At 65.3% G+C, this 228,697-nt stretch carries 185 protein-coding genes and 5 pseudogenes (2 of these 190 only partly in view); 79 read left to right on the top strand and 111 right to left on the bottom strand.

Annotation, left to right across the window (positions count from 1 at the left end; all coding sequences use genetic code 11):
- Positions 1–64, top strand: partial view of a TetR/AcrR family transcriptional regulator gene (locus tag AC05QJ_RS18550; RefSeq protein WP_476742752.1) — the 3' end only. The gene continues 521 nt to the left of window position 1, outside the view; 64 of the gene's 585 nt are visible here — the last part of the coding sequence; the start codon falls outside the window, past its left edge; its stop codon occupies positions 62–64.
- Positions 65–214: 150 nt separating this feature from the next.
- Here the strand turns inward: AC05QJ_RS18550 and paaK are convergent, their stop codons facing one another.
- From paaK to paaF, 6 genes are all read right to left on the bottom strand, one after another.
- The gene (gene paaK, locus AC05QJ_RS18545) at positions 215–1,534 is read right to left on the bottom strand and encodes a phenylacetate--CoA ligase PaaK (RefSeq protein WP_476742751.1); all 1,320 of its coding nucleotides are present in this window, start codon (positions 1,532–1,534) and stop codon (positions 215–217) included.
- Between the two features lie 93 nt (positions 1,535–1,627).
- Entirely contained in the window at positions 1,628–2,839 is a 1,212-nt protein-coding gene (gene pcaF / locus AC05QJ_RS18540; protein ID WP_476742750.1) for a 3-oxoadipyl-CoA thiolase, read from the bottom strand.
- Entirely contained in the window at positions 2,836–3,276 is a 441-nt protein-coding gene (paaI, locus tag AC05QJ_RS18535; protein WP_476742749.1) for a hydroxyphenylacetyl-CoA thioesterase PaaI, read from the bottom strand. The genes pcaF and paaI overlap by 4 nt, the downstream gene beginning before the upstream one ends.
- Positions 3,269–4,786 (bottom strand): 3-hydroxyacyl-CoA dehydrogenase PaaH, encoded by a 1,518-nt coding sequence (gene paaH, locus AC05QJ_RS18530; protein ID WP_476742748.1) that lies wholly within the window; start codon positions 4,784–4,786, stop codon positions 3,269–3,271. Before paaH ends, paaI begins: the two co-directional genes overlap by 8 nt.
- A 4-nt stretch (positions 4,787–4,790) precedes the next feature.
- Positions 4,791–5,582: a 2-(1,2-epoxy-1,2-dihydrophenyl)acetyl-CoA isomerase PaaG gene (paaG, locus tag AC05QJ_RS18525; RefSeq protein WP_476742747.1), complete on the bottom strand. Its 792-nt coding sequence runs from the start codon at positions 5,580–5,582 to the stop codon at positions 4,791–4,793.
- A gap of 11 nt (positions 5,583–5,593) precedes the next feature.
- Positions 5,594–6,364 carry a 2,3-dehydroadipyl-CoA hydratase PaaF gene (gene paaF / locus AC05QJ_RS18520; protein ID WP_476742746.1) on the bottom strand — a complete coding sequence of 257 codons (771 nt, stop codon included), beginning with the start codon at positions 6,362–6,364 and terminating at the stop codon, positions 5,594–5,596.
- A gap of 238 nt (positions 6,365–6,602) precedes the next feature.
- On the opposite strand from paaF, the gene paaY reads away from it, so the two are divergent.
- Complete coding sequence (gene paaY / locus AC05QJ_RS18515) at positions 6,603–7,202, top strand: phenylacetic acid degradation protein PaaY (protein ID WP_476742745.1); 600 nt, start codon at positions 6,603–6,605, stop codon at positions 7,200–7,202.
- Positions 7,203–7,275: 73 nt separating this feature from the next.
- A complete protein-coding gene (gene paaX, locus AC05QJ_RS18510) occupies positions 7,276–8,199 on the top strand; it encodes a phenylacetic acid degradation operon negative regulatory protein PaaX (RefSeq protein ID WP_476742744.1) in 924 nt (307 codons plus the stop codon).
- A gap of 1 nt (position 8,200) precedes the next feature.
- On the opposite strand, the gene AC05QJ_RS18505 is transcribed toward paaX, so the two are convergent.
- From AC05QJ_RS18505 to AC05QJ_RS18465, 9 genes are all read right to left on the bottom strand, one after another.
- Entirely contained in the window at positions 8,201–9,814 is a 1,614-nt protein-coding gene (locus AC05QJ_RS18505) for a dipeptide ABC transporter ATP-binding protein (protein ID WP_476742743.1), read from the bottom strand.
- Positions 9,814–10,653, bottom strand: a complete 840-nt coding sequence (locus AC05QJ_RS18500; RefSeq protein ID WP_476742742.1) for an ABC transporter permease — start codon at positions 10,651–10,653, stop codon at positions 9,814–9,816. Before AC05QJ_RS18500 ends, AC05QJ_RS18505 begins: the two co-directional genes overlap by 1 nt.
- A complete protein-coding gene (locus AC05QJ_RS18495) occupies positions 10,650–11,609 on the bottom strand; it encodes an ABC transporter permease (protein WP_476742741.1) in 960 nt (319 codons plus the stop codon). The genes AC05QJ_RS18500 and AC05QJ_RS18495 overlap by 4 nt, the downstream gene beginning before the upstream one ends.
- Positions 11,610–11,612: 3 nt before the next feature.
- Positions 11,613–13,214 (bottom strand): ABC transporter substrate-binding protein, encoded by a 1,602-nt coding sequence (locus AC05QJ_RS18490; protein ID WP_476742740.1) that lies wholly within the window; start codon positions 13,212–13,214, stop codon positions 11,613–11,615.
- A 9-nt stretch (positions 13,215–13,223) separates the two neighbouring features.
- Positions 13,224–14,543 carry an LLM class flavin-dependent oxidoreductase gene (locus tag AC05QJ_RS18485; RefSeq protein WP_476742739.1) on the bottom strand — a complete coding sequence of 440 codons (1,320 nt, stop codon included), beginning with the start codon at positions 14,541–14,543 and terminating at the stop codon, positions 13,224–13,226.
- Between the two features lie 51 nt (positions 14,544–14,594).
- A complete protein-coding gene (locus tag AC05QJ_RS18480) occupies positions 14,595–17,030 on the bottom strand; it encodes a TonB-dependent receptor plug domain-containing protein (protein ID WP_476742738.1) in 2,436 nt (811 codons plus the stop codon).
- A gap of 177 nt (positions 17,031–17,207) precedes the next feature.
- Complete coding sequence (locus AC05QJ_RS18475; protein WP_476742737.1) at positions 17,208–18,176, bottom strand: ABC transporter substrate-binding protein; 969 nt, start codon at positions 18,174–18,176, stop codon at positions 17,208–17,210.
- A 10-nt stretch (positions 18,177–18,186) separates the two neighbouring features.
- A complete protein-coding gene (locus AC05QJ_RS18470) occupies positions 18,187–18,996 on the bottom strand; it encodes a class II aldolase/adducin family protein (protein ID WP_476742736.1) in 810 nt (269 codons plus the stop codon).
- 511 nt (positions 18,997–19,507) lie between these two features.
- Positions 19,508–20,545: a LacI family DNA-binding transcriptional regulator gene (locus AC05QJ_RS18465; protein WP_476742735.1), complete on the bottom strand. Its 1,038-nt coding sequence runs from the start codon at positions 20,543–20,545 to the stop codon at positions 19,508–19,510.
- 283 nt (positions 20,546–20,828) lie between these two features.
- Between AC05QJ_RS18465 and AC05QJ_RS18460 the strand changes: the two genes are divergently transcribed.
- The 5 genes from AC05QJ_RS18460 (at position 20,829) to AC05QJ_RS18440 (ending at position 27,905) form a co-directional block, all read left to right on the top strand.
- Complete coding sequence (locus AC05QJ_RS18460; RefSeq protein WP_476742734.1) at positions 20,829–22,217, top strand: MFS transporter; 1,389 nt, start codon at positions 20,829–20,831, stop codon at positions 22,215–22,217.
- An 18-nt stretch (positions 22,218–22,235) separates the two neighbouring features.
- Positions 22,236–23,423 carry an L-talarate/galactarate dehydratase gene (locus tag AC05QJ_RS18455; protein ID WP_476742733.1) on the top strand — a complete coding sequence of 396 codons (1,188 nt, stop codon included), beginning with the start codon at positions 22,236–22,238 and terminating at the stop codon, positions 23,421–23,423.
- A gap of 65 nt (positions 23,424–23,488) precedes the next feature.
- Entirely contained in the window at positions 23,489–25,021 is a 1,533-nt protein-coding gene (locus AC05QJ_RS18450; protein ID WP_476742732.1) for a UxaA family hydrolase, read from the top strand.
- An 88-nt stretch (positions 25,022–25,109) separates the two neighbouring features.
- Positions 25,110–26,354 (top strand): OprD family porin, encoded by a 1,245-nt coding sequence (locus tag AC05QJ_RS18445; RefSeq protein WP_476742731.1) that lies wholly within the window; start codon positions 25,110–25,112, stop codon positions 26,352–26,354.
- A 184-nt stretch (positions 26,355–26,538) separates the two neighbouring features.
- Positions 26,539–27,905, top strand: a protein-coding gene (locus tag AC05QJ_RS18440) for an IS3 family transposase (RefSeq protein WP_476742730.1) whose coding sequence is annotated in 2 segments (ribosomal slippage) — positions 26,539–27,018 and positions 27,021–27,905 — 1,365 coding nt in all. Because the reading frame shifts where the segments join, the coding sequence is not laid out codon by codon here.
- Between the two features lie 329 nt (positions 27,906–28,234).
- Here AC05QJ_RS18440 and AC05QJ_RS18435 read toward each other — a convergent pair.
- The 5 genes from AC05QJ_RS18435 to AC05QJ_RS18415 are packed head-to-tail and all read right to left on the bottom strand — an operon-like array spanning position 28,235 to position 33,370.
- The gene (locus AC05QJ_RS18435; RefSeq protein WP_476742729.1) at positions 28,235–29,563 is read right to left on the bottom strand and encodes an LLM class flavin-dependent oxidoreductase; all 1,329 of its coding nucleotides are present in this window, start codon (positions 29,561–29,563) and stop codon (positions 28,235–28,237) included.
- Between the two features lie 33 nt (positions 29,564–29,596).
- Complete coding sequence (locus tag AC05QJ_RS18430) at positions 29,597–30,289, bottom strand: peroxiredoxin-like family protein (protein ID WP_476742728.1); 693 nt, start codon at positions 30,287–30,289, stop codon at positions 29,597–29,599.
- Positions 30,290–30,306: 17 nt separating this feature from the next.
- Positions 30,307–31,395: an alkene reductase gene (locus tag AC05QJ_RS18425; protein ID WP_476742727.1), complete on the bottom strand. Its 1,089-nt coding sequence runs from the start codon at positions 31,393–31,395 to the stop codon at positions 30,307–30,309.
- A 23-nt stretch (positions 31,396–31,418) separates the two neighbouring features.
- On the bottom strand, positions 31,419–31,772 hold the full coding sequence (locus AC05QJ_RS18420; protein ID WP_476742726.1) for a 4Fe-4S dicluster domain-containing protein: 354 nt from the start codon (positions 31,770–31,772) through the stop codon (positions 31,419–31,421).
- Positions 31,769–33,370 carry an FAD-dependent oxidoreductase gene (locus tag AC05QJ_RS18415; protein ID WP_476742725.1) on the bottom strand — a complete coding sequence of 534 codons (1,602 nt, stop codon included), beginning with the start codon at positions 33,368–33,370 and terminating at the stop codon, positions 31,769–31,771. Before AC05QJ_RS18415 ends, AC05QJ_RS18420 begins: the two co-directional genes overlap by 4 nt.
- A 289-nt stretch (positions 33,371–33,659) precedes the next feature.
- Here AC05QJ_RS18415 and AC05QJ_RS18410 point away from each other — a divergent pair, with 289 nt between their 5' ends.
- From AC05QJ_RS18410 to AC05QJ_RS18400, 3 genes are all read left to right on the top strand, one after another.
- A complete protein-coding gene (locus tag AC05QJ_RS18410) occupies positions 33,660–34,766 on the top strand; it encodes an HNH endonuclease (RefSeq protein WP_476742724.1) in 1,107 nt (368 codons plus the stop codon).
- Positions 34,767–34,868: 102 nt separating this feature from the next.
- The gene (locus AC05QJ_RS18405) at positions 34,869–35,204 is read left to right on the top strand and encodes a hypothetical protein (protein WP_476742723.1); all 336 of its coding nucleotides are present in this window, start codon (positions 34,869–34,871) and stop codon (positions 35,202–35,204) included.
- Positions 35,205–35,356: 152 nt separating this feature from the next.
- Positions 35,357–36,325, top strand: coding sequence for a helix-turn-helix transcriptional regulator (locus AC05QJ_RS18400; RefSeq protein WP_476742722.1), 969 nt, complete (start codon positions 35,357–35,359; stop codon positions 36,323–36,325).
- An 8-nt stretch (positions 36,326–36,333) separates the two neighbouring features.
- Here the strand turns inward: AC05QJ_RS18400 and AC05QJ_RS18395 are convergent, their stop codons facing one another.
- From AC05QJ_RS18395 to nfrB, 7 genes are all read right to left on the bottom strand, one after another.
- A complete protein-coding gene (locus AC05QJ_RS18395) occupies positions 36,334–38,256 on the bottom strand; it encodes a tyrosine-protein phosphatase (protein ID WP_476742721.1) in 1,923 nt (640 codons plus the stop codon).
- A 279-nt stretch (positions 38,257–38,535) separates the two neighbouring features.
- Positions 38,536–39,585, bottom strand: a complete 1,050-nt coding sequence (locus AC05QJ_RS18390) for an NAD(P)-dependent alcohol dehydrogenase (protein ID WP_476742720.1) — start codon at positions 39,583–39,585, stop codon at positions 38,536–38,538.
- Between the two features lie 97 nt (positions 39,586–39,682).
- Positions 39,683–40,162 (bottom strand): VOC family protein, encoded by a 480-nt coding sequence (locus AC05QJ_RS18385; RefSeq protein WP_476742719.1) that lies wholly within the window; start codon positions 40,160–40,162, stop codon positions 39,683–39,685.
- A 67-nt stretch (positions 40,163–40,229) separates the two neighbouring features.
- Positions 40,230–41,321 (bottom strand): GGDEF domain-containing protein, encoded by a 1,092-nt coding sequence (locus tag AC05QJ_RS18380; protein WP_476742718.1) that lies wholly within the window; start codon positions 41,319–41,321, stop codon positions 40,230–40,232.
- Positions 41,322–41,411: 90 nt separating this feature from the next.
- The gene (locus AC05QJ_RS18375) at positions 41,412–42,251 is read right to left on the bottom strand and encodes a DUF4434 family protein (RefSeq protein WP_476742717.1); all 840 of its coding nucleotides are present in this window, start codon (positions 42,249–42,251) and stop codon (positions 41,412–41,414) included.
- Positions 42,251–45,397 carry an NfrA family protein gene (locus AC05QJ_RS18370; RefSeq protein ID WP_476742716.1) on the bottom strand — a complete coding sequence of 1,049 codons (3,147 nt, stop codon included), beginning with the start codon at positions 45,395–45,397 and terminating at the stop codon, positions 42,251–42,253. The genes AC05QJ_RS18375 and AC05QJ_RS18370 overlap by 1 nt, the downstream gene beginning before the upstream one ends.
- On the bottom strand, positions 45,394–47,568 hold the full coding sequence (gene nfrB, locus AC05QJ_RS18365) for a cyclic di-3',5'-guanylate-activated glycosyltransferase NfrB (RefSeq protein ID WP_476742715.1): 2,175 nt from the start codon (positions 47,566–47,568) through the stop codon (positions 45,394–45,396). The genes AC05QJ_RS18370 and nfrB overlap by 4 nt, the downstream gene beginning before the upstream one ends.
- A 427-nt stretch (positions 47,569–47,995) precedes the next feature.
- On the opposite strand from nfrB, the gene ilvA reads away from it, so the two are divergent.
- From ilvA to AC05QJ_RS18310, 11 genes are all read left to right on the top strand, one after another.
- The gene (gene ilvA, locus AC05QJ_RS18360) at positions 47,996–49,558 is read left to right on the top strand and encodes a threonine ammonia-lyase, biosynthetic (RefSeq protein ID WP_476742714.1); all 1,563 of its coding nucleotides are present in this window, start codon (positions 47,996–47,998) and stop codon (positions 49,556–49,558) included.
- Between the two features lie 79 nt (positions 49,559–49,637).
- Positions 49,638–50,786, top strand: coding sequence for an L-threonine dehydrogenase (gene yiaY, locus AC05QJ_RS18355; RefSeq protein WP_476742713.1), 1,149 nt, complete (start codon positions 49,638–49,640; stop codon positions 50,784–50,786).
- 446 nt (positions 50,787–51,232) lie between these two features.
- Positions 51,233–52,018 (top strand): SDR family oxidoreductase, encoded by a 786-nt coding sequence (locus AC05QJ_RS18350; protein ID WP_476742712.1) that lies wholly within the window; start codon positions 51,233–51,235, stop codon positions 52,016–52,018.
- A gap of 10 nt (positions 52,019–52,028) precedes the next feature.
- Positions 52,029–52,493 (top strand): MaoC family dehydratase, encoded by a 465-nt coding sequence (locus tag AC05QJ_RS18345; RefSeq protein ID WP_476742711.1) that lies wholly within the window; start codon positions 52,029–52,031, stop codon positions 52,491–52,493.
- An 11-nt stretch (positions 52,494–52,504) separates the two neighbouring features.
- Positions 52,505–53,713, top strand: a complete 1,209-nt coding sequence (locus AC05QJ_RS18340) for an acetyl-CoA C-acyltransferase (protein ID WP_476742710.1) — start codon at positions 52,505–52,507, stop codon at positions 53,711–53,713.
- A 125-nt stretch (positions 53,714–53,838) separates the two neighbouring features.
- Complete coding sequence (locus AC05QJ_RS18335) at positions 53,839–54,813, top strand: WD40/YVTN/BNR-like repeat-containing protein (protein WP_476742709.1); 975 nt, start codon at positions 53,839–53,841, stop codon at positions 54,811–54,813.
- Between the two features lie 113 nt (positions 54,814–54,926).
- Complete coding sequence (locus tag AC05QJ_RS18330) at positions 54,927–56,135, top strand: helix-turn-helix transcriptional regulator (protein WP_476742708.1); 1,209 nt, start codon at positions 54,927–54,929, stop codon at positions 56,133–56,135.
- A gap of 130 nt (positions 56,136–56,265) precedes the next feature.
- Positions 56,266–57,648 carry a DUF1329 domain-containing protein gene (locus tag AC05QJ_RS18325; protein ID WP_476742707.1) on the top strand — a complete coding sequence of 461 codons (1,383 nt, stop codon included), beginning with the start codon at positions 56,266–56,268 and terminating at the stop codon, positions 57,646–57,648.
- A gap of 248 nt (positions 57,649–57,896) precedes the next feature.
- Positions 57,897–58,847, top strand: a complete 951-nt coding sequence (locus AC05QJ_RS18320) for an IS110 family transposase (RefSeq protein ID WP_476742461.1) — start codon at positions 57,897–57,899, stop codon at positions 58,845–58,847.
- Positions 58,848–59,212: 365 nt separating this feature from the next.
- A complete protein-coding gene (locus tag AC05QJ_RS18315; protein WP_476742706.1) occupies positions 59,213–60,253 on the top strand; it encodes a 3-ketosteroid-9-alpha-monooxygenase, oxygenase component in 1,041 nt (346 codons plus the stop codon).
- 62 nt (positions 60,254–60,315) lie between these two features.
- Positions 60,316–60,489, top strand: coding sequence for a hypothetical protein (locus AC05QJ_RS18310; RefSeq protein WP_476742705.1), 174 nt, complete (start codon positions 60,316–60,318; stop codon positions 60,487–60,489).
- A gap of 4 nt (positions 60,490–60,493) precedes the next feature.
- Here the strand turns inward: AC05QJ_RS18310 and AC05QJ_RS18305 are convergent, their stop codons facing one another.
- From AC05QJ_RS18305 to AC05QJ_RS18255, 11 genes are all read right to left on the bottom strand, one after another.
- Complete coding sequence (locus AC05QJ_RS18305; RefSeq protein ID WP_476742704.1) at positions 60,494–61,648, bottom strand: alginate O-acetyltransferase AlgX-related protein; 1,155 nt, start codon at positions 61,646–61,648, stop codon at positions 60,494–60,496.
- Positions 61,648–63,063 carry an MBOAT family O-acyltransferase gene (locus AC05QJ_RS18300; RefSeq protein ID WP_476742703.1) on the bottom strand — a complete coding sequence of 472 codons (1,416 nt, stop codon included), beginning with the start codon at positions 63,061–63,063 and terminating at the stop codon, positions 61,648–61,650. The genes AC05QJ_RS18305 and AC05QJ_RS18300 overlap by 1 nt, the downstream gene beginning before the upstream one ends.
- Positions 63,064–63,081: 18 nt before the next feature.
- The gene (locus AC05QJ_RS18295) at positions 63,082–63,750 is read right to left on the bottom strand and encodes an alginate O-acetyltransferase AlgF (RefSeq protein WP_476742702.1); all 669 of its coding nucleotides are present in this window, start codon (positions 63,748–63,750) and stop codon (positions 63,082–63,084) included.
- Positions 63,747–64,412, bottom strand: a complete 666-nt coding sequence (locus tag AC05QJ_RS18290; protein ID WP_476742701.1) for an SGNH/GDSL hydrolase family protein — start codon at positions 64,410–64,412, stop codon at positions 63,747–63,749. Before AC05QJ_RS18290 ends, AC05QJ_RS18295 begins: the two co-directional genes overlap by 4 nt.
- 21 nt (positions 64,413–64,433) lie before the next feature.
- The gene (locus AC05QJ_RS18285) at positions 64,434–68,429 is read right to left on the bottom strand and encodes a cellulose biosynthesis protein BcsC (RefSeq protein WP_476742700.1); all 3,996 of its coding nucleotides are present in this window, start codon (positions 68,427–68,429) and stop codon (positions 64,434–64,436) included.
- Positions 68,405–69,601, bottom strand: coding sequence for a cellulose synthase complex periplasmic endoglucanase BcsZ (bcsZ, locus tag AC05QJ_RS18280; RefSeq protein ID WP_476742699.1), 1,197 nt, complete (start codon positions 69,599–69,601; stop codon positions 68,405–68,407). The genes AC05QJ_RS18285 and bcsZ overlap by 25 nt, the downstream gene beginning before the upstream one ends.
- A 3-nt stretch (positions 69,602–69,604) precedes the next feature.
- Entirely contained in the window at positions 69,605–71,914 is a 2,310-nt protein-coding gene (bcsB, locus tag AC05QJ_RS18275; RefSeq protein WP_476742698.1) for a cellulose biosynthesis cyclic di-GMP-binding regulatory protein BcsB, read from the bottom strand.
- Entirely contained in the window at positions 71,911–74,061 is a 2,151-nt protein-coding gene (gene bcsA / locus AC05QJ_RS18270) for a UDP-forming cellulose synthase catalytic subunit (protein ID WP_476742697.1), read from the bottom strand. The genes bcsB and bcsA overlap by 4 nt, the downstream gene beginning before the upstream one ends.
- 71 nt (positions 74,062–74,132) lie before the next feature.
- Complete coding sequence (gene bcsQ, locus AC05QJ_RS18265) at positions 74,133–75,305, bottom strand: cellulose biosynthesis protein BcsQ (protein WP_476742696.1); 1,173 nt, start codon at positions 75,303–75,305, stop codon at positions 74,133–74,135.
- A 453-nt stretch (positions 75,306–75,758) separates the two neighbouring features.
- Complete coding sequence (locus AC05QJ_RS18260; protein ID WP_476742695.1) at positions 75,759–77,750, bottom strand: peptidase U32 family protein; 1,992 nt, start codon at positions 77,748–77,750, stop codon at positions 75,759–75,761.
- Positions 77,751–77,990: 240 nt separating this feature from the next.
- A complete protein-coding gene (locus AC05QJ_RS18255) occupies positions 77,991–78,371 on the bottom strand; it encodes a RidA family protein (protein ID WP_476742694.1) in 381 nt (126 codons plus the stop codon).
- A 137-nt stretch (positions 78,372–78,508) separates the two neighbouring features.
- Here AC05QJ_RS18255 and AC05QJ_RS18250 point away from each other — a divergent pair, with 137 nt between their 5' ends.
- On the top strand, positions 78,509–78,778 hold the full coding sequence (locus AC05QJ_RS18250; protein WP_476742693.1) for a PepSY domain-containing protein: 270 nt from the start codon (positions 78,509–78,511) through the stop codon (positions 78,776–78,778).
- 45 nt (positions 78,779–78,823) lie between these two features.
- Here the strand turns inward: AC05QJ_RS18250 and AC05QJ_RS18245 are convergent, their stop codons facing one another.
- Complete coding sequence (locus AC05QJ_RS18245) at positions 78,824–79,381, bottom strand: type 1 glutamine amidotransferase domain-containing protein (RefSeq protein WP_476742692.1); 558 nt, start codon at positions 79,379–79,381, stop codon at positions 78,824–78,826.
- 157 nt (positions 79,382–79,538) lie between these two features.
- Between AC05QJ_RS18245 and AC05QJ_RS18240 the strand changes: the two genes are divergently transcribed.
- The 3 genes from AC05QJ_RS18240 to AC05QJ_RS18230 are packed head-to-tail and all read left to right on the top strand — an operon-like array spanning position 79,539 to position 81,125.
- Positions 79,539–79,781 carry a hypothetical protein gene (locus AC05QJ_RS18240; protein WP_476742691.1) on the top strand — a complete coding sequence of 81 codons (243 nt, stop codon included), beginning with the start codon at positions 79,539–79,541 and terminating at the stop codon, positions 79,779–79,781.
- Positions 79,778–80,572, top strand: a complete 795-nt coding sequence (locus tag AC05QJ_RS18235; RefSeq protein WP_476742690.1) for an exodeoxyribonuclease III — start codon at positions 79,778–79,780, stop codon at positions 80,570–80,572. Before AC05QJ_RS18240 ends, AC05QJ_RS18235 begins: the two co-directional genes overlap by 4 nt.
- Positions 80,562–81,125, top strand: coding sequence for a cupin domain-containing protein (locus AC05QJ_RS18230; RefSeq protein WP_476742689.1), 564 nt, complete (start codon positions 80,562–80,564; stop codon positions 81,123–81,125). The genes AC05QJ_RS18235 and AC05QJ_RS18230 overlap by 11 nt, the downstream gene beginning before the upstream one ends.
- A gap of 201 nt (positions 81,126–81,326) precedes the next feature.
- On the opposite strand, the gene AC05QJ_RS18225 is transcribed toward AC05QJ_RS18230, so the two are convergent.
- The 3 genes from AC05QJ_RS18225 to AC05QJ_RS18215 form a co-directional block, all read right to left on the bottom strand.
- Positions 81,327–81,992, bottom strand: coding sequence for a M24 family metallopeptidase (locus tag AC05QJ_RS18225; protein WP_476742688.1), 666 nt, complete (start codon positions 81,990–81,992; stop codon positions 81,327–81,329).
- Between the two features lie 87 nt (positions 81,993–82,079).
- Entirely contained in the window at positions 82,080–82,616 is a 537-nt protein-coding gene (locus AC05QJ_RS18220) for a YbhB/YbcL family Raf kinase inhibitor-like protein (protein ID WP_476742687.1), read from the bottom strand.
- 47 nt (positions 82,617–82,663) lie between these two features.
- Complete coding sequence (locus AC05QJ_RS18215) at positions 82,664–83,971, bottom strand: MFS transporter (protein ID WP_476742686.1); 1,308 nt, start codon at positions 83,969–83,971, stop codon at positions 82,664–82,666.
- Positions 83,972–84,319: 348 nt separating this feature from the next.
- On the opposite strand from AC05QJ_RS18215, the gene AC05QJ_RS18210 reads away from it, so the two are divergent.
- From AC05QJ_RS18210 to AC05QJ_RS18195, 4 genes are all read left to right on the top strand, one after another.
- The gene (locus tag AC05QJ_RS18210; protein ID WP_476742685.1) at positions 84,320–85,642 is read left to right on the top strand and encodes an alginate export family protein; all 1,323 of its coding nucleotides are present in this window, start codon (positions 84,320–84,322) and stop codon (positions 85,640–85,642) included.
- A gap of 63 nt (positions 85,643–85,705) precedes the next feature.
- Entirely contained in the window at positions 85,706–87,391 is a 1,686-nt protein-coding gene (locus tag AC05QJ_RS18205) for an arylsulfatase (RefSeq protein ID WP_476742684.1), read from the top strand.
- 72 nt (positions 87,392–87,463) lie between these two features.
- Complete coding sequence (locus AC05QJ_RS18200) at positions 87,464–89,701, top strand: tetratricopeptide repeat protein (protein ID WP_476742683.1); 2,238 nt, start codon at positions 87,464–87,466, stop codon at positions 89,699–89,701.
- An 89-nt stretch (positions 89,702–89,790) separates the two neighbouring features.
- Positions 89,791–90,885 (top strand): hypothetical protein, encoded by a 1,095-nt coding sequence (locus AC05QJ_RS18195; protein WP_476742682.1) that lies wholly within the window; start codon positions 89,791–89,793, stop codon positions 90,883–90,885.
- Here the strand turns inward: AC05QJ_RS18195 and AC05QJ_RS18190 are convergent.
- The 3 genes and pseudogenes from AC05QJ_RS18190 to AC05QJ_RS18180 form a co-directional block, all read right to left on the bottom strand.
- Positions 90,818–91,300, bottom strand: coding sequence for an OsmC family protein (locus tag AC05QJ_RS18190; RefSeq protein ID WP_476742681.1), 483 nt, complete (start codon positions 91,298–91,300; stop codon positions 90,818–90,820). The genes AC05QJ_RS18195 and AC05QJ_RS18190 overlap by 68 nt on opposite strands.
- Before the next feature lie 108 nt (positions 91,301–91,408).
- Positions 91,409–94,123 (bottom strand): magnesium-translocating P-type ATPase, encoded by a 2,715-nt coding sequence (gene mgtA, locus AC05QJ_RS18185; protein WP_476742680.1) that lies wholly within the window; start codon positions 94,121–94,123, stop codon positions 91,409–91,411.
- Positions 94,124–94,318: 195 nt separating this feature from the next.
- A pseudogene (locus tag AC05QJ_RS18180) lies at positions 94,319–94,510 on the bottom strand (MgtC/SapB family protein); the annotation flags it as partial.
- A gap of 464 nt (positions 94,511–94,974) precedes the next feature.
- Here AC05QJ_RS18180 and AC05QJ_RS18175 point away from each other — a divergent pair.
- The gene (locus AC05QJ_RS18175) at positions 94,975–96,534 is read left to right on the top strand and encodes a cryptochrome/photolyase family protein (protein WP_476742679.1); all 1,560 of its coding nucleotides are present in this window, start codon (positions 94,975–94,977) and stop codon (positions 96,532–96,534) included.
- Positions 96,535–96,549: 15 nt separating this feature from the next.
- On the opposite strand, the gene AC05QJ_RS18170 is transcribed toward AC05QJ_RS18175, so the two are convergent.
- Entirely contained in the window at positions 96,550–98,169 is a 1,620-nt protein-coding gene (locus tag AC05QJ_RS18170) for a mechanosensitive ion channel family protein (protein ID WP_476742678.1), read from the bottom strand.
- Positions 98,170–98,306: 137 nt separating this feature from the next.
- On the opposite strand from AC05QJ_RS18170, the gene AC05QJ_RS18165 reads away from it, so the two are divergent.
- From AC05QJ_RS18165 to AC05QJ_RS18155, 3 genes are all read left to right on the top strand, one after another.
- Complete coding sequence (locus AC05QJ_RS18165) at positions 98,307–100,001, top strand: FAD-dependent monooxygenase (protein ID WP_476742677.1); 1,695 nt, start codon at positions 98,307–98,309, stop codon at positions 99,999–100,001.
- A 10-nt stretch (positions 100,002–100,011) separates the two neighbouring features.
- A complete protein-coding gene (locus AC05QJ_RS18160; protein WP_476742676.1) occupies positions 100,012–100,194 on the top strand; it encodes a DUF2783 domain-containing protein in 183 nt (60 codons plus the stop codon).
- Between the two features lie 163 nt (positions 100,195–100,357).
- Entirely contained in the window at positions 100,358–101,164 is an 807-nt protein-coding gene (locus AC05QJ_RS18155; RefSeq protein WP_476742675.1) for a LuxR C-terminal-related transcriptional regulator, read from the top strand.
- 24 nt (positions 101,165–101,188) lie between these two features.
- Here the strand turns inward: AC05QJ_RS18155 and cyoB are convergent, their stop codons facing one another.
- The 7 genes from cyoB to AC05QJ_RS18120 all read right to left on the bottom strand — a co-directional run bounded on the left by cyoB (position 101,189) and on the right by AC05QJ_RS18120 (position 108,134).
- Entirely contained in the window at positions 101,189–103,162 is a 1,974-nt protein-coding gene (cyoB, locus tag AC05QJ_RS18150) for a cytochrome o ubiquinol oxidase subunit I (protein WP_476742674.1), read from the bottom strand.
- A 214-nt stretch (positions 103,163–103,376) separates the two neighbouring features.
- A complete protein-coding gene (locus AC05QJ_RS18145; RefSeq protein WP_476742673.1) occupies positions 103,377–103,577 on the bottom strand; it encodes a hypothetical protein in 201 nt (66 codons plus the stop codon).
- Positions 103,558–104,472 (bottom strand): alkene reductase, encoded by a 915-nt coding sequence (locus AC05QJ_RS18140; RefSeq protein ID WP_476742672.1) that lies wholly within the window; start codon positions 104,470–104,472, stop codon positions 103,558–103,560. The genes AC05QJ_RS18145 and AC05QJ_RS18140 overlap by 20 nt, the downstream gene beginning before the upstream one ends.
- A 30-nt stretch (positions 104,473–104,502) precedes the next feature.
- Positions 104,503–104,940, bottom strand: a complete 438-nt coding sequence (locus AC05QJ_RS18135) for a nuclear transport factor 2 family protein (protein ID WP_476742671.1) — start codon at positions 104,938–104,940, stop codon at positions 104,503–104,505.
- Positions 104,941–104,968: 28 nt separating this feature from the next.
- Positions 104,969–105,403 (bottom strand): nuclear transport factor 2 family protein, encoded by a 435-nt coding sequence (locus AC05QJ_RS18130; RefSeq protein WP_476742670.1) that lies wholly within the window; start codon positions 105,401–105,403, stop codon positions 104,969–104,971.
- 16 nt (positions 105,404–105,419) lie between these two features.
- Positions 105,420–106,466 (bottom strand): NADH:flavin oxidoreductase/NADH oxidase, encoded by a 1,047-nt coding sequence (locus AC05QJ_RS18125; RefSeq protein ID WP_476742669.1) that lies wholly within the window; start codon positions 106,464–106,466, stop codon positions 105,420–105,422.
- A 9-nt stretch (positions 106,467–106,475) separates the two neighbouring features.
- Positions 106,476–108,134 (bottom strand): GMC family oxidoreductase, encoded by a 1,659-nt coding sequence (locus AC05QJ_RS18120; protein ID WP_476742668.1) that lies wholly within the window; start codon positions 108,132–108,134, stop codon positions 106,476–106,478.
- Positions 108,135–108,326: 192 nt separating this feature from the next.
- On the opposite strand from AC05QJ_RS18120, the gene AC05QJ_RS18115 reads away from it, so the two are divergent.
- The 5 genes from AC05QJ_RS18115 (at position 108,327) to AC05QJ_RS18095 (ending at position 113,941) form a co-directional block, all read left to right on the top strand.
- A complete protein-coding gene (locus AC05QJ_RS18115) occupies positions 108,327–109,265 on the top strand; it encodes a helix-turn-helix domain-containing protein (RefSeq protein WP_476742667.1) in 939 nt (312 codons plus the stop codon).
- A gap of 122 nt (positions 109,266–109,387) precedes the next feature.
- Positions 109,388–111,046 (top strand): GMC family oxidoreductase, encoded by a 1,659-nt coding sequence (locus tag AC05QJ_RS18110; RefSeq protein ID WP_476742666.1) that lies wholly within the window; start codon positions 109,388–109,390, stop codon positions 111,044–111,046.
- A gap of 181 nt (positions 111,047–111,227) precedes the next feature.
- Entirely contained in the window at positions 111,228–112,583 is a 1,356-nt protein-coding gene (locus tag AC05QJ_RS18105) for an MFS transporter (RefSeq protein WP_476742665.1), read from the top strand.
- Positions 112,584–112,679: 96 nt separating this feature from the next.
- A complete protein-coding gene (locus AC05QJ_RS18100; RefSeq protein ID WP_476742664.1) occupies positions 112,680–113,546 on the top strand; it encodes a transporter in 867 nt (288 codons plus the stop codon).
- A gap of 65 nt (positions 113,547–113,611) precedes the next feature.
- A complete protein-coding gene (locus tag AC05QJ_RS18095; RefSeq protein ID WP_476742663.1) occupies positions 113,612–113,941 on the top strand; it encodes an EthD domain-containing protein in 330 nt (109 codons plus the stop codon).
- Between the two features lie 179 nt (positions 113,942–114,120).
- Here AC05QJ_RS18095 and AC05QJ_RS18090 read toward each other — a convergent pair whose 3' ends face one another.
- The 15 genes from AC05QJ_RS18090 to araD1 form a co-directional block, all read right to left on the bottom strand.
- Positions 114,121–115,092: a quinone oxidoreductase family protein gene (locus tag AC05QJ_RS18090; protein WP_476742662.1), complete on the bottom strand. Its 972-nt coding sequence runs from the start codon at positions 115,090–115,092 to the stop codon at positions 114,121–114,123.
- 85 nt (positions 115,093–115,177) lie between these two features.
- On the bottom strand, positions 115,178–116,062 hold the full coding sequence (locus AC05QJ_RS18085; RefSeq protein ID WP_476742661.1) for an arginase family protein: 885 nt from the start codon (positions 116,060–116,062) through the stop codon (positions 115,178–115,180).
- Between the two features lie 36 nt (positions 116,063–116,098).
- Entirely contained in the window at positions 116,099–117,001 is a 903-nt protein-coding gene (locus AC05QJ_RS18080; RefSeq protein ID WP_476742660.1) for a DMT family transporter, read from the bottom strand.
- A gap of 174 nt (positions 117,002–117,175) precedes the next feature.
- Positions 117,176–118,105: an AraC-like ligand-binding domain-containing protein gene (locus tag AC05QJ_RS18075; protein WP_476742659.1), complete on the bottom strand. Its 930-nt coding sequence runs from the start codon at positions 118,103–118,105 to the stop codon at positions 117,176–117,178.
- Positions 118,106–118,187: 82 nt separating this feature from the next.
- Positions 118,188–118,769, bottom strand: a complete 582-nt coding sequence (locus tag AC05QJ_RS18070; protein WP_476742658.1) for a nucleotidyltransferase family protein — start codon at positions 118,767–118,769, stop codon at positions 118,188–118,190.
- Positions 118,766–119,788, bottom strand: coding sequence for an XdhC family protein (locus AC05QJ_RS18065; protein ID WP_476742657.1), 1,023 nt, complete (start codon positions 119,786–119,788; stop codon positions 118,766–118,768). The genes AC05QJ_RS18070 and AC05QJ_RS18065 overlap by 4 nt, the downstream gene beginning before the upstream one ends.
- 11 nt (positions 119,789–119,799) lie before the next feature.
- The gene (locus tag AC05QJ_RS18060; protein ID WP_476742656.1) at positions 119,800–121,152 is read right to left on the bottom strand and encodes a c-type cytochrome; all 1,353 of its coding nucleotides are present in this window, start codon (positions 121,150–121,152) and stop codon (positions 119,800–119,802) included.
- Positions 121,153–121,165: 13 nt separating this feature from the next.
- Positions 121,166–123,424: a xanthine dehydrogenase family protein molybdopterin-binding subunit gene (locus tag AC05QJ_RS18055; protein WP_476742655.1), complete on the bottom strand. Its 2,259-nt coding sequence runs from the start codon at positions 123,422–123,424 to the stop codon at positions 121,166–121,168.
- Positions 123,424–123,882 carry a (2Fe-2S)-binding protein gene (locus tag AC05QJ_RS18050; RefSeq protein ID WP_476742654.1) on the bottom strand — a complete coding sequence of 153 codons (459 nt, stop codon included), beginning with the start codon at positions 123,880–123,882 and terminating at the stop codon, positions 123,424–123,426. The genes AC05QJ_RS18055 and AC05QJ_RS18050 overlap by 1 nt, the downstream gene beginning before the upstream one ends.
- A gap of 139 nt (positions 123,883–124,021) precedes the next feature.
- Positions 124,022–124,915, bottom strand: coding sequence for a LysR family transcriptional regulator (locus AC05QJ_RS18045; RefSeq protein WP_476742653.1), 894 nt, complete (start codon positions 124,913–124,915; stop codon positions 124,022–124,024).
- Between the two features lie 113 nt (positions 124,916–125,028).
- A complete protein-coding gene (locus tag AC05QJ_RS18040) occupies positions 125,029–125,937 on the bottom strand; it encodes a LysR substrate-binding domain-containing protein (RefSeq protein WP_476742652.1) in 909 nt (302 codons plus the stop codon).
- Positions 125,938–126,053: 116 nt separating this feature from the next.
- Positions 126,054–127,619: an aldehyde dehydrogenase (NADP(+)) gene (locus tag AC05QJ_RS18035; protein ID WP_476742651.1), complete on the bottom strand. Its 1,566-nt coding sequence runs from the start codon at positions 127,617–127,619 to the stop codon at positions 126,054–126,056.
- 30 nt (positions 127,620–127,649) lie between these two features.
- Complete coding sequence (locus AC05QJ_RS18030; protein WP_476742650.1) at positions 127,650–129,203, bottom strand: UxaA family hydrolase; 1,554 nt, start codon at positions 129,201–129,203, stop codon at positions 127,650–127,652.
- 28 nt (positions 129,204–129,231) lie between these two features.
- Positions 129,232–130,551, bottom strand: coding sequence for an MFS transporter (locus AC05QJ_RS18025; RefSeq protein ID WP_476742649.1), 1,320 nt, complete (start codon positions 130,549–130,551; stop codon positions 129,232–129,234).
- Between the two features lie 75 nt (positions 130,552–130,626).
- Entirely contained in the window at positions 130,627–131,625 is a 999-nt protein-coding gene (gene araD1, locus AC05QJ_RS18020) for an AraD1 family protein (RefSeq protein WP_476742648.1), read from the bottom strand.
- A gap of 112 nt (positions 131,626–131,737) precedes the next feature.
- On the opposite strand from araD1, the gene AC05QJ_RS18015 reads away from it, so the two are divergent.
- A complete protein-coding gene (locus AC05QJ_RS18015) occupies positions 131,738–132,658 on the top strand; it encodes a LysR family transcriptional regulator (protein WP_476742647.1) in 921 nt (306 codons plus the stop codon).
- Positions 132,659–132,669: 11 nt separating this feature from the next.
- Here AC05QJ_RS18015 and AC05QJ_RS18010 read toward each other — a convergent pair whose 3' ends face one another.
- A complete protein-coding gene (locus AC05QJ_RS18010) occupies positions 132,670–133,590 on the bottom strand; it encodes a LysR family transcriptional regulator (protein WP_476742646.1) in 921 nt (306 codons plus the stop codon).
- Positions 133,591–133,793: 203 nt separating this feature from the next.
- Between AC05QJ_RS18010 and AC05QJ_RS18005 the strand changes: the two genes are divergently transcribed.
- The 4 genes from AC05QJ_RS18005 (at position 133,794) to AC05QJ_RS17990 (ending at position 137,862) form a co-directional block, all read left to right on the top strand.
- Positions 133,794–134,993 carry an MFS transporter gene (locus tag AC05QJ_RS18005; protein WP_476742645.1) on the top strand — a complete coding sequence of 400 codons (1,200 nt, stop codon included), beginning with the start codon at positions 133,794–133,796 and terminating at the stop codon, positions 134,991–134,993.
- A 102-nt stretch (positions 134,994–135,095) separates the two neighbouring features.
- A complete protein-coding gene (locus AC05QJ_RS18000; protein WP_476742644.1) occupies positions 135,096–135,782 on the top strand; it encodes an alginate lyase family protein in 687 nt (228 codons plus the stop codon).
- A 17-nt stretch (positions 135,783–135,799) separates the two neighbouring features.
- Positions 135,800–136,312 (top strand): hypothetical protein, encoded by a 513-nt coding sequence (locus AC05QJ_RS17995; protein WP_476742643.1) that lies wholly within the window; start codon positions 135,800–135,802, stop codon positions 136,310–136,312.
- 158 nt (positions 136,313–136,470) lie between these two features.
- On the top strand, positions 136,471–137,862 hold the full coding sequence (locus tag AC05QJ_RS17990; protein WP_476742642.1) for a diguanylate cyclase: 1,392 nt from the start codon (positions 136,471–136,473) through the stop codon (positions 137,860–137,862).
- A gap of 36 nt (positions 137,863–137,898) precedes the next feature.
- Here AC05QJ_RS17990 and cprA read toward each other — a convergent pair whose 3' ends face one another.
- The 7 genes from cprA to AC05QJ_RS17955 all read right to left on the bottom strand — a co-directional run bounded on the left by cprA (position 137,899) and on the right by AC05QJ_RS17955 (position 146,971).
- Positions 137,899–139,029, bottom strand: coding sequence for a cationic peptide resistance protein CprA (gene cprA / locus AC05QJ_RS17985; RefSeq protein ID WP_476742641.1), 1,131 nt, complete (start codon positions 139,027–139,029; stop codon positions 137,899–137,901).
- A gap of 370 nt (positions 139,030–139,399) precedes the next feature.
- Positions 139,400–140,365 carry a polysaccharide pyruvyl transferase family protein gene (locus AC05QJ_RS17980; RefSeq protein ID WP_476742640.1) on the bottom strand — a complete coding sequence of 322 codons (966 nt, stop codon included), beginning with the start codon at positions 140,363–140,365 and terminating at the stop codon, positions 139,400–139,402.
- Positions 140,366–140,380: 15 nt separating this feature from the next.
- Complete coding sequence (locus AC05QJ_RS17975) at positions 140,381–141,121, bottom strand: glycosyltransferase family 32 protein (protein ID WP_476742639.1); 741 nt, start codon at positions 141,119–141,121, stop codon at positions 140,381–140,383.
- On the bottom strand, positions 141,118–142,368 hold the full coding sequence (locus AC05QJ_RS17970; protein ID WP_476742638.1) for a uroporphyrinogen-III synthase: 1,251 nt from the start codon (positions 142,366–142,368) through the stop codon (positions 141,118–141,120). The genes AC05QJ_RS17975 and AC05QJ_RS17970 overlap by 4 nt, the downstream gene beginning before the upstream one ends.
- 189 nt (positions 142,369–142,557) lie before the next feature.
- On the bottom strand, positions 142,558–144,366 hold the full coding sequence (locus tag AC05QJ_RS17965) for an ABC transporter ATP-binding protein/permease (RefSeq protein WP_476742637.1): 1,809 nt from the start codon (positions 144,364–144,366) through the stop codon (positions 142,558–142,560).
- 118 nt (positions 144,367–144,484) lie between these two features.
- The gene (locus AC05QJ_RS17960; protein ID WP_476747960.1) at positions 144,485–145,702 is read right to left on the bottom strand and encodes an MFS transporter; all 1,218 of its coding nucleotides are present in this window, start codon (positions 145,700–145,702) and stop codon (positions 144,485–144,487) included.
- 30 nt (positions 145,703–145,732) lie between these two features.
- Positions 145,733–146,971 (bottom strand): MFS transporter, encoded by a 1,239-nt coding sequence (locus AC05QJ_RS17955; protein WP_476742636.1) that lies wholly within the window; start codon positions 146,969–146,971, stop codon positions 145,733–145,735.
- 119 nt (positions 146,972–147,090) lie between these two features.
- Here AC05QJ_RS17955 and AC05QJ_RS17950 point away from each other — a divergent pair, with 119 nt between their 5' ends.
- Positions 147,091–147,999 carry a LysR family transcriptional regulator gene (locus tag AC05QJ_RS17950; RefSeq protein WP_476742635.1) on the top strand — a complete coding sequence of 303 codons (909 nt, stop codon included), beginning with the start codon at positions 147,091–147,093 and terminating at the stop codon, positions 147,997–147,999.
- Between the two features lie 3 nt (positions 148,000–148,002).
- Here AC05QJ_RS17950 and AC05QJ_RS17945 read toward each other — a convergent pair.
- Positions 148,003–148,410, bottom strand: a pseudogene (locus AC05QJ_RS17945) (methyl-accepting chemotaxis protein); the annotation flags it as partial.
- A 106-nt stretch (positions 148,411–148,516) separates the two neighbouring features.
- On the opposite strand from AC05QJ_RS17945, the gene AC05QJ_RS17940 reads away from it, so the two are divergent.
- Positions 148,517–149,143 carry a dTMP kinase gene (locus tag AC05QJ_RS17940; protein ID WP_476742634.1) on the top strand — a complete coding sequence of 209 codons (627 nt, stop codon included), beginning with the start codon at positions 148,517–148,519 and terminating at the stop codon, positions 149,141–149,143.
- Positions 149,144–149,201: 58 nt separating this feature from the next.
- Here AC05QJ_RS17940 and AC05QJ_RS17935 read toward each other — a convergent pair whose 3' ends face one another.
- From AC05QJ_RS17935 to AC05QJ_RS17910, 6 genes and pseudogenes are all read right to left on the bottom strand, one after another.
- Complete coding sequence (locus AC05QJ_RS17935) at positions 149,202–150,227, bottom strand: radical SAM protein (protein WP_476742633.1); 1,026 nt, start codon at positions 150,225–150,227, stop codon at positions 149,202–149,204.
- Positions 150,224–151,114: a JmjC domain-containing protein gene (locus AC05QJ_RS17930; protein WP_476742632.1), complete on the bottom strand. Its 891-nt coding sequence runs from the start codon at positions 151,112–151,114 to the stop codon at positions 150,224–150,226. Before AC05QJ_RS17930 ends, AC05QJ_RS17935 begins: the two co-directional genes overlap by 4 nt.
- Before the next feature lie 11 nt (positions 151,115–151,125).
- Entirely contained in the window at positions 151,126–152,349 is a 1,224-nt protein-coding gene (locus AC05QJ_RS17925; RefSeq protein ID WP_476742631.1) for a hypothetical protein, read from the bottom strand.
- A 19-nt stretch (positions 152,350–152,368) separates the two neighbouring features.
- Positions 152,369–152,539 carry a hypothetical protein gene (locus tag AC05QJ_RS17920; protein WP_476742630.1) on the bottom strand — a complete coding sequence of 57 codons (171 nt, stop codon included), beginning with the start codon at positions 152,537–152,539 and terminating at the stop codon, positions 152,369–152,371.
- A gap of 284 nt (positions 152,540–152,823) precedes the next feature.
- On the bottom strand, positions 152,824–153,267 hold the full coding sequence (locus AC05QJ_RS17915) for a hypothetical protein (RefSeq protein ID WP_476742629.1): 444 nt from the start codon (positions 153,265–153,267) through the stop codon (positions 152,824–152,826).
- Between the two features lie 248 nt (positions 153,268–153,515).
- A pseudogene (locus tag AC05QJ_RS17910) lies at positions 153,516–153,662 on the bottom strand (LysR family transcriptional regulator); the annotation flags it as partial.
- A gap of 2 nt (positions 153,663–153,664) precedes the next feature.
- On the opposite strand from AC05QJ_RS17910, the pseudogene AC05QJ_RS17905 reads away from it, so the two are divergent.
- From AC05QJ_RS17905 to AC05QJ_RS17890, 4 genes and pseudogenes are all read left to right on the top strand, one after another.
- Positions 153,665–153,823, top strand: a pseudogene (locus tag AC05QJ_RS17905) (SDR family oxidoreductase); the annotation flags it as partial.
- 10 nt (positions 153,824–153,833) lie between these two features.
- Positions 153,834–154,328 (top strand): zinc-binding dehydrogenase, encoded by a 495-nt coding sequence (locus AC05QJ_RS17900; protein WP_476747959.1) that lies wholly within the window; start codon positions 153,834–153,836, stop codon positions 154,326–154,328.
- 121 nt (positions 154,329–154,449) lie between these two features.
- The gene (locus tag AC05QJ_RS17895) at positions 154,450–154,722 is read left to right on the top strand and encodes a hypothetical protein (protein WP_476742628.1); all 273 of its coding nucleotides are present in this window, start codon (positions 154,450–154,452) and stop codon (positions 154,720–154,722) included.
- A gap of 135 nt (positions 154,723–154,857) precedes the next feature.
- Positions 154,858–154,998, top strand: a complete 141-nt coding sequence (locus AC05QJ_RS17890; protein ID WP_476742627.1) for a hypothetical protein — start codon at positions 154,858–154,860, stop codon at positions 154,996–154,998.
- Between the two features lie 48 nt (positions 154,999–155,046).
- On the opposite strand, the gene AC05QJ_RS17885 is transcribed toward AC05QJ_RS17890, so the two are convergent.
- Positions 155,047–155,622, bottom strand: a complete 576-nt coding sequence (locus tag AC05QJ_RS17885) for a Rossmann-fold NAD(P)-binding domain-containing protein (RefSeq protein ID WP_476742626.1) — start codon at positions 155,620–155,622, stop codon at positions 155,047–155,049.
- Positions 155,623–155,944: 322 nt separating this feature from the next.
- On the opposite strand from AC05QJ_RS17885, the gene AC05QJ_RS17880 reads away from it, so the two are divergent.
- Positions 155,945–156,175 (top strand): hypothetical protein, encoded by a 231-nt coding sequence (locus tag AC05QJ_RS17880; protein ID WP_476742625.1) that lies wholly within the window; start codon positions 155,945–155,947, stop codon positions 156,173–156,175.
- Positions 156,176–156,318: 143 nt separating this feature from the next.
- Positions 156,319–160,443 (top strand): CheR family methyltransferase, encoded by a 4,125-nt coding sequence (locus AC05QJ_RS17875; protein ID WP_476742624.1) that lies wholly within the window; start codon positions 156,319–156,321, stop codon positions 160,441–160,443.
- A 42-nt stretch (positions 160,444–160,485) separates the two neighbouring features.
- Here AC05QJ_RS17875 and AC05QJ_RS17870 read toward each other — a convergent pair whose 3' ends face one another.
- The 8 genes and pseudogenes from AC05QJ_RS17870 to AC05QJ_RS17835 all read right to left on the bottom strand — a co-directional run bounded on the left by AC05QJ_RS17870 (position 160,486) and on the right by AC05QJ_RS17835 (position 169,027).
- Complete coding sequence (locus AC05QJ_RS17870) at positions 160,486–160,647, bottom strand: hypothetical protein (RefSeq protein WP_476748047.1); 162 nt, start codon at positions 160,645–160,647, stop codon at positions 160,486–160,488.
- 112 nt (positions 160,648–160,759) lie between these two features.
- A pseudogene (locus AC05QJ_RS17865) lies at positions 160,760–161,263 on the bottom strand (DUF4142 domain-containing protein); the annotation flags it as partial.
- A gap of 209 nt (positions 161,264–161,472) precedes the next feature.
- A complete protein-coding gene (locus AC05QJ_RS17860; RefSeq protein WP_476742623.1) occupies positions 161,473–162,267 on the bottom strand; it encodes a PhzF family phenazine biosynthesis protein in 795 nt (264 codons plus the stop codon).
- A gap of 9 nt (positions 162,268–162,276) precedes the next feature.
- Positions 162,277–162,960 carry a helix-turn-helix transcriptional regulator gene (locus AC05QJ_RS17855; RefSeq protein ID WP_476742622.1) on the bottom strand — a complete coding sequence of 228 codons (684 nt, stop codon included), beginning with the start codon at positions 162,958–162,960 and terminating at the stop codon, positions 162,277–162,279.
- Positions 162,961–162,994: 34 nt separating this feature from the next.
- Positions 162,995–163,603, bottom strand: a complete 609-nt coding sequence (locus AC05QJ_RS17850; RefSeq protein ID WP_476742621.1) for a flavin reductase family protein — start codon at positions 163,601–163,603, stop codon at positions 162,995–162,997.
- 152 nt (positions 163,604–163,755) lie between these two features.
- Positions 163,756–164,427 (bottom strand): DUF3313 domain-containing protein, encoded by a 672-nt coding sequence (locus tag AC05QJ_RS17845; protein WP_476742620.1) that lies wholly within the window; start codon positions 164,425–164,427, stop codon positions 163,756–163,758.
- 117 nt (positions 164,428–164,544) lie between these two features.
- Positions 164,545–166,509, bottom strand: a complete 1,965-nt coding sequence (locus AC05QJ_RS17840) for a GMC family oxidoreductase (RefSeq protein WP_476742619.1) — start codon at positions 166,507–166,509, stop codon at positions 164,545–164,547.
- Positions 166,510–166,519: 10 nt separating this feature from the next.
- The gene (locus AC05QJ_RS17835; protein WP_476742618.1) at positions 166,520–169,027 is read right to left on the bottom strand and encodes a hypothetical protein; all 2,508 of its coding nucleotides are present in this window, start codon (positions 169,025–169,027) and stop codon (positions 166,520–166,522) included.
- 334 nt (positions 169,028–169,361) lie between these two features.
- On the opposite strand from AC05QJ_RS17835, the gene AC05QJ_RS17830 reads away from it, so the two are divergent.
- Positions 169,362–172,007 carry a hypothetical protein gene (locus tag AC05QJ_RS17830; protein WP_476742617.1) on the top strand — a complete coding sequence of 882 codons (2,646 nt, stop codon included), beginning with the start codon at positions 169,362–169,364 and terminating at the stop codon, positions 172,005–172,007.
- A 36-nt stretch (positions 172,008–172,043) separates the two neighbouring features.
- Here the strand turns inward: AC05QJ_RS17830 and AC05QJ_RS17825 are convergent, their stop codons facing one another.
- Both AC05QJ_RS17825 and AC05QJ_RS17820 read right to left on the bottom strand, forming a co-directional pair.
- Positions 172,044–173,339, bottom strand: coding sequence for a serine/threonine transporter (locus tag AC05QJ_RS17825; RefSeq protein ID WP_476742616.1), 1,296 nt, complete (start codon positions 173,337–173,339; stop codon positions 172,044–172,046).
- 98 nt (positions 173,340–173,437) lie between these two features.
- The gene (locus AC05QJ_RS17820; protein ID WP_476742615.1) at positions 173,438–174,814 is read right to left on the bottom strand and encodes an L-serine ammonia-lyase; all 1,377 of its coding nucleotides are present in this window, start codon (positions 174,812–174,814) and stop codon (positions 173,438–173,440) included.
- Between the two features lie 146 nt (positions 174,815–174,960).
- Here AC05QJ_RS17820 and AC05QJ_RS17815 point away from each other — a divergent pair, with 146 nt between their 5' ends.
- Positions 174,961–175,899, top strand: a complete 939-nt coding sequence (locus AC05QJ_RS17815) for a LysR substrate-binding domain-containing protein (RefSeq protein WP_476742614.1) — start codon at positions 174,961–174,963, stop codon at positions 175,897–175,899.
- A gap of 43 nt (positions 175,900–175,942) precedes the next feature.
- Here the strand turns inward: AC05QJ_RS17815 and AC05QJ_RS17810 are convergent, their stop codons facing one another.
- A complete protein-coding gene (locus tag AC05QJ_RS17810) occupies positions 175,943–177,634 on the bottom strand; it encodes a sulfatase-like hydrolase/transferase (RefSeq protein ID WP_476742613.1) in 1,692 nt (563 codons plus the stop codon).
- A gap of 395 nt (positions 177,635–178,029) precedes the next feature.
- Between AC05QJ_RS17810 and AC05QJ_RS17805 the strand changes: the two genes are divergently transcribed.
- From AC05QJ_RS17805 to AC05QJ_RS17730, 16 genes are read left to right on the top strand one after another with little or no spacing between them, the layout of a single operon-like run.
- Positions 178,030–179,382: a UDP-glucose dehydrogenase family protein gene (locus AC05QJ_RS17805; protein ID WP_476742612.1), complete on the top strand. Its 1,353-nt coding sequence runs from the start codon at positions 178,030–178,032 to the stop codon at positions 179,380–179,382.
- A complete protein-coding gene (locus tag AC05QJ_RS17800) occupies positions 179,379–180,449 on the top strand; it encodes an NAD-dependent epimerase (protein WP_476742611.1) in 1,071 nt (356 codons plus the stop codon). The genes AC05QJ_RS17805 and AC05QJ_RS17800 overlap by 4 nt, the downstream gene beginning before the upstream one ends.
- On the top strand, positions 180,446–181,192 hold the full coding sequence (locus AC05QJ_RS17795) for a sugar transferase (protein WP_476742610.1): 747 nt from the start codon (positions 180,446–180,448) through the stop codon (positions 181,190–181,192). The genes AC05QJ_RS17800 and AC05QJ_RS17795 overlap by 4 nt, the downstream gene beginning before the upstream one ends.
- A gap of 1 nt (position 181,193) precedes the next feature.
- Complete coding sequence (locus tag AC05QJ_RS17790) at positions 181,194–181,841, top strand: CpsD/CapB family tyrosine-protein kinase (RefSeq protein ID WP_476742609.1); 648 nt, start codon at positions 181,194–181,196, stop codon at positions 181,839–181,841.
- A gap of 24 nt (positions 181,842–181,865) precedes the next feature.
- Entirely contained in the window at positions 181,866–182,891 is a 1,026-nt protein-coding gene (locus AC05QJ_RS17785; protein WP_476742608.1) for a polysaccharide biosynthesis/export family protein, read from the top strand.
- Between the two features lie 30 nt (positions 182,892–182,921).
- Positions 182,922–184,487 carry a GumC family protein gene (locus tag AC05QJ_RS17780; protein ID WP_476742607.1) on the top strand — a complete coding sequence of 522 codons (1,566 nt, stop codon included), beginning with the start codon at positions 182,922–182,924 and terminating at the stop codon, positions 184,485–184,487.
- The gene (locus AC05QJ_RS17775) at positions 184,472–185,569 is read left to right on the top strand and encodes a glycosyltransferase family 4 protein (RefSeq protein WP_476747958.1); all 1,098 of its coding nucleotides are present in this window, start codon (positions 184,472–184,474) and stop codon (positions 185,567–185,569) included. The genes AC05QJ_RS17780 and AC05QJ_RS17775 overlap by 16 nt, the downstream gene beginning before the upstream one ends.
- Positions 185,566–186,936 carry an O-antigen ligase family protein gene (locus tag AC05QJ_RS17770; protein WP_476742606.1) on the top strand — a complete coding sequence of 457 codons (1,371 nt, stop codon included), beginning with the start codon at positions 185,566–185,568 and terminating at the stop codon, positions 186,934–186,936. Before AC05QJ_RS17775 ends, AC05QJ_RS17770 begins: the two co-directional genes overlap by 4 nt.
- Positions 186,933–187,898, top strand: a complete 966-nt coding sequence (locus tag AC05QJ_RS17765) for a glycosyltransferase family 2 protein (RefSeq protein ID WP_476742605.1) — start codon at positions 186,933–186,935, stop codon at positions 187,896–187,898. The genes AC05QJ_RS17770 and AC05QJ_RS17765 overlap by 4 nt, the downstream gene beginning before the upstream one ends.
- On the top strand, positions 187,891–189,027 hold the full coding sequence (locus AC05QJ_RS17760) for a glycosyltransferase family 2 protein (protein WP_476742604.1): 1,137 nt from the start codon (positions 187,891–187,893) through the stop codon (positions 189,025–189,027). Before AC05QJ_RS17765 ends, AC05QJ_RS17760 begins: the two co-directional genes overlap by 8 nt.
- Before the next feature lie 10 nt (positions 189,028–189,037).
- On the top strand, positions 189,038–190,036 hold the full coding sequence (locus AC05QJ_RS17755; protein WP_476742603.1) for a polysaccharide deacetylase family protein: 999 nt from the start codon (positions 189,038–189,040) through the stop codon (positions 190,034–190,036).
- A complete protein-coding gene (locus AC05QJ_RS17750; protein WP_476742602.1) occupies positions 190,033–191,340 on the top strand; it encodes a lipopolysaccharide biosynthesis protein in 1,308 nt (435 codons plus the stop codon). The genes AC05QJ_RS17755 and AC05QJ_RS17750 overlap by 4 nt, the downstream gene beginning before the upstream one ends.
- Positions 191,337–193,265: a hypothetical protein gene (locus AC05QJ_RS17745; RefSeq protein WP_476742601.1), complete on the top strand. Its 1,929-nt coding sequence runs from the start codon at positions 191,337–191,339 to the stop codon at positions 193,263–193,265. Before AC05QJ_RS17750 ends, AC05QJ_RS17745 begins: the two co-directional genes overlap by 4 nt.
- Positions 193,266–193,311: 46 nt before the next feature.
- A complete protein-coding gene (locus AC05QJ_RS17740; RefSeq protein ID WP_476742600.1) occupies positions 193,312–194,001 on the top strand; it encodes an N-acetyltransferase in 690 nt (229 codons plus the stop codon).
- A 1-nt stretch (position 194,002) separates the two neighbouring features.
- On the top strand, positions 194,003–195,166 hold the full coding sequence (locus tag AC05QJ_RS17735) for a GNAT family N-acetyltransferase (protein WP_476742599.1): 1,164 nt from the start codon (positions 194,003–194,005) through the stop codon (positions 195,164–195,166).
- The gene (locus AC05QJ_RS17730) at positions 195,148–195,915 is read left to right on the top strand and encodes a ChbG/HpnK family deacetylase (protein WP_476742598.1); all 768 of its coding nucleotides are present in this window, start codon (positions 195,148–195,150) and stop codon (positions 195,913–195,915) included. The genes AC05QJ_RS17735 and AC05QJ_RS17730 overlap by 19 nt, the downstream gene beginning before the upstream one ends.
- Here the strand turns inward: AC05QJ_RS17730 and AC05QJ_RS17725 are convergent.
- Positions 195,912–196,106 carry a hypothetical protein gene (locus AC05QJ_RS17725; protein ID WP_476742597.1) on the bottom strand — a complete coding sequence of 65 codons (195 nt, stop codon included), beginning with the start codon at positions 196,104–196,106 and terminating at the stop codon, positions 195,912–195,914. The two genes, AC05QJ_RS17730 and AC05QJ_RS17725, sit on opposite strands and share 4 nt — an antisense overlap.
- A 108-nt stretch (positions 196,107–196,214) precedes the next feature.
- Between AC05QJ_RS17725 and AC05QJ_RS17720 the strand changes: the two genes are divergently transcribed.
- Positions 196,215–200,312 (top strand): dermonecrotic toxin domain-containing protein, encoded by a 4,098-nt coding sequence (locus tag AC05QJ_RS17720; RefSeq protein ID WP_476742596.1) that lies wholly within the window; start codon positions 196,215–196,217, stop codon positions 200,310–200,312.
- A gap of 30 nt (positions 200,313–200,342) precedes the next feature.
- Here the strand turns inward: AC05QJ_RS17720 and AC05QJ_RS17715 are convergent, their stop codons facing one another.
- Positions 200,343–202,586, bottom strand: a complete 2,244-nt coding sequence (locus AC05QJ_RS17715) for a putative bifunctional diguanylate cyclase/phosphodiesterase (protein ID WP_476742595.1) — start codon at positions 202,584–202,586, stop codon at positions 200,343–200,345.
- Between the two features lie 152 nt (positions 202,587–202,738).
- Between AC05QJ_RS17715 and AC05QJ_RS17710 the strand changes: the two genes are divergently transcribed.
- The 4 genes from AC05QJ_RS17710 to AC05QJ_RS17695 all read left to right on the top strand — a co-directional run bounded on the left by AC05QJ_RS17710 (position 202,739) and on the right by AC05QJ_RS17695 (position 206,652).
- Positions 202,739–204,358, top strand: a complete 1,620-nt coding sequence (locus tag AC05QJ_RS17710) for an NADP-dependent glyceraldehyde-3-phosphate dehydrogenase (RefSeq protein WP_476742594.1) — start codon at positions 202,739–202,741, stop codon at positions 204,356–204,358.
- Between the two features lie 145 nt (positions 204,359–204,503).
- A complete protein-coding gene (locus AC05QJ_RS17705) occupies positions 204,504–204,965 on the top strand; it encodes a VOC family protein (protein ID WP_476742593.1) in 462 nt (153 codons plus the stop codon).
- A 73-nt stretch (positions 204,966–205,038) separates the two neighbouring features.
- Positions 205,039–206,235, top strand: a complete 1,197-nt coding sequence (locus AC05QJ_RS17700) for a hypothetical protein (RefSeq protein WP_476742592.1) — start codon at positions 205,039–205,041, stop codon at positions 206,233–206,235.
- Positions 206,236–206,328: 93 nt separating this feature from the next.
- Positions 206,329–206,652 carry a hypothetical protein gene (locus AC05QJ_RS17695; protein ID WP_476742591.1) on the top strand — a complete coding sequence of 108 codons (324 nt, stop codon included), beginning with the start codon at positions 206,329–206,331 and terminating at the stop codon, positions 206,650–206,652.
- On the opposite strand, the gene AC05QJ_RS17690 is transcribed toward AC05QJ_RS17695, so the two are convergent.
- The 3 genes from AC05QJ_RS17690 to AC05QJ_RS17680 all read right to left on the bottom strand — a co-directional run bounded on the left by AC05QJ_RS17690 (position 206,653) and on the right by AC05QJ_RS17680 (position 211,088).
- Positions 206,653–208,071, bottom strand: a complete 1,419-nt coding sequence (locus AC05QJ_RS17690; RefSeq protein WP_476742590.1) for a sigma-54-dependent transcriptional regulator — start codon at positions 208,069–208,071, stop codon at positions 206,653–206,655.
- A complete protein-coding gene (locus tag AC05QJ_RS17685; protein WP_476742589.1) occupies positions 208,040–209,530 on the bottom strand; it encodes a sensor histidine kinase in 1,491 nt (496 codons plus the stop codon). The genes AC05QJ_RS17690 and AC05QJ_RS17685 overlap by 32 nt, the downstream gene beginning before the upstream one ends.
- 109 nt (positions 209,531–209,639) lie before the next feature.
- Positions 209,640–211,088 (bottom strand): sensor histidine kinase, encoded by a 1,449-nt coding sequence (locus tag AC05QJ_RS17680; RefSeq protein ID WP_476742588.1) that lies wholly within the window; start codon positions 211,086–211,088, stop codon positions 209,640–209,642.
- A 236-nt stretch (positions 211,089–211,324) separates the two neighbouring features.
- Between AC05QJ_RS17680 and AC05QJ_RS17675 the strand changes: the two genes are divergently transcribed.
- Genes AC05QJ_RS17675 through AC05QJ_RS17660 form a run of 4 tightly spaced genes read left to right on the top strand, consistent with a single transcriptional unit; the run spans position 211,325 to position 216,870 of the window.
- Positions 211,325–212,671: a hypothetical protein gene (locus AC05QJ_RS17675; RefSeq protein WP_476742587.1), complete on the top strand. Its 1,347-nt coding sequence runs from the start codon at positions 211,325–211,327 to the stop codon at positions 212,669–212,671.
- A gap of 35 nt (positions 212,672–212,706) precedes the next feature.
- Entirely contained in the window at positions 212,707–214,938 is a 2,232-nt protein-coding gene (locus AC05QJ_RS17670) for an Ig-like domain-containing protein (protein ID WP_476742586.1), read from the top strand.
- Between the two features lie 3 nt (positions 214,939–214,941).
- Positions 214,942–215,406: a curlin gene (locus AC05QJ_RS17665; protein WP_476742585.1), complete on the top strand. Its 465-nt coding sequence runs from the start codon at positions 214,942–214,944 to the stop codon at positions 215,404–215,406.
- 18 nt (positions 215,407–215,424) lie between these two features.
- Entirely contained in the window at positions 215,425–216,870 is a 1,446-nt protein-coding gene (locus AC05QJ_RS17660; protein WP_476742584.1) for a curlin, read from the top strand.
- Between the two features lie 105 nt (positions 216,871–216,975).
- On the opposite strand, the gene AC05QJ_RS17655 is transcribed toward AC05QJ_RS17660, so the two are convergent.
- The 11 genes from AC05QJ_RS17655 to AC05QJ_RS17605 form a co-directional block, all read right to left on the bottom strand.
- On the bottom strand, positions 216,976–218,070 hold the full coding sequence (locus tag AC05QJ_RS17655; protein WP_476742583.1) for a metal-dependent hydrolase: 1,095 nt from the start codon (positions 218,068–218,070) through the stop codon (positions 216,976–216,978).
- Between the two features lie 71 nt (positions 218,071–218,141).
- A complete protein-coding gene (locus AC05QJ_RS17650; protein WP_476742582.1) occupies positions 218,142–219,296 on the bottom strand; it encodes a glutathionylspermidine synthase family protein in 1,155 nt (384 codons plus the stop codon).
- A 13-nt stretch (positions 219,297–219,309) separates the two neighbouring features.
- A complete protein-coding gene (locus AC05QJ_RS17645) occupies positions 219,310–220,053 on the bottom strand; it encodes a DUF1190 domain-containing protein (RefSeq protein WP_476742581.1) in 744 nt (247 codons plus the stop codon).
- 15 nt (positions 220,054–220,068) lie between these two features.
- Entirely contained in the window at positions 220,069–220,494 is a 426-nt protein-coding gene (locus AC05QJ_RS17640) for a DUF350 domain-containing protein (RefSeq protein WP_476742580.1), read from the bottom strand.
- Positions 220,495–220,519: 25 nt separating this feature from the next.
- Positions 220,520–221,185 carry a DUF2491 family protein gene (locus AC05QJ_RS17635; RefSeq protein WP_476742579.1) on the bottom strand — a complete coding sequence of 222 codons (666 nt, stop codon included), beginning with the start codon at positions 221,183–221,185 and terminating at the stop codon, positions 220,520–220,522.
- Positions 221,186–221,392: 207 nt separating this feature from the next.
- Complete coding sequence (locus tag AC05QJ_RS17630) at positions 221,393–222,775, bottom strand: DUF1329 domain-containing protein (protein ID WP_476742578.1); 1,383 nt, start codon at positions 222,773–222,775, stop codon at positions 221,393–221,395.
- A gap of 156 nt (positions 222,776–222,931) precedes the next feature.
- Positions 222,932–224,611, bottom strand: coding sequence for a class I adenylate-forming enzyme family protein (locus AC05QJ_RS17625; RefSeq protein WP_476742577.1), 1,680 nt, complete (start codon positions 224,609–224,611; stop codon positions 222,932–222,934).
- Between the two features lie 10 nt (positions 224,612–224,621).
- On the bottom strand, positions 224,622–225,782 hold the full coding sequence (locus AC05QJ_RS17620; RefSeq protein ID WP_476742576.1) for an acyl-CoA dehydrogenase family protein: 1,161 nt from the start codon (positions 225,780–225,782) through the stop codon (positions 224,622–224,624).
- Positions 225,779–226,984: an acyl-CoA dehydrogenase family protein gene (locus tag AC05QJ_RS17615; protein WP_476742575.1), complete on the bottom strand. Its 1,206-nt coding sequence runs from the start codon at positions 226,982–226,984 to the stop codon at positions 225,779–225,781. Before AC05QJ_RS17615 ends, AC05QJ_RS17620 begins: the two co-directional genes overlap by 4 nt.
- 57 nt (positions 226,985–227,041) lie before the next feature.
- Entirely contained in the window at positions 227,042–228,211 is a 1,170-nt protein-coding gene (locus AC05QJ_RS17610; protein ID WP_476742574.1) for an acyl-CoA dehydrogenase family protein, read from the bottom strand.
- A 10-nt stretch (positions 228,212–228,221) separates the two neighbouring features.
- Positions 228,222–228,697, bottom strand: partial view of a lipid-transfer protein gene (locus AC05QJ_RS17605; protein WP_476742573.1) — the 3' portion only. The gene runs 700 nt beyond the window's last position; the window shows 476 of its 1,176 coding nt (coding positions 701–1,176); its start codon lies off the right edge, out of view; the stop codon is at positions 228,222–228,224.

Genomic DNA, 228,697 nt, shown 5'->3' with positions numbered 1-228,697 from the left:
GCAGGCGCGAGGGGAGTTGTTCGAGGTGATTGTCGGACTGGTGGAAAGGCACAAATCCAGGTAGGAGCGGCTTTAGCCGCGATTGGGCGCGAAGCGGCCATAAAACCTGAATCCACGATACGCCTGCCAGGCCGCAGAATCAGGTTTTACGACGGCTGCGCCGCCGATCGCGGCGGTCCGGCGTTCCGGTAAATCCGCTCACACAAGCCGGGCGCTACACCGCCTGCTTGCGCTTGTCATACACATGACAAGCCTTGCCCTCCGAGCGTTTGATCGAGTACGCCGGCTGCAGGACGATCCGCGAGCTGATGCCGATGTGGGTCTTGATGTGCCGGCTCAGTTCCGAACACACCTCTTTTTGCTGCGCTTCGCCCAGGTGCTGGTGCTCGCCGCGCAGTTCAACGTGGATGTCGATGCTGTCGAGGTTGCCGTTGCGGTACAGGTGGATCTCGTAGCACTCCGACAGTTGTTTCACCTTCAGTACCTGTTCCTCGACCTGGGTCGGGAACACGTTGACGCCGCGGATGATCAGCATGTCGTCGCTGCGCCCGGTGATCTTGTCGATGCGCCGCATCGGCCGCGCCGTGCCCGGCAGCAGGCGGGTCAGGTCGCGGGTGCGGTAGCGCACCATCGGCAGGGCTTCCTTGCTCAGGGTAGTGAACACCAGTTCGCCCAGCTCGCCGTCCGGCAGCACCTCGCCGGTGACCGGGTCGATGATCTCGGGGTAGAAATGGTCTTCCCACACGGTCGGGCCGTCACGGCTCTCGGCGCACTCCATGGCCACGCCCGGCCCCATGATTTCCGACAGGCCGTAGATATCCAGGGCGGTGATGCCCATGCGCGCCTCGATCGAGGCCCGCAGTTCCGGGGTCCAGGGCTCGGCGCCGAAGATGCCCAGGCGCAGCGCCAGTTTGTGCGGGTCGATGCCCTGGCGTTCGATCTCGTCGGCCAGGTTGAGCATGTACGACGGCGTGACCATGATGATGTCGGGCTGGAAGTCGCGGATCAGTTGCACCTGTTTCTCGGTCTGGCCGCCGGACATGGGGATCACGGTGCAGCCCAGGCGCTCGGCGCCGTAGTGGGCGCCCAGGCCGCCGGTGAACAGGCCATAGCCATAGGACACATGCACCTTGTCGCCCTTGCGTCCCCCGGCGGCGCGGATCGAGCGGGCGACAAGGTCGGCCCAGGTGTCGATGTCCTTCTGGGTATAACCGACCACGGTCGGCTTGCCGGTGGTGCCGCTGGAAGCATGCAGGCGCACGATGTCGTGCTGCGGCACGGCGAACATGCCGAAGGGGTAGTTGTCGCGCAGGTCGTTCTTCACCGTGAAGGGGAAGCGTGCCAGGTCTTCGAAACTGTTCAGGTCGGAAGGATGAACGCCCAGTTCATCGAAACGCTGCCGGTACATCGGCACGTTCTGGTAAGCGTGTTCCAGGCTCCAGCGCAGGCGTTGCAACTGGTGGGCGCGCAGTTCGTCGACACTGGCGGTTTCCATCGGGTCGAGCACGGAAGCGGGAGAGAGCTGCATGTTCATGGGTTCACTCTGAATGTTGTTGTTGTCTACGGCCGGCACGTCGGCCCGAGTGCATGGCGCCAGCATAACCCGGCGCCGTGGAGTGTTCAGCGTTCAGTTGTCGAGGCGTTCGATGATCATCGCCAGCCCCTGGCCGACGCCGATGCACAGGGTGCACAGGGCGTAACGGCCGTTGCGGTGTTCCAGCTCATGCAGCGCGGTGGTGACCAGTCGCGCGCCGCTCATGCCCAGTGGGTGACCGAGGGCGATGGCGCCGCCGTTGGGGTTGACCCGTGGATCGTCGTCGGCCACGCCCAGTTCGCGCAGCACCGCCAGCCCTTGGGCGGCGAAGGCTTCATTGAGTTCGATGACGTCCATGTCGGCCAGGGCCAGGTTGGCGATTTCCAGCACCTTGCGGGTCGCCGGCACCGGGCCGATGCCCATGATCCGCGGCTCCACGCCGGCGCTGGCCATCGCCACCACCCGGCCACGGGCCTTGAGGCCGTTGCGGCGGGCCGCCTCGCTGCTGGCCAGCAACAGTGCACAGGCGCCGTCGTTGACCCCGGAGGCGTTGCCGGCGGTGACGCTGCCACCGGCGCGGAACGGCGTGCCGAGGCGTTGCAGTTGTTCGAGGGTGGTGTCGGCGCGGGGATGTTCGTCCTGCTCGACCACCTTGTCCGGACCTTTGCGCTGGGGGATGCGTACCGGCACGATTTCTTCGGCCAGGCGACCACTGGCCTGGGCGGCACCGGCGCGCTGCTGGCTGCGCAGGGCAAAGGCGTCCTGGTCGGCGCGGCTGATGTTGAACTGCTCGGCCACGTTCTCGGCGGTCTCCGGCATGCTGTCGATGCCGTACTGTTGCTGCATCAGCGGATTGACGAAGCGCCAGCCGATGGTGGTGTCGAAGATTTCCGCCTGGCGCGAGAACGCCTGTTCGGCCTTGCCCATCACCAGCGGTGCGCGGGACATCGATTCGACACCGCCGGCCAGCACCAGCCCGGCTTCGCCGCAGCGGATCGCCCGTGCCGCGGTGCCCACCGCTTCCAGCCCGGAAGCGCAGAGGCGGTTGAGGGTCACGCCCGGCACGCTGGTCGGCAGGCCGGCCAGCAGTGCCGACATGCGTGCCACGTTGCGGTTGTCTTCGCCGGCCTGGTTGGCGCAGCCGTAGACCACGTCGTCCACCTGGCTCCAGTCAACCTGCGGGTGGCGTTCCATCAGGGCGCGCAGCGGCACCGCGCCAAGGTCGTCGGCGCGTACGCCGCTCAGGGCGCCGGCGTAGCGCCCGATGGGCGTGCGCACGGCGTCGATGATCAGGGCATCAGTCATTTCAGGGTCTCCGGTTCGAGCACGCTGCCGCGTACCTGGTAGGACTTGCCGCGAAACAGCGCGATCAGCTTGCCGTGCTGGTTCTCGATGCGGACGTCATAGGTGCCGGTGCGCTTGCCCCGGCTCAGTTCGGTGCACTCGGCGGTCAGGGTGTCATCGAGAAACGCCGGGGCGATGTACTCGATGCTGCAGCCCTGGGCCACGGTGGCGTCGTTGTGGCTGTTGCAGGCGAAGGCGAAGGCCGAATCGGCCAGGGCGAACAGAAAGCCGCCGTGGCAGGTGCCGTGGCCTTGCAGCATGTCGGCGCGCACGCTCATGCCGACCCGCGCCGTGCCCGGGCCGCTGGCCAGCAGGCGCATGCCCAGGCCTTGGCTCGCGGCATCGCGGTCGAACAGGGCCTGGGCGCAACGGCTGGCCAGATCCAGACGGTCATTCATGAAAGCGTGCTCCTTCGGCCAGTTGCCGGCGCAGTTGCAGGGACGGGCGATAGCGTTCCTCGCCATAGGCCGCTTGCAGGTGGTCGAGCACGGTCACCAGGGTGGCGGCGCCCAGTTGATCGGCCCAGGCCAGCGGGCCTTGCGGGTAATTGACCCCGGCGCGCATCGCCAGGTCGATGTCGGCGGCCGAGGCCACCCCTTGCAGCAGGGCGTCGGCGGCTTCGTTGGCGAGCATGGCGACGGTGCGCAGCACGCACAGCGCCGGGCTGTCCCGCAGGGGCGTGACGTTGATGCCGGCGGCGCCGAGCAAGGCAACCACCTGGTCCACGGCATGGGGCGATGTGCCCGCGGCCCAACTGATGCCCAGGCGCGTGCAGCGGCGGTAATCCAGAGCCAGGTCGAGCAGGACCAGGTCGTTCAATCCCTCGTCAGCGGCGCGCTGGCTCGCCAGGCGCCCGTCACTCAGGGCCAGGCTGGCCTCGCCGACCCGCAGCAGGCCGCGCCCGGCGCGACGGCTGACGCTCACGCCCTGTTGTGCCAGTCGCTCCAGCAGCGGCTGCAACAGGCCGGCTTCGCCTTCGACGATCACCGCCGGAACAGCGGCGTTGCTGGTGAGCACAGCGGCATCCGGGCGGATTGCGCCTTCGCGGTAGTCATAGAAGCCACGGCCGCTCTTGCGGCCGAAGTGACCGGCGTCCACCAGCTCCTTCTGGATCTGCGAGGGCTGGAAACGCATGTCCTGGTAATAGGCCTCGAACACCGAGCAGGTCACCGCGTAGTTGACGTCGTGGCCGATCAGGTCGGTGAGCTCGAAGGCGCCCATGGCAAAGCCGCCGGCCTCACGCAGCAGGGCGTCGAGGCTGGCGCAGTCCGCGGCGCCTTCCTGCAGCAGGCGCAGGCTTTCGGCGTAGAACGGCCGGGCCACGCGGTTGACAATGAAACCGGGGGTGGAGCGCGCCAGCACCGGCTGCTTGCCCCAGGCCAGCGCGGTGGCCAGTACCCGTGCAGCGACGTTCGGGTCGGTGGCCAGGCCCTTGATCACTTCCACCAGCGCCATCACCGGCGCCGGATTGAAGAAGTGCATGCCCACCAGCCGTTCGGGGTGATTCATGCCGGCGCCGAGGCGGGTGATGGAGATCGACGAGGTGTTGCTGGCGAGGATGCAGTCCGCAGCGCAGACGGCTTCCAGTTGCCGCAGCAGGGCCTGCTTGATCTCCAGGTTCTCGACGATGGCTTCGATCACCAGGCCCGCGTCGGCCAGTTGTTCCAGGCTGTTGGCAGGCGCCAGCGCGGCGATGCACGCCTCGCGGGCCTCGGCGCTGAGCTTGCCGTTGGCGACCCGCCGGGCCAGTTGCTTGCCGATGCCGTCGATGGCCTGGGCGGCTGCGCCCTCGCGGTTGTCGTAGAGCCAGACCCGGTGCCCGGCGCTGGCTGCCACCTGGGCGATGCCGGCGCCCATGGCGCCGGCGCCGATCACGGCGATGGCGACGTTCGTGTTCAGTGCGCTCATCGACTCAATACCCCTTGAACTGCGGCGCGCGTTTTTCCATGAAGGCGGCGACGCCCTCACGGTAGTCCTCGCTGCGTCCGGCCAGGCGTTGCAGGTCGCGTTCGAGGGTCAGTTGCTGCTCGAAGCTGTTGTCGAGGCTGGCGTGCAGGCTGCGCTTGATCAGGCCCAGGCCGTAGGTCGGCTGGGTGGCGAGCTGGCGGGCGAGGGCGATGGCCTGGTCGCGCAGTTCGGCGTCGTCCACCACGCGATAGATCAGGCCCCACTCCAGCGCCTGTTCGGCACTCAGGCGTTCGCCCAGCAGCGTCAGCGCCTTGGCCCGGGCCATGCCCACCAGGCGCGGCAAGGCCCAGGTGCCGGCGGAGTCGGGGATCAGGCCGATCTTGCAGAAGGCCTGGATAAAGCTCGCCGAGCGGGCCGCCATTACCAGATCGCAGGCCAGCGGGATGTTCGCTCCGGCCCCGGCGGCCACGCCGTTGACCGCGCAGATCACCGGGATCGGCAGCTCGCGCAGGGTGCGGATCAGCGGGTTGTAGAACCGCTCGATGGACAGGCCCAGGTCCGGCATTTCTGCGCCGGGCGCAACGTTGCGGTCGCTCAGGTCCTGTCCTGCGCAGAAACCACGGCCTTCGCCGGTCAGCAGCAGCACGCGGACATCGCCGTTGTTCTGCACGGTCTTGAGGGCGTCACGCACCTCCTGGTGCATGAGGGTGTTGAAGCTGTTGAGCTGCTCGGGACGGTTCAGGCTCAGGGTCGCGACCCCGGCCTCGATGGAAAACAGGATGTGCTGGTAACTCATGGTAGGTCCTCTTAGCAGCCCTTGAAGTCGGCCGGACGTTTTTCCTGGAAGGCGCGGATGCCTTCGTTGCGGTCGGCAGTGCCGGCCAGCAGGGTGAATGCGTGACGTTCGAAGCGCAGGCCGCTGGCCAGGTCCAGGTCCTGGGCCTTGAGCAGCGCTTCCTTGGCCAGGCGCACCGCCAGCGGCGCCTTGGCGGCGATGCGCTGGGCGATCTGCAGGGCGCGTTCGACGGTGAGTTCGGGTTGGGTGATTTCGCTGACCAGCCCGGCGTCGAGGGCACGGCGGGCGCTGATGGATTCGCCGGCCAGAACCATCTGCATCGCCAGCGATTTGCCCACCGCCCGCAGCAGGCGCTGGGTGCCGCCGGCGCCGGGCATGATCCCGAGGTTGATTTCCGGCTGGCCGAACTGGGCGTCTTCGCCGGCGATGAGGATGTCGGCGTGCATCGCCAGTTCGCAGCCACCGCCCAGGGCGTAGCCGTTGACGGCGGCGATCAGCGGTTTGGGGAACTGGGTGATGCGCTGCCAGTAGCCCTGGCGCGGGTCGTCGAGCATGCCGACGAGGTCGCGCTCGGCCATTTCGTTGAGGTCGGCGCCCGCGGCGAAGGCCTTGCGGCTGCCTGTGATGACCACGGCGCGCACGTCCGGGTCGTCGGCGCAGCGTTGCAGTTCGTCCGCCAGTTCGCCCAGCAGCTCGGTGGTCAGGGCGTTCAGTGCATGTGGACGATGCAGGGTGATCAGGCGCGTGGCCTGATGCGCCTGCACCACAAGGGTGTTCGGCATCACGACTTCCTCGCAAGGCTCGCCGGGCCCGTGGGCCGGCGTTTTATTGTTGGACGGGCTCGATGGCCCTTTCGCCAAAGTATAGGCATAATGCGATACAGAAAAACAACATCACTAACAAAATGATGTGTCTAATACTGGTTTGTGGTGTTGGTTAAGCTGCGTTATTACTGAGATCTACACCGTGTAGAGCGATTCTGATAACTGCCTGTTGCGTATCGAATTGGAGTGATTTGTCATGACTTGTTACAGCATCGATGGCCTGACCCCGGTGGTTCATCCCACGGCCTATGTGCATCCGTCGGCGGTCCTGATCGGCGACGTGATCGTCGGCCCGCACTGCTACATCGGCCCGCTGGCGGCGCTGCGCGGCGACTTCGGACGGATCGTCCTGGAGGAGGGCGCCAACCTGCAGGACACCTGCGTCATGCACGGTTTTCCGGCCAGCGACACGGTGGTGGAGCGCAACGGCCATGTCGGCCACGGCGCGGTGCTGCATGGCTGCCGGGTGGGAGAAGACGCACTGATCGGGATGAACGCGGTGGTGCTGGACAACGCCCATATCGCGCCGCGCTGCATCGTGTCGGCCGGGGCGCTGGTCAAGGCCGGCTTCCACTGCGAAGAGCAATCGCTGGTGCTGGGTTCGCCGGCAAAAGTGACACGGCGTCTGAGCGACGACGAGGTGGCCTGGAAACAGACCGGCACCCGGGCCTACCAGCAACTGACCCGGCGCTGCCTGGAAACCATGCGCGAGTGCCAGCCGCTGAGTGAAATCGAGGACGGTCGTGGTCGCTACCGCGATGACGCGGTACGCCCGAAAGTACCGGGCGGCGCCTGAATTCTTGCGCGCGTCTGCATGGTCATGCCGAGGGCGCGCGGGTATATTTCTTCCTTTTTCGACCGGAACGCCTATGTCGTCCCTCACACCGCTCGACCACCTGATCGACCGCTTCCAGCAGCAGACGCCGATTCGTGCCAGTTCCCTGATCATCACCCTCTATGGCGATGCCATCGAACCCCGTGGCGGTACCGTATGGCTGGGCAGCCTGATCCAGTTGCTCGAACCCATGGGCATCAACGAACGGCTGATCCGCACCTCGATCTTCCGCCTGACCAAGGAAAACTGGCTGACCGCCGAGAAGGTCGGCCGGCGCAGCTACTACAGCCTCACCGGTACCGGGCGGCGGCGTTTCGAGAAAGCTTTCAAACGGGTCTACGCGGCCAACCCGCCGGCCTGGGACGGTTCCTGGTGCCTGGCGGTGCTGACCCAACTGCCCCAGGACAAGCGCAAGGTCGTTCGCGAAGAGCTGGAGTGGCAGGGCTTCGGTGCCATTTCGCCGGGGGTGCTGGGCTGTCCGCGCTGTGACCGGGCCGATGTCAACGCCACCCTGGTGGACCTCGGCGCCCAGGAAGACACCATCCTCTTCGAAACCACCGCCCAGGACGTGCTGGCCTCCAAAGCTCTGCGCATGCAGGTGCGCGAGAGCTGGAAAATCGACGAACTGGCGGCCCACTACAGCGAGTTCATCCAGTTGTTCCGGCCCTTGTGGCAAAGCCTCAAGGAGCAGGACAGCCTCGACCCGAAAGCCTGTTTCCTCGCCCGCGTGCTGCTGATCCACGAGTACCGCAAGCTGTTGCTGCGTGATCCGCAATTGCCCGACGAACTGCTGCCGGGCGACTGGGAAGGTCGCGCCGCCCGGCAGTTGTGCCGCAACATCTACCGCCTGATCCATGGCGCGGCGGAGCAGTGGCTGGAAGCGGCGATGGAAACCGCCGACGGGCCGTTGCCGGAGGCCGGGGAAGGTTTCTACAAGCGCTTTGGCGGGCTGGCCTGACTCACAGTCCCGCCACCTGCCGCTCGCGGTGGTCCAGTGGCAGCAACTGCCCGGGCATGTCTTCCAGCAAGCGCCGCGTATAGTCGCTGGCCGGCCGCTCGAATACCTGCTCGGTAGGCCCCTGGTCCACCAGCCGGCCCTGGCTCATCACCAGCACCTGATCGCTGATGCCGCGTACGGTGGCAAGGTCGTGGGAGATGAACAGGTAGGTCAGGCCCAGTTCCTGTTGCAACCGTTGCAACAGATCCAGCACCTGCGCCTGGACCGGCGCGTCCAATGCCGACAGCGGTTCGTCCAGCACCAGCAGTTCCGGCTGCGCCGCCAGCGCGCGGGCGATGGCAACCCGCTGCCGCTGCCCGCCGGACAACTGGCCCGGCCGGCGCCTGAGCAGTTCTGCGGACAGGCCGACCCGCTCCAGCAGCTCCAGCACCCGTGACGGATGATCCCGTCGCTCGCCCAGGCCGAACGCCCGCAGCGGTTCGCTGATGATTTCCAGCAGGTCGTGCCGCGGATCCAGGGCGGCCCAGGGGTTCTGGTAGACCAGTTGCACTCGCCGTCGATAGCCATGCAACTGCTTGCGGCCGGCACCGAGGACTTCCTCGCCGGCAAAACGCACACTGCCGGCGCTGGCCTGCTCCAGGGCGAGAATGATCCGCGCCGTGGTGGATTTGCCCGAACCGGACTCGCCCACCAGGCTGGTGGTGGTGCCCCGTTGCAGGCTGAAGCTGACATGCTCCACCGCCGCCGGACCGTGGCGGTTGAAGCGGCGTTGCAGGCCGGTGACCTGCAACAGCGGCTCGCCCTTTACGGTGGCGGGGGCTGCCCTGCGTTGTTGCAGCCGGGCCAGCGGCGAGGCCTGGAGCAACTGGCGGGTATAAGGGTGCTGCGGCGCATGCCACAGCTGCGAAGGCGTGCCACTTTCCAGCAGGCGGCCGTGGCGCATCACCAGGATACGGTCGGCGCGGTCCAGGGCCACCGCCAGGTCGTGGGTGATCAGCAACAGGCTGCTGCCGCGCTCGCGTACCAGTTGTTGCAGGCGGTCGAGAATCTGCCGCTGCACTCTGACATCCAGGGCGCTGGTAGGCTCGTCAGCGATCAGCAGCGGCGGATCGTTGGCCAGGGCGATGGCGATCAGCACCCGCTGGCACATGCCGCCGGACAGCTCATGGGGATAGCACGTGAGCAACTGTTCGGGCGTTTTCAGGCCCACTTGATGCAGCAGCGTCACGGCCCGTGCTGCGGCCTCGCGGCGGGGCACGCCATGGACGGTCATGGCTTCGGTCAGTTGCGCGCCGATGGTCTTTACCGGGTCCAGGGACGTCCCCGGATCCTGCGGCACGAAGCCCACCAGGCGGCCGCGGCGCGAACGCCAGTCGCGCTCGATCAGGTGCTCGAGTGACTGGCCCTGCAGCCACACCTGACCTTGTTGCAACACCCCCGGCGGCAGTAGTCCGGCAAGGGCCGCGGCGGTGGTGGACTTGCCCGAACCGGACTCGCCGACCAGGCAAACGATTTCGCCGGCGGCGATGTCCAGGTCCAGGCCCTCGACGGCGGCCTGCCGGCTGCCGGGATACTCGACGCCGAACTGGCGGATACGAACCAGTGGTGCACTCATCATGCGTCTCCCTGAAGACGTTGCAGGCTGCGGGCCAGTTGCTGGGTAGCGAGGACCACCGCCGCCACCACCAGCCCCGGCAGGGTGGTGTACCACCAGGCCACCACCATGTAGTTGCGCCCTTCGGCGATCAGCAGGCCCCATTCCGGTTGTGGCGGCGGCGCGCCGAAGCCGAGGAAACTCAGTGCCGACACCGCCAGCACGGCACTGGCGAATTCCAGCGCGGCCAAGGCCAGCAGCGGCCCGGCGGCGTGAGGCAGGACGTGCCGCCAGAGGTTGGTCCAGGGGCCGACGCCGGCCACCTGCGCCGCCTCGACGAAGGTGCGGCTGCGCCAGCGCAGCACTTCGCCACGGGCCAGACGGGCGAAAATCGCCACCGACGACAGGCCCACCGCCAGGGCGATTTCCAGGGTGCCGAAGCCCAGCGCGGTGACGATGGCCATCGCCAGCAGCAGCGCCGGTATCGACATCAGCACCTCCACCAGCACCGCCAGCACCCGGTCGGCGACCCCGCCGAACCAGCCGGCGATGCCGCCCAGCAGGCTGCCGGCCAGCAAGGCGATCAGCACCGCGATGCTGGTGGCCTGCAGCGACAGTGCTGCGCCGTACACGCAGCGGGCGTAGAGGTCGCGGCCCAGATGGTCGGTGCCGAACCAGTGCCGCGCCGAAGGGCCTTGCAGGGTCTGGGTCGGGTCGGCCAGCAGCGGGTCGGCGCTGGTAAAGAGGCCCGGCCAGAAGGCCCAGCCCAGCACCAGGAGGAACAGCGCGAGACTCAGTGCCACTGACAGCCCGGGCCAGCGCAACGGACGGGCGAAGGCGTAAGCAGGTTGCAGGATCATGGACGGCTCCCTTGGCGGATGCGCGGGTCGAGCAGCGGATAGAGCAGGTCGGTCACCAGGTTGGTCAGCACGTACAGCGCCGCAGCCAGCAGCACCACGCCCTGGACCACGGCGATGTCCTGGCTGGCGACGGCGGCCTGGGCCAGCCGGCCGATGCCGTCGCGGGAGAACACCGTCTCGGTGACCACCGCGCCGGCCAGCAGGTTGCCAAGCAGCGTGCCGCTCAGGCTCAGCAGCGGGATCGCCGCGTTGTGCAGGATGTGCCCGCAGAGCAGCCGCCACGGCCCGACGCCTTTACTGCGCAGGGCCTGGACGAAGGGCTGCTGGCTGACGCTGGCGATGGAGCGGCCGAGCACCTGGGCGATCATCGCCGCGCAGGGCAGGGCCAGGGTCACTGCCGGCAACACCAGGCTGGCGAGGCCGTGCTCGCCCATGGCCGGCAGCCAGTGCAAGCGGAACGAAAACAGTTGCAGCAGCACCAGCCCGACCCAGAAGGTCGGCAGCGACACCACCAGCGCCGGCGCATTGTGCAGGGCGTTCTGCAACGGCCGGCGCCGCACCTGATGCGCGGCCAGTGCCAGGCCGACGCCCAGTGGCAGTGCCAGCAGCAGGGCGGCGACCGCCAGGGCCAGGGTCGAGGGCAGCGCTGCCGCGAGCGCCTGGGCCACCGGCTTGCCGGTCTGCAGCGAGGTGCCGAGGTCCAGTTGCAGCAGCCGCCACAAGGCGCCGCCGTACTGTTGCCAGAGGCTGCCGTCGAGGTGATAGCGGGCGCGCAGCTCGGCGACCCTGGCCGGGTCCACCGCCCCCGGTTCGCCGCTTTGCGCCAGCAGGATCGCCACCGGATCGCCCGGCAGCGCGTAGAGGATGGCGAACGACAGGCTGAAGGCGGCCCACAGCACCAGCAGCGCCTGGGCCGGACGCCAGATCAGCGCATGGCGATTGGTCGAAATGCTCATGGCTCAATGGCTCCCAGGTTGTGCCAGCCAGGTGTCGTAGAACTGCAGGCGGGTCGAGGCTTCGTAATGCAGGCCGCGCACCACGTCACGGAACGCCGTCACCGTGGCGGCTTCTACCAGCGGGATCACATGGCCCTGGTCCAGCAGGTCACTGGCAGCCTGCTGGATCAGGGCGCCGCGTTTCTGCCCGTCGAGGCTGACTGCCGACTCCAGCAGGGTCTGGTCCAGAGGCGCGGGGCCGCGCACGTTGACGTTGCGGCCGCTGGAGAGGAACACGGTGCGCAGCACGTCCGGGTCGGCGCGGGTCAGGTTGAAGAACCACAGCTCGTAGTTGAGCGAGGTCTGCAACAGGCTGACCTGGCCGATGGTGGACTTGTTCAGGCGCAGCTCCACCCCGATCTGGCGCAGTTGCTGCTGGACCAGTTCCAGCACCGGGGTGGTGGCTTGCCAGTAGTCGAGGGCGAAGCTCAGGCGCTTGCCGTCGCGCTGGCGCCAGCCGTCGGCGCCTTTCGTCCAGCCAGCCGCGTCGAGCAACTGGCCGGCACCTTGCGGGTCATAGGTGAGGCTGGCGCTCAGGTCCTGGTAGTAGGGTGTGCTGCTGGCGAGCACCGAGCTGGCCGGCTTCTGGTAGCGCGAGATCACGCCCTTGAACTGGCTGCGGTCGATGGCCTTGTTCAGCGCCCGGCGCACATTCACCTCATCCAGCGGCGGGCGGGATTCGTTGGGGGTCAGGTTGAAGACGATGCCGGGGTTGGGCCGGGCGATGGAGGGCACGCCCTGGGCGTCGAGCACCGCTTCGTCCTGCACCGGCACGCTGGTGTTCACGTCGATCTGCCCGGACAGCAGGCTGCCCAGGCGCACACCGGATTCCGGCAGGATGTGGAACTCGATGGCATCCAGCCAGGCGCGGCCCTTGTGTTCGGCCAGGGACGAGGGCCAGGCGTAGTCGGTGCGGGCTTCGATGCGCACGACCTTGTTGTGTTCGAAGCGCTTCACGCTGAACGGTCCGGAGCCCACCAGCGCGCCCTGGCAGCGCTCCTCGGCGGTGCGTTTCAGGGTGGCCGGCGAGAGCAGGCCCAGGCTCATGGTCGAGCTGGCCTGGAGGAACTGGGCGTTGGCCTGCTTGAAGTTGACCCGTACGCTCAGCGGCCCGGTGACGTCCACCGACTCCAGCCCCGCCAGATACGTGCCAGCCAGTTGCGCCAGGGCGCCGAGGGCGACGATGGCATCGAAGTTGGCCTTGACCGCTGCCGCATCCAGCACCGCACCGTCGGCGAAGGTCACGCCTTCGCGCAGGTGGAAGGTGAACTGCCGCGAGTCGTCGCTGACCTCCCAGCGCTCCGCCAGCCAGGGCACGATCTCGGCGGTTTGCGGATCCTGGTCGGTCAGCGAGTCCACCAGTTGCCGGCCGACGTTGAGGGCGGTGTTGTTGCCCGCCTGCTGCGGGTCGATGCAGTTGGGGTCACCGTCGAACGCTACCCGCAGCACGCCACCGGTCTGCGGCTGTGTCGGGGCTGCGCTGTTGGCCTGCTGCCCGGATGGGTGATCGCAACCGGCGAGGGCCAGCGCGATGGCCAGGCTGAGTGAAGCCAAAGGTCGAGACATGGGCGCTCCTTAGAAAAAGCGGTTGGTGCGATAGGGCAGGCCGAGGTTTTCCCGCAGGGTGCTGCCGGCGTACTCGCGCTGGAACAGGCCGCGGCGTTGCAGCTCTGGCACCACACCGTCGACGAAGTCGTCGATGGCCGAATGCAGGCCGCTGAACATGATGTTGAAACCGTCGGCGGCGCCGGCTTCGAACCAGGCCTGGAGGTCGTCGGCGATGCTCTGGGGTGTGCCGATGAGGATGCGGTGGCCGCCGGACGTCAGTTGGTTGAACAACTGGCGCACGGTCGGGCGCTCGCGGCGGATCAGGTCGAACACCAGCTTCTGCCGGCTCTGGTGGGTATTGGTGGTAAACGCTTCCGGTGGCAGTGGCACGATCTCGTCGAACGGCAGTTCGGAGAGGTCGTAGCCGAGGCTGACGAACTTCGAAATCGAACTGAGAAACGCCTTGGGCTCCAGCAGTTCCTGTTGGCGGTCGTACTTGGCCTGGGCTTCGGCGAGGGTCTTGCCAACCACGGGCGAGACGCCGGGAAGGATCTTCAGCTCATTGGCGCCCCGGCCAAACGCGGCGGCGGCCGCCTTGGTTTCGTCGTAGAAGGCGAGGCCCTGCTCGATCGTGTGCTGGGCCGTGAAGATCAGTTCACCGACCCGCGCCGCCAGGCGCTTGCCCGCCACCGAGGCGCCGGCCTGGGCGACCACCGGATGGCCCTGGGGCGAACGCGCGACGTTGAGCGGACCGCGGACCTGGAAGTGCTCGCCCTGGTAATCGAGAACATGCAGCTTGTCGATATCCAGCCAGGTGCCGCTGGCCTTGTCCTGGACGAAGGCATCGTCGGCCCAGCTGTCCCACAGCCCGCTGACCACGTCGTAGAACTCTTCGGCGCGGGCGTAGCGGTCGTCGTGCTCGACATGGTCCTGGCGGTTGAAGTTCTCGCCGCCGCCCAGTGACGTCACCAGGTTCCAGCCGGCGCGACCGCCGCTGAGGTGGTCCAGGGCCGCATATTTGCGTGCCACGTTGTAGGGCTCGTCGTAGGTGGTGCTGGCGGTGGCGATCAGGCCGATATGGCGGGTGCTGGCGGCCAGCGCCGGGGCGAGGATCAGCGGATCCCAGCGCACGCTGTTGGGGCCGCGCTGCACGGCCAGGTCGAGCTTGACGTCGAGGGTGTCGTTGAAGAACAGCGAGTGGAAGCGTCCGGCTTCCAGCTTGCGGGCGATGTACTGGTAGTGCTCCAGGCTCTTGAAGGTGTCCAGCGGTGCTTCCGGCAAGCGCCAGGCGCTGCCGCTGAGAGTACCGGGGATAAAGGCGCCGAGTACGAACTGGCCTTGGCTCATGGTGAGGCTCCTGGCGCCCGCCGACGACGGCGGGCGCGGTGGTCGGTGGGGTCAGAAGTTGTAGGCGATGCGGGTGTACCAGAAGCCGCCGTACGGATCGAACGGCGAGATCGAGCCGAATTTCGGGAAGCCGTTGACGTCACCGGCCGGGAACGCATTGTTATCAGCGCGAACGTCGAACAGGTTGTTGGCGCCCACGGCGATATCGAAGTTGTCGGTCAGGGCGTAGGCCACTTCCAGGTCGGTCAGCCACTTGGCGCCGTAGGTCACGTCGTAGTTGGGGTTGGCGTCGAGGGCGACCACCTTGTCGTAGCGGGTCAGGCCGGCATTGATGGTGAAGCGGTCGATCTGCCAGTTGGCGCTGAGGATCAGCTTGGTCTTGGGGTTGGCCACGGTGAGGTAGCCCTGGGCGACGCGGTCGAACAGTTCCAGGTTGTTGCCGGCGGCCTTGAGGGCGGCCGGGGTTTCCTTGATGTCGTCGATCTCGGTCTTGTTGTAGTTGAAGCCGACGCCGTACTTGACCCGGCCGAATTGGCCGTAGTCGACCCGGTAGTCGGCCACCAGGTCGATGCCGCGGGTGGTGGTGTCGGCGGCGTTGGTGAAGTACTTGATGCGGTAGCCGGGCTTGTAGCCGTTGGCGACCAGCGCCTGGTCGACACCGTTGCCGTAGAGGAAGCCGGTGAGGGCGATACGGTCGCGGATCTCGATCTGGTAGGCGTCGAGGGTCACGCTGGCGTTTGGCAACGGTTGCCAGGTCAGGCCGAGGCTGATGTTGCGCGATTTCTCCGGGGTCAGGTCTTCGGCGCCGAGGGCGCGGGCCAGGGCGGAATCGACCCGTGCGGTCTTGGCTTCGACGAACTGCGCCACGCCGTTGACCGTGGTGTACTGGTTGGCGGTCTGGGCATACACCGACTGCGACAGCGACGGTGCGCGGAAGCCGTTGCTGATCGTCCCGCGCAGGGCGAAGGTCGGGGTGAAGTCGTAGCGCGCGGAGAACTTGCCGCTGCGGGTGTTGCCGCTGCTGTCGTCGTATTTCTCGAAGCGTCCGGCCACGCCGATCCAGAGCTTTTCCGTGGGGTTGAGGCCCAGGTCGACATAGCTGGCGTAGCTGTTGCGGCTGAGCTGGCCTTCGTCCTCGGGGGTGAGGGTGATCGCGCCCTGGGCGCCCACGGAACCGGGTTGTCCGGCCAACGGACCGCTGGGGTAGATATAGCCGCCATTGATGTACGAGAGCGGGTCGTCCGACTCGGTCTTGTAGCGCTCGTGGCGATGCTCCAGGCCCCAGGACACTTGCAGCGGCTTGGCAAGGCCCACCTCGAAGGCGCGGGTCAGGTCGAGGTTGCTGGTCCACTGGTCGAAGTAGTTGGTGTAGGTGTCGAAGCGGGTCGGGCTGGACGGGCCGAGGGAGGCGTTGAGGGTTTCGTCGGCGCCGGCCTGGCCTTTGTCGCGGCCGAAGGTGGAGCTGAGGTCCCAGTGCCAGTCGGCGATCTCGCCCTTGCCGCCGACGGCGGCCTGGTAGTCGGTTTCTTCCAGTGTGTAGAAGGGCGCCGTGCCGTCGGGGTAGATCTCGGGAATGATGTTGGTGGAGTTGGGCCGGCGGTAGTTCTGCCCGCCCCGGGCATCGCGCTTGCTGTAGGTGGAGAACGAATACAGGGTCAGGTCGTCGTTCACCGGCAGTTCGGCGTTGTAGGACAGGTTGATGGCCTTGATCTTCGGCAGGCCGTTTTTCTGCACTTCGCGGTCGGCGGTGGCGTTGCGCGGGTCGCCGGCAAAATACAGGTTGCCGGTGGCCTCGCGGGAGCGGGTGGCGGTCTGCACCGACTTGGCGTCCAGCGCGTAGTTGAAGAAGCCGCCACTGTCGCCCAGGGCCAGGCCCTGGTTGAGGGTCTGGCGCAGGTTGCCGCCGTCGCCCTTGTAATACTCGCCGTACTGGGTGCTGACCGAGCCGCCGTTGTCCTTCTGCTTGAGAATGATGTTGATCACCCCGGCGATGGCGTCGGAGCCGTATTGCGCCGAGGCGCCGTCGCGCAGCACCTCGACATGGTCGATGGCGCTGATGGGGATCAGGTCCAGGTCCACCGGGTTGGTGCCGTAGGCGGCGGTGGAATCGAGGTTGATCACCGCGCTGTTGTGGCGGCGCTTGCCGTTGACCAATACCAGCACGTTGGAGCCGTTGAGGCCGCGCAGGCTGTAGGGGCGGGCGATGCTGTCGTTGGAGGTGCCGGAGGGGCGCTGGGAGAACGACGGCAGGGCCTTCTGCAGGGCGCCGCGCAGGCTCGATTCACCGGTTTTTTCCAGTTGGCTGCTGTCGATCACATCGATCGGCGCCGGGCTGCTGGTGACGGTACGCACTTCACTGCCCCGCGAGCCGGTGACGATCACCGTGTCGAGGGCGGTGTCTTTCTCCGCGGCGATGGCCAGCGGGGTGAGCAGGTAACCGGCGAACAGCGCCGGTGCCAGCGATAACGGGGTGAACACAGACTTCATGGTTGTTCCTTGGGTTCGATTGGCAGGTCAGGCCCTGGATGTGCGATCGAACGGGCTCTCATAGGGTGTTTCACGCATCACAGGCGCAGCCGGGCCCGCGCAAGGTCCGTTGCTTGCGTGGCTGGCGTGCCTGTTGGTCGTCCGGCGCGCGCCGGTGCGTTGTGCTGCGGCTGGTCCCTAGCCGCTGAGCAGGGGGTTGAAGCGCTCGTCCCAGAACCCGCGCACGTCCGGCGCCTGGCGGATCAGGCCACTGTCGCGGAACAGGTCGGCGATGCGCTGCTGGGCGAGGATGTCGGCCTCGCTCACCGGCAGCAGCCGGCACGGGCGCTGGCGCTGGTTGAACTGTTGCAGGTAGAGCGTCCGGGAAATCCCGGTGAGGGATTCGTTGCGTTTGGCCCAGGCCTGGGGGTTGTGTTCGACCCAGTCCCAGGTGGCTTTTTCCCGGCGCAGGAAATCACCGATGGCGGCCTGCTTGCCGGGTTGCTGCAGCACTCGGGCGGTGGTGGCGATCAGGTAATTGCCGCAGTGATAGCGACTGGCGTCGGCCAGCACCACGCCGTCCATGCCGGTCTGCGCCTGCAGCGCGCCGATGCCGCCGGCGACGATGGCGTCGACATGGCCGTTCTGGAACGCCACCAGCGCGTCCCGCGCCGGCATCGCCCGTGGCTGGATATCGGCGAGGCTCATGCCGTTGTCCCGCAGCAGATTGAGGATCAGGTAATGGGTATCGGTGGCACGGACGAAGCTCACGCGCTTGCCCCTGAGGTCGGCGATCGAGGCGATGCCACTGTCGCGCTTGACGATCAGGCTGCTGCGGTTCTGTTCGCCCTGGTAGCTGGCGATCAACACCAGCGGGTTGCCGGCGGCATGGGCGAACAGCGGCAACACCGGGCTCATGAAGGCGTAGTCGAGGCTGTCGCTGGCGAAGGCTTCGAGCACCATGGCGCCGCCGGGAATGTCCACCCATTCCAGCGGGTAGGGCGTGGCGGCCTGCCCGGCGTCAGCCAGGAAGCTCGCGGCCTGGCCCTTGTAGCGCCAGACCCGCAGCGGGTCACCGGCGTTCGCCAGCATCGGCGCCAGGCCAGCGGCGAGGCCGGCGAGGGCGCTGTGGCGCAGGAAGGCGCGACGGTCGAGAGAAAACGCCATGGTGGCGGCCTCAGTCCAGCAGATCAGGTTGTTGCTGGACGATGCGATCCCACAGCGGCAGGAAGTTCAGCCAGCCGAACAGCTCGCGCTGTGGCGGATTGAACGGGTCTTCGCCGAGGTCCGGGATGCGTGGCTGACCGGCCGAGTAGGCGAGCAGATGGGCGCGGGCGGTGTCATCGGCGAGGATGAAGCGCCACGCCGCGCTTTCCACGCTCTGGCCGGTGGTCCACAGGCCGTGGTTCTGCCACACCAGCAGGTTGTTGTCGGCGAAGGTCTCGACGAAGGCCCGGGCCAGGGCGTCGCGGTCCTGCAGCAGGCCGCCGTCGGCGTTGCGCAGGGCGTGGCGGTCGAACAGCACCTGCTCACCAACGAAGGCCGAGGATTCGGCGGTAATCGGCTGGAACAACTGCCCCAGCGACGACCAGACCCGGCCATGGAAACCGTGCAGGTGAGCAATGCCCACCACCTCCGGGCGGGCCCGTTGCAGCTCGTAGTGAAGCTCCAGGGCGCTGGTGTTGAGCAGGCCGTCGCCTTCCACCACCTGGCCGTGGCCGTCGACCCGCAGCAGGTCGCGGGTGCGGATGCGGGAGAAGGGCACGCCCAGCGGGTTGATCCAGTAATGGTCGGTCTCGATCGGGTCGCGGGCGGTGAAATGCCCGGCCAGACCCACTTCGAAACCCAGTTCGGCGAACAGGCGGTACGAGGCCGCGAGGCGCTGCTTGCGGTGCAGGCGTTCGGCAAGGGGATCGGCGTGAACGGGCGGGGCGCTCAGTTGCAGGCGGTGGTTGTGGTGGGGCAGTGAGGTAATGCTGTGGCTCATCGGGCGTACTCGCAGGCGAATGGGTCGGGGGCCTCCACCGTGCGAGGGGTCGGGTCTGAGGGGGACTGTAACAAGGGGGCGGGGGCGGTAAGAAATACCGTTTCGATCTATTTTTATTATTATTTTTCAGAATAAAAATTCTTTTGATTATTTAATAATTGCATTTTTTGCGCTGTCGGCTTGTAGGAGCAACTTTCTTGGCCGCGATCTGTAAGGGTGCACATTCTGCTGCGGGAGTGGCTTCAGCCGCGAACGGCGGCGAAGCCGTCGTAAAACCTGAATCCCCAGTCGCACTGCTACACCTCGGGTTCCGGTTTTATGGCCGCTGCGCGGCCAATCGCGGCTGAAGCCGCTCCCACAATGGGGGAGCCGGCTTGCCGGCGATGGAGTCATTGCAGCCGATACAGTTGTCCGGTACGTAGCGGAATACGACATTTCAAACCCCATTTTCCGCCCTCCGCTGTAGGCGCTGGCGTTGCCAGCGATCAGGTCCGAAAGACCAACCTCCAGCTCAGGTACTCTCACGCACCACCAGTTCGAACCCCACATCCTCCACCTGCTGCCCGCGCCCGAGGCCGCCCTCGATCCGCTGCAACAGCAGTTCCGCCGTGCGCAGCCCGATCCGTCCGCCATCCACATTCACCGTACTCAGTCGCGGGTGGGTGTGGGCGGCGAACTCCAGGTTGCCGAAGCCCATCACTGCCAGGTCCTGAGGAACCCGCAACCCGCGGGACTGGGCCTCGGCCATCACGCCCTGGGCCAGCAGGTCGATGCTGCAGATCACTGCGTCCATTGCCACGCCACTGGCCAGCAAACGGGCCATGGCTTCACGCCCATGTCCCATGTTCACCGGCACCGCTTCCAGCTCGCAGCCAACGATCTCCAGTCCGGCCTGTTCCAGCGTTTCGGCGCAGGCCTGGCGGCGGCGGGTGGCGCGGTCGTCGTCACTCCACACCAGGCCGATGCGACGATGCCCGCGTTCGACGATGTGCCTGGCCATGGCCTGGCCTACCGCCTCGTGGGAGAAGCCGACCACAGTGTCGATCGGCTCCGGCGCCAGTTCCCAGGTCTCGATCACCGGCACGCCACGGGCGATGAGCTTTTCCCGGGCGGCGGCGCTCTGCAGGCGGCGGGTGAGGACGATGCCGTCGGGGCGACGGGCGAGAATGGCGTCGATCAATTCGGACTCGCGCGCCGGGGAGAGGTCGGACTGGCTCAGCAGCAGTTGATAGCGTGCCGCCGCCAGACGCTGACCAAGCTGGGTGATGGTATCGACGAAGGCGCGGTTGGCGATGTTGGGGACTACGACGATGACCAGCCGGCTGCGCTGGGACACCAGGGCACCGGCCAGCAGATTGGGCACGTAGCCGGTCTTGCGGATGGCGGTGCGCACCTTTTTCGCAGTCTTTTCCGAGACCAGCTCGGGCCGGTTGATCACCCGCGACACGGTGATGGGCGAGACCTTGGCCATCTTCGCCACGTCATCGAGGGTGGCGGGCGCGACAGGTCCGGGTTTCGGGCCTGCGGTGTCGGCGGGTATTTCCAGCATGCGAAGCCTCAAGACAGGAGGATGGAGCGGATCGGCGGATTCTACCGCAACGGCAGCCTTTTTCCTCGTGTCGCTAGGCTGTCCCAACCTATGGGAATCAGGCGCATTCTCTGATTTGCAATGCAGCAACGGCGGCGCCTAGGATTAATGACAGCGCTGTCATTTGATAACGCTGTCATTGGTTGGAGGCAGGTTGCTACCGTGACCTGCGATCCGCCAGAACCAAGCGGGCGCCGTCCGGAAGGCCCTGCGCGAACCCTATAAAAACAATGAGGCACTCGCGATGAACAATCCTGACACCTTCGCCACCGGCCCCGCCGTCGGTGCCGTTGCCGCGTCGGCCAGCGCCACCCGTTACCGCTATCTGATCCTGGCCCTGATTACCCTGGTGCTGGCCCTGTCCAGCGGCGACCGTGCCGCACTGTCGGTGGCCGGCTCCGACATGAGCAAGGAGCTGGGCATCAGCTCGGTGGAGATGGGCTACCTGTTTTCCATCTTCAGTTGGGCCTACGTGATCTTTCTGATTCCCTCCGGCTGGCTCAGCGACCGCTTCGGCTCGAAAAAGACCATGGCCCTGGCTATCTGTGTCTGGTCGGTGTTCACCGTATGCATGGGCCTGGTGCACTTCGTCGGCATGATCGTGCCGCTGCTGCTGGCCCTGCGCTTCCTGCTGGGTGTGGCCGAGGCGCCAGTGGGGCCTGCATCCACGCGGGTGATCGCGTCCTGGTTCCCGTCCGCCGAGCGGGGCATGGCCGGCGCCATCTTCAACAGCGCGCAGTACATTTCCCTGGCCTTCTTCACCCCCTTCATGGGCTGGCTCTGCTACGCCTTCGGCTGGGAGTGGGTGTTCATCGTCATGGGTATCGTAGGCCTGGGCATCGCCGCGATCTGGTGGAAGCACTACTACCTGCCGGTCAACCACCCGAAGATGAACGCCGAGGAGCTGGACTACCTGCGCAAGGGCGAGGCCCTGGTGGATCTGGAAGGCCAGGCGGCACTGCCCAGGGACAAGCGTCGCAGCTCCCTGGCCGAAATCGGTGTGCTGTTCAAGAGCCGCATGCTGCTGGGCATGTTCATCAGCCAGTACTGCGTCAGCGCGGTGACCTGGTTCTACGTCACCTGGTTCCCGATCTACCTGGTCAAGGAGCGCGGCTTCGACATCCTCCAGGCCGGTCTGGTGGCCTCGATCCCGGCGCTGTGCGGGCTGATCGGCGCGGTGTCCTCGGGTTTCTTCTCCGATTACCTGCTGCGTCGCACCAACTCCCTGAGCATCGCCCGCAAGACACCGATCATCACCGGTGTGCTGCTCAGCTCGACCATGATGCTGTGCAACTACGTCGATGCCCAATGGCTGGTGATCGCGGTGATGAGCCTGGCGTTCTTCGGCAAGGGCTTCGGCAACCTCGGCTTCAGCGTGGTGGCCGACACCGCGCCACGGGAGATGGTCGGCATGACCGGCGGCGTGTTCAACGCCCTGGGCAACACCGCCGGCATCGTCACCCCGGTGGTGATCGGCTACCTGCTGCATTCCAGCGGCTCCTTCACCAGCGCGCTGTTCTACGTCGGCGCCCACGGCCTGCTCGCCGCGTTCTCCTACCTGTTCATCGTCGGCAAGATCCAGCGCCTGCAACTGACCGACCTGACCGGCAAGAAAACTTCCAACGCCCAGTGATTCGAAAGGACTGTATCCATGATCGAAAGCAACGTTTATATCGACCCGAAGATCGCCGCCCTGCAACCCGGCGAAGCCACCACCGACAGTATTGCCTGGATCAGGCTGTCCTACACCGTGCTGCCGCTGGGTGCACCGATCAGTGACGCCAAGGTGCTCACCGGCCGGCAGAAACCGCTGACCGAAATCGCCTTCATCTTCGCCGAGATCCGCACCCGCGAAGGTCACGAAGGCATCGGCTTCGGCTACTCCAAGCGCGCCGGTGGCCCGGGCATGTATGCCCACGCCCAGGAGCTCGCCCCGGTGTTGCTGGGCGAAGACCCCAACGACATCGCCAGGCTGTTCAACAAGCTGCTGTGGGCTGGCGCGTCCATGGGCCGCAGCGGCCTGACCACCCAGGCCATCGCCCCGTTCGACATCGCCCTGTGGGACCTCAAGGCCAAGCGCGCCGGCCTGCCGCTGGCCAAGCTGCTCGGTGCCCATCGCGACTCGGTACAGTGCTACAACACCTCCGGCGGCTACCTGTCGACGCCACTGGAAGCGGTGCTGGACAACGTCGACAGCTCTCGCGCCAACGGCATCGGCGGGATCAAGATCAAGGTCGGCCAGCCTGACACCGGTATCGACTTCAAGCGCGTGCAGGCCGTGCGTGAACGCCTCGGCGATAGCTTCCCGCTGATGGTCGATGCCAACCAGCAATGGGACCGGGTCACCGCCCAGCGCTTCTGCCGCAAGCTGGAACAGTTCGACCTGACCTGGATCGAGGAGCCGCTGGACAGCGCCGATGTCGAAGGCCACGCCGCCCTGGCCACATCGCTCGATACCGCCATCGCCACCGGCGAGATGCTCACCAGCTTTGACGAGCACGCACGGTTGATCCGCGCCAACGGTTGCGATTTCGTCCAGCCGGACGCCCCTCGCGTCGGTGGTATCACGCCATTCCTGCAGATCATGGGCCTGGCCAGCTACCAGGGCTTGAAGCTGGCGCCGCATTTCGCCATGGAAATCCACCTGCACCTGGCGGCAGCCTACCCGCAGGAGCCGTGGCTGGAGCATTTCGAGTGGCTGGAGCCGCTGTTCAACGAGCGGTTGGAGCTGCGTAACGGCCGTATGTGGGTGCCCAACCGTCCGGGGCTCGGTTTCAGTCTCAGCGAGCAGGCCCTGGCCTGGACCCAGCACAGCGTCGAATTCGGCAAGCGTCCCTGAGTCTTCCATGGCGGCGGTGCTTCTGCCGCCGCCGCCATGCGTGTCACCCCACAGGAAAACAGATCATGAGCCACCGTGAAGTCAGCCCCGTCATTCGCCTCGATGCCGCCGACAATGTCGTCGTCGCCCGCCTCGAGATTCCCGCCGGCACTCCCATTCCCGGTGAAGGCATTACCACGCAACAAGCGGTGCCCCTCGGGCACAAGATCGCCGCCCGTGCCATCGCCAGGGGCGAGGCCGTGCTCAAGTACAACACCGTGATCGGCTACGCCGCCGAAGACCTGGCGCCCGGCACCTGGATGCACAGCCACAACATCGCCTTCGGCGACACCGAGCGTGACTATCGCCACGGCCTCGACTATGTGCCCACCGACCTGCTGCCGGCGGCACAGCGAGCGACGTTCCAGGGCATCGTTCGCGAGGGTGGTCGCGTCGCCACCCGCAATTACCTCGGCGTGTTCGTGGTAGGCAACTGCGGCGCCACGGTGGCGCGCAAGATCGCCAACCACTTCGATGCTTCGCGCCTGGCCGGCTTCCCGCATATCGACGGTGTGGTGCCCTACGTGCATGAAATCGGTTGCGGCATGGAAATGACCGGCGAGCCCATGGACCTGCTGCGCCGCACCATCGCCGGCTATATCAAGCACCCCAACACCGTTGGTGCCGTGGTCATCGCCCTGGGATGCGAGCGCAACAACATCCATGGCTTCTTCGAGCAGGAAGGGCTGGTGGAGGGCGAGATGTTGAAGAAACTGGTGATCCAGGACGTCGGCGGCGTGAAGAGCGCCACCGAACAGGGCATCACCTTGATCGAGGGCATGTTGCCCCGGGCCGATGCGGTACGGCGTCAACCCGTGTCTGCCGAACACCTGATGATCGGCATGCAGTGCGGGGGCAGCGATGGTTTCTCCGGACTGTCGGCCAACCCGGCGCTGGGCGCGGCGGTGGACATCCTGGTCCGCCACGGCGGCACTGCGATTCTTTCCGAAACCTCGGAAATCTTCGGCGTCGAACACACCCTGACCGCGCGCGCCGTGAGCCCGGAGGTCGGGCGCAAACTGGTGGCGCGGATCGACTGGTGGCTGGAATACAACAGGGGGCGCGACACCCAGATCAACGGCCGGGTCAGCCCTGGCAACAACGCCGGCGGCCTGGCCAACGTGCTGGAAAAATCCCTGGGTGGGGCGAAGAAGGGCGGCAATGCGCCGTTGATGGACGTTTACGAGTACGCCCATCCGGTGACGACCCGCGGCCTGGTGTTCATGGATACTCCCGGCTACGACCCGGTGTCCGCCACCGGCCAGATTGCCGGCGGCGCCAACCTGATCGCCTTCACTACCGGTCGCGGTTCCTGCTTCGGCTCGGTGCCGGCGCCCACCTTCAAGCTGGCCAGCAACTCGCCCATGTACCAGCGCATGAGCGACGACATGGACATCAATTGCGGGCAGATCATCGATGGCGACAAGACCATCGCCGAGATGGGCCAGGAAATCTTCGAGCGGCTGCTGGCTCATGCCTCGGGGGAGCGGACCAGGAGTGAAATCAACGGGCTGGGGGAGGACGAGTTCTGTCCCTGGCAGATAGGCGTGCTCGCCTGATCGTGGGAGCTGGCTTGCCAGCGATGAGGCCCTGATCAACACCTCCAACAGAAACGGCCGGACCCGGGTCTGGCCCAACGGACAAGCCATGCACAACAAAAACAACATCCTGTCTGCCGTCACCCTGCTTTCCCTGTCTGTCCAGGCGGATGCCGCCGGTTTCCTGGAGGACAGCCAGGCCACGTTCAAAGCACAGAATTTCTATCTGAACCGCGACTTTCGCGAAGATGCCGGCGTGTCCAGGCGCGAGGAATGGGCCCAGGGCTTCATCCTCGATTTTCGCTCCGGCTACACCCTGGGCACTGTCGGCTTCGGTCTCGATGCCCTCGGCATGCTCGGCCTCAAGCTCGACTCCGGGCCCGGTCGCAGCGGCACCGGCCTGCTGCCGGTAGGCGACGATGGCCGCGCCCCGGACGACTACAGCAAGTTCGGCGTTGCCGCCAAGGTGCGTGTGTCGAAAACCGAAGTGAAGGTCGGCACCCAGTTGCTCAAATACCCGACCATCGCCTCCAGCACTGGTCGCATCCTGCCGCAGACCTTCCAGGGCGGGGTACTGACGTCGAAGGAACTGGACGGCCTGACCCTCACCTACGCCCGGATCGACCGCACCACCAAGCGTGATTACGCCCACAGCGAGGCCATGAGCCTGGTCAACAAGAACCGTCGTTTCAGCGGCGCGCCCGAGGTCGACGATTTCCGCATGGGAGGCGTGGACTATGCCGTCAGCCCGGATCTGGTGCTCAGCTACCAGTACGGCGAACTGGACGACGTCTACGGCCAGCATTACCTCGGCCTGCTCGGCAGCAGGGTGCAGGGGGCGGGAAAGCTAGCTCTGGATGCGCGCTACTTCGTCAGTGACGACACTGGCCGGGCGCTGGCGGGTCGAGTGGACAATCGCACGCTGAACCTGCTGCTCAGCTACAGCCTTGGCGGTCATAGCGTCGGCGTGGCCTGGCAGGGGTTGTCCGGTTCAACTGCCATGCCGTACCCCCTCGGCACCGATGCCTATCTGACCAACTACATGATGGCGGCCGATTTCATGGAGCCGGGCGAGCGCACCTGGCAGGTGCGTTACGCTTACGATTTTGCCGCCGTCGGTGTACCGGGGCTGACCTTTTCCACCCGCTACAACCATGGTGACCACGCCAATCCGGCGACCTTCGCCGGCGAGGGCCGGGAGTGGGAGCGGGACACCGACCTGGGCTATACGCTGCAGTCGGGGCCTTTGAAAAACGTCAACGTGCTGTGGCGCAACGCGGCGCTGCGTTCGAACTACCAGCGGGATATCGATGAGAACCGCCTGATTATCAGCTACAGCCTGCCGCTGCTGTAGACCAGTCATGTACGAGGAGTGACCGCCAATCATTGGTGGTGGGGCCGGCAAAGGTTTTTGCCGGCTTTGTTTTGCCTGGAGTGTTGTGCAGGCTCGGTGTGCCTCATCGCTGGCAAGCGGAGCGCCGTCCGGCCTGAACTGCGCCCCGGATGTTGGACACCCATCCAGCACCGGGGTGTTTTAAATGATCAAGTATTCCAAGCAGTTCAAGCTGTCCGCCATCAAGGCCTTCCTCAAGCGAGGCCGGGGGTTTCGCCACGTGGCCAGCCAGTTTCAAATAGATCCCACCCTTCTGCGGCGCTGGGTCGTGGCTTACCAGCATCACGGCGTGGCCAGCCTCAAACGCTCTCATCAGCGCCACAGCGCCCAGTTCAAACTCACCGTGCTTCATCGCATGCTGAATGAACAACTGTCTCATCGTGCTGCCGCAGCGCTGTTCAATCTGGGTAATTCGAGTCAACTGGGCAGATGGCAGCAGCAGTATTACAGTGGCGAGCTTACAGCCCAGCTTTCAGCGAAGAAGAGACCGCCTCGTACCATGTCCAAGCAGCCCTCCAAGCCCGATGAAACCTCGGTAGTACCTGACGAGGAGCTCTCGGTCGCCCAACTGCTGCGCAAGATACGCAAGCTTGAAGCGGAGAACGCCTACCTAAAAAAGCTCGAGGAATTAGACGAGGCCAAACTCAGGCAGAAGAAAGCCACCACGAAAAAGCCCGGCTGATTGCCGAACTGCACTCGAGTCATTTGCTGGCCGACCTGCTAGACGCTGCAGGCTTGGCACGTGCCACCTACTACTACCAGCTCAAGACCATCGGAGCTGAGGATAAATGTGCCTCGCTGAAAGCCTCGATCCAGGACATCCAGCACCATCACCGTGGTCGCTATGGCTATCGCCGTGTCACCGCGACTCTGCGTCAGGAAGGTCAGTTGGTGAACACCAAGAAAGTACGCCGCCTGATGAACGAACTGGACCTCAAATGTACGGTGCGACCCAAGAAATACAGGTCATACCGTGGCCTGATGGACGAGGCATCACCCAATATCTTGAAACGGGAATTTACGGCTGATCAGCCCAACCAGAAGTGGGTGACAGATGTTACGGAGTTCAAGGTCGCTGGCGAGAAGCTCTACCTTTCGCCGATTCTGGACTTGTACAACGGGGAAATCGTCGCCTACCAGACTGACACGCGACCGCGCTATGCCCTGGTGGGAACAATGCTTGAGCGTGCACTGAAGAAACTCCCGACTGACAGCAAACCGATGTTGCACTCGGACCAAGGTTGGCACTACCGATACCCTGACTACCGCCAGCGCTTGAAGGATACGGGCCTGGAGCAAAGCATGTCGCGCAAGGGCAATTGCCTGGACAACGCCGCGATGGAGAGCTTTTTTGGCACGTTGAAAGCGGAGTATTTCTACCGGGAACACGTCAAGACAATCGACCAGCTCCGTGCTGGGATTGATGAGTACATTCGTTATTACAACCATGAACGTATCAAAATGAAGCTTGGCGGCCTGAGTCCTGTGGCTTACAGAAACCAGGCCGCGTAGCTTTACGCACCTAATGTCCAACTTTTGGGGCGCAGCTCAGCCAGCTGTGGGAGCTTGCCGGCGATGACATCATGGCGGCCGGCACAGTTGCCGGCACGAACCTTGCGGCTTCAGCCGCGAACGGGCGCGAAGCGGCCATAAAACCTGTGTCCCGGTTGTGTCAGGCGGATCAGGGACTTAGGTTTTACGACGGCTGCGCCGCCGTTCGGGGCTGAAGCCGCTCCCACGAGGGATGTGAACCCTTCAGATTTTGAGCAAGACAGTTGCTCCTACAAGATCTGCATACATCGGACCTGTGGGAGCTGGCTTGCCAGCGATGAGGCCCGGTATCAGGCCACCTCAGCCGTCTTCACACTGTGCCGATTCATCGGCACCTCCAGCCCCAGGTGATCCCTCAGCGTCCGCCCTTGGTAATCCCCGCGGAACAGCCCACGCTCGCGCAGGATCGGCAACACTTCATCGGTGAACCGGGCAAAGGCCGCCGGCGCGCCGACATGCACGTTGAAACCGTCCACCGCGCCTTCCTTGAACCAGCGCTCGATCTCGTTGGCCACGGTCAGCGCGGAACCCGCGAAGCCGGTGAACGGGCGAGCAAAGCGCAGCGCCGTTTCACGCAGACTCAGGCCCTGTTCCCGGGCCACGCGCTTGATTTTCTCGGCATGCCCGCGATAACCATTGCTGCCCAGCTCGCCCAGTTCGGGGAAGGGGGCGTCCAGTTCGTACTGGCTGAAGTCGTGGTAGTTGAACGGCCGGCCCAGTTGCACCAGGGCCTTTTTCAGGTCCAGTTCGCCGGTGCGCGCCTTGAGGATGGCCTGGGCCTGTTCGTCGGTGTCGGCAATGATCGGCGAGATGCCGGGGAACACCAGCACATGGTCGGGATTGCGTCCGGCCTCTTTGGCGCGGCGCTTGATATCGGCGTAATACTCGCGGGCGTCTTCGAAGTTGTCGACGCCGGCAAAGATGCCTTCGGCGATCCGCGCCGCCAGCCCGCGTCCAGACTCGGATACCCCGGCCTGGAAGATCACCGGCTGGCCCTGGGCCGAGCGGGAGATATTGAGCGGGCCGGTCACCGAGAAGAATTCGCCGCGATGGTCCAGGCGATGCTGCTTGCCCGGGTCGAGGAAGCGCCGGTTGGCCTTGTCCCGCGGGAAGGCGTCGTCTTCATAGGAATCCCACAGGCCCTGGACCACCGCTACATGCTCGTGGGCGCGACGATAGCGTTCGCCATGGTCGATATGCTGCTCGCGACCGAAGTTGCCGGCGGCGCCTTCCAGTCCCGTGGTGACCACGTTCCAGCCGGCACGGCCGTGGCTGATCTGGTCCAGCGAGGCGAACTGCCGGGCGACGTTGAAGGGCTCGGTATAGGAGGTGGTGAGGGTTGCCACCAGACCGATGCGCTCGGTGGCGCCAGCCAGGGCCGAGAGCAGGGTCAGCGGTTCCAGGCGGTTGAGGAAGTGTGGTGCCGAATCCGGGGTGATGTAGGGGCTGTCGACGATGAAGGCGAAGTCGAACTTCGCCGTTTCGGCCGCCCGCGCCTGCTGCTTGTACCAATCGATGTCGATGCTGGCGTCGCCGGGAATCTGCGGGTCCAGCCATTCCTGCGGGTCGGTGCCGACGCCGGTGAGGATGGCGCCGAGGTGCAGTTGCCGTGTGCTCATGGGTTCAACTCCTGTCGTGAAAAGGGGGCGGGTTCAGGCCCAGGCGTGGCGGACCAGCAGGCTGTCGGCATCGAGGGCCGCGTCCACCGCATCGATGATCGGCTGCGCCTCGCTGCGCACCAGCCAGTCGGGGCTGACCTGGGCGAACTGCACGCGGTGGTCGCGACCGATCACGATCACCGTGGGTTGCGGCAGTTCCCAGGTTCCGGTGCCGGTGATGGCACCGATACCAGGCCCCTTGGCCAATGCGGCCTGGCGCGAGGCTTCGTCGAAGCTGTAGAGAATGCCCAGGCGCCGGCCAAGGACATTGTCCTTGTCGCTGGCAACCTGCAGGGTGAGCGAGTGCTTGTCCTTGATTTCCTTCAGGCGCTCCGGCACCTGCGGGCTGATCGCTACCAGCGGCACGCCGCGCCGCTTCAGTGCCGGCTGCAGGTTGCGTTCGTAGTAGGGGATGGCGATGTTGCACGCCGGGCAGCCGGCGAAGCGGAAGAACACCAGGACGGCAGGGCCATGGCTGAGCAACTGATCCAGATCGAGGCTGCCGCCTTCGACCTTGAGCAGCTCGAAAGGCTCGACGATATCGCCCGCCTTGACGAAGCGCTCGGGGTTGGCTTCATCGACCAGGCGCTGGCGCTGGTCGATGTTGACTTGCAGGGCTTCGGAGGCCCAGGTGCGCTGGCGTTCGGCGTGCAGCTCGGCCAGCAGGTGATTGACGGATTCGCTCATGAAAGGCTCCTGTGAGATCAACCGGCCACGGCTTCGCGCTGCGGTTGGAGGAAGGGGTAGTCGATGTAGCCCTGGTCGCCGCCCACGTAGAAGCTGGCTTCATCCGGGGCATTGAGGGGGGCGTCCTGACGGAAGCGCTCCACCAGGTCGGGGTTGGCGATGAACAGCCGGCCGAAGGCGACGAAGTCGGCGCGGCCCTGTTCGATGGCGGCGCGGGCGCTGTCGCGGTCGAAATCGCCGGCGAGGATCAGCGGACCCTTGAACAACTGGCGCAGGGTCGGTGCCAGGCGGCGCTCCGGTGGCGTGGCGTCCGGTTCGATCAGGTGCAGGTAGGCGATGCCGCGCCGTTGCAGTTCGCGGGCGACGTGGCTGTAGAGCGCCAGGGGTTCGCTGTCGCGGATGCCGTCGTACTCGACGTTCGGCGAAATACGCACGCCGACACGCTGCGCGCCCAGTTCGCCGATGGCCGCATCGACGATCTCCAGCAGGAACCGCGCACGGTTCTCCACGCTGCCGCCGTAGGCGTCATCGCGCTGGTTGGCGCCGTCGCGCAGGAACTGGTCGATCAGGTAGCCATTGGCGGCGTGGATTTCCACACCATCGAAACCGGCACGACCGGCATTGCGGGCGGCAATGCGGAAGTCTTCGACGCGCTGGGTGATCTCGTCGCTCTCCAGCGCCCGTGGCACCGGAAAGGGCTGTTGCCCGTTCGGCGTCGATACCTCGCCGATGGCGGCGATGGCCGAAGGCGCTACCGGCAGCAGATTGCCCGGCAAACGGTGCGGATGGGCCTTGCGCCCAAGGTGGAACAACTGCTGGAAGATGCGTCCGCCTTCGGCGTGCACGGCGGCGGTCACCGGTTTCCACGCCTCGACCTGGGCGTCATCGTGGATCGCCGAGCCGCCGGGGCGGCTGACGCTTTCGGCGGACACGTGGGTCGCTTCGGAAATGATCAGCCCGGCGCTGGCCCGCTGACGGTAGTAGGTCGCCACCCGGGGCAGCGGTTGGCGGGTCTGCTCGTCGGAGCGGGCGCGGCCCAGCGGCGCCATGACCACGCGGTTGGCCAGGGTCAGGTGGCCCAGCGGGGCACTGCTGAAAAGACTCATGGAGAACTCCTGCTCAGGTGGATTCAAGAAGTGGCCAGCTCACGGGCGAGGGCGAAGATGCCTTCCATGCGCCAGTGCTGGTTGTCGTAACGCGGGTTGGCGGCGTACTCGTCCCAGCCGGAGTCGCGCCGGTACTGGCCGACCAGGCCGCTGGCGAGCACCTGTGCCGGGTCGAGGCTGACGGGCTGCTCGCAATCGGGGTGCACATAGAGCGCGTCGCTGTGGCAATACAGCTCGCACATGAAGCAGGTCTGGCAGGCCGACTGATCGGCGATGCGCGGTTTGCCGTCTTCGCCCTGGCTCAGGGCATTGCTGGGGCAGACTGTCACGCACTGGCTGCAGCCGCTGCAGCGGTCGCTGAAGATCAACTCGATCATGCCGTTACCTCGCTGGGATCAAGGGCTGTGACGGCATCGCGGCGTACCCAGGGGGTATCGAGGCCGCCGCTGCGCAGATGGGCGTCAAAGTGGGCGAGACGCTCGGGAGCGTCGCTGCGCTGGTGCATGCCACGACTTTCCTTGCGCGCCAGGGCGCTGTGGTAGCACCAGCGGGCGCTGGCCAGCAGGGAAGTGGTTTCCCGCCAGCGCAACAGTGCCGTCGGCTCGGTCGGGCAGCGCTGGTCACGCAGGCGGTCCCAATGGTTTTCCAGCACGTCGAGCGAGCGCTGCAACTGGGCACCATGACGAAACAGGTTCTTGTCATAGGGGTGCAGTTCGCTCTGCACAGCGCGGATTGACTCGCGGTAATCGGTGTCTGTACTGCCTTCATGCAAAGCTGCGTACCGTGGCACGTTACGTACCACGGTACGAATTGCCGGATTTTCCAGGGCGTACCGGGCGGCGCCGGCGCCGGCCCACTGTCCGCTGGACAGCGCCCAGGATGAGTTCACCGCACCGCCGCCCGAGATGGCGCCGGTCACCGCCTCGCGACTGGCAGCGTCGCCGGCGGTGAACAACCCGCGCACACCGGTCTGGCAGGACGCGTCAACGATGCGCAAACCGCCCACGCCGCGAATGGTGCCTTCGCCATGCAGGGTCACCTGGAATTTGTCGCGATAGGGGTCGATGCCCTGGCGGTCGAACGGCAGCATCAGGTTCGGTTGCACGTAGGGCAGGCGCGCGCGGATATCGGCGGGGATGCGGTCCAGCCGGCAGAACACCGGCCCTCGCAGCAGCGCGCGGGCGAGGGCGTCGTTGAAGGTGGGGCCCTGGGGAATATCCAGCTCATGGCCGGCGGCGTCGAAATAACGGCCGAAGGTGTAGACCATCGAACGGGTCATGGTGCTGCCAGCCGGGGCGATGCAGTAATAGTTGGAAAACTCCATGCCCGACAGCTCGGCACCGGCTTCCACGCCCATCAGGTAGCCGTCGCCGGTGTTGGTGTGGCTGCCCAGCAGGCGCGAGAGAAAACCGCAGCCGCCAGTGGCCAGCACCACTGCCGGGGCGCTGACCTGCCATTCCCGCTTGGCCTGGCGCTGCCAGCCGCGGGCGCCGGCCAGCTCGCCCGACTCATTCTTCAGCAACTCCAGTGCCGGGCTCTGGTCCAGCACGGTGACCCCGTGCTCCAGGGTCAGTTGGCGCATGGCTCGCATGTATTCCGGGCCACGCAGGGCGCGGTACTGCTTGCGGCCCTGGTCGTCGATGGGAAAGTGGTAGAGGCGGTCCAGTTGCGGCAGCGACTGCCAGGTGGTCTCGAGGATCCGCGCCATCCAGCGCGGGTCGCCCAGCCCTTCGGCACTGAGGGTGCGCTTGTCGATGGCCGCCGCGCGCTGCTCGGGCGGTACCCACCAATGGCCAGGGCCGGCGGTGGCGGTCACGCCGCTGGTGCCACAGTAGCCTTTGTCGGCGAGCACCACGGTGGCGCCCTTGCGCGCGGCCGCGATCGCCGCCCAGGTGCCGGCGAGGCCGCCGCCGATGATCAGTACATCGGCGCGCAGCTGCAGCGGGGCGGGGGCATTGTGAAACAGGGGAATCATGGGATGCGAAGGCTCCTGGCGAGGTCGTTGGGGATGGCCTCCGCCGGGAGTGGGGTCGGGTCTGGGTAGAACCATATGCCTGCGTCAGCCGAGAGGGAAAGGCTTTTTGGTTCTAAGCTAATTATGTGATTTTCGTATTTATTAGTTTTATAAAATTACATTTGGTTATTTTAAGGGGCGTCGTGAAGGTGCTCCGGAGTCAGGCGAACGACTGCTGTCTTTTTGATATCATGACCGCACAATGAAAGCCTATGGATGTGAAGGCTGCTGACACAGGATGGAAGGGTAAATGGCGTTATTCGTACAAAAGCCGGTTTTCTGGAACACCAACCACTACACCGCGCCTTCCGGCGTCTTCGCCACCAGCGGTTACCCCAAGGAAAACGGCTACGGCCATGAAGAGTGGAACAACTCCCCACGGTTGCTGCTGCGCCGTGGCAACGAGCGCTACCGGGTTTTCCATACCGAAGGCTTCGGCGCTGCGCCGCTGATCGACAATGCCGGTCAGACCTTCGTCTTCATGACCGCCTCCCACAATGGCATCCAGCAACTGGTGGGCATCGCCGGCAATGCCGTCGGCCTGTTCGACGAGCGCCTGAAACCCCAGCGCGAGGACATCGTCCAGAAACTCGCCTTGCACGACCTCTGGGAAGAAGCCTGGGCCGTCACCAAAGTGCGCAAGCTCCACGAGGACGACCGTCACCACTTCATCAGAAACTGGAAACAGGACTTGCACTGGATCCCCAACTGGATCTGTCCCGACGACTATTACTGGTGGTTCGACGAGCCCGTCACCCTCGACGCCCGCAGCATTACCGGCAAACAGAAACTGCTGGGCATGTTCGGCAGCTACACCGAGCTGGACCTTGCACTGGTGGGCCGGATCATGGATGCCATCCCGCAGGCGCAGCGGGGCGAGAAATGGCTGCGCTTGATGGACGCCATCCAGTGCGCGCCGTCCGAACCGATCTCCGCGGTGGAGCGTGATGAACTGCTGGAAGGCAGCGAGCCCGTGACCGAGGTGATGACCCAGGTCCAGGCCCGGCGCGGGCAAGGCAAGTTCCGCCAGGATCTGCTCGAGATCTGGGGCGGCGCCTGCGCGGTGACCGGGCTGGCCTGCACCGAGGTACTGCGGGCGTCGCACATCAAGCCCTGGGCCGAGGCGACGGCGAAGCAGCGGCTGGACAGCAGCAACGGGTTGCTGCTGGAGGCGAATCTGGATGTGTTGTTCGATCGCGGGTTGATCAGTTTTGATGAGCGGGGGGAGATGCTGGTGTCGGGGCGGTTGGCATCCGCGCATAAGGAATGGCTCGGCGTTCCCCGTTCCTTGCGCTTTGTGAACAGCGAGCTTGCTGAGTACCTGGCGTACCACCAGCGACATGTGTTTCAGCAATGATGAGTGGTTGAAAACAGGTTTCTCGTAAAACTCGGTTGTTGTCGCCAGGTGTACGAGAGGCAAGTAAGGAATAAGGTTCAGTCAAGTGCACAGGAGTGAAGCGTGATAAGTCAAGCGTTGTTGGATACTCGGAAGTTGGTGGCGAATTGCCCCTGGCAGTGGAAGCTTATCGCAGACGCCGTGGGTCAGTATGCCCATGCTTCTTTGCTCGAAGCGGCGAAGATCCGGGGACAAATATCGCAGTCCTGGGGGTTCGGGGATTATTGGAGTACTGCTGAGCAACTGCTTCATCCCAGTGTTCAGTCATCTGTCGCCTCAGTGCTTAAGGAAAAAAAAGATGTGAGGCAAGCCTGTCATGCCCTTGTAGTTTATTTCATTGAACAGCAACAGCCTGTAAATCCTGATACGGTTCTGATCGCCGAGATGTATCTTGTCTAGAAAGCAGTACAAGCGCCTCTGGGCGCTTTTTTGTTCAGCCGGTTCGCTTTTTCCCGAACGTGATCGCGGACGGTTGGAAATTACTTGAAACATGGCTGTCATCGCCACTTGCTAGCGTCCCAGCGACCACTGCCAGAAGGTTGATAACAAAGGTGATTTCCGCCCCGCTGCGCAAGCCGTTCATGATCCGCTCGGACGACCTGAGCGCCGACGAGTTCGGCGCACTGTTCACCCGAATGTTCGGCAATCTCTACGCCCACCTGCCGCGCCTGGACCGCAAGGTGGTCATCGCCGGTGTCTATGGCCGCTACGAAGGCGTCAGCTTCCGGCGCATGAGCTACCTCGGCGACCTCACCACGCAACTGCCGGACATGGACGACGAGATCACCTTCGTTTTCCCCACGGCCGGCCGCATCGTCTTCGCCCTCGGCGACGACCAGGTCGGCACGCCGCGTTACGGCCTGGCGGTGGAGAAGGCCGAGGTGCGTTCGGTGAGTTTCGTCGACGGGCACCAGCAGTACGGCATCTCGGTCCGTCGCGAGCTGTTCGCCCGGCGCCTGGCAACGCTGCTGGGTCGTCCGGTCATGAACAGGATCCGTTTCCAGCCTGTGGTGGACCTCAACACCGAGCGCTTCCAGGGCATCCGCGCCATCATCGCCATGGCGACCGGCAGCGAATTCGACGGGCTGATCAACACCAGTGCGCTGATGCCGGTGCGGTTGCAGGAGATGCTGGTGGATTCGGTGCTGGAAGCCTGGCCGCACACCTACAGCGAGGCGCTGCTGGCACCCACGCCGGCGATTGCGCCACGGCATGTGCGGCTGGCGATGGACTATATCCGCGCGCACCCTGAAGCCCTGGTAAGCGGTAGCGAGCTGGCGCAACTGAGCCACGTCAGCCTGCGGGCGCTGCAGGAGGGATTTCGACGGTTCGCCGGCTGTTCCATCGTCGCCTACCAACGGCAGGTGCGGCTGGAGCAGGCCCGTGAGGCGCTGCGCCAGGATCCGGCGCAGTCCATCACCGACCTGTCGCTGCGCCTGGGCTTCAGCAATGTCGGGCGCTTCTGCCAGTACTTCCAGAACGCCTACGGCGTCAGCCCCGCGGCCTTGCGCAAGGCCTGACGTTTGCCTCAGAACTGATAGCTGGCCCTGAGTGCGCCATTCACGCCGTGGCTTTCACCGCCGGCGATGGCGCCGACTTCAGCACCAAGGCTCAGGTCGCCGAGGCTCGCGGTCAGGCTGAAGGCGCCGTTGAACTGATCGCGGCTGTCGAAGGCAGCGCGCTGGTCGATATCCAGCCCGAACAGGTGGCTCTGGCTCTCGACCTCGTGGTCGCCCAGGGCGTGGTCATAACCCAGCTCGATACCCGGCACCACTTGCCAGCCGCCGCTGAGCGCGACCGGGGCGAAGGTGGCTTTCACCGCAGCGGTCACGCTGCGTCGGGTGGTCTGGATGCCATCGACGTCCAGGGCCAGTTCGCTGCCTTTTTCCTCGAAACCGGACAGGTCGAGGTGGCTGACCCGCAGGCCCAGACTCGGTTCCAGGGTCATGCCGTTCAACGGCAGGCGGTAGCCCAGTGCCAGGCTGGCACCGCTCAGGGTGCCATGGGTATCGCCCTTGGCCGCACCGAGGCCGCCGCCCAGTTCGCGCTTGCTGCTGTAGTCGAGCCAGCCGGCGCTGATCCCGGCATCGACGAACAGGCCCTGTTCCAGGCTGTCTGGCGCATAGCGTGCGCCGGCCTTGAGCAGCGTCAGGTCGGTATCGACATCGCCGCCGCTGCTGCCGATGCTGCCCCGGCTGTAACCGAAACCGGCGTGGCCGCTGAGTTGTTCGGAGAAGCGCCGGGTCAGGCCGAACAGTGCGCCCTGGGTGTGCTCGTTGCTGCTGGCGGCCCGGGAGGAACCATCGGTGCCGAGGTAGCCGGCGAGGGCGGTGGACCACAGCCGGGTCTGGCCGGCCTTGAGACCGATGCCGCTGCTGTAGCCGGCGGTGGCACGATCGACCAGCGCGCCCTGGCGCAGCAGGTAGCTGGCGGCATCAGCGTGCACCTGGCCACCGACGGTGGACTCGACCCCGCCCAGGGTGCCGGCATCGATGGCCGATTGCAGGTAGTAGTTGTAGGCGCTGTAGGTGCCCGACAGCTCGCTGTTCTGCAACTGCTGCAACAGCGACGCGCCGGCGGCGGCGTTGCCGAGCAGGCCGCTCATGCCGGGCAGGCTGTTGTACCAGACCATCTTGCCGCGCAGCACATAAATGGTCTCCTGCGACAGGCCGAGCCCTTCCTTGAGGTAGTTGTCCATGCTGCCGTATTGCGCAGTGACTTCATCGAGGCCGGCTTGCAGGTAGCTGGCCTGAACACCCAGCAACGGCGCGTAGATGGCGGCCATGCTCGACGGCATCGCCGCCAGGGTCGCGGCGACTCGGGCAGCGGTATAGTCGTTGGTGGCGAGGTAGTCGGACATGATGGTCGCGCTGTCCACCCCGGCGATGCTCAGCAGCACCGCGGCGGTCCAGCCGGTGCGGTCCTTGCCGGCGGTGCAGTGGAACAGCGCGGCGCCGTCGGCAGCGGCCAGTTCGTTGAACATTACGGAAAACTGCCCGCGCATGCCGGCGTCGTTGACGAAGGCGCGGTTGGTTTCCTCCATCATCGCCACGGCCTGGGCGGCGCTGCTGATGGAAATCGTGGTGATGTTCGAGCCGGACGTGGTGCTGCCGATGATGTCGATGTTCTGGTACTCGGCGCCCGCAGGCAGGGTGTCCGGCGTGCTGGCGATCTCGCTCGGGGTGCGCAGGTCGTAGACATTGCTGATGCCCAGGCCGTTGAGGATGGCCAGGTCGGAGGCGGTCGGGGTCAGGGCGTTGGAGCGGTAGAACTGTCCGGCGCGCATCACCCCGTCGTGGGTGGTGGTGTAGGCGCTGGTGGTGCCGGCGACGTCACGGAAATTGTCGATGCCCTGCAGGCGCGGGGTATCGAGGGTTTCGGCGGCCTGCAGGTTGGCGGCGGCAACGGACAGGCTGAGCAGCGACAGCGAACACAGGATGCGATGGAACACGGAGGAGCCTCTGGATAGTGCTTGGGAAGGGGCACTATCGGTGGGGCCTGGGACGCGAATGTTACAAAAAATGGCGTTGCGCAATTGGCTGCGCTATTGGTCCGTGGCGTGCGTTTTTGGTCTGTGGGACAGGGGGTGGGTCGGGCGCCGCTCGCTGCGCATCGCCGGCAAGGCCGGCCCCCACAGATATCGAGCCCGGCCTGAGTGGTGCGATTGCTCCGGACCTTGTGGGAGCCGGCCTTGCCGGCGATGCGCTGCGTGAGCAGCGCCCGTACGGATTCACTCCGCCAACGTCCCGTTATCGATCACGAACCGGTATTTCACATCGCCCTTGAGCATCCGCTCGTAGCTGTCGTTGATCTGGTCGGCGCGGATCAGTTCGATGTCGGCGACGATCCGGTGCTCGGCGCAGAAGTCGAGCATTTCCTGGGTTTCCGGGATGCCGCCGATCATCGAGCCGGCAATGGCACGGCGTTTCATGATCAGGTTGAACACGTTCGGCGACGGGTGGCTGGTGGCCGGGGCGCCGACCAGGGCCAGGGTGCCGTCGCGCTTGAGCAGCACCAGGAAGGCATCCAGGTCATGGGGCGCCGCCACGGTGTTGAGGATCAGGTCGAAGGACTTGCCATGGGCGGCCATTTCCTCGGCATTGCGCGACACCACCACTTCGTCCGCACCCAGCTCCAGAGCGGCTTCGCGCTTGGACTCGGAGGTGGTGAAGGCCACCACATGGGCGCCCAGCGCATGGGCCAGCTTGATGCCCATGTGGCCCAGGCCGCCGATGCCGACCACGCCGACTTTCTTGCCCGGCCCGGCGCCCCAGGTGCGCAGCGGCGACCAGGTGGTGATGCCGGCGCACAGCAGCGGGGCGACGGCGGCCAGTTGCTCGGCCGGGTGCTTGATGCGCAGCACGTAGCGTTCGTGGACGACGATCTGCTGCGAGTAGCCGCCCAGGGTCCAGCCCGGCGCATCCGGGGTCGGGAAGTTGTAGGTGCCGATCATGCCGTCGCAGTAGTTTTCCAGGCCATCGTCGCAGTCGGCGCAGTGCTTGCAACTGTCGACGATGCAGCCGATTCCCACCAGGTCGCCAGCCTTGAAGCCGCTGACATGGGCACCCACGGTCCGGACCCGGCCAACGATTTCGTGGCCGGGCACGCAGGGGTACTGGGTGCCTTCCCATTCGGAACGGACCTGGTGCAGGTCGGAGTGGCAGACGCCGCAGAAGGCGATGTCGATCTGCACATCGTGGGGGCCGGGTTCGCGGCGGGTGATGGTCAGCGGTTCCAGTGGCTGGTCGCCGGCGTGGGCGCCGTAGGCGATGACTTGCATGACGGACTCCTTGGAAAAGGTGAAGACCGGGCTATCTTCCACGCGGCGGCGGGCGTTCCGGTAACCCATTAGAGGCGGGTTCTTGCCTGATCCTCGCTCAGCTGCGGATCGCCGCCTCGATCGTGGCGATGTCGATCTTGCCCATCTGCATCATGGCTTCGAAGGCGCGCTTGGCGAGGGCGCGGTCCGGGCTGGCGATGGCGTCGGTGAGCACGCGTGGGGTGATCTGCCAGGAAATACCCCATTTGTCCCGGCACCAGCCGCAGGCGCTTTCTTCACCGCCGTTGCCGACGATGGCATTCCACAGGCGGTCAGTCTCGGCCTGGTCGTCGGTGGCGACCTGGAACGAGAACGCCTCGTTGTGCTTGAAGACCGGGCCGCCGTTGAGGCCCAGGCACGGTATGCCCATGACAGTGAAGGTCACGGTGATGACGTCGCCTTCCTTGCCCGACGGGTAGTCGCCCGGAGCCTCGTACACGCCGGTGACGGCGCTGTCGGGGAAGGTGGCGGCGTAGAAGGTGGCTGCTTCGAGGGCATCGTGGTCGAACCAGAGGCAGATGGTGTTCCTGGCGGTCATGGCAGTGACTCCGGAGGGGAGAGGAGAGGTCTTGAGTCTAGTCCCGTGCGCAGTTCGCGCGCGCCCTTCAGTCGGCCACCGGCGCGCGCCACAGCACGTAGCGATCCTTGCCCTCGTGCTTGGCGTCGTAAAGTGCCGCATCTGCCCGGCCCAGGGCTTCGCTGAGGTTGTCGCCGGCGTCGATGCGGGTCAGGCCGATGCTGATGGTGACCGGGTGTTCGCCCGGCGCCTCCCGCACGGCCTGGCACAGCGCCTCGACCCGTTGCTCGGTGGCCTGCTGGTCGAGGCCCCACAGGTAGATGACGAACTCTTCGCCACCCAGCCGGGCATAGACGAACTCGCCCATGCTGGCCTTGATGTTGGCGGCGATGCGCTTGAGCACCACGTCGCCGCTGTCATGGCCGAACTGGTCGTTGACCTTCTTGAAGTTGTCCACGTCGATCATCGCCAGGTAGCGCCCGGCCTCTGCCTCGTCGTTATGCATGTGCCGCTCGGCCTGGGTCATGAACGAGCGGCGGTTGGGAATCTCGGTGAGTACATCGATGTAGGCCTGGTCCAGCAGCAGCCGCGACATGGAGAAGTTCTCCAGCTTCGCCTGGCGCAGGACGATGTAGCTGTAGAAGGTCAACCCGGTGATGAAGGTGGCGTAGCTGATGATCATCAAGGCGTGCAAGCCGATCAGTTCGATGGCACCGGTCTGGAAGGGGTTGAGCAGCAGCCAGGTGATGACCACGCTGCCCAGCCAGGACCAGCGTTGCAGTGGCAGCACCGTGATGGCGAAGAGGATGGTCGAGGCGGCCATGATCAGCCAGCCGGGCTGCAGGTTCTGCGGGATGCCGTCCACCACCAGGCGCACGGCAAGGGCCATGAGGCTGACGAACAGCAGGTTGAGCACGCTGAAGTGTGCGGCCTTGCGCACGAACAGCAGGACCATGGTCAGGACCCCCATGGCAACGATCAGCAGCCCTGAGCGCCAGGTCAGTCCCTGGTCGCCAATGAAGCTCACCAGCAGGTCGAAGATCAGCCAGACGGCGATGCTCAGGCAGAAAATCAGGATGCAGAAACCGCGCAGGCGCTCGAAGTCGTGCTGGCGGAATTCGGCGCGCAGGGCGGGCGGGGCGATATGGCGGCGGACCTGGTCTTCGATGGTTTTGTACATGGTTCTGCTGTTCTGGAGACAGGGAGGGCCTCATCGCCGGCAAGGCCGGCTCCCATAGGGTGGAGGCAGGCCTGGCGCTGCGATGAGGATCTATCGAGGGGCGCTGGGCAGCACGCTGGCCCAGGGCCGGTAATTCAGGGCGAACACCGCATCGGCATGGCAACTCGCGCCAAGGGCCGGGGCCATGGGCTCGGCGCGGAAGGCTTCCCCCTCGCGGCTGACCTGGCGAAACGCTTCGCGAATGATCCCCACCTCACAGGGCAGGGCGGCAATGTAGCGCTGCCGTACCAGTGGGCTCAGCCGTCCCGTGCCGGCACCGTCCTGCCACCACAGCGTGAGGTTCAGCCCCACCAGCTCGGCGAACCAGCCCGCCTGTACGCCCGGCGCCAGCTTGCCGGTGCTGAAGGCGCTCAGGTGCAGCGGCGCGTCCAGTTTGCGGTTGAATTCCTGCAACTGGATGTACAGCGCATCCCGCCGGTCGGACGCCTGGAAATGCAGGTCGTCCAGCTCCATCGGCAGGTACCAGCCGGTCACCGGCAGTTGCCAGTGCTCGCGGACTTCACGCTGCTGCGCCAGTGATTCGCCCAGTTGGGCTTTCCAGTAGGCGGCAAGCCCCGCGCTGTCCAGTTCGTCGATACGGGTGTAGTAGGCGCTGTCCAGGTGCAGCCCCACGATCAGCTTCAGCCCCTGGGCATGGGCTTCGCGCAGGCTGTTGGCGAGCCAGCCGTCGGCGCCGCCGAAGCGTTCTTCACCGTAGCGGGTCCACTGCACGATGAGGGTGTGCGCGCCTTGGCGGACGGTGTCGCGCCACAACTGGCGCCATTGCTCGGTACTGAGGCTGGCATCCGCGTTCAGGGGTTGGTAGATCACCCGCTGGTCGGCAGCGACGGGCAGGCACACCAGCAGTAAAAGCAGTAACAGTCGGCGCATCAGAAGGTCAGCTCCACGCCCAGCAGCACGCCATTGGCGCGCTCGTATAGATTGCCGCCGAGGGACTGCTGGTACTCGGTGCGTACCTTGAGCGAGCCCCGATAAGCATTGTACTTGTCGTCATCGAACCACCATTGCCAGCGCAGGCCGATGCCGGCGCGCAGGTCCTGGCGCCAGTCGTTGCTCGGGTCCTGGCTGGCAAATTCGAGGAAGCCATAGGGCATCAGTGTCTGCGGCGAGCGGGTATCGAGCTTCCAGGTGTGCCCTTGCTGATAGCGCGACAGCCACTGGTGATCGCCGGCGCGGGTCCACCAGGCGGCGTCGAGGTAGAGGAAACGCTCGTTCCAGTCATCCTCGTCGACCCGCCAGTCGGCGCGGTAATCGCCCTGGTCGAAAAACGACGCGGTGGCGCGCAGCAGCAGGTCGTTGCTGCTTTCGGCGTGGCTGCGCAGGTCTTTCCAGTTGCCGCCGACCTTGGCCGGACTGAGCAGTTGGCCGAGGCTGAGGCCGTCATAGTGCGCGTCGTCGATCTGCCGCTGGTGGTACAGCTCGGCGTACAGGTTGAGGTTGGCGCGGCCCAGCGGCTTGTAGCGCAGGCCAACGCCGGTGCCCATGCTCTGGGCGTAGTCGCTGCGGCCACTGGCGCCGAACAGCACGCGACCGTACACCGACAGGGTGCTGCCGTTGCGGCTCGGCTCTTCGCCCAAGGCATGGTCCCACATGGCCATCTGCACGTTCTGCGACTGCGCCCGGCGCTGCGGGTTGTCCGAGGCGCGGAAGTTGTCGTTGGTAGAGATGCCGGCCGGCGACCAGGTGCTGGCCAGGGTCACGGTGTCGCGCCGCGACAGCGCTTCGTGAGCGCGGCGCTGGCGGTACTTGCGCGCTTCCAGGCTGCCGTATTCGTCGTCGCCGTCCACCAGGTCCTGCTCTACATCGAGCACCCGGCGCAGTTCTCTGCGGGCGGCGGCGCTGTCTTGCACTTCGTCGTAGCGCCAGGCGAGGGTCTCGCCGATGCGGTAGTCCTCGGGGAAGCTGCGGGTGGCCTGTTGCAGGTACGGGATGGACTGGCGGCGCAGCGCCGGGTCCGGGTCGCCGGCCAGGCGCATGCCGTAGTCGGCGCGGTAGCGTGGATGCTCCGGCGCCAGGCGCACGGCCTCGGCCAGCCAGGCCGTGCTCTGGGTCAGGTCGCCGGTTTTCCGGGCGGTGATCGAGGCGTCGTAATAGTGCTCGGCCCGTGGCTGGTGCTGCAAGGCCTGGCGGCGGCGCTCCAGGGCGAGCGGCAGGTCGCCGCGGCGTTCGGCGATGGCGGCGCCCAGCGCCCAGTCATCGGCGGCCGGGTGGCCAGCAGGGCTCCAGTACTGTTCAGCCCGTTCCGGGTTGCCGGCGTTGAGGGCACTGCGGGCGGCGGTAAGGCGGGCGTTGTCGGTCCATTCGCTGGAGGGCAGGGTGTCGAAGAGGCGCTGGGCGCCGGCTGAATCGCCAGCCGCTTCCAGGGCGTAGGCCAGCGGCAGGCGGCTGCCGCGATCACCCAGGCGTTGCGCGGCCTGGTAGTACACCACCGCTTCGCCCGGGCGGTCCGGCATGGCGCAGCGCCCGAGGGCGCGCAATTGGCCGGGCTCGACGGGCTTGTCGGGAATCGCCGCGTGCACCGCCTCGCATTGACCGCTTTCCGCCAGTCGCGCCAGCAGCAGGCTGCGGCTGGCGGCATCGATCCGGGGAATCAGGCCGCTGACCCTGCGGCTGTCCAGCGCCGTATCGGCCTGGCTGTACAGACCGGCCAGTCGCTGCAGCAGCGGGGCGGGGAGACGGCCCTGATGGCGATCGTACGCCTGCTCCAGCAGTCCCCGTGCCTCGTTCCCGCGCCCGCCGTCGAGCATCAGGTAAGTGGCCTGGTTCAGCGCGTCGAGGCTGCCGGTCTGGCGATACAGGCTGGCCCAGGCAGCAGCGGCATCGCGGCCGTGGCCGGTGCCCTGCAACAGTTCGGCACGTTGCTGGAGGATGGCCGGGGTCTGCGGCTGGGCGGCGAGCCAGTCCATCACCTGGCGGGTCTTGCCTTCTTCCCTCCAGATCTCCAGCAAGCGTTGTTGCCGCTGGCTGTCCCAGGGTTGCGGCAGACGCTGGCGTTGCAGCAGGTCGTCGGCATGCAGGCGCTGGGCGAGGACCAGCCAGGTTTTCGGATCGTCCTCGGCGCGGCACTGGGCCAATTGTTCCCGGGCCTGTTGCGGATCGTTGCGCGACAGCCATTCGGCGGTTTCCAGGCAGGGTTTCTGCAGGTCGTTGCTCAGCTCGCGTACCAGGGCGCCGTCTTCGCTCTGCCGGGCCAGTTCCAGCAGTTGCTGGCGGTGTTGCGGCTGATCGCGGTCGGCTTGTGGCAGTGATTGCAGCCAGCGTCGCGCCTGTTGCTCGTGACCCATGGCGACGGCGCGGTCGACCATGGCCAGGCGTGTCCTGCGCGCGGCGTCTTCCGACGGCGCCTTGGCCAGCAGGGCTTGCAACGGGGCTTCGTCGAGGCGTTGCACGTAGGCGTTGGCCAGGCGCTGCCAGTCGTCGTCGCCGAGCGGGCCGCTGGCGGCGAGCGGTGCCAGTTGCTGGATGGTCTCGTCCCAGTCGCCCACCTGTTCGGCCCAGTTGGCCCGGGACTGACGCAGGATATTGTCGTCGCCGGCCGGGCGTAGCTGGTTCAACCAGTCCAGCGCCTTCTGCGGCCCGCCATGCTTGCCCAGGCTCAGGCTGTAGGCCTGGCGCAGGCGGATGCGCGGGCTGATCTGGCTGTCATTCATCCAGCGCTCGACGGTAGCGGCGTCCGGCGGGTCCTGTTCGATACGCAAGAGGCGCAGTTCCAGCAGTGCTTCGCTGTCCTTGCCCTGGACCGCGGCGAGCTGTTCGGCTTCCTGGTAGCGGTGCTGATGGGCCAGGGCCTGGATCAGCAGGCTGCGGGCTTCATCGTTGTTCGGCACCCGCTCCAGCAGGTGACGGGTCAGGCGTTCGACTTCCGGCCAGTTGGCGTTCTTCGCCTCGCGGTAGCTGCGGTCCATGTAGGGGAAGCTGCGGAACCGGTCGAAATCGCTCATCGGTGCCGCCATGCCCTGCGCGCTGCACAGGCACAACAGCAGGCCGGTCAAGGTCAGGGGCCTGAGCGTCTTCATGCCACCTCCCTGGCGATGTTGTATGCCGCCTGCTGTTCGGTGGCCTGTTCGGCCAGGGCTTCGCGCAGCACCTGGTCAGTGATGATGCCGCGCTGGATCAGGTAGTCGCCCAGGCTGGTGCTTTCCGGGTCGAAATCGATCATCACCTGATTGAACAGGGTGGCCGGGACCATGCCGCGGGTTTGCAGCAGAGTGCCCAGCAACACCTGATGATGGCTGACCCGCTCGATCAGGTCGGCATCGTCCTTGTGACGCTCCAGCACCGCGAGCATCGCCCGGGTTTCCTCCTTCTGCCACGGGCTGGGGTAGTGATAGCGCAGCCCGAGGGTGACCCGCCCCTGGGGAGCCAGCCGGCTGCTGACCGGGCGCTTGAGCTGACGGGCAATGGCGCCGAGGGACACCTGGCTGACCGGGCTTTCGCTGGCCAGCACCAGGGTCTTGCCCTCGACCGCCACCGGCAATACGCCGTAGTGCATGGCGATCTTGCGCGGCAATTGGGCAATCAGTTGCGGGTCGATGGCGAACGGGTCCAGCGGGGCCCAGGGCAGGTCCAGTTGCTCGGCCAGGGTTTCCACCAGCTGTTCGCTGCTGATCAGCCCGCGCACCAGCAGCTCTCGCCCCAGACGGCGGCGTTCCGGTGCGGTGATCGCCGCCTGCAGTTGCTCGGCGCTGATCAGGCCCTTGTCGACCAGGCGCTGGCCCAGCGGTGTGCGGGCCGGCGCGGCGAGGGCCGGGAATTCGTGGGTGGTCTTGTCCCAGGCCACCCGCCGTGAGTCGCCCATCTCCAGCACCTGGCGCAAGGCGCGGACGTTGGCGAAGAAATTGACGAAGTTGCTCCACATCATCCGGGGCGCCGACAGCAGGCCCTCGAAGATGCCGTAGTAGCGGGTGACGAACCAGCCGCGCTGGAACAGCCGGTTGATCAGCAGAAAGCCGTTGAGCCAGAGCAGGGTGCTGAGCAACTGGCTACCGGCCAGGATCGACGGGAAACGCCAGGCGTCGGGGAAAATGACGGTGATCAGCCACATGGTCACCAGCACCAGCAGCAACAGGTTGACCAGGAAGCTCAGCAGGTAAGCGAACAGCCCGCGGCGGTCGCGCCAGAGGAAATAGTTGAGTGCACCCTTGCGGCTCCAGCCCAGGTTGCTGGTGCCCTGGAAGACGATGCCGACGATCCACCGCGATTTCTGCCGGATCGCATGCTGCCAGTCGCGGGGGAAATGCTCACGCACGCAGATCACCTGGGCGAAGGCCTTGCTCATGCCCGGCGCCCAGACCCGCTGCAAGGCCAGTTGCGGGTCGCTGATGGAGTAACGGGCGAAGATGCACTTCATGCCTTTCTGTTTGAGCCGGAAGCCGATGTCGTAGTCCTCGGTGAGGCTCTGCACGTCGAAGGCGATGCCGTCGCCGTCTTCCAGCAGCGCGCCGATGGCGCGGCGGCTGAAGCAGGTGCCGACGCCGGCGCTGGGCACCTGGCCGGTCAGGGCTTCGCGGACGATGACGTCCTTGCCGTGGTTCTCGGCGAACTCGTCCACGTAATGCCCGGCGGTGAACCCGCGCCACTCGGGGGCGAAGGGGTAGACCGGAATCTGGATCATGTCCTTGTTCGGCAGCAGGTAGTTGAACAGGCGCAGTTCCATGGGCGAGATGACGTCTTCGGCATCGTGCAGGATGAACCCGGCGAACTCGATGCGGGCATCGCGCTCGAAGCGCAGGATGGCGTCGATCACGTTGTTCAGGCAGTCGGCCTTGCTGGTGGGGCCGGGGCGCGCACAGACCACCTTGTGCACATTGGGATAATGCAGGCACACGGCATCGACGTCGGCCTGGGTCTGCGGGTCGTTGGGGTAGGTGCCGACGAAGATCTGGTAGTTCTCGTAGTCGAGGGTGGAGGCGGCAAGTCGTGCCATTTCGCCCACCACGCCCACCTCGTTCCAGGCCGGGACCATGATTGCCAAAGGTTTTTCCGCCACCTCGAACAGGCGCTTTTCGTCCGCCGGTGCGTATTTTTCGTAGATGCGGAAGCGCCGGATCAGTTTTCGGCCCCAATAGACGATGTCGATGAACAGGTCATCGAGGCCGAGCAGGAACATCAGGCTGGCGAGGAGGATCGCCAGCCACTTCAGACCGAACAGGACATAGGTGAGGACATCGACCCAGAACAGGCTCATGAGGCACGCGGCCCGCTGGCGTTCTCCTTCGACCACCGGGTCGGTTCAGTGGCGATGACGGTGTACGGCATTCCTGCGCTCATGGTCCGGTCCCTCTGATATTCAGGTCATACGGGGCGTTGCATGTGGGTAGGCTTTAGATACAAGCAGCGGAGTCCGAGGTTGTCCAATGCGTGGGATGTTTCGGTGACCTGCGTGGAGCGGCGTTGCGACGGTGTTCTCGGCAACTTCTTGAATCATTTGTTGACGGGCCACTGGCGTTTCGCTAGTTTCGACGCCATGACAACGCTCCCGCTCGTGCCGACCCGCAGCATTATTACCGCCATTATCAGATTGGCGGGTTAGCTGGCACTTGCACCGAACCCGCCCTAGGAGGCGGGTTCTTTCTCTCGACTCCTGGGCACTTTGAAAAGACCAGGAGTCACCGATGACCAGCCTCACCGCTTGCCCCAGTACCGCCGTTGGCGCACCGAACCTGCTGTCGGACTACGTGCGCCGGATTCTTGCCGCACCGGTGTACGACCTGGCCATTGAAACGCCTCTGCAAGCGGCCCGTGCCCTGTCGGCGCAACTGGGCAACCAGGTGTTGCTCAAGCGCGAAGACCTGCAACCGACCTTTTCCTTCAAGATCCGTGGTGCCTACAACCGCCTCAGCCAGCTGACCCAGGCCCAGCGCGAGCGTGGCGTGATCACCGCGTCCGCCGGCAACCATGCCCAGGGCGTGGCCCTGGCCGCCCGCGAACTGGGCCTTGTCGCCACCATCGTCATGCCGGAAACCACCCCGGCGCTGAAAGTCGAGGGTGTGCGCTCCCGTGGCGGCAATGTGGTGTTGCACGGCGATGCCTTTCCGCGGGCTCTGGCTCACGCCCTGCAACTGGCGCAGCGCGACGGCGCGACCTTCGTGCCGCCGTTCGACGACCCGGACGTGATCGCCGGCCAGGGCACCGTGGCCATGGAGATCCTGCGCCAGCAGCAGGGCCCGCTGGACGCGATCTTCGTTCCGGTGGGCGGCGGCGGGCTGATCTCGGGCATCGCCGCCTACGTCAAGTACCTGCGGCCCGAGGTCAAGGTGATCGGTGTCGAGCCGCAGGACTCCAACTGCCTGCAGGCTGCCCTGGCTGCAGGCGAGCGGGTGGTGCTGCCGCAGGTGGGCACCTTTGCCGATGGCGTGGCGGTGGCGCAGATCGGCGCCCATTGCTTCGACATCTGCCGGCACTACGTCGATGAGGTGGTGACGGTCAGCAGCGACGAGCTGTGTGCGGCGATCAAGGACATCTACGACGACACCCGTTCCATCACCGAGCCTTCCGGCGCGCTGGCGGTGGCGGGGATCAAGAAATACGTCAACACCCGTGGCGTGCGCGGGCAGACCCTGGTGGCGATCGACTCCGGGGCCAACGTCAACTTCGACCGCCTGCGCCATGTCGCCGAGCGCGCCGAACTTGGCGAGCAGCGCGAGGCGGTGATCGCCGTGACCATCCCCGAGCGTCCGGGCAGCTTCCGTGCGTTCTGCCAGGCCCTGGGCCGGCGCCAGATCACCGAGTTCAACTACCGCTACTACCCCGGCAAGGAAGCGCGGCTGTTCGTCGGCGTGCAGACCCACCCCGTCACCGATCCTCGCGAGGCGCTGCTGGCCAGCCTGCAGGAGCAAGGCTACGACGTGGTGGACCTGACCGACAACGAACTGGCCAAGCTGCACATTCGCCACACCGTGGGCGGACATGCCGGGCCGGGTGCGCAGGAGAGGGTGCTGCGCTTCGAGTTCCCCGAACGGCCGGGGGCGCTGCTGGGCTTCCTGGAAAGCCTGGGCAAGCGCTGGAACATCAGCCTGTTCCACTACCGCAACCACGGCGCCGCCGAGGCGCGGGTATTTGCGGCGCTGGAAGTGCCGGAGGAAGAACGTGACAGTCTGCCGGCCACCCTGGATGCCATGGGTTATCGCTACTGGGACGAGACCGATAATCCGGCATACCGGCTGTTCCTTGGCTGAATTGTCATGGATCAACACAGGCTGCCCGTGACTGGCGGATGCTCGGATTACCGAGATAAAGCCACTGAGGGACAAGACCATGAGCAGCACGTTTTTCATTCCAGCCGTGAACATCATGGGAATCGGTTGCCTGGATGAAGCCATGACGGCGATCGTCGGCTATGGCTTTCGCAAGGCCCTGATCGTTACCGACGCCGGGCTGGCCAAGGCCGGCGTGGCCGAGCGCATCGTCGAGCAACTGGCGCTGCGCGATATCGACGCGGCGGTGTTCGACGGCGCCAAGCCCAACCCGAGCATCGCCAACGTCGAGCAGGGCCTGGCGCTGTTGCAGCGGGAGAAGTGCGATTTCGTCGTTTCCCTGGGCGGCGGCTCGCCCCATGACTGCGCCAAGGGCATTGCCCTGTGCGCCACCAACGGCGGCAAGATCGCCGACTACGAGGGTGTCGACCGCTCGGCCAAGCCGCAATTGCCGCTGGTGGCGATCAACACCACCGCCGGCACCGCCAGCGAGATGACCCGCTTCTGCATCATCACCGACGAAGCGCGCCACGTGAAAATGGCCATCGTCGATCGCAACGTCACGCCGATCCTGTCGGTGAACGACCCGGCGCTGATGGTCGGCATGCCCAAATCCCTGACGGCCGCCACGGGCATGGACGCCCTGACCCATGCGGTGGAGGCCTACGTGTCCACCGCGGCCACGCCGATCACCGATGCCTGCGCCCTGAAAGCCATCGAACTGATCAGCGCCAACCTGCGCCAGGCCGTGGCCAACGGCCAGGACATGCCGGCGCGGGAGAACATGGCTTATGCCCAGTTCCTTGCCGGCATGGCCTTCAATAATGCGTCCCTGGGTTATGTGCATGCCATGGCGCACCAGCTGGGCGGCTTCTACGACCTGCCGCACGGCGTGTGCAACGCGGTGTTGTTGCCCCATGTGCAGCGGTTCAATTCCAAGGTGTCGGCGGCGCGCCTGCGGGACGTGGCGGGAGCACTGGGCGTCGAGGTGCGCGAGCTGAATGCCGAGCAGGGCGCGGCGGCGGCGATTGCGGCGATCGAGCAGTTGAGCCGTGATATCGATATTCCGCCAGGGTTGGCGGCGCTGGGGGCCAAGGTCGAGGATGTGCCGATTCTTGCCGTCAATGCTCTGAAAGATGCCTGCGGCCTGACCAATCCGCGGTCGGCGAGCCAGGCGGAGATCGAGGCGGTGTTCAAGGCAGCGTTCTGATTGTTGTTGGGGGTGTTGGGATGGCCGGGCGCCTGTCGTGAGATGTTTGGCGCCCTCGAGATCGAGCGCCGCCCGCGCGGCGCATCGCCGGCAACGCCGGCTCCCACATTTGTTGCAACGTACCTATGTCTGTCAGGCCATGGTTGATCGCCTTGTTTGTACGACGCGATATCGAGCCGAGCCCAACAGCCTCCCCGCGATATATCGCCAAGCACCAAAGGCTGGCAACTCAACTCTCACAGCCCATGGCGCGTTGCAACAGATGTGGGAGCCGGCGTTGCCGGCGATGCGCCGTGCGGACGGCGCTCGATCTTGAGGGCGCTGAAGCTCTCCTGCCATGCCCCCCAAAACCCAACACATCCCCCCATCCATACCCCGTTTTGACGATGCCCACCTGATCCCGCCCCCGTATACCTCTCAGGGTTCTTTCCCTGGAGGTAACCCTCGTGAAACAAGCTCCCCCTTACGTACCCGGCCACCAGTTGCTGGCCGGCAAATCGGTGCTGATCACCGCCGCCGCCGGCGCCGGGATCGGCTATTCGGCGGCCCGGCGCAGCGCCGAGGAAGGCTGCCGGGCGCTGATGATCTCGGACATCCACCCGCGCCGCCTGGAAGAGGCAGTCGAGCGGCTGAAGGCGGAAACCGGGCTGCAGGCCATCTACGGGCAACTGTGCAACGTCACGGTCGAAGCCGAGGTCCAGGCCCTGGTGGACGCTGCCGAGCACCAATTGGGCGGCGTCGATGTGCTGATCAACAACGCCGGCCTCGGCGGACAGAAAAGCGTGGTCGAGATGAGCGACGAGGAGTGGTCGCGGGTGCTGGACGTGACCCTCACCGGCACCTTCCGCATGACCCGTGCCATGCTCCCGCACATGCAACGCCGTGGCGCCGGAGCCATCGTCAACAACGCCTCGGTGCTCGGCTGGCGTGCACAGAAGGAGCAGGCCCACTACGCCGCGGCCAAGGCCGGGGTCATGGCGCTGACGCGCTGCGCCGCGCTGGAAGCCGCCGAGCACGGTGTACGCATCAACGCGGTGTCGCCGTCCATTGCCCTGCATGACTTCCTCAAGAAAGCCTCCAGCGAAGCACTGCTGGCCAGCCTGGCCGGCCGCGAAGCCTTCGGCCGCGCCGCCGAGGTCTGGGAAGTGGCCAACGTGATGATGTTCCTCGCCAGCGACTACGCCTCCTACATGGTGGGCGAGGTGCTGTCGGTCAGTTCGCAACAGGCCTGAGGAGTCCGCCATGAGTCATCTCTTCAGCAGTGCCCAGGCATTGCTCGACGCCGAGGGCCTGGACCTGGGCCGTACCGACTGGCTGACCATCGAGCAGCCGCGCATCGACCTGTTCGCCGAGGCCACGGGCGATCACCAATGGATTCACGTCGATCCCGAGCGTGCCGCCAGCGGCCCGTTCGGCGTGTGCATTGCCCACGGTTACCTGACCCAGTCTCTGGTCAACCTGTTTCTGCCGCAGCTCATGACCCTGGAAAACATGGCCATGGGCGTCAACTACGGTTCCGACCGCGTACGTTTTCCGGCGCCGGTGCGGGTCGGCGCGCGGGTGCGCGGGCACGGCGTGATCCTGCGCGCGGAAAGCCTGGGTGAAGCGGTCCAGGTGGTGGTCCGCGTCAGCGTCGAAATCGAGGGCGAGAGCCGTCCGGGCTGCGTGGTCGACACCATCAGCCGCTACACCTTCAATCCTGTTTGAGCGAGATCGTCATGAGCCTGAATGAAGTCGTAATCGTCGCCACGGCGCGTACCGCCCTGGCCAAATCCTTCCGTGGGTCGTTCAACGACACCGAAGCGCCGGTCCTTGGCGGCCATGTGGTGCGGGCGGTGGTCGAGCGTGCCGGCATCGAGGCCGACGCGGTGGACGATGTGATCATGGGCGCCGCCGTGCAACAGGGCACCCAGGCCTACAATATCGGCCGCCTGTGCGCCTACACCGGCGGCCTGCCGGACAGCGTGCCGGGCATGGCCCTGGATCGCATGTGCGCCTCTGGCCTGATGAGCATCGGCGTGGCCGCCAAGGGCATCATGGCCGGCGAGATGGACATCGCCATCGGTGGCGGCGTCGAGTCGCTGTCGCTGACCCAGACCAAGCACAAGAACACCTACCGCGCCCAGTCCGTTGCCGTGCTCGACGCCATGCCCACGGCGTACATCCCGATGCTGGAAACCGCCGAAATCGTCTCCCGTCGCTACGGCATCAGCCGCGCAGCCCAGGACGAGTACAGCCTGCAGAGCCAGCAGCGAACGGCGGCCGCGCAGCGCAACGGCCTGTTCGCCGACGAGATCGTACCCCTGACCGTCGACCGCCTGCTGTTCGACAAGGAAGGCCAGCCGGCTGGCCATGAGCGGGTGACGGTGGAGCGCGACGAATGCAACCGACCGAGCACGACACTGGACGACCTGGCGGCGCTCAAGCCGGTGTGGAAGGACGGCAAATGGGTTGCGCAGGGCGAGTTCATCACCGCTGGCAACGCCTCGCAGTTCTCTGATGGTGCGGCTGCCAGCCTGCTGATGAGCCGCACCGAAGCCCGGCGCCGTGGCCTGACCCCGCTGGGCATCTACCGTGGCATCGCCGTGGGTGGCTGCGCCCCGGACGAGATGGGCATCGGCCCGGTGGTGGCGATTCCGAAACTGCTCAAGCGCTTTGGCCTGGGCGTGGCGGATATCGGCTTGTGGGAGATCAACGAAGCCTTTGCCTGCCAGGTGCTGCATTGCCGTGATGCGCTGGAGATCCCGCCAGAGCGTCTGAACGTCAACGGCGGTGCGATTGCCATCGGTCATCCGTTCGGCATGTCCGGCGCGCGGATGGTCGGCCACGCGCTGCTGGAAGGGCGCCGCCGTGGCGTGCGCTACGTGGTGATCGCCATGTGCATCGGGGGCGGCATGGGGGCGGCGGGGTTGTTCGAGCTGCCTTGAGAGCAGCTAAGCCATTTGGACGATGCCCCCGCGACCGCCCGGTCAGATGATCCTCTGACAACAACGACAGAGGATCACCCCATGCAGCCTGCACCGTGCCCGCGTCAATCGCCCTGGAGTCCGTCATGCGCAATCTGATCGGCTACCTGATGAGCGCCATCGTCATTGCCGCCGTGGCCTTCGCGTTCTCGCCACGCCAGCCGGCGCCGCTGGGGATCACCGAAATCGACGCCGACCGGGTCCAGGTCAACGCCTTGCTGGCCGACGGTGAGCAACTGCTCGGGGTCGGTGAACGAGGCACCATTCTCACCAGTACCGACGGCGGCCTGTCCTGGCAGGCCAGTCAGGTGGCCGGCGGCCGCGACGCCACGCTGACCGCGGTCACGGCACTGACTCCCGGCCTGCTGGTGGCAGTGGGGCATGACGGCTGGATCCTGCGTTCCACCGATGGCGGCCGGCAGTGGCAGGAAATGCACTACGACGCCGAGCTGGGCGAGCCCTTGCTGGGCGTCTGGAGTATCGACGGCCAGCATGTGGTGGCCTACGGCAGCTACGGCAAGTACCTGGAGTCCAGCGATGCCGGACTGCACTGGACCGCACGGGAAATGCCCGGCGACGGCGCTCATTTCAACGGCCTGGACGGCGGTGCCGACGGCCGGCAAATGCTGGTGGGCGAGCAGGGCCTGGTGCTGCGCTCCAGCGACGGCGGGCAGCAGTGGCAGAGTCTGACGCCGTTCTACAACGGCTCACTGTTCGGCGTGGTACGGCTGTCGGCCGAGCGCTGGCTGGCCTACGGCATGCGCGGTCATGTGTTCGTCACCAGCGACTTCGGTGACCACTGGCGCCAGGTGGATGTCGGCAGCCGCCTGCCGATCTACGGTCATGCGCTGCTGCCCGGCAACCAGGGCCTGGTGCTGGTGGGCGCCGGCAGCACGCTGATCCGTCTCGACGCCAGGGGCGCGCTGCAGGACAGCTCGCAGCGCGCTGGTCTCGGCACCCTGACCTCGGCACTGGTGCTCAACGCCCGGCACCTGCTGGTGGCCGGCGAGCGCGGCGTGTTCCAGGGCAACGAGCAAGGCGCCCTTGCCGTCGCCCCCTGAGACTTGCTATCACCCGCCTGGCGTTTCCCGTGCGCCAGGGGATGTGCCTTGCGGCTTCACACAATAAAAACAACAGACGGGCGCCGGCATGCCGGGCCCGTGGGGGACTGACCATGCACACCACGATGCCCAATGCCCGGGTCCTGGAAGAGATGGGGCTGGAACTGGCCGAATACGAGCGGATGATCGGCAACATGTACGATGCCGCGATGGACACCTGCTGCATGACCGAGTCGCTGCAGCAGGTGCGGGCGCTGTTCCAGGCCAATTTCGTTACCCTGATCCTGCGGGTGGCCGACGAGCCGTTCCTGTCGCCGATGATGGTCGCCGGCGATATCGAACTGGGCGAGGGCGGGATCAATCACTACGCCTACTACGCCAAATCGACGCTGTTCGACAAAATGCCCACCGACCGGGTGTTCACCATCGACGACCTGATGAGCGAGGCCGAGTGGCTGGGTTCGTCCTTCTATCTGCTGTACTGCGAGCCCTACGGCTGTCACCAGATGCTCGGTGTCGATATCAGCATGCCGGACGGTGGCATCCTGCGCCTGCGCATCAACCGCACCCGCGAGCAGGCGCGTTTCGGCGATACCGAGCGGGCCATGTGCGCCATGCTTATCCCGCACCTGCGGCGGGCCTTGCACATGCATTCGCTGCTGGACCGCAGCGCGTCTCTGGGCAGCCTGTACAGCCAGACCATCAGCCGCCTGGCGGTGGCGACCATCGTCCTCGACGAAAGTGGCAGCGTGCTGCAAGTGAACCCGGTGGCGCGGGAGATTCTCGACAGCCAGGACGGCCTGAAACTGGTGGGTGGGCGCCTCGAAGCGACCTACCCCAGCGACAACCGCGAACTGAGCCGGTTGGTGCGCAACGCTTTCACCCGTGCCCGCCAGGGCGAGGTGGGCGGGCAGGGCGCCGAGGCCATGTCGATATCGCGGCCGTCCGGGCAGGTCAATCTCGGCGTGGTGGTGGAGCTGATCCCGTCCCAGGAATTGCTCGAAGGCAAAGGCAAACCCACGGTGATGGTCTATGTGCGCGATGCCGTGGGCAAGTCGCTGGTCAGCACAGTGGTGACGTCCCAGCTCTATCACCTGACGCCCGCGGAAACCGCCCTGGCCCTGGAACTGGCCAACGGGCTGTCGCTGGAAGAAGCCTCGGAACTGCTGAACATCCGCCGCAACACGGCGCGGGCGCACCTGCGCTCGATCTTCTCCAAGACCGGCGTGCGCCGTCAGACCGAGCTGGTGCGGATCATGCTTAACAGCGTGGTCGCCCTCGGCCAGCCGGGCACCTTGCCACTGCCGGCAAGCGCAGTGTGAGGGGCGGTCGCCACGTCCGGGGCGGGCGTGGCGGCCGGTAAAAACGCGTTAGTCCGCACGGACGATGCTGTCGGTCCAAGCCCCTGCCGATACTGGGCTCCCTGCTATCGGTATTCCAAGGAGAACAACAATGACCGGCAGTATCCTGGGCTCTCGTGGCCTGGCTTCGTTGACCTTCGCAGCCGCCCTTGGCTGTATCGCTCCCGCCAGCGCCGCCCCGGAAGACGTCCCGCGCCTGGGCAGCGAACTGACCTGCCTGGGGGCGGACAAGAGCGGCAATGCCGATGGCAGCATCCCGCCGTATTCCGGCAAATGGCTGGGCGTGCCGCCCCAGGTGGATTTCAAAGGCACCGGCCACCACCCGATCGATCCCTATCCGGACGAAAAGCCGCTGTTCGTGATTACCGCCGCCAACCTGGCGCAGTACGGCGACCGCCTTTCCGACGGCCAGAAAGCGCTGTTCAAGCTCTATCCTGCCAGCTTCAGGATGCCGGTCTATCCCAGCCACCGGGATTTCCGCCCCAGCGACACGGTGTGCCAGGCCACCAGGGAAAACGCTGCGGTGGCCAGACTGGTGGACGACGGCGAGGGCGTGGTCGGCAAGACCGGCGGCACGCCGTTCCCGGTGCCACGCAGCGGCCTTGAATTGCTGAAGAACGCCTCGCTGTTCACCCTGCGGGCCTGGACCGAGGAATACACCTCCGACAACGCCTACGTGCTCAAGGACGGCAACATCAACTGGGGCCGGGTGCATTCGCGCAACCTCGCGCCGGCGCTGGAGCCAGGGCGGATCGGCGACACCACCGGCAACTCGTCGTTCTACCTCAACGAGACCCTGCTGCCGCAGCGCGACAAGGGCGAGATCAACACCGGCACCGAGTTCTGGAACGACAAGACCCAGCCCCGCCAGGCCTGGCGCTACGACCCCGGTACCCGCCGCGTGCGACAGACGCCCGGTTATGGCTTCGATATGTCCTTCCCCGGCAGTGGCGGCTCGCTGACAGTGGACGAAGTGCGCATCTTCAACGGCTCGGGCCAGCGTTACGACTGGAAGATCGTCGGCAAGCGCGAGATGTACATTCCCTACAACACCTATCGCCTGCACTCGGCGAGCCTCAAGTACGCGGACCTGCTGACCCCCGGCCACATCAACCCCGAGGCCATGCGCTACGAGCTGCACCGGGTCTGGGAACTGGAAGGCACCCTCAAGCCCGGCTACCGCCACCTCTACGGCAAGCGCCGCATGTACATCGACGAAGACACCTGGTTCCCGATCATGGCGGACAACTACGACAACCGTGGCGAGCTGTGGCGCACCTCGATGGTCAACTACTTCTACGCCTACGAGTCCCAGGCGCAGCAGGCCGGGGTCGGCCTGTACCACGACCTCAATGCCGGCAGCTACCTGGCCTTCAACCTGATCAACGAACAGCGCACCGGCTACCAGTTGAACAGGCCGGGGTTCAGTCCCAAGGACTTCGGTCCGGAGGCGGCGCGGCGGTTCGGGCAATAGATCGCGTTGGGGCTTTATCGCTGGCAATGCCAGCTTGTGTCTTCAAGGCCTCTTAAACTCAGAAGGGTGAGAGCGGTGGATGGCAGACTGAATGCCAGCGGTGCTTAAAGCACGAGTGGGAGCCAAGTCGCCATCCACCTCTCACTCTGACCAGAAGCCCGAACAGTTGGATGAGCGGCAAAACTCGAAATCACAAGCTAGGGATAGGTCAGAGCGCTCTCACTTCTTGAGTGTAAGAGGGCTTGGCGATGATTTCCTACTTTGTTGGTCTCGATGTTTCGAAAGCGACTGTGGATGTGGGGTTTCTTCCTGCGAATTACCCGCAGTTCCAGATCAGTAACGACTCTGATGGCTTCGCTCAGCTGATTGCATGCCTGAACGGGCTTGAAGTCGAGCGAGTACTGCTTGAGGCCACCGGTGGTTATGAGAGGGCTTTGCTCAAGGCCCTGCAGCTAAGCGGTCTTAATGTGGTTCGCGTCAATCCCAAGCGCGCTCGTGACTATGCCAGATCCATGAACAAGCTTGCCAAGACCGACAAAATCGACGCTCGGATGCTGGCGAAGTTTGCCCGAGATATCGAGGACTTGCCGCCGGTTGAGCCTAACCAGGCTCGGGATGAGCTGGGGGAGTTGATCAAGCTGCGAGGCAATCTGGTCAAGGATCGAGACAGCAACAAGCGCCGGATACAACAAACCACTCAGGCCATAGCTATATCCACCTACACCGATCTCATCGCTTATCTGAACCAGAAAATCAAAGCACTGGATGAGGCGATTGAGAAGGCCTCGAACGCCCTGAATCAGGAGAAAGCCAGTCAGTTGAGATCGGTGAAAGGGATTGGAGTCATTGCGTGCGGCACGCTCATGGCATCGCTGCCTGAGCTCGGAGCCGTGACAGGGCGCAAGATCGCGGCCCTGGTAGGGTTAGCCCCTTACAACAACGACAGCGGCAAGAAGAGCGGCCCCAGATCGATCGAAGGCGGGCGCTATGCAGTGCGCCGTGTGCTCTATATGTCGACCTGGTCAATGGTTCGCCACGATCCGGAAGTCAAAGCCGAATATGAGGCTCTGCGAGCGCGAGGCAAACTTGCCAAGGTCGTTATTGTGGCCTGCATGCGCAAGATCCTGGTACGTCTTAACGCGATGCTGCGAGACGGCACGAAGTGGAAAGAACCGAAATCTCAGATACCCGCAACCTGACAGCAAGCGAGGGCTGATTTACTGAAAAGCGGGCTTCGCCAGCGAAACCGCAATGCGGTATCGCTGGCGAAGCCATGCCTGAAGGGGGCGTTTGAAAAAAATCCTTAAAGACAGTTGCTCCCACAGGGACCGGGCCAACCGCTACTCCCGGGTCTGGCTCGGGGCCTGGGGGAGCCGGCCTTGCCCGCGATGGCGTCATTTCAGGCGAAACCTTTGCCTGCGCTGAGCTGCCCCAGAAAACCGCCTAGTCCAATTGGAGGATGAAGCCGCTGGCGCCTCTGCCCAATCATGGCGGTCATGAATTCACCCATTCATAAAGGGGGTATTAGCCGACCCCCAGGTGTTCACCCGAGGACAACAAGAAAATGACCAAACTCGCCGAGATCTCCCTCGACAATGCCCAGCGCACTCACCGCTATGCCCGCGGCTGGCACTGCCTGGGCAATGCCGCCGACTACCGCGACGGCAAGCTGCACACCCTGAATATCTTCGGCACGCGCCTGGTGGCCTTCGCCAACAGCGAGGGCGCCATCAGCGTGCTCGATGCCTATTGCCCGCACATGGGCGCCGACCTGTCCCAGGGCACGATCGAGAACGATCGCGTGGTCTGCCCGTTCCACCACTGGAAATACGACACCGCCGGCAAGTGCGTGGAGATCCCGTACTGCAAGCGCATCCCGCCGAAGGCCAAGACCCGCGCCTGGCTGACCTGCGAGGAAAACAAGCTGCTGTTCATCTGGAACAACCCGGAAGGCAAGCCGCCGAGCGAAGGCGTGGTGATCCCGCACCTGGAGGTGATGGACAGCCCCGAGTGGATCCACGAGTGGAACATCGACACCATGCTGATCGAGACCAACCCTCGCGAACTGGTGGACAACCTGGTGGACGCCCAGCACTTCGGCCCGGTGCACGGCACCCCGACCAAGTACTTCGCCAACATCTTCGAAGGGCATATCGGCCACCAGATTTTCCATGGCGATTCCGAGCGCCTGGGCGGCGACCTGATCGCCGAGTCTGCCTACTACGGCCCGGCCACCCACTTCACCCACCTGAGTTCGATGTTCGGCGACGTGCGCATCCACGCCATCCTGCTCAACAGCCACGTCCCGGTCGGCCCCAACAGCTTCGAGCTGCGTTTCGGCTGCATGGTCCAGCGCGTGCCGGGCTGGACCGAAGAGCAGAACCAGGAAGTGGCCAAGGCCTATGTGCAGGGCAACCGTGACTCGTTCTACCAGGACGTGGACATCTGGAAGCACAAGATCCGCATCGACAAGCCGGTACTGGCCGAGAACGACGGTCCGGTCTATCAGTTGCGCGAGTGGTACGAGCAGTTCTTCACCGACGAAGAACAGGTGCCGGCGGTGATGGCCGAGCGTCGTGAGTTCGTCACCGTCGACGAGCGTTGAGATACCCGGGCCTGCTGTCCGGCAGGCCCGATCCCGAACCACGGGTCTGGAGAACGCCGACAATGAAAACAAAAAGCCTTCTTGCCTACTGTGTTCCGCTGTCCATTCTGTTTTTCGTGGTGCTGACGGTACTGGTCTCGGTGCCGGCGGAGTCACGCAGCGCCAAGGCCTGCCGGCAGATGCCGGGATGCCTTGGGGTGGTGGCGTCTTTCCAGGGCTGGCCGAGCCTGCGCTAGCCCCTTATTCCAGCCTGACGCCACCGTCATAGGGCGTCTGCAAGTCCCGCTCCGGGATTTCCCAGATCAACAGCTTCGGTGGCGTCTGTATGAACGCCGGGCTGTTGAAATAGGCCTTGGCCGCTCCCGAAAACTCGCCGCCGTCCTTGCCGAAGTTGCCGATCGGCGCGGCCAGCGCCTGCTGCAGGAAACCGGCGAAGTTGGAGTTGCGTGAGAACGAGGTGCCGATCAGCGCTACGTTGGGCAGGTTGTCGTCGCCGAACAGGTCGTCGAGGCTGTCGCCACTGCTGTCGGCGTCCGGGGTCTGCTCGTTGATGACCGAGGCAGCCACCGTTTCCTGGGCCGGTTGCAGCGATGTCGGCAGCCAGTCAAGGCCGGCCAGGCGCACCAGGTCACCGGCACGCGGCGCGGCAGGCTGCGGGGTGACATCGAAGTTGCGTCTGGGCGTGGCTTCGAAGCCCATGGCCGCTACCTGTTTGCCGATCGCCAGCGCTGCGGCGTGGGCGCCGGCTTCGCTCCAGTGGGTGTCCAGGCGCAGGAAGGCGTCGGCTCCCAGCGGCTGCAGCGCCGGCGCCAGGTCGATGACGGCAATGCCGGCGCCGTGCAAGGCGTGGGTCCAGTCGCGCACCCGCGGCTCCAGGCTGGCCGGACGCGGCAGGTCGCAGAGCTGGCCGGCGGCAATGCGGCTCTTGTCCGGCACCACGCTGACCAGCAGTTCGATGCCGCGTTTCTTCAACTGATCCCGCAGGGCGATCACCGCCTCGGCCTTGGCCCGGGCGTTGTCGGCGGCGTGCCGGTTGAGCTTGAGCTCGTCGCTGATGAACAGCCACTGCGGGCAGCCTTCGCGCACCCGTGGCCCGGTATCGCCGAGCGTCAGCCAGCTTGTGGCACGCTCCAGTTGCGCGGCTTTTTCCGGCAGCGGCGCCTTGGCCAGTTCCTTGGCGATGCGGTGGGTGATTTCACCCTCCAGCACCGCATCGTTGGACAGCGGCTTGCCGGGCAGCAACTCGAGCTTGCCGCTGAACGCCAGCCAGGCGCAGGAGGCGAGGCCCGCGACAAGGAAGGCCGCCAGGGTGACGCCGGCCAACGGGCTGGTGCGCAGGGCAATCTCGCTCGGTGGCGTCGGCGCCGTACTCGGAGGAGGGGTCTTGGTCGTCATCAGAACTGGAAGTACAGGAAGGGCACGGCGTCACGGCTGGCGATCAGGGAAAACGCCAGCAGGAAACCGGCCACGGGCCAGAGGGCAGCCACCACCGCATACAGCGCGCTGTGACCGAAACGTTGTTCGAGACGCGCCTGGTACAGCGGCGCCACCACGCAGAACACACCCAGCGCCGCCGCCAGGGCATGCACCGGACGCACCGTGGCCGACAGCGCTTCGCCCAGGGCGAAGGCGTGCAGGCCGAACTGGCCGGCGTACATGGCCAGGGCGGTGTCGAAGTCCGGGGCACGGAACAGGGTCCAGGCCAGGCACACGAACAGCAGGGTCAGGGTGTGCGACAGCACTTTCGGGATGGCCGGCAGGCTGGAACGGCTCCAGGCCCGGTCGATGCACAGCGCCACGCCGTGGGCCGAACCCCAGAGCAGGTAGTTCCAGCTGTCGCCGCCGTGCCACAGGCCGGCGATGGCCATGGTCAGGAACAGGTTGCGGTAGGTGTTCCAGGTACCGAAGCGGTTGCCGCCCAGGGCGATGTACAGGTAGTCGCGCAACCAGCTGGACAGCGACAGGTGCCAGCGCCGCCAGAAGTCCTGGATGCTGCTGGCCAGGTACGGCCGGTTGAAGTTCTCCGGGAAGTGGAAGCCGAGCATCAGGCCCAGGCCGATGGCCATGGCGCTGTAGCCGGCAAAATCGAAGAACAGTTGCAGCGAGTAGGCCAGGCAACCCAGCCAGGCGTCGAGGAACGACGGGTTGTCCAGGTGGAAGGCCACGTCCACCAGCGGCGACAGGGTGTCGGCTACCAGCACTTTCATGCACAGGCCGATCATGAAGCGGCGGGCGCCGAGGGAGAAGTTCTGCCAGTTGAAGTAGCGCTGGTTGAGTTCGCGGCGGACCCAGTCGTAGCGAATGATCGGCCCGGCGATCGAGTGGCCGAACATCGAGATGTAGGTGGCGAAATTCACCAGGCTGCGTTCCACCGGCACGGTATGCCGGTGTACGTCCACCAGGTAGGAGATCGCCTGCAGCACGATGAACGACAGTCCGGCCGGCAGCGCCACCCGTTGCCACTCCATCGGCAGGTAGCCGTAGTGGCTGATCAACTGGTTGTAGGTGGCGGCAAGGATATTGGCGTACTTGTACCAGCACAGCACCAGGGTGTTGAGCACGATCAGCGCCGCCAGGAGGCGCAGCCGTCCCAGCGAATCCTCGCGGCTGCGGTCCACCGCCAGGCCGCCGGCCCAGGCAATCACCGTGAGCACTACGTGCAGCAGCAGGAACAGCGGGCTCAGCCAGCCATAGAAGAACCAGCTTCCCAGCAGTAGTACCAGGTTGCGCCCCCGCGCCGGGCTGAGGGCGTAGACCAGCATGAACAGCGGCAGAAACAGCGTGAGGAATTCGAGGGAGGCGAAGACCATGGGGCGGTGGACGTCCTGTCAGTTGGCCAAGGTGTCGGTGGTGTTGAGCAGGCGCGGACCTTCGGCGCCGGGCAGCAGCATCACGCTGTAGCGCTCGCCGGCCTTGAGCTCGCCCAGGTCCAGCGGGTTGCCGACGTTGGCGTTGGCGCAGACCAGTTGCACCGACAGCTTCACCGGGTTGATCGAGCGCCGCTGCACACTGCCGTCGGCGGCATCCTTGAACAGGTCGGCGTTGCGCCCGGCCGGACGCAGCGTGGGTGCCTGGCAGGCCGGATCGAGGCTGATGAAGGCTAGCGAGGCTTTCAGGCCGTTGAAGTCATCGGGCTGCTCGCGCACCACGCGCTGGCTCAACGTGCCGCCGTCGTTGAAGGCGAACACCGTGGCGAACTCGCCCGGCGCGACCTGCAGGTCCAGCGCCGAACTGGCGGCGCCGTTCTTGAGGGTGCCCTTGATCGGCTTGTTGGCCGGCACCTGCAGGTAGGCCGAGACCTTCTGGCTGTCGTCCAGCTTGAGGCTGGCCTTGGAGCCGCTAGCCTGCATGTCCAGCACGCCGGGCGCGACGTTGACGAAGCGCAGGAACGCCGAGTCTTCGCTGGGACCGGTGGGGTACAGCGCCACGTCGGCAGCGGCGGTGCCGGCCAGCAGTGCAAGGGGCAGGGCGGCGAACAGGCTGGTCAGGCGGCTCATTTCTTCGCACCCTTGACCACGTCGCTTTTCAGCAACTCGTCGGTGATCGCCTTGCCCCAGCTTGCGTAACCCTGGCTGGTCAGGTGCTGTCCGTCGATGGTTGCCCACTGGCCCTGTTTGGAGAATTTCAGCGAGTCGATGTACTGGCAAGGCGCGACGTTGGTCGAAAGGAACGCCGATGCCTGCTCGACACGGGCGTAGGTCTTGCCGTACTTGCCGCCTTCGCTGCCCCAGTTCGGTCCGACCCAGACGCACCGGGTCTTGGTGTCATCGATGGCCTTGGTCAGCTTCTTGGTTTCCTGCCAGGCCCAGGTCTTGGGGAAGGCCGACTTCTTGTAGTCGGCCATGGTGTCGCCCATGACCACGATGATCAGGTCGGGTTTGTCGGCGGCCACCAGCTGCGCGATGGGCTGGGTGCTGGCCTTGTTGCCCAGCACCACGGCCTTTTCGTTGCCACGGCGTTCGGCGCCGCCGCACTTGCCGCCCGGGGAGGTGGTGGTCCAGTCGCCGGCGTTGGAACCACAGACACCCAGGGTATGGACCTGGGCGCCTTGCTGAACCAGGTTTTCGTGCAGGTCCTTGATCAGGTAGCTCGGTGTCGCCAGGTGGCTGTCGCCGATCATCAGGATCGTCAGGCCAGCGAGAAGGGAAGAAGCAGCCATGTGAAGAACTCCTTTTTTGGCTCAGTTCGCATAAGGGGAACGGTAAGGATTGACAGGCAGCGGCATGGCGCCGCCGCCGTCATCGAACAGGTAGCGCAGGTACAGGCCACCGGTGAACTGGCGATAGTCGCGGGCGTTGTCCATGCCCAGGGCGCCGCCGAAGAAGAAGCCGCCGCCGAGGCGGTATTCGCCGCTGGCGCCCAGGGAGTAACCTACGCCGCTCTTGTTCTGGTCCACGTAGTGGGTCTTGATCGCTGCGCCACCCAGGGTGTTGCCGTTGTTCGCCAGTTGCTCCAGCGCTGCCTGGCTTCCGCGGTTGCGGAAGTAGGGGGCGCCGTCGAGCTCGATGTGCTGCACGCCGAGGGAGCTCTGGATCTGGTAGCTCCAGTCCGCGCCCCGTTGCGCCCAATTGAACGGTACGCCGATGGAGAAGTAGTTCTGCGGGCTGAAGTAGCCGCCATGACCGTAGGTGAAGAACGTCTGGTTGTTGTCGTAGTGCATCGCCGACAGGCTCAGGCCGCCGGTCAGGCGAGCGTCTTCATTGCTGAACAGGTACCAGTAGATGCCGCTGCCCAGTTCCGCACGGGCGTTGTTCTCGACATTGTGGCCGACCAACTTGGCCCAGCTTGCATAGGCATAGGTGCCGAAGCGCTGGTTGTCGAAGCTGACCTGGCCGCGCAGGCCGTTGGCGGTGACGCCACCCCATTCGACATCGGAGCGATGGTCGCGGGCACCGGCGAAGGAGACCAGGCTGTCGTTCACCGAGCGGCGCGAGAGGTTGAGGTTGTAACGGAAATTGCTGCCGTCGGTGAACGGACGGTCCAGGCTGATGCCACCGACCACATTGGTGTAGCGGAACCCGACCGGGCTGGTGCCCAGATCGACGTTGAGGCCCAGCGATGGCATCTCGTAGGCGACCGCGAGGCCGGCACCGGCGTCTTTCTGTGTACCGATGCTCTCGCCGACAGCGCTGGCGAGGGCGTCGGACTGCTCGTCGATGGGCAGGTCAAGCAGCGCGTTGCCCTGGGCTTCGGTCAGGCCGCCAAAACGCAGATCGCCGCCGCTTGGCTGGTGGATGGTCCCGGTATTCAACCAGACCGGCGTAACCCTCACAGCCATGCGGTCATCGCCGATCGGGAAGCTGATTTCGAACGGTGTCTCGACGTCGGTGATCTTGCTCAGGGCCGACTCGCCGTTGTTGCCGCGAATGGTCGCGCCCTGCTTGATCTGCGGGCTGCGCGATTCGCGCACGCTGGTCAGTTCTTTCTCGATGACGGCGCGCGGGTCGGGGTTGACCACGGCGGTTTCGGCGTCGTCCAGCGCCCGTGCGCTGCGGCGCAGACCTGGCTCGTCGTCACGGCTGGCGAGCAGCAGCGGTTCGTCGAAACGCTCGCTGTCCCGGGGCTCCTCGACGTTGTTGCGGCGCTTGCTCTGCACCCGTGCCGGATCGGGAATGTCGTTGAGGGCCATCTCGCCCAGGCGCGAGGCCTTGCGCTGGCCGGGCTGGCCGACGAAGGGGTTGGCGGCGATGGCCTGGCCGAACGGGTTTTCGATCACCTCTTCTTTCGGCGCCTGCAAGGCCAGGGCCTCGGCGTACAGCTTCTGGGCCTTGGCCAGCTTGCCGCGGCTGCGGTACCAGGCTGCAGCGGTGCTCAGTACCTGCGGGTTTTCCGGGGCCAGTTCCAGGCCGCGCTCAATGGCGCGTTCGGCGTCGGCGGTCTGGCCGTTCTGCTGGAAGGCGAGGGCCGCGGCCATCTGTACATCGGCGTTGTCCGCCTGCGAGGCCAGCAACGGCTGGAACAGGTCTACGGCTTTCTGCGGATTGCGGTTGTCCATGTACATGCGTGCCAGCGACGACACCGCCTGGACATCGTCCGGGCGCTGCGCCAGTGCCGGGGCGAGGGTGTCATAGGCGGCCACCAGGTCGCCTTTCTCCCGCAGCAGGTCCGCCTGGCGCACGGTGTACTGGAACAGCAGGTCATCGTAGGCGCGCTGTTCGGCAGGCTTGAGCGGCACGCCGCGTATGTCGCGCAGGATCTCGTTGACTTCCATGTCCTTGCCGGACTGCAGCAGGGCGCTGGCGTAGGCGATGCGCAGGGCCGGTGTCGGCTTGCTGCTCTGGGCGATGGCGCTGCGCAGCAGGGTCACGGCGCGGTCGGCCTGGCCGATATCGATATAGGCGTTGGCCAGTGCGGCATACAGATCGGGTTTGGATGGCAGACGGTTTTGCGCGCCTTGCAGCAGCCTGATGGCCTGGGAACGCTTGCCTTCCTTGACCAGCGCCGAGGCCTGGGCGGCCAGCAAGCGCAGGTCGAGTTCTTCGGCGAGGCTGTTCATGGCCGCGCTGCGCTGGCTGACGGGAATGCGGTCGAGCAACTGGCGGGCCTTGCTCCACTGCTCCACGCGACTGGCGAACAGCGCGCCAGCGTACAGGGCTTCGGGCTTGTCGGGGCTGGCCTTGACCAGTTCGTCCATGAGTTGCCGGGCTTTGCCCGGCGAGCCGGTCTTGAGGTAGACGGCGGCCAGGTCCGAGCGGGTCCAGGGGTTCTGCGGGTCGTCGCGCACGGCGTCTTCCAGTGCCGTGCGGGCGCTGTCCAGGTCACCACGGCGCTCGAAGTCCTTGGCCTTGCCGGTGGCGATAGCGGCGCGCAGCTTGCGCAGGTCGCCCAGGCGCTGGCGCTGGATGTCGCTGAGGTTGTCGATCAGGCGCTGGGCCTCGGCGACCCGGCCGCTCTGGGCCAGCACGCTGACCAGGCCGGCGAGGGCGTCGGGGTGGTTGGCATCCAGGCTGAGGGCGTGGCGATAGGTGGTTTCGGCGCGTTCGAACTGGCCCTGGGAGGCCTGCAGGTCGGCAAGGTTGAGGTGGCCCTGGATTTCCCGCGGGCTGGCGGCGATGGCTTTCTGCAGCAGCTCGCGGGCCTTGTCGGGGCTGCCGGCCTCACGGGCCTGGGCCGCTTCATCCAGCCAGATCCAGTAGCGGTTGGCGGCCAGCGCGGCCTGCCAGCGACTGGCGTTGCCTTGTTTGATGGCCTGGCGCAGCAGGGCGTCGGCGTCGCTCAGGCGGCCCTGGCGCTGACGCACCAGCCCCAGGCCGCCGAGGGCGTCGGCATCCTGCGGCGCCTGGCGCAGGCGGGCCTGGAAGGCCTGTTCGGCACCACTCAGGTCTTCGTCCTGCAAGGCCTTGAAGCCCCGTTGCAGGTGCGGGTTCTGCTGGTAGGCCGATTGTGCCTGGCGCTGGCCGGTGCGCATCTGTTCGCGGACTTCCTCGTCATCCGGATAGGCCTTCAGGTAGTCCTCGTAGAGCGCGATGTCGGCCTTGCTGCCGCCAAGCCAGGACAGGCCCTGGCGCCAGGCTTCCACGGCCTGGCTGCCGATGGCCGGATCATTGCGGAACGAGGCCAGCCGGCGGATGCCGTCGGCGCGGGTGCTTTCGTTGCTCAGCAAGAGCTTGGCCAGGGTCAGCTTGGCCTGGGCGTTGTCCGGGTCCTGGCGCAGCAGGCGTTCAAGGCCCTGGCGTGCTTCCTGCCAGCCGTTGGCGGTGTAGCCGAGGGTGCCATAGAACTCCAGGGCCAGGTCGCCCTGGGGCGCGGCACCGTCGAACAGATCGCGGTAGGTGGCCACCGCCTTGTCGGTTTCGCCGGACTCGACCTGCACCCGCGCCTCGTTCAGGCGTTCAGTGCTGGCGTCGCCGTGCAGCTTGATCGCCTGCTCCAGCAACAGGGCCTGGCGCCCGTCGGGATGGGCGTTTTTCAACTGCTCGAGGTAGCGCCTGGCGTTGGCCGGACGATCGCTGTCCAGCTCGATCAGGCCGAGGTTGTAGATGGCGTCGGCCTGTTGCGGATCGATCAGCAGCAGCTTGCGCCAGGCTTCCGAAGCCCGCGCATGGTCATTGCGCGCTTGCCAGTAATGGCCCTGTTCGAGCAGGGCCTTGCCGTTCTCGCTGAGTTCGGCGTGACCGCTGTTGTGGATCAGGGCGGCGAGCAGGCCGACGGCTAGGGTTTGGCGGCGCGAGCGCATGAGGTCTCCCAGAGAGGTTGCAGCTTCCCGTCGGCGAGGAAGCGGTAGTGTTCATCCATGTAGCCGAGGGCAAACAGGCTGAGCACCACGTCGTAATAAGGGGGTTGCCTGGTTTGCACCGCTTCCGGGCTCAGGCTTTTTGCCAGCAGCGCATCGACGCGCGCACGCTGCTGTTGCTCCAGCCAGGGTTGCTGGCGAGCCTTGAAATAGGGCAGCAGGGCGGCAGAGAAGCCGAAGGGGCCATCGTTGTCGCCGAAGGTGTTGCTCTTGACCTGGATTTTTTCCGGCGGCGCGCCGCGGGTCGCGACCTGCAGGGCCATGCCGCCGAGGCTGTCGAGCACCGGCTTGAACAGCGGGTCGCTGTTGGGGGTCAGGCCCGCCCACAGGTAGGTGCGGATGGCGTCATAGCTGCCCAGCTCGCCCTTGACCGGGTCGATGACGAACAGCCCGCCGTTGGGGCCGGTGGCCCGGTAGCCGACCCAGTCCGCAAGGAAACCGTTCTGGGCGGCGCCCTTGACCAGCGTGCCGGTGGAGCGGGCGATCTCGTTCCACGGGCCTTGCGGATCGGCGCCGGCCATGCGCCGCAGCACCGGCACCGGCAGGTAGCTGGGGTTGAGGTGCCAGAAATGATCGGGCTTGGCAAAACCTTGCGGGCCGGGCAGCAGCATCTTGCCCAGGCCCGGCAGGTCGGCCACTTCCTTGCTCTTGATGTTATTCAGCAGCAGCTCGGCTTCCTGGCTGTAGCGCTCGTCCCTCCACAGCCGGGCGGCTTCGATCAGGTCGTAGGCGAACCACAGGTCGGCGTCGGACGCCGAGTTGGTGTCCAGCAGGCGCCACTGGCCCTTGTCGTCCTTGCCCCACCACCAGCCGGGCAGGTTGCTGCCAATGTCGCTGCCGGCGAGGTTGTTCTTGGCCCAGGCCCAGAGCTTGTCGAAGGCCACGCGGTCGTTGGCCACCAAGGCGAAGAACATGCCGTAGGACTGGCCTTCGGACGAGCTGTGCAACTGTGGCGTGCTGGCATCCAGCACCCGGCCATCAGGCTGGATGAAATGCTGGGTGAAGCTCTGCCACAGCGGCCAGTCGCTTACACCGCACTGATCGGCGGCCTGGCTGGTGAGCGGCAGCAGGGTGGCGGCCACCGCGGCTGCGAGCAGTGTCTTGATCGTACGCATGGATCACTCGTCCTTGAGGCGGCGACGGGCGATGGCCCGCAGCGAGAAGTAGGCCGCGCAACTGACCAGGCCGACACCCGCGACGGTCAGCAACAGCAGCATGAACACGTGCCGCGACAGCAGCCACTGGATGTACTTGAACGGGCCGAGATGGCCGACGTAGTAGGTTTCGTCCGCCACCAGCGACTGGATCTGCTTGCCCTTGATCACCGCCAGGCTGCCCTGCAGCGACTGGGTGTAGTGCTGGCCGCCGATCAGCGCATCGGTGATTTCGCTCAGGTGCTGTTGCTGCGGGCTGGACAGCAGTACCACGCTGCGACCGCTCTTGAGCGGCGATTCGAAGCCGCTGACGTAGGAACTGCCGCTTTCGCCGCTGAAGGTCAGGGCGCCGCGGGACTTGCGCAGGTTCGCCACCGGGTCGGGGCTGATCCATTCGCGCAGGCGCAGCGGCAGGTCGGAGAACTCGACGTAGCGTTTGGCGTCTTCGCTGCGGCTTGGCAGGTAGTCGGCCCAGGTCTTGAGCAGCGGCTGGTTGTTGCCAGACGACAGCACCAGCAGGTCCTTGTCGGCGAACTGCGTGACCTCATCGGCCTGGCCGACGCTGACGGCGGTGGCCGGGTAACCGGTGGAGTCGCCGAAGCGGCCGAGCACGGTCAGATAGGCATCCCAGTCGGCAGGGCCGGCGTTGTCAGGGAGGATCACCGCGGTCTGCGACAGGTCGGCGAGGCGGGTGAAGGGGAAACCGCTGTCCTTGAACACGCCCAGGTTCGGCATGGCCATGAAGTGGTCATAGCCGCTCAGGTCGAGGGTGGATTCCGGGTCGATGGCGCCGCGCATGTTATCGATGATGATGTCGCCACATTCGCCCTGCTTCAGGTAGTCGTACATGAAGCGCAACTGCAGGCGCGACTGCAGCGCCACCGAATCCAGCGGCAGCAGCATGCTGGCTTCGCGGCCGAGGCTGTCGTCGCTCTTGAGGGCGCTGAGCAGCTTCTCGCCGGCGCCCATGCTCTGGATCGACGGCAGGTTCATCGAACGGATGAAATTGTCGTTGAAGCTGACCATCAGCGACGAGTTGGTGGACGTCTGCTGCGGCGTGTAGCGGTACTTGAGGTTGAGCCGGGCACCGTCTTCGCGCCAGTTGAACAGGTCCGGCGGAAGGCGCATCGGAATGGTGATCATCGCCGGCGCGTAGCCGGAGACATTGAGCTGGCGCGGCTCCAGCAGTTCGCCGAGGCGTACCGCACGGTCGGTCGGCAGCCAGTTGGGCGCGTCGTAGGGCTGGCGCGGCACAAGGATGTCGACCGCGTCGATCTGCACGCTCTGCCCGGAAAGGCTGCGGCTGCCGATCACCAGAGCGGTGGCGGCGCGCTTGATTTCGTCGCTGTCGCGGCCGGCGATCACCAGCAGCTTGCCGAAGCGGTCGTTGGGGTTGCTCACCAGCGACAGGGTCGGGCCCTGCACCGCCGGCAGGTCGAGGCCGTCGAGGTGGCTGGCGTCGCGGCTGTTGACCAGCACGATACCGTTGCCCTTGGCCGGCAAGCCCTGAACCTGGGTAGCGAAACGCGCACCGCGGTAGCTGGCCAGTGCGCCCAGCCAGGACGAGACCGCGCCGGCGGCCTCCAGGGTGGTGTTGTCGGGCGCGGCGGCAAACACGAACGGCATGTCCAGGGCGCGGCGGTCGCGGCGGTCGAACAAAGGCAGCGGCAAGCCGGCGAGGTCATTGGGCAATTCCACTTGCGAAACCTGGATGTCCAGTTGGCTGTCGCTGCTGACCTTGGCCCACAGGCTCGAATGCAGCGGGTCTTCGCACTGCATGGTGTAGTGGCCGATCAACTGCACGCTGAGGCGGTTGAACTCGGTGATCAGGTACGGCGGGATCTGTATCGTCTGTTTCTGCAGGGTGCCGGCGCCTTCCTTGGGCAGCGGCAGGCTGGCGGCCACTTCGTCGTTGACCAGGATGTTGATCTGCGACAGGTCGCTGAGCAGTGCCGGCGAATAGGTGTACTGCAGCGTCAGTTGGGCACCGGTCACCACTTCGTCGGCGCGCATGTCGAAGTTGACCGTGTCGCTCGACTCGATGCCGCGCAGGCTCATGGTGTAGTCCTTGCCCAGGGCCTTGAACGTCAGGCGATAGCCGGGCGCGTCACTGGAGATGACGGCAGCCTCGGGGCTGGCCGGGGCTGGCGTCGCAGCCACCACGTCTTCGGCACTGGCCGCATGGCTCAGGCCCAGCAGCAGCGCACAGGCGAGCAGGGTGCGCGGGCGGCGCAGCAGAGTGACGTTTTCGCCGATGAGAGCCGTGACAGTCATTGGTTTTCCATTGCGGGTTCGGGAGTGGAGGTGTCGCTGTTGCGGAAGTAGCGACGATGGTGCAGTGCGGCCAGGCTGGCCTTGCCCAGGTCGGACATGCCGCGCAGGCCGACCTTGCTCACCGAGCGCAGGGCACGCCATGGGGTATCGACATGGCTGCCGCCCCAGGTCGAGGCCCAGGTATCGGCGCGGGAGAACGTCAGGCGGACCATGTCGCTCTGCTGGCGCAGGGTCAGTTCCTTGAAGCGCATGCCGGCCATGTTGCCGCGGGCGAACATCACCCGCGCCGGCAGCACGCAGGCCTGGCCCTGGCGGTGCAGGGTGACGTCCAGTTCCATGTCCTTGCTCAGGCTCAGCTCGGGCGGCAGCTTGACGCCGACGCCGCTCTGCGAGAAGTCGAGGGTGGTGCAGTCGAAGCTGCGGCCGTCCGGCAGGGTCAGGCGTACCGGCAGTTCGGCATGGACCCGGGGCTCGGTGCGCACCTGGCGGCTTTCACTGGCCACCGCCACGGCGGCGCTGGTCATGATGACGTTATAGAGCGTCCAGCCCAGGTTGATGATGATGGTGATCACGGCGTTGGGGTCGCCGATGAACAGTTGCACCACACCACAGACGATGCCGATCAGGTTCAGCGCCAGGAGGACGATGTAGGGCCGGGCCAGCTTCCAGTCGAAGTAGTCCTTCTCGATGATGCCGCCCTTGTCGGTGACGTTGAAGCCACCGATTTTCGGGTTGATCAGTGCCACCAGTACCGGACGCATGATGTACCAGGCCAGTACCGACTCGTAGACCTCGTTCCAGAACGAGTGGCGGAAACGCCCCTGGATCCGCGAGTTGGTCAGGCTGGCATGGAAGATGTGCGGCAGCACGTAGGCGGTGATCATCAGTGCCGAGGCATGGAAGATCTGTGCGCCGAAGATCAGGTAGGCCAGGGGCGCCGTGAGGAACACCAGGCGTGGCAGGCCATAGAAGAAGTGCAGCATGGCGTTGACGTAGCAGACCCGCTGGCCGAAGTTCAGGCCCTTGCCGGTGAAGGGGTTGTCGGTGCGGAAGATCTGCGCCATGCCCCGGGCCCAGCGGATCCGCTGGTTGATATGTCGCGACAGGCTTTCGGTGGCCAGGCCCGCGGCCTGGGGAATGGCCAGGTAGGCGGTGTTGTAGCCCTTGCGGTTGAGCTTGAGGGCGGTGTGGGCGTCCTCGGTCACGGTTTCCACCGCCACGCCTCCGACTTCCAGCAGGTGGGTGCGGCGGATGACCGCGCAGGAACCACAGAAGAACGTGGCATTCCACAGGTCGTTGCCGTCCTGCACCAGGCCGTAGAACAACTCGCCCTCGTTGGGCACCGAACGGAAGGTGTTGAGGTTCTTCTCGAACGGGTCGGGGGAGAAGAAGAAGTGCGGCGTCTGCAGCAGCGACAGCTTCGGGTCCTTGAGGAACCAGCCCATGGTCACCTGCAGGAAGGAGCGGGTCGGTACGTGGTCGGCGTCGAAGATGGCGACGAACTCGCCATCGGTGACCTTCAGCGCTTCGTTGAGGTTACCGGCCTTGGCGTGACGGTTGTTGTCGCGAACGATGTAGTTCACCCCGATCTGCCGGGCGAACTCGCGAAATTCCTCGCGGCGTCCGTCATCGAGCACATGGACCCGCAGCTTGTCACGGGGCCAGTCCATGGCCTGGGCGGCCAGCACGGTGAGTTTGACGATGCTCAGCTCTTCGTTGTACGTCGGCACGAACACGTCCACCACCGGCCATTCTTCCGGCGGCTGGGTGAGGATCTTCGGTTTGCGCTTGAGCGGCCAGGCGGTCTGCATGTAGCCGAAGGCGAGAATGATCAGCGCGTAGGTCTCGGCGGCCACCAGGCCGTAGCCGAAGAACATGTCCACCCAATTGTCGAAGCCAAGGGTGTCGGTCAGGCGCCAGTAGACGTAGCGCAAGGTGGCGATCAGCGACAGGACGATCATCGCCAGCACCGCCATGCGCCCCGGCACCTTGCGCAGGATCAGCAGCAACCCCAGGCACAGCCCGGCGAACGCGAACTGGCGCTCCAGATCCAGCGGCGCCGTGATGACGGCCACCAACAGCAGCAGGCCGATCACCGCCGCGGTGATCTTCAGGCCGAGCTTGACCACATGGGGCCAGTGTTCCATTCGGGTAAGCCAGGCAAACGCCCGCGCTCTCCTGGACGTCGGCAGCTCCGGCGTCGGTGTGAGTTGGGCTGTCATGGGGCGCTGGTTTCTTTGCGGTGCTGCTCGATGCGTTGAGCCAGGTCGTCAGCCACGCCGCGCAGTGCGTGGCAGGCGGGGCTGTCGACCGGTTGCTGGAAGGGGTCGTATTCGAACGTCAGGGCGTCGTCGAGCTGGGGGTCCAGCGGAACGTGGGCGAGCCAGCGGTCGGCCAGTTGCTGGCGCAGCACTTCAGCCATGTCCAGGCTCAAGGGGCGCTGCGGGTCGACCTGGTTGACCAGGAAAAAGGCGGTGCCCGGGCGCAGCGGCGCGAGCCAGGCCTGCAACTTGTCGAGCACCAGGTAAGAGGCGGCGTCCGCCAGGGTCAATGCCACCACCTGGTCGGCGATGGCCAGCATGGGGTGCAACCAGGGTGAAGCGCCGGTGGCGCTGTCGATCACCAGCAGGTCGTCGGGGCCCAGTTCGAGGGTCGCCAGTTGCTGCATCAACCACGCCGGATTGGCCGCCAGTTGTGCTTCGAAGGCGCGCAGGTCGGCGGCGTTGCTCGGACCGAAGGGCAGGCATTCGATACCGCTCTCGGTGATCGCGCGGATGCCATCCCAGCCGCTTTCTTCCAGGCGGGCCTGGTTGATGCCAGGGGTGGAACGGGGCAGCCTGAAGTGGCTGAGCAGCGCGTTCTGCGGGTCGAGATCAAGGACCAGGGTACGGCCGTGCGGGCGTTTGAGCAGTCTGGCCAGCGACGCCGCTACGGTGGTCTTGCCGACGCCGCCCTTGGCCGACATCACTACGATGACGTGGGCTTGCGGGCGTTGTGCGGGCTGGGCACGCAGGGCGTTGTCGAGGGCGCGACGGTTGTTTTCCCCGGCGGCGGCGCGACGGTCACGGGCGACTGCGGCCAGGCGATCACGCAGCGACCCGGCTGGCGCCTGTTCGGCAACAAAGGACGGCTCGGGCAGCGCGGGTGGCAGTGCCGCAGCAGGTAGCGCCGGGGCAGCGGGGCGGGCGGCGACCGTCGCGGGACGCTTGATCTCCACCAGTGTCACAGCCGGCGACTTGGCGGGCAGCGCTGCGCTTGCGGCGGGCACGGGCGGTTCGACAACGACCGGGAGGGGTTCGAGGAATTCGAACTCGGTGTTGATTTCCTTGTAGCTATCAGCACTTGCCCCAAAGCGGTGGAACAGGTTTCCAATATCGTCTGCTTGACTCATATATGTACTTCCAGCCTACGGCTATCTGGACTACAGAAGGGCAGGATCAGGACTTCCAAGAGGGTAAGGGTGTGATATCAAAATGACGGTGTCAATAATCTGATTATTTTTTGTCCTTCGCTTTCCGACGACGGGTAGCAGAAAAAACAGCGCCGGAAAATTGACCTGCAAGCGAGGGCTCTGGCACGCGTCATCCTTCAATGCATCGGCCTGTATTCGTTAAAGTTGAATAGTACTTAGGGTCTAACCTGACAGATTTTTCTGAGGCAACGCCTGATCCGTGTAGGAAAAAGCGTACAGATGATATCAATATTTCCTACAGTTTGCGCAAAGACCAATGGCTGGAAGGCCACAGGGCGCTGAGCGGTAGCAGGCTTTTTGCCATCGCCGTGGCGGCCGGAAAACCCGGTCGCCGCGGGAGGTGAGCAGGCAAGAACGATGCCTGGAGGCGCCTCAATGAGGCGCGCGGGGGATGGTCTTGAGCAGGTCTTCGGCGCTGATATGGCCCACGACTGCGCTGCCAGGCTGCGGCAGGTCGAGAATGTGGCCCTTCATCTTGCCGATCACGTGCATTTCGCAAGGCTTGCAATCGAACTTCAGGGTCAGCACCTCGTCACCGTGCACCAGTTGCATCGGCGCCACCTTGGTGCGCACGCCGGTCACGCCCTTGGCCTGTTTGGGGCACAGGTTGAAGGAGAAGCGCAGGCAGTGCTTGGTGATCATCACCGGTACTTCACCGGTTTCCTCGTGGGCCTCGTAGGCCGCATCGATCAGCTCGACGCCATGGCGATGGTAGAAGGCCCGGGCTTTCTCGTTGTAGACGTTGGCCAGGAACGACAGGTGCGACTCGGGATAGACCGGCGGCGGGGTGGTTTCGGCCTTGCGTGCGCCGCGCGGGTGAGCGCCGACCCGGGCATTGGTCAGCGATTCGATGACCTCGCGCCGCAGAGCCTTGAGTTGCGAGTTGGGAATGAAGAACGCCTGGGGCGCATCCAGTTCGATGGAGTCAGCGTGGTACTGGGTGGTGCCCAGTTGGCCGAGCAGGTCGTGCAACTGGTCCAGGGCCTGCTGTGGCTTGTTGGCTTCGCCGAACGGACCGTCGAGGCTGGCGCTGGCACTGACGCCCTCTTCGCTGATGGCGGTCAGTTGCAGGCGCTCCTCGCGCAGACGGGCGACCCAGGACAGGCCGACACGGCGCTCGGCGGAGGTCTTCTGCAGCGCTTGCTGCCAGTTGTGGTCGAGGTTGCGGCTCAGCGGATGGTTGGGGCGCAGCTTGTACAGGCCCTCTGGCATCTCGTTGGGCTCGACGCGGTAGCGGTAGCGTTTCTCGCCGTCTTCCTCGAACTCGCCCTTGAGCTCGGCGATATTGGCGCGGAAGCCGACCACTTCACGCTTGACCAGCACGTTGAGGCCGTCACCGTTGGACAGCGGGTCGTGGGTGACCACCTGCAGGTCGCGCTTGCCGACTTTCTCCACCACGCCCACCGCGAGGCCGGTGAAGGTCGGCGAGTCGAACGCACCGATGTCGATCTTGCGCTCGCTGACGAAGTAGTCGGTGCTGCCACGGTGGAAGGTCTTGTCCGGGTCGGGCACGAAGAAGTGCGCGGTGCGGCCGCTGGAGGCGCGGGCCAGGTCCGGGCGGTCTTCGAGGATTTCGTCCAGGCGCTGGCGGTAATAGGCAGTGATGTTCTTCACATAGCCCATGTCCTTGTAGCGGCCCTCGATCTTGAACGAGCGCACGCCGGCGTCGACCAGCGCGCGCAGGTTGGCGCTCTGGTTGTTGTCCTTCATCGACAGCAGGTGTTTTTCATAGGCGATCACGCCGCCTTTTTCGTCCTTCAGCGTGTACGGCAGGCGACAGGCCTGGGAGCAGTCGCCGCGGTTGGCGCTGCGACCGGTCTGGGCGTGGGAGATGTTGCACTGGCCGGAGAAGGCCACGCACAGCGCACCGTGAATGAAGAATTCGATCGCCGCGTCGGTTTCGTCGGCGATGGCCCGGATTTCCTTGAGGTTCAGCTCGCGGGCCAACACCAGTTGCGAGAACCCGGCCTGGTCGAGGAACCTGGCCCGGGCCAGGGTGCGGATGTCGGTCTGGGTACTGGCGTGCAGCTCGATCGGCGGGATGTCCAGCTCCATCACCCCCAGGTCCTGGACGATCAGCGCGTCGACACCGGCGTCGTAGAGCTGGTGGATCAGCGCGCGGGCCGGCTCCAGTTCGTTGTTGTGGAGGATGGTGTTGATGGTGGTGAACACGCGGGCGTGATAGCGGCGGGCGAATTCCACCAGTTGGGCGATGTCGCTGACTTCGTTGCAGGCGTTATGCCGTGCGCCGAAGCTCGGACCGCCGATGTACACGGCGTCGGCGCCATGCAGGATAGCCTCGCGGGCGATGGCGACATCGCGGGCAGGGCTGAGCAATTCCAGGTGATGTTTGGGCAAGGACATGATGTTTTTCTAGGCTACGACACGGTCAAGGCGCGCATTGTAGCGGCGAAATGCCCGCCGGGCATCCGAATGCTGCCCGGTGGCCTGGGTGTGGTGTCGGCGCCACCTATCGTGGCAGCGGCTTTAGCCGCGATTGGGCGCGAAGCGGCCATGAATCTGAGTCCCGGGTGCGCCAGGCTGACCGGGGATTCAGGCTAACGACGGCTGCGCCGCCGCTCCTGCAAGGGTCGGCAGCGGACCCTAGCCTTTGGCCGCCATTGCCGTCACTTCCACGCGCATGCCTTCTACCGCCAGTTCGGAAACGCCGACGGCGGCGCGCACCGGCCAGGGCTGGCTGAAGAAGCGCTGGTAGACCGCGTTGAAGGCCGGGCGGTCGGCCATGTCGGTGAGGTAGATAGTCAGGTGCAACACCCGGTCCAGGGAGCTGCCGGCCTTTTCCAGTGCCACTTTCAGCGCCTGCAAGGTGCATTCGCTCTGCGCGGTGATATCGCCCAGCTCCAGGCTGCCGTCGGCGCGGGTGGGGATCTGGGTCGACATCAGGATGCCGTTGAAGGCCGTCACGTCGGAGGAAATCGACTCCGGGTCGGGATCGGGAATGTAGGTGATGTCTTGGTTTGCCATGAATGCTTTCTCGCTGACTCGGTTGAAACAGGCTGCACAGTGTAAGCCGTGCACAGGTGCAGGGCGAATCCGGTTGAACCCCGGCGCGTGCGCGCCAGTCCATCGAAGACCTTTCATGCACTACAAGGAGCAATGCGATGAAATCCATGACCTCGATGTTCGCTGGCCTGGCCCTGATCGGCGCCCTGTCTGCCCCGGCCTGGGCCGACCAGCCCGGTGCCGACTGGAAAGTCACCCAGGAGCAGGCCACGGCCACCCTCAAGGCAGCCGGCTACACCCAGATCACCAAGATCGAGGCCGATGACGGCCATTGGGAAGGCGAAGGCACCAAGGCGGACGGGATGAAATATGAATTCAAGGTCGATCCGCACAGCGGCAAGATCGTGAAGGACGAGATGGATCACTGATGCCTACGCTCGCAAGGACCGCTAACCGGCCCTTGCGAGCCCGCTTCAGGCGACCAGCGCCTCGATGATCGCCTTGTTGAACGCGGGCAGGTCATCCGGTTTGCGCGAGGTGATCAGTGTCCAGCCATTGGCGCCGCACTGTTTGACTTGCGCATCGACCCATTCGGCCCCGGCATTCTTCAGGTCGATCGCCACGCTGGCGTAGGAGGTCAGTGTCTTGCCGCGGGCCACGCCGGCGTCGATCAGTGCCCAGGGGCCGTGGCAGATGGCGGCTACCACCTTGCCGGCTTCGGTGAATTCTTTCAGTAGCCGCTGCGCATCGGCATCGCCGCGCAGGGTGTCGGCGTTGACGGTTCCGCCTGGAATCACCAGCGCGGCGAATTCCGCGCTTTGCACATCCTTGAGCTGCACATCGGAGTCCACGGTGACGTCCTTTTCCGTGTCCTGCTTGAAGGTCTGGGTGGTCCCGCCCTTGATCGAAGCATGGATGACGGTCGCGCCCTCGGCGCGCAGCGCCTCCAGTGGCTTGAGCAACTCGTCGCGCTCGATACCGGCGTTGGCGGTGATGACCAGGATTTTCTTGCCTTGCAATGCTTGGCTCATGAAGGGTTCTCCGGAATGAAAGTGAGCGACCCACTGTCGCCGCCTTCTGTTGAGGCAAGGCGCCTGGCAAAAGTTTGGTTTTTCTTTTTCCCGCAGATTGAACGTCCTTCACGGTCATGGGCTCAGAACTGAAAGGCACCTGAACAGGACCACGGCCATGAATGACAAGCCTCACCGCCCGGAACTCCAGGCCTGGCATGACATGCTGACGGACGACGGCTACCGCCTGGACTCTCCGGATGCCTGGCACGCCAGCCTGTTGCAGGGCGCCGAGCAATTGCTGAGCAGCGGGGTGGTGGACTGGGACGAATACAGGGCGCTCAAGGCACTGGCCAATGGTGGCCATGCGCGGGCGCTGGAAGAGGCGCTGGATAACCGTCTGGCGGACCCCGAAGCATGAAAGCGCTGAAGATCGCTACCTTCAACGTCAATGGTATCCGCGCCAGGCATGGGCATTTGCTCGACTGGCTGGCGCGGGAAAAGCCTGACATTGCCTGCCTGCAGGAACTCAAGGCCGAGGTTTTTCCGACACAGGAACTGGCCGAGGCGGGCTACGGCAGCCTGCACGTCGGCCAGGCGGCCTGGAATGGCGTCGCTATCCTCGCTCGGGACGCCGAGCCGCTGGAAATCCGCCGCGGCTTGCCAGGCATGGACGACGACGGCCAGAGCCGGTATCTGGAGGCCGCCGCCCACGGCGTGGTGGTGGCCTGCCTGTATCTGCCCAACGGCAACCCGCAGCCGGGGCCGAAGTTCGACTACAAGCTGGCCTGGTTCGAGCGCCTGATCGAACATGCTCGGGTGCTGCTGGACAGCGGTCATCCGGTGGTCCTCGCCGGCGACTTCAACGTCGTGCCCACCGACTTCGACATCTACAACCCGCGGTCGTGGCTCAAGGATGCGTTGCTGCAACCCGAGAGCCGCGCCTGCTATCGGCGTCTGCTCGACCAGGGCTGGACCGACTCGTTGCGTCATCTTTACCCGGACCAGCGGCTGTACACGTTCTGGGACTATTTTCGTGAGCACTGGCCAAAAAACTCCGGCCTGCGCATCGACCATCTGCTGCTCAGCCCGAGCCTCGCGCCCCACCTGAAGAATGGCGGCGTCGATGCCTGGGTGCGCAACGAACCCAAGGCCAGCGACCATGCGCCGGCCTGGGTCGAGCTCGATACAGGAGCCCGTCATGACGGATGAAGCCTTCGTCGATCCCCGGCGCGCCCTGGACACGGTGCGGCAGTTGCGCTTCCAGGACGACGGCGCCACGCCCAACAATCGGCTGCCGGTGATTCGCTATTTTCTCCAGACCCGGCCCGGCAGCGATGCCGCCGAGGCGTTCGAGGCGCTGTTTCGCCGGCACCACTGGACGCCCTTGTGGCGAGCCGGGATCTTCGATTTTCACCATTACCATTCCACTGCCCACGAAGCGCTGGCCGTGGTGCGCGGGCAGGCGCGGGTGACCCTCGGCGGTCAGTCTGGTCAGACTCTGAGCATCGGCACCGGTGACGTCCTGGTCCTCCCAGCGGGCACCGGGCACCGCTGCGTCGAATGCAGCCGGGACTTTCTGGTGGTGGGCGCCTATCCGAGGGGACAGGAAAACTACGATATCCAGCGCCCCAGCAGCGCCAGCCATGCGGCGTCCAGGGCGCGGATCGCCCAGGTTGCCTTGCCCGAGGCGGATCCGGTGGCGGGGGAGGATGGGCCGTTGATGGCGGCCTGGGGAGGGGAGCGTAGTGGTTTCAAGCACTAGCCGCACAACACGGTTGATCCTGCTGGCCTCATCGCCGGCAACGCCGGCTCCCACAGGGTATCTGAGCCAGGCGCCGGACCGGCGTCTGGCCAGATAAATTATGTGGGAGCCGGCGTTGCCGGCGATGCGCCGCGCGGGCGGCGCTCGATCTCACGGCCGCCGCAAATCGAGCGACCTGCACTTGTCAGCCTGCCGACAGGCTCACGCCAGCAAATCCTCGTAAAACGCCCCATACGGCTTGCTCGGGTGGGCTATCTGGATTTCCAGGATCCACAGGCCGCGATTAGGCCGCCCGGCAAAATCGCCAAGATCACCCGCGCGGTAGATGGCATGGGGGAAGTCGCTGACGCGGTGCCCCTTGATGTCCAGGTTGAGCGTCCAGCCCATGGCCCGGGCCTGCTGTTCGGCAAAATCATAGAGCTCGACACCGCTGCAGTCTGCCTCGCGCCAGTGCGCCTCCACACGTTGGTAGAGCGCCTTCGCCGCCGCCGCGCAGGCGATCATCTCGGCATCGTCGCCCACGGTGAAGGTGGCGCCGGCATCGCCCTCATGGCCTTTCCAGACGATGCCCATGTCGATGAAAAAGATGTCGTGCTCGCCCAGTACCGGATCACCGTCCGAACGCTGGTTGAAGGCTTTCAGGGTGTTGGCGCCGAAGCGCACCAGCAGCGGGTGCCAGATGCGCTCCATGCCCAGCTCGGCAAGGATCTGCTTGCCACGGGCGGTGGCTTCGGTCTCGGTCATGCCCGGGCGTATCACCGCGGCGATCGCGTCCACTGCTTCCCAGGTGCGGGCCTGGGCGTATTGCATCGATTCCAGCGCGTAGTTCGCGCCGGTGGCTTCCTTGGGGTACACGGCGGTGTTCATGGTGGGCTCTCTTTATCAAGGGCTCTGGCTGTTTTGGCTATATAACCTCCTATATAGCGATATGGCTTGCAACATTTTGTTAATCGCTCAGTGCCCGTACAGCCCGACCAGGCTTTGCCCACCCAGCGCATGCCCTTGCAGCGCCTTGAGCAGGCCGTCACGGTCCAGCCCTTCGGGCAGTGTGCCGGGGGCCAGGTCGGTGGCGATCAGGGTCAGGTTGTAGTGGTGCGGGTTGTCGCCCGCCGGTGGGCAAGGTCCGCGGTACGCCGTGGCGCCCTTGACGTTCCTGCCGATGCTGATGCCCTCGGTGACGCCTTCGGCCAGCTCGCCGCGGCTGGCGTCGATGTTGTAGGCGACCCAGTGGACCACGCCCAGGCCCTTGGCACCGTCCGGGTCGAACATCACCAGCGCCACCGAACGGGTGCCTTCGGGAAGGTTTTTCCAGCTCACCTGGGGCGAGCGTTCCTGACCTTTTCCGCAGTTGGTGTCGGCGCCGATCTGGGCCAGGGGGAGGGTGCCGCCGTCGGTGAAGGAGCTGGAGGTGAGGGTCAGCGGCGCCGCCTGTGCGGCGCCAGCCAGGGCCAGCAACAGCGCGCCGGCGAGGGAGGGGAAGGTGGTTTTCACTGCAGGTCGCCTTTGAAGTGATCGTCGGGACACCGCAGTGTAGACGCTTACTCGACGCCGGCGCGGGGGACCGGCGGGTTGCCGGCATGCTCGCCCATTTCCGGCACCGGAGGGTGCTCCTGGGCCGCGTGGCGCAGGTCGTCGGTCACCCGCAGCTCGGCGCCGGTGGGCGAAAAGGTCGCCGACGGCACGAACGGCGCAGGGTTGGCCGGCACCGGGCGCTTGCCGCGCCGCCACAGGAAGAAACTCACCAGGGCAAGGTTGATGGCGGTCATCGCCCAGAACAGGCCGACTTCGCCGTAGCTGTTCATCAGCGGCGAAATCGCCACCGGGCTGATGGCCGAGCCCAGCGAGTTGATCAGCAGCAGGCCCTGGATCATCGGCACCAGGGCTTCAACCGGCGCACGGTCGGCGGCATGGCTGACCGACACCGGGTACACCGCGAACACGCCGCCACCGAGCAGGAACAGCATGGCCGGCAGCAGCGCGGAGTCGGACGGCAGCAGCACGATCACTACCGACAGCACGGTGCACAGCATGCCCAGGGCGATCAGCACGTCCTGGCGGTCCTTGCGGTCCGACCAGCGGCCCACCGGGTATTGCAGGAGCATGGCGCCGAGAATCACCCAGGCCATCATCTGGCCGACTTCCCCCACATCCAGGCCGATGCGCTGCAAGTACAGCGGCAGCAGGGTGTAGATCGCGGCGATGGCCACGCCCGAGCCGAAGCAGCCGACCAGGCCGGTCGGGGTGACGCTGAGCAACTGCCGAGGCTTGAGCGGCTCGACATGCTCCAGCAGCGGCGACACCCGCGGCAGGATCACGATCGGCAGCACCGACAAGGCGGCCAGCATGCCGGCGACCATGAACGGCGCGGCATCGCTCCAGCCAGCAATGGACCCCAGCGCCGCCTGGCTGAGCACGCCGGCGCCATAGAAGGCGATCATGTACAGCGCCAGCAGGCGGCCGCGGACCTTGGTGTCGCCGGCCATCAGCAGCCAGCTCTCGATCACCAGGAACACGCCGACCGTGGCCCAGCCATTGATCATCCGCAGCACCGCCCAGCCCCAGGTATCGACGAACCGGCCCTGGGCGAGGATGGTCACGGCGATGAGCGAGGCGAAGCTGCTGTAGGCGCGGATATGGCCGATGCGCAGGATCAGCCGGTCATTGAACACAGCGCCCAGGGTCAGGCCGATGAAATAGGCGGAGGAGACCATGCCGATCATGGTCGGCGATTCGCCGGCATCGGCCAGGCGCAAGGTGGTCAGGGAAGACAGAAAACCGTTGCCCAGGGCCATGATGAACAGGCCGAGCAGGGGTGCCAGCGCCATCGCCAGCAAACGCGGAGACATACGTACCTCAAGAAGTTCGATTAACGGACAGACCCTTGGTACGCGCGCGCACATCGACCGGACCGTGACGGACCGGTGCTGCATGTTTATTGGGATTGTTCGCTGCTCGATACGACCAGGCGAAAAAGGGCGCGGAATTCTAATGGGTTTGCGGGGGTGGTTGACAGGTGGGAATGGGTGTGACGGATTGTCGCGGCGCTCTGAAAGAAACCTACCGGTTGGCAGGCAACTGCAAATTCCCGGCAGGCAGGTGCAAGAAACCTGACTATCCAGATGAGTTAATTCCCCGGTGATCCGGATTCATACGGATCTCGACTGGTCCTTACGATAAAAATAAAGGGGATTGATGTGAAAAGGTTTCGCCATGGCTCATTACTGGCCGCGGCCCTGAGCGCCATTTCGTCCGGCGCCTCGGCCTACGAGCTGTACACCGACGCGGACTCGACACTGAAACTGAACGTCCAGGGCGCCCTGGGCTTCTTCCACAGCGAGGAAAGCTACAACCAGGGCGGCCCGATCGACCCCGGTTCGGTGGCCTGGCAGGAAGCTTTCCTGCGCTACGGCCTGAGCGGCACCACGCGCTTCCCGTCTGCCGGCAATTCGTCGCTGTACGGCGAATTCAACCTGGTCAGCAACGGCACCTGGGACGAGGGCGACGCCGCCGGCTACACCGACGGCACCGAGCGTCGTACCGACATCGACCGCGCCTACGCCGGCTGGCGCTCCGGGGATCTGTTCCCGGCGCTGGGCAAGGATGGCGTGGACATTTCCGGCGGCCGGCAGAAGGTCAAGGTCGGCGACGGCTTCATCATCAACGGCGATGGCCTGAGCGTTGGCAACAACTTCGGCGATGGCAGCCTTGACCGCGGCGGCGCCTATTACCTGACGGCACGCAATGCCTTCGACAAGACCGCCTGGCTGCGCCTCGGCGGGCAGCAGGGCTGGCGCGGCGACCTGATCTGGCTGAAATCCGACAACGATCTGAAGGCCAGGCCGGAACTGGGCATCGGTGTGCTTGAGCATGTGGCGCCGGAAGGCACCGTGGGCCTGACCTACGTCAAGGGCCTGGATGTCGAAGACCGGCTGGCCAACGCCTTCAGCGCTCAGCGCGACGGCCTGGAGATCACCAGCCTGCGGGCCCAGGGCAACGCCGGGGTCAAGGACCTGTTCCTGTCGTTCGAGTATGCCCACGAAGACAAGCGCCTGGGCGACGAACACGCCTGGTACGCCGAGGCCGGCTGGACCTTCTCGGGCCTGCCCTGGCAGCCGCGGGTCGGCTACCGCTACAGCCGTTATTCGGAAGACTACGATCCGCTGTTCAGCGGTTTCAGCCGCGGCTACGGCACCTGGTTCCAGGGCGAGGTGGCGGGCAATTACTCCGGACCGTTCCAGCGCAACGCCGTCATCCATATGGCCAGCCTCGGCCTGACCCCGCACCCGGACGTGGCCATGGGCGTGCTGCTGTTCGACTTCAACACCCTCGACCGTAGCCAGGGTGATCTCGCTGCCCGGGAACTGGACCTGTACCTCGACTGGACCGTCGGCCACTTCACCGTCAGCCCCTTGGTGGGCCTGTACAAACCGAAGAAAAGTGCCGAGGAGGGTGGTTCGCAGCAGGGTAGCGACGACCTGAATCTGTACAGCCAGTTGGTGATTTCCTTCGCGTTTTGATGACTTTTCCCGCACGAGTGGCTTCCCACTCCATAGCGTCACTTATAAAAAGGAACAAACCCGATGCGTGCTCCCTTCTTTCCCTCGGCCCTGGCCATGGCGGTCGGCCTGACGGCGTCACTGGCCCTGACGGCGGCGCAGGCGGCATCCAACGATCCGGCGCGGCCGAACATTCTCGTGGTGGTGGCCGACGACATGGGCTACGCCGACCTCGGCAGCTTCGGCAGCGAGATCGAGACCCCCAACCTCGACTCCCTGGCCGCCTCCGGTGTGCAACTGACCAACTTCCAGGCCATGCCGGCCTGTTCGCCAACCCGCGCTGCGCTGCTGACCGGCGCCGACCCGCACCAGGTCGGCCTGGGCAACATGGCCGAGGAAACCGCGCCCAACCAGGAAGGCAAGAAAGGCTACGAGGGCTATCTGAACGATCGCGCCGTGACCATTGCCTCGCTGCTGCGCGACTCCGGCTACGACACCTACCTGGCCGGTAAATGGCACCTGGGCAGCAGCGAGCAGACCGGCCCGGACCAGCGCGGTTTCGAGCATTCCTTCAGTCTGCTCAGTGGCGGAGCCAGCCACTATCCGGACATGAAACCGGCCTACGCGCCGACCCCGGACGCCAAGGCCCCATACGCCGAGGACGGCAAACGCCTGGACAAGCTGCCGGCGGACTTCAGCTACTCCAGCCAGTTCTATGCCGACCAGATGATTCGCTATATCGCCGCCGACAAGGACAGCGGCCGGCCGTTCTTCGGCATGCTGGCCTTCACCGCGCCGCACTGGCCGTTGCAGGCCCCGGATGCGGCCATCGCCAAGTACCGTGGTCGCTATGACGCCGGCTACGATGCGCTGCTGCAGGCGCGCCTGGACAAGCAGAAGGCCCTTGGCCTGATTCCCCAGGACGCCGAAGCCGCTGCCCGCTCGCCCAAGGGGCGGCCGTGGGACAGCCTGAGCGCCGAGGAGCGTCAGCGTGAAGCCCGGGCGATGGAAATCTACGCCGCCATGATCGACCAGATGGACGCCAACACCGGTCGGGTCTTCGACTACCTGCGGCAGAACGGTCTGTACGACAACACCGTGGTGATCTTCATCTCCGACAACGGCGCAGAGGGCCACGACCTTGACGAGACCTGGCCGGCAGACCAGTTCCCGAAAATCCGCAAGGTGATCGACGAGACCAACGACTTCAGCTACGCGCACATGGGCAAGCCGGGTTCGTACACCTTCCTCGGCCCGAACTGGTCGCGGGTGGCAGCGCCGACCCTGAGTCTGTTCAAGGGTTTCCCTACCGAGGGCGGCACGCGTACGGCCGGTATCATCCGTATTCCGGGTGTCGATCAGCACGGCAAGAAGCTCGATCAACTGGTCAGCGTCAAGGACTTCGCCCCGACCTTGCTGGAGCTGGCTGGGGTCAAGCACCCCGGGCAGCACTACAAGGGCCGTGACGTGGTGCCGATGACCGGTACCTCGATCATCCCGCTGCTCAAGGGCGGGCAAGGGGCGGAACGCACCGAGGGCGGGGAACTGTTCGGCAAGCGTTTCGTGCGCAAGGGCGACTGGAAGCTGGTACATATGCCCAAGCCGTGGGGCACGGGGGAGTGGCAATTGTTCAACCTGCACTCGGACATGGCCGAGCGCCATGACCTCAGCGCCCAGCAACCGCAGAAGGTAGCCGAGCTGAAACAGGTGTGGGACCAGTATGCGCGGGAGAACCATGTGATCCTGCCGGACCACGTCAGCGGCTATTAAGCAGCTCATCGCCTTGCAGGAGCAGGCTTCGCCAGCTCCTGCAGCGTGGATGCAAGATGTAGAGAATGAAAGATGCTCACCCGTGCACGTCTGCACTGTCTGACCCTGCTACTGCTCCTGACTTTTTCCGTCGGCGCCGCCGAACCGCGCCCGCCGACCCAGGCGCTTGCCAATGGCTACGTCGCCCAGGCGCGCTGCACCGCCTGCCACCAGTCCCAGGCCGACGCCTGGGCCAGATCGCACCACAGCTGGTCCCTGCGCGAAGCCCGAGACGGCAACGTGCTCGGCGATTTCAATGACACCGTCTTCAGTGATTCCAGCGGCGTGCGCATGCGCTTCTTCAAGCGCGCCGGACGCTACTTCGTCAACGCCGAGGGCGAGGACGGCAAGCCTGCCGATTTCCCCATTGCCTATACCTTCGGTTTCGACCCGCTTCAGCAGTACCTGATCGAACGCCCCGGCGGTCGCCTGCAAAGCCTCACCGTCGCCTGGGACAGCCGGCCGCAGGAGCAGGGCGGCCAGCGCTGGTATTCGCTGTACCCCGGCCAGCGCTTTACTCCGGACGACGCCCTGCACTGGACGGGCCGCTACCAGAACTGGAACGCCATGTGCGCCGACTGCCACTCGGGCAACCTGCAAAAGGGCTACGACGCCGCCAGCGACAGCTTCCGCAGCACCTGGAGCGAAATGGCCGTGGGCTGCCAGAGCTGTCATGGTCCGGGCCAGCGCCATCTTGACTGGGCGCAGCAGCCGTCCGCGGTCAGCCCGGCGACCGACAAGGGCCTGGAGGTGGATTTCCGCAACCCGACCAAGGGCTATGTCGTAGAGCAATGTGCTCGCTGTCACAGCCGCCGTCAGCCGCTGGGCAATAGCAGCCAGCCAGGCCAGCCGCTGCTCGACGCCATGCGTCCGGCGGTGTTGTCCGCGGGGCTCTACCATGCCGACGGGCAGATCCTCGACGAGGTCTTCGAATACGGCTCCTTCACCCAGAGCAAAATGTTCGCCAAGGGCGTGTCCTGCACCAACTGCCACGATCCCCACACCACGAAGCTGCGGGCCGAGGGCAATGACCTGTGCAAGGCCTGCCACAGCCCGGCCGGCAACCCGCAGTTCCCCAGCCTGACTAAGCAGGACTACGACACCCCGGGCCACCATCATCACCCGGCGGGATCGCCCGGTGCGCAGTGCGTCAATTGCCATATGCCGACCCGCACCTATATGGGCGTGGACGTGCGCCGCGACCACGCCCTGCGCATTCCCCGGCCGGACCTCGACGCCAGTACCGGCGCACCTGACGCCTGCACCCAATGCCACAACGACCAGAGCGCGCAATGGGCGGTCGAGGCCATCGACGGCTGGTTCGCGCATCCTCGGCGCGAGCCGCATTACGGCGAGACCTTCGCCGCCGCCCGCCGCCAGGATCCATCGGTGATCCCGCACCTGGCGAAGCTGATCGAAGACACCACCCGGCCCGCCATTGTCCGGGCCAGTGCGGTGGAGCTTGGCGCGGGCTATGGCGGGGCGTTGCAGGCCAGTCTGGTCGGGGCGCTGGGCGATGCCGATGCGCAGGTGCGCCTGCAAGCGGCCCGTGGCATCGAGGGACAACCCCCGGCGCAGCGCCTGCAGTACCTGTTGCCGATGTTGCAAGACCCGAGTCTCGCCGTCCGCGATCAGGCGGCGCGAGGGCTGGCCGATCTGCAGGTGCCGGATAGCGACCGTCTTGCCGCGCTACTCGGCGATCACGAACAGCGTTTGAAGACCAACGCCGACCTGCCCGCCGGCCGGCTCAACCTGGCGGTGCTGCAGGAGCGCCAGGGCCGGATCGCCGAAGCCATCGACAACTACCGTCAGGCGTTACAGCAGGATGCCTGCTACGTGCCGGCGCGCACCGGGCTTGCGCGGTTGTTGATGGGGCAGGGCAAGGTGGCCGAGACCGAGGCATTGCTTGGTGACGGATTGGCGTTGCAGCCCAAAGACGCTGAACTGGCTTATGCCCTTGGCCTTTTGCTGCTCCAGCAAGGCAGTACCGACGAGGCCGTCGACTGGCTGCGTCGCGCCGGCACCCCGAGAGCCTCGTACAACCTCGGGTTGCTGTTGAACCGCATGGGCCGGCAGGAAGAGGGGCGAGTCGCGTTGCTCGGAGGGCTGGAACAGGATCCGCACAATCCTGACCTGTTGTATGCGCTGGCGTTCATCAGCGTGCGCATGGGGCAGGGCAAGGCGGCGCTGGCGTACTGCGAGCGCACCCGGGATGCGCGCTGCGAGCGCTTGTCGCAGGCGGTTCGGGCGCGCTTGCAAAGCCATCCATGAGTCTGAATCAGGGCGGTGTATCAAGCTTCAGGTCGCGTGGCCGATAGAAAACGCCTACGCAACCGGATATGCAGGATCTTATTTCGAACATGAGCATGGACATCGCCAGCGCGCCGTTCTGGAACTACCTCTTCAACGCACTCAACCTTGTGGGAGCGTTCGCAGTGGGCTGGGCGGTCTTCATCACGATGATTTCCTGGGTCTGGAAAGGTTTCAAGGTACTACCCAGCCCGAGGTTGCTAGCGGTTTGTCGCTTGTTGGCGCCTCGCCCCGTGGTGGTTTTGCTGGTGGTCGGTGGGGTGCATCTGCTGCTGGCCTTGTGTGCTCTGGTCCCGGATCGCCCGTTTTACCCCTGGGCCATTCTGTTGCTGGCGATACCCTACGGTGGGCTGTTCTATCTGGGCATGAGTGGCAAAGGCGTGGGAATGCCGTTGGGTCATGGCTTGAAACTGACCATCGAGCGATCTCCGCAGTTGAACGTGCCTCTGTCACCCCTCGTGCTGTGTTTTCATGTCGATGGCGACTTCAGGAAAAACCGGGAGGCCATTACCGAGCTGATCATTGAAGCGATCAATGCCACCAGGGCGTTCAGCGCCGATTACGACTTCGTTCTGAAAAGCTGGTTCTTCGCCAACCGTGACGAAGACAAGGAGCCGCGGATTCTGACGGTCAGGCGGTACATGGGGCAGGTGGGCAACGTCGCCCTGGCCTGTATCGTCGGTCACCTGCTGGTCTTTGTCGGGTACTTCGCGTTTCCCGGACTCGCTGTGGGCTGGGTGCTGCTCGGCGCGGCGAGTGTCATGTCCGTGGCTGTCCTGCTTATTGCGCCACGTTTGCGTTCGGCGGTGAAGGTCATGAGGAAAATCTCTCCCGAAGACGGATCCTGGCCTGCCGAGACGTCGGCCCGAGTGCTGGGCAAGGCCATTTTGCGCGACACACGCGGATATGGAGTCAAGTTCATACCCCGCCGCCCGATGTCCAGGACTCACTTCCTCGGACTCGGCCTCGCTGGCCTGAAAGTCAGAAATTCCTGCGGTGGGGCGGAGGCCGGCCTGCTCCTGGTACGCCGCCCCCCGCTCATAGCCGCCGATGATTGCCTGGAGCGCTGGGGTGGCGTCAGGATTCCCCGCACAGCGAGATCTCTGGTTCGTGAAGCACAGGAAAATTCACCGACCGCGCAATGAAGCACTTCTGGTGCGCCAGATGGTGCAGCTCCCGCGCCTTGTCCAGATCCGATCCTGCGGCGAGGGTTACCCGCGGCCGCAGCGTCACCGAACTGAACTGCCCGGCGCCGCTGTGCTCCTCGACCATCTCGCCTTCGGCGTCATCCTCGTAGGCCAGCACCACGATCCCGGCTTCGGCGCACAGGCCCAGGTACCAGAGCTTGTGGCAGGCCGAGAGCGAGGCCACCAGCAGCTCTTCCGGGTTCCAGCGCGTCGGATCGCCGCGAAAGGCCGGGTCGGACGAGCCTGGTATCTGCGCCTTGCCGTAGGCCTGGATCACATGGTCGCGGCTGTAGCCTCGGTAACTGGCGGTTCCCGTGCCGAGGTTGCCGGTCCAGCTGACGTTGACGGTGTAGTGATGCTGTTTGTCTGCCATGCGCGTTCTTCCTGGTGAACAAGGCGTGTCAGCCTACGCCGCCAGCCGCTGCTGACGGAACAGGCATCCGCGGAAGCACGCCATTGCGCGGACGCAATGAACGGCGCTTCATTGCCAGCCATAGCGCCGCGCAAACCAGCCCTTCATGCCCTGGACCACTGCCGCGTAGCCCAGCAGGATCACCACCAGGAATGGGAAGTAGCTCCACGGCAGCGCCTGCAGCTTGAACGCGCCGGCCAGCGGCGACATCGGCAGGGCCAGGCCGATCCCGACGATCACAAGCGTCATCAGCAGCAACGGCCAGCCGGCCCGGCTCTGGATGAACGGGAGCTTGCGGGTACGGATCAGGTGCACCACCAGTGTCTGCGACAGCAGGCCCTCGACGAACCAGCCGGACTGGAACAGGGTCTGCTGCGCCGGGGTGTTGGCGGCAAAGACGAACCACATCAGCGCGTAGGTGAGGATGTCGAAGATCGAGCTCAGCGGCCCGAAGAACACCATGAACCAGCCGATCTCCTCGGACTTCCAGCGCTGCGGCTGCTGCAGTTGCCCGGCATCGACGTTGTCGAAGGGAATGGCGGTCTGCGACAGGTCGTACAGCAGGTTCTGCACCAGCAGGTGCAGCGGCAGCATCGGCAGAAACGGCAGGAAGGCGCTGGCCACCAGCACGCTGAAGACGTTGCCGAAGTTGGAGCTGGCGGTCATCTTGATGTACTTGAGCATGTTGGCGAAGGTCTTGCGGCCTTCGATCACGCCTTCCTCCAGCACCATCAGGCTTTTCTCCAGGAGGATGATGTCCGCCGCTTCCTTGGCGATGTCCACCGCCGAGTCCACCGAGATGCCGACGTCGGCGGCCCGCAGCGCCGGCGCGTCGTTTATGCCGTCGCCCATGAAGCCCACCACATGGCCGCGCTGGCGCAACAGGCGGACGATGCGCTCCTTGTGCGCCGGGGTCAGCCGGGCGAACAGGTTGCAGGCGGTGGCCCGCTCGCCGAGTTCACGATCGTTCAGGGCATCGATCTCGCTGCCCAGCAACAGGCCGTCGATGTCCAGGCCGACCTCGCGGCAGACCCGGCGGGACACCCGTTCGTTGTCGCCGGTCAGCACTTTCACGGCCACGCCTTGTTCGGCCAGGACTCGCAGGGCGGTAGCGGTAGTTTCCTTGGGCGGGTCGAGGAAGGCGATATAGCCGGTGAGCACCAGTTCGCCTTCATCAGCCACGCGATAGATGCCGCGCTCGCCGGGCAGTAGTTTCACCGCCACGGCCACCACCCGCAGTCCCTCGTCGTTGAGTTGCGCCGTGTGTTCGCGGATACGCGCCAGCAGCGGTGCATCCAGGGGCTGTTCGTCGTCGCCCAGGCGCACCCGGCTGCAGACTGCCAGCACCTCCTCCAGCGCGCCCTTGCACACCAGCCGGTGGCCGTGGCCAGGTTCGGCCACCACCACCGACATGCGCCGGCGCTGGAAGTCGAAGGGGATCTCGTCGACCTTGACGAAGGCGCCGCCCAGCCGCGTCTGGCGCTCACCGTCGGCGTGCTCCAGCACCGCCACGTCCAGCAGATTCTTCAGGCCGGTCTGGTGGTGGCTGTTGAGCCAGGCGTCGTCCAGTACCGCCTCGCAGGGGGCGCCGAGCACATCGGTGTGACGCTCTAGGACGATGCGGTCCTGGGTCAGGGTGCCGGTCTTGTCGGTGCACAGCACGCCCATGGCGCCGAAGTTCTGGATCGCGTCGAGGCGCTTGACGATGACTTTCTTGCGCGACAGCACCACCGCCCCCTTGGCCAGGGTCGAGGTGACGATCATCGGCAGCATTTCCGGGGTCAGGCCCACGGCGATGGACAACGCGAACAGCGAGGCTTCCAGCCAGTCGCCCTTGGTGAAACCGTTGATCAGCAGCACCAGCGGCGCCATCACCAGCATGAAGCGGATCAGCAGCCAGCTGACCTTGTTCACCCCTTGCTGGAAGGCGGTGGGCTCGCGGTCGCTGCTCAGCACCCGTTCGGCCAGGTTGCCGAAGTAGGTGTTCTGGCCGGTGCCGACCACCAGTGCGCGGGCGCTGCCGCTGACCACGTTGGTGCCCATGAAGCACAGGTTGTCGCACTCCAAGGGGCTGCCGACGGCGCGGCGGGCCTGGGCAAATTTCTCCACCGGCAAGGACTCGCCGGTGATCGCCGCCTGGCTGACGAACAGGTCCTTGGCCTCCAGCACCCGCAGGTCGGCGGGGATCATGTCGCCGGCGGACAACAGCACCACATCACCCGGCACCAGGTCGCGGAACGGTACTTCCAGCGCGCCGCGCCGATCGGTGTCTGCGGCGCCTGGGCGCAGCACGCTGGCGGTGTTGCTCACCAGCGCCTTGAGACGTTCGGCGGCGCGATTGGATCGTGCTTCCTGGAAGAAGCGCAGCAGCGTGGACACCAGCACCATACTCCCGATCACCAGCGCGGCCTTGAGGTCTTCGGTCAGCCAGGACACCAGGGCCAACAGGGTGAGCAGCAGGTTGAACGGGTTGCGGTAGCACCACCACAGGTGCAGCAGCGGCGGCACGGGTTTTTCCTGGTCCACCAGATTGGCGCCGACACGGGCGCGCACGGCCTCGGCTTGGTCGGTGGCCAAGCCTTCCGGTCGGGTGTCGAAGCGTGAGTAAAGGTCGTGGGCGTCGAGGCCGGCCACCGTCGACAGCTGGCGGATGAACGCCGCCGGCAGACTGCTGCGGGCGCTGCCGTTGCGCAGCAGTTCCAGCATCGCCTGGCGGCGGAAATGCCGGCTCAGACCGTGATCGAAGAGGGCCAGCAGGCGCCGGCCGAAGCGTTTGAACAGCATGATGCGCTCCTGGGCGGTCGCTCGGTGGCGGCCGCCGGATCGGATTGCGCAGCGCAGGTACTGCGCCGTCGCCGGGCAGGCCGGGCGGCGGCGCGAGTAGTACTCGTCAGCCGCCGTCCGGCCCGGGTCTGGGTGACACGGGACTGGGGTCTGGATTCATGGCCGGGCTCCGGATGCTCCTGATCGAGTGGACGGGACGGCTGCCGCGTCAGTGCTGCCCAGACCGGGCACGGCCTGGGTCATCAGCACGAACAGGCAGGCGCCGGTGCTGACTAGAGCGTTGGTGCGCAGGCCGGTGAGGCGCTGGCGCAGTTGACGTTCGGCGCCGATCAGGGCACCGAGGATGAGGGCTGCGGCGGTGCGCAGCAGAAAGACTTTCCAATCCATGATTCACCTTGTTCTGCGGCCAGGGGCCGGCAAGGGCGCCGGAAGCTGCCGGCGCGGAATTCGGGTTATGGATTGCGCGAGGTCGCGGGGCTGCACGACGCCGCCTCGAGGGCGATGCCGGGAACAACCGTTGGGAAAATGGGGAGTCATCATCCCGTGGGGGATGCGAATCGCCACTGTCCGCCATGATCAGCGAGACAGTGGCAGGGGAGTGCTGCCGGACGTGCTCGCTGTTCAGACCTGTCGCAATCGACTGGGGCAACTGTCCAATGCAGGACTCCTGTGTGATGGGAAATCGGGCGGCAAAGTACGCCCTCCGATGTGCTCAGTCAAGGCCCGCTTGTGTCGGGCGTCAAGGTCGTTTGCGATGTGTTCAGCGAAGCGACAGGAACGCCCTGGGCAGTGAACGAAAAGCCCGCCGGAGCGGCCAAAGCACAGAGTCCCGAATCCACACGAGAGCCGACATGGGCCATCCCTCCCGCAACACCAAACCCGCGCCACGACTGGGCCTGATGCTCGGCGATCAGTTGTCCTTCGACCTGGCCATCCTCAAGGTGCTGGACCCCGGGCGTGATGTGCTGCTGATGGCCGAGGTGGACGGCGAGGCGCGTTACGTGCCCCATCACCCCCAGAAGATCGTGCTGGTGTTCAGCGCCATGCGCCATTTCGCCAAGGCACTGCAAGACCGGGGCTGGCGGGTGGAGTATGTGCGTCTGGACGACCCGCACAACAGCGGCAGCATCGTCGGCGAACTGCGTCGCTGGCGCAAAACGCTTGAGGCCGATGAGATGCATGTGACCGAGTGCGGCGAATGGCGCCTGGAACAGGCGCTGCGGGACAGCCGTCTGCCGCTCGTGTGGCACGCCGACCAGCGCTTTCTCTGTTCACGCCAGGCGTTCGCCCGCTGGGCCAAGGGGCGCACTTCGCTGCGCATGGAAAACTTCTACCACGGCATGCGCAAGCGCTGCGGGCTGCTGCTGGAGCCTGACGGCAGCCCGGTGGGCGGGTCGTGGAATTTCGACGCCGATAACCGCAAGAAGCTGCCCAAGGGGCTGCACGGGCCGATGCCGGCACGGTTTCGCCACGACCGCATCACCACAGAGGTCATCGCCCTGGTCCGCGAGCGCTTCAAGAATCACTACGGCAGCATCGACGGCTTCGATTACCCGGTGACCCACGATCAGGCGCAGACGCTGTGGCAGCACTTTCTCGATTTCGGCCTGGCGGCCTTCGGCGATTATCAGGACGCCATGGCCGAGGGCGAGCCCTACCTGTTCCATGCACGGATCAGCGCGGCACTGAACATTGGCCTGCTGGAGGTGCGGCAACTGTGCAACGACGTGGAAGGCGCCTTTCGCCAGGGGCGGGTGCCGCTCAACGCCGCCGAGGGGTTTATTCGCCAGTTGATTGGCTGGCGTGAATACGTGCGTGGCATCTACTGGCTGCGCATGCCGGAATACGCCGGGCTCAATGCCTTGGGCAACCGCCGCCCGCTGCCGGCGTTCTACTGGACCGGCAACACCGGCATGCGCTGCATGGCGCAGGCCATCGGCCAGACCCTGGAGCTGGGCTATGCCCATCATATCCAGCGGCTGATGGTGACCGGCAACTTCGCCTTGCTGGCCGGCATTGCGCCGCCGGAGATCTGCGAGTGGTACCTGGCGGTGTACCTGGATGCCTACGACTGGGTGGAACTGCCCAACACCCTGGGCATGGTGATGCATGCCGACGGCGGCTACCTGGGCTCCAAGCCTTACTGCGCCAGCGGCCGCTACATCCAGCGCATGTCCGATCACTGCGGCGAGTGCCAGTATCGGGTCAGCCATGCGGTGGAGGAGGACGCCTGCCCGTTCAACGCCCTGTACTGGCACTTCCTGATCCGCCACCGTTCGCTGCTGGCGAAGAACCCGCGCCTGGCCCTGGCCTATCGCAACCTCAATGGCATGAAGGACAGCCGCCGCGACGCGCTGTGGCAACGAGGCGAGAACCTGCTGGCGAAGCTGGATGCCGGCGAGTCCCTGTAACCACGGGAGCAAGGTTCATTGCGGTTCCTGCGGCGAGGCGGGGGCCTGTGCCGGCGCCGCGTACCAGCGCTCCTGGGGTACCCGCTTTTCGTGGGCCGGATCGCTCATGTAGTGGGGCGACATCATCTGCACGCCGTACTCGTTGAACACGTCCTGGATATTGGCGTAGAGCATGCTCAGCAGTTCCGCCCGGGGGCGGGGTGCGCTGGGCACGGCCTGGGCCACCAGACGGTATTCGGGGTAGAAGTCCGAAAGGGCGGTCTGGAACACCTGCGGGCGCGGCGTGTCCAGCACGCCGGGGGTGCGCCGGGCAGCCTCCAGCAGGATCGCCTCGACCTGGCGCCAGGGCGTGTCGTAGCCGATGGTGACGGTGGCGTCGACCACGTAGCCACTGCCCTGGACCACGCGGGAGTAGTTCTTGGTGACGCTGCCGGTGATCATCGAATTGGGGATGGTCAGTACCTCGCCAAGGCCGGTGCGGATGCTGGTGGTAAACATGCCCAGTTCGGTGACGGTGCCCTCGTGCTCGCCGATGCGCACGAACTCACCGGGGCGCAAGGTGCGGGTATAGGTGAGGATCAGCCCGGCTGCCGCCTGGCCCACCACGCTGGTGGCGCCCAGGGAAATCATCAGGCCGATCAGCACCGACAGGCCCTTGAACGCTTCGGTGCCGGCGCCGGGCAGGTACGGATAGGCCATTGCCAGGGCAAACAGCCAGATCGCCAGCGAGGTGAGGCGGGTGGTGGGCGGCAGGGTTTCGGCATTGAGCCAGTTGATGTTGCCGGGGCGCGCCAGGCGGGTCAGCAGGCGTTTGCTGAACGCGCTGATGCCGCGGGCGATGAAGAAGATCAGCAGGGCAATGACCAGCCCCGGAATCCCGCTGACCATGGCTTCCAGCAGGTAGCCGGCCATGTCCAGCATGTACTGGTTGAGGCTTTCGCCCCACGGGCGGGTATAGGGGAAGCGGCGCAGCACGAAGCTCAGCCATTCGTAGCTCACCAGCAACGCCAGCAGCCAGTACAGCAGGTCGACGAGGCGCCGCGAGACCATTACCAGGTTGCCGGTATCGAGCAACTGGGTCTGGCCTACGCGCAATACACCGGTGTGCCGGCTCACGCTGGTGGGCAGCCAGCCCAGCAAGCGTTTGTGGCACCAGCCCAACAGGCGCAGCAGGGCGAAGTACAGCAGGCTTGCCGCGGCGGCATAGCCCGCGGCCTTGAGCATGAACTGCAGGTTGCGCGCCTGGTGGTTTTCCGCCAGCACCTGGCGCAGCCGGGCGGCGGCCGTGTCGGCGAGGTCCGCCACCGAGCCATCGCTGTCGCCGAGGTCGTCAGGGGTGACGATGAAGGCCCGGCGCTGGCCCATCAACACCAGGTAGTTGTCCTTGATGCTGTCGAGGTGGACGCGAGGGTCTTCCTGGTTCTCCATCACTTGACGAATGACCGCTTCGGCACGCTGGGCACGGATTTCCGGCGACTCGCCCAGCAGTGTGGCATTGAAGGTGATGAGGGTGCGGTTGGCGATTTTCAGCGCTGCCGGTTCTGTCCGGGCGAGCGCCTTGTCCTCGGTCGCGCCCACCGGTGTCGCCAGTGTCCAGAGCACCGCCATGATCGCCAGCCAAGTCCCTTTGCCCATCGTTCTCGACTCCTGCCTCCGGTGATAGCACCAGATTAGTTCAGCCTGCGGGTTGTCTCCTTTTGGGGACATGGGCCAGTGCGTTTGCGTCTTAGCATGCCCGCCACAACCACAAGAACCACGGAGGCGCATCGCCGATGCACAGCCCATCCACCGAGCCACGGCGCTCGCTGTATTTCGATTACCGGGTCTATCCGGCCTTTACCGCTGAGGTGGGCGCCACCACGGTGCGCCGCGAGGCGGTGGTGGTGGTCGGCGCCGGCCCCATCGGCCTGACGGCGGCGCTGGAACTGGCCCGCCACGGCATTCCCTCGATCGTGCTGGAGGCCGAGCAACAGGTCAGCGAGGGCAGCCGCGCCATTGTCTTCACCCGGCGCTCGATGGAGATCCTGCAGCAGGTCGGCGTGGCCGGACCGGTCAGCGCCGCCGGCCTCGGCTGGCGTTTCGGCAATTCGTTCTACCGCAACCAGCGGGTATTCCGCATGGAAGCGCCCCACGACGCCGACGACCGTTTCCCGCCCATGACCAACCTGCAGCAGCCGTGCCTTGAGCGTGAACTGGTGGAGGCCGCCGAAGCCAACCCGCTGGTCGAGCTGCGCTGGGGCAACAAGGTGATTGGCCTGACGCAGGCGTCGGACCACGCCTGCCTGGAGGTCGATACCCCAGCGGGCAGCTATCGCCTGGAGGGCACCTGGGTGATCGCCGCCGACGGCGCACGCTCCGGCCTGCGCACACTGCTCGGCCTGAAACTGGAAGGCGCGGCCTACGAGGGCCGCTTCGTGATCGCCGATATCCGCATCGAACTGGACCTGCCCACCGAGCGCCTGGCCTATTTCGATCCGCCCTGGAACCCCGGCAATACCGTGCTGATGCACCGCGAACCGGGCAATATCTGGCGCATCGACTACCAGTTGCCTGCCGACGAAACCCCGGATCAGGCGCTGGCCCCTGAGTCCCTGCGCCAGCGCATCGACGCGCAACTGGCGCTCATGGGCTATGCCGGTCGCGAATGGGAGATGGACTGGAGTTCGGTGTATTCGGCTCGCGCCCTGACGTTGCCGGAATATGTCGCCGAGCGGGTGATCTTCGTTGGCGATGCCGCGCACCTGCTGCCGATCTTCGGTGTGCGCGGCGCCAACACCGGTTTCCAGGACGTCAATGACCTGTGCTGGAAGCTCGCGCTGCAGATCAAGGGCCTGGCTGGCCCCGCTTTGTTGCCGTCCTACAGCCATGAACGAGTGGCCGCTGCCCGGGAGATCATCGACGAAGCCGGCAAGAGCACCCGCTTCATGACCCCGCCCAGCGCCGGCCAGCGCCTGTTGCGGGACGCCGTGCTGTCGCTGTCGCTGACCCAGGCGTTCGTCCGGCCGCTGTTCCACTGGCGCACCTCCCGGCCCCACGATTACGCCGACTCGCCGCTCAACTGCGGTGAGGACGACGACCACGGGTTCAGCTGTGGTCCACGGGCGGGAGCGCCGCTGCTGAATGTGCGGCTGAATGAGGATGACTACCTGTTCGATCACCTCTGTGCCGCCTTCCACCTCGTGTATTTCACCGAAGCCGGCGCGCTGCCTCGGGCGCTTCAGGTGCAGGCAGCCACCTTGCAGGAACAGGGCGTGCCGCTGCGCATCATTGCCGTGGGCAGCCCGGCGCCAGTCAGCGGGGCCGACCTGAGCCTGACCGATCGCGACGGCCACCTGCGCCGCAAGTACGGCGCGCACACCGGCAGCGCCTATCTGGCCCGGCCCGACCAGCATGTATGCGCCCGCTGGCTCGCGCTGAGCGGGCAGGCCCTGACGACGGCCATCCATCGCGCATTGGGCAACGACTGAGGACGACACCATGGCAACCCTGAGCATTCCCGAACTGGAAACCCTGTACGACCACCTGGCCGATCACCTCGACCAGGCGCCCGACGGCAAACGCGAGTTGCTGCTGGTCAAGCTGGCGTTGCTGGCTGCCGAAGCCCTTGGCGACCTCGACACCTTCACCGGCCTGACTGCCATTGCCGCCCGCGACCTGTAGTTGAAGAAAGCAACCCTCCTGCCTTGCAGCCGTTGCCCGGCTCACCCCGGGCAGCGGACCTTCCAATAACAATAATCAGGAAGTCCCGATGAGCCGCCGTGCCCGGCCGGCCTGATAGACTGCCGGACTTCGCCCCTCCATTAACCCTTTTCGGGGAGATGCCATGCAGTTCTGGCCTTTGCGCACCCTCCAGCCGGCCAATTGCCTGAACGTCGGCCAGGCCGCCAGCCTGCTGGCGCGGGTTGGCGAGAACCATCGCCGGCAACTGGCTGGCGACCTGCTGCAGTTGATCGGCAACGGCATTCCCCTGGCCCAGTGCACGGTGTTTGCCTACGCGCCGCGCAGCAACCCGCAGGTGTTCACCTTCGCCGACCGTGCCCGCGAAGTGTCGTTGCCGAAGATCTCCCACAGTTATGCCGAGCGCTTTCACGGCCTGGACGGCAATCGCCAGGCAATGATTGCGGGCGGCGAGCGGACCATGGTCCAGCGCCAGCACATCGACGATATCGGCCATGCCGAGTACCGGCGCATTTGCTACGAGCAACCGAAGATCGCCGAGCGCCTGGCGCTGCTGACCCACTGCGACAATGGCCGCTGGCTGTCGGTGAATTTCTACCGGGGGCGCGAGCATGGCTGTTTCAGTGCCCGGGAACTGGACTGTATCGAAGCCTGGGCGCCGCTGCTGACGCAGATCGTGCGTATGCACTACCTGGCCTGGCAGCAGACCCATGAGCTGCCGCTGGTGCTGGCCGAGCGGATGTCGGCGCTGTATCCGGAGCTGACCCGGCGGGATCTGGAGTTGCTGCGGTTGCTGCTGACCGGGATCGACAACGACGAGATCGCTGCCCGCCTGGGGGTTCGGCCTACCAGTGCGGCGACCTACATCAAGCGGCTGTACCGCAAGCTGGGGACGGGCAGTTTGCGGGAGTTGGTGGGGGTGGTGATGCTGGGGAGTGGATCCCGGCACTAGCAGGGTGTTTCCGCGTTTTCGAGATCAGGCGCCGCCCGCGCGCTGCCGGTGTTGCGCTTCGATCCGCGCCACGTCGTCGGCCGACAGGCAGTACGCCTGCTGCTCGTCCTCGCTGCGCACCACCAGCACCATGATGCACGCCAGCAGCGCGGTGCCGGCCAGCCACCAGATATGCCAGACCAGGGCAAAGCCGACGATCAGGCTGAGCAGGCCGAGCAGCAACGCCAGCGCGGTGTTGCGCGGCAGGTGGATATCCTGCAAGTCGCCGTCTTCGGCGGCCTGGCGTCCACGTTCTTTCATGCCCCAGTAGGCATCGAGGCCGTCCACCACAGGCAGCCTGGCAAAGTTGTAGGGCGGTGGTGGAGAAGGCGTGGACCACTCCAGGGTCCGACCATCCCAGGGATCGCCGCTCCGGTCAGGGTTGGCCCCGCGCTGGCGGATGCTCACCACCAGTTGCAGGATCTGGCAGATCACGCCGCAGAGAATGATGCCGACGCCCAGCAATTCGGCCAGCAGAAAAGGCCGCCACTGCGGTTCATCGAAATGGGCGAGACGGCGGGTCATGCCCATGAAACCGAGGGCGTAGGAGGGCATGAAGGCGAAGTAGAAACCGATCAGCCAGCACCAGAACGCGGTGCGGCCCAGGCGGTCGTCGAGGCGAAAGCCGAAGACTTTGGGAAACCAGTAGGTCAGGCCGCACAGATAGCCGAACACCGCGCCGCCGATGATCACGTTATGGAAATGCGCCACCAGAAACAGGCTGTTGTGCAGCAGAAAGTCCGCTCCGGGCACCGCCAGCAGCACGCCGCTCATGCCGCCGATGCTGAAGGTGACGATAAAGCCGAGGGTCCACAGCATGGGCGTCTCGAAACGCACCCTGCCGCGATACATCGTGAACAGCCAGGTAAAGATTTTCACTCCAGTGGGCACGGCGATGATCATGGTCATGATGCCGAAGAAGGCGTTGACGCTGGCCCCGGCGCCCATGGTGAAGAAGTGATGCACCCAGACCACGAACGACAGCAGGGTGATGATCAGCGTCGCCCACACCAGCGAGTGGTAGCCGAACAGCCGCTTGCGGGCGAAGGTGGATACCACGTCGGAAAAGATGCCGAACGCCGGCAGGATCAGGATGTACACCTCCGGGTGTCCCCAGGCCCAGATGAGGTTCACGTACATCATCGGGTTGCCGCCCAGTTCGTTGGTGAACAGGTGCATGTCCAGATAGCGGTCGAGGCTGAGCAGGAACAGCGTGGCGGTGAGAATGGGGAAGGCGGCGAGGATCAGGACTGCCGTGCACAGCACGGTCCAGGTGAATACCGGCATGCGGAACAGGGTCATGCCGGGGGCGCGCATTTTCAGGATGGTGACGAAGAAGTTGATGCCGGTGAGCAAGGTGCCGACCCCGGCGATCTGCAGCGACCAGATGTAGTAATCCACCCCGACCCCGGGGCTGTAGGCGATGCCGGACAACGGCGGATAGGCGACCCAGCCGGTGCGGGCGAACTCGCCGATGCCCAGCGACAGGTTGACCAGCATCGCCCCGGCGACGAACAGCCAGAAGCTCAGGGCATTGACGAAGGGAAACGCGACGTCGCGAGCGCCGATCTGCAGCGGCACCACGATATTCATCAGGCCCACCGCCAGTGGCATGGCCATGAAGAAGATCATGATCACCCCGTGGGCGGTGAAAATCTGGTCGTAATGGTCCGGTGGCAGGTAGCCGGCAGAGCCGCCTGCGGCCATGGCTTGCTGGGTGCGCATCAGGATGGCATCGGCGAAGCCGCGCAGCAGCATCACCAGGGCAACGACGATATACATCACGCCGATACGCTTGTGGTCCAGGGTAGTGAACCATTCCCGCCACAGGTAGCCCCATTTCCGCCTGGCGGTGATGGTCATCAGGCCGGCCAGCGCGATCAGGCCGACCACCGCCAGGGTGGTCATGATGATGCGGTCGTCGAAGGGGATCGCGTCCAGGCTGAGTTTGCCCAACATGCCGGGTTTGCTCCTTGTGGGCAGGGGAGGACTGAGCATTGGAAGCGGCGGGATGGAAAGGGTTGGATCGGGGCGCCGGGAAAAGTGACGGGCGGTTCATGGTGCGGGACTGCGGCAGGGCTGGCGCCCTGTCGTAGGTCGGGAACGAAGCTGGACGCAAAGCGCCGCCCGGGCGGCGCTCGATCTACTGGGCGCCGCAACGCCCAGAGCGGTTTTATCGATATCGTGGATAGTCCGTATACCCCTGCGCCCCACCGGCATACAACCCACGCTCGGCCAGGGCATTGAGCGGTGCCTTGTCGCGAATACGCTCCACCAGGTCCGGATTGGCCAGGAAATACCGGCCAAAGCCCACCAGCGGCACGCGCCGGTCGTTCACCAGCGTTTCGGCCTGCTCAAGGTCCAAGCCCGCCATTGGCGATCAACGCGCCTTCGAAGCTGCCGTCGAGAATCCCCAGGATCCTTTCCAGATCCGGCGCCCCGTACCAGCCATTGACATCGGCGATATGGACGTAGCCCACCCCGCGCTCCTGCAGCATCCGCCCGACGAAGGCATAGGTATCGGCCGCGAAGTCGTCCTGGGCGCTGTTGTAGGTGGTGAAGGGCGACAGCCGCACACCGATGCGCCCGGCGGGTACCACTTCGGCCACGGCCTCGACGATGTCCTGCAAAAAACGCGCACGGTTGGCGATGGAGCCGCCGTATTCATCGGTGCGCTGGTTGACCCGCGCCGACAGGAACTGGTGCGGCAGGTAGCCGTTGGCGGCGTGGATCTCTACGCCGTCGAAGCCGGCGGCGAGAGCGTTGCGGGCTGCCTCGCGGTACTCGGCGATGGTCGCCCGCACCTCGTCCAGGGTCATGGCCCGCGACGGCGTGGCACTGATGCGCACGTAGTTGTCGTTCTGCAGCAACGCCCAGACGTGCAGGCTGTCGACGTCATCGTTGAAGCCGGACGGCGACAGCGGCTCGGCCCAGCCCAGGGTGCCCATGGCACCGATGCGGCCACCATGCCAGAGCTGGGCGACGATGCGCCCGCCGGCTTCGTGGACCCTGCCGGTGACCGCTTTCCAGCCGTCGACCTGGGCCGCGCTGAACAGCCCCGGCGCCCGTTCGAACGGGCACGACATCGGGCTGACGTTGGTCGCTTCGGACACCAGCAGTCCGGCGCTGGCCCGCTGCGCGTAGTACTCGGCCATCAGTGCGGTGGGCACGCCATCGAGCCCGGCGCGGGCACGGGTGAGGGGCGCCATGACCAGGCGGTTGGGCAGATCGAGGTCGCCAAGGCGATAGGGTTCGAGAAGGGATGTCATGAAGGGTGATTCCTTGGTGAAGGTGAGGGCTCAGAACTCGCCGTCCAGCACGGCGTCGAGGCGGTCGATGCGCCAGGTGCCGTCGACCCGCGACAGCTCGGCCAGGTATTCGCCGGTGGTGGCCAGCCGCGGTTGCTCGCCCGGCGGGATCGAGTAGCAGGAGAGCAGGGCCTTGAGCACGGCGCGTTCGCTGGACAGGCTGAGGAACATCGGCGTGGTGATGACGTGGCGACGCCGGTCCGTCTGGCCGTCGCGTACTGCCTGCAGCCCGGCAACGATGGCCGTGCGGCCGGTCCAGGGCCCCCAGCCGCTGCTGGAATTGCTCACCACGCCGCCGGTGCTGGCGTCTTCCGCGAAGGCCGAGCCCATCAGTTGCATGTCGCCGGCGTCGTAGCCCCAGCCGTAGCGGTGCAGCGGCTCCAGTGCCGCCTGCGCCTGGGTCCAGTCGAAATCCTGTGTGTGGGTCATGTCGCGTGCTCCTTGTTCGGAAAAGGGGTCAGAAAGCGCTGTCGAGCACTTCGTCGAGGCGGCTCAGGCGCCAGCGGTCGCCGCTATTCACGGCGGTGAAGCTGTATTCGCCGGTGGTGACCAGGTGCGGTGGCTGGCCGTTGGCGTAGGAAAAGATCGAGACGTAGAGCCGGACTTCGGCACGCTGCTCGTCCAGTTCATCGAAGAGGTAGCTGTCCACCACATGGCGGCGGCGGTCGGGCTGGGAATTGCGGATCGCGCTCAGCGCCTCGACGATGCTGGCCTTGCCGCTCCACGGGCCCCAGGCCACCTCGGCGCCGGCGACGAAGCCGCCGCTGCTGGCGTCTTCGGTAAAGACGCTGCCCAGCAGCGGCATGTCGTTGCTGTCGTAGCCCCAGCAGTATTCGTGGAGCCGTTGCAGGATCTGGTGGCGGGCGGCCTGGCGTTGCTGTTCGGTGTTCATCGGCGGGTACTCCTTCTCAGTGGCCGCGTTCGTAGGGCCCGGTCGCGCGGGCGTAGGCGGGGATCGCCAGGGGCGGCTCGACGCCGGCCGTGCGGGCGACGTTCAGCAGCCAGAACGGATTGCGCAGCAGTTCGCGACCGATGTAGACCAGGTCGGCGGACTCGGAGAACAGGATGGATTCGACCAGTTCGCTGGAGGTGATCGAGCCGTTGCAGCCCACCGGAATACCGACCTGCTGGCGGATATGCGCGGCGTAGGGCACCTGGTAGCCGGGCACGATCTGGCCGTTGAAGGTCGGCGCCAGGCCGCCGGCGGAGATGCCCAGCAGGTCAACGCCCAGGGCCTTCAGCGACTGGGCGAGGCGGGTGGTCACTTCAAGATGGTTGCCGCCATCGCCGGCCTTGTCTTCGGCAGACAGGCGCACGATCAGCGGCCGGTCCTGGGGCCACACGTCACGCACGGCGGCGACGATCTCCAACAGCAGGCGGTTGCGGTTTTCCTCGCAGCCGCCGTAGCGGTCCTCGCGACGGTTGCTCAGCGGCGACAGGAACTCGTGGATCAGGTAGCCGTGGGCCGCGTGGATCTCCAGGCAGTCGAAGCCGGTGTCGATGGCGCGGCGGGCGGCGTCGGCGAAGGCCTGGACGATGGCCTCGATCTGCGCGATCTCCAGTTCCAGCGGGGTGCGGTGCTGCTCGCTGTGGGCAATGGCCGAGGGCGCGAAGATGTCGCCCTCGACCATCGACTTGCGTCCGGCATGGGCCAGTTGCAGGGTGCACTTGGCGCCGCAGGTGTGGATCAGTTGCGCCAGGCGCGCCAGGCCTTCGATCTGGCTGTCGTCCCACAGGCCCAGGTCGGTGTGGCTGATGCGTCCGCGAGGTTGCACCGCCACCACTTCCGAGGTGATCAGGCCGACACCGCCCAGGGCGCGGGCGGCGTAGTGGGCCAGGTGCAGGTCGTTGACCTGGCCGTCGTCCTGGCCGGTGTACATCAGCATCGGCGCCATGACGATGCGGTTTTTCAGGGTTACGCCGCGCAAGGTCAGCGGCTGGAAGATCGTGCTCATGGTGGTCCTCTAGGCGGTCGCCCGGCGCGGCTCGCTTGCGGCTTCAGTGCGAATGAAGTCTGCCGCGCGCTCGGCGATCATGATGGTGGGCGCGGCGGTGTTGCCGCGGACGATGGTGGGCATGACCGAGGCATCGGCCACCCGCAGGCCCTGTACGCCCCGCACGCGCAACTGCGGATCGACCACGGCGTCGGGGCCGATGCCCATGGCGCAGGTGCCGGCGGGGTGCAGCGCGGTGCCGGCACGGGCGCGGACATAGGCTTGCAGCTCGGCATCGCTGTCGCCGACACCGGGGCCGGGCAGTGACTCGGCCTTGAGCAGCCGGGCCAGGGCCGGGGCGGCCATGACCTTGCGCGCCAGGCGGATGCCCGCGACCAGGTTGTCGACCTCTTGCTGCGCGCCGAGGTAATTGCCATGCACCATTGGCAGGGCGTCGGGGTCGGCGCTGCGCAGCCGTACTTCGCCGCGGGAATGGCAGGTGTTGCACAGCGGCGCCAGGGAGAAACGGTGCACTTGCGGGATCGGGTCGCCCCAGCCGCAGGACGAGGCCGCCAGTGCATTGAGCTGGATTTCCGAGCGGCCATCGCCATCGGTATCGAAGAACGCGCCGCACTCGACGATGTTCGAGGTCAGTACGCCGCTGCGGAACAGCATCCATTGCAGACCGTTGGACACCGCCCGCCAGCCGCGGTCCTGGCCCATGAGGCTGATGGGCTCCTTGAGGTCGGCATCCACCGGCACCAGGACGTGGTCCTGGTAGTTCTGGCCGACGCCGGGCAGGTCCACCAGCGGCTCGATACCGTGCTCACGCAGGTGATCCGCCGGGCCGATGCCGGAGAGCATCAGCAGCTTGGGCGACATGAAGGCGCCGGCCGAGAGCACGATTTCCGCGCTCGCCATCACCTCCTGGACCTGGCCTTCGCGGCGCATCCGTACGCCGCTGGCGCGGGTACCGTCGAAGAGGATCTTCAGCACGCTGCTGTCGGTCCACACGGTGAGGTTGCGGCGCTGCTGTGCTTTCTCGATGTAGGCGATGTAGCTGCTGCTGCGTTCGCCGCGGTAGCTCATGGTCTGGTAGAAGCCGACGCCGGCCTGCTTTTCGCCATTGAAATCGTGGTTGAACGCCGCCGGCAGGCCGGGCGCGCCCGAGGCCTGCTGCGCGGCGACGATGAAGGCGTCGCTCAGCGGGTGGCGATGAACGCCGTCGGAGACCCGCAGCGGGCCGTCGGTGCCGTGGTATTTGCCGGCCAGGCGGCTGTTGCATTCGGCGCGCTTGAAGAACGGCAGTACCTCGTCGTAGCGCCAGCCGGCGCAGCCCGCGGCGGCCCAACCGTCGTAGTCCTCGGCCTGGCCACGGCTGTAGCACATGGCGTTGACCGCCGTGCCGCCACCCAGGGTGCGCCCCTGCAGCAGCGGCATCTGCCGGCCGTTGGCGCCGGGCGTCGGCTCGCTCTTGAACAGGAAGGTGCGTGAGGTACCGTGAATCTTGAAATAGCCGCCGGCCATCCTGATCAGCGGATGACGGGCGTGAGGCCCGGCTTCCAGCAGCAGGACGCGGTTGGCGGGATCCTCGCTGAGGCGGGCGGCCACCACGCAGCCAGCGGCGCCGCCGCCGATCACGATGTAGTCGAAGGTGTTGCGGCCATCAGGGCCCGGGGCAGTTTGCATATCGAACGCCTTGTTGTTTTTGTCTTTGGGAGAAGGCTACGAAGGGCGGCTCGTGGACGCTTGGTTGCCCGCGCCAGACGTTGGGTCGGGCACGCCAATCCGCTGGACGAGGGGCTGTTGACGAATGAAATACACAACAATTAACTTGTTAACAAAATAACGACAGATCACTGATCGCGAGGCCCGCCCGCCATGTTCAATGCCTTCAACACCGGCTCGATAGACCAGCGCAAGCGCCTTGCCTACTGGACCGAAGCCATCTGCGAGACCTTCCTCACCGTCGATTGCCGGCAGCAGAGCGACCGCCCGTTCCATGGCGAAATGAAGGGCTGCCAATTGGGCAGCCTGGACCTGATCGACGTGGTGTCGCCGGCCATGGAGTACTACCGCGGACCGGCCCAGCTCAAGGGGCGGACCGAGGAGCATTTCCAGCTGGTGCTGCAGGTCACCGGTACTGGCGTGCTGGAGCAGTACGATCGCCAGGCCATCCTGCTGCCCGGCGATGTCGCCCTGTACAGCGCCTCGGCACCGTCGAGCATCGCCTACCCGGCGGGCTCGCGGACCATCGCCGTGAAGGTCCCCCGGGACAGCGTGATCAGCCGCCTGCAGGGGCGCGAACAGGCCCTGGCGCTGTCGCTCAAGGCGGCTTCGCCGTTTGGCGCGATGGTCGGCGGGATGATTCGCGAATCGCTGGGCTGGGGCATGGGGCAGGGCGGTCGCGACGAGCCACGGCTGTCCAGCGGCATGCTCGACATCATGTGCTTCGCCTTCGAGAATGCCGCCGGCTTCAGCGTCAGCGGCGCACGCAAGAACCCGCTGGAGCAGATCAAGCGCTACATCGGCGAGCACCTCGACGACCCGGAACTGCATCTGGACGACGTTGCCAGCAGGCACAACGTGTCGTTGCGCACCCTGCACCGGCTGTTCGCCGCCGAGGGCACCAGCGCCAACCGGTGGCTGTGGCAGCAGCGCCTGGAAGCCAGCTACAAGGCGCTGACCGAACGCAAGGTCCGCCAGGTCAGCGAGGCCGCGCTCAGTTGCGGGTTCAACGACCTGTCCCATTTCAGCAAGGCATTCAAGAAAGCCTACGGCGTCACGCCCAACCAGCTCCTGCGCGACAACGCCCGCTGAGCGCTGCGCGACTGGCGCCAGCAACCAATACCTTGGCGCGGCCACCCAAGCCGCGCCGGCCCGCCGCCCCCTAGCATGTCGTCATCCGCTACCTACAAGTACAACAGCGATACGGTGATGATATGAGTACCCAGACGTACGACTACATAGTCGTCGGTGGAGGCGCAGGCGGCTGTGTGGTGGCCGCGCGCCTCAGTGAAGATCCCCGCAACAAGGTCCTGCTGGTCGAGGAAGGGCCTGGCGACAACAGCCTGTTCATCCGCATGAACGGCGGCTACTTCCGCATGATGGGCACGCCGCGCACCAGCACCTACCACGCCGAACCCTCGGCCCATGTCAGCGGCCGGCCGATCCAGATCATGCAGGCGCGCACCCTCGGCGGCGGCCACTCCATCAATGCCATGCTGTACATCCGTGGCCAGCGCGAGGACTACGACGGCTGGGCCGCGTCCGGCTGTGACGGCTGGTCGTTCGACGAGGTGCTGCCGTTCTTCCGCAAGGCCGAGAACAACCAGCGCCTGGGTGGCCGGCTGCACGGTAACGACGGGCCTTTGGTGGTCTCGGACAACCGCCACCGCCACGTCCTCAGCGAAGCCTTCGTCAAGGCCGCCCAGGAAACCCTGGACGAGCAGGGCAGGCCGTTTACCTACAACGACGATTTCAACGGCGAGCGCCAGGAAGGTTTCGGCTACTACCAGATCACCAGCCAGAAAGGCGAACGCGGCAGCTCGGCGCGCACCTACCTGCGCGCCGCCAGATCGCGGTCCAACCTCACCGTATGCACCGACACCCGGGTGTCGCGGGTGCTGATCGAAAACCTGCGGGCCACCGGGATCGTCGCCGAGCGCAACGGCCAGCAGACCACCCTGCAGGCGACCCGGGAAGTGATTCTCTGCGCCGGCAGCCTGATCACCCCCAAGTTGCTGATGCTCTCGGGCATCGGCCCGGCCGAGCACCTGCGCGAGCACGGCATCGAGACGCTGGTGGACCTGCCAGGCGTCGGCGAGAACTTCCAGGACCACCTGGTGGTGCCGGTGGACGGCAAGCTGAAGGACCCCATCAGCCTGCTCGGCCAGGACCGTGGCCTCAATGCGCTGCGCCACGGCCTGGAATGGAGCCTGTTCCGCAGCGGCATTCTCAGCTCCTGCCTGGTGGAGACCGGCGGCTTCATGGACCTGGACGGCGATGGCCGCCCGGAGATCCAGATCCACACCCTGGCCATGGCCTCCACCGCCTGGGGCAAGCTGGCCGATGGCGAGCCCAGCCACGGCTACTCGGTGGCGCCGTGCTGCCTGACCAGCCATTCCCGCGGGCAGATCCGCCTGCGCAGTGGCGACCCCAAAGATCCGCCACTGATCAACGCCAACTTCCTAAGCGATCCCCGTGACCTGCAGAACCTGGTCAACGGCGTACGCATGGCGCGGCGCTTCCTCAAGGCACCGTCGCTGGCGGGCTTCATGGACGGCGAGCTGATGCCCGGTGCCGACGTCGGCGACGACCAGGCGGCGCTTGAGCAGTACGTCCGCGCCCATGCGCAGAACGCCTTCCATCCTGCCGGCACCTGCGCCATGGGCAGCGGGCCTGAGGCGGTGGTCGATCCGCAATTGCGGGTGCGCGGCGTCCAGGGGCTGCGGGTCGCGGATGCCTCGGTGATGCCGACCATCATCCGCGGCAACACCACGGCGCCGACCATCATGATCGCCGAACGCGCCGCCACCTTCATTGCGGGCAACGACGACAGCGCCGTCTTGCGCCACCGCGAACAACTCGCGACCGCCTAGCCGGTCACGCTTCGCGCCCTGGCCAGGGATCACGGCCAGGGCCACCGGCTGCACGGAGGGCGCCGCCCACCAGAACCCGAGGACCGCAACCACCACCCGTCCACGCCTTGCCAACCCGCTTCGAACCAGACCAACAAAAACGATAGTCGCCGAACGTGTTTCGGTGAAGGAGCACGCCATCATGCACAGCAATCCACCGGGGCTTCCTCGTCATCTGCAAGGCATCCCCGTTACCCAGATCTTCATCGCTGCATTCATCACCCAGTTCTGCATGGGTTTCGAGGTGCTGCTGCGGCTCAATGCCGCCAGCGCCATCAAGCACGATTTCTTCGACGCCACCAATCCACTGACCTCCGGCGCCATGATCGGCGAGGTACTGGGGGTGCTGTTCCTCGGTTTTGCGATCGCCAACTTCGTCATGGCGCCGCTGGTGGATGCCATCGGCCTGCGCCGTACTCATGTGCTCAGCGTGCTGCTGTACCTGGCCGGCACCTTGACCCTGGTCTCGGCCACGCCGGAATCGGCCTGGGCCTGGCAACTCTTGTGGGGCGGCTCGCTGCTGCAGGGGCTGGCCTGGGGTTCCATCGAGGCGGCGCTGAACCCGCTGGTGGTGACGATTTACCCCACCCGCAAGGTGCTCAAGCTCAACCTGTTCCACGCCGCCTTCGCCCTGGGCATGCTGATCGCAGCGCCGGCCTGCGTGTTGGTGGAGAAGCTGGCGCTGGGCTGGAAGCTGCAACTGGGCCTGGTGTTCATCCCGGCAGTGATCGCCCTGGCGCTGATTTCCCGGGTCAAGTACCCGCCCAGCGAGCGGGTCGCCAATGGCGTGTCGTTTGCCGGCATGTTCCGCCACACCCTGACCCGGCCGGCGTTCTACCTGTTCCTGTGTGCGATGTTCCTCACCTCGGCCTCGGAACTGGTGCCCAGTAGCTGGATCGACCTGACGCTGACCCGCATCGTCGGCATCCAGGGTTTCTGGCTGGTGGCCTTCATCTACACCGTGCAGATCGTGGTACGCCTGTTCACCGGGGTGATGTACCGCCATCTCGGCTCCAGCGGCATCCTGTTCTTCGGCTGCCTGTTCGCCTTCGTCGGCCTGGCATTGCTCAGCCAGGCGTCGAGCCCGGCCACCGGGCTGTTCGCCGCGCTGCTGTTCGGCATGGGCACCAGCGTGCTGTGGCCGACCATGCTCGCCGGGACGTCCGAGCGCTTCCCCGAAGGCGGCTCGCTGGCCATCGGCATCACCGCGTCGGCCGGGATGCTCTCCACCTACGTGCTGATGCCCACCTTCGGCAAGCTGTTCGACCAGGCCAAGATCGCCAGCGCTGGCGGCAGCGCCGCCTTCGAGGCGCTCAAGGAAGGGACCCCGGCCCATGACCAGGTGATGGTCGATGCCGCTGGCTCGATCTTTCAGACTGCGTCGTTCCTGCCGCTGATCGTGGTGGTGTTCTTCGCCGCGGCCTGGCTCTACGACCACCGCCGCAAGCGCAGTGCCGCCGCGCCTGCACGCTTCGTCGCCGGCCAGGCCAAGAGCTGACGCCAACCCCGTTTCCCCCTGACCCCACACCTCGGGTTGGTACTTCGGTGTCAGCCTCGCGGACGGCTTTTCCCCACAAAAACAAAAAGTACGCCAATGACCAAGACACTCATCACGCTCTCCGGCTTCGCCCTGTCGCTGTCCCTCTCAATCTCCGCCCAGGCTGCCGGCGACGCCATGGCCCGGGACTACATCGCCGCGCCGGCCGGGGTCGACCTTGCCGTGGGTTACTACACCCACAAACAGGCCAACACCTACGTAGCGGACGGCAAGGACATCGGCGCGGACTTCTCGTCCGACCTGCTGATCGCCCGTTACGTCCATTTCATGGAAGTCGGCGGGATGATCATCGATCCGCAGATCATCCTGCCCATGGGCCAGTTGAACGTGAACATCCCCGGCGCCGTGGACGACCGTCGCAGCAGCATGGGCGACATGATCCTGCTCAGCTCGTTCTGGTTCGTGAACGACCCGGCGAACAAGACCTGGGTCGCCTTCACCCCCTACGTCACCGTGCCCACCGGCAACTACAACGACGAGCGTCCCGGCACCAGCCTGGGTAGCAACCGCTGGAGCTACACCGCCGAGTTCGGCATGACCAAGGGCTTCGGCGAAAACACCACGGTGGACCTGATCGCCGCCGTGGACTTCTTCGGTCGCAACGACGACTACCTTGGCCAGACCCAGAAAAAGGACAAGGTCTGGAGCGCCCAGGCCATCTACGCCTACAACCTGACCCCGACGATCTGGGCCTCGGCCAAGTACACCTGGGCCAGTGGCGGCGAGACGGAACTGGGCGGGGTGAACCAGGACGACCGCTCGAAGGTGCAGACCGTCGCGTTCGGCCTGGCCAAGCAGTTGACCCGCCAGGACAACGTGCAGGTCGAATACATCCAGGACCTCAAGGTCGATAACGCCTTCGAGACCCGTGGCGCCCGGGTGCGCTTCGTCCACGCATTCTGATTGTTCGTGATGCCCCCGCCCGCCGGGGGCTTTTTCTTGCAGCACCTACAGAGGAATTCACCGCCATGTTCACCGTAGCCTTTGCCTTCCGCCGCAAGCCTGGCCTCAGCCGGGATGAGTTCGAGGTGCTCTATGAGGCGCATCGTCAGGTCATGGTCCGGGAAGCCCGGGGGCTGGTCAGCTATGTGCAGCACAAGACCTTGGCCACCGACAACGTTGGCGGCATCCCTTGCGACAGCGGGTTCGATGCGTTGTCGGTCTACACCTACCGCAGCGAGGCGGATGCGGTGTATACCACCCGGCTGGCGGCGGTGGCTGCCGACAGCGAGCGGTTCATCGACTTCTCCAGCATGGTGACACTGGCGCTCAGCACCCACGTTGTGTGCCCGGATTGATTGTGGGAGTGGATTCACCGGAACGCCGGACCGCCGCGATCGGCGGCGAAGCCGTCGTAAACCCTGAGCACCGGGTCTGCCAGGTGCATCGCGGACTCAGGTTTTATGGCCGCTCTGCGGCCAATCGCGGCTGAAGCCGCTCCCACAAGGTGGAGGGCAGGTTTTCGGGCTATTGGAACTCAGGGCAGCAGCAGAATGCTTCCTGTTGCCTCGCGGGAGGCCAGGCGCGCATGGGCGGCTTCGTAGTCGGCCAGGGTATAGCGGCTATCGATCAGTGGACGCAACTGGCCCTGGTCGATGAAGCCGCGCAGAGCGGTGAAGGTCGCGGCCACGTCCTCGTCCGTTTCCAGCCAGGCGTCGTAGCCGAGGATGCGTTTTTCTTCCACCACCAGGTCGGCGACGTCGAAACTGGCGGTCTGGCCGCCGACGAAACCGATCGAAACCACGGCACCACGGGTGCGCAGCGCACCGACCAACTGCCCGAGCAGCTCGCCGCCCACCGGGTCGAACGCCAGGTCGGCGCCACGGCCGTCGGTGGCCGCCAGTACCGCTTGCCTGAGGTCCTGGCTGGAGAGGTCGATCACCGTCGCGGCGCCCGAACGCTCGGCACAAGGCACTTTCCGCGCTGTGGAAACGAGGCCGACCGGGATGGCTCCCAGCGCCCTGGCGATCTGGATCAGGGCATGGCCGAGCGCCCCGGAGGCTCCTGAAATCAGCACGGTCTGGCCGGCGCGGACCTGACCGACCCGGCTCAACGCCTGATACGCGGTGACGTAGTTGATGGGCAGTGCCGCGCCTTCGTCGAGGTCGAAGCTGTCCGGCAGTTCGATCAGGCGTTTGTCTTCCACCACCACCCACTGCTGTTGCAGGCCGTCCTCGCTGATGCCCAGTTGTGCGCCGCCGTAAAGGGCGACCCGGGTGCCGCGAGGGAAGCGGGCGCTGTCTTCGACCACACCCGAGCCGTCATTGCTGAGCACCCTCGGTGCCTGGGCCGCCGGGACCCGACCCGAGCGCACCAGAGAGGACAAGGGGTTGACGGTGGCGGCGTGGACTTTCACCAGGCTGTGGCCGGGCTTGATCTGTGGCATGGGACGTTCTTCGAGGGTCATTTGCGCAGGCGCGCCGAAGCGCGTGGCTACCAGTGCTTTCATGGTTCACATCCAGTCAGGGACAAACAGGACAGCGCCCCCGGAACAATCCGGGGGCGCTGTAGGAGAGGTCGGTTAAGGTCGCGACTCAGCGCCGCGCATCACCCAGCAGCGGCAGGCGTGCCAGCATGTTCTTCATGGCCAGGGCGTCCCACGGCAGGTGCTCGGCCACGCCGATGCCCACCACGTCCACCACCTCGGCAACATCGGCCAGCAGGCGGATCACCTGTTCCATGCGCATCTTGCCCTGGGCGATGCCGTCGAATGTGTCGGCGGGAATGTCCGGCTGGGCGAACAGCAGCGAGCGGAACAGGCCAGGATCGAGCACGTCCAGGTCGAGGTGGATCGCCAGGTGCCGGGCGCCGGTCTCGCGCAGCCACTGCAGCACCGGTTCGCTGCTGTCGGCCAGTTCGGCGGGGCCGGCGCTGCGCAGGGACAGGCGCTGCAGGGTGGCGGTTTCCACGTCGAGGGTCTTCTGCAGGCCGGCGTACATCACGTTGGCCGGCTTCAGCGGCACTGGCACGGTGTCGGCGAAATCGCGATCACCTTCACCCAGCAGGTTGCCCAGCACCATGGCGTGGGCGTGCTGGAAGTCTTTCGGGGTGATCACGTCGGGGTGGGCATCGACCCACAGCACCGCCAGGTCACCGCCATAGCGCTCGTTGAGGTAGGCGAGCGGCGCCAGGTCCACCAGGCAGTCTCCGCCCAGCACCACGAGGCGCTCGGGCTGGTGCTTGTCGATCAACTGGCGGGCGTGCTCCAACTGTCGGAGCAAGGCGGCACGGGCAATGATGCCGTCCTCCAGTGGTAGCGGCTGGCCGTCGGGTTCGCTCACGGGCACCTGCTCCACCGGGCCGCTGGCCTCGGGAGCCAGCCACGCCAGCAGTTGCGCGCCGAAGAAGTAGGGCGGGTTGTTGCCGCCTTGCCATTGCGGGAATAGCAGGCGGAGGGTTTTATCGGTGTTGTGGGTCATCAGGTCACCATCGGTTGGAGAAAACGGAAACCACCGTCAGGCGGTATTCGCCAGTACCGCCTTGCGCGGCTCGCGGGCTTCAGCGGCAATGATTGAAAGGGTCACGAGCACCAAGGCCAGGCAGTCGGTGAGGTGCAACTGCTCGCCGTAGAACAGGATGGAAAAAAAGCTGGCGGCGATCGGCACCACGGCAATGGCCATGCCGGTGGCGCTGGCGGGAATCAGCGGCACCCCCTTGAAATACAGCAGGTAGGGCACGGCCCAGACCAGCGCGCCGTAATACACCATCACCCCGATATTGACCGTGCCGAGCTGTCGCCAGTCGAAGGCCAGCCCTTGGTCGACCGCCATCGGCAGGGTGAGCAAGGTGCCGGCCAGGCACACGCCGGCGGCGAGGGTCGCTGGCGGCAGGTCAACGTCGATCTTCTTCGCGGCGATGACCGCAGCGGCGGTGGACAGCGTCGACAGCAACAGAAACACCAGCCCGGCCAGGGAGGTCTCGCCGCCGCCCTCGGCACCAGGCAGCGTCAGCACCAGGACACCGGCAATGGCCAGGGCGATCGCCCCCAGCTTTCTCAAGCTCAGCCGCTCCTTGAGCAACAGCGAGGCGAGGGATAGCACTGCAGCGGGCGCCAGACTGCTGAACACCGAGGCAACGATGGCAGTGGCGGAGGCGAAGCCATAGAGCAGGAACACGGTGTACAGCACCGCGCCCAGCAGAGCCTGGATGCCGATCGCGACCCAGGCCCGCAGGCCGAGGCGGTGCAGGGCGAGCCGGTCACCAAAGTGCACGAACGGCATGAGCAAAGCGAAAGCGATGGCAAAGGTGATGCTGGTGAACAGCCAGATGGGAATCTGGTTCATGGCGTCCTTGGCGATGGGATAGCTGATGCCGATGAGGAAATAGCAAAGCAATACATAGACGTAGCCTCGGTTCATGGTTGACCTCGGTTGTTGGTGTTATGGCAGCTACGAAAAGAATCAGAGACCGCTGCGGCAGGCGGCGATTGTTATTGGGGGCACAGTCACGGGCACGCACAGCCATGCTGCGCGCTCAGGAATGCAGGTGCTTTGCCTGGCAGGCCAAGAGGTGTGCTGGAATCGCCAGTCGCGTCAGGGCTGGCGCAGCAGTTGTTGCGGGGAGAGGCCGTAGGCTTGTTTGAAGGCTTTGCTGAAATGCGAGAGGTTGGTGAAGCCGTAGCTCAGGGCCGCCACGCTGACCTGCTGGAAGCGTCCTGCCAGCAGGGCGTCATGGCAGGCCGCCAGGCGCTGCTGCCAGAGCCAGCGCATGACGCTGGAGCCTTCGCCGGCGAACAGCCGGCTCAGGCTGCGACTGGACAGGTGGGTGGCGGCGGCGATCTGCTCGATGCTCAGGTCGCTGCGCTCAAGGTTCGCCAGGAGGTAGCGCTTGACCCGCTCCAGTTGCTGTTCCCAACGTTGCTCACTGGCCGGCGCCTTGCCGCCGAACGCAGCTTCGAAGGCGCTGGACAATACGTCGAGAAAGGCACCGTTGAGCCGTTCGCTGATGGCGTCCGACACCGCGCGCGCCTGCCAGGCTTCCATCAGCATGGTCCGGGCAAAGCCGCCGAGGGGCGAGGTGCTTTCCAGGGTGCGGTTGAGAAAACGCTCGGCATCGGGGAGGTGCCGTTGCAGCAACGCCCGTGGCACGCCCAGCACGATCTGGTCGTCGCCGGTGGGGAAGGAGCAGGTGAAGGGGCGGGCGCTGTCGTAGAGGATGATGTCGCCCGGGCGCTGGCGCGACAGCGTGCCGGCCTGCTCGACCCAGGCTTCGTTGCACAGGGTCAGGGAGATGAAGAACTGGTCGACGTCATCGTCCTGGCGGGCACGGACATATTCCACGGGCGCCGAGCGGATATGGGAGAACGACACACCGCCCTTGGCTGCGGCCGTCAGCGAGCCGTCGAAACGGTCGTTGCTCAACTGGCGGTTGGCGGTGGGCACGAAATGGGAACAGACGACATCCTGCCAGTAATCGAAACGCTCCCGGGTTCCGAGGCCTTGGGTGGGGAAGAGGATGTTCATGGGGCTTCTCGGTGCGCACGAGGGGGATACGCCGATCAAGATAACAGGTCTGCAGGGTGAGGGTGTCATCACCGGTCAGTTCCTACGGATGCCGAAGGTGCGGCAGATCGCCCGGTCGATCAACATCGCGCAGCACCCCGACATCCGCTACCGCAATCCGCACGCAGCGATCCGGGTGATCCAGAATCACCTGGCGCCCGCCCTGGTCGCCGCCGACCGCGATCAACGCCGGCCAGAACGCCCGCCCGAACAGCACCGGGTGACCCCGTTGCCCCTCATGCACCGGCACCACGATCTGCCCGGTCAAGGCATTGGCACTCAGGTGGCGCAGGGTTTCGGCAGCGACCCACGGCATATCGCCCAGCAGTACCGCCACGGCCTCGGCTTTACTGTCTGCCAGCCCGCCAATGCCCGCCGCAAGGCTGCTGCCCATGCCGTCGCCAGCGCTTTCAGCCCGTACGATACGCACCTGCGGAGGGATACCCAAAGCCTGCGGATCATCCCCGACGCGCAGCACCACATAAACCTCGTCGAACACCTCCAGCACCCGCGCAAGCGTCGCCGCCAGCAACGTCTGCCCGGACGATAGGCGGGCCAGCCGCTTGTCGCTGCCGAACCGGCTGCCTTGCCCTGCCGCCAGCACCAGGGCGGTACAGCGGTTCATGCCGCTGGTGCCCGTTGCTCCAGGGCACGCTTGGCCCGGGACACCTTGAGCGCACCTGGCAGTGCAACGCCGTTCTTGGCGGCAAGCAACTCGGCCATGACGCTGACGGCGATTTCCGCCGGGGTCTTGCTGCCGATGTAGATGCCGATGGGGCCGTGCAGGCGCTGCAATGACGCTTCGGTTTCGCCGAAATGTTCCATGAGCCGTTCGCGGCGCAACTGGCTGTTGCGCCGCGAACCGATGGCGCCGACGTAGAACGCCGGGCTGTGCAGGGCTTCGAGCAGGGCCAGGTCATCGAGCCTGGGGTCATGGCTGAGGGCGACGATGGCCGTGCGCGGGTCGGCATGGAATTCGCGGACCACGTCGTCGGGCATGCCGCGGACCTTGTCCACGCCGTCGACGCTCCAGCCGCCGATGTACTCCGGACGCGGATCGCAGACGGTGACCTTGAAACCGTTGAACAGGGCCATGGTCGCCACGTATTCGGCGAGGGCGCCGGCGCCGATCAGCAGCAGACGGTAGCCGGGGCCGAGGGTATTGAGCATGTGCCCGCCGCCGAAGCCGAACGGCTGCGCCCGATGCGTTGGCGTCAGGCTGACCGCGCCAGTGCTCAGGTCGAGATCGCGGCGCACCAGGCTGCCGCCGTCGAGCAAGTCGAGCAATCGCACCAGCGCCGCCGCGCAGGGGTCGAATTCCAGGATCAGTTCCAGGGTACCGCCGCACGGCAGGCCGAAACGATGGGCCTCGTCGGCGCTGACGCCATAGCGCACCACTTCGGGCGGTCCAGGCTGCATCCCGGCGCCACCATGGGCGCAGGTGTAGCGGTGGATCAGATCGTCCTCGATGCAACCCCCTGACACGCTACCCACCACCCGGCCATCGCCGCGCAGGGCCATCATCGAGCCCACCGGGCGTGGCGACGAGCCCCAGGTGCGGGCCACGGTGGCCAGCAGGGCCGGTTCGCCGGCCTGACGCCAGTCGCGCAAGGTGCGCAGGACCAGCAGATCGATGCTTTCCATGAATGACCTCCTCAGCGCATGTGCAGAATGATCGGGCTGCTGCTGGCCGGATCGGTGTGCCCGCGCAGGGTGTTCACCGCTTTGGCCTCGACCTTGCCGCCGGCATTGCCCCAGGTGCTGCGGATGAAGCTCAGCACCTCGGCGATTTCCCGGTCCGACAGCTGCTCGCGGAAGGCCGGCATGCGGTAGGCGTCCGGCACGCCGGCGGCGACGATACGCTGCGAGCCGTTGAGGGTGATGTTGATCGCCGAGGCGTCTTCCCCGGCCAGTGCCGAGGTGGCACCGGCCAGCGCTGGCATCCATTCGCCCTGGCCTTTGCCGTCGAGGCCATGGCAGGTGGCGCAGCGGGTCACGTAGGTGTGGGCGCCGGGCGCGTCCAGGTGCTCGCTGGCGTTGACCGCCTGGTATTGCCAGGGTGCGCCGTCCCGCTGCGGGTCGCCGGGCAGGGACTTCAGGTAGCGGGCGATGGCGGCCAGGTCGTCGTCGCTCATGAACTGGGTGGAGTTGTTGAAGGCCTCGGTCATCGAGCCGAACACCACCGCGTGGCGGTTACGCCCGGTCTTGAGGAATTGCACGATCTCCGTCTCGTCCCAGCGGCCCAGGCCGGTGTTGTGGTCGGCGCGCAGGCTCGGGGCGTACCAGCCGTCGAGCAGGGCACCGGCGAGGAACGGCTTGCCGCTGTCGTCCAGGGCCTTCTCGTTGAAGGCGATGCCCCGAGGCGTGTGGCAACTGCCGCAGTGGCCGGGGCCCTGGACGATGTAGGCGCCGCGGTTCCACAGCGGATCCTGGCCGGGCTTGTCGGCATACGGCGTGGTGGGCGCGAACAGGCCGTTCCACAACGCGATGGGCCAGCGCAGGTTCAGCGGCCAGGGGATCTCGCCGGGCGGGTTGGCCTGGCGGGCCGGGCGTACGCCCTGCATGAAGAAGGCGTACAGGGCACGCACGTCGTCATCGCTGAGCTTGGCGTAGGACGGGTAGGGCATGGCCGGGTACAGCCGGCGCCCGCCCGGTGCCACGCCGTGGCGCAGGGCGCGGTCGAAGTCGGCGAGGCTGTAGCCGCCGATGCCGGTTTCCCGGTCGGGGGTGATGTTGGTGGCATGGATCGCCCCCAGGGGCGTGGCCATTTTCAGGCCGCCAGCGAACGGCGGACCGTCCGCCAGGCTGTGGCAGGCCACGCAGTCGGACAGGCGTGCGACGTATTCGCCACGGCTGACCAGTGCCGGGTCGAATCCGTCGGCAGCGGGCTGCACGGCGGCGAAGGGCGAGGCGGGCTCGCGGGTGACGTACCAGGCCAGCAGGCCTGCCGCGACCAGGCACGGCAGCGCCAGCCAGCCGGCGGTTCTTGCGAATCGGCTGCGAGTCATCGGGCGCTCCTTGTCAGGTGAAGGTGTAGCGGCTCAGGGGCATGCTGCGAATCCGCTGCCCGGTCAGCCGTGCCACCGCATTGGCCACCGCCGGCGCTACCGCCGGCAAGGGCGGCTCGCCGATGCCGCCCATCTTTGCGCCGCTCTCGATGATCCGCACATGCACCCGGGCCATCCGCGAGGGCGGCAGGATCGGGTACAGGTCGTAGTTGCGTGCCTTGGGCTTGCCGTCGAGCCACACCGCTTCTTCCACCAGCGCCTGGGACAGCCCCAGCGCCACCGCGCCGTTGACCTGGGCTTCGATGATCGCCGGGTTGACGATGCTGCCGGGGTCGATCGCCTGCCAGATGTCGTGGACCCGCACCTGGCCGTTGTCGATGGACACCTCGGCGATCACTGCGGCCTCCGAGCCGAACGGCGACGCCATGGCCACGCCACGGGCACGGCGGCTGCCGTCCTCGGCGGCGAAGGGCCCGCGCTTCCAGCCACCGGACAGCTCGCCCACCGCTTGCAACAGCGTGGTCAGGCGCGGGTTGTCGCGCAGCAGGTGCAGGCGCAGTTCGTACGGGTCCTTGCCGCCCTTGTCGGCCAGTTCGTCAAGGAAGGCCTCGTAGAAGAAGTCGTTCAGCGAGTTGCCCACCGAACGCCAGTAGCCGAGCATGGCCGGGCCCTTGACGTAGATCTGGGCGATGCGTTTGTTGGGGATCGCATAGGACTTGCCGGCCAGGCCCTCGACCGCCGTCGGATCGATCTTGTCGCCCTGTTTGCCCGCCAGGGCTTCGGTCGGGCCTTCGGTGGCGCTGACCGCTTCCAGGGCCACGGGCAGGCCGTCGGCATCCAGCGCGGCGCGGAACTTGACCACGGCCACCGGACGCAGCACGTCGCGGAGGAATTCTTCTTCCCGGCTCCAGATCAGCTTGACCGGGCGGCCCACCGCCTTGGCCAGCTCGATGGCCTGTGGGTACGGATTGGCAGACGCGTAGAGAAAGTGCCGGCCGAAGAAACCACCCAGTAGCGGTGAGTGCAGGGTGATCTGCGCGGGATCCAGGCCGGTGCGCTTGGCGATATCGGCGCGGAACATGTCCGGCGCCTGGTTGGGCAGCCATATCTCCAGCGAGCCGTCCGGGTTGAACCGTGCCAGGGCCGAGGGCGGTTCCAGTTGGGCGTGGTTGAGGTACTGGTTATGGTAGGTGGCTTCGACCGTGGTTTTCGCCTTGGCCAGCACGCCGGCGACGTCGCCTTCGTTTTCATCGTCCCGGGCCGGGCCCTTGGCGGCGGCGAGTTGATCGCGGAAGCCATCGCTGGAGAAGTCTGCCGGCATCGCCCGCAGCGTCGAGTCGGCGGGGGCCTCCTGCCAGTCCACCTGAAGGGCTTCCACCGCGCGTTTGGCGTGCCACCAGCGTTCGGCCACCACGGCCACGGCACCGGGCAGGCGATGCACCGAATGCACACCCTTCATGGCCTTGACCTGTTCTTCATTGCGCAGGCCGCCCACCGTCATGCCCAGCCGCGGCGCGTGCTGCACGGCGCCATGCAGCATGCCGTCGAGGGTGATATCGATGGTGTACAGGGCCTTGCCGGTGGATTTGTCGTAGGCATCGACGCGGCGTACCGGCTTGCCGATCCAGCGGAATTGCGCAGGATCGCGCAGCTTGACGCTGGCCGGGTCGGGCACCGGCAGGTCCATGGCCCGTGCGGCCAGTTCGCCGTAGGCCAGGGAACGGCCCGAAGCGGCGTGGATCACCTTGCCGGGCTCGGTGGACAGTTCGCCCAGCGCCACGCCGAGCTGCTCCGATGCCGCCTGCAACAGCATGGCCCGGCACAGGGCGCCAAGGCGGCGCATGGTCGGGTAGCTCATGCGCACCGACATGCTGCCGCCGGTGATGCGCATGCCGTTTTCCATCACTACGTAGGCATCGCCGGGCGGCGCGCTATCCACCAGGAAGGTGGCGGGGTCGGCGTCCAGTTCTTCGCCGACGATCTGCGCCATGGCGGTGTAGGTGCCCTGGCCGCCTTCCATGAAGGGGCAGAGCAGGCGGATGCTGTTGTCCGGGCGGATTTCCAGGAAGGCCGGCACCTGGGTGCCGCGTTCGGCAGTCGCGGCCGCAGCGGCCTGGACCCGGGCCGAGCCCATGGGCAGGCCGAAGCCGAGTACCAGCGCACCGACGGCGGTGCCCGCGGATGCCAGCAGGAAGCGCCGGCGGGACAGGTTGACCGGTTCGCCGCGCAGCAGGGCGGTGAGTGCTTCGGGAGCGTCGACGGGCGTGTTCATCAGGCCTGCTCCTGCTGCGCCGCCAGTTCGTGCACGGCGGCATGAATGGCGTTGTAGGTGCCACAGCGGCACAGGTTGACCATCGCCGCATCGATCTGTGCATCGCTGGGGCGGGGGTTGTGCTTGAGCAGCGCGGTGGCTGCCATCACCTGGCCGGACTGGCAGTAGCCGCACTGGGCCACCTGATGCTCGACCCAGGCCGCCACCACGCGCTTGCCCACCTCATCGGCCTCGATGGCTTCGATGGTGGTCACTTCGAGGCCCGCCACCGCGGCGATCGGGGTCACGCAGGAGCGCACCACATTGCCGTTCACCAGCACCGAACAGGCGCCGCACTGGGCCAGTCCACAGCCATATTTGGTTCCGGTCATGCCCAGGTCGTCGCGAAGCACCCAGAGCAAGGGCGTATCGGCGTCAGCCTCGACCTGGACGGTCTTCTGGTTGATGCGTAGGTCCATGGTTCACCTGCTGATCAGTCGGTTGATGTGTCGATTTTTCTTATAGGCAGGCGCCACGCTTCGGCGTGGCCCAAACCCAAAACGCTAGCACGGGCATTCCCCGCGTCCATTGCATGAACCTAGCGACAGGATTGATAAATCAGTCCGGCAGGCGCAGGGCGTCGATCACTACCTGCATCGCCAGCGACGGATCGCGCTGGGCGGCGTAGTACAGGTGGTAGCCGGGAAAGCGCCGCCAGCAATTTTCAAGCACCGCAAGCACCCGGCCGGCGGCGATGTGCGGGCGGGCGAGGTCTTCCGGCACATAGGCCAGGCCATGGCCGGCAAGGGCTGCGTTGAGCACCTGGTAGATGCCGTTGAACACCAGGCGGCCGCCGACCTTCACGCTGAGGGGCTGGCCGTCCTGTTGCAGTTCCCAGGCGTATAGGTTGCCGTGGGTGGGCAGGCGCAGGTTGATGCAGTCATGAGCGGTCAGCTCATTGGCAGAGCGAGGCATTTCGCGGTCGGCGAAGTAATCGGGTGCGCCCACGATCGCCATGCCGAACGCCTCGCCAATGGGAATGGCGCGGATGTCGCGGGCGAGACCGTCGCCCAGGCGCACGCCGAAATCGAAGCGACCCTGGACGATATCGACGAAGCCGTAGTCGTTGTGCAATTCCAGGTTCAGACGTGGGTGTCGGGCCAGCAGCGGCGCCAGCTTTGGCCACAGCAGGGTGTCGATGGCGTGATCGCTGGCGGTTATGCGCAGGGTGCCGCTGGCAAAGTCGCCGAACTCGGCGACCGCGTGCAATTGCGCCTCGATGGCTTGCAGCCGTGGCCCGACCGAGGCGATCAGCCGCTCGCCGGCCTCGGTGACCGAGACGCTGCGGGTGGTGCGGGTCAGCAGGCGTACGCCCAGCCGTGCCTCCATGGCGCGGATGACATGGCTGAGCATCGACTGTGACATGCCCAGTTGGGCGGCGGCGCGGGTGAAGCTGCGCTCGCGGGCGATGGCGATCAGGGCCAGCAGGTCGCTGTAGGGTTCTTTGGCCATGGTGGCGCCTTCTTTGGCTGCGATGACGAAGGCGGGCAGTCTAGAACGCGGCTTTCATCTCATTAACCCGCACAGGGCGCATGAACCCATGCACCAGACTGATAAATCCAAGCTCAAGCTGGTGGATAGCGCAAGGCCGCGATCAGCAATGCCATGGCCCGGGACGGCTGGCGGCGGCTCGGGTAATACAGGTGCAGCCCCGGCCAGACCGGGCACCAGTCCTGCAGCAGTTGCACCAGCGCACCGCTGCGGACATGGGGCGTCACCATCCCCTCCGGCATGTAGCACACGCCGAGCCCGGCGACGGCGGCGTCCACGCAGTCGAAGCCGTTGTTGAACACCAGTTGGCCATCCACCTTGAGGTTGAGCGGGTGACCGTCTTTCTCGAATTCCCAGGCCCACAGGTTGCCCCGGCTGGGCAGGCGGATGTTGATGCAGTTGTGCCGGAGCAGGTCTTGCGGTGCGGCGGGCGTGCCGTGGCGCTCCAGGTACGCGGGGCTGGCGGCGATGCTGAACGGCGCGTCGGGACCGATGCGCACGGCGATCATGTCCTGAGCCAGGGATTCGCCCATGCGCACGCCGGCGTCGAAACGCTCGGCGACGATATCGACGAAGCCGTTGTCGGTGCTCAGCTCAACCTTGATCTGCGGGTGCCGGGGCAGGAAGGTGCGCAGCCTGGCCATCAGCACGTCGCTGACCGCGTGGTCCGAGGCGCTGATGCGCAGGGTGCCGGCGGGGCTGTCACGCAAGTCGTTGAGCGCTTCCAGCTCGCTGTCGATGGCCTGCATCTGTGGCGCTACGTTGCGCAGCAGTTGCTCGCCGGCTTCGGTGAGGGTAACCGAGCGGGAATTGCGCGACAGCAGTTGAGCGCCCAGGCGTCGCTCCAGGGCGCGGACCGCGTGGCTGACCGCGGTCTGCGACAGGCCCAGGCTCGCGGCGGCGCGGGTGAAACTGCCTTCGCGGGCGACGGCGAAGAAAACAGGCAGGCCGGTGAAGGCGTCGCGGAGGGCTTTGTGCTCCATGGGGGCGCGGTCTCGCTGGAAGGATTGGCGCACGGTAAAGGGTTGAGGCGGGATTTTGAAGGGTGGGTTTGTCTGGCACTTGTTTTGATTCTGCCGGCGATGAGGTCATTCAGGCCCTAGCGGCGGTATTCGCCATCCACCAGCCGCGATATCCCCAGCGGATTGGCCTCCCGCAGCGCCGCCGGCAGCAGTTCGTCAGGGTAGTTCTGGAAGCACACCGGCCGCAGGAAACGGTCGATGGCCAGGGTGCCGACTGAAGTGCCGCGAGCATCCGAGGTGGCCGGGTACGGGCCGCCATGAACCATCGCATCGCACACTTCGACACCGGTCGGATAGCCGTTGAGCAGCACCCGGCCGACCTTTTCCTGAAGCAGTTCGCCCAGCCAGGCAAAGGCGCGCAGTTCCGCCTGTTCGCCAATCAGGGTGGCGGTCAACTGGCCGCGCAGGGCCTGGATGGCAGCGCCCAGCTGGTTCTGGTCTTCGACCTCGATCACCAGGGTCGCCGGGCCGAAGACTTCTTCCTGCAGCAGTTCGTCGCCATTGAGCAGCAGGCTGATATCGGCCTGGAACAGTTGCGGTTGCGCTTGTTGTCCGGCTTGCGTGGCGCCGGCCAGGTGGCGGATGCCCGGATGCTCGTGCAGGTGCGCCAGGCCCTTGCGGTAGCTGGCCAGGGTGCCGGCGTTGAGCATGGTCTGCGCCGGCTGCTCGGCCATCTGCGCCTTGAACTGTTCGAGGAAGGCGCTGAATTGGGGCGAGCGCAGGCCGAGGATCAGGCCGGGGTTGGTGCAGAACTGGCCGCAACCCAGGGTCACCGAGGCGCTGAGTTCCCGGGCAATGGCCTCGCCACGGACGTTGAGCGCTTCGGGCAGCAGGATCACCGGGTTGATGCTGGACATCTCGGCGAACACCGGGATCGGCTGGGGGCGTTCGGCAGCCAGACGGCACAGGGCATTGCCGCCCTTGAGCGAACCGGTGAAGCCCACGGCCTGGATCGCCGGGTGCTTGACCAGCCATTCGCCGACACCGCCGCCATAAATCATGTTGAACACGCCCGCCGGCATGCCGGTGCGTTCGGCAGCGCGCAGGATGGCATCGGCCACCCACTCGGCGGTGGCCATGTGGCCGCTGTGGGCCTTGAACACCACCGGGCATCCGGCGGCCAGTGCCGAGGCGGTGTCGCCGCCGGCGGTGGAGAAGGCCAGCGGGAAATTGCTGGCGCCGAACACCGCCACCGGACCGACACCGATGCGGTACTGGCGCAGGTCCGGACGCGGCAGCGGCTGGCGCTCGGGTTGCGCGTGGTCGATGCGCGCCCCGTAGAAGTCGCCGCGGCGCAGCGCTCTGGCGAACAGGCGCATCTGGCCGCTGGTACGGCCGCGCTCGCCCTGGATGCGGCCGGCGGGCAGGGCGGTCTCGCGGCAAACGGTGGCGACGAAGTCATCGCCCAGGGCGTCCAGTTCGTCGGCGATGGCGTCAAGGAAGCTGGCGCGTTGCTCGGCGCTCAGGTTGCGGTAGCCCGGGAATGCGGCGGCGGCTGCCTTTGCCGCAGCATCCACTTCCGCCTCGGTGGCCTGCACGAACAGGTGCGGCAGCGGCTCGCCGGTGCTGGCGTCGAGGCTCTGCAGGCGGGTTTCGCCCTGGGCCGAGCGCTGGCCGCCGATGTAGTTGTGTCCGAGGATCATTGGGGACTCCAGATCAGGTGGAACGGAAAATCAGGTGATGGCGCCGATCTGCCACGGCACGAATTCGTTCTGGCCGTAGCCGTGCTGCTCGCTCTTGCTGCGCTCGCCCGAGGCAATGCGCAGCATCAGCCGGTAGATATGCTCGCCGCGCTCCTCGATGGTCATGCTGCCGTCGGCAATGCCGCCGCAGTTCACGTCCATGTCTTCTTCCTGGGTTTCCCAGAGGCGCGTGTTGGTGGCCAGCTTGATCGACGGCGAAGGCGCGCAGCCGTAGGCCGAGCCGCGGCCGGTGGTGAAGGCGATCAGGTTGGCACCGCCGGCGACCTGGCCGGTGGCGGAGATCGGGTCGTAGCCGGGGGTGTCCATGAACACCAGGCCGTGGGCGCGCACCGGTTCGGCGTACTCGTAGACGTCCACCAGGTCGCTGGAGCCGGCCTTGGCCACAGCGCCGAGGGATTTCTCCAGGATGGTGGTCAGGCCACCGGCCTTGTTGCCGGCGGAGGGGTTGTTGTTCAGTTCGGCGCCCATGCGGGCGCAGTAGGCTTCCCACCACTGAATCCGGGCGATGAGCTTTTCCCCCACCTGCCGGCTGACCGCACGGCGCGTCAGTAGGTGCTCGGCACCATAGATTTCCGGGGTTTCCGAGAGGATCGCGGTGCCGCCGGCAGCCACCAGGCGGTCTACCGCATTGCCCAGCGCCGGGTTGGCGGTGATGCCCGAGTAGCCGTCGGAACCGCCGCACTGCAGGCCCACGGTGAGGTGGCGCACGCTGACCGGCTCGCGCTGTATGTCGTTGGCCTCGGCCAGCAGCGATTTGACCTGGGCGATGCCGCTGGCGATGGTCTTGGAGGTGCCGCCGGTGCCCTGGATGGTGAAGGTGCGCAGGGTGTTGCAGCTTTCCAGGCCCTGGGCGGCCAGCAGGTCGGGGATCTGGTTGGTCTCGCAGCCCAGGCCGATCATCAGCACCGAGTGGAAGTTGGCGTGCACCGCATAACCGCCCAGGGTGCGTTGCAGCATGGCCAGGGCTTCGCCGCCCGGGTCCACGGCACAGCCGACGCCGTGGGTCAGCGCCACCACACCGTCGACATTGGGGTAGGGCGCCAGGGCCTCGGGGTGAATGTCGCGACGGAAATGGTCGGCGATGGCCCGGGCCACGGTGGCCGAGCAGTTCACCGAGGTGAGGATGCCGATGTAGTTGCGGGTGGCGACCCGGCCATCGCCGCGGACGATACCCATGAAGCTGTCGCCGGTGGGCGCGGTGACGCCCTTGGCATCGACGCTGAAGGCGTAGTCGCGGGCAAAATCGCCCATGGCCAGGTTGTGTACGTGGACATGCTCGCCGGCGGCGATGGCCTGGCTGGCAAAGCCGATGATCTGGCCATAGCGGCGGACGGGCTGGCCGCTCGCAATCGCGCGGGCGGCCACTTTGTGCCCGGCAGGGATCGCCGCCAGCACGCGGATGCCTTCCTCCAGCTCGAGGCCTTCGGTCAGCGGCTGGCGGGCGATCAGCACATCGTCCAGCGGGTTGAGTCGGATCACGGCGAGGGCAGCGCTTTGGCTGCCTGTTCTTGTAATGAGCTGCATGACGGTTACCTCAAAAGTGCAGCGGGGCTCAGGCCAGCCCGCGCTCGCGATAGTCGATCAGGCCCGAGAACAGCATCAGGCCGAAGGCCATGACCACGAAGAAGATCAGGGCCAGGAAGTAGGAGCCGGTGAACTGCACGATCAGACCGATCAGGATCGGCACCACCACGCCCACCATGTTGCCGCAGAAGTTCATGCTGCCGCCCAGTACGCCGGCCTTGGACTTGCCACCGAGGATGGCCGGCAGGCACCAGTACATGCCGCACCAGCGGATGAAGAACAGGGCGACGCAGAGCAGGGCGATGACCTGTGCCGCATCCGGGGTGTAGGCCACCAGCAGGATGCACAACGCGGCCACGGCGGCGGAGCCGGCAAACATGCTGCGCATCACGGTATTGGGCTGGCCGCCGTTGGTTTTCCACTTGTCGGCGACCCAGCCGCCCACCAGCTCGCCAACGAAACCGCACATGAAGATCAGGAAGGTGGCGCCGCCCATGGCCTTGATGTCGAGGTTGTGGGCCTGGTGCAGGTAGCTCGGCATCCAGGTCAGCAGGCCGTAGAACACGCTGTTGTAGCAGGCGTAGCCGGCGAACATGCACAGCACCGAACGGCTCTTGAGCAGTTCCTTGAGCACTGCCTTGCGGTTGCCGTTGTGCTTGCTGGCGGCGTCGTTGGCCTGGGTGATGTAGTCCAGCTCGGCTTTGTTGACCTGCGGGTGTTCACTGGGGTGGTTGCGGATGTACCACCAGGCCCAGATGCCCACCAGCACGGTGCCGACACCGGCGATGAAGAAGGCGATGCGCCAGGAGTCGAACCAGGTGATCAGGCCGGCGATGATGATGGCGCCGAAGGCCGTGCCCAGTGGTGCGCCGCCGTCCACCAGGGTCGCGCCGCGACCCCGTTCGTTGGGAGTCAGCCAGGCGCCGTTGAGCTTGGCGCCGGCCGGCATGATCGGTGATTCGGCCACGCCCAGGCCGACGCGGGTGATCAGCAGGGTGATCCAGTTGTGGGCGAAACCACCAAGGGCCTGGAAGGCACCCCAGCCGACGGTGGCGACGCCGACGATGTTGCGCACCTGGAAACGGTCCAGCAGCATGCCGCTGGGGATCTGCATCAGCGCGTAGGACCAGAAGAAGGCGCTGAGGATCAGCCCTTCCAGGGCCGGGGTCAGTTCGAATTCGCTGGAGATCAGCGGCAGGGCCACCGACAGCGAAGCGCGGTCGATGTAGTTGATGGCGGCCAGCAACAGCAGGATCAGGAAAATGCGCCAGCGGACGGTGGTCGGACGGGCGCTGTCGGCAGAAGCCAGGGCGGGCGCGGGGGCCGCCGGATAGGGGCTGTTCTTCATGCTCATCTCACTCTTATGTTTGTTATGAAATGCCGGTGGGCGCCTCCTTGCGCCGGGCTCGGGTCGGGAGCCGGGTCAGAGCGGTTTCACGGCTCCCGGTTGCAGCGGTTCGGCGGCACGGGCAATGCCGTTGCGCAGCGGTGCGCCGAATTCCGCCAGGTCGATCTCGAACACATCGCCGGGGCCTGCCTTGATCTGGTCAGCGAACGACAGGGTCGCGGTGCCGAAGAAGTGAATGTGCACGTCGCCGGGGCGAAGGAACTGCGGGTATTTGAAGTGGTGATACTCCAGGTTCTCCAGGGAGTGGCACATGTTGTCTTCGCCACTGAGAAACGGCTTTTCCCACAATACGCCGTCGCCACGACGGATGCGGCTGGTGCCTTCCAGGTGGCGGGGCAGTTCGCCCACCCGCAGTTCCGGGCCGTAGGAGCAGTTGCGCAGCTTGGAATGGGCCAGGTACAGGTAGCTGCGGCGTTCCATCACATGGTCGGAGAATTCGTTGCCGATGGCGAAGCCCAGGCGGTACGGCTGGCCATCATCGCCGATCACGTAGAGGCCGGCCAGTTCGGGCTCCTCACCGGCGTCCTCGGCGAAGGAAGGGCTCTGGAACGGCTGTCCCGGACGCACCACGGTGGAACCGTCGCCCTTGTAGAACCACTCCGGCTGCGCGCCGACACTGCCGGGGGCGGGACGGCCGCCATCGATGCCCCACTGGAACATCCGCGCGGTGTCGGTCAGGGCGGCGGTGTCATCGATCTTCTGCTGGTGCATCTTGTCGCGGGTCGAGGCGCTGCCCAGGTGAGTCAGCCCGGTGCCGCTGATCAGGCAATGGGCCGGGTCTTCGTGGTCCAGCGGCGGCAGCACGCGGCATTCGGCCAGGGCCAGGGAATAACTTTCAGTAGTGTCGCTCAGCCCGCGGACCAGCACCTCGGCGCTCAGGCTGCGCTGATTGCCAATGGCGGCCAGGGCCAGTTCACGCATGTGGGTGGTGTCGCGCACGACCTGGATCAGGTCGCCTTCGACCACGCCGACATGGCGTCGGGCTTGAGCGGTCTCGAATTGGATCAGGCGCATGGAGGCTCCGTTTCGTTCTTGTTGGAGGATCGTCTGGGGGCCACTTTAATTTTCCGGGGCGATGCTGCCTAATGAGAGCTGTTTACCCCGTGATAACTTTTAGTGATCCCCTATGCTGCCATCCCTGAGTTCCATGGCTTCGCGCCTGCGTCTGCGCCAGTTGCGCCTGCTGATCAGCCTCGACGAGCTGGGCTCGATCCACAAGGCCGCCGAGGCCATGTCCATCACCCAGCCGGGGGCGACCAAGGCCCTCAACGAAATCGAATCGACCCTTGGCGCGGTGCTGTTCGAACGCACCAGCAAGGGCCTCGAAGCCAATGACCTGGGCCGCTGCGTGGTGCGTTACGCACGGTTGATCAACACCGATCTGGCGCACCTGCGCGAAGAGATGCTGGGGATTCTTCAGGGCCATGGCGGGCGTTTGTCGGTGGGCACCATCATGGGCGCGGTGCCGATGCTGGTGGAGGGCCTGGCGCAGTTGCGGGAGAACCAGCCGGACCTGTCGGTGACGGTAGTCGAGGACACCAGCGACCGCCTGCTCAGCCTGCTCGACCAGGGCCGGCTGGATCTGGTGATCTGCCGCACCAGCGTCAGCCGGCGCCCGGATGCTTACGACAGCCGGGTCAAGCATCAGGAGCAACTGGTGCTGGTGGCCAATCCGGCCCACCCGCTGGCGGCCAGCGCGCATCTGGAGCTGGCGCAACTGGCGGAGTCGCGCTGGGTGGTGTTCCCGGTCAACATGCCGATGCGCCTGACCCTGGAGCGGGAGTTTCGCCAGGCGGGGCTGAATTTCCCGCAGTACCCGATCGAGACCTCGTCGACCTTCACCACCTTGTCGTTGCTGCGCCAGGACCCGGGGCTGCTGGCGGTGATGCCCTGGGACGTGGCGAAGGTGGCGGTGGAACACGGGATGCTGGTGAAGTTGCCGCTGCAATTGTTGTCGCGCAGCGAGCCTTACGAGGTGGTGACCCGGCGCGGAGTGGAACTGAGCGGGCCGGCGCAGGTGTTGGTCGATATCCTGATGAACCACTGACTTGGCCGCGCCTACCTGGCCGAACGGCTCCAATACGGCGGATCCCCAAGATACTCCGCGAGGAATTCGACGAACGCCCGCACCTTCTTCGAGTTGCGCCGGTTGGGCAGGTAGACGGCGTATACGCCACTTTCTTCGTTGTTTACGTGGGCGCGCCATTCCGGCAGCACGATCTGCAAGCGCCCGGCCTCGATATCCCGGCCCACCAGCCAGTCGGCAATCAGCAACACGCCCATGCCACTCAGCGCCGCATCCCGCAGTACCAGCGAGTTGTTGGCCCGCATCGGACCGCTGACCCGCACACTTTCCTCGCTGCGGCCGGTGAAGTGCCAGAGCGGCGCGCTGCGGCTGTAGGCGAAGCTCAGGCAGGCGTGCTGCGCCAGATCGGCGGGGGTTTGCGGCTCGCCGTGGCACCGCAGGTACTCGGGGCTGGCGCAGAGCACACGGTGATGGGGCGCGAGCCGGCGGGCCACGACGTCGGGGGTCTCGACATGGCCAAGGCGGATGGCGAGGTCCAGGCGCTGCTCGGCCAGGTCCACCACATCATCGGACAGCAGCAGGTCGAGGCTGATATCGGGGTAGCGGGCGAGGAAGGCGGGCAGGGCGGGCGACACATGCAACTGGCCGAAGGCTACCGGCAGGCTGACTCGCAGCTGGCCTCGGGGCGCCCCCTGGGCTTCGCTGGCCTCGAGGTTGGCGCTTTCCAGGTCGGCCAGCAGGCGCACAGCGTGTTCGTAGTAGGTTTCGCCGACGGTGGTGAGGGTCACGCCGCGGGTCGAGCGATTGAGCAGGCGGGTTCCCAGGGCGTGCTCAAGGGCATCCACCTGGCGCGTGACCGACGAGGTCGCCACGCCCATCTGCCGGCCGGCTGCGGCAAATCCGCCGCCGTCCACGGTGGCGACGAAGGCGCCGAGTGCTGCAAAACTGTCCATGAGTCACCTATTGCGTCTGGTGCAACGAAAGTTGTCGATCTTCTGCCGGCCCATTCCGCGCAGTCAAGGATATTGCCTGCCACGAGCGCCATCGCGGCGTTGCGCAAAACGCAACGGCCTTTTGCCCGGACGACGGATTCCGTGGTTCAGCGTCCCGCCGTACGCTGGCGTCCTTCCTCCGACTCACCCTGATGAGGTGTCGCATGTCTTCAAGTCCTTCCACCACGGCCACACCTGCCAGCACGGCCCCGACGCTGTCGGCGGCGCTGGTGGTGTTCCTGGCGTTCTGCTGTGGCGCCGTGGTCGCCAACCTGTATTACGCCCAGCCCATTGTTGAACTGATCGCACCGGCCATCGGGCTGTCGACCCACCATGCCAGCCTGATCGTGTCCCTGACCCAGTTTGGCTATGCGGTGGGCCTGCTGTTTCTCGTGCCCCTGGCGGACCTGCTGGAGAACCGTCGCCTGCTGGTGGGCTTCACCCTGGCGGCTGCGGTGTGTCTGGCCGCAGCCGCGCTGAGCCAGACGCCGTCGCTGTTCCTGCTCTGCGCGCTGCTCATCGGCCTGACCTCGGTGGCTGTGCAGATCCTGGTGCCGCTGGCGGCGCACATGGCGCCGGAAGCCTCCCGTGGCCGGGTGGTGGGCAATATCATGAGCGGCTTGCTGCTGGGGATCCTGTTGTCGCGGCCGCTGTCCAGCACCCTGGCCGAAGCCTTTGGCTGGCGCAGCGTGTTCTACGGCGCTGCCGGATTGATGGTGGTGATGGCACTGGTGATGCAGTGGCTGCTGCCAAGCCGCCTGCCGTCCCACCGGGTCAGCTACCCGGCGCTGATCGGCTCGGTGTTCACCCTGGCACGTCGGTACGCTGTCCTGCGTGAACGCTCGCTGTACCAGGGCTTGCTGTTCGCCAGTTTCAGCGCGTTCTGGACCATCGCGCCGATCGAGCTGATCCGTCAGCACGGGTTCAGCCAGAACGGCGTCGCGCTGTTCGCCCTGGTCGGTGCCGTGGGGGCCATTGCCGCGCCGATCGCCGGTCGCCTGGCCGATGCCGGGCATGGTCAGCGTGGCACCCTGGTGGCCTTGCTGCTGGCGCCGCTGGCCCTGCTGGTGGGCGCATTGCCGGGGGCGGGCTGGTGGTGGATGGTGGTCACGGCGATCGTGCTCGACTTTGCCGTGCAACTGAACATGGTCCTCGGCCAGCGCGAGGTCTACGCCCTCGATCCCCATAGCCGTGCGCGGCTGAATGCGGTGTACATGACCAGCATCTTTGTGGGCGGCGGTTTCGGCTCGCTGCTGGCCAGCCCGCTGTACGAAACCTTCGGCTGGGCCTCGTTTGCCGGTTTCGCAGCGCTGGTTCCGGGTCTGGCGACGGTGTTGTTCCTGCTGCGCGGGCGGCGCCATTGAGTGCGGTGTGAGCCGGTCACTGATTAGATAAAGCATTTCGACTTTGCTATACCCAGACTACGGATGCAGTAGATCCCCGCCTTGATACATGCTGGAGGAGATATGCTCAAACGTATCCTGATCTGCGTCGCCGTCATCGTTCTGATCGATGGCGACATCAGAAAACCCGTCGGTGCCACCGATCAGTTACCCACCTTCAGCCATCCGGGCGTCTTTGTCGGACTGACGCAATTGCAGTTCATCAAAGATCATTTGCATGAATCCCCGTGGAAAGAAGCGTTCGAGCACGTATTGCCAAGCCCTCTGGCCGCGAAAGACTACACACCCCATCCGTGGTCGACGGTGGAGTGCGGTTCCTACTCCAATCCAAACCATGGCTGTGATGATGAGATCCGCGACTCGCAGGCCGCCTATACCCAGGCACTGCTGTGGATTCTGACCGACGACATCACCTATGCGGAAAACGTCGAGAAGATTCTCAACGCGTGGTCGTCGACATTGACGGGAGGACACATCAATTCCAATGGTCCGTTGCAGGCGTCATGGAGTGCGGAGATGTTCACCCGCGCGGGCGAGTTATTGAAGTCCACTTATCCCGGCTGGAGTCAACAGGACCAGGACCGCTTCGGCGAGATGCTGACCTCACAGTTCGTACCGGCCATGAACACCATGTTCGAAGCCTCTTCGGGGCAGTCCTGCAATAACCTGAACTGGCATGCCAGTGCGGTGGAGGGGCTGATGAACGTGGCCGTCTACAACGAGTCGCTGAGCTGTTTGATGAAGCATTGAAAAAGTGGAAGAGCCTGGTGCCGGCCTATATCTATCTGGCGGCGGACGGGCAACGGCCCCGGGATGCCTTCTGGTGCGTACGCAGCGATAGCCAGACCCAGGCCCGCTGGCACAAGCCAGTCGCTTATGTCGAGGGCCTGACCCAGGAAAGTTGCAGGGACTTCGCGCACACCGCCTACGGACTCGCGGCGATCATCAATGCCGCAGAGACTGCGCGCTTGCAAGGTATCGATCTCTATGGCGACCCGTCGACACTGACGGCGGAGCGATTGATGAAAGCCATGGAGTTGCACAGTGCCTATCAGAACAAAAGCATTACAGCGGCGCTCTGCGCGGAGTATCCCGAGGGCTCGCCGATATTCATCTCCAACACCAAGGGTACCTTCGAAGTCGGTTTCAACCACTATGTGCTCAGGGAGAAAAACAGCCTTCCTGAAACCGCGGCCTTTTTAGCCGGAACCCGCCCCACCACCGGTTATTTCCACTATCTGTGGGAAACCCTGACCCACGCGCAGACTGGCGATCAGTAGTACGCGAGCAACGGTGATGCGCCACTTCTCGCACCTGCATCGCCTCGAGCGCGTAGAATGCACTGCTGGCGAGCCGCCGTCCGGCTCCCCAGGTGCTGGATGCCTCCACTTCAGAGTGGAGGCATCGTGCTTTTCGCTGAACTGAAATAAGGCCCCACATGCCCAGCGTCGCTCCAGAAATCCAGGCCAGGGAATGGCACCACATGGTCGCGCAGTTCCCCGGCGCGCTGACCGAGTCGTTGAAGACCCTGGTCGAAAGCAACAAGGCCAGCCTGGCTGCCCGCTTCTACGAACACATGCTGGCGGATCCCAACGCCTCGCTGATCCTCTCTCACGAAGAAGTCAAAAGCCGTCTGGGCAGCTCGATGCAGGCCTGGCTGGTGAAGGTCTATTCGGCCGCGGCGCAGGACGACTTCCTGCCGCTGGTGGCGCTGCAGAAGCAGGTGGGCGAGGTCCACGCGCGTATCGACGTGCCCCTGCACCTGGTGCTCAGCGGTGCACGGAACCTCAAGAAACAGTTGTTCCAGCTGATCGTCCGCCAGGACTGGCCCGTGGAAGCCCGTGCCCAGGCCTTGCACCTGTCCAGCGAAACCATGGACCTGGCCATGGAGATCATGAGCCACGCCTATTCCCGCTCCCACGACCGCAACTCGCGCAACGAGGAGGGTTACCGGCTGTTTTCGGTGCTGCAGAACATCACCACCGAACGCGAGCGCCAACGCGGGGCGCTGCTCGATTGGGAAAACAGCCTGATGTTCGACCTGGTGATGGGCGCCGGCGGCGGCAACCTGCCGCGCCTTGCCGCCTCGGACTTCGGCCTGTGGTTCCGCCACAAGGGCGCCTATGCCTTCCAGAACACCAGCGAGACCGAGCAGATCCTCAAGATCATCCGCAACATGGACGAGGTGCTGCTGCCGAACTTTCTCGCCGCAGGCGACGCTGAGGCATCGCGCATGCGCCTGCTGCGGGAAATTCGCGACCAGACCAAGAGCCTGATGTTCAACCTCGACAGCCTGTTCAACACCGCCAACGAACTGGAAAGCGGTCGTGACGTGCTGACCCGCATGCTCAACCGCAAATTCCTGCCAGTGGTGATCGGCAACGAAATCACCATCGCGCAGAAGAACGGTCAGCGCTTCGCGGTGCTGGCCATCGATATCGACCATTTCAAGGCGATCAACGACAACTTCGGTCATGACGCGGGTGACCTGATCCTGCAGCAGACCGCCGAGATTCTCAGCAGCCACAGCCGGGCGGGGGACTATGTGTTCCGCATGGGCGGCGAGGAATTCCTGATGATCCTGGTGGACATCAACCACGCCAACGCGGTGAAGGTGGCGGAAAAACTGCGGCGCAAGATCGCCGAAGAGAAGCTCGGCCTCACCGATGGCAAGCGCCATCAGGTCACGGTGAGCATCGGTGTGGCGACCTACGACGGCCACCCGGACTACCAGCACCTGCTGCGCCAGGCCGACCAGGCCATGTACCAGGCCAAGCAGGACGGGCGCAACCGGGTGGTGTCGTTCGAGGACCTGGCCGGCGCCGATTGAGGGCAGCACGCCGGGCCGTGGGGCCCGGCAGGCCGGTCACTTGAAGTCGGCTCGCATCTGCGTCGCGATGCTCACGCCGCTGGAGGAGCGCACGCAGACGTCCAGGTAGTCGGTGAAGCGCGGCGGCAGCGCGATCCCTTCGCTGATCAGGCGGCTGTTATCGAACAGGTAGTTCAGGTCGGCGAAGCCGCTGTACAGGCGCAAGGCGCGCAGCACCAGGCGCGGGTTGGCCGGGCCGATACGCGACTCGAAGTCGCCCGCCAGTTCCTTGAGGTTTTCCACGCCAATCTTGCGGTAGCGTTCGCCCACAGGCGCAGCACCATTGGCCAGGGCGAACGCCTGGTCGATTTCGGCGAAGGTGCACGCGGCCTGATGGCCGGCGGAGATGTGATACAGGTCGTGGCCGAGCTGCGGTTTGAGGGTCAGGCCGATCAGCGCTTCGGCGCAGTAGTCCGCCGGGATCACATCAATCTGTTCATCGAGGCCACAGGTGAAGCTCTCCAGCGCGAAGCCCATGCGGAACACCCAGAAAATACTGCCGGAGGCCTGGCAGCCGAGGGTGCGGTGGCCCACCACGATGGAGGGGCGCGCTACCACCAGCGGCAAGCCCGGCAGTTCCTCGCTCAGACGACGTTCGATTTCCGCCTTGGAGGCGGTGTAGTCCACCAACTGCTCTTCGGCCCGCGGGAACGCCCAGGACTCGCTGATCGGCGATTCCTGCTGCGGTCCGCAACACATGGCCGTGCCGACATGGAGGAAACGCTTCAGGCGCTTGGAGCGGCTCATCACTTCGGCGAAGGCGAAGGTGCCGTCGACATTGACTGGCCAGATGGTCGGGTTTTTCGAAAAAGACGCAACAGCGGCGCAGTTGATGACACGGTCGATCTGCATCAGGCGCAGCGACTCCCGTGGCAGCCAGGCGGTGTCGAGAAAGTCGCCGCAGATGATCTGGTCCGGATTCAAGGCCAGGCACGCGGTTTCGCCGACATCATGGTCGCGCAGGTTGGCGCGCAGGCGGTCGAGCCCCTGTTCGCGGCGCTCGGCACGAACCAGGAACGACAGGTTCGCGCCTTGTCCGTCGGCGATCAGGCGGGCGGCCACGGCGCCGCCGAGGAAACCGGTCGCGCCCGTCAGCAGGATACGTTCTGGCGCAATACTCGAAGTCATGGGTTCACCCTGTGATGAGCGGTCATCGCGGTTTCGGGGCACCCCTGGAGCGGCCCGGGTACGCGGATTGACCTGGATGGAAGATTGATCGGACTTTTTTGCGGCACGAGCGGGCTCGCCTCGAAAACTCCAGCTTCAAGGGTGGCGGCTTCAGGGGCGGCGCAAAGCCGCAGGCCGCGTGGCCTGTGGCGTTCTGCCCGGGAACGGGCGGCGGGTGATTGTTACGGCTGCACTGCGCCGTTTCAATTAACGAAAAGGGCTGATCCGATGAAACAATCTTAATAACCGTTTTATGACAGCGGCTCCGTCATGCGGCGTGCACCTTGTCAGCGGAATGACGGCAGGAGTACGGATGTACTCCTGTGTGGCATTACCGAAGAAAATGCAGCGGATCTCCCGTGAGGCGAGGAGCGGGCGCGGCATCCAGCTCTGCGCGCAACTGGTCGATCCGCTCGTAAAGCCGATCGACACGCTCGGCAAGGACCGTCTCGCTGCTGAGCATCCCCGGCGACTGCGCCAATTGCCGGAGCTGACCGGCCAGACGGGCGCCTGCCGCGTCCACGCGGAACGACGGCAGGGTCATGCGTTTCCATTTCTCCCGGCCCAGGCCGATGCGGCTCAGGTGCACCTTGAGCACCTTGCCCAGGTGATAGCGCAGGGGCCGGCCGTCGCTGAAACGCTGGGGGTCGTAGAAACCGGGGAGGACGTGGATGTGTGGGGCCAGGCCGAACATCTCCGTCCAGTCCAGCCATTTGTCACGGTTGAACTGGCCGCCAAAGGCGAAGCCCTGCCACGGCACCCTGACGATGTCGGCCAGGATCGCGCCGTGCATCGCTTCGGTCAGGACCAGGCGTGCCCCGGCCAGTGCGCTCATGAACTCCCCCGCGGGCAGCAGCGGCGAGAGAAAGCGTGCCCCAGCCCGCGCGCAGACCTGCTCCCAATCGACATAGCGCAGCGAGCGATGGTGAGGCACGACCACCACCTCGCCGCCTGGCTGGCGCAGGGAGGCCCAGTCAAGACTGGCCAGCAGGTAGGCGGAGTCTGCCACGGCCCGGTCTGGGTCGAGCCCCAGCGCCTGTGCACTGCGCAGGCCACGCACGGCATGGACGCTCCAGCGCTTGTCGAGCCGCGGCGGTGTGCCGTAGCCTGCGCCGGTACCCATCACCAGAATCCTTCGAGCCTCCGCCACCCGGCGGCAGAAGGGTTCGTTCAACAAGGTGCCGATGCCCAACACCACCACGCCGTCGCGCTGGATGTCACCGAGCAGCGCCGGCCAGATCCATTCGTTCAGTTCGTCGCCAACGTTGGCGCTGCCTGCTGCAAAAACCGCTTTCACTGCATCACTCCCTGATCAATGACTGTCGAGGCTCTGCCTGAACCGCGTGCCCACCGCGTAACGACACAATTGCAGGTGATGGCCAAGGTTTTCCGGTGCCTTGCGCAGGGCGCGCCAGGTCTGGCTCAGCGCGCTCTTGTGGGCGCGGCTGCGCCAGCTTCCGGCGTACAGATGCCGCGCCAGCGGCCGGGCATTGGCGCCGGCCTGGTGGTGTGGGTCAGCGAACACCCCCACGGGAAACACCCGGTCCCAGCCGATTCGCTGTTCCTGCTCGACGCCGGCGAAGCCTTTGGCAAGCAGCAGCCGGCTGACTTCGTTGACATTGACCAGGCTGGACAGCCGCGACTCGTCGAAGCGCTCGCGGTTGTAGTAGCCGAGCATGGCGTTGGGCAGCCAGTGGCCAGGCGTCGCGCCGATCACCGAGGTGCCGAAGCGGTCGTCCCATTCCAGGCCGATGAAGAAATCGTTGTCGAGGATGGCGTCGAAGGAGCCCAGGACTTCGACATCTGTGTCCAGATAGATGCCGCCTTCGCGATGCAGCACCTGCATGCGCACGAAATCCGCGACGAAGGCATAGCGCCTGGCGTTGTACGCAGCGGCCGTGAAGGTTTGGGCGTAGACATCGACGTTGCTTTCGTCCCAGCGCACCAGCTCGTAGTCCGGCAGGTGGTACGCCCACGAGGCCAGGCAGCGGCGCGCCAGCAACGGCAGCGGCTTGCCGCCGAACCAGCAGTAGTGAATGCGTTTGGCGATCATCCCAGGGTTCCTTCGAGTCGGGTGGTCTGCAGCGGACGGCCGTGGATCAGGCGGTCGATGACGTCGGCGGTCTGCAGTTGGCCGTGAACGCCATAGGCGAGGTGGTACTCGGCGAAGGCGTGGGTGTTGCCCAGCGCCTGGTCGTAATGCTGATGCAGCCATTCCAGGCGCTCGTCGAGCATCTCGGGAGTGTTCACGCACTGGCCGAAGAAGCGGCTCTGTTCCAGATCGTCCGGATCGTCGCTGGCGTTGACGTAGATCACCGGGCGACTGGCCACGCTGGCCTCGAGGGCGGCATTGGACATGATGCTCAGGACCACGGAGCTCTGGGCGAGCGCGTCGGCGAGGAACAGCTCGGGCGGCAGCAACTGGATGTTGGGGTGGTCTTGCGCGGCCTTCTGCCAGAACGCCATCAGACTTCTCGGATGCGGCTTGAACGCGACCGGAATGTGTGGGTGGCGGGCCGCCCAGTCGCGGATGAGTGCATAGGTGCGTTGGTAGCCAGGACGTTTCTCCCTGTCGGGCCCCACGCCCAGTACCAGCACGCGCGGGTCGTTGGCGGCCGGGGGCATGTCGTAGCGCTGATCGACCAGGTAGGAGCCGGTGAGGATGGCCTGCGTGGTACCGAAACGCAGCGTGCGGCGTTGCAGGGCCGCCAGCGAGCTTTGCCCGAACAGCAGGTAGTAGTCGTAATCGGTCATGCTCAGGCGCCGTGAGCGTTCGACCGTGGTGGCATGGGCCAGCTGTGCCAGACGCTTGTTCTGGGCATTCAGTGCAAGCCGCAGGAACGGCGTCACCAGGCTGCCGTGACGTTCGCTCAGCACCAGCCCCGGACCATGATGACGGGCCAGCCACTCGGCGTAGGCGGCGTGGGCGTAGTAGCGCAGCGGCACCCTGGCCGCAGGGCGATACAGCAGTTTCTGGCGGACGGCCACGTCCAGAGGCTCGATGGCGGCCTCGACCACGTCGTGGCCACGTTCGCGCAGCGCCTGGATCAGGCCGTTCTTGCGCCGCTGTGCGAGTAACTTCGGTGAACCGTGAAGCACCAGGATCCGGTCGGCGGCGCTGTGGGGAGCATTGGCTGCCCGCAGGCGCGCGAACAGGCCGTGCTTGAAGTCGAGGGTGGCATCACGCAGGAATCTTGCGGTCGCACCGATCACGCCGTGTTTCTCGCGCCAGAGTGCCCAGCGGTAGGCATCGAGTTGGCGGGCGCGTACTTGCCAGAGACCTGGGGTTGGATGGTTCATCGAAAGTGCTTAGCTTGCTATTGACCAGAACAGGTTATCAGCGCCCGGACTTCGATTCTGTCAGTGCAAAGTAAGGTTTAAGTAAATTCGAAGCCTGCCGATAGGATTCCGTGGCCATCCGTTTTTCATTTTCGAGATTAGCGTTGGAAATACCGTCTTTCTCTGCCCCTGGCATGTAAGGCTCGCATGCTAGAGCGCGGGTTCCTCGAGTTCGGCCAGCGTCCAGACACCGGTGCCATCCAGTTGCAGATGGTGAGTGTGCAGCCCCGACAGCGTGGAGCGATGCCCGACGCTGACCAGAATGCTCTCTCCCAGGCGTTCCCGCAGCAATGTGTACAGCGCGTGCTCGAGGCCTTCGTCCATGGCCGAGGTGGACTCGTCGAGGAAAACGACCTGTGGCCGGTTGAACAGCACGCGGGCAAAGGCCAGCCGTTGCTGTTCGCCGATGGACAGGATCCGCGTCCAGTCTTCGCTGTGGTCCAGCCTGTCGGCCAGGTGCGTAAGGCTGACCTGGCGCAGCGCCTGGGCCAGGCGATCGTCGTCGCTCGGCGTGCTCACTGCCGGATAGGCGACGGCGGTCCGCAGCGAGCCGAGCGGCAGGTAAGGCCGCTGCGACAGAAACAGTGCCGCGTGGCCACCGGGACAGCGCACTTCGCCCTCGGCATAGGGCCAGAGTCCGGCCATTGCGCGCAGCAGGGTGGTCTTGCCGCAACCCGAGGGGCCTTTGATCAGCAGCGAATCGCCGCGGGCAAGGCTCAGGTCGAAGCCGTCGAGCAGAAGCCCGCCATCGGGGCGCATGACTCGCAAGGCACGAACCTCCAGGGCGTCGGCCCGGGGGATGCGCAGCACATGGGGCAGCTCCCGCGCCTGTTGATTGGCATCGAGAAAGCCGGTCAGACGATCCAGTGTCGCCCGGTATTGAGCGAAGGCATCGTAGGAGGAGCGGAAGAACGACAGTGAGTCCTGCACCTGGCCGAACGCCTGCGAGGTCTGCATGACATCGCCGAGTTTGATCGCCCCGCTGAAAAAGCGCGGCGCCTGGAGAATGAAGGGGAACACCACCGCCACCTGGCTCACTGACAGGTTGAAACCATCGAATTTCAGGCCGCGAAACACCAGCGCCCAGACATTGCCGATCAACGTGGCGAAACGCCCCAGCAAGGTGTTTCGTTCGATGGCGGCGCCCTGGTAGAACGCCACGTTTTCCGCGTACTCCCGCAACCTCATCAGCGCGTAACGGAAATCGGCGGTGTATTTCTGGTTGAGGAAGTTGAGCCGGATCAGCGGCTTGCCCAGCTTGAAGGCTATCCAGGTGGCGACCAGCACGTAGAGGTACACGGCGAATACCATGGCGCGCGGCACCTCGACGCCGGCGACGGTCAACGGCGCCGACAGCCCCCACAGAATCGCGGTGAACGCTACCAGCGACACCACCGCGCTGACTGCGCCGAGGGTAAGGGTTACCGAACCGGTGACGAAGGCATTCACATCCAGCTCGATGCGCTGGTCCGGGTTGTCCACCGGTTTGTCCAGGAACTGGCCACGGTAGTAGGCATCGCCGTCGGTCCAGTCGCGGGTCAGGCGTTCGGTCAGGGCCGTGCGCCAGTGGATGCTGAAGGCCTGGGTCACGTAGTCGGTGAACAGGGCGCGCAGTACATGGATGGTCGCCAGCACTGCGAAAACCCCTAACAGGTACCAGAACGCTTTCTCATCCAGTCCTTGCAAAGCGCTGTAGAAGCCGTTGTACCAAAAGGAAAAAAGCACGTTCAGGCGCACGGAAAACAGCGTCAGCAATAGCAGCAGGCTGAACACCAGCAAGGGCCGCCAGCTGCGTTTGGGGCTGAGCCAGGGCCCGGCGATTTGCCAGAACTGTCGGCCCCAGCGACTGAAACGCACCACCAGGGTGGCGCAAACCGCGAGGGCGGCGAAGGTGAGTACGGCGGCTACGGCGAGCCAGCGCAGGCTTTCCTGCACGGCTTGATGCCAATCCATTTCCATGGGCGGGGTTCCAGGCGGGGTTTGTGCTGAGCCTAGATGAGCCGCGCCAGGGCGTGGATGAAGGATCTTTAATGAGGCGCGGCAAGCGCGGAGTACGGATGTACTCCACGCTTGCCTGTCAGCCAGTCGCCGTGGACTGACGACGCCGGCTGCGCCAGACCAACCGCCCAAAGGGAATCGCCCAGTTCGCCACGGCGATCGCCAGCAGCAGATCGAGGAGGGTGGGAATACCGGCCTGTACGATGATCTTGCCCGCGAGCAGCGGGAAGCCGAAGACCCCGATGAAGTAGGCGAGGCTGAACAGCAGCAGTGATTGCGCAGTGAGGCCGGTGGGCGCTTCGTTCGCAGCCAGCCCATTGATCACCGAGTAGGTCAGCCCATAGCCGACGCCCAGCACGATGGCGGCCAGCAGGTAGGTGGTGGGGCTGTCGACCACGAAGATGAACATCAGAACCGACACCACCATCAGGGCGGTCAGCAGGCAGGCCATGGGATAGGGATCGCGCTTGACGATAAAGCCGGCGATCAGCAGGCGACAGGAGATGGCTGCCGACATGAATCCTATGAAAAACAATGAGTAATCAAGATCTTTTAATGTCGCGTAGGAGGTCTGGAAGCTGGACAGTCCGCCGAAGATCGCGCCGCCGAGGCCGACCATGAGGATCGCGAACGCCGCCCTGGAGCCCAGCACCGAACGCGCCGCCTCAGTGGTGATCCGGCAGACCGTCACAGGCCCAAGGTTCGCTTGTTGCCCGCGAATGGCTGGCGCCATCAGCAAGAACAGCGCGCCGCCCAGCACACTCGCCAGTGCGGCGACGACGAATGCCGCCTCCACCGGATAACCCAGCGCTTCCGCCAGGCGTCCTGTCAGCGGCCCGGTGCCGATGCCGCTCATCATGCTGCCGGACAGCAAGGCGAAATAACGGACCCGCCGCGCCGGCTCGATGATCATCGCCACGATGATCGGCCCCAGGGTGTAGAACACGCCCCAGCCAAAGCCCAGCAGCAAACCGAACACCAGCATTGCCAGGCCGGCACCCGGGGCCAGAGCAAAGCCGAGGCAGGCCGCCGCCAGAAACACCGCGCCGGCGGCGATGGCCCGGGGTGCGCCTATCAGGTCTGTCAGGTGCCCGGAGACGAGCACTGCCAGAAAGGTGCTGAGCATGGCGACCGAGATCACCGAACCGGCATCCGACTCGCTGCCGCCATGGGCAGCGAGCGTTCTGGCCAGCAGGAAGGTGGTGCCGTAGGACAGCGAAAGCAGGTAACTGCTCAGGCAAAAGGTGCCGAACAACCCAGGCGCTGATGGTGCGCCTGCAGCGGATACCGAGGACATCGTGTTCTCCGTGATGGGAAGGACGGCCATCTAATCACGGCTTTTCGAAAGCCCAGGTGCGAAATCGCCGGAGTGAAGATCGACCTGATCGTATGTATCCGGCCGGATTGCCGGGAAACCATGCTGGCGGGCGAGCCACACCACCGCCAGGGTGAAGCTCAGCAACAGCAGCAACGCAGGCGGGAACGAGACCACGCCATAGCGATCCAGCAACAGGCCACCCAGCATTCCGCCGCCGGCAATCGCCAGGTTCCAGGCGGTCACCAGCATTGACTGGGCGACATCGGCCGCATCACCCGCCGTGTTGGCGAGGCTGGTCTGGAGCAGCGTGGGCACACCGCCGAAGGCCAGCCCCCAGGCGGCCACTGCCGCGTAGACCATCACCGGCACTGTGCCCGCGATGCCGAGCACCAGCGCCGCCGCGCCGAACAGCAGGGTGCTGAGCAGGGTGAGGGCGCGCAGGTGGCGATCGATCAGCACGCCGGTGATCCAGATTCCCAGCAGCGAGGTGGTGCCGAACACCAGCAAGATCAGATCGGTCCGTTCGGCCATGGCCGCTGCGGCGAGGTAAGGCGCGATGTAGGTGTAGAGAATGTTGTGCGCCAGCACGAAGCCCAGCACCACGAGCAGCACCGGGCGCACGCCCGCAGTCGTGAACACCTGGGCCAGTGAGCGCTGACGCTGTGCCGGTTGGCCGGGGAAGTCCGGAACGCCGAGGCGCACCCACAGCATCAGTGCCACGGCCAGGACACTCATGATGCCGAAGCACATCCGCCAGCCCACCAGGTTGCCCAGTGCGGTGCCGGCAGGAATGCCAAGGGCCATCGCCAGTGGCGCGCCGACCATGGCGATGGCGATGGCCCGGCCTTTCTGGTGCTCGGCCACCATGCGCGCGGCGTAACCAGCGACCAAGGCCCAGAGCAAGCCAGCGGACATGCCCGCCACAAAGCGCGCCACCATCGTCAGGCCGTAACTGTCGGACCAGGCGGTGACGGTATTGGCCACCAGAAAGCCCGCGATGGCCGTCAGCAACAAAGGCCGGCGCCGGGCGCGGCGGGTGAGGGCAATCAGCGGTATCGCTGCCAGCAAGGAACCTGCGGCATACACCGTGACCAGTTGCCCGGCCAGCGCTTCGGAGATCTTCAGGTCTGCGCTGATGCGAGGCAGCAGGCCTGCCGGCAGCGCCTCGGTGAGAATGGTCACGAAACCCGCCAGTGCCAGGGCGAGCAGCGCGGCAACCGGCAGGCGGGGGTTTTCAGTAGTGTTCATGGCGACAACGTCCTTGGCTCGATAAGTCAGGCCGTGACGATAGAAAACCTGCGATTGAAGAAAAAGACGCGTAGAGTTCCGCGCTATACGGACAGTTATGTCCGCAATCGAGGCAGGCAATGGATCTTTTGAATGGTTTTGCGGTGTTCGTCCAGGTCGCGGAAACCCGCAGTTTCGTCGCCGCCGGGCGCTTGCTCGGGGTGTCGGCTTCGGCGGTCGGCAAGAGCGTGGCGCGGCTGGAGGAGCGGCTGGGCGTGCGGCTGTTTCACCGCAGCACCCGCAGCGTCACGCTGACCGCCGAGGGCACGCTGTTCCTGGAGCGCAGCCGGCGCATCCTGTCCGAGATCGAAGCCGCCGAACTGGAGCTTTCCCAGGCCAGTGCTGCGCCACGCGGACGCCTGCGGGTGAGCCTGCCACTGGTGAGTCCGCTGATGCTGCCGGTGCTCGGCGACTTCATGGCCGAGTATCCCGAGATCGAACTGGACCTGGACTTCAGTGACCGCCTGGTGGACGTGATCGAGGAAGGCTTCGACGCCGTGGTGCGTACCGGCGAGCCAGGCGACTCGCGCCTGACCGCCCGCCGGCTGGGAACCTTTCGCTCGTTGCCGGTCGCGGCGCCTGGCTACCTGGCCCGACACGGAACGCCGCAGGTACCCGAGGACCTGCTGCACCACACCTGCCTGCACTACCGCTTTCCCAACAGCGGCAAGCTGGAACACTGGGCGCTGCGCCAGACTGCCGGGGCTGAGGAACTGCAAGTGCCGACCTCGATGATCTGCAACAACATCGAGACCCGGGTGTGCTTCGTCCTGCGGGAATTGGGCATTGCCTACCTGCCGGATTTCGCCATCCGCGAGCAGCTTGCCGCTGGCAGCCTGGTGCCGGTGCTGGAGGACTACGCCGAGCGCACCGGGGTGTTTCATGTACTGTGGCCGGCGAGCAAGCACGCCTCGCCCAAGGTACGGGCATTTGTCGATTATCTGTGCGCCCGGGTGTTTCCCGCCCCGGCAGAGCGCCGGGACGGTTGAAGCTCAGAGCCTGAAGCGGGCGACCATGCCATTGAGGCTCAAGGCCAGGCGGGACAGGTCCTGTGCTGCAGCGCTGGTCTGGTGGGCACCGGCCGAGGTCTGGGTGGCCAGGTCACGGATGTTCACCAGGTTGCGGTCCACTTCCCGCGCCACCTGCGCCTGCTCCTCGGACGCACTGGCGATGACCAGGTTGCGTTCGTTGATCGCGGCGATGGCCTGTGCGATCACTTCCAGGGCATCGCCGGCGAATACCAGTTGCCGCAGCGCAGCCAGGGCTTTCCGGACCTGATCGCGGCCGTCGTGGTGGTCCTGTCGGCACCCTGGGAGGCTCACGGCATTGCTGGCAACTTCCTCGACAGCGGCGGTCATCTGGTTGACGGCGGTAGCCGCCTGGTCGATCTCGGCACTTTTAAAGGTATACAATTTGTATACATTAAAATGACATCCGGGATTTTCCGAGGGGACGAGGCACTTGGGTTAGAGTGCGCGTCACGTTTGCTCACACGTTGTCTGAACAATGAACCGACCGCTGTTCGTATCCCTCGACGGACCAAAGGGAACCGGGAAAACCACGTTGCTGGAGGCCGTCACCAAAGCGCTGCGGGCGCAAGGCAGGAAAGTGATCCGCCTGAGCGAAAGAAACTGCGACCCCGACCGGGAAGCGACCATGGCGCTGGTCAACCGCTTCGCCAGGCATCCGGCAGAAGACCTGGAATGGGCGATCTGCGAGCGTCTGGCTGCCAGCCGCGCCTGGATTTCCCGGGAGGTTCTGCCTGAACAGCCGGCCGACAGCATCATCCTGATCGATCGCTGGTATCCGTCGGATGCGGCGTTTCGGCGGATGGTGCCGTTCGCGCAGATTCTGCGGTTGAACATCGAGCGCGGTGTGCAGGTGCCGGACCTGCATGTGGGGGTGGTTACCGCGCCTGAGGTTTCATGGGCAAGGGCCGCGGCGCGAAGCCGCGGGCTGGGCAGTACGGTGATTCACCGGTCGAGCGAGCATGTGGCTTGTACCGAGGCGTTCGAGCGGGCAGTGGTGGATAACGGCTGGGTGCTGTGTCGCAATGAAGGGCGGGTGGAAGAGGCGGTGGCGCAGGTGGTCTCGCAGATCCAGAAATTACCGCCCTCTACAGCGAAGCGTTAGCTCATCCGGCTGCAGCGATTTGCTTCAAAACCGCTGCGACCCACGGTTTGCAGAGCGGTTACTGAATGCTGAACAACGGTATCTCGCTGCGGCCTGCCTGAATCTGCGGGCATCGGGGATCTGGCTGCCCCAGTTGCCCGCTATGTTGAAAGCCGCTCCCCAGGCAGCCACCATTGCAGACCGGGAAGTAACGGCAGCTCTTGCAGGTGGGATGGTCCACCTTGATCTGCAGTGGCTTTGCAAGAATCGCTGGCAGCGTTTGGTGATACAGGTTGCCCATGGGGTGGGTCTTGAAGCATGTGCATGAGCACACGTCGCCATTGGGGTAGATGTAGACTTTAGCCGTTGCGGCGCCGCAGTTTTTTGTCGTGATGGAGTTGCCAAGATCGGCTATGGCCTCGTCGCCCAGCATTTTCAGCCGACTGAAGTCGTACATCGGAAACGCCAGGATGCGGGTGTTGTAGGGCTGCTGGCGCAAGGCGTAGATATGTTGATTCCATGTCTCACTGCAGATTTCCATGCCTGATGAGGCTCGCCCGGCAAAGGTGGCCCGTTTGATGGCGATATGGGTGAGGCCTAGCTCATCCAGTGGCCGGATGAACTCTTCGATTCGGGTGAAAAAATCAAGGTCAATGACAGTCGCCGATACGCTGCAGGAAATGCCTTCTGCCCGCAGGCTTGCAAGCGTCCGTAGCGCCCGTTTGTAGGTGCCGACGCCACGTATCTGGTCATGCTCTGCTTCTGCGCCGTCCAGGGAGATCTGCACCGACAGCGACGGATGATGGGTCCATCGTTTGAGAGCATGCTTTTTGTAGAACGACGTGACGCCGTTGCTGTTTATCTTGGTCTGCTGACCAAGCGAAAGACTGTGCTGCAGAATACTGTCGAAATGGCGATGCAGCGTCGGTTCTCCACCCGTCAGCAGGACCAGGCTGCCTGGGTGGTCACGGTGTATCTGGGAGAGTGCGTCGAGAATCATGGCTTTTTCGGCGGTCTCGTCGCGGTAGGGCGAAGAGTCCCGGATACAGTGGCTGCAGGCAAGATTGCAGCGCTCCGTCAGGACGATGTAGAACTGTTCCATCATTCAAGCTCGAGATAAGGGCGTACTTGCAGTTCGAGGTCGAAATCTTTTTGCGCACTCGCAAGCAAATGTTCGACCAATGCCTGCACCGACGCTGACTCGATGGGCGAGATCGCCGGCTGGAAGGGGTGGCGGACGTAGCTTTCCAGCAGCGTGGCGAAGCGCTCGTCTTGCTCCTGGCGCAATAGCCACTCTTTCAACGTCAGGGGGTACAGTCCGACCGCTAGATGGGACGAATGCTGCGCTTCGGTGCGGGTGAAGTGCCAGAGGCCGCGTGGACAGTAGAATACGTCGCCCTGCTCGAGCAGTACCGAAGACCATCCCGTGGCGTCGGCGTCGATCGGCGGCACCTGCTGACGACGGATAGCCTTGGACAGCACATGCTGGTCGTTACGGTAGTACCAGCGTTTGCTGCCGTGGGTTTGCAACACCAATACATCATGTCTGTCGAAGTGAGGATTGACGCCGCGTTGATGGGCGGCGGTGTAGTAGCCGTTGATACTGATGCGCGTATTCAGTTCCGAAGCGAGTGCATCGCTGAAGTTTTCCAGCCGTGAACTGTGCTGCTGGATGTTGTCGAACACCAACGTGCCGCCACGGGCAATCGCGTGCAGCATTTTTTTCTTGTTGAGCGTGTTGTTCTGGTTATTGGCGTAGCGGTCCACATCATCGATGAGGTCGTATTTGTGGATGGTGTTGTTGTGATTGGTGATGCGTACCTTCGGGTAGAGCAATGTGTTGCCGTTGAGAATCTGATTGAAGGCCTGTATGTCAAACAGGTCGGCAAATTTGTGCTTGGCACCTTTTATATGCAACGGGGCGCGATCGCAGTATTCATCAAGAAACTGCTGCTGGCTGATGTGTTCGAAGATGAAGCTGAATAGGGTCATGGTGCGGGGCTCTAGCTGGGCTTCTTTATCAGTGTGATGCCTGAATCGATCAACTTGCCAAGCTGAGACTGAGGCAATCGGTCTTCGATATGACTGATGTCGACTTCTACCAGCGCTGGTAGCTCGAACAACCAGTCCGGCAGGTGGCGTATGTGAGTTCGTGCAATACCCAGGTAGCGCAGGTGTCGAGCGTGCGCCAACTGCTCGGGCAGCATCTCGATCGGGTTGGCCCCCAGGTTGAGCCGCTCGATGTCCGTTTGCCCGGCGGGCCAGTCGAAATGCTGGAAGCTGTTGCGGTAGACACTCAAGTGTTTCAGGCGACAGCCTGCGGAAGGCGGCCATTGCAGTGCCTGCAAACTATTCTTGTGCACCAGCAACGTGCTCAGTTCAGGGGAGGTGGATGCGAGATCCAGCACCTTCAGCCTGTTCGCCCCAAGGCTAAGCCATTTGCAATTCGGAAAAACCGCAAGGGCGCTTTGCAGGCCGATGCAGTTGCTGTTCAATTCTGCCGCCAACACACTGGAGACAGAAGCCAACCCTGCCATATGGCTATCACTTAGCTGCGCCTGGTTGAGCCTCAATGTGCGGGGTGCCAGAGCCCGAACGGCCTGGAATACATCGTGCAACTGCGTGCGAGGCATCTCGTGGAGCAGGCTCGACCCGTTGTCTGCATCATCGAAGTCAAGCAGCTTGCGCTCGGGGTCCCAGCCGGGGGAACTGCCGGTGACCTGCGCTAGCAGGTCTCGCGCTTTGCAGGGCGCGGTTGCGATGTCTGCGTCTAGTTCATCGGCGAGGAGCAAAGCGATGCGCGCGGAGGTATCGATGTCCAGTTTGACGGGCACGATCCTCAGCCCGCCGAGGAAGTAAAACAGCTTGCGCAGCTTGATGTAGATCGGGTGGCGCGGGCATACGAATTCATCCGAGACATGTCGATCGCCTTTGAGAACCACGAACAAGCGTCGTCCCGCCAGGTTTTGCGAATCACGCCAGTGTCGAATGCTGCGCAGGTGTTCGAAGGGCAGGTCGTTATCGCCCAGAATGGGCAGCACCAACACGAGGACTGTGGCTGGGCAGATGGTCTGGTGCGTTAGCCCCGGCTTTTGGTCACTACCGAGCCTGTCGATACATTGATGTACATGATGCCCGCGGGCGTTAAGAACAGCAGTGAAGTCGTCCAGCAAACCACAGGCCAATGGCAAGTCCGAGACAATCTGCAAATTGGCCGGCATTGCCATCGCCACAGGGACCTTGGTGTTAGTCGCGCACGTCCTTGTCACAGTGATCCGCTTCTTTCCACAGGCCGAACATGGCCTCGACATCGGCCAGCGCGGCAGGATCCAGATCGCTCAGTTTCAGGGACTGGCGCTTGATGTCGGCCACCGAGTCCAGCGCGCAGGATTGAAGTTCAACTGTTTTGGCTTGCATCACGAAGTCCTTTATCGGATTAGGCAGGTTTTAGCCGTGCGATCTTAGGGGTTAATGAACTTCTCTGGCAATAGACCGATCGCATCGCTCAGTTTCGGAGTGCGGCTTGACTGATTGTTGAGAAAGGCCACGCTGGCTCGCGGCTGCTACGAGGCGCCATCGGGAAGACACGCGTGTCTCCTGTAGCTAGAATCCGCACACCCGTACCAAACCGACAGGCGATCGTTACAGGCCTGAGATTGCCTGCATGCCTATAAATTGACTGACGGCACTGCGATGCCGAATTATGTGCTTTCCCAACTTGAAAGCCGCTCTTCAGAAATCCGAACCGCCTCTGTCGAAAATACTGTTGGATATCTGAGAATGACCGCTTCAAACGCGAACTCTCCAAGCCCCATATCCAGCAGCGCTCTGTACCCCTGGGTTTCTGTAGGACGACACACAGCCCGATTTACAGACTCGATGATTCCGTGCCTCTCGATCATTTGCCATGTGCGAGTAGCACGAGTTTTCTTCCCGTTTTTGACTCGTAGAGTTTCTTCATACGCGAAGATGGCTTGTAGCGCCTCTTTCTCCGCTTGAGTAGAGGCCCCGTATGATTCTGCTCGTAGCTCAGTTGCACGAAGAAGTGCCTCATTAGCCAAATCCTGGCGTCCCTTTTCGATCGCGTTTCTTGCAAAGGTCTCACATTTCTCAGGTGAGTCGATTTTCTTGATTCTGTCGTCCATGGGTTCTCTCGAACGTCAATTTTTGAGGCATCGTCGCTCCACGGGCATCGTGTTCCTGGAAGTGGTGTAACTGAACCTGCCGAAGGCGCCATGTGGGCAAAAGAGGTTGGTCATCGTGGTTCTTGACTAACGTTGAGTTTGCGGACTTAACCTTCACCAGAGAAACCGCGATGGCCAAGCCCACTATCGCATTGACCGAGTTGGTTGAGAAAGGGGCAGATGCCGATCTGCTCAAGCAAATGATCCCGTTCGGCGGCGATGAACTCCGGAAGCTCCGCGATTGCGACTCCCGCCAGCAAAGGCGCAACCAAAGCATCGGCGTTGGTGACGCGTAGTAGGCCACGCGGTGCTACATCGTGTTTGCTGCCATCACCGTGAGTGAAACGCCACACCTGGACAGCAAGGCTTGCTGGACTACCTGGCTTCGCAGGTGCCGCTGGGGCGGGTGGGTGAGCCTGTCGAGATCGCCAACGCCGCCGTCTTCCTCGCAAGCGATGACTCAAGCTTTGTAAACGGAGCTGAATTGTTCGTTGACGGTGGCCAGGCACAGATCTGAGCCTGAATGACTGCGCAGGGAAGGGGGAACACCCCCTTCTTCGAGCCGCACTTCGGAGAAGCGCCATGCGCTCGTGGACGCTGGGGCAGTACACGTGATCGCAACGGCTGAAGAGGATCTGGTCGCCGCTGTGGCTCGCATCACGGACGGGAAGGGGGCACGTATGGCCTTCGACCCCGTGGGTGGCCCTGAGGTGGGAAACATCCTGCGGTCGCTGTCATTCCTCGGGATTTTCTTCCAGTACGGTGCGCTGGAGACGGCTGACATCAGCGTGCCGGTGATGGAACTGCTCGGCAAAGACTTGACCATCCGGGGTTACCAGCTTTTCGAGGTTACCCAGGATGAGGCGCGGCTGAACAGGGCCAAGGTGTTCATCACCGAGGGACTGGAGAACGGCAGCTTGCGTCCGATTGTCGGCAAGGTGTTCAAGTTCGAGGAGATTGTGGAAGCGCACCGTTACATGGAATCGAACAGCCAGGTAGGCAAGATCGTTGTAGAACTATAGAACTAACATTGCCCGGGCGGATCATGTCTGTCCGGGCAATGATCTATTGCGAAGCGACCAGGGCTACGTGTCGCTGTAAAATCACGCGACCCAATGTGTTGGTCGGATAGGTCTCTGGCACATGTCACGTTTCAAGGAGCAACGCTTGGTGTTCAGGACGTTGATGGAGTTGATCTATGTGGTGAGCGTGGTTTTCACTGTACTCGCGCTCGTTTTTATACCGTGCGCGATCCTGAGCCTCGGAGTGCTGCTCATACTCGGCATCGACGACAGGTTTGTGAGCCCCGTTGTGGCTTATGTTGCATTCCCAGAGGCAGTTGTCATCAGCGGGTATTTGCTGCTTCGCTACTGGAGGCAAATCATCGAAATAATCGAGTCGATCACACCGTGGTGATATAGGAATGCGTGGGGGACACGAGTGATTTGATCATGTCATCAGGTTGATGAAGCGTCATCGTCCCGAGGCCGTGGTCTTCCTGGGTGACCTAATGCAGAACCTAGTCTTGAGAAGCAGCTCCTGCGGGAGCAGGTGAACAAGGTCAACCCGCGTAAAGAGTTCTTCCGCATTGGTCTGCCTGCTATCCGGGCTGAACTTGAGCAGATTGGTGTCGAAACGCAGTGGACGATGAGCGCCAAGGCGATCGAGTACAGAGAGACTCAACGCACATAGCATATAATTTAACATAATATACATTACGCGAATCATCACATATCCACCTCAAGCCACACCCCAACAAGATTTCGCGATAGCCAGCGCCGTTTGAAACCCGGCACCGTCGCCTGACTCAACCAAGCAAAGCAACAACACCTCTCTGGCAAACTCATCCACCGACCGCGGTGTGCGACCCAGCAACTCATGCACGTTATGTGTGTACGGCGCGCTGCCTCGACCGCGATAATGTTCAAACAGTTTTCGCACAGCGTCGGCGTATCCCGGTTCCCATGATGGCGACACGTCGTTCACGAACTCCAGCGACTTGCCGGTCGCCGCCGACAGTCGAGGCGCCAGTTTCAAGACGCCGCCGTAGGGTTTGCTGGCTAGAAGATCCCGCACAGCTACAGCCGCCAGGTCGCGTGCTTCGATCGGCGTAATCACGGCACCGTCTGCCGGAAAGTAAAACCGGCCCTGTCTGAGTGTGTCTAGCTGTATCAGCAGGTTGTCGAACACAACATGCCTGACATCTACTCCCTGCAATGCAGACTCAAGGCTCGAAGGATCGTCCAGGTCGGCGATGCGCGTTTTGACATATTCATATCCCGCCAGTTCGTCGACACTGATGGCGGTTCGTGCCAAGCCCCTGATCTCGTTACCGCCCAATCCATCAATGACCCGACGTCCGATTTTTCCCGTGCTGGCCAAGAGCGGCGCCCCAGGCAGGTTCCGGGTTGTTTAACGTCATTATTGCTCTCCGGTCGTCTATCAAACCAAGACCATATTGGTCTGATCGTGCCAGGCAAGAATCCGTGCTATAGATTCAACCCTGCACTATCGTCTTTGTGAGCGGGTTGGATAAATAACTCAATGAAATGACTATTTAGTTGAGTTATATGATATGGCAAGAAAACTTCCCTCTTTCATCACTGTCCATTTGCATTAATTCATTGAGGTAACCTGAATGCCCGTGCCGATGCAAACTGCGCTGAACGAGTCCGATCCCGCACGCCACCTCCTCCACGGCGCGCTGCTGAGCGATGCCATTGCCAGCCACCTCGCCGACATGCATCGCTTGCAGGCTCAGGTTCGTCAGATCGACCAGAATGCTGCCCGCCTGGAGCAGTTTCTCGCCACCATCGAGGCAGATCTGAACAAGGTACGCCACCTGCTCCGCGCCCGTCGCACGGATTGATCTGCGCCAGCGAACTTCCCGGTGCATCCGGTATCGCAATTAATGCGGTACAGTTCTTTAACCCGCCGGGAAAATGACCTTTTGCCCGTCAGATTATTTACTGGTTCGGCGCAACGACTGCGCCCTTCAGAGCATTCAAGATCATGAACACCCCCGACGAAACGCTGCAGGCCAGGACTCCATACACGTCGTTGCCCAGCTTTCTGCCCTTCCCCATCGTCGGCCTCGGAGCCTCCGCTGGCGGCCTGGCAGCCTTGCTGCGCTTTTTCGAGCAGATGCCCAATGAAAGTGGCATGGCCTTCGTGGTGGTGATGCACCTGTCCGCCGAGCACGAAAGCAGCGCCGACCGCATCCTGCAGAAAGTCACCCGCATGCCCGTGCAACAGGTCACCAAGCCGACACCGGTGGAGTGCAACCATGTCTACCTGATCTCTCCCGCCCAGCAGCTGGAGATGCTCGATGGCTACCTGCGGGTCACCGAGCGCCCCAGCGGCCAGCCGCGGCATATCGCGATCGATGTCTTCTTCCGTACCATGGCCGATGCTCATCGGCATCGCAGTATCGGTATCGTGCTTTCCGGCGCTGGCAATGATGGCAGCGCCGGGCTGATGCGGGTCAAGGAACAAGGCGGCGTGACCCTGGCCCAGTCGCTGGACGATGCCGAATACGAAAGCATGCCGCGCAACGCCATCGCCACCGGACAGGTGGATTTCGTCATGCCAGTGGTGGACATGCCACAGAAGCTGGTGGAGCTGTGGGACAACATGCGCCAGATCCAGTTGCCGCTGGGAGACGAGATCGAGCCGCCGCTGCACAACCCCGACAGTGCAGAGGAAGAGCGCGCGGCCGACGCCGCCCTGCGGGATATCATCATCATCCTGCGCACCCGCACCGGCCACGATTTCAAGCATTACAAACGCGCTACCGTGCTGCGCCGCATCGAACGGCGCATGCAGGTCAACCGCCTGAGCGACCTGCCGGCCTATCGCGACTTCCTCAACAACAACAGCGAGGAAGCCAGCGCATTGCTGGACGACATGCTGATCGGTGTGACCAACTTTTTCCGCGACCGGGAAGCCTTCGAGGCCATGGAGCGGGAAATCATCCCGCGCCTGTTCGACCTGACGCCCGAGGGCGATCCCACCGTGCGCGCCTGGTCGGCGGGCTGTTCCTCGGGTGAGGAAGCCTATTCCATCGCCATGCTGTTGGCCGATCAGCTCGATTTCAGTCACAGCGCCCACAAGTTCCAGGTCTTCGCCACCGACATCGACGAGCACGCCATCGCCGTCGGCCGCGCCGGCGTCTATCCCGAGGCGGTGGTCACCGACATTCCGCCGGCGCGGCTACGTCAGCACTTCGCCAAGGAGCAGACGCATTTCCGGGTCAAGAAAGAGATCCGCGAGCGCGTGCTGTTCGCCCTGCACAACCTGTTGCGTGACCCACCATTTTCCAAGCTGCACCTGATCAGTTGCCGCAACCTGCTGATCTACCTCGACCGCCAGGTCCAGGCCGACATCCTGCAGATGTTCCATTTCGCCCTGGCGCCGGGCGGCTATCTGTTCCTTGGCAGTTCGGAGTCGGCGGATGTCTGCCTCGATCTGTTCGCGCCGGTGGACAAGAAAAACCGCATCTACCGCGCCAAGGCCAGCTCTAGCCTGGGTCGCCCCACGCCTACCCTGCCCCTCAATGCGTTCACCGGATTCTCGTTGCCGAACATCGAGCGCAGCCTGGAACGGCGCAAGGTGTCCTTCGCCGAGGTGCACCAGCGGGTACTGGAGCAGTACGGGCCGCCCAGCGTGGTGGTCAACCAGGACTCGGACATCGTCCACATGTCCGACCGCGCCGGGCGTTTCCTGCGCTACATCGGGGGCGAACCTTCGCACAATCTGCTCACCCAGGTTCTGCCGGAGCTGCGTCTGGAGTTGCGCACCGCACTGTTCCAGGCTTTCCAGACCGGCAAGAGTATCGAGGCCCGGCGCGTGCAACTCGAACGTGACGGGCGCAACTACTACGTGAACATGGTGGCGCGACCGTTCCGCGACCTGGACGCCGACTTTGTCCTGGTACTGTTCGACGAGGTCGAGGAAACCATGAGCAGCGAGGCCAAGGGCCCGCGTGACGACAGCAAGGACAGCGTCCTGTCGCAGCTCGAAGGCGAATTGCAGCGCACCAAGGAACAGTTGCAGGCCACCGTCGAGCAATCCGAGACCTCCACCGAGGAGCTCAAGGCTTCCAACGAAGAACTGCAGGCGATCAACGAGGAACTGCGCTCCACCACCGAGGAGCTGGAAACCAGCAAGGAAGAGCTGCAGTCGATCAACGAAGAGCTGATCACGGTCAACCAGGAGCTCAAGAGCAAGGTCGAGGAAACCGGCAAGATCAACGACGACCTGCAGAACCTGATCGCCTCCACCGACATCGCCACGGTGTTCGTCGACCGGCGCATGCGAATCAAGTCCTACACGCCACGGGCCACCGAGATCTTCAGCATCATCCCGTCGGACACGGGCCGTTCGCTGCTGGATATCACCCACCGGCTCAATTATCCGAGCATGGCCGACGACGCGGTGGCGGCGTTCGAATCCCTGCGCATCATCGAGTGCGAGATCCCCAGCAACGACGGTCGCTGGTACATCGCCCGGCTGCTGCCATACCGCACCACCGAAGACCTGATCGACGGCGCAGTCCTGACCTTCATCGACATCACCGAGCGGCGCCAGGCCGAGGATCGCCTGCGTGAAGGCGAGGAACGTCTGCGCCTGGCGGCCGAGAGCACTCAGGACTTCATCATCCTGACCCTCGACCCTCAGGGCCTGATCACCACCTGGAACCGCGGGGCCGAGCGCACCTTCGGCTACCGCGAGGACGAAGTGCTGGGGCGTTCCGCCGAGCTGATCTTCCTGCCGGAAGACCGCGAATCCGGCGTCTTGCACGAAGAACTGCGGCGCGCCCGCAAGGATGGCCGCGCCGACGACGAGCGCTGGCTGCAACGCAAGGATGGCAGCCGCTTCTTCTGCAGCGGCGTGACCACTGCCCTGCACAATGGCCTGCAAGGGTTCGCCAGGATCGGCCGCGACGTCACCGAGAAAAAACGCCAGGAGTCCGAGCAGGTCTGGCAACTGCAGCAATCGCGCAGTACCAGCAAGCTCAAGGACGAATTCTTCGCGGTCATGTCCCACGAACTCAAGCACCCGCTCAACCTGATCCAGCTCAACGGCGAGTTGATGGCGCGCCTGCCGCTGGTGCGCGGCAACGCCGTGGCCGGGCGTGCGGTGGACACCATCCTCGGTGCGGTGCGCAGCCAGGCGCGGATCATCGACGACCTGCTCGATCTGTCGCGGATCAACACCGGCAAGCTCAAGCTCAACCGGGGCCCGGTGTTGCTGCGCCAGGTGCTGGCAGACATCGCCGACGTGGCGCGGAGCGACGCGCAGAATCGCCAGATCGACTTTGCGCTCGACCTGCCTGAAGACGCCCACGATCCACTGGTGGTCGATGCCGACCCGGTGCGCATCGAGCAGATCATCTGGAACCTGTTGAACAATGCCTTGAAATTCACCGCGCCGGGCGGACGCATCACGCTGCGTCTGGAGGACGAAGGCGCCCAGGTGCGTCTGGATGTCGAGGACAACGGCCAGGGCATTGCTGCCGAGTCGCTGCCCCTGATTTTCGATCTGTTCGGCCAGGTGCCGGATCAGCGTCACAGCAACAGCCGCGCCGGCCTGGGCATTGGCCTGGCACTGGTGCGCGAGCTGGTGGAGGCACACCACGGGCGGGTCGAGGTGCGTTCCGAAGGGCTGGGACACGGCGCCGTGTTCAGTGTCTGGCTCCCCCACTACAGCCGCGATATCGCACCGGCGGGTGAGGCGCTGAACCCGCCCCCCGGGGATTTCCTCGGTCTGAAAGTGCTGGTTGTCGACGACTCGGAGGACATCCTCAATATCATGAAGGCGCTGATGGAGCTGGAAGGCGCGGAGGTCACGCTGGCCTGCAACGGCGCCGAGGCGCTGAGCCGGCTGGAAAACGGCGGTCCTTTCGATCTGGTGCTCTCAGACCTGGGAATGCCCGTGATGAATGGCCTGGAACTGATTGGCCGGTTACGGCGCGACAGCCGCTTCGTGGCCTTGCCGGTGATCGCCCTGACCGGTTTCGGTGCCAGTCAGGACAAGGATGAGGCGCTGCAGGCGGGCTTCAATGCCCATGTCGACAAACCGGTTTCGTTCGAGGTCCTGCAGCAGACGGTACTGTCGGTGCTTGATGCGAAATGAATGATCGCCGGCTCCCTTGTCCGGGAGCCGGCGATCGAGGTTTCAGGCTCCCGACTCCGGATCACTGGCCGGAACGCCTCTCGGCTCTTCGTCCTCGTCGGTCACCGAAGGATCGGCGTCCGGATCGGGCACCTGCGAATGATCGTCGGGGATGTCGCTACCGGGCTTGCCCTGCCCTGGCGGAATGTCGAGATCGTGCATCACGCACCTCCCCTTACGGCTTGGTTTCGGAGTGATCCTTCGGCGTCACCGGTACGCCATTCGGGCCGGGGACGACCGGATCGGTGGCGTCGCGGGTCGTGGCATGCGGATCCACCGAGCTGCCGCCGTGGGCGGCTGCCAGCTCGCGGGCTTTCTGCAGATGAGTCTTGAGGGTTGGCAGGGTCTGTTCGGCGAAGGCCTTCAGTTCTGCGTCCTTGCCGTCTTTCGCGTAGTCGGTGAACAGCTTGATGGTCGCTTCGTGGGCGTTCACCTGGTTGTTGGCGTAGGCCTGGTCGAACGACTTGGCACCGCGCAGTTCGAGGATCATCGCCTTGGCCTTGTCGATCAGGTCGGCGTCACTGGACACCTCGAGCTTCTTGCTGGCGGCGATCGCCTTGAGCTTTTCGTTGGCCGCGCCATGGTCCTTGAGCATCATCGCCGCGAACGACTTGACGTCCGCTGCCGTGCCTTTTTCCTGGGCCAGTTTGGCCGCCTCCACTTCGGCAACGCCCTTGGCCGAAGCGTCCTCGACGAAGTCATCGGCATCCTGGGCCGCATGCACGGCACCCGCCAGAGTGAATGCCAGAGCGAAACCCGCACTACGCAACAGTGTGTTCATCATTGAATCCTCTTGTCAGTTCCAGATCTGCGTCCTACTACCTGATCTGAACAAGGGGGCTGGCGAGAGGTTCATCTTTTTTGCAGTGCCTGGTCCCCGCCTCCTGGCCCGCCACCGTCTCGGTAACGGACCGGGTGGCCAGCGACCGAGAGCGCCGCGCCACTCAGGCTCGGTGGCGCGGGCTCCAGCCACGGTGGTTGGCTACAGGCTTATGAACGGCCGTCCAGGTAGAGGGTGCCGCGCAGGTACAGCGCGGCTTGGCCGCTGATGATGACCCGGCCGTTGTCCTGCAGCTCGCAGCGCAGTTCGCCGCGACGGGCGCCGCCCTGGCGCGCAGTGAGGCTGCGCTTGCCGAGACGCTCGGACCAGTAGGTAGCCAGCGAGGTATGTGCCGAACCGGTCACCGGGTCTTCGTTGATGCCGACCCGCGGGCCGAACCAGCGGGTGACGAAATCGAAGTCGCTGCCCGGGGCGGTCACGGCGATGCCGCGCACGTCATAGCGGTTCAGGGCGACGAAGTCAGGTTGCAGGCCTTCGACGGTTGCCTGGCTGTCGACCACCACCACGTAGTCATCGCTGCGGTACAGCGCGTCGATACGGCAACCCAGCGCCTCGGCCAGGCCGGCGGGCACGGTTTCAGGCTGCGGGTGCTTGAGCGGGAAGTCCATGGCGAGGAATTCGCCGTCGCGGCTCACCCGCAGTTCACCGCTGCGGGTGAAGAAGCGCAGGGTTTCACGGCGCTCGCCCAGCTCGTTGAACAGCACCCAGGCCGCGGCCAGGGTCGCGTGGCCACACAGGTCGACTTCCACTGCCGGGGTAAACCAGCGCAGTCGGTAGCCCTCGCCTTCGGCGACGAAGTACGCGGTTTCGGACAGATTGTTCTCCTCGGCGATCCGTTGCAGGGTCGCGTCGTCCAGCCAGCTTTCCAGCGGGCACACCGCCGCCGGGTTGCCGCCGAAGGCGCGGTTGCTGAAAGCGTCGACCTGATAAATCGGCAATTGCATGGAAGCTCCTTATCCGTTACGGATTTCTTCGAGGTAGTTGTAAATGGTGTAGCGCGTGACGCCGAGAGCGGCGGCGGCTTTTTCCACCGCGCCCTTGACGATGAACAGCCCGCCGTCGTGCATCTGCCGTACCGCATCGAGCTTCTGCGCCTTGCCGAAGCGAACGCCCTGACGGCGGGCGTCCTGCAGGGCGCCGTCGATGATCTGGGTCATCAGGTGTTCCAGATCGGGGGTGTCGTGGCTGGCAGGCGCCGGCTCGCTGGCAGTGGCCAGCAGTTGTTCGAGGCAGGCCTGGGCGGCGGCGATGCCAGTCAGGTCGCTGTTCACACAGAGACTGGCGTAGGGCTCGCCACTGCCATCGCGGAACACCACGGTGGCGCTGCGCAAAGCGCGCCCGTCGCGGCCGCGGGTCGGATAGCTTTCCACCACCACCGGCGCCTGGCTGCCCTTCTCCAGCGCCGCCTGCAACACCGCGTCGAAGCCGCGGTCGTCGTGGGGGCCGGCGAGGATCGGACTGCCCACCTGGCGGCCGCTGACATGGCCATTGACGATGGCCAGCACCGAACGCTCCGGGCAGGTCAGGTCATGCAGCAGCACTTCGGTATTGCGCCCCAGCACGCTGCCGAGCATGCGAACGGTGGCGCGCAGCACGTCGAGCACCAGGCGTCGCTCCTGGCGGGGATCGAGGGTCATGGCAGGTGGTCCGGAAAGACGAATCGAGAAAATATCAACAGTAAGTTGATATTTCAACAATCAGCCAGGAGGGATCGACATCCAGCGCTTCGCCAATCGCATAAAAGTGCCCACCGGCCACGTAATGCAGGCTGCGCAGCGCGGGGTCGGCGGTCTCGAATGTCCAGTGACCGTCCTGGAATACCCGGTCGTCGGCCCAGGCGGCAACCACTTCGGCGATGAACAGATCGTAGGTGTCCTGGTTGTGCGGTTCGGGAATGACCTTGCACATCAGCCAGGCTGAGCAGCCTGCTACCAGCGGCGCTGGATAGCCGTCGACGCGAAACAGTTCAACGCCGGCCCTGGCCAGCTTGTCCGGGGCATCGGCCAGGCTCTCGGTGCCGACCTGGTGAGTCAGGCGCAACTGGCCGGCATTGGGCACATGCAGCACCATCCAGCCGCTGCCTTCCACCAGTTGCCGGGTTTTGGCGATCTTGTCCAGGACCACGGTGACCTTGGGCGGGTCGAAATCCAGGGCGCAGGCCCAGGCGGCGGCCATGACATTGTCGACGCCGTCGTGGGACGCGGACACCAGCACGGTCGGACCGTGGTTGAGCAGGCGGTAGGCTTTTTTCAGATCGACGGGCTGGAAATGCGCGGGCATGACGTGGGATCTCGTAAGGCGGGACCGCGGCAGTGTAACGCAAGACTCTTTATCAAGATGAAGGCCGCATCGCTGGCAAGCCAGCTCCCTGTGGGAGTCGGCGTTGCCGGCGATGCGCCGCAGAGGCGACACCCGATTTCACAAGCGCCGCCCTATTTGGCCTTCAGCTTCAGATACGACTGATGCAGATCCGACGCCCAGCCATCGATCACCCCTTTCACATCGTCCGGCTTGAGCACCTGGCTGGTGTTTTCCAGCGGCTTGCCGGTGCCTTTTCGCACCACCTGGGCCACTACTTTGTTGGTGCCGCCGTCGATGAACTGCGCTTCGGTGGCGATATCGGTTTCCTGGTCGCGAATGCCCGACGCGGTACTCACTGCCGCCGCCACCAGCGCCACCGGAATCACTTCATACGGCTTCAGCCCCTCGGTCTTGCTGCTTACCCCGGTGATGGCCGGGCGCACCACGATCACCCCCGGCCCTGGTGCGCTGGCCAATGGCAGCGACTTGCCCAGTTCACGCTTGAGCGCCTGGTCGTAGTAGGCGGTGATGCCTTGCAGGGTGCCTTGCGGAATCTGCGCGGTGGGCTGCGGCTTGGGATAGAGCTGGCTGGGCTCGATATACACGCTGCGGTAGGCCTTGGTGTCCAGTTGCGGGTCGATCCAGCGCAGCACGGGCGCACCCGACGGTGACTTGGCTTCCTTGAGCTTGCTGTAGTCCTTGAGAAAACCCGAATACTCCGTCGGCTGCGTCAGGCTGCTGGAGCAGCCGGTGAGCAGCAGCGATGTCAGGCAGAACGAACTGATCAGATGGGCGGCGTTCATGAGGCTGTCCCTGTTCGTTGAATGGAAAAGCGGCCACCGGCATGCAGCCGGCGGCCCGGTTAGGTATAGCGCAGCTTTTCCGGCCCGCCGCAGCGAGGCCGGAAAAGTGCGACAGGGTCAGCTTTTCGGTGTCACCAGCACCTCCACGGTCGCCTCCGGCGCATCGGTGGCCACTGCAACCCGGCGCTGTCCGGGGGCGCTTTGCGGGTAACCACGCTCGGCATCGGCCAGAATCACCTGGGCGGCCTTTTCCGCCGCAACGTAGATCGAGGTGACGATGAAGAAGCCCGGGATCTTCGGAAAGATCGAGGCATCCACCACCCGCAGGTTGCTCACCCCACGTACACGGAAGGCGCTGTCGAGCACCGCCATCGGGTCATCGGCGGCTCCGATCGGGCAGGTACAGGAGGCATGGTGCCCCCAGGCCTGGTTGCGCACGAACTCCTTCAGTTGCTCGTCGGTCTGTACCGCATCGCCTGGCAGTTCTTCCTGGGCGATCAGCTTTGCCTCCTTCAGCGGCTTGGCCAGATTGCGCACGAACTTGATGCCCTCCACCACCGACTGCAGATCCTCGCCCTTGGTGTCGTTGCCCTCCTCGAAATAGCGGAAGTTGATCAGCGGGGTGTCCGCCGGATCCTTCGAACGCAGGGTGACGTAACCGGCGGTGTTGTTGGTGTGGGCTTTGAGTACCGCCCAGGTCAAGTAGTTGAGCTTGTCGACGATCAGCTGCGAGTAGCCCGGGAAGTAGCCGCGGAACAGCGCCAGCAGCGAAAAGCAGAAGAGGTCCGGCAGCGGACGCTGCTTCAGCGATTTCTTGATCACCGCCAGCACCGCGCCGTTGGTGGAATAGACGCCGATCTTGCCCTTGGCCCACTCCTCGTACTGCGGATCGCCCTTGGCATAGCGCGCGCCTTCCAGCACGCCCCATTCGTCGAAGTTCATGCGGTTGACCACCCCCACTTCGTAGCGGTCCTGCAGGTTGCGCCCCACGCCCGGCAGCTCGACCCGCACCGGCACCTCCACCGCCTCCAGTACGTCCCGCGGACCGATGCCCGACAGCATCAACAGTTGCGGTGTGTTGAAGGCGCCGCCCGAGAGGATCACTTCGCGGCTGGCGCGAGCCTGGCGCAGGTCGCCGGCGGATGTCGGGTTGCGCGGCAAGGTGCAGGCCCGGTACATCCTCGCGCCCTTGATGTACTCGACACCGTAGGCGCGTTGATGCTCGTCCAGCAGGACCCGGGTCACCAGGGCATCCAGCTCGATGTGCAACCTGTCGGGGAAGCGCTGTTGCACGTCCAGCAAGCGCTCGCGGGTGCCCATGCGATGGTGCTTGTGGGTTGCCAGCGGCGGATAGCGCAGACCGATGGCTTCCTCGCGCACCAGGCGCCAGTCGTTGGGGTCGCCGACGCCCTGCAACTGCCAGCCGATGCGCTTGACCGTCTCGCCCAGGGTTTCGAACGCCTGCCTGGCCGACTTGAGGATCGAGCGCACCAGCGACAGGTCGTCGATCACCGCCTCGGGCACCGCTTTCTCGGTGTGCAGCCAGCCCTTGAAACCATGCCGCGACGGGTTGAAGCCGAACCAGGAAAGGAAACGCTGGAACGGTCGGTGATGGCAGTTTTCCAGGCGCTGAAAGTGTTCGCGCATGGCGCTGGCCTGCCACGACGTATCGCCGGTGATGCGGGCGATATGGTCCCAGTCCTGGTTGTGCGGGTAGACCGTGATCATTGCGTTGTGCGCGGTGCAGCCACCCAGGCAACTGGCCCGTGGATAGAGCACGCCATCCACGGTTTCACCTTCGTAGCTACGGGTGAACTTGGGGTCCTGCAACTGCCGTGCATCACTGCTGTAGTGGCGCACGAAGAAGTCCCAGCGCATCGCGTTGTTCTCGGTGGAGCGTGGGTGGAAGGCGGGCACCTGGTACTGCTCCGGCAGCCCTTCCTCGCCGCCCTTGGAAACCGGGTCGCTGCCCGACTCCAGCACCAGCACCCGGCGCCCCTGTTCGGCCAGGCGGGCGGCGACGGTGCCGCCCCCTGCCCCCGATCCCACCACGATGTATTCGTAATCCGTTGCGTCAGTCATCGCAGTTGCCTCAGAAGGTTTTCAGCAGGGCGATCAATGCCCGTTTGTCGTCATCGCTCAGGCCCGGTTCGTCCTTGATGAAGCCGGTACCGAAGTAATGGCCCTTGTCCACCACGAAGTCAGGGCACTTGCTCGCGGCCAGCAGCGGCTTGACCAGGCGCTTGAAAACCTTGCGCGCCTCTTCGTCGCTGGCGTCGGCGGGCAACTGCTTGAGGTCATGCTTGATCTTCAGCAGCAGCTCGAGCACCTGGTCGCGTTTTTCCATGTCGATGTTGGACAGCAGGTTCACCGGCGTGCCCTGCGGGATCGGCCCGAGCTGGATGCCGTCGTCACCGAAGGCCCATGGGAACCAGCGGCTCAGCACGCCTTCGAGTTTCTGCAGGAAGTTGGGCAGATAACCGCTGCTGACCCGCAGGTAGCTGCGTTCGCTGGTCACATCGACGGTGCCGGGGTGGGTCTTGCCGGAGCGGGTCACCACCTGGAAGTTGCCTTCGCGCTTCTCCGGCCACAGCAGCTTCTCGATGGCGTCGTCGAACGACGCCAGGCGGTCTTCGACACTGCCCGAGGGGTAGAACTTGCCGAGGCTGTTGTTGAGGAACAGCGGTGCTGTTGACCAGACGCTGACCAGTGACGCCGGTCGGGTATAGCCGCGTCCACCGGCCGGCATGTCGTATTCCCGCGCCACGCCGGTGAAGGGGTTCTGCACCAGTACCGAACCCACTGCCGGCAGCTTCTTGTACGACTCCGACGAGAAATTGTCCCAGATGTTGTCGGCCAGGGCGTTGGTGGCCAGCGGGCTGCAGGCGTTGGTTTCGGTCAGGGTGACCGGCACCCGCAGTTCGGTGGAAAGGAAGTTGTCGGTCAGGAAGTCATCCTTCTTGACGATCTCGACCATGGCGTTCTTGAACTCCGGCGTCTGGCTGTAGCTCCAGTACTTGTTCCAGCACTGCAGGTAGTTGCCGTTGACGCAGCCATTGTCCGGGAAGTAGCTCCAGGCCTTGTCCGGCAGCTTGCTGGAGTGGCAGCGGGCGCAGGTTTCGGCGAAGACTTCCTTGCCGCGCGCCAGGACCGCCGGCGAAGCGTTCAGGTGGGCAGCGCCTCCCGGTGCGTTCTTGAGGTAGTCCGGCGTTGCCGAGGCGAGGAAGAACAGCGCCAGGTCTGGCGTCTGCGCCTCGTTGGCGTTCCAGTACGCCGAGTTCTTGCGCGCCACGTCGATGCGGAACGGGGTGATCGGCTTGCCACCGATCAAGGGCCGGAAGTGGGTGGTCCACTCTTCGCTGAACAGACCGATGTTGACGAACACCCGGTTCAGCGCGCCGAGGGCGCCCACCGAGTCGGCACCGTCCTTGAGCACCCGCGGGGTGAACACGGTGTCGGGCTTGGCGTAGAACCTGGTCAGCGGACTGTCGGCGGGAATTCCCGGCACGTCGTTGAACTGGCGGTTGTTGAGGTCGCCACCGGCGAGTTTCTCCTTGCCGGTATGGGCCGCCAGTTCGATCCGCGCCTTGAGGTTGTAGACCGCGTTCATGGTCCGCGGGTTGTTGATGTAGTCACTGGACACCAGCGAGGTATCCAGTGCTCCCGGCCGCGAGGTGTGGAACAGTTGCTGCGGGTAGCTGGACTTGTCCGGATCCCACATGAAGATGCGATCGACCCAGAAATACTGGGCTCCGGGGTTGGAGTTGAGGTTGGCCCAGGCGGGCTTGTTGGGGTTGGCCGGTGGATTGGCCGGGTTTGGCCCGACGTGGCAGAAGCCGCAGGACATGCCCACCCGATAGGGTTTCACCAGCTTGCTGTCGTTGTAGTAGCCGGGATCTTCGTAATAGCGCTTGGGGTCCCAGTGTTTCTGGGCCTTTTCGTCGAAGTCCGGGTTGGGGAACAGGCGCAGGCCGACGATGCCGGTGCCGTAGCCGTAGTAGGAACCGGCGGGAATGTTCTTGCCCCGGGCGCCGATTTTCACCCCCGGATACTTTTCTTCGTTTTCGAACGGGTCGGCGCCACAGGACGGATCACGGCTGTCCAGCCACAGGCCGTAGCGGTCCTCACGCGGACCTTCGGCTTTCACGTAGCACGGCTCGTTGACCACGCCGAGGTAGTCCCAGCGGTTGTCGCGGCTGGCCTTGAGCCCCGGGTGGCTGGAAATGGTCTTGAGGAAATCGAGGTTGCCGACGCTGTCGCGCGACAGCTTGTCCCAGAGCTTGTCGTTGCCGGCGGTCCAGACGATCCAGTTGTTGCGACCGCGAGCGAAGGCGTCCACCGCCTGCTGCTCGGTGATGCCGGGAATGAAGGGTGAAAGGCGCTCCACCAGCAGCTGGGGCTGTTTCGATACGCCGTAGTCCATGTCGGCGAAATAATCCTCCTCGGCGCCCTTCAGGCTGTCGGCTTCGCGGCCGACGCACTTGGCTTCGTCGAGGATCTTGCCGGACTGGTCCCCGCAGGGATTCTTGCTCTCGCTGTTGCACCCCTGCAACAGCACCAAGGGAAGACAAACGCTCAGCATCAGCTTCACGGGTTTCATGCGCTGCTCCTTGCAAACGTACAGACCGGTCCCTCTGTCCTTGGGGACACGTTATTACGGCCGGTCCAGATGGCCGAATGAACTGACTGCCTGCGCGCCGGGTCGGTGAACCGTCGCGCCAGTATCGTTACAACTCCTTACAAACGCCCAGCCTAGGCTATTTCTCAGGGACCGATGAATGCCATTTCGCGATTAAAAATCGCGGCTTATTTCGTTGCCGCATAGGTTTGCGCGCAGGCTTCAAGTGCGCCATCTTCAATGCTGGCATCTGGCTATTTTCCTGCTCTACACTGCTTCGCCAAATGGATTTCATCCCCTACCTCGAAGGCGGAACATGGACAAGGAACAGCCCGAAATCTCTGCGCAACAGCGCGCGCAATACGACGCCGAACACCAGCGCATCGGCAAGCGCCGCGAGTTGCTGCGCCTGGCCCCTAAAGACAAAGGGCACTGGGCCGTGGCCCTGTCCGGTGGTGGAATCCGCAGTGCAACCTTCTGTCTCGGCGTGCTGCAATCGCTGGCGCGGGCGAAGGCCCCCGGCGGCAGCGACGACAAGGACAACCCGCGCAACCGGCTCATCGCCCAGTTCGACTATCTGTCGACCGTCAGCGGTGGCGGTTACCTGGGGTCGTTCTTCGGCAGCCTGTTTCTCCCCGGCCGCCTGCGCAAGCCCAGTGAAGCGCCGGTGGCCAGCAGCCCGGAAGTCCAGGCCGCCAAGGACGCCTACAAGGTGCTCGACTTCGAGCCGCCGGGCCGCATCCATACCAGTGTCGACTACCGCCATTCGCCGCCGGGCGAAGCGCCACTGGCCTGGCTGCGGGAAAACGGCCGCTACCTGACACCGGGCAGCTCCGGCGACATCTTCTACGTGCTGGCCCTGTCACTGCGCAACTTGCTGGCGCTGCATGTGGTCATCGGCTTGCCACTGCTGTTCGCCCTGGCGCTGGCGGTGCTGGTGAACGTGGGCATCTCCTCCAGCGCCCTCTGTTCGCCCGTCGCCGCCCTGTTGCCGATGGGCGTGGTGCACCTGCTCTGCGGATCGTTGTGGTGGCTGCCGGCACTGCTGGTCGTGGTCGTGGTGATACCGCTGATGGCGGCGTTCTGGATGGTGTATTTCCAGAAGGACCAGGATGAGCGGGTGCACCTGTGGAACTGGTCCACGGGGCTCTCCTTCGTTGCCGGTCTGATGTTCCTGGGGCTGGCGTTCGCGCCCTGGGGCATGGACGAAGAACTGCGCTCGCTGCTGGTGGGCCTGGCGGCCGTCAGTTGGCTGGCCATCGCCTACAGTGTCTGGCTAGGCCTGTCGCTGCGCCACAAGCGCGACCGCGATGACGCCCTGGCGCGCAACGATTGCGTGCGCACTTACCGCGTGCTGGTCACCCGCCACCTGGGCCAGGCGTTGATTCTGGTGCTGGTCGCGAGCTTCTTCGCCCTGCTGCCCTCGGTCACCGAATGGATCTACACCAGTGAGCAGCGCGGCCCGCTGATTTCCTCGACGGCCCTGTTGCCGGTCTTGATCGCCATTGTTCGTGGCCTGACCGCGTTCAGTGACGACAAAGCCATGCCGAGCTGGTTCAGTCGTCTGCCAATGAGCGTGATCGCCGGCGTTGCCGGGGTTGTCATCTTCATGCTGGTGGCCGTGCTGTGGGGCCTGCTGGTGCAGTTCGTGCGCTATCAGGGGCTGGAAGGCGACGCCCTCATCCGTCTCGCCGTGCTGGTGCTGGTGGCGGCGATCCTGAGTTTCGTCACCGGGCGCTTCATCGGCTTTCTCAACCAGTCGTCGCTGCAGTCGTTCTATGCCAGCCGCCTGGCCCGTGCCTACCTCGGGGCGTCCAACGGCCTGCGCTTCGACGGCGCCACTCGCAAGATCCGCAAGCAGCGCATGAGCGTCGCCGAGGCCCTGCCCGGGGACGACGTGCCGATCGAGACCTACTACGGCACCACCACCTGTGCACCGGTGCACCTGATCAACGTCACCATGAACCTCACCGTCGACCCGGCCGAGCAACTGGTGCAGCGTGACCGCAAGGGCAAGCCGCTGTGCCTGGCGCCCAGCGGTGCCACCGATACCCGCAGCGTCAGCTACATCCTGGATGGCGACCCCCGGCAGCGCTCGTTCCAGCAACGCTGGATCGCCAGTGAGATCTATCAGCCGCTGGGCCTCGCCCACTGGGTCGCCACTTCCGGCGCAGCCTTCTCCACGGGGCTCGGACGGGCCACCAGCCTCGGCACGTCACTGGCCTTCGGTCTGACCAACGTGCGCCTGGGAAGCTGGTGGCCGGCGAATTTCGTCGAAGATGAAGAACAGGGTGCGCCCCAGCGCGTCTGGCGTGACAAGGGCTGGGCCGCCACCTTCCCGACCCAGACCTACCTGTTCTATGAACTGACCGCACACTTCCACGGTTTGCGACGTGATTTCCAGTACCTTTCCGATGGTGGCCACTTTGAGAACACCGCAACCTACGAGCTGATTCGCGCTGGCCGCAACGTCGAGCTGATCGTGATGTGTGATTGCGGCGCCGACCCTCACTATCAGTTCGACGACCTGGCCAACCTGATCCGCCTGGCGCGGATCGATCAGGCGCTGGAGATCCGCCAGGACCTGAACGTGCTGGGCGATCCGGTGCTGGGGCCCTACTTCGGTCTGCCGGAGAACTTCGCCCGTCCGGGGCCGGGCGACAGCCTGCGTTGCGCGATGCTGTTCGACGTCACCGACCAGCAGGGCCAGCGCACCGCGCGGATCCTGCTGCTCAAGCCGAACGTGGTCGCCGGCCTGCCGGTGGACGTGGTGAACTACGCCAGCGAGCACCCGACCTTCCCCAACGAGAGCACGGCCAACCAGTTCTTCGACGAAGCCCAGTTCGAAAGCTACCGGCAGTTGGGCCTGCAGACCGGACAGCGCCTGTTCGGCGGCGGCAAGGACGGCTCGAAGGTGGCCGACGCCTTGTGGCACTACCTGGGGTTGTCCACCTCCCACTGAAGCGGACGCCCCGGCGGACTCCGCCGGGGCGCTTGATCAAGCCACCACCGACCAGGCGATCGCCGACAGGGTCACCAGTCCTACCAGCACCACGAACAGGTTCGACACCTTGCCCGAGTATTTGCGCAGCGACGGTACCTTGTTGATCGCGTACATCGGCATCAGGAACAGCAGGCAGGCGATCACCGGGCCGCCCAGGGACTCGATCATGCCGAGGATGCTCGGGTTCAGGGTGGCGACGATCCAGCAGGCCAGCACCATGAACAGCGCGGTCAGTTGCTCCAGGCGCTTGCGCGACAGCGCGCGGCGACCACGGGTGCCTTTGACGATCAGGCCCTGGAAGCCCTCGCTGGCGCCAATGTAATGACCGAGGAACGATTTGGTGATGGCCACCAGCGCAATCAGCGGCGCGACGAAGGCGATGACCGGCGTCTGGAAGTGGTTGGCCAGGTACGACAGGATCGAGATGTTCTGCGCCTTGGCCGCCGCCAGGTCGGCCGGCGACAGCGCCAGCACGCAACTGAAGCAGAAGAACATCACCGTCAGCACCATCATCAGGTGCGAGACCGCCAGGATCTTGCCGCTCTTCTCGTCGGCACGCTCGCCGTAGTGGTGCTTCTGGCTGACCGCGAAGGCCGAGATGATCGGCGAATGGTTGAACGAGAACACCATCACCGGAATCGCCAGCCACAGGGTCTTGAACAGCAGTCCCGGCGCCATGCCCTCGGCGGCCTGGGCGAAGAACGCGCCGTTCCAGTTGGGAATCAGGCTCAGCGCCAGCAACAGCAGCGCCGCCACGAACGGATAGACCAGCAGGCTCATGACCTTGACGATGATGCCCTGGCCGCAGCGCACCACGATCATCAGGCCGCAGATCAGCAGCAGCGACAGCACCGCCCGCGGCGGCGGCGCGATGTGCAACTGGTGTTCGAGGAAGTTGCCCAGGGTATTGGTCAGCGCCACGCTGTACACCAACAGGATCGGGAAGATGGCGAGGAAGTACAGCAGGGTGATCATGGTCCCTGCGCCGGTTCCGAAGTGCTCTTCCACCACTTCGGTGATGTCCTCGGTGCCGCCCTTGCGTCCGGACAGGACGAAGCGGGTCAGGCCGCGGTGGGCGAAGAAAGTCATGGGGAATGCCAGCAGCGCCAGGACCAGCAACGGCCAGAAGCCGCCCACGCCGGCATTGATCGGCAGGAACAGGGTGCCGGCACCGATGGCGGTGCCGTACAGGCCGAGGGTCCAGGTGGTGTCGTAGCGGCTCCAGCCTGTTTCGCGCGCGGCAGTGCCCGCCGCGACACCGAGGTTCGTGGTGCTGTTTACATCAGTCATCGATTACGCCTTGTAGTTGTTTTTGTTGCCTATGAATAACCAGGGTGGCGCGGGAAGGCGTGCGTGGCCGCCGCCCCCGCGCCGTGATCCGCAAGGGATCAGCATTCGACGAAGGCGACGGCCAGGCCGCCGCGGGAGGTCTCCTTGTAGTTTTCGTGCATGTCGGCACCGGTGTCGCGCATGGTGCGGATCACCCGGTCGAGGGAAATGAAGTGCTCGCCGTCGCCGCGCAGGGCCATCTGCACGGCGTTGATCGCCTTGACCGCGGCAATCGCGTTGCGCTCGATGCACGGCACCTGAACCAGCCCGCCCACCGGGTCGCAGGTCAGCCCGAGGTTGTGTTCCAGGGCGATTTCGGCGGCGTTTTCCAGCTGCGGCGGCGTGGCACCAAGCACATCGGCGAGCCCGGCGGCGGCCATGGCACAGGCCGAGCCCACTTCGCCCTGGCAACCGACCTCCGCGCCGGAGATGGAGGCGTTCTTCTTGCACAGAATGCCCACCGAGGCGGCCGCCAGGAGGAAATCGACGACGTCCTCGTCGCGGGCCTCGGGGTTGAATTTCATGTAGTAATGCAGCACCGCCGGGATGATCCCCGCCGCGCCATTGGTCGGTGCGGTGACCATGCGCCCGCCGGCGGCGTTTTCCTCGTTTACGGCCAGGGCGAACAGGTTGACCCATTCCATGGCGCTGAGGGTCGAGCCGATCACATTGGGCTTGCCCAGTTCCTGCAGGCTGCGGTGCAGCTTCGCCGCCCGCCGCTTGACCTTGAGCCCGCCAGGCAGGATGCCTTCGTTGTTCAGGCCGTTGGTGACGCACTCGCGCATCACCGCCCAGAGTTGCAACAGGCCGGCGCGGACGTCGGCCTCCTCGCGCCAGGCCAGTTCGTTGGCCATCATCAGCTGGCTGACCCGCAGGCCGTGGCGCTTGCACAGCGCCAGCAGTTCCTCGGCACTGGAGAATTCGTAAAGCAACTGCACCGTTTCGCCGGTCTCAGCGGCACCGGACAGTTGTCCGGCCTCGACGATAAAGCCGCCGCCCACCGAGTAGTAGGTCTGCTGCAGCAGCAGACCGCTGTCGCCCGAGGCTTCCAGGGTCATGGCGTTGGGGTGGTACGGCAGGCTCTCGTCGAGCAGCAGCAGGTCGCGCTGGCAATCGAAACCGATGGCCCGGCTGCCGCCCAGCACCAGCACGCCGGAGGCGTGCAACTGCTCGATGCGCGGCGCGATGCACTGCGGATCGATGCGGTCCGGCCATTCGCCCATCAGTCCCAGCAGGCAAGCGCGGTCGGTGGCATGGCCGACGCCGGTGGCCGACAGCGAGCCATACAGCCGGACTTTCACGCGGCCCACCTGATCCAGCAGCCCCTGCTCACGCAGCGCCTCGACAAAGGTCGCGGCAGCGCGCATCGGCCCTACCGTATGGGAACTGGAGGGGCCGATGCCGATTTTGAACAGATCGAAAACACTGATAGCCATGCTAATGCCTGTGTGCCCGAACGACGACGACCCTTTCGGTGCACGGTGAAAAAATTGAGTGGTGTCGCGAAGTTGGGCGATACTGCCGCCAGAATTTTCCTACGACCAACGAAAGTTTCTAAGCAAGGCTTTAGCAGGACTAAACGATGAGGCGTCCAATGAACGGCCAGATGTACGTCTGGCTGCATGTGTTTTCCTGCGCGGCGCGGCACCTGTCGTTTACCCGCTGCGCCGAAGAGCTGCACATCACCCCCGGTGCGGTGAGCCAGCAGATCCGCCAACTGGAAGAGCGCCTGGGCTTTCGCCTGTTCCTGCGTCGCGCCCGTGGCGTGGAGCTGAGTGCCGAGGGGCAGCGCCTGGCCATGACCGTGCACGAGGCCTACGGCAGCATCGATGCCGAACTGCGCCGGCTGGACGCTGGCGAGATTCGCGGCACCCTGCGCCTGCGCTCGATTCCCTCGTTCCTCGCCAAATGGCTGACGCCGCGCTTGCCGCGCCTGCAACAGCGCTTTCCGGATATCCAGCTGCGCCTGGTGGCCGAGGACAGCAACCAGGCCTTGCACGAAGGGGACTTCGACCTGGCCATCGACCTCAACGACGGCAGCTATCCGGGCATGTACTCCACGCCGTTGCTGGACGAAGAGATCTTCCCGGTCTGCTCCCCTGCCCTGCTCCGCGGTCGTCCGCCGCTGCACGGGCCCAACGATCTGGTGCACTACCCGTTGCTGCACGACATCACCGCCTGGCGCGGCAGCTCGGAATACGCGGAGTGGGAGTTCTACCTGCAGGCCATCGGTGCCGAGGGGCTGGATGTGCGCCGCGGGCACACCTTCAACCGCAACCACCTGACCATCGAAGCGGCCATTGCCGGGATCGGCGTGGCCATTGCCCGTCGTACCCTGCTCAATGATGAGCTGGAGCGCGGAACACTGATCGTGCCCTTTGGCGCGCCTGTGCCGAACCACAAGCGTTATGTGCTGCTGTACAGCGCCGGCACCCTGGCGCGCCCGAGCGCGCGGGCGGTGCATGACTGGCTGGTGGAGGAAGCGGAGGTGTTCAGGGCGCTGTATGACAGCTCGGCCTGAGTCTGACTGCCCGCGATGAGGCCTTGGGCTACAGCAAACCCATTCAATCGCTGCGCCCCACCACCTGCCCCTCGGACGGCAACACCACCTGCCCCAGGTCGATGTGCTTGAACACCGGGCTTGCCCCCAGCCGCGCATTGAAGCGGGTGTTGAAGCTGAACGGGTCTTCGGTCGGCACATTCAGCGGCTTGCCATAGCGAGCTTGCGCCGCCGTGCTGTCATACCCCATCAACTGCAACAGGGTCGGGAACAGGTTGTAGTGGCTGGAGCGGTTCTTGTTGTCCGCCAGGTGCGCCTGCCAGTCGAGGGTCTTGAGCCCTTCGCCCTGGATCACCAGCAACGGTACCAGCCCTTCCTCGGCCACCGGATCGCTGTCGCAGTGGGTGTTCAACCCCGGATTGCCCCGCTCGTGCAGGTCCTGGCCGTGGTCGGAGGTGTAGATCACCACCGCCTGGCTCAGGTCGGCCTTGAACAGGCGGTTGAAGAACTCGCCGACGTTCCACGACAAGGTGTTGCGGTAGGCGTTGCGGTACAGCACCCAATCCTGCGGACGCCCGGCAAAGCCGTCGCGCTGGCCGGTGTCGGTGACATCGGTGTACCGCCCGCGAGGCAAGGCCGGCCGGTAGCGCATGAAGTCATCCGGGTATTTGTCATGCACCGGAAAATGCGCCCCCACCTTGTTGACCAAGATCAGTTGCGACTCGCCGTCGGCCAGCAGCGTGGTGAGGGTGGCCGCCACCGCCATGTCACGCTGCAGTACCGGGGTGTCGTCGAACTGGATGAAGCGGTCGATATCGCGCTTTTCGGTGTCGGTCATCAGGTTCTGCAGGTGGCCGCCGTTGCGCTGGGCATCGACGTACACCGTGGCCAGGCCCGCCTGGTGGGCGTACTGCCAGATAGACGGCTGGGTCGAGTTGATCCGCAGGTAGTCGTCGCGGGTGCCGCCATAGCGCAGGGTCACGTTGGTGTCAGCGCTGCAGTTGGCAATGGACGCGGCGTAACCGTAGTTGAAGATGCGCACGCCGGGCTGGGCCTGGGTCAGCGGCGTCTGCACTCCCAGCGGGGTGTTGGTGTCGAGGTAATTGCCAGCAATGCTCTCGTCGATGATCAGTACGATATCCCGGGCCATCGCCGGCCCGCTTTTCCCCAGGTTCACCGGCTCGCGAGCACCGACATGGTCGTGCAGGCTCTCGTAGGCCATGAGGTTGAGGTAGGCCAGCGGCGTGAACATCACCGGCAGGCCACGGGCGCCTTCGCCGGCCCGCACGAACAAAATCGACGTCAACAGCACCAGGCCCAGCAACGGCGCCGCCCAGGGCAATCCCCGTGGCAGGCGCGGCGCAACGCCGGGGCGCAGGCCGACACCGAACAGTAGCAACAGCCCGCGCACCAGCGCCTGCATGATCGACGCGTGGTATTGCGCCACCGCCTCCTGCACGAAACCGCCGGAATACACCATCGAGATAAACGCGCTGTAGGTCAGGTAGCTGCTGGTGATACGCGTGTAGGCGTCGAAGAACACGCCGCTGGCGAACAACAGCAGCGCCAGCGCCCAGCGCAGCCAGCCCTGGCGAATCATCGCCGCCAGCAGCAACGCGCCCGCCAGTACCAGGAATACCCCGCCATAGAGCAGCAATGCGGGGCTGCCGGCAAGGGCCTGCAAGCGTTCGACAATGGCAGCGTGAAAGCACGCCAGATAGCCCAGTAGCAGAACGGCCTTGAGGGATGCACGCATGGCTTTTTCCATCCGCGATGGCAGCAGTTTTCCGAACGGTAGCCAGCTTGCGAAGTTCTTTCCATCTATGGCTCGCCAATTTTATGGCAGGTTTTTGGCGCCTGTTTCTGAGTCCTACTACTAAAGAAATGCATCCATTTAACTATTGAGAAAAGCTCTACAACCCTTGTTGCACAAGGAGTTACGACCGTTCATCGCGAAAGCGTCCGGCGTTTTGACGCCGCCCTTTTCGCTAAGGCACGGATTGGAAAAGAGTTGATGGCAAAACGACTTGTTTATCAGGCGTTGTAAGTGAAGCGAAACATGCCATTGGTTTGACACTTTTCCCGCAGCCTGCGCTATACCGAAAACACATCACTGTTACACCCCCATTACGCCATGCGAGGCATCCCGGAATGGACGTGAGTGTGTTCGGAACAGGTTACGTAGGACTGGTACAAGCGGCCGCACTGGCCGATGTCGGACACCGTGTGCTCTGTGTGGATGTCGACAGCCACAAGATCAGCCAGCTGCGCCAGGGCGTTCCGCCAATCCATGAGCCGGGCCTGTCGGCCATGCTCGAGGACAACATCCGCGACGGTCGCCTGCTGTTCAGCACCCAGGCCAGCGACGCCGTGACCCACGCCGAACTTGTGTTCATCGCCGTCGGCACCCCGCCCGACGAAGACGGCTCGGCCGACCTCTCCCATGTCCTCGGCGTGACCCGGCAGATCGCCGGCCTGATGGACACCGACCACACCCTGATCATCAAGTCCACGGTACCGGTGGGCACCGCCGACAAGGTGGCGCAACTGGCCCGCGAAGAACTCGACCGCCTCGGCAAGCTGACCCTCAAGGTGCGGGTTGTGTCCAACCCCGAATTTCTCAAGGAAGGCAGTGCCCTGGCCGACTGCATGCGCCCCGACCGGATCATCGTCGGCACCTGCGACGCCGAGGCCCAGGACCAGCTCACCGAGCTCTACGCGCCCTTCTGCCGCAACCATGAAAAGCTCATGTTCATGGACAACCGCAGCGCCGAGCTGACCAAGTATGCGGCCAACGCCATGCTCGCCACCCGCATCAGCTTCATGAACGAACTGGCCAACCTCACCGAGCGCCTGGGCGCCGATATCGAGGCGGTGCGCAAGGGCATCGGTTCCGACCCGCGCATCGGCTACCACTTCATCTACCCCGGCTGTGGCTTCGGCGGCTCCTGCTTCCCCAAGGACCTGCGCGCCCTGCTGCACACCGCCGAGCACAACGGCATGCCCTTGCGCCTGCTGCAGAGCGTCAGTGAGGTGAACGACGCCCAGCGGCAGATTCTCTTCGCCAAGCTGCGCCAGCACTTCCCCGGCAGCCTCGCCGGCAAGTCGGTAGCGCTCTGGGGCCTGGCCTTCAAGCCCAACACCGACGACATGCGCGAGGCCCCCAGCCGCTACCTGATGGAAGCGTTGTGGGCCGAAGGCGCCACCGTGCATGCCTTCGACCCGGAAGCCATGGCCGAATGCCGGCGCATCTACGGCTACCGCAAGGACCTGCAGCTCTGCGCCACCCGCGACGACACCCTGGAAGACGCCGACGCCCTGGTGATCTGCACCGAGTGGAAGAACTTTCGCGTGGTCGACTTCGCCCTGCTGGCCAGGAAGCTGCGCCAGCGCCTGATCATCGACGGGCGCAACCTCTACAACCCCGACCAGGTCGCCACCTTCGGCCTGGACTACTGCGGCATCGGCCTGCGTCACGTCGATCCCGAGGTGCTGGCGCCATGAACATCCTGGTCACCGGCGCGGCCGGTTTCATCGGCGCCCACTGCGTGGCGCGGCTGTTGCGCGATGGGCACCGGGTCAGCGGCCTGGACAACTTCAACGGCTACTACGACCCGACCCTCAAGCACAGCCGGATCGGCTGGGTGCGCCACGAGGCCGGCAGTTTCCCGCTGCACCGCGTCGACCTGGCCGATGGCCCGGCACTGGATCGCCTGTTCGCCCGCGAGCAGCCCGAGGTGGTGCTGCACCTGGCGGCGCAAGCCGGGGTGCGCTACTCGCTGGAAAATCCCCGGGCCTACCTGGACAGCAACCTCACCGGCTTTCTCAACCTCCTTGAAAGCTGCCGCCGGCACCCGGTACGCCACCTGCTGTATGCCTCGTCCAGCTCGGTCTATGGCGCCAACCAGCGGACCCCGTATTCGGTACGCGACGCCGTGGACCATCCGCTGTCACTGTACGCCGCGACCAAGAAAGCCAACGAAGCCATGGCCCACAGCTACAGCCACCTGTTCGGCATTGCCGCCACCGGCCTGCGCTTTTTCACCGTTTACGGCCCCTGGGGCCGCCCGGACATGTCGCCGATGCAGTTCGCCAGCGCCATCGTCGAGGGCCGTCCGCTGCGCCTGTTCAATCACGGCCGGCACCAACGCGACTTCACCTTCGTCGACGACATCGTCGAGAGCCTGGTGCGCCTGATTCCCCTGGCGCCTCGGGCCAATCCCGACTGGGACGCGCTGAACCCCGACCCGGCCAGCAGCCACGCGCCCTGGCGCCTGTACAACATCGGCGGGCAGCGCCCGGTGGCGCTGCTGGACTACGTCGCCCTGCTGGAAAAGCACCTGGGCCGTCGTGCCGAGGTGGAGTTGCTGCCGTTGCAGCCGGGCGATGTGCTCGACACCTGCGCCGAAGCCGGCGACCTCGCCGACGCCACGGGCTTCACCCCGCGCATTTCCCTGGATGAAGGCCTGGGGCGCTTCGCCACCTGGTTTCTCGATCACTACCTGCCGCTGCACGGGACGCCGGCGCAGGTTCACCGGGCCACGCCCGACGAGCAACGGAGGTCGGTATGACCGGACAACCGAAAAGCGCGCAGATCCAGGCCCTGAGCCAGGACAAGCGCATGGACCCGAAACACCGCATGCGTATCGATTCGGCAGTGCACAAGCAAGGCCGAGGCTGGTTCACCGGCCGCCTCGGCGGGCGGCCCTGGACCCTGTCGCGGACCAACCGCTGGGTCGCCGCTGGCGGCGCCGTGACGCTGATCGCGCTGCTTTCGCCGCTGCTGCTGGGCCTGGCGGTGGCCGTCAAGGCGAGCGGCCCGGGGCCGGTGTTCTTCGTGCAGAAACGCACCGGCTACCGGGGCCGCAGCTTTGGCATGTTCAAGTTCCGCACCATGGTCGCCAACGCGGAGGCGCTGAAAGAGTCGTTGCGCCACCTCAACAAGCACGGCGCCCAGTCCATCGACTTCAAGATCGACGATGACCCGCGGGTAACCCGGATCGGCCGCTGGTTGCGGCGCAGCAGCCTGGACGAGCTACCCAACCTGTTCAACGTGGTGATGGGCGACATGCGCCTGGTCGGGCCCCGCCCCACCTCGTTCAACGCCTACCGCTACAAGGACAACCACCTGGCGCGGCTGAGCATCTACCCCGGCATGACCGGCCTGTGGCAGATCTCCGGGCGCAGCAACATCGATTTCGACCAGCGGGTCGAGCTGGACCTGAGCTACATCGCCGAACAGAGCCTGAGCCTGGATCTGAAGATCCTCCTCAAGACCCCCTTCAAAGTCTTCAGCGGCCACGGAGCAAGTTGAGATGGACGGTTCTACTTCAAGAAGCATGAGTATCGCGACTCCCAGCGAGTCCAACCTGACCTCCACCCTGCTCGACCAGGATCAGCGTGTCCTGTTGCTCACCGCCGCCAACAGCGGCAGTGGCACCAGTACCGCGGCCCTGGCGGTCGCCAGCCAGTTGGCGGCGATGAGCGGTGGCGCGGTGCTGCTGATCGACGGCAGCAACGCTTCCGGCAACCTCAGCCAGCAACTGGGCCTGAACAAGCTGCGCGGCTTGCGCGACCTGCTGTTCGACGACCAGACCCCGCCGCTGGCCCAGGACTGCATCGTGCGCCTGTCCGACCAGCGCTTCGACGTGCTGCCGTGCGGCCTGCACGAGCGCACCGGCGAACGCCTCGATCCCGAGTTGCTGCGCGGGCTGCTGCATCGGCTAGCCAGCGAGTACCGCTTCGTGGTGATCGACGGCGATGCCATCTATGCCGGCGCCGACAGCCTGGTGATGAGCCCGCTGGTGGATGGCGTGATCCTGGTGATCAACGCCGACGACACCCGCCGCGAAGTCGCCCAGGCCGCCAGCCAGCGCCTGTCCCTGGCCGGTGCCCGGCTGGTGGGCAGCGTGTTCAACCGGCGTCGGTATTACATGCCGACCTGGCTGTACAACCACCTTTGAGCCGATCGTGCGAGGGAAACAACCATGAGAACGCCCTTGATCGCCCTGTTCGCGCTGTTGCCGCTGGCGGCCTGCACCTCCACGCAGGAAGCCCGGACCATGCCGGTACAGATCCTCACCGCCGCGCCGGCCAATGCCCAGGACACCGAACTGTCCAGCCAGGAACAGGTGCTGCGCCCGCAAGACGTGCTGGATGTGATCTTCCATATCAGCACCAGTGGCTCCGACGCCTACCGTATCCAGTCCGGTGACACCATCGGCCTGAACTTCCTGTCCGCCAGCTCGCTCAACGGCAATCAGTTGGTGCTGCCGGACGGTCGTATCGAACTGCCGGCGGCCAACACCTCGGTGAACGTCGCCGGCATGACCCCGGACCAGGCCCGCAGCGCGATCCAGCAGGCTTACCGCAACAAGAGCCTGTTCCAGCCCAACCGCGACCAGCTCACGGTGCAGGTGATCAGCCCGCTGACCAACGAGCAGAACCTGAAAAGCGCGCTGAACCACCCCGCCACCGGCATGAGCCGGGAAATCACCGTGGGCAGCGACGGCCACGCCAGCTTCCCCGAAGTGGGCTCGGTAGCCCTGCAGGGCATGACCGTCAGCCAGCTGGAAACCTACCTGAACAAGCGCTACGCCGACCTGCCGGGGCGCATGACCGTGGACGTGATGCTCAAGTCCACCGCGGTCAACGAGATCTACGTGCTCGGCGAAGTTGGCCAGCCCGGCGCCTACCCGATCCGCCGGCCAGTGTCGGTGCTCGAAGCCCTGACCCTGGCCCGCGGCCCGAGCATCAAGGCGCGGCTGGACTCGGTGGTGATCATGCGGCGCAAAGGCAACCAGGTGCAGGCCATGCCCTACAACATCGACCAGGCGCTGGACGCCAGCGCCGCGCAGGTGGCCTACCTGCAGCCGGACGACATGCTCTACGTGCCCAAGACCAAGCTCGCCAGTGCCGGCGAACTGGCCCGGCAACTGGCCGACGTGGTGCTGTTCCAGGGCGTGGGCTTCAGCTTCGGCTACCGCGTCGACAACAAAGGCAGCAGCAACTGAATCCGGGGGTATCGCGTGATGAATCAGCTCATGAATCCCAACGAAAACTACCTGCACGAGTTCTTCCGGATCTTCTTCGCCAACCGGCAGTGGATCAAGCGCATCTTCCTGGTGGTCGCGGTGATCGTGCTGGCGCTGCCGCTGGTACTGCGCCAGAGCTTCGACATCGGCGCCGAAGTCATCGTGCAATCGAAGAAACTGTCCCAGAGCGATACCAATACCGCGCTGGCCCAGGAAACCGACAAGTTCATCCCGCCATCCCTGGCGGACATGGAAACCGAGAGCAATATCCTGCGCTCGCCGACGCTGATCCGGCAGACCATCAGCCAGTTGCGCGATGAGGGCCGCTACCAGGTCGAGCCCGGCCTGATGGACCGCGTGCTGTTCATCCCGCTGCACCAGCATGTGGTCGACCCGCTGCGCTCGGCCATGGGCCTGAAGGTCGAGTCCGCCGGCGACAGCCAGCTCGATGCCCTCACCGAACAGGCGGTGAAAAGCCTCAAGGTCGAGACCCTGCCCGGCTCCAACGTCATTTCGGTGACCTACAGCTTCCCCGATGCGGCCCAGGGCACGGCATTCGTCGCCCGCCTGCTGGACAACTACCTGAAGAACCGCCAGGACCTGCAATCCAACGAACTGCCGCAGTCTTTCTATGAACAGAAGAAACTGCAGTACCAGGCTCGCCTGGACGACCTGGAAGGCAAGCGCCTGAGCCTGCTGGAAAGCGCCGGCTCGTCCGATCTGAAGGAGGAAATCACCTTCCGCCTCAATGCCATCAACACCGAGGAGCAGGCCCTCAACCAGTACCAGGACCGCCTGCTGCAAAGCCAGCGCTGGCTGGACTACCTGAAGAGCGCCCTGGTCGCCGCCGGCAGCGCGAAGATGAACGACTACAGCTTCCCGTTCACCTTCACCACCACCGTCGACAACATTGCCTTCGAGGATCGCGAGATCAAGCAACTGGGCGAGCAACTGACCACCCAGGTGTCGCGCTACGGCAATGACCTGGCGGTGTTCCAGCCCAACAGCGAACCAATGCAGTTGCAGAGGGAACAGATCAACCGCAGCCGCCAGCAGTTCCTCAAAGTGGTCAACAACCGCATTCAGGAACGGGAAAAAGACCTGGCGGTGGTGCAGGACGTGATCGCCCAGAAAACCCAGCGCATCGGTCAGTTCAAGGGGCGCATTCACCAACTGCAGGAAACCATGAGCAAGGCCCGTCAGCTCGACACCGAGATCGATGCCCTGCACAAGGCGTTCTTCACCTACACCCAGCGTTACGAGGAAAGCCGCAGCCAAGGCCAACTGGACAATATGTCCAACGCCCGGATTCTCAGCGCGCCGTACCAGCCGACCGAGGCGGCCTTCCCGCGGCCTGGCCTGATCGTGCCGTTCGGCCTGCTCACCGGGCTGCTGCTGGCGATCGCCCTGGTCTACGTGCGTGAGTTCTTCGATCACCGCTTCAAGCACCCGGCGCAAATCAGCCACGACCTGGGGCTGCCGGTGCTGTTGGTGATCAACGACGAGACCCCGGCGCGACCCAATCCCTACAAGGCCTGGACCCTGCCACGGCTGTGGCACTGGGTGCGCAATTGAACGCCCCGGCCCCGCGCCAGCCGATCATCCACCTGCTGAACAGTGGTGGGTTCTACGGCGCCGAGCGCATGCTGCTGGACCACTGCCTGGCCACCCCCGGCCAGCATCGGGTGCTGTTTCTCGAAGCACCGGACGAACTGGTGGCGCGCTTTCGCGCCGCCGGTGTGGACTGCCGGCGCTGTGCGGGGCTGGGCGATCTGTTCGCTGACCTGCGGGCGCAGCGCGGGCAGCAGTCGCTGCTCAACGCCCACAATTTTCGCGGCCTGCTGTTCGCCTGGCTGGCAGCCTGGTGCTGGAAGCTGCCGCTGATAGCTACCCAGCACGGATTCACCCCGCGCAGCCACAAGCAACGCCTGTATACCTGGCTGACCTTGCAGCTTTGCCGTACGCCGGTGGTCAACCAGGTGGTCTGCGTGGCCGAGAGCATTGCCCGGATCCTGCGTCAGGCGCAGGTTGCGGCGGAGAAGATCCGGGTGATCCCCAACGGTTTGCCCGATAGCGCCGGCCGGCCGTCACGGACGCCCAGGCACGGCGAGTGGCTGGCCGGCTACGTCGGGCGGCTGAGCCATGAAAAAGGCCCCGACCTGTTTCTCGACACCCTGATCCCGCTGTGCCGGCAGTACCCGCACCTGCACGGCGTGATGCTCGGCGACGGCCCTGAGCGTGCCGCGCTGCAGGCACGGATCAATGCCGCCGGGCTGGTGCAGCGCATCCGCCTGCCGGGTTTCCAGGACGACATGCGTCCGTGGATGAGCCGCCTGGATGCGCTGGTGATCAGCTCGCGCACCGAAGGCACGCCGATGATCCTGCTCGAAGCCATGCAGGACGGCGTGCCGGTGGTGGCCTTCGGCGTCGGCGGCATTCCCGACGTCATCGAACACGGCCAGAGCGGCTTGCTGGCCCGGCCGCTGGCGGCGGATGAACTGGCCGGACACCTGCGCGCGCTGATCGACGACCCGGCCCAGGCCGGCGAACTTGCCGCCCGCGCCCGTCGTACACAACGCGAACGCTATCACCTGCCTGTCCTGGCCCAGCGCTGGGCCAAGGTTTACCTGGGCGCTACAACGGAGGTCCGCGCATGATCCTGCCCCTTTCGCTGGTCGGCCTGTTCGGCCTGTTGGCCTTGATGCTGCTGGTCAGCCCCTGGCCGTACCTGGCGCCTGGCGCGGTCGCCGCCCTCGGTGGCCTGCTGGTGCTGTATCGCCGTCCGGCCTGGGGCCTGCTGGCGATCATCGCCCTGGTGCCTTTCGAAGGCCTGTTCAAGGACAGCGACCTGACCGCGGCCAAGCTGCTCGGCGCCGGCCTGCTGCTGGTGCTCGGCTTGCAGCTGGCCAGCGGCCAGATCCGCGGCGAGCGTCTGCGCAGCAACCTGTGGCCGTTGTTGCTGGCGTTCATGGCCTGGTACGGCATGAGTTTCTGGGCCAGCGAAAACACCCTGGTGTCGGCCGGCCACCTGCGCGAGATGGTCATCGCCCTGATGCTGTTCGTCATCACCCTGCTGGTGGGCCGCGAGCTGAACCTGCTGTGGCTGGGGCGGCTGGTCAGCGTCAGTGTCGCCATCACCTGCGCGATGGCGATGTTTTCCGGCAAGTACCAGGACCAGGGCCGGGCCTCCGGGCTGCTGGACGACCCCAACGTCTTCGCCCTGCTGATCGCCTTCGCCGTGCCGCTGGCGATCTGGCTCCTGCTCAACAGCCCCGGCGTGCTGCGGCGGTTGTTCTGGCTGGGCTGCACCGGCCTGCTGCTGGCCGGCATGACCAGGACCGAATCGCGCTCCGGGCTGGTGGTCCTGCTGATCAGCCTGGCCATCGGCCTGTATCACTACCGGGTGCACCTGGCCCGCCTGCGCCCGCGCCACCTTGGCGTGCTGATGCTGGCCATGGCCGTTGCACTGCCCGCCGCGGTGGCGGTAATGCCGGCCAGGTACATGGAACGCATCCAGTCCCTGGCGGTGCTCAAGTCCGGGGTCAACGCCCACGAGGACGATTCCCTGGGGCGTCGCGCCTCGTACATCGTGGTCGGTGGCAAGATGATCCGCGACAACCCGCTGCTCGGCTCCGGCCCCGGCACCTTCCCGCTGCACTACGCCACCACCGGCTATGCCAAGGCGTTCTCGGCCAATCGCAAGGTCACTGACCTCTACCGTCGTGCGCACAACACCTACCTGGAACTGTTCAGCGAAATCGGCATCCCCGGCGGCCTGCTGTTCGTCGGCATGATCGCGGTGGCCCTGCGCAATCTGTGGGCCGCCCGCGCCGCGTGGTTGCGCCAGCATGACGTGATGCGCACCGACCTGCTCACCCACCTGAGCATGAGCCTGCTGTCGCTGGGCCTGTTCCTGATGTTCCTCAGCGCACCGAACCACAAGTACCTGTGGATCCTGCTGGCGTTGTCCTGGGCGCTGCGTCGCCAGGCCGAAACCGCCGGCCGGCAGGCGTCGCAACCATGAACAGCGTGGGCATCGTCATCCCGATGTTCAACGAAGCCCGTCACATCGGCCGCACCCTCGTCGCCGCCCGGCACGCCGCTCGGGAGGCCGGCCTGAGCTGCGAACTGATCGTGGTCGACAATGGCTCCACCGACGATGGCCCGCGGATCGCCCACGCCCTCGGCGCCCGGGTGCTGAACTCGCCGGGACTGAGCATCGGCGCCCTGCGCAACCGGGGCGCGGCAGCCTGCGACTGCGCCTGGCTGGCCTTCCTCGATGCCGATATCGAAGTGCCGGAGCACTGGCTCAGCCGCCTGCTCGACCTGCATGGCCGAGGCTGCGGCGATGTGTTCGCACTCGACTGCGATACGCCGCACCAGGCGCCCTGGTTCGCCATCGCCTGGCAGCGCCGCACCCTGCGCGCCGGCGAACTGATGCACCACCAGCAGTGGTTGCCCAGCCCCAACCTGCTGATGCCACGGCAGTGGTTCGAGCGGGTCGGCGGCTTTGATGAACACCTGCGCAGCGGCGAAGACAAGGAGTTCACCCTGCGGCTTTCCGAGGCCGGCGCGCGCCTGATTGTGCTGCGCGATCCGGTGGTACTGCACTGGGGCTACGAAGGCAGTTGGAAGGAATGGCTGGGCAAGGAAATGTGGCGCCAGGGCAGCCACTTGCAATTGCTCCGGACCCACGGTGCCAGCCTGCGCCTGCTGCGGTTTCCGGCGTTGTCGGTAGGCGCCTGGGGGCTCGATGCCATGGCGCTGTCGGCCCTGCTCGACGGATTCCCGCACCTGGCCTTGCTGCTGGTGATGGTCGCCAGCCTGCCGGCGCTGCTGCTGAGCCTGCGGCAAAGCCTGAAACACCGCGACCTGCGGCTGTTGGTGCAGCTCTGGGGGCTGCACTTCATCCGCCTGCACCTGGCCGGCATGGCCTTCATCCTCAGTCTGTTCAACCTCACCGCAAGGAGGCCAGCCCGTGGCTGAATTCATCTTCTGGCTGTGCCTGCTGCTGCCTCTCTATGCCTGGGTCGGCTATCCGCTGCTGTTGACGCTGGTCGCACCCTTTTGCCCGCCCCTGCGCACGGCCGCGCCCGTGCCGTTGGCAGTGACCGTGGTGATCGCGGCACATAACGAACAGCGGCACATCGAGCAGAAACTGCGCAGTGTGCTGAACCAGGACTACGAGGCCGCCTCGCTGCGGATCATCCTCGCCAGCGACGGCTCCACCGACCGCACCGTGGCTTGCGCCCGCAGCGTGGTCGATCCGCGCATCCTGGTGCTGGACCTGCCGCGGATCGGCAAGGCGGCAGCGCTGAACCAGGCGGTCGCCCTGTGCCGCGGCGATGTCCTGGTGTTCACCGATGCCGACAACCAGTGGGCCGACGACACCCTGCGTCACTTGCTCGCGCCGCTGGCGATCCCCGGCGTGGGTGGCAGCGCCGGGAAGATGATCATCCCCCGCGCCGGCAAGGGCCTCAGCCTGGGCGACAGCCTGTACCGCCACTACGAGGCCTGGGTACGCCGGGTGGAAAACCGCACCGGTTGCATGGTGTCCGCGGACGGTGCGTTGCTGGCCCTGCGCCGGGAGCTGTTCCAGCCGATCCCGGCGCAGGTCAACGACGACTTCTATATCAGCACCTGCGCCCCGGCCGCCGGCCAGCGCATCGTCTACGTGCCCGAGGCCGTGGTGCTGGATTACGGCGTGGACGAGGCCGGCAAGCAGTTTCGCCGGCGCCAGCGGGTGACCGTCGGTGGCCTGCAGAGCCTGGCCGCCCGGCGTCAGTTGCTCGACCTGCGGCGCCACGGCCTGTACGCCATCGCCCTGATCAGCCACAAGCTGCTGCGCCGGCTGGCTCCGGTGCTGTTGCTGCCGCTGCTGCTGAGCAACCTGTGGCTGCTGGATGAGTCGCCGTTCTACCGCTGGACCTGCGCGATGCAACTGCTGGGCTACGTCATCGCGCTGGTCGGCCTGCTGGACGCCGGACACCGCCTGCCGCGGCCGTTCCGCCTGGCTGCCTATGTGCTGGTGACCCTGGCCGGCATGAGCGTGGGCCTGTGGCAGTTCCTGCGCGGGCACAGTTACCAGCAATGGAACCCCGACCAGAACCGCTGAGGGCTTGGCCATGCCGATCAAGACCACCATCAAGCGTGCCAGCGGCTGGATCTACCTGAACTCCCCGGTAGGCCGGCGGCAACTGCAAGGCGCCGGGCTGATCCTGATGCTGCACCGGGTGCTGGCCGACGACCGCGCCGCCGAGCTGCCGCACCGCAACGAGCTGTGTGTCGGCCCGGTGGCGTTCGAGCGCCTGCTGCGCTGGTTGTGCCAGCACTTCGACTGCCTGCCGCTGATGGACCTGTTGCACAGCCCCGGCAATGGCCGCCCGCGGGTGGCCCTGACGTTCGACGACGGTTGGCGCGACAACGCCCTGCACGCCTTTCCACTGCTGCAGAAGTACCAGGTGCCGGCGAGCATCTTTCTTTCCACCGACTACATCGGCAGCCGCCAGCGCTTCTGGTGGGAAAGCCTGGGCGAAACCCTGTGGGGCAGCCACGGCGAGGCGGCGCGGCACCAGTTGATCGAACAATTGCGCCGGGTCGGCCGGCCCCTGCCCCCCGCCTATTTCATGCACGACGCGCCCCGGGCCCGCAGCCGCGCCCTGGCCCACTACCTGCAAAGCCTGAAGAGCCTGGCGCCGCAGGCGCTGCATCTGCTCACCGATGCCTGCCCGCCGGAATCCCTGCCCCAGGCCCTGGACTGGCAGCAGGTGCGCGAGCTGGAAGCGTCCGGGCTGGTCAGCTTCGGCCCCCATGGTGCCAGTCACGCGTTGCTGCCAGGCCTGGACGACCGCCGCCTGGAAGAAGAGATCAGCCGCAGCCACCGCGCCTTGCAAAGCGGTTGTGCCAACCCGTTGCCGGTGTACTGCTACCCCAATGGCGACCATGACTTGCGGGTGCGCCAGCGTCTGGCCGCGCACCGCTATCCCTGGGCACTGAGCACCCGCGCCGGGATCTGCCAGGGCAGCGACGATCCCCTGGCCCTGCCGCGCATCGGCGTCAGCCAGCGCAACGCCAGCCGCCCCTCGCTGCTGGCCTGGCGCATCAGCCGCGGAGGCCACTCATGAGCCGCCCGTCCTATCTGCGCCACTTGCTGCTGAGCATGGGCACGCGGTTGGCGATGATCGGCCTGCGCCTGCTGCGCAACGTGTTGCTGGCACGCCTGCTGGGGCCGGCCGAGCGCGGTCTGTTCGCCCTGCTTAGCAGCCTGCCGGACCTGATCGCCGCGGCCACCAGTGGCGGCCTCAACAGCGCCGTGGGCTACCAGGCGGCGCAGCAACGCAACCTCGGCCTGCTGCTGACCCAGGTGCTGGTTTACGGTTGCCTGCTGGCCGGTCTGCTGACCCTGGCCTGTGTCGCCCTGCTGCGCAGTGTCGGCGTCGAGCTGGAAATCAGCCAGCAACTCGGTCTGCTGGCCTGGCTGCTGTTGCTGGCGGTACCGCTTAGCGTGTTGAAGAGTGGCCTGCTGACCCTGCACAACGCCACCGGTGGCGTTGGCGCGTTCAACGGCCTGCGCCTCACCGAATCCCTTGCGCCACTGCTGCTGTTCCTGCTGTTCTACGCCTTGTGGCCCGACGCCGCGCTACCCGCGGCGCTGGCCAGCTGGCTGCTGGGCCTGGCCCTGGTAGTGGTGCTCGGCCTGCTCTGGCTGCGCCGTGGCCATGCGCTGCGCCTGTGCTGGGACCGTGCCGGCCAGCGCGAGCTGTTGGCCTACAGTGCCAAGAGCCACCCGGACCTGCTGTTCCAGCAAGTGATCCTGCGCTCGGACTATCTGCTGGTCAGCGCCCTGCTCGGCAGCGCCGCCCTCGGTCACTACGCCATGGCCAGCGCTGCCGCCGAACTGTTGCTGATCGTCCCCGAAGCAGTGACCACGCCGCTGATGAAGCGCCTGCTGCAACAGGACGCTGGCATGGACACCCTGACCCCGCTGGCCCTGCGCCTGACCGCCACGGTGATGCTGGCGGCGTGCCTGAGCATGGCGCTGATCGGCGAATGGCTGATCGTTACCCTGTTCGGCGTCGAGTACCAACCGGCCTACCCGGCCCTGCTCGGCCTGCTGCCGGGGCTGTTCGGCCTGTGCTACGCGAGCATCCTGCGCCTGGACCTGCTGGGCAAGAACCGTCCCGGCAGCGTGTCGCTGATGATGGGCGCCGGTGCTGCGCTGAACCTGGTGCTGAACCTGATGCTTATCCCGCAACTGGGCATCGTCGGTGCAGCGCTGGCCTCCTCCATTGCCTATCTGGCGGTGACCCTGGCGATGCTGGTGCTGTATTGCCGGCTCAGTGGCGTGGCCTGGTGGCGCACCCTGTTCATTCTGCCGGGCGATCTGCAGCCGCTGCGGCGCATGCTGCCAGGCCGGGTGGCCGGATGAACGCCCTGCGCCTGCTTCCCGCCTGCCTGCTGGCCGTGTGCGGCCTGGCCGGGGCGGCGCAAGTGCGCTGGCCGGATATCCGCGACGGCAGCCTGTACCTGACACCGCAGCGCGCCGACCAACTCGACCTGCGCTGGGTCGGTGCCTGGCAGGCCGATGCCAACCCGGAACAGGTGTTCCTGCTGGACGGCCGGGGCCGGCTGGTCGGGCAACGGGACATCAGCACCCGCGAAGCCCGTGGTGAGCAACAGTGGCCGTTGCAGACCGGTCTTGGCAGCTACCGGCTGGAGATCCCCGGCTACAGCTTCCGGCGCTATCGCCCGACGTTCAGTGACGGCACCCGCGCGCTGTTCGCCCCGGCACGGGTGCATGTGAGCCTGCAGGTGGAGGCCGACACCCAGCTGTATTTCCGCGTCGCTGCCGGCGAAGAAGCAATCCTGGCCGGCAAGTACCATGGCGGTGTCAGCGGCCTGCGGGCGGTGCGCCTGGAGGATGGCCAGGCCCTTAACCTGAGCCTGGCAGCGCAACCGGCGTACTGGCAGTTCGAGCAGGTCACCCTGCCCGTCAGCCCGCGAGCCCAGGTGTGGCGGCTGGACCTGCAAGGCCGTGGCAAGGCAGCGTTCTGGCTCGACGGCACCGCCAACCTGTTCGCCCGCCGTGCCGACGACCTGCAACCCCTGCAGGAACAACCCGGTGATGTGTCGTTGCGACTGGGGGCGCAGCACCTGGGGCCCACCGCCCGCCTCGGCCTGAACCTGCCCTACCTGATGCCGCCCGCCGCCAGCTTCCCGGTGCTGGATGCCCTGCGCCCGGCGGCAGCGGGTTTCTACAGTTTCGTCGACGTGCTGGCTCGTCAGCCCGACTACGAAACTGCGTTTCGCCGGCTTTACCGCGAGCGCTTCGCTATCCACGACGACATCACGTTGCTGGCAGCCACCGGCCGGGTCGCGGACTTGCGCGATGACGTTGCCAGCCGCAAAGGCCTCGATGCCTGGCTGGCAGCCAGCGTTGCCCTGGGCGGTGCCGGCCGCCACTACCTCGCGTTTGCCGATGAGCCGAACCTGAACTACGCCAGCTACGACGACTTCCGCGCCTTTTTCCGCAAGCGCCTGGAACAAGTGGAGGCTTACGCCGGGGCCCGTGAAGCCGGAGTGCGCATCGCCATGCCGGCCAGCTCGCGCCTGGTCAACGGCCCGCTGGCCGAGCATGCCGCCGAGCGCCGGGGGCTGGATTGGGCGCAGCGCCTGCTGAGCGAATTCGGCCCGCGCATCGACGCCCTGGCCTGGCACGAATGGATGGTCCGCGACCTGCTCGCCACCCGGGTCTATCGCGCCAACGTGCGTCAGGCCGCAGGGCTGGTGGGCATCGACGAGCGTGGCCGGCCCCGCAAAGCGCTGCTGCTGGACCAGACCAACCTGTCCCCCGGCTCCAGCCTCAGCCTCTACGAACAGAACGGCCATCACGCTGCGTTGTGGTGGACCTCGGTGGCCATCAACGCCAGCGCCGATGGCCTGCTGACGATGCTCAACTGGTTCCAGGCCGCCGACGAACCCGAATACCCCAAGGGTATGCTGCAGGTGCTGGGCCCCGAGCGCTTTGCGCTCAAACCGGTGGGCCTGGCCCAGCAATTCATCCAGCGGCACTGGCTGGACGAGGTGCTGCAACTGGACAACGACGCCTTCGAAGTCGATGCCCTGGCCATGGCCCGCGGCCCGGCCCGCAGCCTGCTGGGCGTGAACAAGAGCGAGCGGACCCAGCGGGTGCGCTTCGACGCCGGCAGCCCGCACTGCCCGGCCAGCCCCGAATTGACCCTCTTCGGACCCGACCATCAGCCGCGCAAGGCCGATCTGGCCTGTCGCGACGGGCGACTGGGTTTCGAGGTACCAGGGCAGACGCTGTTCGCCCTGAGCTGGAGCGCGTCGTGAGCTACGCGCGCCGATCCAATCGCCTTGCCCGATACTGGAGGCAATCATGCGTGTACTGAACAAGCTGCAAACGCACATCAGGCACAAAGGACTGCGCTCGACCCTGCACACGGCCCTGCGCCGCTACGTGTTCTACCACTGGGAACTGATCTGGATGGAGCGCGACCTCGTCAGCCCGGTCCCGCCCCACAGCCTCAAGCCCAGCAGCCCGACCCAGGCCGAGCAGATCACCCTGCACAACGTCCATGCCTTCGCGCGGTATTTCGGCGATCGCCTGGAGACCATGCGCGAACTGCTCGCCGAAGGCCATACCGGCATCATCCACCGCGACCCCGAAGGTCATGTGGTGGCTTTCATCTGGGGCTGCCCGCGGGATTACCACGACCACCACTACTACGGCTGCTGGTTCCCGGTGAAGACGGGCGAGTTCTTCGAGTTCGGTGGCGAACTGACCCGCGCGTACTGGGGCACCACACTCTCGGTGGACCTGCAACTGAACCTGTGGAAGGCCATGAGCAAACAGGGCTGCGACAAGGTGGTGGACGTCTGCGAGAGCCACAACATCCCGGCGCTCAAGCTGCACCTGCGCATGGGCTATGCCGAGCAGGGTCGGGTCACTCATGTGTATTGCCTGTTCGGTCGCTTCAAGTTCTTCCGCCAGAGCCGCTACGAGGGCTCGCGTCTGGCGGCGTTGCGCAAGAGCGCGCCGATACCGGCATCGGCGGGGGTGGCCTGAAATGGGGTTACGCCTGAGCTGGCTCGGTTCGCTGAGCGATCCCGGATTTCCGGCACGGGAGTACGAGGCGCTGCGTGAACGCCTGCCGCAGAGCACACCGTTCAACAGCCTGGCCTGGCTGCGGGCCGCAGAGGCCTCGCTGCCCGCCGGGCAGTTGCTGCAAATCCTGGTCGGCTACGAGCAGGCGCAGTTGCGCCTGTGCCTGCCGCTGGTGCGGATGCCCTGGCGCATCGGTCCCCTGGGTTTCAGCGTTGTTCGGCATCTGGGCTACCCGCTGAGCGACCGCATCGGTTTGCTCATCGATCTGCCCGAGACCGAGGCTGCAGCCGTGTTGCGTGCTATCCGACAGCACCTGCCCCATAGCCTGCTGCAGTTGAACGAGGTCACCCGTGGCGAGCCGTGGCTGCTGCACTGGGGTTGGCGCAGTTCCACCCACGAGCGGCGGCGCGCCTGCAATGCACCGGTGCACCAGCTCAGCGAGGCGGACCGCCAGGAGGTCAGTGGCGACCCACGCTACAAGCTGCGCCGGGCACGCAAGCGCATTGCCGCCTGTGGCGCGGTGGTGCGCCGGGTCGTGCCGGACGCCGATACGGCCGGCGACTGGCTGGAACGCGTCGCCGCCGTGGAAGACGCCAGTTGGAAAGGCGACGACGGCGTCGGCATTTTCAGCAGCCGCCAGTCCCGCACCTGGATGCAGCAGGGTCTGGTGGCCCTGGCCGCTGAAGGCCGTTTGCGCCTGGTGGTGCTGGAACTGGCCGGCCGTTGCATCAGCTATCGGCTCGGCCTGCTGGAGCGTGGCCGGCTGTACGACTACAACCTGGCGTTCCTGCCCGAGCATGCCGGTCTGGGCAGTGGCCGGGTGCTGCTGCAGGAGTGGATCGACTGGGGGCTGGACGATGGCTGGGAGTGGATCGACGCCTCCCGGGTCAGCCTGGAAAACTCCAGTCATCAGTTGCACGAACGCATGACGGGCCAGGTCGAGCACCTGCGTCACAGTTTCTACAGCTGGCGGCCATCGGGGATCTGCCTGGGGCTGGGGCTGCGCCTGTGGCGCCGCTGCCGGCCGTGGCTACGCTCATTCAGCACCGGTCGCCCCGCCGTGAAACCGCCAGCCGTTACCCGCACACCGGTCACAGGAGCCAGCGAATGTCCTTCAAGGTCATAGTCAATGCCGATGATTTCGGCCTCAGCGAACCCGTCAACGCGGTGATCCTGCGGGCCTTCCAGGCCGGTCTGATCAGTTCCGCCACGGCCATGGCCAATATGCCGGCCTTCCGGACCGCCTGCGTGCTGGCGAGGCAGCCGGCGCTGCGCGGGCGGGTCGGCCTGCATTTCAACCTCAGCCATGGCAAGCCGTTGAGCGACGCCATCGTGCGGGAACCGCTGTTCTGCAATGCCGAGGGCGATTTCCATTTCCGCCTGTCGCGCAACTGCCTGCGGCTCTCGCCGTCCGCACGCCAGGCGGTGGAACAGGAACTGGCGGCGCAGTGGCAGCATTGCCTGCACCTGGGGCTGTTGCCCAGCCACCTGGATTCGCACCAGCACGTACACAACATCTGGCCCATCGGTGAGATCGTCGCCCGCTTCGCCGCCCGCGAAAGCGTCCCGGTGCGCCTGGCACGCAACCTGGGGCGCAACATCGGCCCGCTCAAGCGCGTCTACAAAAGCCTGCTCAACTGGCGTCTGCGCCACCTGGCAGGGGCCACCGCCGACTTTGTCTGCACGCCGGTGGACCTGCGCGACGGCCTGGCGCCGCGACAAGGGTTGCTGGAAGTGGTGGCGCACCCCAGTGCCTTGGGCAGCAACGATTTCGGCGATGCCTACCTGGGCACCGGCGAGTCGCTGACCGGTTTGCTGGAGCAGCAGTTGCAGACGGCGCCGCGCGTAGGCTACCGGGTGTTGGCCGAGAGTTAAGCGTCCTCTTCGGCTGCGGGAAAGGTCCGGCAACTCTTGCGCTCGGCAATCTCCCGGGCGCTGGGTCGCTCGTGTATGAAGCGCGCCTCGCCGTCGCTGTAGATCTCGAGGAATCCCCAGATCAGGTCGGCTTCGGTCTGGCCAGGCTTGGGTGGTTCGAACCACCAGACTTCGCGGCAGATCAAGGTCATGGGAAGGCTCGGCTGATGGCGGGTTTCTCCAACTATAGATAACTATTTGCCACCGCCACGGGTGCCATTAACGGTGTGCTTGCACTTCCTTTCACTGGAGTGCTTGCCATGCCCGATTCGACACCGGACCGTTTCGACCATCACATCCCGTTCATCAAAGAGCGCCTGCCCCGATGGGCGTCGCAAATCCAGCCACAACAGGCCAGGCACCTGCGCTACCTGAGCGATACGCCCGAGCAACCCTGGCTGTGCAACGCCATTCCGGCACTGCGCGAGGAGTTCGAACAGGCCCAGGCCCGGGTTCACGCCGTGAGCACGGCGCTGGCCGGTGCGCTCTCCGGTCTCAAGACAGCAGCGGAATTCGCCGAGCCGCTACTCTGGGGGCGCTTGCGCGATGCGCTCGACTTTCAGGGCAATCTGCGCAAGGTCAGGCTTGTGCGGTTCAGCCCCGACTGGAAATGGCCGGTGACCGAACGGTATCTCGCGTACCGCATCGAGTCGCTCCTCGAAGCCGCCCTGCAGAACTTCGCGCCTGACCAGGAATGGCTGCCCGAGAGCGTGGTCATCAGCGGCGACTTTCGCGTCACCTACGAAGATGGCCGTGCGCGCTATCACTACAACGAACTGCCGATCACACCTGCGATGCTGGCCCGGGAGTGTCATGCACTCGACCTGGGCAGCAGCTATCAGCAGCACTTGCGCGACGTCTTCCGACCGGTTGAAACCCGCCGGCTGGCGATCGAGGCGCGCAAGGCGCATCTGCGTCTGGATGTGCTCAAGGCCCGTATCTGCTACAACTTGCGCGATGATTGCCAGCGGCTCAGGCAACTGCTCGGCGACGAGCCCCTGCCCTCCGCAAGCCCTATGCCCCGGTGCCATCGGCTGAGTCTGTTCGGGATCGACGTTCACGATGCGCTGGTGATCCGGCCATGGCCGAATTCCGAAGCCGTGATGCTCCACCTGCCGGGCCTCGACGAGGGCGCCCTGACCCGCCACGCCACCCAGGGCGCTTGCGAGCGCGACCTGTTGCAGCGGCTGTGCGAACCCGGGATGCGCCAGCAGTTCCTCACCTTCATTCACCAGGGCAAGCGCGAACACTTCGCCAGCGTTCTGCAACGCAACCTCACCGGCGACACCCGCGCCGAAGACCTCGATGCACAATGGCCCGTCCCTTCGGAGGCGAACCTGCACTGGTACGACGCACCGTTCGACGAAGAGGTATTCGCTTACCTGCACGATCGCCACGTACGCCGCCTGCTCGACGAGGCAAAGCTGGTGGCCGTGCCCAGCGCCAACGTCGATGAAGCGGCGCGTCAGGCGCGAATCCGCTACTGGGAGTCGATCGGCCTGGACGTGCTGGGCGTCGCGGCGTTTTTCATACCGGCAGCCGGGCAACTGATGGCCGCGGTGTTCGTGGTGCAATTGCTCGACGAGGTCTATGAAGGCGTGAAGGCCTGGAACGTCGGCGATATCGATGCGGCCCTGGGGCATGTCAAAGCCGTGGCCCTGGATGTCGCCAGCGCCGTCGGCACGGCAGTCGCGTTGAATTACGCCAGCAAGCTGGGCAGCAAGCTGGTCGAGGTCGCCCGGGCGGACGGCACACCGCGCCTGTGGAACGGCGACCTGAGGCCCTGGCGCACGTCCTTGACCGAGCGGGCCGTGCGCAATGAGGCCGGGCAATGGGTCAACGAAGGACGGCACTATTTTGTGGTTGACGCCGAGCACTACGAACAACGCCTGCATGCCGACGGACAGCGCTGGGAACTGCACGATCCCGAGGCGCCCGGGGCATTTCGTCCGGCGTTCGAGCACAACGGCAAGGGCGCCTGGATGGGCACCCACGAAGCCCCGCACCAATGGCCGCGGCAGACTTTGCTGCGGCGCATCGGCCACAGCGTGGAGCGATACAGCGACGACGAACTGGACGTGGCCAGCCGGATCAGCGGCGTGGACCGCGACGACCTGCTCGACATTTACATCAAGGGGCAGCCTGCGCCGCCGCGCCTGCTGGAAACCCTGCGGCGGCTGCGTGGCGACGAGTTGTCGCCGTCGCCCCTGGAGCGTTTGTGCGAAGGACTCTACCGCCCTTCGCGCAGTACCCCGGCCAGCGACCGCCTGGTACTGACCAGCCTGCTGGCCGAGCCGCGCTGGCCGTCCGCTTGCAGCCTGGAGTTGCGTGGCGGCTCACTGGAAGGGCCCACCCTGGAGGTGGTCGGTGATCGCCTGGCAACCGACCAGCGCCTGATCGTCAAGGTGCCTGGCGGCTACCGGGCGGCGACCGGCGAAGGCTTGCAAAGGGTTCATGACGATCTGTTCGAGGCGCTCGCCGAGGCCATGCCGGAATTCGCTGACGCCCCGCGAACGCTCAAGGGCTGGATCGCCGAACGTGCCCATGGCCACCCCGAACGGACACTCGGCCAGGTCTGGCCAGGCGCGAGCAATGGCTGGACCCCGCGTGGCCGCTTGCTGGGCGGCAGCGACCGGCCGGCGACCTACCCGCCGGCCGCTCCTACCGGCAATGCCTTGATCGACCGTTATCGCCGGCTTTACCCCACCGCCAGCCGCGAGCACGCCCAGGCCGAGCTGCGCGCCTGGCTCCTGGATGATCAGCAACCTCATCTGGTCTTGCGCGCACTCGAGCAACAACTGGAGTACCTGCGTGGCGAACTCGGCCGCTGGGCAGGTAACAATCTCGGGCGACTGCGTGTCCAGGACGCCTTGCTGCACAGCTGGCGGCGTCTTCCGGTGCACCGGCAAGTGCTCAAGCTGGCCGGGCTGGGGCTGTCCGAGGATGACTTCCTGAACTTCCCGCATCTGAATGGCGCCTTCGGGCATGTCCGCGAACTGGTGCTCGACAACAACCCTTTGCGCACCCTGCCCACCCGCCTGACCTGCAACTTCCCCGATCTGCGCTGCCTGTGGGCCAACGCCGCGCAGCTCGAGCACCTGCCAGCGGGCCTCGGCGAGCAGATGACCGTGATGGAACTGCATGACAACGGCATTACCTGGACTGCGCAGTCACAGGCCGCGCTGGACGGCTATCCAAGGCTGGAGATGCTCAATCTGACAGGCAACCCGCTGAGGGAAGCGCCCAATGTCAGCCGCTTGAGCGAACTGAATGAACTGAGCCTGAGCGATACCAGCATCAGTCGCTTCCCGCAGGGGCTGGAGTTGCTGGAGGATCTGCAATCCCTCGACCTGTCTTCCAACCAGATCACCGAGATGCCCGATCCGCAGATCCTCAACCCATCTGCGCAGCGTGCCCTGAGCCTCGAATTCAATCCGCTCAACCCGGCGGCGCTCGAACGCATCGAAGGCTATTACGCGCAGACCGGCATCGACCTGATGATCTCGGAGGAAGATTTTTCAACCATGCTGTACGGTGCCGATGACCAGATCCGGGCCTGTTGGGACCGCCTCAGTCGAAGCTTGCCGCTGCAGTACCGGCGCGAGGTGCGGCAGCTCAGCGACACGGCGATGAACTACGCCGCGCCGGAAACCACTCGGCGCCGTTTCTGGTTTCTTCTGCAATGGCTGGATTCGAGCCCTCACGCACGAGCGATGGCGACGTCCCGTTCGGTCAGCGACCTGTTTCTGTTCGAGTTGACCGCCGAAGTGGACTTGTCTCAGGCGTTCGCCACCGCCCGCGCCCAGACCGAGCACATTCTGGGCGTGGCGACGGCGAGCGTGCGCTATCAGGCCGTTACCGATGCCCTGCTGGTGCGCTTTCCGACCGCAAACCCGTTGCAGCTCGAAACCCTGCGGGCCCTTACCTACCAACAGGTGGCGAATGTACCGGAGGTTCCGTTGCGCCTGGCGCCAACCCTCGAGGAGCGGGTCGAGTCCCTGCGTGCCGGCGAGTTGTTGCAGTTCATGGACAACCAGTGGCTGGGCCAGTTGCGTGATCAACTGATCAGCCTCGCCGCCAGCTCACCCAACGGGCGTGACGCGCTGCTGGCGGAAACGGCCGAGGGCACGCCCGTTCACCCGGTGTGGACGGATTGGCTGCGTATCCGCTACGCCGACGACTTCACGCAATTGCAGGAACAGGCGACTGCATGGTTGCAAGCGGCCGAGCTGCAGATGAGCGAAGGCGACTATCTGATCGAAGCCGACCGCCTGCGACGGGCGTTCGAGCAGAGTCAGCGGCAGTTGCTGGAGGACCTGACCCGCAGCATCGCCGATGGTAGCCAGACCCATTGGTAATGCGACATCGGCCCCCGGCTTGCCGGGGGCTCAGTACTCCACTGCGGTGAAGGACTCACTGGCCAACCAGTGTTCGAAGCGCTCTGCCGGCATCGGTCTTCCGAGCAGATAACCCTGGCCGTGGTCACAGCCGGCATTGCGCAGGAACTGATGCTGGGCATGGGTTTCGATGCCTTCGGCGGTAATGCGGAAACCCAGGGCGTGCCCCAGGTCGATGATGGCGCGGGTGATCGCGACATCGTTGTCGCCGTGGGGCAGGTCCTTGATGAAAGCGCGGTCGATCTTCAGATGATTGATCGGCAGCGTCTTCAGGTACGCCAGGGATGAATAGCCGGTGCCGAAGTCGTCCACCGCCGTGGCCACGCCCAGCGCCTGCAGATGCGCCAGCACCTCGCAGGCATGTTGCTGGCTTTCCATCAGCAGGCTTTCGGTGATCTCCACTTCCAGCAGGTCCGGGCTCAGGCCATGGCGTTCAAGGGCCTGGGTCAGGCTGCGCACGTAGTCACTGCGCTCGATCTGCAGTGCCGCCACGTTGATCGCGATCGGCCCCGGCAGCAGTTCGCGGTCGCGCCACTGGCGGATCTGCGCGCAGACCAGGTCGAGCACGTGCTCGCCGAGGGGAATGATCAGCCCGGTGCGCTCGGCCAGCGGAATGAACTCCGCTGGCGACACCAGCCCGTGTTGCGGATCGCGCCAGCGCAGCAGCGCTTCGGCACCCTCGACCCGGCCGCTGAACAGGTCGATGCGCGGCTGATACCAGACTTCGAACTCCTGCTGTTCCAGCGCCCGGCGCAACGCCCGCTCCATGGACAGACGCTGCTGCAGGCGCTCGGTCATGTCCGGTTGATACAGGCGCCAGGCGTTACGCCCGCTTTCCTTCGCCGCGTACATGGCGGTGTCGGCGTGACGCAGCAGGCTCTCGGTGCTGTGCCCGTGGTCCGGCGCCAGAGCGATCCCGATACTGCCGGTGACCAGCGCGGCATTGCCCTTGAGGTCGAACGGCCGCTGCAGTGCCTGCAGCAGCCCGTCCACCACCCGTCCGGCCTGTTCCGCGCCGTCGATGCGCTGGAGGATAAAGGCGAACTCATCGCCACCGAGGCGGCACACGGTGTCCTCGACGCCGACTCCCTCGCTCAAGCGCTGCGCCGCCTGTTGCAGCAGCAGATCGCCCAGGGCGTGGCCGAGGCTGTCGTTGACCAGCTTGAAGCCGTCGATATCCAGCACCAGTACCGCCAGGCGCACTTTCGGCGCGGCCAGGGCCTGTTGCAGGCGGCGCTGGAACAGCACGCGGTTGGGCAAGCCGGTGACCGCGTCGTAATGGGCCAGGCGCTCCAGTTGTGCCTGTGAGTCCCGCAGTTCGCCGTTGCGCAGGTTGATCAAGCGGTTGCTGCGGTTCAACTGAGCCACGAACACGCTGAACAGGGCCGTGGTGGCCAGGGCGAAAAGAAACAGCGGCGAATTGAACAGGCTCAGGGACGACCAGCCATTGCGCGGTGTTGCCGCCAATTGCCAACTGCCGCCCGGCACATCGACCTTGAGCGTCACCGAGGGCTGGTCGAAGAGCGCCGGCTCGCCCCAGATCATCGCGCCAGCTGCGCCCTCGCCATCGCCGCCGCGCAACGCCAGCCGGAAACTGGCGTCTTCGCTGACCCCGGCTTCACGCAGCAGGCGATCGATGTCCGCGACCACCGAAACGTTCCCCCAGTACAGGCGCACGCCCTTGTGCCCCTTGAGAAACACCGGGCGACGGTAGATCAGCCCGCGACCGCCCTGGTACAGCGCCACCGGGCCGGCCAGCACCGCCTCTTCGCTGTTGCGTGCCCGCTGCACCAGCGGGTACTGGGCCGGCAGCACGCGGTAGTCGAGCCCGAGGATGCTCTGGTTGCTGTGCAGTGGATAGACATCGGCGATGACATCGTTGGGCGCCAGGGAGATATGCCGGATATAGCCGACCGACTCCATGGCCTGACGCGCCATGTCATGGAAATGTGCGGGAGAAATGTCACCATCGGCACTGAGCAACTGGGCTATCCCTTCGGTCTCACCGAAGGCCGAGCGCATCTGCGCTTCCAGCCCGGCGCGAATGCCCGACAGGCGCATGCTGGCGTTGGCGATCATTTCGCTTTCCTGGCGCTGCACATCGAGGCGACCGAGCGCAACCGACAGGCCGATGCCGATCACGGCAAAACCGATGGGGAGCAGGCGCCAGGCGGTTGAACGCATGCGGGTAGGAAGGCGGCGGGGAGCTTCGAGGGCGAGAATTCTTGTCGTCATACGCCGGACTGCTTGCTTCTAATGACTTGCTTATCGGCGGATGAGCGGCAATGTTGAGGCGGGCTGGCTTTTTTTTGCAGCCTGGCGTTATCCTCGACTGAAACGTTTCATCTATCCGATTTCACCCATCGAAGAAAAAGAGGTGTCGTGCCATGGATCGTCTGCTGGATTCGCTGTTTCCCACTGCCCAAGAAATTCCCGAGCTGTACCGCCTGGGTGAGCCGCTGGAACAGCGCGACTACCTGGTCAACGGCGAACTGCGCCGCTGGGACGGTCCGCTGGCCACAGTGCGCAGCCCCGTATGGCTGCGCGAGGGCGAGCACGAGCGGCAAGTGATCCTGGGCAGCGCGCCGCTGCTGGATGCCGATACCGCCCTCACCGCCCTGGACGCTGCCGTCCATGCCTACGACAAGGGCCGCGGCGCCTGGCCGACGATGCGCGTGGCCGAGCGCATCCGCCATGTCGAGGATTTCCTCGGACGCATGCGCCAGCAGCGTGAGGCGGTGGTCAAGCTGCTGATGTGGGAAATCGGCAAGAACCTCAAGGACGCCGAGAAAGAGTTCGATCGCACCTGCGACTACATCGTCGACACCATCGGCGCCCTCAAGGAACTGGACCGCCGCTCCAGCCGCTTCGAACTGGAACAGGACACCCTTGGCCAGATCCGTCGTACCCCGCTGGGCGTGGCACTGTGCATGGGCCCCTACAACTACCCGTTGAACGAGACCTTCACCACTCTGATCCCCGCACTGATCATGGGCAATACCGTGGTGTTCAAGCCGGCCAAGTTCGGCGTGCTGCTGATCCGTCCGTTGCTGGAAGCCTTCCGCGACAGCTTCCCGGCCGGGGTCATCAACGTCATCTACGGCCGTGGCCGCGAGACCGTCAGTGCACTGATGGCCAGCGGCAAGGTCGATGTGTTCGCCTTCATCGGCACCAACAAGGCTGCCAGCGACCTTAAGAAGCTTCACCCGCGTCCGCACCGTCTGCGTGCGGCGCTCGGCCTGGATGCCAAGAACCCGGGTATCGTCCTGCCGGACGCCGACCTCGACAACGCCGTCAACGAGTCGATTACCGGCGCGCTGTCGTTCAACGGCCAGCGCTGCACGGCGCTGAAGATCCTGTTCGTTCATGAACAGGTGGTGGACAGCTTCCTGGAGAAATTCCAGGCGAAACTCGCTGCGCTCAAGCCCGGCATGCCCTGGACTCCGGGCGTGGCCCTGACGCCACTGCCGGAACCGGGCAAGATAGAGTACCTCGACGGCCTGGTGGCCGACGCCGTCGAGCACGGCGCCCGGGTGCTCAACCCCGACGGCGGCAAGAGCCGCGGCTCGTTCTTCTACCCTGCCCTGCTCTACCCGGTGAACCCGTCGATGCGGGTCTACCACGAAGAGCAGTTCGGCCCGGTAGTGCCGGTGGTGCCCTACAGCGACCTGCAGACCGTGATCGACTATGTGCTCGACTCCGATTTCGGCCAGCAGCTCAGCCTGTTCGGCAACGACCCGGCGGACATTGGCCGGCTGGTGGACACCTTCGCCAATCAGGTGGGCCGGATCAACATCAATGCGCAATGCCAGCGCAGCCCCGACACCTTCCCGTTCAACGGCCGCAAGAACTCCGCCGAAGGCACCCTGTCGGTACACGATGCGTTGCGGGTGTTTTCCATCCGCACCCTGGTGGCGACCCGCTTCCAGGACAGCAACAAGCAACTGATCAGCGAGATCATCCGTAATCGCCAGTCGAGTTTTATCACTACCGACTACATCTTCTGAAGACCGCCGGGCAGCCTGCCCGCCGTTTGTCTTGAGAACACTGCGGCAGATTTGCGCTTTTGCCAAACCTGTACAAATATACAGCGACACGCTCGGGCACGCTGCCCGGGCATCCCGCTGGCATTCGTTACAGGAGGAACACGCCATGGCTGTAAAACCCATTCCCGAGGGCGCACACAGCATCACCCCGTACCTGGGCATCAAGGACGCGCACCAGGCCATCGAGTTCTACAAGAACGCCTTCGGCGCCGTCGAGATGTTCCGTCTCGAAGGCCCCGACGGCCGCATCGGCCATGCCGAGCTGAAGATCGGCGATTCGTCGATCATGCTCGCCGAGCCTTGCGACCAAGCCTCGCTGGTCAGTAGCCAGTCACAGCCCGGCGTCTCGGTGGGCCTGCATCTTTACGTGGAAGATGTCGATGCCCGCTACGCTCAGGCGATCAAGGCCGGCGCCACCCAGGTCAGCCCGGTGCAGGACCAGTTCTACGGCGACCGTAGTGGCACACTGAAGGATCCGTTCGGTAACCTGTGGTTCGTTTCCACCCACAAGGAAGATCTCTCGGTGGAAGAAATCCGCGCCAGGGCGGCGAAGCTGTTCGGCGGTTGATCTGGCTTCTCGAATAGCATCCGGGGCTGCTGTCGCGCCGTGCGGCCACAGCAGCCCCACACTGGAACGGGCAATGCGAATCATCGAAAAAAACGCCACCCTCGTGCGCACCCTCACCCCTGCCGAAGACGACCTGCTGCGCCATTTCAGCCGCGGCACCCTGGAAGGCCCGCGCCTGCTGCAGGCCAACCAGATGCTGATGAAGATCCGCGCCGCCGGCCACTGGCTGGCCTGCGACTGCCAGGCCAGGGCCATGCCGGTGCTCAACGTCACCCTGAACAGCCATACCGGGACCCTGTTCCTGAAAAACAATCCCGGTACCGCCGAACACGCCGACGACTGTCCGTTCAGCAAGGACGAGCGTGACCTCGCCGACAACGAGAATCCCGACACCCCGCCCGCCGCCTGGCTGGCCCCGGATACCCCGCTGCGGCTGATCGGCGACTTTCGTCGCGGTGCGGGCGACGAAACCGGCAATGGCAGCGGCAGCAGCGGCGACAAGCGCGAACAGCATCGCCTGCTGTCCCTGCTGCTGACCCTGATCGAGGCCAGTGGCCTGAATGTCTATGCCACCCACCTGAAGAAAGACCTCACCGCCCAGTTCGCCGAATTGCGCGGTGTGGCCGGGCGCTACCCGCTGATCGAGCGGGTTCCGGCCAGCAACTACCTGGAAACCCGCCTCGACATGAAGCACATGATGATGCTCAAGGCCAGGCTGCGGGAGTCCACCGTGTTCGGCAACCATAGGCGCCACGGCCTGATGCTCGATTGCGTCAACCAGATCCGGGCACGCAAGGTCTACAACGAACGCAGCGAAGACGGTTTCGACTTCCAGGGCCATCATTTGCTTTGGGGCGGCAGCCGCACGCCGGGCCCGCTGCTGGCCCTGGCGATCTACTCGCCGGCCACCGCCGGCAGCCATTTCTATGAACTGATCCACGTCGCCAGCGTGCCGGTGCTGTCCCGGGGTCACCTGTTCCCGGTGTACCGCGACGAAGAACGCGAGCCTTTGAAAATGCTGGTGTCACTGATCGACTGGATGGCCAGCAAGGGCGTGCAGGTGATCATGCGTCGGCCGGTGATCGGCGGCCAGGTGATGGACGAACTGGTGCTCAGTTCCGACCAGGACCGGGTCCTGTCGGTGTCACTCACCGAACAACCGCTGGGCCCCGAGCCGGAAACCGAGAACTTCCGCCGCTACGCCGACTTCAAGAGCCTGGACACCTTCCGCAAGTATGTCGCGGGCTTTTTCATGCGCGGGCGTGAGTGAACGCCACTGGTCGCCTGGCGAGCCACCTGAACGGCACCCCCGGCCACGGGGGCGACCCAATATCAGGTATCCCTCGCCAAAAGGAGTTTGACCATGAAACGTTCAGCCCTTGCTGTTCTGGTGTTCGGCGCGTTGCTCGGCAGCCACGCGTTCGCCGACAACGGACCGACCAACCCGACCGCTCCTGCCCCGGGTGTCGGCACCACGCCGGCAGAAATTCCCATGCCCGGCAGCACCGACCCGCGTACCCAGGGTAGCGACCCAGGCCGTCAGGGCGGCGCCACCACCGACGGTACTGACCGCAGCCAGCGCAATGCCATCGACGGTACCGGCTCTGAAAACGGTGCCGGCAAGGGTGGCATCAACGGCGACGGCGGCAGCAACACGGGTGGCAGCGGGGCCGGCAGCGGACAGTGATCACCACTGGCGTTTGTCTGGCCGCGTCAATCCGAGCTTTTCGATGCGATAGCGCAGCATGTCGCGACTCAGACCCAACAACCGCGCCGATTTGGTCACGTTCCAGTCGGTGCGGTCGAGCATCTTGCGCACCATGTCCCGCTCCACTTCCGGCAGGTTCATCGACTCCATCGGGTCCGCTGGCGGCCGGGGTGTGAAGACGGGCATCGCCAGCGGCTCCTCCACCAGGCTCGGACAGACATTCAGTTGCTGCGGTCCGATCACCTCGCTTCCGGCCAGCAAGACGGTCTGCTCGAGCATGTTGCGCAACTCGCGCACGTTGCCCGGCCAGCCGTAGCTGAGCATCAGGTCTTCGGCCTCGGCACTGAAACGCAACGATCCTTTGCCGTACCGTTTGGCATGCTGGGCAAGAAAGTGCCGGGCGAGAATCAGGATGTCTTCACCGCGTTCATAAAGACGCGGCACCTTGATCGCGATGATCCGCAGACGGAAGAACAGGTCGCGGCGGAATTTGCCCTGCTGGACCATCTGCTCCAGGTTGCAGTTGGTGGCGCTGATGATCCGCAGGTTGACCTTGCGCTCCTTCACCGCGCCGATGCGGCGGATGGTACGGTCTTCCAGCAACTTGAGCAGCTTGGCCTGGAGCAACAGGTCCATTTCGCCGATCTCGTCGAGGAACAGCGTGCCGCCATCGGCCGCCTCCACCAGCCCGACCCGGCGATCCTTGGCATCGGTGAACGCGCCTTTTTCATGGCCGAACAGCTCGGCCTCCAGCAGGTTGGCGGGAATCGATGCGCAGTTGAACTCGATAAAAGGACCCTTGCTGCGCGGTCCGTCGAAATGCAGGGCGCGGGCCACCAGTTCCTTGCCCGTGCCGGTTTCGCCTTCCACCAGCACTGGCGGCAATTCGCCCCCGGTCATGCGCTGTTCGGCATCGAGCAACTGGCGCAGGGTGTGCTTGAGGCCGAGCACGGCCGGCGACTCGCCGATCAGCGCCTGGATACCGGACTTCGACGCCTCGCGCTCCTGATAGAACGACAGCGTGCGCTCCATGCGCTCGGTGGCCAGCGCCTTGTCCAGCATCAGCTTGAGTTCGGCCAGCGCCACCGGCTTGGTCAGGTAGTGGAAGGCCCCCTCCTTCATCGCCGCCACGGCGTCTTCGACGTTGCCGTAGCCGGTCATCATGATCACTTTCAGGTCCGGCGCCTGGGCCGTCAGGGTCTTGAGCAGCTCATGACCGTTCATGCCCGGCAGCGAGTTGTCGGTGAGCACCGCGTCGGGCTGGAAGTGCTGCAACTGCTCCAGCGCGTCCTCGGCGCTGTGGCAGACCGTCACCTCGAATTGCTTGCGCTCCAGGTAGGTCTGGATGTTCTGCGCGAGGATTTCGTCATCCTCGACCAGCAGGATGCTGTGCTCCATGGTCCCCTCCGGCAACATTGAAAATCAGGCTGACACGGGTTCCTTCCTCCTCGCGGCTGGTCAGGCTGACCGTGCCGCCAAATCGTTCCATGATGCGCTTGACCAGTACCAGGCCGACCCCGAGGCCGCCCTGCTTGGTGGTGAAAAACGGCTTGAACACCATCCGTTCCTGCTGCCGGCTCATGCCCTTGCCGGTATCGCTCAGTACCATCTGCCATTGCCGACCACCCTGCTCCGGGGTCACCTCGATACCCAGCCGGCCGCCCCTGGGCATGGCTTCCAGAGCGTTGGCGAACAGGCTGTTGAGTATCTGCGTCAGTAGCATCGGCTGGCTCGACACGCTGGCCGCCGGCGGTGTATCGAGCACCACTTCGACGCCGCTGCGCTCGATCTGTCCGGCAAAGGCGCCGAGGGCATCGTCCACCGCAGCCAGCAGGTCCACCGGCTCGGCCTCGTCACTGGCCGGGCGCAACGACACCAGCAGCTCGCGGACCCAGCGCGACATCCGATCGACCTGGCCGATGATGTCGGCGATGTTCTTCTGCGCCGGTTCGCTGGCGATCTCGTGGGCCAGTTCGGCGCTGGAGCGGATGGTCGCCAGCGGATTGCGCAGGCTGTGGGCCACCGCCGAAGACATTTCCCCGAGCGCGGCGAACGTCTCGCTGGCCACCAGGCGGCGCTGCTGCGAGGCGAGCATGGTCGCGCCGCGGCGCACGATCCAGAACAGACCGAGGTAGATCAGCACGCCACCGATGATGCTGCTGCTCCAGATCAGCACATAGCCGCGCTGGATCCGCCGCACCAGGTCCTGGGGTTCCTTGTAGACCTCGACCATCGACACCACCTGGCTGCCGCTGGCGTCGAACATGGGGATGTAGTTTTCGATGAACAGGTAGCGCGGCTCGCGGTGGAACTGCTGTTCCTCGCGTTCGTCGGCAGCCTTGTGGTAACTGGCCGAGACTGGCTGGCGCGAGGCGAAGGACTCGTCCAGGTCATCGTCGCCCTGGATCTTGCGCCCGATCAGCGCCGGGTTGGTCGACCAGACGATGGTCCGGTCCAGCGCGTAGACGTTGGCCAGCAAGGTGTCGGGCAGGTGTTCGACATGATCGAGGAATTCGACACGCGCATCCGCCGCCACCGCCGCCTCCAGTCCAGGACGCTGGCCGTCCAGACGCGGGTCGAGCAGCTCGCCCATGGTCACCGTCGGCGGGATTTTCGCGTGGCGCACTTCAGCCAGTGCCATGGCCTGGATGAACTGGGCGGTCAGCATCGCGTCGCGTTCGACACTGTCCTTGACCACGAAACGGGTCGAGACATAACCGAGGGACGCGGCAACCGACGCAATGATCAGCAGGCTGACCAGGGAAAACCAGCGCAGCAGATTGAACGGCTGCTGGGTATGGCCGGCAATGCCATCGGGCGGACCGGGAACGGCCGTGTCGTCACTGTTCAGCACCATCGGACCGCTTCCTCGCAGGATGCCCGTGTCAGGAACTTATAGCCCAGCCTGTCCATGGCGCGTATCGCCCGTGCCGTCCATACGACGCACGGTGATGCCGGTTTGCCATTTATCGCACCCGCCGCAACGCCACCGTCACCCAGGTGCCCTGCCCTTCGCGGCTGCCCAGCTTCACCGTGCCGCCGAAGCGCTCGACGATTCGCCGCACCAGCACCAACCCCACGCCCAGCCCGCCGCGCTTGGTGGTGAAGAAGGGTTTGAAGGCCATGCGCAGTTGCTGCGTGGTCATGCCCTTGCCGGTATCGATCAGGCGCACGCTGACCAGCCGTCGCTCGCGGGACAGCACCTTGACGCTGAGCCGCCCGCCGTCGGGCATGGCTTCCAGGGCATTGCTGAGCAGGCTGTTGAAGACCTGGGCCAGCATCACCGGTTGGGCCAGTACGTGCAGGCCGGCCAGATCGTCCAGTTCCACTTCGACCCTGGCGCGGATGATCTGCGCGGCATGGGCCTGCAGGCATTCGCGCAGGGTTGTGTCCAGCGCCACCGGCTCGGTTTCGTCGTTCAGCGGACGCAGCGATTGCAACAGTTCCCGTACCCAGTGGGACATGCGGTCCACCTGGCCGATGATGTCATCGATGTTGCGGTGGGCCGCACCCTCATCGAACTCACGGGCCAGTTCGGCGCTGGAGCGGATGCTCGCGAGCGGATTGCGCAGGCTGTGGGCCACCGCCGAGGACATCTCGCCCAGGGCGACGTAGGTTTCGTTGTTGACCAGTTGCTTGTGCTGGGCAGCGAGCACTTTCGAGGCCCGCCGCACGATCAGGTACAGCCCGACATACACGGCACCTGCACCCAGGGCGGTACCCAGCCAGAGCAGCACCAGCCCGTGCTCGATGCGGGCGATCAGGTCGCGGGGTTCCTTGTAGATCTCCACCATCGCGGTGACCTGCTCGCCGCTGGCATCGAACAGCGGAATGTAGTTCTCGATGAACAGCCGCTCCGGCGGCACCGGGAATTTCTGTTCGGCGCGGGCATCGTCGATGTCGTGGTAGCTGGCCGACACCCGCATCTTGTATTCGAAGGCCCGCTCCAGGTCGTCGTCGCTGGCGATCATCTTGCCCACCAGTGCCGGGTTGCTGGACCAGATCACCAAGCGGTCCGGCGCATAGATATTGGCCAGCAGCATGTCCGGCAAATGGGCGATGTGGTCGAGGAATTCCCAGCGGGCCTGGCGCCGCACTTCCGCCGGCACGTCGGTGAAGGAGGCGTCCACCCGCGGGTCCAGCAACTCGCCCATGGTGCGGATGTTCGGTACGGCGACATGGCGCACCTCGGCCTCGGCAATGGACTGGATGAACTGGGCGGTGAGCAGTGCGTCGCGCTCGACGCTTTCGTCGATGATGAAGCGGCTCGACACCAGGCCCAGGCCGATGGCCACGCTGAGGATCACTGCCAGGCTGACCACCGCGTACCAGCGCAGCAGGTTGAACGCCGGCCGCTCGCCTTTCGCTTCGGCGTCAGGGGTGTCCAGCGACTGGGCGGGTGGTTGCAGGGTCATGACGACATCCCCGGGACGGATGTCTCTAGGTATAGCCCAGTGCCATGAATGCGAAAACCACCCACGGGCAAATTCCCCAATCCTGGGGCCAGTCACCCGGCGTCGTCGCGTTGCAAAGGCCGGGAAACGGGCCGCAGCCCAGGTAATGCGGGGCTTCCAGCCATCTGGTACGGATGTTGCCGAACCTCGTGCAGACGACCCAATTCCTTGGGCCCGCTTGCAAGAGGAATATGCTCATGCACCGTCCAACGCCCCACCCGCTGGCCTTGCTGGTTCTGGCCGGCCTGCTGCAAGCGCCCGCCCAGGCGGCGCTGTTCGATGTCGATCCGGGCCCCTACCTTCACGCCACCGGCGGATTCGCCGCCTGGTACCAGGACAGCCATGGCCGGGTGCTCGACCTGTGCCTGACCAAGGCCGTCAGTTCGCGGGTAGCCGGCACCCCGGCGGCGCCTTCGTATATGTGCACCCTGCTACCCACGCCCGGGGTGTTCGATGATACCCAGGCGATCGACTTCCCCGGCAACTTCCCCGATGAAGCCTTCTGGTTCACCGCTGATGCCGCCATCGTCGATGCGGCCCGCGGCATCGACCTGAGCTACGGCACTGCCATCGAAGCCGCCTTCGCTGCCGAAGAGCCGGTGGAAGGCGACCAGGTCAGCTTCGCCCGGGTGCGCATCCGCGTCGATGTCACGGCACCCGGCACCTACGTCATTACCCACCCCTACGGCGTCGAAGTGTTCGACGTGCCGGTGGCGGGCCGTCGCGCCATCAACATGACCCGCGATATCGGCATTGGCGCGCCGCAGACCTACACCGGCGCGCTGAAGGGCGATGTCGGTCCGTTCCTGCGCAGTGTCAACGGTCCCTACACCGAGACCAACCCGCAGACCGGTGCCAGCGAACGCTTCATTGGCGACCCGAACCTGGAAGAAGCCGTCACCGGCAGCCCGTTCAACACCAACTACGTGCGCATCGAAGGGCCCAACGGCATCGACCTGCGCACCACGTTGTTCGCGGTATCCGGCAAGCTCTCCAGCGTCAACCGCCCGACCCCGCTGATTCCCCAGCGCAGCACCTATTCACGGCGCACGGTCAGCGGCAACCCGGTAGCCCAGCAGGATGTGTTCGTCCTGGCGCCGCCGCAGCCGGCCACCGTCACCCTGACCAGCCAGAGCCCAAGCCTGGCCCTGACCGAGGCCGACCACACCGGTGCCTGGTATGTGCAGTCGGCGCTCAACCCGAGCCTGCCGAGCCTGCTGACGGTCGTGGCCGACAACCAGCCGGCGATCCCCGCCAGCACCCCGACCACCGCCAGCCTGCCGCTGACCGACCTGGTCAGCATCGAGCGCGCCGAGTACAGCCTCGGGTCCGGACAACTGACCGTGGTCGCCAGCACCAGCGATGAAATCACCCCGCCCACCCTGACCGCCCGCACCGGCCAGGGGGCCGTGATCGGCTCCCTGGGCAACGAGGGCGCGCAGAAAACCCTGACCACCGGCCTGTCGCCGATCCCGCCGGCGACCGTCACGGTCACCAGCAGCAACGGCGGCAGCGACAGCGAAGAAGTGGTGATCCTGCCATGAACGCATTCACGCCAAGCTCCGCAGCAGGAGGCAACATGAACAGATGGCCCCGTCTGGCGCTGTGTGCCGCCGGACTTACCCTGACCCTCGGCAGCACGGCCTGGGCCGGACTCGCCGCCGTGGACCCCGGCCCCTACACCCTGGCGACCGGGCGCTACCCCATGTGGTACAAGGACGACGGCAACCTGTCGCTGGAGCTGTGCCAGTCCCGGGCCGCCAGTTCGCGCCTGCCGGCGGCCACCCCGCCCAACTACATGTGCACCCTGCTCCCGGAACCCGGCGTCTATGACGACGCCCTGCCGCTGGTGTTTCCCGATAACTGGCCGCCGGAGATGTTCTGGTTCCTGGCTGAGACCTCGATCCCCGAGGTCGGCAACAGTGGCTACGAGCTGGAAGTCTACGTCGCCGGCATCGAAGCGGCCTTCGCCGCCGAAAACCCGGTGGACGGCGACCAGCAGAGCTTCGCCCGCATCCGTATCCGCGCCTCGGTGCCCACCGCCGGCACCTACACCGTGACCCACCCCTACGGCGTGGAAACCGTCACCGTCGCCGCCGGCGGTCGCCGCGCCATCAATATCACCCGCGATATCGGCATCGGCGCACCGGGAGACTTCAGCGGGGCCCTCAACGGCGCGGTCGGGCCGTTCCTGCGCAGCGTCAACGGCCCTTACACCGAGATCAACCCGGACACCGGGGCGACGGAAACCTACGTCGGCGACCCGAACCTCAACGAAGCGGTGACCGGCAGCCCCAACAACACCAACTTCGTGCGCATCCAGGGCCCGGCCGGGACTATCCAGACCAACCTGTTCAGCGTGTCCGGCAAGGTGCTCGATGCCCGTACCCAGACCGCCGCCGAACTGGACCGCGCCACCTACCGGCGTACCGCAGCCGGCAGCCGCATCGAAGTGTTCGCCCGTTCCGCCAACAGCGCCAGCCTGTGCCTGCGGGAAACCATCGCCCTGGTGCCTGGCACGCCGGCGTCGGCCTGCCAGTACAACCTGCTGGCGGACAACAACGGGCTGTTCTTCGCCCAGCGCCTGATCAATGGCGCGCCGCCTTCGGTGGTGGTGCTCACCGCCAGCAGCCCGACCGGAACCACGCGGCCGACTTCGTTGTCGAGCAAGCTCAGTGACGTGGTGAAGATCGACACCGCACGCTACGAGTGGGCCAGCAAACGCCTGACCATCCGTGCCAGCTCCAGCGACGAAGTCGTCGTTCCTGACCTCGTCGCCCAGGGCTACGGCCGCCTGTCCAAGGCCGGCACCGTGCAGACCCTGACGGTCAACGACCTGGCGCAGCCACCGGCCAGCGTCACCGTCAAGTCCGCCGCTGGTGGCAGCGACAGCGAGCCGGTGCAGGTGGTAGGCAGCGCACCGACGCCGGTACCGAACCAGCCGCCCGTGGCGGTGGCCGATACCGGCAGCACCAGCTTCGGCGTACCGCTGACCCTCAACCTGGTCGCCAACGACAGCGACCCGGACGGTGATCTGCCGCTGACCATCAGCGACCTGACCCAGCCGGCGAGCGGCCAGGGCACGGTGGCACTCAACGGCAGCACGTCGGTGACCTACACCACCCCGGCCGTGGTCAACGCGCCGATGCAGGCCACCTTCAGCTACCGCGCCATGGACAACAAAGGCATGAAGTCGGCGATCGCCACGGTGACCGTCAACGTTGCGCCGAACCAGCCACCGGTGCCGGTCAACGACAGCGTTGCTACCCTCGGCGTGCCGATCACCATCGACGTGCTGGCCAACGACACCGACCCGGAAGGCAACCTGCCCCTGGCGATCGCCAGCGTCAGCCAGCCACCCGCCGGACGCGGCAGTGTGGCCATCAGCGGCGACCAGGTCACCTACACGCCGCCGGCCAGCGTCACCACGGCGTTCAGTACCAGCTTCAACTACACCGCCCGCGATTCGCTGGGGGCGCTGTCGGGACAAGCCACGGTCAGCGTGCAGGTGTCGCCACGGCCGGCCCAGGAAACCTTCGCAGTCACCGCCGCGACCGTCCAGGCCCGTTCCAACAACCGCTACAACTGGGATATTTCCGGCACGTCGTCGGTGACCACCGGCAACACCATCACTGTGCAGGTGACCACGCCCACCGGCCTGGTGACCCTGGGCAGCACCACGGTGCCGGTGACCGGTCGCTGGCGGCTGGTGGTAGCCAACAGCACCACTGTCGTGCCCACGGCCAACCCCACTGCCACCATCCGTAGCAGCCAGGGCACGGTGCGGACCGTCCCGGTCGTGGTGCAGTAAGCCATGAACGGCCTGACGCCCCTGCTGCTATGCCTGGCCCTGCTCGGCCAGGCACAGGCCGACGACCTGATGGACAACGCCGACCTCGGACCCGGCGTCGACCTCGGCGAGTCACTGCTGCCACAGCAGGTTCCGTCAGGCCAGCAGGCCCTGATCGAGCAGAACGGCCAGTTCAACCGCGCTGCCATCGAACAGAACGGCCAGGACCTGCTGGGCAGGATCGTGCAGTCCGGCAGCGCCCAGGAAGCCTGGATCCTGCAACAGGGCTCGGACCTGATGGCTGCCATCAGCCAGCAAGGCCAGGGCAACCAGGCGGCCATTATCCAGAACGGCACCCACAACCGCGCTGAGATCGCTCAGGCCGGCAACAGCAACAGCGCGACCATCCAGCAGACCGGCACCGGGCTGTCCAGCTCGGTGATCCAGGCCGGCAATGGCCAGACCGTGACCGTCAACCAATACCGATAACACGTTGGAGGCACCACCATGTTCAAGCTCGCACCCCTGAGCGTCGCCATTGTCCTGGCGCTCGCCGGCCAGGCCATGGCCGATGACAGCGTGTCGAACCAGAGCCAGCTCGGCACCGAGAACATCGCCGAGGTCAAGCAGTTCGCCGCGCCCAACAGTAGCAGCACCCAGCAGCAGACCGGCCTGGGCAACAACGCCGCCAGCCGCCAGGACAATTCGACCGCGCAGATCCTCCAGCAGCACCTGGGCGACTACAACGCCGGCTACGCCGAGCAGTTGGCCGAGTCCGGCAGCCAGATCCATCAGCAGCAGACCGGCAGCCTCAACGGCACCCATGCCAGCCAGTCGCTGGGCTACGAGAACCAGGCCACGCAGATCCAGTCCGGCAGCGGCAACTTCTCCTTCGTCTACCAGGACACCCAGGAAGGCAGCCAGGCCGTGACCCAGCAATACGGCAACGGCAACAACGCCTTCGCCGAGCAGTTGTTCAGCGGCATCGCCAACAACGCCCAGATCGTGCAGATGGGCAACGACAACTACGCCGCTGCCGAACACATGTTCCACGAGAACGGCCAGGTCAACATCCACCAGGCCGGTGATGGCAACTGGGCGTATGGCGAGCAGAGCTCGGGGCAAGGCGGTGAGGTCAACATTGGCCAGAGCGGTGGCTGGAACACCGCGCAGGTCTGGCAGGACACCCAGGCCGGCAGTCAGGCCAACGTGGCCCAGTACGGCCAGACCAACGAAACCGTGGTGGACCAGACCTTCGGCGAGAACAACCTGGCCAGCGTGCTCCAGGTGGGCGATCTCAACGCCTTCTACGTCGATCAGTTCGAGTGGCTGCAGTCGGTGGCGACGCTGTACCAGACTGGCAGCGGCAACGTCGGCTTCAGCTACCAGAGCGGCGACGGGCATAGGCTCAGCGTCAACTCGGTGGGCAGCGGCAACCGCATCCTGGCCAGCAACTGGAAGGGCGAGCGCTTCGGGGGGCAGTTCGGCAGTTCGCAACGGGCCCAGCTCAATCAGAATGGCACCGCCAACAGCGCCAACCTGACCCAGAATGGCGGCAATCAACTGGCCAACCTCAACCAGAACGGCACCGGCAACGAGGCGCGTATCGACCAGGCCGACAGCAACAACGAGCTGTATTTCGAACAGAACGGCAGCGACAACCTGCTGATCGCCGACCAGCGTGGCACCCTCAACTACGCCACCGGTGTCAGCAATGGCAGCGGCAACAGCGTGACCCTCGACCAGAGTGGCAGCGGTAACCAGAGCCACACCTGGCAACTGTATGGCCAGGACAACGAGGTCAGCGTCAAGCAGACCGACAGCGTCAACGTGGCCTACGTGACCCAGGGGGGCACAGGGAACCAGGCAACGGTGGACCAGAGCGGCATGCACCAGACCGCGACCGTTCAGCAGTTCGGCACCGGGAACCAGGCCAGCGTGCTGCAGCAGTGAGATTTCCCGCTTGGCCGCGGCTGGCGATGGGGCTGGCCGCGGTCTTTTTTTGGGGGACTCGCAATCCAGCGATCCGGCAATCCTGCCCCCACCATCATCCAAACGTCAGAGCGAACACCCGGCGACCGGAGCCGCCCCCTGCAGATACTCCCGCGTCCACCCGGCAAGAGGCAGCGCCGGCTGCTGCTCGAAGATCCGCGCACCGATCAGCTTCAGCGCCTCGGTATTGCGGATCGAGTCCACCCCTGCCCCCGGCCAGGCGCTCGGTGTTTCGATCTGCCAGTTACCCTGCCCGTCGCAGCCGGCCATGCGGAAGCGGAAGGTGTAGTTACCGGGAATGCCCATGCGCAGGTCACTGACGACCAACGCATCCCCCACGACGTCATAGCGCAGCCAGTCCCCGGTAAACCAGCGCAAACGTTGATGCAGCGGTGCATTCTGGAGGATGTTCGCCGCCGCCAGGTTCAGCGGCTGGCGCTGCCATTCCGGTGCATCGCTGTCGAACAGGCCGCTGACGCCCTCGTAGTACTCCCCGTCCGGGGTTTTCGCGATGACCCGCCACAGCAAGGTGTTGAACGGCATGGGCACGGCCCGCAGTTGCGTCACCTCGATCTGCTGGGCCCGCAGCGCCGCGTGGAAACGCTGTTCGGCAAGGTTCTTCGACAGCAGGCCGAAGCCGAGGTACGCGGTACTGAACAGCAACAAGGCGCCCAGCAAGGTCGTGACCCGTGCGGTCATGCCGCGCACGGCGGCGTAGATCACCCCGAGCAACAGCGGCACGGTGTACAGCGGGTCGATGATGAACACCGCCGCCCAGCTCTGCGGCGTCGGCTGGAACGGCCACAGCAACTGGGTGCCGTAGACGGTGAATGCATCCAGCAGCGGATGGGTGATCAACACCAGCCACAGCGCCAGGAACACCCGTGGGCCACTGTAGCCCGCATCGGGCCGTCGCTTTCGCACCACCAGCAGGGTCAGCCAGGTCAGTAGCAGCGCCAGGCCGGTGAGGACGAACAGCGAATGGGAGAACCCTCGGTGATAGGTCATGGTCGAGACCGGATCGGCGTAGCGGATCGCCACATCCAGATCCGGCAGCGTGGCGAGCATGGCGCCGTACAGCAGCGAACGACGGCCCTGAGTCCTGCCGAGCACGGTCCCTTGCAGGGCCGCGCCCAATACGGCCTGGGTCAATGAGTCCAACGGCGTTCTCCCTGAAGTGAATGGGAGGATCCTAGCCGAGTGGCCCACCAGATGACATCAAATCGCGCACATCAATCCAGTACCACATGGGGCAGGAAGCGGCTGGTGTCCTTGGTGATCAGGCTGTCGTCCTCGCGGATGCCAATGCCCGAGGCCACGTCGCCGATTACCCAGGAGCCGACAAGCGTGTAGCTGTCACCGAAACGCGGCAGCGGCACGAATTCCTGGAGGATGTACGGCGCATCGGTGTACGGCCCGTCCTCGGCAAGGAACTCGCCGTCGCGGGTGCGCAGTTCGATGTTCGCACCCTCGCGGGAGAAGTACGGCTTGCGCACCCAGCCCGCTGGCACCGCGCGTTGCGGCTCGCGGTCGACAAAGGCCGGCAGCAGGTTTGGATGCCCCTGGTGCTGCTCCCAGAGCAAGGCGAGGATGCCCTTGTTGCTGATGATGGATTTCCACGCCGGTTCGACGAACTGCGTGTCGCACCCCGGCACCGCCTTGCCGAACGGCTCGTGGAAGATGTGCTCCCAGGCATGCAGCTTGAACAGGCGCTGGATCCAGTGCCCGTCGAGATCGACGAAGCGCCCGCCCTGCAGACCAATGTCCTCGATATCGATATGCCGGGCGTCGATCCCGGCGTGGGCCGCCATGCGCCGCAGGAAGTCGGTGGTGCCACGGTCCTCCTGGGAACCGGACATGGCCGAGAAGTGAAACGGCGCACCGGCGGGAAACGCCGAGAACGCCTGCACCAGGTCCTCGGCAATGGTGTTGAACTGGCTCGCGTGCGCCGGCAACGCGCCGCTGGCGATCAGGCTTTCCAGCCAGAGCAGTTGCACCGAACCCGCTTCCAGCAGGCTGGTCGGCGTGTCGTAGTTGGCCTCGATGCACTTGGCCGGCCCGTGGCCGTCATAGATGAAGTCAAAGCGCCCGTACAGGTGAGGATGACCCTGGCGCCAGGAGTCGCGGACCAGGTCGAAGAAGGCCGGCGGAATCGCCAGGCGGGTCAGCAACGCCTCGCTTGCGACCACCCGTTCCACCATGTCCAGGCACAGCTCGTGAACCTCCCGGGTCGGCGCTTCGAGGTCGCGGCTGATCTGCGCTTCGCTGAACTGGTAGTAACCCCGCTCGTCCCAGTAGCGCTCACCGTCGATGGTGTGGAAGCCGAAGCCTTCGCTTTCGACGATGTGCTGCCATTGCGGACGTTCAACCAGGCTGATCTTCTTCATCCCGCCCTGCCCTTCAGCCGCCGAACCCGGAGCGCTTGCCACCCCAGCCGCTGCGTGCGGTGGCCTGCTGGCCGAAACCGCCACGGGACAGGCTGGCACTGACGCTGGTGCCGTTGGTTCCCGAGTGGAAGGCATTACCTGATCGCGAGGAACCGGAAGAACCGTAGCCGCCCGCACCACTCGCCGCCTCGTTGTTCTCCTGCTGCCTGATTCGCCGGGCCAGGATCGACGTCTGGTAGCTGCCACGGGAATCGCGGTTGAGGTAGATCGGTTGCGCCTGGAAACGCAGGGCGCTGCGGTTGCTCATGGCCTTGCCGATCAGCATGATGGCCAGGCCGCCAGCGGCCGCCGCGGCGACGGTGCTGTCGGTGCCGCCGGAACGTGCCGCCTGTTGCTTGGCCAACTGCTCGATCTCGTCGTACTGGGACCAGGGCAGCTCGCCGGACATGGCCAGTTCGAAGCCGGTCATCCTCGGCATGTACTTGCCATTGGAGGTGAGCTGGCAGTAGTGCCCGTCGAAATCGGCATCGCAGGTGGTCTGGTCGTCGTAGACCGGCGCGATACGGTGGTGATCGATCATGGCCTGCATATAGGATTCGGAACACACGTCCACCGGGAACTTCGCTGCGACACAGGCCGGCACGCCCCTGAAGTGCTTCTTCACGGTATAGGTGACATCCGGCTCGGTATCGCTGCAGCCGCTGATGGCCAAAGGCAAGGCGCCGACCAGCAGGAGTCTGGAACTACGGGGTCTCATGGGCTTCTCCTTGCCTCAGGCCGATGGGGTCATGCAGGCCGAATTGAGCATGCCGACGCTGATGGCCACGGCGGCGGCATAGATGGCCGCGGCCAGCTCGCCGGCGACGATGCGCTTTGCCAGGCCCTTGAGCACCAGCGCAGTCGCGGCGAAGGCCAGCAGTTGCACGAGGGCGGCGATCAGCACCCAGACCACCACGTCCACCACGTTGATGCTGTAGGCGATGATGTTGCTCGCCGGCAGGGCGAAGCCGATCAGTGAACCGCCCAGGGCAATGGCCGCCGCCGGGTTGTTCTGGCGGATCTGCTCGAACTCCCTGTGCGGGGTGATCCGGGTATAGAGGAGCTGGAACAGGGCGAACAACGTCACGGCGACGAGGATGTAGATGAAGAATCCGGAGATGGCGGTCGCGTTGAGCGACAGGCGCAGGGCTTCGAGCATGGTGCCTCCTTGACTGGAAAAAAGCTCAGGTAACGCTGATATCGGTGGGTTGCAGGGTGACGCCGACGGCGGTGGACAGGCTGAGATCGCCCGCCTCGTCCTCCTCGACGGAAAACAGCAGGAATTCACGGCGATCCGGCAGGTCGAGGTCGCGGGCGTAGAGCATCGCGTGATGACCCACGCGATAGCGCGTCTGCGGGTTGCACACCTGCTCCAGCATCGGCACCAGTTCGGTCTGGCCCGGCTCCGCTCCCCACTGGCGCTGGTACTGGATGCCACCCAGCTCGTACAGCGGCAGGCCGATGGGCGACTGCGGGCCGGTCAGGCGCAGCAGTTCGTCGTGGCTGTCGAGCGGGACCACCTGGTGGTAGCCGAACAGGATGATGTCTTCGATGTCATCGGCACCGTCGCCGTGCATCACCACCTGTAGGAAATAGTCCTCGTCATCGAGGTAGAAACGCTCCAGGCGCAGGCCGTCGCCGAGATCGATGCGACCCCGGGCCCAGACGTCCTCGTCGCCGGGCAGGTTCAGGGGCGAGGTGTCGGCCAGCCGTTCGGCCAGTTGCCTGTCCAGGCACAACCTGCGCTGCGGGGCCAGGCCGAAGGGCGGTTCGCCGGTCCGGGCGCGAGGGGTGTCGTGGCCAGCAGGCAGCGGTGCCTGGAGGCCGAGCATGCGCTTTATCCAGCTCATGGGGATGTCCTTCAGTGTCAATGGCGCGGAGTTCCTCCTGCGCCTCGGCGCGACTCGAAACAGGCGCGCATGCTGCATTGCCGGGCGCGGGCGGTATAGGCGATTTTTTTAACAAGCAATGTCCTTGTAGCCCGGAGCCCGGAGCGGACAAAGAAAAACCCCGGTGCATGCACCGGGGTCCAGGGGTAAGCCGACAGGGAGGCGCGGTCAGCGTCCGACCGCCCGCGCCGCGTCGGCGGTGTACATGTCGGGGGTGTACTTGCCTTCGTTGAGGATCGGGCCTTTCTTCGCCTCGTTGGTCATGCCGTAACCGGTGTACTGCCCGGAGTTGAGGTCCATGAAGAACTGCGAGCCGGCCTGCCAGCCGCTCATGTCCGGGTGGTAGTAGTAGTTGATCATGGCGTGTTTCCACAGTTGCCCGCGGGCATCGTAGTTGTCGGCCATCACCGCGTTCCAGGTGTCTTCGTCGATGAACAGTACGCGCTTGCCATAGACGTGGCGGAAGCCTTCCTTGAGGTCCGCTTCCACCACCCAGACCCGCCGCAGTTCATAGCGCATGACGTCCGGGTTCGGGTGGTTGGGGGTGAGGATGTCGCTGTACTTGTAGCTCGCCGAGTTGGGCTTGAAGGCGTTGGCCGGCACGTAGATCTCGCGCTTGCCCAGCAGCTTCCAGGTGTAGCGTTCCGGCGCACCGTTGAACAGGCGGTCTTCGTCGACGGTCATGGTGCCGTTGGTGCCGATCATCGGCTGGTCATAGCCGTAGCCGGGCATCTGCCGCACGCGCCGGGTGGACGGGCTGTAGGCCCAGGCCTGGCGCGACGAGGTAACGAAGTTGTACGGCTCGTGGGCGATGCTGATCACACCGTTGTCCCGCGCCGGTTTAAGGGTGGTGTTGTAGCTCATGGCCTGGATGCCGGTGTCGGTGGTCGGCTCCACCGTCGGCGAGTTGGCCTGTGACAGGTTGCGGGCATGCGCCCGGCCCCAGCCGATGCTGCCGTTGGGCAGGACCGACGCCAGATCGGAGATCTTCTCTTCGGTCCAGGCCCGGGCCGGCAACTGGTGGTTCCACAACACTTCCATGCCGTTCTTCGGAATCGGGAACGGCACCTGGCCCAGCCCCTCGATGCCCAGGCCATCGTTCACCAGCTTGGCGTTGAGGGCATTGGACATGGCCCGTTTGCACACGTAGTCCGGATAGCGGAAGTCGCGGTGGCCGGGGTAGATGTTCATCTTGTAGGTGGTCGGGTATTTCTTCAGCAGGGCCTTCTGGCCGTCGCTGAGGTGCGACTCGTACTGGCTCATGTTGGCCGCGGTGATCACCAGGATCGGTTTTTCATCGGCGTAAGGGTCCACCGGCTGGTCGCCGGAGAATTTCACATGGTTCCAGCCAGGGACTTCGCCAAGGTACTTGCCGGTGAACGGCGGAATGGTGCCTTCGGCGTTGCCGGCTTTTTCCGCGCCGGTGCAGGTCAGGTCCTTGCCCAGGCGGGCAGCCTCTTCGGGCGATACAGCGGCGCATGCGCCAGCCATCGCGATGCAGTTGGCAGTGAGCGCGACCGCGAGCATGACACCTGTTCTTGTTGTTTTCATGTATTGCCTCCTTCGCTGATAAGGCTTTCGGGTGTGGTCCCATTGTTGGCTTTCCGGGGTGGGAAACATCGTCCGGAAAGACTAAGAAATCGGGGTTGTTACAGAGAGTCTGGAGGGGTACCTCAGGCCCTCACCGCAGCGATGAGGGCCCGGCAGTCAGCCCGCAAACCGCTTTTTCAGCTGGTCCTTGAGCACCTTCCCCGTCGCATTCCTGGGCAACGGCTCGGTGACGCGATGCACCCGGGCCGGTACCTTGTAGCCTGCAAGGCGCTCGCCGATGAAGGCGCGGATGTCCTGTTCCGCCGGCAAGCATTCGCCCTGCACTACCAACGCCACCACCTCGCCCAGCAACGGGTCGGGCACGGCGAAGGCCGCCGCCTCTTCCACGCCCGGCAGGTCGATGGCGCAGGTCTCGATCTCCGCTGCGGAGATCTTCTCGCCGCCCCGGTTGATCAGTTCCTTGACCCGCCCGCTGATGCACAGGAAGCCCTCGTCATCGAGGTAGCCGATATCGCCGGTGTTGAGCCAGCCGTCTTGCAGGGTTTCGGCGCTGGCTTCGGGCAGGTTCCAGTAGGCACTCATCAGGGTGGGCGAGCGCAGCCAGATCAGCCCGGGCTCACCATCGACCACGGGCGTGCACGGGCTGTCGCCGATCCGCACGTCGACGATGGGCAGCGGCCAGCCGCAACTGCCCGGCTTGTAGACGAAAGGATCGCCGCCGATCGCCGCACCGATGCCGTTGCTCTCTGTCAGCCCGTAGCCGCTGCCGCCGATGGCGTCGGGCTTGCGCTCGATCATCCCGGCCAGCAGCCCCGCCGAAGAGGCGCCGCCCCCGAGGCCAAGGCCGAACAGGCTGGCGGTGTCGACCCCGCCGAAGCGTGGCGAGGCCAGCAGTTGCTGCATCATCACCGGGGCGCCGTTGAACTGGGTGCAGCGCTCGTCGCGGATCAGGTCGATGGCCCGCTCCACATCCCACTTGTACATCAGCACCAGCCGCCGTCCGCCGCGCAGGGCCGAGAGGAACTGCGCGTGCAGGCCGCTGACATGGAACAGCGGCACCGCCATCAGGCTGGTGGGCGCATGACCGCTGGCGATCACCTTGCCGATGCGCTCGGGCGAACTGAGGGCGCAGAACGCACTCTGGAAGTCGAGTGCCATCATGGCCTGGCACACCGCGCGGTGGCTGGACAGCACACCCTTGGCCCGGCTGGTGGTGCCGGAGGTGTAGAGGATCATCGCCGGCGACTCCGGACTCACCGCTACCAGCGGCGCGTGCAGCGGCTCGGCGGCCAGCAGGTCTTCGTAGCGAAAGCAGTGCTCGGCCAGCGCCGTCGCCGGCTCCAGGCCAACGACGATGGTGGTGCGTTGCAGGGCCGACAGGTCCTCGCCCAGCAATTGCAGACGCGGTTCGTCGCACAGCAGCAGCCCGGCACCGCTGTCCTCCACGCCGTGCAGCAACTCATCGCGCAGCCCCCAGCTGTTCAGTGGCACGCAAACCGCGCCGCAGCGCAGGATCGCGGCAAAGGCCACCAGCCATGCCGGCTGGTTGCGCATGGCGATCGCCACTCGCTCGCCGGGCTGCAGACCGAAGCGGGCGATCATCTGGCCGGCCAGGCGCTCGACCTGATCGAAGTACTCGGTGAAGGTCAGGCGCTGGTCCTGCCAGACCAGGAATTCCCGGTCGCCATGCACCCGGCCGGCGTCGATCACCTCCTGCAGGGTGCGCTGGGCATGGCGGAACTGCCGGGGACCGCCATCGGCCGGGGTGATCATCTCGAAAGGCGCACCTGCGGCCAGCAACTGGTCCCAGGCCGTGCGCCATTGTGAAAGGCTCATCGGTTTCTCCTCAGTGTCCGGCGCGGGCTGCATCGAGGGCCGCGTAGCGCTCGCAATGGAAGTCACGGTCACCGAGGCTGGCCTGGGCCACCCGTACCCGCTTGAGGTACAGGCCGACATCCAGCTCGTCGGTCACGCCGATGCCGCCGTGCATCTGCACCGCCTCGTTGGCCACCTTGATCGCCGTGTCGCCCGCCTTCCACTTCGCCAGGCTCACCAGCCGACCACGTGCGTCGCTATCGAGACTGTCGTCATCCAGCGCCGACAACCCGGCCATCACCGCGCTGCGGGCCAGCGCCAGATCGACATGCAAGCGCGCCGCACGGTGCTGCAGGGCCTGGAACGAGCCGATCGGGACGTCGAACTGCACGCGGGTCTTGAGGTAGTCGAGGGTGGTCTGGAACAGGTGCTCGGCGATGCCCAGCAGTTCTGCCGCGACACAGGCACGACCACGGTCGAGCACGGCATCCAGCACGGCGAAGCCCTGCCCCGGCTCGCCCAGCAAGGCCTCGCGATCGAGCTGCACGCCCTGCAGTTGCAGGCGGGCGCTGTTGCGCGAATCGATCAGGGGCAATGGGGTGCAGACCAGGCCGGGTGTATCGGCGGGCAGCAGGAACAGGCTGATGCCCTGCGCCTGCCCGGTGCTGCCCGAGGTACGGGCGGCAACGATGAACGCGTCGGCACCGTTGCCGTCCACCACCCAGTACTTGTCGCCGTCCAGGCGGTAGCCATCGCCCTGCGCCACCGCGCTCAGGCAGGTCGCCAGCGGGTTGTGGCGGGCACGTTCGTCCACTGCCAGGGCCAGGCGCAGACCACCGGCAATCAGCCCCGGCAGCCAGCGCTGTTGCTGCACGGCATTGCCGGCCAACTGCAGCAACGATCCCCCGAGCACCACGCTGGACAGCAGCGGCGTGGCCGACAGGTTGCGGCCGATGGCCTCGAACACCGGGCCCAGGCCCATGCAGCCGAAGGCCAGGCCACCCTGCTCCTCGGTAAAGGGAATCGCGCTCCAGCCCAGGTTCACCGCGTCCTGCCACAGTTGCGGGTCGAACCCTTCGGCGGCGCCCTCGTCACGCAGCTTGCGCTGGGCGCTCACCGGGCCGCGGGCGGCGAGAAAGTCCCGGGCGCTGTCGGCCAACAGCCGCTGTTCTTCGCTGTACCGCAGGTTCATGCCGTCGCTCCTTTTTTCGCGTCGGGCAGGCCAAGCACGCGCTTGGCGATGACATTGAGCTGGACTTCCGAGGCACCGCCGGAAATGGTCAGGGCGTAGCTGTTGAGCCAGCCTCGGGTGACCGCCAACTGGCGCTCGTCGAAGGCGTCGCTCTGCCAGCCGAAGGCGTGGCCACCCATCAGGTCCAACAGCACTTCGAACTTGTCCCGCTCCTGCTCGGTGTGTACCAGCTTCATGATTGCCATCAGGCCGCTGACGTCATCGCCGCCGCGGGCCTCCTCGGCCATGCGCTGCACGGTGAGGTTGTAGGCGTGCTCGTTCATGGCGCAGGCCATGGCTCGGGCCTGCAAGGCCAGTTCACCCTGGCCTTGTGGTTCGGGCAGGTACTGGCGCAACAGCGCCGGCAGGTCGAAGTGGGACGGCAGGCTGATTTCGCCGAACTTCGACATGGCCTTGCGTTCGTGCTGCAGCAGGTACTTGCCCAGGTTCCAGCCGCCGTCCAGTGGGCCGATCAACTGGCTCTTGGGGACTTTCACGCCATCGAAGAACACTTGGCAGAACGCCGATTTGCCACTGATCAGGTCGATTGGCACGGCGTTGACCCCGGGGCTGCGCATGTCCAGCACGATCAGGCTGATGCCTTCGTGCTTGGGCTTGTCGGGGCTGGTGCGGACCAGGGCGTACATCCAGTCGGACTTGTCGCCGTAGGAGGTCCAGATCTTGCTGCCATCGACCACGAAATGATCGCCGGCATCGCGGGCGGCCATTTTCAGGCTGGCGAGGTCGGAGCCGGCGTTGGGCTCCGAGAACCCTTGGCACCAGCGGGTTTCACCGCGGGCCATCGGCGGCAGCAGGCTGCGTTTCTGTTCTTCGCTGCCATAGGCCAACAGCACCGGGCCGAGCATCCAGATGCCCAGGTTGATCTGCGGCGGCCTGCATTTGAGGCGGCGCATCTCCCCTTCCAGCACCGCCACATGCTCGGGGCTCAGCCCGGCGCCGCCATATTCTTCCGGCCAGTCGGGACAGAACCAGCGCTTGTCGCGCATCCGTTCGAACCACAGCCGTGCGTCTTCGCTGGGAAACTGCGGCTGGCTTGCCCCCCAGACCACATCGCCCTCGCCCATGGCGGTACGCATCGAGGCGGGACAGTTGGCCTCCAGCCAGGCGCGGGTTTCCTGCCTGAATTGCTCAATCGTGCTCATGACTTGACCCTCGCCCCGACCGCCAGGGTCGAGGCTGATTGTTGTTGTGGGGTTCGTTCAGCGTTGAGTGCGCGGCATGCCCAGACCGAACTGGGCGATCAGCTCGCGCTGGATTTCATTGGTGCCGCCGCCGAAGGTCACGGTGATGGCGGCGCGCAGTTCGTATTCCAGCTCGCCGTGCAGGGCTGCCGCCGCCGAACCGGAGCGCAGCGAGCCGTTGGCGCCGACGATGCCCGACAGGCGCCGCAGGATCTCGATGGCCGACTCCGAGCCGTAGACCTTGGTAGTCGAGCTCAGGGCCACGTCCATTCGCTCCTGCTCCAGGTTGGCGGCGATGCGCAGGTTGATCAGGCGCATGGCTTCCAGCCGCGCGTAGCTCTCGGCCAGCGAACTGCGCACCCAGGCCTTGTCCATCGCCCGGCGGCCCTGCTCGTCACGGCTCCTGGCCCAGAGAAAGACCCGGCGGAACAGCCCGGCCACCTTGTCGGACCAGGAACCGAGGCCCAGGCGCTCGTGGTTGAGCTGGGCGGTGATGAGCTTCCAGCCGCCGTTGAGCTCACCCACCAGCATGTCCTTCGGTACCCGCACGTTGTCGTAATAGGTGGCCGTGGTGGGGTTGCTGGTGGTCGGGATCACCGTGCTGGAGAAGCCCGGCGACGTGGTGTCGAGGATCAGGATCGACACGCCCTTGTGCCGCGCCAGGGTCGGATCGGTGCGCGCCGCCAGCCAGATGAAGTCGGCGGACTCGGCACCGGAGGTCCACAGTTTGTTGCCGTTGACCACGAAGTGCTCGCCATCCAGGCGGGCGCTGGTCTTGAGTACCGCCAGGTCGCTGCCGGCATCCGGCTCGGAATAGCCGATGGCGAACATGATCTCGCCGGCGGCGATGCCGGGCAGAAAGCGTTCTTTCTGCGCTGCGCTGCCGTGCTCCATCAAGGCCGGGCCGACGGTGCTGATGGTCACGAACGGCAACGGCGCACCGGCAATGTTGGCCTCCTCGAAGAAGATCAACTGCTCGGTGGCGGCGTAGCCCTGGCCGCCGTGGGCCTTGGGCCAGCCCACGGCCAGCCAGCCGTCGCGGCCCATCTGGCGGATGGTCTGGCGGTACAGCTCGCCGCCCTCCTTGCCGCGCAGTTGCTCGCGCAGCTCGGGGGTCATCAGCGCCTGGAAGTAATCCCGCACCTTGTGGCGCAGGACGTGTTGCTCGGGGGAGAGATCGACGAACATGCTGCGCTCCTCAGGCCGCGCCAAGAATCAGGCCGCTGGTGGGTACGCCGGTCCCGGCGGTGACCAGCACGTTTTCCACGTTCGCCACCTGGTTCACCGCCGTGCCACGCACCTGGCGCACCGCTTCGGCAACGCCGTTCATGCCGTGGATGTAGGCTTCGCCCAACTGGCCGCCGTGGGTGTTGATCGGCAGCTTGCCGCCCCGGGCATGGTGGCCGGCGCGGATGAACTCCTTGGCCTCGCCGCGCGGGGCGAAGCCGAATTCTTCCAGTTGCGGCAGCACGAACGGGGTGAAGTGGTCGTAGATCACCGCCGTCTGGATGCCGTCCGGGCCGAGGTCCGCCTGGCGATACAGCTCGCGGGCAACCACGCCCATTTCCGGCAGGCCGGTGATGTCGTCGCGGTAGAACGAGGTCATGATCTGCTGCCCGCTGCTGATGCCCTGGGAGCCGGCCTTGATCGTCACCGGCTTCTGCCGCAGGTCAC

The sequence above is a fragment of the Pseudomonas sp. TUM25319 genome (genome assembly GCF_056388475.1).
The sequence above is the reverse complement of the archived record's forward strand: the minus strand, read 5'-3'. Positions and strand labels throughout refer to the sequence as shown.

What these genes read in the sequence shown, in the direction of transcription:
- paaX (WP_476742744.1), top strand. Translation starts at nt 7,276, where the DNA reads ATGTCGTCCCTCACACCGCTCGACCACCTGATCGACCGCTTCCAGCAG.
- AC05QJ_RS18105 (WP_476742665.1), top strand. Translation starts at nt 111,228, where the DNA reads ATGCACAGCAATCCACCGGGGCTTCCTCGTCATCTGCAAGGCATCCCC.
- AC05QJ_RS18495 (WP_476742741.1), bottom strand. Translation starts at nt 11,609, where the DNA reads ATGAGCATTTCGACCAATCGCCATGCGCTGATCTGGCGTCCGGCCCAG.
- AC05QJ_RS17860 (WP_476742623.1), bottom strand. Translation starts at nt 162,267, where the DNA reads ATGCAATTGCCGATTTATCAGGTCGACGCTTTCAGCAACCGCGCCTTC.
- mgtA (WP_476742680.1), bottom strand. Translation starts at nt 94,123, where the DNA reads ATGCTGTTCAAACGCTTCGGCCGGCGCCTGCTGGCCCTCTTCGATCAC.
- AC05QJ_RS18090 (WP_476742662.1), bottom strand. Translation starts at nt 115,092, where the DNA reads ATGAAAGCACTGGTAGCCACGCGCTTCGGCGCGCCTGCGCAAATGACC.
- AC05QJ_RS18010 (WP_476742646.1), bottom strand. Translation starts at nt 133,590, where the DNA reads ATGGACAGTTTTGCAGCACTCGGCGCCTTCGTCGCCACCGTGGACGGC.
- AC05QJ_RS17765 (WP_476742605.1), top strand. Translation starts at nt 186,933, where the DNA reads ATGAACAGCGTGGGCATCGTCATCCCGATGTTCAACGAAGCCCGTCAC.
- AC05QJ_RS17805 (WP_476742612.1), top strand. Translation starts at nt 178,030, where the DNA reads ATGGACGTGAGTGTGTTCGGAACAGGTTACGTAGGACTGGTACAAGCG.
- AC05QJ_RS18195 (WP_476742682.1), top strand. Translation starts at nt 89,791, where the DNA reads ATGAGCATGGACATCGCCAGCGCGCCGTTCTGGAACTACCTCTTCAAC.
- AC05QJ_RS17720 (WP_476742596.1), top strand. Translation starts at nt 196,215, where the DNA reads ATGCCCGATTCGACACCGGACCGTTTCGACCATCACATCCCGTTCATC.
- AC05QJ_RS18285 (WP_476742700.1), bottom strand. Translation starts at nt 68,429, where the DNA reads ATGCGCTCGCGCCGCCAAACCCTAGCCGTCGGCCTGCTCGCCGCCCTG.
- AC05QJ_RS18415 (WP_476742725.1), bottom strand. Translation starts at nt 33,370, where the DNA reads ATGATTCCCCTGTTTCACAATGCCCCCGCCCCGCTGCAGCTGCGCGCC.
- paaF (WP_476742746.1), bottom strand. Translation starts at nt 6,364, where the DNA reads ATGCCGAACACCCTTGTGGTGCAGGCGCATCAGGCCACGCGCCTGATC.
- AC05QJ_RS17825 (WP_476742616.1), bottom strand. Translation starts at nt 173,339, where the DNA reads ATGACTGATGTAAACAGCACCACGAACCTCGGTGTCGCGGCGGGCACT.
- AC05QJ_RS17715 (WP_476742595.1), bottom strand. Translation starts at nt 202,586, where the DNA reads ATGACGACAAGAATTCTCGCCCTCGAAGCTCCCCGCCGCCTTCCTACC.
- cyoB (WP_476742674.1), bottom strand. Translation starts at nt 103,162, where the DNA reads ATGTTGGGCAAACTCAGCCTGGACGCGATCCCCTTCGACGACCGCATC.
- AC05QJ_RS18250 (WP_476742693.1), top strand. Translation starts at nt 78,509, where the DNA reads ATGAAATCCATGACCTCGATGTTCGCTGGCCTGGCCCTGATCGGCGCC.
- AC05QJ_RS17815 (WP_476742614.1), top strand. Translation starts at nt 174,961, where the DNA reads ATGAGGCGTCCAATGAACGGCCAGATGTACGTCTGGCTGCATGTGTTT.
- AC05QJ_RS17685 (WP_476742589.1), bottom strand. Translation starts at nt 209,530, where the DNA reads ATGGTGCTGAACAGTGACGACACGGCCGTTCCCGGTCCGCCCGATGGC.
- AC05QJ_RS18145 (WP_476742673.1), bottom strand. Translation starts at nt 103,577, where the DNA reads ATGGCGGGCTTGGACCTTGAGCAGGCCGAAACGCTGGTGAACGACCGG.
- AC05QJ_RS18155 (WP_476742675.1), top strand. Translation starts at nt 100,358, where the DNA reads ATGCAGTTCTGGCCTTTGCGCACCCTCCAGCCGGCCAATTGCCTGAAC.
- AC05QJ_RS17660 (WP_476742584.1), top strand. Translation starts at nt 215,425, where the DNA reads ATGTTCAAGCTCGCACCCCTGAGCGTCGCCATTGTCCTGGCGCTCGCC.
- AC05QJ_RS18425 (WP_476742727.1), bottom strand. Translation starts at nt 31,395, where the DNA reads ATGAGTCTTTTCAGCAGTGCCCCGCTGGGCCACCTGACCCTGGCCAAC.
- AC05QJ_RS18040 (WP_476742652.1), bottom strand. Translation starts at nt 125,937, where the DNA reads ATGGAGCACAAAGCCCTCCGCGACGCCTTCACCGGCCTGCCTGTTTTC.
- AC05QJ_RS17745 (WP_476742601.1), top strand. Translation starts at nt 191,337, where the DNA reads ATGAACGCCCTGCGCCTGCTTCCCGCCTGCCTGCTGGCCGTGTGCGGC.
- AC05QJ_RS17630 (WP_476742578.1), bottom strand. Translation starts at nt 222,775, where the DNA reads ATGAAAACAACAAGAACAGGTGTCATGCTCGCGGTCGCGCTCACTGCC.
- cprA (WP_476742641.1), bottom strand. Translation starts at nt 139,029, where the DNA reads ATGACTTCGAGTATTGCGCCAGAACGTATCCTGCTGACGGGCGCGACC.
- AC05QJ_RS18335 (WP_476742709.1), top strand. Translation starts at nt 53,839, where the DNA reads ATGCGCAATCTGATCGGCTACCTGATGAGCGCCATCGTCATTGCCGCC.
- araD1 (WP_476742648.1), bottom strand. Translation starts at nt 131,625, where the DNA reads ATGCGCCTGATCCAATTCGAGACCGCTCAAGCCCGACGCCATGTCGGC.
- AC05QJ_RS18000 (WP_476742644.1), top strand. Translation starts at nt 135,096, where the DNA reads ATGCTCAAACGTATCCTGATCTGCGTCGCCGTCATCGTTCTGATCGAT.
- AC05QJ_RS18430 (WP_476742728.1), bottom strand. Translation starts at nt 30,289, where the DNA reads ATGAGCGAATCCGTCAATCACCTGCTGGCCGAGCTGCACGCCGAACGC.
- AC05QJ_RS17790 (WP_476742609.1), top strand. Translation starts at nt 181,194, where the DNA reads ATGGACGGTTCTACTTCAAGAAGCATGAGTATCGCGACTCCCAGCGAG.
- AC05QJ_RS17965 (WP_476742637.1), bottom strand. Translation starts at nt 144,366, where the DNA reads ATGGAAATGGATTGGCATCAAGCCGTGCAGGAAAGCCTGCGCTGGCTC.
- AC05QJ_RS17800 (WP_476742611.1), top strand. Translation starts at nt 179,379, where the DNA reads ATGAACATCCTGGTCACCGGCGCGGCCGGTTTCATCGGCGCCCACTGC.
- AC05QJ_RS18045 (WP_476742653.1), bottom strand. Translation starts at nt 124,915, where the DNA reads ATGGCCAAAGAACCCTACAGCGACCTGCTGGCCCTGATCGCCATCGCC.
- AC05QJ_RS18370 (WP_476742716.1), bottom strand. Translation starts at nt 45,397, where the DNA reads ATGAAGACGCTCAGGCCCCTGACCTTGACCGGCCTGCTGTTGTGCCTG.
- AC05QJ_RS18475 (WP_476742737.1), bottom strand. Translation starts at nt 18,176, where the DNA reads ATGGCGTTTTCTCTCGACCGTCGCGCCTTCCTGCGCCACAGCGCCCTC.
- AC05QJ_RS18485 (WP_476742739.1), bottom strand. Translation starts at nt 14,543, where the DNA reads ATGAGCCAAGGCCAGTTCGTACTCGGCGCCTTTATCCCCGGTACTCTC.
- AC05QJ_RS17810 (WP_476742613.1), bottom strand. Translation starts at nt 177,634, where the DNA reads ATGCGTGCATCCCTCAAGGCCGTTCTGCTACTGGGCTATCTGGCGTGC.
- AC05QJ_RS18135 (WP_476742671.1), bottom strand. Translation starts at nt 104,940, where the DNA reads ATGACCCACACACAGGATTTCGACTGGACCCAGGCGCAGGCGGCACTG.
- AC05QJ_RS17970 (WP_476742638.1), bottom strand. Translation starts at nt 142,368, where the DNA reads ATGAACCATCCAACCCCAGGTCTCTGGCAAGTACGCGCCCGCCAACTC.
- AC05QJ_RS17990 (WP_476742642.1), top strand. Translation starts at nt 136,471, where the DNA reads ATGCCCAGCGTCGCTCCAGAAATCCAGGCCAGGGAATGGCACCACATG.
- AC05QJ_RS18215 (WP_476742686.1), bottom strand. Translation starts at nt 83,971, where the DNA reads ATGTCTCCGCGTTTGCTGGCGATGGCGCTGGCACCCCTGCTCGGCCTG.
- AC05QJ_RS17615 (WP_476742575.1), bottom strand. Translation starts at nt 226,984, where the DNA reads ATGAGCACGATTGAGCAATTCAGGCAGGAAACCCGCGCCTGGCTGGAG.
- AC05QJ_RS17845 (WP_476742620.1), bottom strand. Translation starts at nt 164,427, where the DNA reads ATGAACGCCGCCCATCTGATCAGTTCGTTCTGCCTGACATCGCTGCTG.
- AC05QJ_RS17950 (WP_476742635.1), top strand. Translation starts at nt 147,091, where the DNA reads ATGGATCTTTTGAATGGTTTTGCGGTGTTCGTCCAGGTCGCGGAAACC.
- AC05QJ_RS18085 (WP_476742661.1), bottom strand. Translation starts at nt 116,062, where the DNA reads ATGACCCACAACACCGATAAAACCCTCCGCCTGCTATTCCCGCAATGG.
- AC05QJ_RS18470 (WP_476742736.1), bottom strand. Translation starts at nt 18,996, where the DNA reads ATGAGCCACAGCATTACCTCACTGCCCCACCACAACCACCGCCTGCAA.
- AC05QJ_RS18295 (WP_476742702.1), bottom strand. Translation starts at nt 63,750, where the DNA reads ATGAGCCGCCTGACCAGCCTGTTCGCCGCCCTGCCCCTTGCACTGCTG.
- AC05QJ_RS17820 (WP_476742615.1), bottom strand. Translation starts at nt 174,814, where the DNA reads ATGGCTATCAGTGTTTTCGATCTGTTCAAAATCGGCATCGGCCCCTCC.
- AC05QJ_RS18025 (WP_476742649.1), bottom strand. Translation starts at nt 130,551, where the DNA reads ATGAAGAACAGCCCCTATCCGGCGGCCCCCGCGCCCGCCCTGGCTTCT.
- AC05QJ_RS18310 (WP_476742705.1), top strand. Translation starts at nt 60,316, where the DNA reads ATGAAAACAAAAAGCCTTCTTGCCTACTGTGTTCCGCTGTCCATTCTG.
- AC05QJ_RS18140 (WP_476742672.1), bottom strand. Translation starts at nt 104,472, where the DNA reads ATGACATCCCTTCTCGAACCCTATCGCCTTGGCGACCTCGATCTGCCC.
- AC05QJ_RS17725 (WP_476742597.1), bottom strand. Translation starts at nt 196,106, where the DNA reads ATGACCTTGATCTGCCGCGAAGTCTGGTGGTTCGAACCACCCAAGCCT.
- AC05QJ_RS18015 (WP_476742647.1), top strand. Translation starts at nt 131,738, where the DNA reads ATGCTGCCATCCCTGAGTTCCATGGCTTCGCGCCTGCGTCTGCGCCAG.
- AC05QJ_RS18490 (WP_476742740.1), bottom strand. Translation starts at nt 13,214, where the DNA reads ATGTCTCGACCTTTGGCTTCACTCAGCCTGGCCATCGCGCTGGCCCTC.
- AC05QJ_RS18320 (WP_476742461.1), top strand. Translation starts at nt 57,897, where the DNA reads ATGATTTCCTACTTTGTTGGTCTCGATGTTTCGAAAGCGACTGTGGAT.
- AC05QJ_RS18480 (WP_476742738.1), bottom strand. Translation starts at nt 17,030, where the DNA reads ATGAAGTCTGTGTTCACCCCGTTATCGCTGGCACCGGCGCTGTTCGCC.
- nfrB (WP_476742715.1), bottom strand. Translation starts at nt 47,568, where the DNA reads ATGAGCCTGTTCTGGGTCGATGTCCTCACCTATGTCCTGTTCGGTCTG.
- AC05QJ_RS18160 (WP_476742676.1), top strand. Translation starts at nt 100,012, where the DNA reads ATGGCAACCCTGAGCATTCCCGAACTGGAAACCCTGTACGACCACCTG.
- AC05QJ_RS17785 (WP_476742608.1), top strand. Translation starts at nt 181,866, where the DNA reads ATGAGAACGCCCTTGATCGCCCTGTTCGCGCTGTTGCCGCTGGCGGCC.
- AC05QJ_RS17795 (WP_476742610.1), top strand. Translation starts at nt 180,446, where the DNA reads ATGACCGGACAACCGAAAAGCGCGCAGATCCAGGCCCTGAGCCAGGAC.
- AC05QJ_RS18205 (WP_476742684.1), top strand. Translation starts at nt 85,706, where the DNA reads ATGCGTGCTCCCTTCTTTCCCTCGGCCCTGGCCATGGCGGTCGGCCTG.
- AC05QJ_RS18500 (WP_476742742.1), bottom strand. Translation starts at nt 10,653, where the DNA reads ATGATCCTGCAACCTGCTTACGCCTTCGCCCGTCCGTTGCGCTGGCCC.
- AC05QJ_RS17875 (WP_476742624.1), top strand. Translation starts at nt 156,319, where the DNA reads ATGAACACCCCCGACGAAACGCTGCAGGCCAGGACTCCATACACGTCG.
- AC05QJ_RS18260 (WP_476742695.1), bottom strand. Translation starts at nt 77,750, where the DNA reads ATGTCCTTGCCCAAACATCACCTGGAATTGCTCAGCCCTGCCCGCGAT.
- AC05QJ_RS18505 (WP_476742743.1), bottom strand. Translation starts at nt 9,814, where the DNA reads ATGAGTGCACCACTGGTTCGTATCCGCCAGTTCGGCGTCGAGTATCCC.
- AC05QJ_RS17635 (WP_476742579.1), bottom strand. Translation starts at nt 221,185, where the DNA reads ATGAGCTGGATAAAGCGCATGCTCGGCCTCCAGGCACCGCTGCCTGCT.
- paaY (WP_476742745.1), top strand. Translation starts at nt 6,603, where the DNA reads ATGACTTGTTACAGCATCGATGGCCTGACCCCGGTGGTTCATCCCACG.
- AC05QJ_RS18130 (WP_476742670.1), bottom strand. Translation starts at nt 105,403, where the DNA reads ATGAACACCGAACAGCAACGCCAGGCCGCCCGCCACCAGATCCTGCAA.
- AC05QJ_RS18120 (WP_476742668.1), bottom strand. Translation starts at nt 108,134, where the DNA reads ATGCAAACTGCCCCGGGCCCTGATGGCCGCAACACCTTCGACTACATC.
- AC05QJ_RS18435 (WP_476742729.1), bottom strand. Translation starts at nt 29,563, where the DNA reads ATGAGCACACGGCAACTGCACCTCGGCGCCATCCTCACCGGCGTCGGC.
- AC05QJ_RS18240 (WP_476742691.1), top strand. Translation starts at nt 79,539, where the DNA reads ATGAATGACAAGCCTCACCGCCCGGAACTCCAGGCCTGGCATGACATG.
- AC05QJ_RS18460 (WP_476742734.1), top strand. Translation starts at nt 20,829, where the DNA reads ATGAACAATCCTGACACCTTCGCCACCGGCCCCGCCGTCGGTGCCGTT.
- AC05QJ_RS18230 (WP_476742689.1), top strand. Translation starts at nt 80,562, where the DNA reads ATGACGGATGAAGCCTTCGTCGATCCCCGGCGCGCCCTGGACACGGTG.
- AC05QJ_RS17610 (WP_476742574.1), bottom strand. Translation starts at nt 228,211, where the DNA reads ATGTTCGTCGATCTCTCCCCCGAGCAACACGTCCTGCGCCACAAGGTG.
- AC05QJ_RS17705 (WP_476742593.1), top strand. Translation starts at nt 204,504, where the DNA reads ATGGCTGTAAAACCCATTCCCGAGGGCGCACACAGCATCACCCCGTAC.
- AC05QJ_RS17895 (WP_476742628.1), top strand. Translation starts at nt 154,450, where the DNA reads ATGTCACGTTTCAAGGAGCAACGCTTGGTGTTCAGGACGTTGATGGAG.
- AC05QJ_RS17675 (WP_476742587.1), top strand. Translation starts at nt 211,325, where the DNA reads ATGCACCGTCCAACGCCCCACCCGCTGGCCTTGCTGGTTCTGGCCGGC.
- bcsZ (WP_476742699.1), bottom strand. Translation starts at nt 69,601, where the DNA reads ATGCGTACGATCAAGACACTGCTCGCAGCCGCGGTGGCCGCCACCCTG.
- AC05QJ_RS17665 (WP_476742585.1), top strand. Translation starts at nt 214,942, where the DNA reads ATGAACGGCCTGACGCCCCTGCTGCTATGCCTGGCCCTGCTCGGCCAG.
- AC05QJ_RS18200 (WP_476742683.1), top strand. Translation starts at nt 87,464, where the DNA reads ATGCTCACCCGTGCACGTCTGCACTGTCTGACCCTGCTACTGCTCCTG.
- AC05QJ_RS18115 (WP_476742667.1), top strand. Translation starts at nt 108,327, where the DNA reads ATGTTCAATGCCTTCAACACCGGCTCGATAGACCAGCGCAAGCGCCTT.
- AC05QJ_RS17960 (WP_476747960.1), bottom strand. Translation starts at nt 145,702, where the DNA reads ATGTCCTCGGTATCCGCTGCAGGCGCACCATCAGCGCCTGGGTTGTTC.
- AC05QJ_RS18325 (WP_476742707.1), top strand. Translation starts at nt 56,266, where the DNA reads ATGACCGGCAGTATCCTGGGCTCTCGTGGCCTGGCTTCGTTGACCTTC.
- AC05QJ_RS18050 (WP_476742654.1), bottom strand. Translation starts at nt 123,882, where the DNA reads ATGGACCTACGCATCAACCAGAAGACCGTCCAGGTCGAGGCTGACGCC.
- AC05QJ_RS18170 (WP_476742678.1), bottom strand. Translation starts at nt 98,169, where the DNA reads ATGGGCAAAGGGACTTGGCTGGCGATCATGGCGGTGCTCTGGACACTG.
- ilvA (WP_476742714.1), top strand. Translation starts at nt 47,996, where the DNA reads ATGACCAGCCTCACCGCTTGCCCCAGTACCGCCGTTGGCGCACCGAAC.
- AC05QJ_RS17855 (WP_476742622.1), bottom strand. Translation starts at nt 162,960, where the DNA reads ATGACCCTCGATCCCCGCCAGGAGCGACGCCTGGTGCTCGACGTGCTG.
- AC05QJ_RS18175 (WP_476742679.1), top strand. Translation starts at nt 94,975, where the DNA reads ATGGGCCATCCCTCCCGCAACACCAAACCCGCGCCACGACTGGGCCTG.
- AC05QJ_RS18300 (WP_476742703.1), bottom strand. Translation starts at nt 63,063, where the DNA reads ATGGTCTTCGCCTCCCTCGAATTCCTCACGCTGTTTCTGCCGCTGTTC.
- AC05QJ_RS18315 (WP_476742706.1), top strand. Translation starts at nt 59,213, where the DNA reads ATGACCAAACTCGCCGAGATCTCCCTCGACAATGCCCAGCGCACTCAC.
- AC05QJ_RS18110 (WP_476742666.1), top strand. Translation starts at nt 109,388, where the DNA reads ATGAGTACCCAGACGTACGACTACATAGTCGTCGGTGGAGGCGCAGGC.
- AC05QJ_RS18075 (WP_476742659.1), bottom strand. Translation starts at nt 118,105, where the DNA reads ATGAACATCCTCTTCCCCACCCAAGGCCTCGGAACCCGGGAGCGTTTC.
- AC05QJ_RS17680 (WP_476742588.1), bottom strand. Translation starts at nt 211,088, where the DNA reads ATGACCCTGCAACCACCCGCCCAGTCGCTGGACACCCCTGACGCCGAA.
- AC05QJ_RS18100 (WP_476742664.1), top strand. Translation starts at nt 112,680, where the DNA reads ATGACCAAGACACTCATCACGCTCTCCGGCTTCGCCCTGTCGCTGTCC.
- AC05QJ_RS17925 (WP_476742631.1), bottom strand. Translation starts at nt 152,349, where the DNA reads ATGGCAATGCCGGCCAATTTGCAGATTGTCTCGGACTTGCCATTGGCC.
- AC05QJ_RS17735 (WP_476742599.1), top strand. Translation starts at nt 194,003, where the DNA reads ATGGGGTTACGCCTGAGCTGGCTCGGTTCGCTGAGCGATCCCGGATTT.
- AC05QJ_RS17700 (WP_476742592.1), top strand. Translation starts at nt 205,039, where the DNA reads ATGCGAATCATCGAAAAAAACGCCACCCTCGTGCGCACCCTCACCCCT.
- AC05QJ_RS18245 (WP_476742692.1), bottom strand. Translation starts at nt 79,381, where the DNA reads ATGAGCCAAGCATTGCAAGGCAAGAAAATCCTGGTCATCACCGCCAAC.
- AC05QJ_RS17940 (WP_476742634.1), top strand. Translation starts at nt 148,517, where the DNA reads ATGAACCGACCGCTGTTCGTATCCCTCGACGGACCAAAGGGAACCGGG.
- AC05QJ_RS18345 (WP_476742711.1), top strand. Translation starts at nt 52,029, where the DNA reads ATGAGTCATCTCTTCAGCAGTGCCCAGGCATTGCTCGACGCCGAGGGC.
- AC05QJ_RS18080 (WP_476742660.1), bottom strand. Translation starts at nt 117,001, where the DNA reads ATGAACCGAGGCTACGTCTATGTATTGCTTTGCTATTTCCTCATCGGC.
- AC05QJ_RS18385 (WP_476742719.1), bottom strand. Translation starts at nt 40,162, where the DNA reads ATGACCGCCAGGAACACCATCTGCCTCTGGTTCGACCACGATGCCCTC.
- paaI (WP_476742749.1), bottom strand. Translation starts at nt 3,276, where the DNA reads ATGAATGACCGTCTGGATCTGGCCAGCCGTTGCGCCCAGGCCCTGTTC.
- AC05QJ_RS17915 (WP_476742629.1), bottom strand. Translation starts at nt 153,267, where the DNA reads ATGGACGACAGAATCAAGAAAATCGACTCACCTGAGAAATGTGAGACC.
- AC05QJ_RS17750 (WP_476742602.1), top strand. Translation starts at nt 190,033, where the DNA reads ATGAGCCGCCCGTCCTATCTGCGCCACTTGCTGCTGAGCATGGGCACG.
- AC05QJ_RS18065 (WP_476742657.1), bottom strand. Translation starts at nt 119,788, where the DNA reads ATGGAAAGCATCGATCTGCTGGTCCTGCGCACCTTGCGCGACTGGCGT.
- AC05QJ_RS18450 (WP_476742732.1), top strand. Translation starts at nt 23,489, where the DNA reads ATGAGCCACCGTGAAGTCAGCCCCGTCATTCGCCTCGATGCCGCCGAC.
- AC05QJ_RS18380 (WP_476742718.1), bottom strand. Translation starts at nt 41,321, where the DNA reads ATGTACAAAACCATCGAAGACCAGGTCCGCCGCCATATCGCCCCGCCC.
- AC05QJ_RS18125 (WP_476742669.1), bottom strand. Translation starts at nt 106,466, where the DNA reads ATGAGCACGATCTTCCAGCCGCTGACCTTGCGCGGCGTAACCCTGAAA.
- AC05QJ_RS18005 (WP_476742645.1), top strand. Translation starts at nt 133,794, where the DNA reads ATGTCTTCAAGTCCTTCCACCACGGCCACACCTGCCAGCACGGCCCCG.
- yiaY (WP_476742713.1), top strand. Translation starts at nt 49,638, where the DNA reads ATGAGCAGCACGTTTTTCATTCCAGCCGTGAACATCATGGGAATCGGT.
- AC05QJ_RS18465 (WP_476742735.1), bottom strand. Translation starts at nt 20,545, where the DNA reads ATGCTGGAAATACCCGCCGACACCGCAGGCCCGAAACCCGGACCTGTC.
- AC05QJ_RS18070 (WP_476742658.1), bottom strand. Translation starts at nt 118,769, where the DNA reads ATGAACCGCTGTACCGCCCTGGTGCTGGCGGCAGGGCAAGGCAGCCGG.
- AC05QJ_RS18190 (WP_476742681.1), bottom strand. Translation starts at nt 91,300, where the DNA reads ATGGCAGACAAACAGCATCACTACACCGTCAACGTCAGCTGGACCGGC.
- AC05QJ_RS18445 (WP_476742731.1), top strand. Translation starts at nt 25,110, where the DNA reads ATGCACAACAAAAACAACATCCTGTCTGCCGTCACCCTGCTTTCCCTG.
- AC05QJ_RS17640 (WP_476742580.1), bottom strand. Translation starts at nt 220,494, where the DNA reads ATGCTCGAAGCCCTGCGCCTGTCGCTCAACGCGACCGCCATCTCCGGA.
- AC05QJ_RS18420 (WP_476742726.1), bottom strand. Translation starts at nt 31,772, where the DNA reads ATGATCGAGTTGATCTTCAGCGACCGCTGCAGCGGCTGCAGCCAGTGC.
- AC05QJ_RS18060 (WP_476742656.1), bottom strand. Translation starts at nt 121,152, where the DNA reads ATGACTCGCAGCCGATTCGCAAGAACCGCCGGCTGGCTGGCGCTGCCG.
- paaK (WP_476742751.1), bottom strand. Translation starts at nt 1,534, where the DNA reads ATGAACATGCAGCTCTCTCCCGCTTCCGTGCTCGACCCGATGGAAACC.
- AC05QJ_RS17770 (WP_476742606.1), top strand. Translation starts at nt 185,566, where the DNA reads ATGATCCTGCCCCTTTCGCTGGTCGGCCTGTTCGGCCTGTTGGCCTTG.
- AC05QJ_RS18455 (WP_476742733.1), top strand. Translation starts at nt 22,236, where the DNA reads ATGATCGAAAGCAACGTTTATATCGACCCGAAGATCGCCGCCCTGCAA.
- AC05QJ_RS17835 (WP_476742618.1), bottom strand. Translation starts at nt 169,027, where the DNA reads ATGAAACCCGTGAAGCTGATGCTGAGCGTTTGTCTTCCCTTGGTGCTG.
- AC05QJ_RS17935 (WP_476742633.1), bottom strand. Translation starts at nt 150,227, where the DNA reads ATGATGGAACAGTTCTACATCGTCCTGACGGAGCGCTGCAATCTTGCC.
- AC05QJ_RS18305 (WP_476742704.1), bottom strand. Translation starts at nt 61,648, where the DNA reads ATGACGACCAAGACCCCTCCTCCGAGTACGGCGCCGACGCCACCGAGC.
- AC05QJ_RS17830 (WP_476742617.1), top strand. Translation starts at nt 169,362, where the DNA reads ATGGACAAGGAACAGCCCGAAATCTCTGCGCAACAGCGCGCGCAATAC.
- AC05QJ_RS18030 (WP_476742650.1), bottom strand. Translation starts at nt 129,203, where the DNA reads ATGCAGCTCATTACAAGAACAGGCAGCCAAAGCGCTGCCCTCGCCGTG.
- AC05QJ_RS17755 (WP_476742603.1), top strand. Translation starts at nt 189,038, where the DNA reads ATGCCGATCAAGACCACCATCAAGCGTGCCAGCGGCTGGATCTACCTG.
- AC05QJ_RS18225 (WP_476742688.1), bottom strand. Translation starts at nt 81,992, where the DNA reads ATGAACACCGCCGTGTACCCCAAGGAAGCCACCGGCGCGAACTACGCG.
- AC05QJ_RS18390 (WP_476742720.1), bottom strand. Translation starts at nt 39,585, where the DNA reads ATGCAAGTCATCGCCTACGGCGCCCACGCCGGCGACCAGCCACTGGAA.
- AC05QJ_RS17850 (WP_476742621.1), bottom strand. Translation starts at nt 163,603, where the DNA reads ATGCCCGCGCATTTCCAGCCCGTCGATCTGAAAAAAGCCTACCGCCTG.
- AC05QJ_RS17620 (WP_476742576.1), bottom strand. Translation starts at nt 225,782, where the DNA reads ATGAACCTGCGGTACAGCGAAGAACAGCGGCTGTTGGCCGACAGCGCC.
- AC05QJ_RS17670 (WP_476742586.1), top strand. Translation starts at nt 212,707, where the DNA reads ATGAACAGATGGCCCCGTCTGGCGCTGTGTGCCGCCGGACTTACCCTG.
- AC05QJ_RS18330 (WP_476742708.1), top strand. Translation starts at nt 54,927, where the DNA reads ATGCACACCACGATGCCCAATGCCCGGGTCCTGGAAGAGATGGGGCTG.
- AC05QJ_RS17730 (WP_476742598.1), top strand. Translation starts at nt 195,148, where the DNA reads ATGTCCTTCAAGGTCATAGTCAATGCCGATGATTTCGGCCTCAGCGAA.
- AC05QJ_RS17955 (WP_476742636.1), bottom strand. Translation starts at nt 146,971, where the DNA reads ATGAACACTACTGAAAACCCCCGCCTGCCGGTTGCCGCGCTGCTCGCC.
- AC05QJ_RS18375 (WP_476742717.1), bottom strand. Translation starts at nt 42,251, where the DNA reads ATGCGCCGACTGTTACTGCTTTTACTGCTGGTGTGCCTGCCCGTCGCT.
- bcsB (WP_476742698.1), bottom strand. Translation starts at nt 71,914, where the DNA reads ATGACTGTCACGGCTCTCATCGGCGAAAACGTCACTCTGCTGCGCCGC.
- AC05QJ_RS18055 (WP_476742655.1), bottom strand. Translation starts at nt 123,424, where the DNA reads ATGAACACGCCCGTCGACGCTCCCGAAGCACTCACCGCCCTGCTGCGC.
- AC05QJ_RS17880 (WP_476742625.1), top strand. Translation starts at nt 155,945, where the DNA reads ATGCCCGTGCCGATGCAAACTGCGCTGAACGAGTCCGATCCCGCACGC.
- AC05QJ_RS17920 (WP_476742630.1), bottom strand. Translation starts at nt 152,539, where the DNA reads ATGCAAGCCAAAACAGTTGAACTTCAATCCTGCGCGCTGGACTCGGTG.
- AC05QJ_RS18340 (WP_476742710.1), top strand. Translation starts at nt 52,505, where the DNA reads ATGAGCCTGAATGAAGTCGTAATCGTCGCCACGGCGCGTACCGCCCTG.
- bcsA (WP_476742697.1), bottom strand. Translation starts at nt 74,061, where the DNA reads ATGGAACACTGGCCCCATGTGGTCAAGCTCGGCCTGAAGATCACCGCG.
- AC05QJ_RS18165 (WP_476742677.1), top strand. Translation starts at nt 98,307, where the DNA reads ATGCACAGCCCATCCACCGAGCCACGGCGCTCGCTGTATTTCGATTAC.
- AC05QJ_RS18410 (WP_476742724.1), top strand. Translation starts at nt 33,660, where the DNA reads ATGGCGTTATTCGTACAAAAGCCGGTTTTCTGGAACACCAACCACTAC.
- paaH (WP_476742748.1), bottom strand. Translation starts at nt 4,786, where the DNA reads ATGAGCGCACTGAACACGAACGTCGCCATCGCCGTGATCGGCGCCGGC.
- AC05QJ_RS17975 (WP_476742639.1), bottom strand. Translation starts at nt 141,121, where the DNA reads ATGATCGCCAAACGCATTCACTACTGCTGGTTCGGCGGCAAGCCGCTG.
- AC05QJ_RS18290 (WP_476742701.1), bottom strand. Translation starts at nt 64,412, where the DNA reads ATGGCTGCTTCTTCCCTTCTCGCTGGCCTGACGATCCTGATGATCGGC.
- AC05QJ_RS17840 (WP_476742619.1), bottom strand. Translation starts at nt 166,509, where the DNA reads ATGACTGACGCAACGGATTACGAATACATCGTGGTGGGATCGGGGGCA.
- AC05QJ_RS17780 (WP_476742607.1), top strand. Translation starts at nt 182,922, where the DNA reads ATGAATCCCAACGAAAACTACCTGCACGAGTTCTTCCGGATCTTCTTC.
- AC05QJ_RS17625 (WP_476742577.1), bottom strand. Translation starts at nt 224,611, where the DNA reads ATGAGCCTTTCACAATGGCGCACGGCCTGGGACCAGTTGCTGGCCGCA.
- AC05QJ_RS17650 (WP_476742582.1), bottom strand. Translation starts at nt 219,296, where the DNA reads ATGAAGAAGATCAGCCTGGTTGAACGTCCGCAATGGCAGCACATCGTC.
- AC05QJ_RS17695 (WP_476742591.1), top strand. Translation starts at nt 206,329, where the DNA reads ATGAAACGTTCAGCCCTTGCTGTTCTGGTGTTCGGCGCGTTGCTCGGC.
- AC05QJ_RS18035 (WP_476742651.1), bottom strand. Translation starts at nt 127,619, where the DNA reads ATGATCCTCGGACACAACTACATCGGCGGCCAGCGCTCGGCCCAGGGC.
- AC05QJ_RS17930 (WP_476742632.1), bottom strand. Translation starts at nt 151,114, where the DNA reads ATGACCCTATTCAGCTTCATCTTCGAACACATCAGCCAGCAGCAGTTT.
- AC05QJ_RS18235 (WP_476742690.1), top strand. Translation starts at nt 79,778, where the DNA reads ATGAAAGCGCTGAAGATCGCTACCTTCAACGTCAATGGTATCCGCGCC.
- AC05QJ_RS17710 (WP_476742594.1), top strand. Translation starts at nt 202,739, where the DNA reads ATGGATCGTCTGCTGGATTCGCTGTTTCCCACTGCCCAAGAAATTCCC.
- paaG (WP_476742747.1), bottom strand. Translation starts at nt 5,582, where the DNA reads ATGAGTTACCAGCACATCCTGTTTTCCATCGAGGCCGGGGTCGCGACC.
- AC05QJ_RS17740 (WP_476742600.1), top strand. Translation starts at nt 193,312, where the DNA reads ATGCGTGTACTGAACAAGCTGCAAACGCACATCAGGCACAAAGGACTG.
- bcsQ (WP_476742696.1), bottom strand. Translation starts at nt 75,305, where the DNA reads ATGAGTCAAGCAGACGATATTGGAAACCTGTTCCACCGCTTTGGGGCA.
- AC05QJ_RS17645 (WP_476742581.1), bottom strand. Translation starts at nt 220,053, where the DNA reads ATGAGACCCCGTAGTTCCAGACTCCTGCTGGTCGGCGCCTTGCCTTTG.
- AC05QJ_RS18095 (WP_476742663.1), top strand. Translation starts at nt 113,612, where the DNA reads ATGTTCACCGTAGCCTTTGCCTTCCGCCGCAAGCCTGGCCTCAGCCGG.
- AC05QJ_RS18255 (WP_476742694.1), bottom strand. Translation starts at nt 78,371, where the DNA reads ATGGCAAACCAAGACATCACCTACATTCCCGATCCCGACCCGGAGTCG.
- AC05QJ_RS17690 (WP_476742590.1), bottom strand. Translation starts at nt 208,071, where the DNA reads ATGGAGCACAGCATCCTGCTGGTCGAGGATGACGAAATCCTCGCGCAG.
- pcaF (WP_476742750.1), bottom strand. Translation starts at nt 2,839, where the DNA reads ATGACTGATGCCCTGATCATCGACGCCGTGCGCACGCCCATCGGGCGC.